We start from the raw sequence: 230,686 nt of genomic DNA on the forward strand, positions 1-230,686 counted from the left end.
GAGTAAAGATGATATGCAGCTTTGGGGGTACGGAACCGTTAGAATATTATAAGAAAAGAGAGGTATTGCTATGAAATTAACACCATACGAACAGGATATGCTGGACGGTAAATTCGGCCGTTTCAAACAGATCGCGCTGGAAAATGTTTTAAAATATGCCCGGGTCGTAGGCGCGGAGGAACTGGTTGAGATAACAAAATCCACGCTGTATTTTGGGGCACACTCCTACCTGGAAACCTGCAAGGCAGATACATATGATGAAATCTTTGCAAAGATGTATCTCTGTACAGATGAGAAAGTAGAATTAGGTGAATTTGAGAAGACCTGTTACTGTCAGACCTGCGTTGCTCCATGTGACCAGTATGAGTATGAGGTGACACATTTGCCGAAGGAATTGTTTGATAAGAACACGGAATATTTAAAACGTACCCTAAAAGCCGGATGCTGCATTGCAGGCTCCTGTACACCGTATCTGAACGGCTGGGTGCCGCTGTTCGGAGAACATGTGGTGACATCGGAATCCAGCAATATCACTATGAGCAACTCTGCTTTCGGTGCAAGGTGCAACGCGGATGGGGAAGAGGCGATCACATGGATCTCTATCTGCGGACGTGCTCCGAAATGGGGATTTTATCTTCCGGAAAACCGTTATGCGGATACCATTTATCATATCGAATGTAAATCAGAGACAAGGTTTGACTGGGATATTATCGGCTACACGGTGGGGCGTATGCTTCCCTCAGCAGGAGTTCCTGTTCTGACCGGCGATTTCCACAGACCTACATTGACCATGCTGAAACAGTGCTTTACAGCTATGGCAACCACAAGCGCATGTGAGATGTGTCACATTGTTGGCGTGACGCCGGAGGCTCGTTCCCTGGAGGACGCCCGGGGTAATAAGCCGCTTAGAGGTGAATTTACGATCACACAGGAAGATTATGAGGAGTCCCGCCGCCAGATCTGCAGCGCAGGGGAAGGCAGGATCAATTTTGTCCTGATGGGATGTCCTCACTACAGCCTGGAAGATATTCAGCAGGTAGCCGCTTATATTGACGGTAAGAAAGTGGCAGATGGGGTGGAGTTCCATGTCTGGACAGATATGTCCACACTTGCCATGGCAAAGGCCAGCGGTTTTGTTAAGACCATAGAGGATGCCGGAGGCAATGTATTGTCAAGCAGCTGCGCAATGGTTATGGACCCTGCGGCATTTGAACATGTAACAGCCATGGTGACAGACTCCGGCAAACAGGGACACTATATGCACTCCTGCTTTGGTGCAGGCAGGCATGTTCCAATCTATTATGGTGATATCTGTAAATGCATTGATGCGGCGGAAGCAGGCTACTGGAAAGGAGAAGCGTGATGGAGAAAAATATAATAAAAGGACGCGGAGCCTATGAAGGTGTTATGGAAGGGGAAGCGCTGGTTCTTCCTGACAGTGTACAGGGATGGGCCGGCCTGGATGAAAAAACAGGTATTATCATTGAGGAGGCAAACAGTAAATACGGAGCGTATATAGGGGGGAAGATTTTGATCCTTCCCTGCGCTAAGGGAAGTAACGGATGGGCGAGTCATTTTTACTCCGCTTCCGTGGCAGGACATAAACCAACAGCATGGGTGATCGAAAAACTGGATTCCCGCTGTGCTGCCTGTATTGTGGAACTTGGCATACCCGCTGTGGTGGAGACAGAGGAGGAAGCCTGCAAGATCATTCATGACGGAGATTATATTCGTGTGGATGGGAATCAGGGGACGGTAGAGATCCTCAGGAGAGCGGAATAGAAAATAGCTGTAGAATTTTGTGATTTCTGTATATTTAAAGAAAGACATCCATAACCTTATGATAAATGGAATGTAACGATTCAGTATCAGTGCATTTACTGCGCTGACCGTAAGAACGTGTAAAGCAGTCATGCGATTCTGTATGGATTTTCGTTTATAACTGCAGTGCTGAACAGTTACAAACAAAAGTACGCGATGCCGGACTTTCTATTATAAAATATTTCATGCATTGGAGGGATTATGGATGTTCTTTTATTATGATGCCACATATCTTTTGGTTCTCGCAGGGGTGATTCTCTGCGTGATCGCCTCAGCGAATGTGAATCAGACCTACAAGAAATACAGTACCGTGGGGAATGCCAGGCAGATGACGGCAGAACAGGCAGCCAGGACTATTTTAGACCAGGCGGGAATCCGTCAGGTTAGAATTGAAAGAGTGGGTGGAAACCTGACAGATCACTATGACCCCAGAAGCAAGGTGCTGCGCCTGTCGGAGACCGTTTACAATTCCCAGTCTGTGGCAGCCATCGGCGTGGCGGCCCACGAGTGCGGCCACGCCATTCAGGATGACGTGGGGTATGTGCCCATTAAAATAAGAGGAGCCATTGTTCCGGCGGTAAACTTTGGTTCTGCCCTCTGCTGGCCGCTGTTTCTTATCGGCCTTCTCATGGGAGCGCCGGGGCTGGTAAATGCGGGAATTATTTTGTTCTCTCTTGTAGTTGTATTCCAGCTTGTGACGCTCCCGGTGGAGTTTAATGCCTCAGGCAGAGCGCTCCGCATTCTGGACGGGACGGGGATCCTGTCGGGAAGCGAGCTGCAGGGAGCGGGAAAGGTGCTCCGGGCAGCCGCGCTGACATATGTTGCATCTGCCCTGTCAACCATTTTACAACTTCTGCGTTTGGTACTGCTTTCCGGACGGCGGAGAAATTAGATACTACCGCATGACATATCCCAATGTTGCAGATAACCTTTTTACAGCTGCAACAAGTGTTTCACTGATCGTACGCTCTTCTTCCCCGGTCAGTGTGTTTCCGCTGATGCTGATAGCGCCCAGAGGTGTGTTGGTGTAATTCATCACAAGAGCGCCTACGCAGAATATATTATATTCATTTTCTTCCCTGTCCAGAGCATAATGCCGTTGTTTGATCTCACTGATATCCTGCAGCAGTGCGTGAACATCTGTAATGGTATGCTCTGTGAGAGGCTTTACATCAAATTTTTCCCAACGTTCTATGATCTCATTGTTGGAATAAGCGGACAGGATGGCTTTACCGGCACTTGTACAGTACAGTGGGGATCGGCGTCCTACGTTGGTATATACAGAGAAGGACGGTGCAGTCTGTCCAATACTCTGAACACATAGAAGCTGGTTGTTATCTTCAATGGAAAACTGGGCGACCCGGCCGGTCTCTCTGCTCAAATCTGCAAGTGTGGAGTTGATCAAAGATATCTGGTCCAGATTCTGGACAGCATTGATGCCCACTTCATAGGCCTTTAACGTAAGGCTGTATTCATTATTGTTTCGCTTCTCAATATAACCGTTTTCCACTAAGGTATAAACCAAACGGGAAAGGGATGCCTTGCTGATATTTATTTTATCATGTAATTCAGCTAATGTCATATTGCCTGTACGGGATATAGTCTCGAGAATCTGAAAAGCACGGTCAATAGCCTGAATGGTTTCCATTTTTTGTATTGCTTTGCTCAAAGTTATATCCTCCTTCTTAAAATAGTATTTTTTTAATTATACCGTTATATCAGGTAGTGTGCAAGAAGATTTTTGAACGCTAAGTCTTAATTGTGGTTTATTATATGGAAAATAGAATTTCTAATAGTTAAAATGAAATGTTCTTACGCTTAATGAAATAAAACTGTTTTGGGTTAAAATGCATAAAAGCACAGGGTAAAGCTTATGCAATATTTTTTGATATAATATTTGAAAAGTGAATTAAAATATTGTAAAATGAAATAAATAGATAAAATAGAAATATAAAATAAAAAAATGAAACAAAGGAGAGGGAAATGGAAGAAATGAGACGCGTATCGCTGTCCATGTTCAGCGATCAGGACATGCAGAGAGTACATGATTATTCTATGAAACTGTTGAAAGAGAATGGTGTTAATATTCCAAGTGACAGAGCAATTGATCTTTTCAAAAAACATGGTTTTCGTGTAGATGGCACACAGGTCTATATGACAGAGTCACAAGTAAGAGATGCGCTGGAGAAAGCACCCGCCCAGTTCGTGATGAATGGCCTGGATTCTAAAAAGCGTATTCATCTGGGCGGTGGTGATTATGGTGTTCCAGGTCCTATTGGGCCTGTAAATGTAACAGACTTGGATAAAGGCCTGCGTCAGGGAACCTTACAGGATGTAATCAATTTGGTTAAGATCTACCAGGGCAGTAAGGTTATGACCATGAACTCTAATAATGGGGTTGAGGCCAATGATGTGGATCCTGTGAACCGTCATCTGGAGATCATGCGTGCTGTGTTGAATCACACAGATAAACCTTTCTACACAAAATTGTTTTCTTATAAAGAGATGCATCAGGCAATAGATATGGTGGAGATTGCTGCCGGTGAGAAACTCCGGCCGGGCGGAAAAGTATATCTGGCACCGGGTTCTGCACCTTCCATGAGTCCCATGTCTTACAGCCGTGAAGTGGCGGACAATATTATTGCACTGGCAGAACGGGGACAGGCTGTTACCATGGGGACTGCCACAAGTACGGGAGTCACCGGGCCTATTCGTATCTTCGGCACCATCACCATGCAGAATGCGGAGGTCCTTGCGGGCATTGTTTTGGCACAGCTGGTCAATCCGGGAAATCCTGTGGGTTACGGTGTCGGAGCCTGCCCAGGTAATATGAAGGGAGCTACTTACTGCTGTGGTTCACCGGGACGTGTTATGCTTCAGATCGGTTCCATGGAGATGGGAAAGAAATTTTATAATCTGCCCTCCAGGACCATTCCTTACAGTACAGATGCCCTTAACTGCGATATCCAATGCGGTATTGAGTCTTATGAGGGCACTATGGCAAATATCCTTTCCAATGCAGATTACCAGTTGTCTGAGATAGGTACTTTGGGCGGTCTGATGACTACATCCTATGAGAAGACCATCATTGACGAGGAGATCACCAGCCGTCTGCTTTATATCAGGAATGGAATTGATGTCTCAATGGATGCAGCCTCTCTGGAATCTATTATGGAGGAAGGGAGCGGCGGTCAGTTTATTACCAGTGATGATACACTTGACTATATGTATGATTCCTGGTATCCGGACTATACAGATTGGAACAGCACCTATAAGACCAGGCCTATGGGGGATTATACTTATGTTCTCCGCCGTGCAAATCAGGAGTGGAAACGCCGTATAGAGGAGGCGCCGGAAACGCTGCTGGATAAGAGTGTGGCAAAAGAAATTGATGCTTATGTGGAAAAACACAGAAAATAATAAAATATCACCATGTATATTACCTGTAAATGTTATGTTTTCATTTTAGGTGATCACATATGGAGCGTTAGGGGAATGTCCTTGATATCCGCGGACATTCCCTATATTAAAAGTAAAATAAAAGTGAAACAAATATATGAAAAATGAAATGAATGAAAGGAGATTGAATCATGGCAAAAGCAAAAGCAACCGCAGACACCAGTCTTTGCAAAGGCTGCCGTTTGTGTGTAGGCGTATGTCCGGTGGAAGCCATTGAGCCTCTCACGGAGATCAACAAAAAAGGATATGAGATCATTCAGATTCACGAAGATACCTGTATAGGCTGCGGACAGTGTTACAAAATCTGTCCTGATTATGTATTTACCATTGAGTAGGAGGAGGCAGAAAAGATGAGTAAAGGATTTCAGTTGATGAAAGGCAATGAGGCGATCGCTGAGGCTGCCCTTCGTGCAGGATGCCGTTTTTATGCAGGCTATCCGATCACTCCCCAGAGTGAGATATTGGAATATATGTCAGCCAATATGGCGGACCGGGGAGGGGTTTTTATCCAGGGTGAGAGTGAGATTGCAAGTATGAGTATGCTTTGGGGAGCAGCAGCGTGCGGGGAGCGTGTTATGACAAGTTCTTCCGGGCCGGGCTATGACCTGAAGCAGGAAGGAATCTCCTATCTTTCCTCTTATAATCTTCCGGCAGTTATCATAGATGTTATGCGCTATGGGGTTGGTGACGGTGAGATCACGGAGGGACAGGATTCCTACTGGCTGGCTACAAGAGGCGGCGGACACGGAGATTCCAGACAATTGGTCCTCACACCTGCTTCCGTGCAGGAATGCGCGCAGCTTACCTATGAGGCGTTTGACCTGGCTGAAAAATACCGCACCGTAGTGATCATTTTAAGTGACGGCGGGATCAGCCAGATGATAGAGAAGGTAGTCCTTCCTGAAGCCAAGGAACATGACAGGAGCAAATTTGACTGGGCGATCAAAGGCGAAAAGAAAAAAGATGAGCCCAAAGTAAAAGTGACCAATCTGGACCGTTCCATGAATTATGAAGAGTATGACGCCATGATGCGGAAAAAATTCTCTGATATGTATCATAAGGAGCAGCGCTATGAGAACTTTATGACAGAGGATGCAGAGCTGATTCTGGTAGCATACGGTATTTCGTCCAGGATTTGTAAGTCGGCAGTCAGAAGGGCAAGGGAAGCGGGCATGAAGCTGGGTCTGATCCGCCCCATCACCGCGTGGCCTTATCCTAAGAAAGCCTTTGAGAATCTGCCGAAAGGACTGAAGGGGCTTGTGACAGTTGAGATGAGCCTGTCCTCCCAGATGGGCCTTGATATCCGCCTGGCTACGGAATATAAGGTTCCGCTGTACGGTTATCTCACATCAAAATATGTTCCCACGACCCAGGGAATCGTAGACTTCTGCAGGGAGATACTTGCGGGAGATGTTAAGGAACTGGAGGTATATTGATATGGCAGCGAAAATGAAAAAACCAGAGATGATCAACCAGCAGGTGGGATGGTGCCCGGGCTGCGGACACGGTATCATACAGAGATTGATCGCAGAGTGCTGCGAGGAAGTGGGAATGGCAGAAAAGACCATTCAGGTCGTGGATATTGCCTGTGCGTACTGGTCTATTGATACTCTGAACTGTGACGGGATCGCAGGCCCTCACGGGCGGTGTGCAGCAGTGGCAACCGGAATTAAAAAGATCTATCCGGATTCCAATGTATATGTACATGCAGGGGACGGATGTTCTTATGTGATCGGACTTTCCGAGACCTGTTACGCGGCACAGCGGAATGTGCCCATTACTATGATCGTGGTAAATAACGGCATATTTGGTATGACAGGCGGGCAGATGTGTCCTGCTACAACACTGGTAGGAGATAAGACCGTCAGCAGTAAAAAAGGAAGGGACGACAAAGTGGCAGGAGAGCCCTTTGACATGTTGAATATCCTTCAGAATTATAAAATCGCATATGCGGCAAGAGGCTCCCTGTGCGACCCGAAACAGATTGACCGGACAAAGAAGATGTTAAAAAAAGGATTTGAAAACCAGAGGGATAAGAAAGGCTTTTCTATCATAGAAATCCTTTCTCCATGCCCTACCAACTGGAAACTGTCACCGGCAGATGCCATGAAGAAAATGAAAGAGGAAAATGAAAAGGTATTTCCGGTGAAAGTATATGTGGATAATGGGGGTGAAGAATAATGGCTGATATTATGTTTGCAGGCATCGGCGGCCAGGGTGTACTGACTGCCGGAAAGATCCTGATCGAGATAGCGGCGGAGAACGGCAAAAACGTGAGCTGGACAAGCGAGTATTCCGCTGAGATGCGCGGCGGTATTGCTCTTTGCCGTGTGGTGGTATCAGATGAGGAGATCGGAAGTCCGTATCCGGATTACCTGGATGTCCTTTGCTGTATGAATGAGGATGCTTATGACAAATATGTGCCCGATATGCGGGACGGGGGAAAAGTAGTGATCAACCGTTCTGTATTTGGTCAGAAACAGTTCCCTGAAAACGTAGAGGTATATGGTGTGGATGCGGTGGGGATCGCTTCCGAGATGGAGAATCCCAGAGGCTTGAATCTGATCGTTCTGGGAGCCATGATCAAGGCTACCGGCATGATGGATGTCAACGAGTTTGCTGATACGCTGGAAGCTTATTTCAATAAAAAGGGCAAGGCAAGTGATAAGAATGTGCAGTGCTTTATGATGGGATATGAAAGAGCAGAGAAGATGCAGTGAGGGATAGAGCATGGATTTGAAAAAGTTATTAAAACCAAAAACAGTTGCCATTGTAGGTGCCAGTGAAAAAGCCGGTTTTGGCGGTGACACCACCCGCAATTATCTGAAGTTTTCCAAAAATCTGGACAATCTGTATCTGGTAAATCCGGGAAGGGACAGTATTTTGGGACAGAAAGCATATCACTCCCTGTCAGAGATTGATGGGGATGTGGACCTGGTGATCTTATGTACTCCCCAGAAAACCATACTGCCGCTGTTAAGGGAGGCAGCAGAGAAAAACTGCGGAGGCGCCGTGGTATTTGCCAGTGGATACGGTGAGACAGGTGCAGAGGGAAAAGCACTGCAAAAAGAGCTGGTCAGCGAAGCCGACCGCCTGGGAATCGCTGTCATGGGGCCAAACTGCGCGGGCTTTGCCAATTTTGTTGACGGCATATTTGCCTTTGCCTTTCTTGTGGAGGAGCGGGACCGCTTTGGCAATATCGGAATGATATCCCAGAGCGGACAGATTGTGCTGGGAGGTCTGGACAGCCCCAATATGGGATTTTCCCATGTGATATCCTCCGGCAATTCATGCAATGTAAAGGTAGAGGATTACCTGGACTTTTTAGTGGAAGACGATGACACGAAAGTCATTGCTGCGTACATAGAAGGCATTACAAAACCAGGAAAATTAGTGGAAACATTCCGCAAGGCTGCCTTGAAAAAGAAGCCTGTTGTGGTATTGAAGACAGGACGCTCCGGCAAAGCGCAGGAACTTGCCGCCTCCCACACAGGTTCTCTGTCGGGGGCAGACAAAGTCCTTCGGGCTGTATTCAGACGTTATGGCGTCATAGAAGCCAGGGACCTGGAAGAACTGTGCGGACTGGCTGCAGCGTTCTCCTGGCTTGAAAGCCTGCCAAAGGGGCAAAGATGTGTATTTATGAATGTATCCGGCGGGGAAGCCGGGGTCATGGCCGATCTGGCAGATGAATTCGGAATACAACTGGCAGATTACGATCCCGAGACAAAGGCGTACCTGCAGACTTTGGTTCCGGATTACGGTTCCGTTAATAACCCGTTTGATATGACGGCAGGGATCGGATACAACACACCGGTTATGGTGCAGGCCATGAAAGCCATCTCCAGGGATGAGCACGTGGATGCGATATGTATTGCGTATACCATCACACCCAAGATATGGGATGATACCATTTCCCATATGGTGGAAGCCGTATCTATTGCCAGGAATGATCCGGATATGAAACCTGTATTCTGGATTCCTTTCATTGAGCACTCCAGGCATCAGGAAAGTGCGGATATTCTGCAGAGGGCAGGTGTTCCGCTGCTTCCTTCGGGACGGTATGGATGCCGGATATTGAAACAGATCCTGGATTTTGCGGGCTTTGATTTCCAGGATACAGAAGCGGCAATTCCCGAAAAAAATCATAAGATTTCCAGAGGACTCAGCGAATATGAGAGTCTGAATTATCTGAAGGATCATGGCGTACCCATACCGCCTCAGGCGGTGGCGGCCTCGGCAGACGAAGCTGTGTTAAAAGCTGCCGATCTGGGATATCCTCTGTCCGTAAAAATACATTCTGCTGATATTCAGCATAAATCTGATGTTGGCGGCGTGAAATTAAATATAAAAGACGAGGCAAATCTGCGGGCGGCATTTGAAACCGTGATGGATAACTGCAGGAAAAATGCGCCGGATGCAAACCTGGAAGGGGTATTGTTAAAACCTATGCTGAGGGCAGGGGTTGAGATGATCATCGGTGTGAACAACGATAAAGATTTCGGCCCTATGATCATGGTTGGAATGGGCGGTGTGTTTGTAGAACTGTTCAAAGATGTGCAGCTTGCTCCTGCGCCCCTTTCCAAAGAACAGGCCCGCAGGATACTGGAGAACCTGAACTCTTATCCCCTGCTGAACGGTTACCGGGGCAATCCGGTGTGTAATAAAGAAGCATTGGCTGATCTGCTGGTAAGTATCAGCAAAATGGCAGCAGACGGAAAGGACAGTATAAAAGAACTGGATATCAATCCTGTCTTTGTGACAGAGGAAGGTGTGTCTATTGCAGATGCATTGCTGATACAGTATGAGGATACATTCTAACAAAAATCCATCGCCCAAGGTGATTCCCATGGATTTTTACTTTAAACGGTGAAGGTATCGCATCTTTACAGGAATATTTAAAGAAATCGGAGGACAGATCATGGAATTGAAAGAACTGGTAAGCCAGGAGGCATCTCCTGCGCTGGGACCTTATTGTCATGGAAGAAAGTACGGAAATATGATCATTACCTCAGGCCAGATCCCCCTTACAAAAGACGGAGAATATGTCTACGAGATCAAGGCGGCAACAATGCTGGTGCTGCATAATCTGCTCAGTATTGTGGAAGCGGGCGGAGGATGTAAGGAAAGTGTAGCCCGGGTTGACGTGTTCATCAACAGCCTGGATGATTTTGCTGCCATGAATGAGGCTTATGCGGAATTTTTCGGAAACCATAAACCCACCAGGGTGTGTGTGCAGGTGGAAGCCCTTCCGGAAGGCGTACCTCTAGAGGCATCTATGACCGCTTTTGCGGAAGAATAAAAAGAAGATATGAAAAAGCCATAATATGAGGAGGCTTACATGAAAAGAATTGCATTGAAAGGCGGTTTGCTCATTGACGGCACCGGGGCTGCGGCGGTAACAGATAGCCTGGTGCTTGTGGATAACGGCAGGATCACATATGCAGGCAAAGAAAAAGCAGTACCGGATGGATACCATGTAATTGATATTGCAGGCAAAACCATCATGCCGGGGCTGATTGACGCCCATCTGCATTTTTCCGGCAATCTTACGGATAATGACAGTGACTGGGTGCTGGAGGATAATATCCAGAAAGCGGTGGTAGCGGTACAGCAGTCCCGCGAATGTCTGGAGACAGGTCTGACAACGGTGGGGGAAATATCCAGGTTTGGTATCCACATTCGGAATATGATAGAGGCAGGTGTGATGAAAGGCCCAAGAGTAGTGGCCTCAGGGTTGGGATTTTGCGCCACATGCAGCCATGGGGATTCCCACAAGGTATCCATAGAGATGAATCAGGCAGCTCATCCGTGGGCGGAATGTGTGGATAGTCCCTGGGATCTTAGAAAGGCAGTGAGGCGGCGCCTCAGGGAAAATCCGGATGCCATTAAAATCTGGGCAACAGGCGGGGGCATCTGGCGCTGGGAGACAGCCATGGACCAGCATTACACCATGGAGGAAGTGCAGGCAGTGGTGGATGAGTGCAATATGCGCCACATTCCTGTTTGGTCCCATTGTTTTGGAAGTGCGTACAATTCTGCGAAGGCAGGAGTTCATTTAATTATACATGGGCAGTCGCTGGATGACGAGACACTGGATATTATGGCAGAAAAGAAGATTGCTTTTTGTCCAACCATTCATTTTATGCCGGCTTGGTTTGATACGTTCCCTCCCAAATATGATCCAAAGCTCCACGACAAATATCCGGGTGATACGGTAAAAGAAAAGGAACTGAACCGCATCTATGATAATCTGAGGAAGGCAAACGCCAAAGGCATTCTCCTTACGATTGGTTCAGACTCTTTCAACTCTCAGATGACTCCTTATGGAGAGACAACGGTTGGAGAATTGTACGCATTTGTTGAAAAGGCGGGAATCAGTGAAATGGATGCCATCGTGGCGGCAACCATCAATGGTGCCAGAGCCCTCCGGGTAGATGATATCACCGGGTCTCTGGAAGAAGGAAAGAGTGCCGATCTGCTGGTCATAGACGGTGATCCGCTGGAGGATATCAGAACCATAGCAGTGGAACATATGGATGTGATCATGAAAGAAGGAGAGTTTATTAAAAACAGGCTGGAGAGCCAGTAAATCCAATGCCCGGCTGCACAGTGCGGCCGGGCATAAATGATTTTGCTTAGGACGGTGAAGGTACCGATCAGATATACTTTTTCAAATAGATCATATCTACTAACTGCTGTCCTTCTTCATACATGGGGTGGTCGTAATTGTCTATAAAAAAGTTTTTTACAATGTGTGACTTTTCAAATCCGCATTTTTCGTAAAAACGGAGTATCATCGGGCTGTTGCCTGTTCCCACATATAACTCGCTGCCTGCATTTTTGTAGTGATCAGCAATATATGAGATTAGATACTGTCCATATCCTTTCCTTTGATACTTGGGGATCGTGACGATATTTTTGATTTCATAGACGCCGGGCTGTTCTTGTGTGACCACGCAGACTGCCTTAAGATCATGCTCCCACAAGGCAAACATATCACCGCGATACAAGTATTTTTCTATCATATCGATCTGTTCATCCGCGATAAGGAGCAAGTCCATGTAGTTAGCTTTATCGCTGTCATTGATCTTCAAAATTTCCATTGGCTGGTTTTCCTTTCCTATTTTCTATCAGTGCTACAGGATCTATTATACCTTTTCCGATTATAAATAGGGGAACATACATGGCTGTAAAAAATAAAGGTGCGGCTTTTTATTACCGTACTTCCGGAAGGGAGCAAAGTTTTAATATTTTAAAAAGTGCCGGATACGGTTATAAAAAAGTATGCAGTGCTTCGTTTTTAATTTTATCCATGCTATAATGTTACCGGATAGAAAAATTGATAATTATAAAGAAAGGGATACGGTATGGGAAAGTTTTTAAAGATTTTTTGCATGGCAGCAGTAAGTTTGATAATGCTGTCCGGGTGTGGGGAAAAACAAGAAATACCGGAGCAGCCGGAAACGGAACAGACAGAACAATCTGAAACAGAGGATAAAACAGAGGATAAAACAGAGGATAAAACAGAGGATAAAACAGATGGCAAAGCAGAAGGTAATGAGGCTCAAAATATTACGGAAGAGGAGATTGATTTTAGCAATGCCTTTCAGGGTATAAATGGCTGTGCGGTGCTGTACAGTCCATCAGAAAACAGATATTCCTTTTATAATAAGGCCCTTTCGGAACAAGAAGCTTCCCCCTATTCAACGTTTAAGATTGTTTCAGCGTTAATGGGAGTACATAACGATATTATAACGGATGAGACCTCCACCATGAACTACAATGGAACGGAATATCCTAATCCCGAATGGAATGGGAACTTAACTTTTCAGGAAGCATTTCAAACATCCTGTATATGGTATTTTCGTCAGATCATAGATGCTGTAGGTGAAGATGAGGTGAAAAAAGAGTTAAGTGAGCTGGAATACGGCAACTGTGATATTTCAAAATGGGAGGGCAGTAATATAAATCCATACCCGGAATTAAACGGGTTCTGGTTAAATGCATCGTTGAAAATTTCACCCTTGGAGCAAGTGGCAGTTTTATCAAAAATATTTGAAGGAAAAAGTATCTATGACAGGCAGGACATTGAAATCCTTAAAAAGGTTATGCTGACGCAAGATAACGGAACACAGCAAATATATGGAAAGACCGGTTCAGGTTCTGATGGAGAGGCATGGTTTGTAGGATTTATTGAAACAGCCGAACAAAGGAGATATTTTGCCGTATATCTAAATGATGTATCACAGGAAGATCAGATTTCCGGCAGTACAGCGAAAGAGATCGCCCTAAAAATATTGGAATAGAGATAAGGGAGGATCAGAATCCTGTTTGCGGCAAATTCTCTTTGCAGGATGGAACGTGCTGCGTTTGTCAGTAATTATGAGATGAGCCACTTTGCAAAGTGGCTCATCGGATCATAAATTTTGCATATTCCGTATAATGCGCTGAATGCTTTTGGGAGTTAAGAAATATTTCTCTGACAGTTCCGAGACAGCCATGCCATTTTTATAGCTGTTATATATTTCAATGTTTCTTTCCTTGAAATATGCTCTTGCATCTGTCTTTTCTCCCCATCTGCATCTTTTTGATTTTATTTTTGGAATGTATAAAACTTGCCCGTCAACATATTTCTGGATTTGTTCGACCAATTCTTGGGGCAAAACTTCCAAAGCGTGAATATAGCCCATTGCGCCCTCCTAAAATGTATTTTTTAGGGAAGCAAAGGCTATTGCTATTTTGTTTTTGTGATATGCAGCAGCCTTTGCTGTGCACAATATTTTCTGCTTTTCCTTATGGTCCATCCCCCCTTTGTCTTTATATTATAGTTGAGGACTGTGTCATTTTCAAGTTGCCATAGGGAAAAACATTATGTTATAATCAAAACAGGATTCCTCTGCCTGTGCGGAGGTTATTTATGAATCAAAACAGAAGACTGGCACAACTCTTATTTAAAGATAATTTTATGTTTGGCGCAGTTATGGTAAATGAGGAAATCTGCCGTGATTTTTTGGAAATGGCAGTGGGGTTTCCCATTGAGAAAGTGGAGATCAGCAAGGAAAAAAGTATGATCTACCATCCGGAATACCGGGGGATACGGCTTGATATTATTGCAAGGGATGAAAATAAGACACATTATAATGTTGAAATGCAAGTGTCTCCAAAGTCCCATTTGGGAAAAAGAGCCAGATACTATCATAGCCAAATGGATATGGAACTGCTGTTGACCGGAGAGGACTACAGAGAACTGCCTGCAGCCTATGTGATCTTTATCTGTGATTTTGATCCCTTTGGACAGAAAAAATACCGTTATACTTTCCGGAATATCTGTGCGGAAACAGGACTGCCCGCCGCGGACGGCAGTACCACCATTTTTTTGAGTACCTGCGGAAAAAATGAGGCGGAGGTGCCTGTAAAACTTGTTAAATTCCTTAAATTTGTCAAGGCTGATCGAATAGACAGTGCCCTGGATTATCAGGATGATTTTATCCGAAAGATCCAGAAATTCATGGAACATGTCAGGAGCAGCCGGGAAATGGAGGAGAAGTTTATGTTGCTGGAAGAGTTATTGAAAGATGAGCGTGCGGAAGGAAAGGCGGAAGGCAAGGCGGAATCCATCCTGCTTCTGCTGCAGGATATAGGTTCTGTACCTGATGGACTCAGAAATAAAATCCTAAAAGAGCAGGATATGGAGATCCTGTTAAAATACCTGAAACTGGCGGCACGTGTGGATTCTATCGCAGATTTTGAGAAGGAAATGGATAAAATCTAAACAGCGTTTCTGAAAATAAAAAAAGGATACTGCAGACCTTTGTCTGCAGCATCCTGTCTTACAAATCTATGCCGAATCAGGCATATAACAAATCCTAAAAGACTATTCAAATGACGGGCAGAGGAATCCTAACAGGAGCAGCCGGGAAATGGAGGAGAAGTTTATGTTGCTGGAAGAGTTATTGAAAGATGAGCGTGCGGAAGGTAAGCTGGAAGGCAGAGCAGAAGGCAAGGCGGAATCCATCCTGCTTCTGCTGCAGGATATAGGTTCTGTACCTGATGAACTTAGAAATAAAATCCTGAATGAGCAGGATATGGATATTCTGTTAAAATACCTGAAACTGGCGGCACGTGTGGATTCTATCGCAGATTTTGAGAAGGAAATGGATAAAATCTAAACAGCATTTCTGAAAATGAAAAAGAGGATACTGCAGACTTTTGTCTGCAGCATCCTGTCTTACAAATCTATGCCGAATCAGGCATATAACAAATCCTAAAAGACTATTCAAATGACGGGCAGAGGAATTCTAATAGCCGGTACAACACTCTACAAGTTACCCTGAAATAGGAATAGTAATATTATAACAAAACATTATCAATGGATCTTCAATAACAGGACCTGAGTTCGTGAGACAACGGATATAGTGTCTGCATCAGCCGGCTGTTCCTGCATGGTACAGCGTAAGAAGAAAGGCTTTCCTTTCTGGCAGCTGAGGGCAGGAGTGTGTCTGAAACCGGACGGAAGAACATAAATATACCGTATAAAATACAAATTCTCTCCCATATTTTTTAAAAGCATTTTTTGCTACAATAAATCCATCAAGAAAAGAGGTAACAAACCGCGGAACCTGTTACGAGATGATGGAGGATAAGAAAAAATGGAGAATTTTGTTGCATCACCGGAGCGTCTGATTTTCGGAGCGCTTCTGGGATTTGCAGTGCTGCTGTTCATGATTATCAAACTGAAGGTGCAGCCGTTTCTATCAATTATGTTGTCAGCGCTGATAATCGGACTGGCAGTGGGAATGCCGTTTACCATGATCACAGACACTTTATCTGAGGGTGTGGGAACTACGCTTCAGACGATAGCTGTACTGATCGGTCTGGGTTCTATGTTCGGTGCCATTCTGCAGGTTTCCGGCGGTGTGGAGGTGATCGCCCAGACACTGCTCGATCGGTTCGGAGAAAAAAAGGCGGCCTGGGCCTTAGGGGTTACTGGCCTTATAGTGGGAATGCCGGTATTTTTTGAGTCAGGGCTTTTGATTCTAATACCGATAGCGTTCGGCATTGCAAAGAAGACCAACCGCTCTATTTTCCACTATGCCATTCCACTGCTGGCCGGTCTGGCCATCGGACATGCATTTATCCCGCCTACACCGGGGCCGGTATTAGTGGCGGAGATGTTGAACGTGGAACTGAGTTATGTGATCCTTTTAGGTATTATCATCGGTATCCCTGCTATGATCCTGGCAGGTCCTGTTTTCGGAAAATTTGCGGGGGACAGATATCATTTTCCTGTTCCGTCCTCCTTTACCCGGAATGAAAAGAAGATGGCAGAGGGAAAACTTCCTTCTTTCGGCACAGTGGTGGCCATTATTCTGCTCCCGCTGTTTCTGATCATCCTGAACACCTTGTCCTCTGTGATCCCTTTTATGAGACCGTTGAAACCGGTCCTGACATTTCTGGGAACACCGATGATCGCCCTTCTGCTGTCCACGATCACCGCGATGGTCCTTCTGGGCATACGCCACGGATACACCAGGGAGGAACTGACAAAAATCATGACAGAATCGCTGTCATCCGCCGGAAATATCCTTCTGCTGATCGCAGGCGGCGGTATGCTGCGTTTTATTCTCCAGAATTCAGGGATTGGCGAGGCGTTTGGCAATTTCGTGGGAGCGCTGCCGCTGCCTCTGGTCCTCGTGGCATTTCTGATCGCAGCAGCGGTGAGGATTTCTGTAGGTTCCGCTACTGTGTCCATGACAATGGCTGCGGGTATTATGGCATCCATGCCCGCTGTGGGGGATTTATCCCAGATTCAGCTTGCCACCATCACCATTGCCGTGGCAGCCGGCGCAACGGCATTCAGCCATGTAAATGACTCCGGTTTCTGGCTTTCCAAATCCCTTTTTGAGGTGGATGAGAAGACAAACCTGAAGACCTGGACTGTGATGGAGACTATCATAGGGATTGTAGGTATCATAGGCGCCACGATTGTTTGGTTTATTGTCCGGTAACAACTGAAAATAGATAAGAAAGAGGTAAAAGAATATGAAATTATCATTCAGATGGTATGGTGAGGAAGACAAGGTCACATTAGAAAATATCCGTCAGATTCCGGGTATGCACTCTATTGTAACAGCAGTTTACGATGTTCCTGTCGGTGAGGTCTGGAGCAGAGAGAGCATTGCAAAGCTGAAAAAACAGACAAAGGAGGCAGGCCTTCATTTTGAAGTGATCGAGAGTGTTCCGGTACATGAAGATATTAAGCTGGGCATGCCGTCCAGGGACCGCTACATTGCCAATTACTGTGAGAACATCAAAAGGCTTGCAGAGGCAGGGATTCAGTGTATCTGCTATAACTTTATGCCTGTATTTGACTGGACCAGAACACAGCTTGACCATATGCTGCCCGACGGTTCCACATCCCTTGTGTATTATCAGGAGCAGGTGGACATGGTAAATCCTCTTGCGAAAGACAGCGATTTAACGCTTCCGGGCTGGGATGCCAGCTATTCCAGGGAGGAATTAAAAAATGTTGTGGCACAGTATAACAGTATGACCGAGGAGAATCTGTGGGATAATCTGCGTTACTTTCTAAAGGCCGTAATTCCCACAGCTGCTGCCTGCGGTGTGAACATGGCAATCCATGAGGATGACCCGTGCTGGAGTATTTTCGGCCTTCCTAGAATCATAACCTGTGAGGAGAATCTGGACCGTTTCCTAAAACTGGTGGATGATCCCCATAACGGTATCACCCTCTGCACCGGTTCTCTTGGCTGCAGTGCCAAAAATGATGTGGTGAAAATGGCCGGGAAATACGCGGCCATGGGAAGGATCCATTTTGTCCATGCCAGAAATGTAGCTGTTCTGGAGGATAACAGAGGATTTGAGGAGAGGGCGCATCTGTCAGCGTGCGGAAGCCTGGATATGTTCGCCATTCTGAAAGCGCTCCATGACAATGGGTTTGATGGCTATATCCGTCCGGATCACGGGCGCATGATCTGGGGAGAGACGGGAAGAGCCGGATACGGCCTGTATGACAGGGCACTGGGAGCCACATATTTAAACGGCATATGGGAGGCCCTGGAAAAAACAAACAGATAGAGAGTACGGACCGGCATAGGGGGAACAGAAGGATTTCCTGTATGCCGGTCTGTTTTTCTACTCTATAAACCTGTAGTATGATAGAATAGACATGACTGTATACTACCTATTACCTACAGAAACAGGAAACGGAGGGATCATATGAAGCATATCCGGATTTGGGCGGCCGCTCTCATCCTTGGGACGGTCTTGTGGGTGACCGGCTGCGGCGGGGAAGAGAAAGGGCAGGAAAAGTCTTTGGAGACAAGTACCGCTGAAACTGGGAATGAGAAACGGCAGGTGGCATTTGTACAGAAAAGTATGAACACGTATTTTCACCGTCTTTTGGATGCCTCTCTCAGAAATGATACGCTGGCAATGGGCTGGGAGTACAGGGAAGCGGTTGCTGACTATGACCAGACACGCCAGAATCAGCAGATGCTGAATTTCTGCGCCGGCAGCCCGGATGTGATCGTTGCCGCATCTATTGATAAGGACGGCATTAATTCCGCTATCGAACGGATCAATGAAGAGAACGTTCCGGTGGTCCTTGTAGATACGGAGTCCACAGGCGGCCAGGTAAGCCTTACTATAAACTTTGACAATTATAAAGCGGGGAAAATGGCAGCGCAGGAAATCGTCAGGCTTCTCACAGAGAAATACAAAGAGCCAAGGGGAACGGTCTGCCACGGTTACGGCAGTGAGGAGAGCAGTGCTTGGAAAGCCAGAAAACAGGGATTTGAGGACGAAATGAAAAAATATGAAAATATTCAGTGCATTCCCGCTGATATGAAGGGGAATCCCAAGGAAGCCAGAACGTGGCTTGCCGGTATTCTGGCAGAAGGCAGTCAGATTGATGCTGTCCACTGTTCCAGTGATCATCCGGCCAGAGGATTTGTGCAGGCGCTCCGGGAAGCCGGAATGTGGAAGAAGGCGGGGGAGCAGGGGCATATTATATTCGTTACCATTGACGGGGACCCATTTGCGGGAAAACAGATCCGCAGCGGATATTATGACAGCAGCGTAGTACAGGATGCCCTGGCGTACGGGGATGTGCTGGTGCAGATGCTGGAGGGGTATATCTTTACCGGGAAAGAGGTGCCTGTGGGAGAATACTTCCTGGAGGATACCTGGTTTGGCTCCTATGAAGTACAGGAGGATGAGAGAGGAAAACACGCGGTCATACCGCCTTATTATATGAACCGGGATAACGTGGAGGACCGGCGGCACTGGTACAAAAAAGCAGAGGAGCAGTGGGGCTATGCATACAATGATTCGCTGGATACGGAAACTGAAAATTGAAAAAAGACTGAGGACTTTCTTTTTCCTGGCTTCCATTGTACCGGTTTTGATCCTGGGAATCTGCAGCGCTGCAGGGTCCTATGAGGAGATGAAGGAAATGGCAGTGGATTATTCTGCCGCTATGGCGGACATCTCCCTGGGAAATATGGAGCAGCATTTCTCAAAATATTTGAGCCAGATTGAAGCTGTGGAGGAGAGCAGTGCACTTTTACAGCGGATTTCTTCCTACAACAGTGCGGACTGGGATGAAAAAAAGCAGACGGAAAATGATATGCGCCTTCTGGTCAACAGTATTTTCGGGCAGAATCAGGAGGTGGATACGGTGGAGATCAGCAGTGCTGACGGAGCAAAATTTTATTATCCCTCACCGATCACGAAAAAGGGATCCCCGCTGCTGGCAGAGACTGAGGTCCTTGATGGGCCGCTCTGGAGTTTTATCCCAAAAGAAACCGGGGCGGACAAGGAGAACTATATTGTGATCTCAAAGGCCATGAAGCCCTACGGTACCATTGTCCTGGCCCTGAAAAAGGATTATGCAGAGACGCTCTGTGAAAATGCGGGAGCGGGGAAACAGTGGAAAACGGCTATTTTTGACGGCAGCGGCGCGCTGGTGGCGGGGGAGGATGCCTTTGACAGAGCGTCAGGAGCGGATGGGGCGGTTGCCTTTACAGAACAGGGGAAGATGTTTACTTCCGGTCACGTGATTTCCTCCATGCAGTGGAAAATCGTAAATGGTGTGCCCTATTCCTATCTGTTGGACGGTGTCTATCAGCAGATCGGGGTTTTGTTCGCGCTTCTTGCAGCAGGAATTTTAGTGGTGTTTTATCTGTCAAAAATTATGACAGCCAGTATCACAGAGCCTCTGGGAAAGCTGACGAAAGCCATGGAACGCGACGGTTGGAAGGAGCTTCTGACAGATGAGGGCAGGGACGAATACCATGAGCTGATCCAGGGGTTCAATCAGATGAACGAGCGTCTGGGACATATGGGAAATGAAGTATTGCAGATGGAGTTAAAAGAGAGCCGTCTGGAACGAATAAAAAAAGAGACAGAACTGTCTGCACTGCAGAAGCAGATCAATCCCCATTTTCTCTATAACACCCTGGAGACCATATACTGGAATGGCCAGTATGAGGGAGCGGAGGAAATCAGTGATGTGGTCATTGCAGTGGGAAATTATTTCCGGACCATCATCAGCAAAGGGCAGGAGTATACAACCGTAGGGCAGGAGGCAAAGAGCGTGGAAAACTATCTGTTTCTGCAGAATCTTCGCTTTGGAGGCAGGATCAGGATATGGTGGGACATCCGGGAGGGGACAGAGGACTGCCGGGTAATGAAACTGATCCTCCAGCCGGTCATGGAGGATATGATCAATGAAGCGCTGGAAGAAAAAGCAAAGGAGATACAGTTCTGTGTGGAAGGAAAGCGGGAAGGTTCCCAGGTACGGTTTTTCATAAGCGGGGTACCACGGAACCTTACAGAAGGTTTCCGAAAGATACAGGAACTGCCGGGCTGCGGGAATGTGAATCAGCGCCTGAAGCTTTACTTTGGCCAACACTATGGTGTTACGATCGAAGAAAATGGAATCTGTATTCTGGTGCCGGTGAAAGAGGAGGAAACATGACAAAAAAATTGAGAAGCCTCTCCATAGAACGCAGGATGGTACTTTTTTTCAGTGTTCTATGCCTTATTCCGGTGCTGCTCCTGTCCTGTTTTTCTGCATGGAACCGTCAGGTCCAGTCAGAAAAAGGAGAGAAACGATTTACGCGCATGTATCTGGAACAGGGGCAGAACCAGTTGAATGCCTATCTGGCGGAGTATGAGCAGAAAGTCAGATATCTGACAGAGAACCCTGATCTGCTGGCAGATGTTTATCTGTATCACGAAAACAACCGTTACCGGGAGGAGGCCACTGCATCCAGGATAGAAAATATTCTCTACCATGCCTGCAGGGAGGAGGCATTCTTTGACTATGGGGTGATCCTGTCAGAGGATGGCAGCGTTTTTTTGAAGGGACAGAAGGAGGTGCCAAAAGCTGCCGCTTTTCAGAAGCTTGTGGAATCGGTAAGGAAAGATACAGGAGATGCACCGGTTTTCCTGACAGGGGAGGACGGGGCTGTATACCTGGCGGGACTTCTAAGCCCCGGCCTGGAGCCAGAGCAGATCACATGTCACCTGATCCTCAAATGCAATATGGATGCATTTGAGGAAATCGTAACCCTGCTGAAACGGACACAGGACCAGAGATTCTGTCTGACAGGGGAAGAGGGGCAGATTCTATTTGGTGAGGATGAGGGGGAAGAATGGGAGAAGGCAGATACCATATCTTTAAGAAACGGCTGGGAACTTTCTGTCTCCAAGAGCCGGATTTCTGCCGGAAGCCCACAAGGTGGGTTAAAATTGCTGGCTGCAGCCCTGCTTCTGTTTTCTGCATCATGTATGTATCTGCTGGGAAAGAGCCTCACGCTTCCTCTTGGTCAGATTAGAAGGAAGATGTACCGTGCAGGCCTTGGAGAGGAGACCGGGGAGTGCAGCAACGGGGAAGAGAGGGCAGAGTTTTCTGGGGATGAGCATCATATGCTGGAACAAAAATTGACGGAAATGATTAGAAAACAGCGGGAACTGCGGGATAAGATGTATGTGAGCAGGATTGCCGAGGAGAAGATACAGATGCGCATCAAGGAGCTGGAACTGAATGCCATGCAGCAGCAGATCAATCCACATTTTCTGTTAAATGTGCTGGAGACCATTTACTGGATGGCGGAGGAAAAAGGATATGAGCAGACAGAGGAGATGATCGCTGTGCTGGGTGATTATTTCAAGCTCTGTGTCTCGACAGCCGGGGAATTCGTGACCATCAGGGAGGAGATAGAAAATGCGAAAAGCTATCTGCGGATACTTACTATCTTATATGAGAAAAACTTTGATGTCCGGTGGAAAACAGATCCGGAGATCATGGACGGCAGAACCATTAAACTGATTCTGCAGCCGGTCATAGAGAATGCGTTTGAGCATGGGATACGCAGCATGAAACAGGGCGGACATATCATAATAACTGGCCGGCGTACGGAACAAGGAGTGGAATTTTGGGTTGAGGACAATGGAAAAGGCATGACAAAAGAACGCCTGAAGGAAGTGACGGATTATATGAAGGACAGCGATTATGACCCGGCTAAAAGTGTGGGGACCAGGAATGTGAATCTGCGGATCCGCCTTTATTACGGGGATGCCTACGGTCTTTCCTATGCGTCAGAAGAGGGGGCAGGGACCAGGGCAGTCATAAAGATCCCCTGGGAGACAGGGGCATGTGTGCAGGGACAGGAGGCCATCAGAAACGAATATGGGAACTAACAGGAGGCTTAGAAAAAATGTATAAGATCATTTTGGTGGAGGACGAAGCCATCATCCGCCGTGGGATCAAAAGAGGCGTCAAATGGGAGGAACAGGGGTTTGAGATAGCAGCCGAGGCGGAGGACGCGGAGGAAGCACTGAGGCTTTTGCAGGAGATGCCTGTTGACGTGGTACTCACTGATGTCAAGATGCCCGGAATGAACGGCGTGGAGCTTTCCAGAAAAGTGAAGGAACAGTACCCGCAGACGGAAATCGTCATACTGAGCGGCTTTGCTGAATTTGAATATGCGAAAGCGGCAGTTTCTTTCGGTGCCTTTGAATATATGGTAAAGCCTGTGAGAAAGCAGGAAATTGAAGCTGTATTTTGCAGGCTGAAGGAAAAACTGGACCGGCGCTTCCGGGAACAGGCAGAGGAACAGCGCCGTATGCTGGTGCTGAATGAGGGAATGGAAAAGCTCAGGGAAGCGCTTCTTCTGGAACTTCTGGAGGGCGAGAGGAAAGCCTATACAAACCTGGAGGAGGAGATCATGCGTCTGGAGCTGGAACTCTCCACCCGGAATGTGCAGGCCGCCGTCATACGGATTGCCCATCCGCAGGATGCAGATGCAGATGAGGTCAGGCAGACATACCGGAAAATCCTGGAGGAATGTATTCCCCAGGGGATTTTTGTGCTTCGCGATATACAGGAGATCATCCTCATTTTTTCCGAAGTGGAGGAGCTAAGGGAAGCCGAGTTGGTCAAAGATCTGGAGAGGACAGCAAAGAGGATAAAAGAGGAATGCTTCAAAGAGGCCAGTCCCCAGGTGCGTGTGGGAATAGGAATGGTATATCCCTCCATCACCCACCTGCATAAATCCTTTGTCCAGTCAAAAAAAGCGATTGATTCTAATTTTCATGAGGCAGGGCAGGTGGTGAATGTCTTTGGGGACGGCATTGAGTATGAGTTTGAAAAACAGTGGATTCAGGAATATCCCAGGGAGATAAGCAGCATCACAGAACTGGTACTGGCCGGAAGGGAGGAGGATGTAAAGTCTTCCATAGATCAGATGTTCACAGAGTTCGAGGACAAAAAAATGAACCCGGAGCTTATAAAAAACTATTGCTATGTCCTGGGGATCATGCTCAAAAATGCTGTATACGGCATTCTGAAGCCTGCACAGGAGCAGTGCTACCCGGACGGTTCTTTTGAGACAAGAGTCAAAAATGTCCTATCCATGGAGGAACTAAGGGAGATCATGCAGAGGGCAGCCCGCGGCATGGTACTCATGATGAAGAAAAACGGTGTGGAGGAGCCGGCCAGGGACAGGCTTGTGATCGAGCAGGCAAAGGCTTATATTGCGGAAAACTACAGCAGGAAGATCTCTCTGGATGAAATATGCCAAAACCTCTATCTGTCCACCACCTATTTTTCCTATATCTTCAAACAGGAGACAGGCCGGAATTACATGGAATACCTGACCAGTCTCCGGATGGAGAAAGCAAAAGAACTGCTCAGCACCACCACAAATAAGGTGTATGAGATCGCGGGGGATGTGGGGTACAGTGATTATAAATATTTCACCGGGCAGTTTAAGAAATATACGGGGATGTCACCGAAAGACTACAGGGCAGGAGGAAATCATATATAGTAACAGCAAAATCCTTATAGAAACCAGTACAATGCCGTAAGATGACATCCTACTGGTTTCTATAAGTTTCCGATCAGGATAGTAATGGTAAATCTGTCATCCGTATAAGAGATATCCATATCTCCCGCATATTTTTCCACCATATCACGGACATTCTGCACACCGAATCCGTGGAGGGTCTTGTCTGTTTTTTCTGTCACGTAACGGTTCTTTTTTACCGTGATGGGATTTCTTTTAGAATTGGAGATTTCGTAGCTGAAATATCCTTTATCATATCTGGCTTTCAGGGATATCTGCCGTTTGGAGGTATCCTGAATTTTTTCGCAGGCCTCAATGGCATTATCCAGAGTATTGGAAAAAAGGGAACAGAGACTGATATCATCAATGCCCAAAAGTCCGTCTATGGAGATATTGAAAAAACAGTCAACCTTATTTTCCAAAGCAGTATTATACTTGCTGTTCAGCACAGCGTTGACAATACTGTTCTTACAGAAAATACGGTTGTTTACAGTCAGTTCCCCGGAAAGTTCCCGGAAATATTTCTCCGCCCCATGAAAATCCCGGTTCTGGATAAAAGAATAAATCACGCTCAGATGGTTTTTCATGTCATGGCGGATCTTTCGGACAGTCTTCTGGTTTTCTTCCAGTTCTTCATAGTAGGACTGCTGGTACTTTAAGTTCTGCATTTCCATATTGCTTTTTATGGTTTTGGCCACATAAGAAGTCAGATAGAGTGCTCCCATACTGGTTAGGAAACAGGCAATGCAGGCAGGGTAGGAAGTGTAGGCTCTGTCCATAGGTGAGTAGTATATGAAGGTGATCAGTCCCACTGCAGAGGCCAGGCTGATAATGTCTATCACCAGCCACATGCGCACAGTCAGTTCCCTGACATGGGGGATCCATTTGCGGCTCAGCCTCCATATGAGATACCATGCAGGTATGCGCAGATAGATGGTGAGGGTGTGCAGGACTGTCTGGGCGGTAAGCGACATATCCTGGTTCATATCCCAAATTTGGTAACCGATGTTCTCAGTCAAAAAGTTCAGGGATATCAGTATGGGATAGATCACGATACAGACGGACAGGCGTTCCAGCAAGGTCCCTTTAAACATGATCAGTAAATATATTATAAAAAGCAGCAGAACACCTACGGTTCCCGTCATTTCTTCAGGGTATATATAGGGCTGCGATAAAGATGGCAGGATCAGGAAGGACAGCAGAGTAAACCACTTTTTATTGCTCCGCGGTGTGAGAAATCTGCGCAGGAGAAGAAAAAGAAAGATCACATAAGCGCAGGTTCCGGTAAAGTTACATAAATATTCCAGTAGGGAGATTGATTGGGAAGTCATATGGTCCTCCTAGGCCGGCAGAGCAGCATTAAAATTTGTTCTTACATTATTATGCAGAAAAAGTCTGCTTTGTAAGAGTATAACCTATTTATGATTCCTGTTTCAACCACATCTTTAAAGAAAACGACAGTGGCTTGTGAAACGCAAAGATGCAAGAAGTGGTATTAAGATAATATCATGTAAAAAAAAGCTTGAAATTTTATAAAAAATTTTATATAATTGGTAAAACGAAATAGACTTTGTGGGTGAAAAGATGATCATAAATCGTAACTATTCAGTAGGTCTGCGCATTCACTGCGCTGACCGCAAGAAAGCACTCCGCAGCCAAGCAAAAATCCCATCGCCAAAAGCGATGCTGTATGGATTTTTGCCTGTAACTGTGAGGGTACTGAATAGTTACCATAAATCTTTGATACACTTTACTGCAAATGCCTGTAGGGGGTCATATGAAAGTCAATATCAAAACCATAAGTGAGATTACCGGTTATTCACAAGCTACGATTTCCAATGTCTTAAATCATAAAAAAGGCACAAATAGAAATACTGCAGCGGAAATTCTGAGAGTAGCTAAGGATATAGGGTATCTGAATTCTACAAAGATTGAAAATATAAAACTGGTTGTGTATAAGAAAAGCGGCAGGGTTCTGACAGAGACCCCGCTGATAGCGGATCTGATAGCCGGAATAGAGTCGGAAGGCAGAGAAAATGGACTGGATACTATCATTTATAACCTGGAACAGGGAGAGGAACAGTTTCAGACAAAGTTGAATGTGGTTTTGGAAGAGCGGAATTCAGGGGTTATCCTCTTTGCCACAGAACTGGACTGGGAGGATATAAAACCCTTTCAAAACATACCGGCGCCTTTGGTGGTGGTAGATGCCTGGTTCAAGGAAGGGGATTTTGACACAGTCCTTATGGATAATACGAATTCGGTATATAAGATGGTTACTTATCTGTTGGAAAATCATCATAGGGACATAGGTTATATTGACAGCTCAGTACCTGTGAGAAACTTCTATTACCGCAAAAAATCGTTTATGGATACCATGAATGAGTTTGATGTACCTATTGAAGAAAAGTATATGGTGAAGGTTGAGCCGACTATGAATGGCGCGTACGAAGATATGAAAAAATATCTTGCAGGGAATCCACAAATACCCACTGCTTACTGTGCTGCCAATGATATTATTGCTTTTGGAGCAATGAAGGCCCTCAGGGAGTGCGGGTGCGAGATTCCGGAAGATGTCTCTGTTGTCGGTTTTGATAATATGCCGTTTTGTGAAATGACTTCTCCACCGCTTACTACCATTGATTTTCCCAAAAAGGAGATTGGTATTACAGCAGTGCGGCAATTGATGCAGCAGTGCAATCGACCGGAACGGGTTTCCTATAAAGTAGAGCTTTTAACAAAACTGGTAGAGAGAGGCAGTGTTAGAAAAATTTAATAAAACAGTAAAAATAATAAGGACTTACGCCTTTTGGGCGCAGGTCCTTTTTTCTGTAAATCAGCAGAAAAGATGGATGCGTCAAGGAACAGGCAGAAAGATTCCTGTAAAAATATGGAAAAAAGGTAAAGAAATATAAAAGCGATATATAAAATTTTAAATAAAAATATATAAAAAATAGTTGACTTTAAGATAAAAAAGCATTATTATGATTTCAACAGGAAAAGAGAATTCCTGGAGGGTGTAGCAAAAAATGTAAAGTACAGGAGGTAAGTATGAAGAAACGAATGTTATGTATGGCGCTGTGTTTGGGACTCACATTGTCTATGACTGCTTGTGGGGGCAGTTCCGATGGAAAGACGAAAGCGCAAAGTGAAAACAGCGATGAAAAGGTGCACTTGAAAGTAGCATTGTACAGCGACGGTCAGAATATGAGCGAAGCGCAGAAAAAGGTGTTTGACTCTTTTACAGAAGAGCATCCGGATATTGTACCTGAGTTTCAGTTCATCACCAGTGATACGGGAAACTGGAACGGATATCTGACTAAGATCAAGACGATGATCGCCTCAGGGGAAGCTCCGGATGTAGTGTGCGTAGGACTGGAAGGGGTGGCAATGATGGCGATGCAGGATTTGGCCATACCCATTGACGATTACGTTGATGAGAACATAGATAAATACCAGCCGATTTTAGACAATATTGCCCAGGAATTACAGGATATTTATATTATTGATGGGAAGCGATACAGTATTCCATATGAAGCCAATTCAGTCGTGACACATATCAGGAAAGATATTTTTGAAGAAAAAGGTGTGGAACTGCCGGATGAAGACTGGACGTTTGAGGAGTTCAAAGATATTTGCGGCAAGATTTCAGATCCGGATAACGGAATTTATGCATTCGGCGTACCCACTAACTTTTTCTGTCTGGCATCCTGGCTCTATGCCAATGGAGGAGCAACCCTTAATGAGGACTGGACAGAGGGAACCATCAATTCCCCTGAAGTAGTGGAAGTATTTCAATTTTTCCAGGATGCAATACATAAATACCACTGGGCGCCGCAGCCGGAAGCCAATACTACGGATGTTGATCTGATCGTACAGGGCAAGACGGCCATGGGCTGGTGGGGACGATGGGTCTCTAATGATTATGCGTCCAGTGATTTATCCCATATCTATGCCAATACCCTGCCGGCAATGAAGAATGGGCATACGACTTGTGCGGGTTCCTGTGGCTTTGTAGTGATGAAATCCAGCAAACATCAGGAGGAAGCAAAAGCATTAGCCTGTTGGACCGCAGAGAAAGATTATGTAGAAACCTTTATGAAAACAGGCTCCCTGCCCGCCAACTCAGAGTTTGGCGCTGAGATCTGTTCCGCTGATCCAACCATAGAAAACTGGGAATGTATGTATAAAGTCTATGAGACAGGTGATTGGAGAAGAAGCCAGGATCCGCCGGAATACGCTGATCTGGGGTCTATCTACCAGAAATATATGGATATTATTTATTCAAATCAGATGACAGCACAGGAAGCTCTTGATCTGGCTAATGATGAAATTAATCAGCTGCTTCAGAACAGTGATTACCGAAAGAGTGATAAAGATAAAGCGATAATAGAGAGTTTGTTTAAAAATTAATAAGACTTTGAGAAAAAGCGGCCCGGAGAACCAATTCGCTTTTCAGGCCGCTTTTCTCATTTTCCTATATGGCTTGTGAAAAGAGGGAAAAAGGATGAGTAAAGAAAAAACTGTTGTAAGTACATATGAAAAACGGAGAAAACGAAAAGAGGCGAGAGCTGCATATTTGTTCGTGGCGCCTACAGTGATCTTTTTTACTGCATTTGTTGCGGTTCCTATTATTATGACTGTATTTGTCCTGAGTTTTTCATCTTATGATCTACTTTCCCCCATGAAATTTGTGGGACTTGATAATTTTAAACAATTGGTATCAGACCCGGATGTTAAAGTGGTTCTGCTAAATACATTGAAATTTATTTTGATCATTGCTCCGGTACATATTGTGATCGGCCTGTTGTTGGCCGCCGCCGTAACATCAGTAAAAAGCTGGTTTTTCAGAGGTGCATTCCGGGTGGCTTTTTATTTTCCGCTGGTAGTGACTACGGCATCGGTAGCAATTGTCTGGGGATATTTGTATGATACGAATTTCGGGGTGTTTAATTATTTTCTTTCAAGCGCAGGAGCACCTGCGATTCCATGGCTGACGGATACCGGTTGGTCCCTGGTTGCAGTTGCATTGTTTTCTGCCTGGAAATTCATAGGGAATGCATTTCTTTATTACTTGATCGGATTGCAGAATATTCCGGATTCTTACATTGAAGCGGCTTCCATTGACGGAGCCAATGGGATTCAGATCTTTTTCAGGATCAAGCTGCCTATGCTGACACCAACCTTATTTTTTGTGATCACAACCACGCTGATCAACTGTTTCCAAATGTTTGATGAACCGTTTTTCCTCACAAAAGGGGGACCGGGAGTTTCATCCCAGACAATTGCAATGCACATATACAGAAAAGGGTTTAATGAATACCATTTCGGGTATGCATCTACACTGGGGCTTATTTTATTTGTCATTGTTCTGATCGTAACATTTATTCAGTTTTCAACACAGAAAAAGTGGGTTTCATACGATATGGAATAAGGAGGTTATGATGAAAAGAAAAATTGCTACAGGAAAATTGAAGCAAAGTTTATTGGTACTTGTTCTGTTGTGTCTTGCGGCAGCCATGCTGCTGCCATTCTTTTGGGTATTTGCAACATCGCTCAGACTGCCTAAGGATTCATTTTCATTGCCGCCGTCCTTTTTTCCTACACAGTGGAATTGGGAAAACTATTCCCATGTATTTACATCAGTTCCCTTTTTTGATTTTATCAAAAACAGTGTAGTGGTAACGGTTTCTATAACAGGCATCCAATTGGTGTTTTCTTCCATGTGTGCTTTTGCATTTGCCAGACTGAAATTCAAAGGCGGTAACCTGCTGTTTGTATATATCTTGACGGGGTTGATGATACCCTATCAGTCTATTATAATAGCCCAGTTTTTAATTGTAACGAAAATGGGATTGGTAGACACTCATCTGGCCTTGATCCTGCCATATCTGGCAAATCCATTTGGCATCTTTCTTTTAAAGCAGTTTATGCAGACCATACCAAAAAGTTATGATGAGGCCGCTATTATGGATGGTGCCAATTGGTGGCAGATATATTGGCATGTCATACTGCCTATGTCAAAACCTGCACTCGTTGTGTGTGCATTTATGAAGTTCATTGAACAGTGGAACAACTTCTTTGCGGGATTGATATACATAAACTCCCAGGAAAAATACACTTTACCTATGGGAATGATGCTCCTTCGCGGATTCCGCTCTTCGGGCAGTGTTTCTATGATAATGGCGGGAGTTATGATCTCACTGATCGTTCCTGCTTTGGTATATATTTTCGGCCAAAAGTATTTGATACAGGGAACGGTATTATCAGGTTTGAAAAGTTGAAAGGAGAAAAGCGAAGTATGCTGAAAGGTATTTATTTTATGGGGTGGCAGAGAGATATGTGGAATTATCATCCTAGTCTGCCAATGAAAAACATGCAGATGATCCAGGATATTGAAGATATTCACGGGGATATGCTTATATGGTCCTGCCTGGGGAGCGGTGCCATAGGACTTCCTTATTTGGACCGGGAGGCCAATGATGATACTCCTCCCAGAATGAGACTGTACGGATTTATGAATGATAAGGAATTCTGCGAGGAGTGCAGAAAAAGAGGGATCACAGTTTTTTCTGTTCTCTGGAAATCCCAGTTGTGGGAATTTGGTGCGGAATTTAACGAGGATGAGACAAAACTTCTTTCTCTTAATATTTTGAGAAATGCGTCTAAAAACCATAAATATGTTGGGATGAGCGAATTATCTACGAACCGGTATCCTCATTTATTTAAACCTATGGAAACGTATTTTCCGGATGGTTTAAAGGATTATAAAGGAAATACCGTGAAAGATTTTCTGAAAGAGTTCAAAGCGGTATCCCTTGAGGGGAGAAGTATTCTGTCAGCGTGGCTGATGGCTCCGGAGCATGACCATAAGTGTTATTCGCCCTGCTGTTGTAAAGAATCCTATCTTTCGTATTTAAAGAAGAATGTAGAAATGATGATAGATGCCGGAACCGGTGGTCTGCATATTGACGAGTATGATACACAAAAACATGTGCTTAATAACGCAGGGTGTTTTTGCGATGAATGTATGGATAAATTTAATGCGTACATAAAAAAGATGCAGATCAGGCTGCCCGATGACGCAGGGGACATAGAAAGCTTTCATTATCGGAAATATTTACTGAAAAAAGGGTATACCGATGAAAAATTGCTTCCCTTTAATGGAAATAAGAGGTGGGAAATTCCCTTATTCAGAGATTTTGTTGAAATGCAGATAGAGTATATTTCAGTAGTGGTCAAAGAGATTTCACAGCACGCAAAACAATATGCAAAAGAGGTGAGAAACGAGGAGTTCCCGGTAACAGCTAATCTTTTTCAATGTTTCCCAATCTCCTGGAAATCTAAAAAATATCTCGATCTGCTGGCAGGAGAAAAAACAGATATTAAATTAAGACAGGACGCATGGTATAAATATGCATTTGGCTGGCTGAACGGAAAAGAGTGTTGTTTTGTAGAAGATCCCAATCAGTATGTAAGAGATATGCTGGAGGATATAAAAAATGGTATTCACGACAGACTGATCCTGTTCTTATTAGAACCCATAGCCCATGGATTTCATATTGCATTTCCGTACGGCTCATGGCTGCAGAATCAGGTAAAAGATGCTTTCTGGCCGGACCTGAGGGTGCTCAAAAAACTGGGGGCATGGCTGGATAACAACAGCAGCCTTTTTCCGAAAAATCCGGCAGCAGATATTGCGGTGATCTATGATCTGCCTTCTGCATACGAAAATCTTTGGACAGAGCCATCCCTAAATGCAACGGCTACTTATAATCAGGTTGAGGAGATCAGCTTAGAGGGAGTGGAAGAGCTGGGAAGACAGGGGGCTTTTTCCTGTGACGGGGATTTTGATGATTTCTTCCGGCTGATCCAGCATATGAGTGATAAGGACATTGTTTATAACGTAATTTATGAAAGTCCGGATGAACCTTTGACCGTTGAAAAAATTTCAGGATATAAACAAGTTATTATTCCCGACGCATTTAACATGCAGGAAAGTACAGTTGAAATATTGAAAAGTTGTCAGAAAACGGGTGTGGAGGTATTTACATTCGGAAGGATTCCCCAGGGGCTTAAACCGGATAAGATGTATCAGACCCAGGAAGAAGATGCCCTGATCGACATGCTGCATATGCAGACCATGGTGATCGAAGTGCAGTCAGATGGGAAATACGGTGTTGCTGTGCATCAAAAGGATAATGGGAAAGTGCTTCACATTGTGAATTATAATTATAATGAAGAAACACATAAAATTGACACCCTGCCAGAAGTGAGAGTAAAGCTGAATTACCCCTGTGATGAGCTGAGAATAGCAGAATTTCCGGAGAACAACCGTGCGGAGGCTGAGATAAAAGACGGAGAGATCGTGGTTCGTAATGCAGGGATTTATACAGTTATAGAGTGCAGAGAGTGTTACTGTACACAGGCCACTGTACCGGGAGGCGTTTTCATGCCGAAAGCATGAAAATCCCGAGGTAGCCAGCGCGATATGGGGCAGAATGCTCCATATCTGTGCATCGCGAAGCGTGTTACTGGACACGGAGTGTACAGTAACCAGAGAGTGAAGCAGTTAACGGAAGAAAGAGTGGAGGGGTTTACATGAAACGTTCAGAATTAAATAAAATTATCTGTGAAGCGATTGATTTTGCTGAGGATAAAGGAATAAAATTCCCGCCTTTTGCAAAATGGAGTGTAGAGGATTGGAAAAAAGTGGGGGAGCAGGAGAAGGAACTGGTAGACAATATGCTGGGCTGGGATGTCACGGATTTTGGGAGCGGGGATTTCAGAAAATGCGGTCTGTTGATCTTTACATTCCGCAATGGGAATTTTCATGATAAAGAGACTTATCCCAAACCATATGCGGAGAAGCTGCTGTTGGTAGATGACGGACAAGAACTGCCTTATCACTTTCATTGGAGTAAGATGGAGGATATTATTAACAGAGGAGGCGGAAATCTTATCGTCCAGCTATACAACGCGGATGAGAACGAGGGTTTTGCCCATACGGATGTGACCGTGACAATTGATGGACAAAAAAGAAAAATCCCGGCAGGAGGGAAAGTGACCCTTGAACCGGGGCAGAGTATAACGCTGCTTCCCGGGCAGTATCACCGCTGGGAGGGAGAGAAGGGAACGGGGAAAGTAATGCTGTTTGAAGTCTCCACCACAAATGATGATATGACGGATAACCGCTTCTATGAAGCCAAGGAGAGGATTCCCAATATTGTGGAAGATGAAGCACCTCAATATCTTATATTTGATGATTATAAAGAGTATGTATCCTTAAACAGAGGGCAGTAAATTTGCATGGGATGAATTGCTGCGTGATCGCTTATGGAATAAGTCTAAGGATGAAAATTTTAGTGGGATATATCCGGTACAGGGTATATCCCGCTATGTTCGTCCCCGACTCAGGTTTGTACATCCGTAGCGCCATAGTTGCTTATCAATCCAGCATATATTTTGCAAATGCGATCGCCAGTTCCTGTTTGCAGGAACGGCTGACAGGCAGTTCTTCCTCCCCGATCAGCACAGAATTTCCCTGTAAGGACTGCACGTATTTCAGATTTACAAGATAACGGTTATGTATTCTCACAAAATGATCGGGAAGCTCTGTCTCCAGATCAGAAAGTTTTCCATAGAATGTATACTGGTCTTCCGGGGTTACGGCATTTACAGACCGCTTATCACTGGAAAAATATAGGGTCTGATTAAGCGGAAGGCGCAGTCTCTGGCCTTTAGACTCCACAAGATAATACTTTTCCGTATCTTTACCTAACCGTTCCAGGGCAGTGTGCAGCACAGAGACGATCTTTTCCCTCTGATACGGCTTCAATATATAGTTAAGAGCCTGCACCTCATACCCCTGGAACACAAAGTCAGGATAAGAGGTGACGAAAATGATCTCCGGCGCAGAAGTCCTTTTCCTTATCTCCCGGGCAGTTGCCACGCCGTCCAAATCCTTCATCTCAATATCCAGGAATATTATATCAAAAGCAGAATCATTCAGCGCCCGGACCAGCCCTTCACCGCAGTCAAATTCCGCAATTTTAAACGTCTCTCCGCACAGATCCAATTCTGTCTCCAGAACCTTTCTTAAATCATTGCGCAGTGCTCTCTCATCATCACAAATTACCAGATTCAGCATAAGTCAGTGATCCTTTCGGTTTTGCCAAAATGTTAATGATATAGTATAAAATTTAAGGGGGGGACTTGATTTCTCGCATCCCCCGGTGTATAATCAACTCAAGAAAGGCAATCAGATGTAAGATCTGATACCCTCGGTGGAATATAATCTATTAGAAATAGCATCCAACTTTCTCAGGGCGGGATGCTATTTCTTTTTGTCGTTATGCTGATCTATGTAAGTCAGGGCCGCAAAAATCACAAGCAGTAATGTTAATACTTCAAGTGTATTCATTGGCATCACCCTCCTTCGTAAAAACTAGAGGGTGTAAGAAATTGCATCCGCTGTTCCTTGAGTGATCACCTGTTTAGTATACCATAGGTTGTTTTATGCGGCAACATAATTAACACCTGTTTTAAGCAACTTAATATTGCATATATGCAAATCTATAGTTGCAAAAGCCGATTCGTCATATTATCCATATCTGTCCCAAAACTTGCCAGACCCCATTTTCCCTTGCAGCTATCCGGTAGGTATTTATTCAAAGCAAATTCCCTGCCCATATTATAAAGAATGCATGTCGAATATTGTCATATATAACGAACCCAACCTTAAAAATTTCAATGCATATAAAAAAATATTCTATGTTTTATTCATTAAATATCAGATATACTGTCAATATCAACAAAGAACACGAAAAAGAGAGTGTTAAAGGAAAAGGAGAAAACAGCTATGAAGAAAAAAATTGTTTTACTCACTATGGCAGTATTGTTTGGACTTTCAGCTACCGCATGTGGTTCTGATAATGCGGAACCGAGCAGCACAGACACAACAAAACAGGAAGATAAAAAGGAACCGGCAGCCGAAGCGTCAGACGTGGCAAATAAGGATAAACCATTAGTGTGGTTTAACCGTCAGCCATCCAACAGTTCAACCGGGGCACTTGATATGGCAGCTCTGACTTATAATGACGATACATATTATGTGGGATTTGACGCAAACCAGGGTGCTGAGCTTCAGGGCCAGATGGTAAAAGAGTATATAGAGAATAACATTGACAAGATCGACCGCAACGGTGACGGTGTCATCGGCTATGTTCTGGCGATCGGTGATATCGGACATAATGACTCCATCGCGCGTACAAGAGGTGTTCGTAAAGCCCTTGGCACCGGCGTTGAAAAAGACGGCGACATCAACAGTGAACCGGTAGGGACAAACTCAGACGGTTCAGCGTCAGCCGTACAGGACGGTTCCATCGAAGCAGGCGGAAAGACCTATACCATCCGTGAGCTGGCTTCCCAGGAGATGAAGAACTCCGCAGGCGCTACATGGGATGCTGCGACAGCAGGCAACGCCATTGGCACATGGGCATCTTCTTTCGGCGAAGAAATTGATGTGGTTGTTTCCAATAATGACGGTATGGGCATGTCCATGTTCAATGCATGGTCAAAAGACAACACAGTACCTACCTTTGGTTATGACGCAAACAACGACGCAGTTGCTGCCATCGCAGAAGGCTACGGCGGAACGATCAGCCAGCACGCTGATGTGCAGGCATATCTGACACTCCGCGTTCTCCGCAACGCATTAGACGGGGTAGACATTGATACAGGTATCGGTACCGCCGACGAAGCCGGCAATGTACTGGGTGAGGACGTATATGTGTACAAAGAGGACGAACGTTCCTACTACGCACTGAATGTTGCAGTTACTGCTGACAATTACAAAGACTTTACAGACTCAACAAAAGTTTACGAGCCGGTTTCAACCCAGCTTGACGAAAGCGCACATGCAACCAAGAAGGTATGGCTGGATATCTACAATGCTTCCGATAACTTCCTGAGCTCAACATATCAGCCGCTTCTTCAGAACTATGATGATCTTCTCAACCTGGATGTAGATTACATCGGCGGTGACGGACAGACAGAGTCCAACATTACAAACCGTCTGGGAAATCCGAGCCAGTACGATGCATTTGCGATCAACATGGTTAAGACAGACAACGCAGCTTCTTATACCTCTTTACTTAATCAGTAAATGACTGTGAAGGTAAGAAACAGTTACCGTTGAAATAAGACTATTAGGGAGAAGAGATTCTCCCTAATTGTTTGAATACTAGTATACAGGAGTAAAAATATATGGAAGATAAGAAAGATGATATCGTCTTATCCATACGCGGTATGAGCAAGTCCTTTGGCCGGAACAGGGTTCTGGACCACATCAACCTGGATGTGAAGCGGGGAACGGTCATGGGGCTTATGGGTGAGAATGGTGCCGGTAAGTCCACAATGATGAAGTGTCTTTTCGGTACCTATCAGAAGGATGAGGGCAATATCTTCCTTGAGGGCAGGGAAGTGAGCTTTTCCGGACCGAAAGATGCTCTTGAAAACGGAATCGCCATGGTTCACCAGGAATTGAACCAGTGTCTGGAAAGAAATGTGATCGATAATCTGTTCCTTGGCCGTTATCCCACCAATTCTATGGGGGTCATTGATGAGGGCAGAATGAAAAAGGAAGCCTCTGAGCTTTTTAGAAAGCTGGGCATGACGGTAAATCTTACCCAGTCCATGCGGCACATGTCTGTATCACAGCGGCAGATGTGCGAGATCGCCAAGGCCATTTCCTATAATTCCAAAGTGATCGTTCTCGATGAACCCACCTCCTCCCTGACCGTGCAGGAAGTGGATAAACTCTTCGAGATGATGCGGATGCTGAAGGAGCAGGGGATTTCCCTGATATACATTTCTCATAAAATGGATGAGATTTTTGAGATCTGTGATGAGATATCCGTGCTCCGGGATGGTAATCTGGTTATGACGAAACGCTCCGAAGACACAGATATGAATGAACTTATTGCGGCTATGGTGGGCCGTTCTCTGGAAAACAGATTTCCGCCGGTGGACAATACACCAAAGGATGTGATTCTGTCTATCCAGCATCTGTCAACAAAGTTTGAACCTCATTTGCAGGACATTTCTTTTGACGTAAAAGAAGGAGAGATCTTCGGCTTGTACGGATTGGTGGGAGCCGGGCGTACGGAACTTCTGGAAACCATCTTCGGTGTCCGCACCAGGGCGGCGGGACGTGTTTATTTTAATAACCGTCTCATGAATTTCGGCAGTGCAAAGGAAGCCATGGAACATGGATTTGCCATGATCACAGAGGAGCGGAAAGCCAACGGACTTTTCCTGAAAGGTGATCTTACGTTCAATACTACCATTGCAAATCTGGAACAGTATAAGTCCGGGCTGGCCCTTTCTGATTCTAAGATGATAAAAGCCACGTCCAATGAGATCAAGATCATGCATACAAAGTGTATGGGCCCGGAAGATATGATCTCAAGCCTCTCCGGAGGGAATCAGCAAAAAGTTATTTTCGGCAAATGGCTGGAGCGAGGTCCCCAGATCTTTATGATGGATGAGCCTACAAGGGGTATTGATGTGGGCGCAAAATATGAAATATATGAGCTGATCATCAATATGGCAAAACAGGGCAAGACCATTATTGTTGTCTCATCTGAGATGCCGGAGATTTTGGGGATCACCAACCGTATTGGTGTGATGTCAAACGGACATCTTTCCGGAATTGTTAATACAAAAGAGACGAACCAGGAAGAGCTTTTAAGGCTCAGCGCAAAATACTTATAATGAGGGAGATGGATGGATATGGCGAAAGGAAACAGTAAGATTCTTACGGCTGAACAGGAAATACAGCTGCGTCAGCCAATCGAGGATTATGTCGGTAAGATTCAGACAAAGATCGACAGCCTCAGAGTGGATGGAATAGACAAAGTTATCTCTCTTCAGAATAAAATTGACAGTGTAAAGAGAGACCGCAATTTTACAAAAGAAGAGAAGGAAGCCGAGATCGCAAAAATCCGGACAGAGCTGGAAAAGGCAAAAACGGTTGATGCGAAACACAAAGATGAGATTTCAAAATTGATCTCTGATGCGGAGGCTTACCTCAAAGAGCATTTTGACAGTGACTATTATCTGCCGGTCAAAGAAAGCTGTGAGCAGGAAAAAGCAGCCGTTCAGGAGAAGCACCGCAGAAGGATTGCGGAATTGGAAAAACAGCATCAGGAGATCATGTCAAAACTTACGGACCATCAGGAAATAAAAGATGAGAAGTATGTTTATAAGAACCGGCTGTTTGACGCAAAAATGCAGTTGGAAAAAGATCTGCAGCAGGTAAAAGACAGAAGGCATATGGCATACAATTATAAATATCATCTGATCGATATGCTTCGTATGTCAAAATTCACCTTTATCGAGTCCAGGGCACAGAAGTGGGAAAATTATAAATATACATTCAACCGCAGGGCATTTCTTCTTGCGAACGGTTTGTATATTGCCATCATCCTGATCTTTATTATGCTGTGTGCCATTACTCCGGTGGTGAAAAATGTTCCTCTGCTTACATATAATAATGTCCTGAATATTCTTCAGCAGGCATCTCCCCGTATGTTCCTGGCACTGGGTGTTGCCGGCCTGATCCTCCTTACCGGTACAGACCTTTCCATTGGACGTATGGTTGGTATGGGCATGACAACTGCAACGATCATCATGCATCAGGGTATTAATACAGGGGCGGTCTTCGGACATGTGTTTGACTTTACGAGTATGCCGATTGGGGTTAGGGTAATCCTGGCACTGGTAGTATGTATTGTATTATGTACATTTTTTACGGCCATTGCAGGTTTCTTTACTGCCAGATTTAAAATGCATCCTTTTATCTCCACTATGGCCAATATGCTGGTCATCTTCGGACTTGTCACATACGCTACGAAAGGTGTGTCATTCGGTGCCATTGAACCTACGATCCCAAACATGATCATTCCAAAAGTAAACGGTTTCCCGACTATTATCGTCTGGGCAGTGGCAGCCATTGCAATCGTCTGGTTCATTTGGAATAAAACAACATTTGGCAAAAACCTGTATGCTGTGGGAGGCAACCCGGAAGCAGCAGCAGTTTCCGGTATTTCCGTATTCGGTGTAACGGTTGGCGCGTTTATCCTGGCAGGTATTCTTTACGGATTCGGTTCCTGGCTGGAATGTGCCAGAATGGTTGGCTCCGGTTCCGCAGCTTACGGACAGGGCTGGGAGATGGATGCCATTGCAGCCTGCGTAGTGGGCGGTGTTTCCTTTACCGGTGGTATTGGTAAGATTTCAGGTGTAGTGGTGGGTGTAATGATCTTTACGGCACTTACATACTCGCTCACCATTCTTGGTATTGATACAAACCTTCAGTTTGTATTTGAAGGTATCATTATCATCGCGGCGGTGACACTGGACTGTCTGAAATATGTTCAGAAAAAATAATAAAGAATGATTTCCAAAAGGGTCAGAAGCAGTTCTGGCCCTTTTGATGTATTTGGGTTACGGCTCACAGGCCACTGTTCCGGGATGGGAGTTCCGGTACCAGATCTGTGATTGGAGTAGACTGGTTACGTCTCACAGGCCACTGTAAAGGGCAGAACTGTGCACCGCGAAGCACATTACTGTGCAAAGAGCTGCGTTTTTAGTATACTGTGAACAGTGACGTAAACTGTGAGCAGTAACATATTTTGAGCAACGGTGACATTTACATACATTTGTGTATTTGTTATAATAAATTTGACAAATACCAGTTACCCAATTGAAATAAGGAGGAAGTGGCTCACACCATGGAGATAAAAAAATGAATACATACGGAGTGCTTTTGGTAGATGATGAGGAGGAAGTCATCCGGGTCATCATGAGAAAAATAAATTGGGAAGGGCTGGGTTTTTCGGTGATCGGTTATGCCAACAACGGTATGAAGGCTCTTGAGATGGTGGAGGAGTTTCAGCCGGATGTGGTCATGACGGATATCAAAATGCCGTATATGGATGGAATGGAGCTGTCTAACCGCATTAAGACGGAATTTCCCGCAACCAAGATATTGATCTTTACAGGTTTTGATGAATTTGAGTATGCCAAAGAGGCAGTTCATCTGGAGGTAGAAGAATACATTCTGAAGCCGGTCAATTCTATAGAGCTGACCAATGTACTCACCCAGCTTAAGATAAAACTGGACCAGGAGATAAGCGAAAAGCGAAATGTGGAGACTTTGCAGAAGTGTTATCTGGAATCCCTGCCGCTTCTGCAGGCTAACTTCTACTCCACATTGGTGGAGGGAAGGATCCAGGAGAAGGAGATCCCAAAATATCTTGCGGATTACCAGATCTCTTTTCCGGGGCCGTTTTTCTGCTGTCTTGTCATTCATACATCATCAAGTCAGGTTCCCAAGGATATGAATCCTCTGCTGTTATCCACGTCTGTCTATAACCAGGCAACGGAACGTCTGGGAGAAAAGTGGCAGGCGAAATGCTTTTCTTATCTGGGGAATACCATTTTGATCGCACAGCTGAAAAGTGAAAACGAGGTCTCAGAACTGACGGATGAATGTGACAGATTCTGCAGATATGCCCACCGGATCATTGGTGCGGTTGTCACTGTGGGGATTGGCCAGGTCTGCGGAGATATCCTTGATCTTTCCAGGTCGTACAGCGGTGCAAGAGAGGCGGTTTCATACAGGGTGATCTATGGCGCTTCCAGAGCCATAAATATTAAGGAGATCGCGCCCCAGGAGATGAGCAGATCCGATACTGCCGGTGATACAGAATTATCGAACTTGTTTAAAACCATACGCCTGAATCCGGCGGAGGATATTGAACAGGCGGTCAGGAAGTATCTGGAGCAAATATCTTTTCCGGCAAAATCTCTGCAGCAGCATCATATTGACATTATGGAACTGGTGAGCGCATTATACAGGTTCACGGCTAATAATGATATTGCCACGGAAGATTTTTCGGGAGATATGCGGAAACTGTACAGCAGCCTTCTTGATCTGGGACCGGATGCACTGCAGAAATGGCTCATTGATATCAGCCTTTCTTTTCGGGAAAAATTGATCAGTGCACGAAGCAGGTCAACAAAAACCTTTGTATCCAGGGCAATGGAATATGTCCGCAGCAATTATTCGGATGAAGAGCTGTCATTGGATAATATCTGTGAGGTTTTGGGCGTTTCCAACTCCTATTTTTCAACTATTTTTAAAAAAGAGACCGGTAACTCGTTTATCGGTTATCTGACGGACTATCGTATGGACCGTGCATCACGACTGCTGATCGAGACAAATGAGAAAAGTTACATCATAGCAAAGCATGTGGGCTACACGGATCCGAATTATTTTAGTTATGTATTTAAAAGGCGGTTTGGCGTGTCACCTTCAAAATACAGAACGGAGCATACAGAAAGTGAAAAATAAGTATTTCGGACGTTTGAAGAAGGCGGAGCCCAGCGGAATGCAGTCGACAGTTATGTTTGCCATTTCCGTGATATCTATTTCCATTATGCTGATCTTGGGGATTGTGATGTATTTCCGGTTTTCTCTCTTATCCCGGCAGGAGATCACACAGAGTACACAGAAGCTGATGGAACAGGCAGGGGAAAACCTGGAGGACTATCTGGGCAGTATGCGGCAGATATCGGATGCTGTCTATTATAATGTTATAAAAGAGAATGATTTATCCAATCAGGATATGGATATCCAGAGGGGAATGAATCTTTTGTATGAAGCCAACAGAGACAACCTGCGCAGTATTGCTATCTACAACAATTACGGGAGCCTGCTGGCAGCAGAACCCCTTGCGTCCCAGAAAGAGGACCCTGATGTCACCAGGCAGGACTGGTTCAAACAAGCCATGGGCGAGATGGAGAATATGCATTTTTCCACGCCTCATATCCAGAATCTCTTTGATGACGGAACCTTCCGTTATTACTGGGTGATCTCTTTAAGCCGTGTTGTGGAGCTTACAAATAACGGGGATTCCCAGTTGGGAGTTCTGCTTGTGGATATGGATTATTCCAATATCTCGCGGATGATGAAACAGATCAACACCTTAAACAACGGTCAGTATTATTATCTGTGTGACAGCAACGGGGAGATCATCTATCACATGCGGCAGATCCAGATCAGCGACGGAATCGGCAGTGAGAACAGCAAAGCAGCTGCAAAGTACAAGGATGGCGTCTATGATGAGACATTTCAGGGAGAGCGCCGCAAGGTTATTGTCAACACTATCAGCTATACCGGATGGAAGCTGGTGGGGGTGATCCCCTATTCCACATTTACGCACGGTATGGTCAATATCCGGTATTTTATTATGGTCCTTATGCTCCTGATGGCCATGATGCTTGTGATCATCAATCGTGTTGTTTCTGTGAGGATATCCAGACCCATTCTGAAACTGAATAATTCCGTAATGGAATACGAAGCAGGAGAGAAGCCGGAGATTTATATGGGCGGCCCTCTGGAAATCAGGCATCTGGGGTATTCCATACAGAGGTCCTATGAGCAGATCGAGACGCTTATGAAGGAAATTGTACTGGAACAGAACGAAAGAAGAAAAAGTGAACTTGACGCACTGCAGAGCCAGATCAACCCGCATTTTTTGTACAATGCACTGGAGTCTATTACATGGATGGTGGAAGGCGAACGGAATGACGATGCGGTATTTATGATATCCCAGCTTGCAAAACTTTTCCGGATCAGTCTTTCAAAGGGCCGTACGGTCATCAGTGTAAAAGATGAACTGCAGCATGCGCAGAGTTATATGAATATACAGAAAGTCCGGTATAAGAACGCATTTTCCATTGTGTTTGATGTGGACCCATCAATTTATTCGTATTGTACCGTGAAGCTAATCCTGCAGCCAATACTTGAAAATGCCATTGCCTATGGGGTCAGCAGCATGGATGACTGTGGTGAGATAAAAGTGGCCGGCAGACTGGAAGATGAAAATATTATCTTCTCTGTGACAGATAACGGGATCGGAATGTCAAAGGAGGAGGTAAGTCTCATCCTGACAGACAGCAAGCGGGTCCATAAACATGGCTCCGGGGTAGGACTTGTGAATGTGAACAACCGTATTCAGATCCTCTTTGGAAAAGAATATGGACTGAGGATTGAAAGTGAGCCGGATGAGGGAACCACAGTATCCATCTGCATTCCGGCGGTTCCCTATACGGAAGAAAACAGCAAGATCCTTGAAAAGGGATATATTTTCAGCAGGGAAGAAATGATCGACAAGAAAACACAGGGTAAAGAGAGATGAAAAACAGCAAGAGATTGTTTATTCTGATAGAAGCGGTTTTAGCTGTAATGGTTATGGTACTTGCTTTTGTCATGCTCCGGGAAAGAAACGGAAAAGATCTTGATAAGGTTTCCGTGATCATTCAGAATTCGGATGACGGTCAATGGTCTGCGTTTAAATATGGACTCAGAATGGCAGCGGAAGATTTGAAATTGGAGATGTTTGTTGTCAGTACCGGAGGCCCCCTGACGGTTGAGGAGGAGAAAAACCTGATAGAACGTGAAATCGAAAACGGGGCAGACGCGGTTATTGTACAGCCTGCTCTGGGGGATGGCGCAGAAAAAATGTTATTGAAAATGGAGAAAAAGGTTCCGGTCATGCTTGTAGAATACACGGCATCCAAGGATAAGGAGGCTTCCCTGCTCCCCACTGCAGAACCGGATAACTATGCCATGGGCACAGCTCTGGCAGAAGAACTGCTGAAGGACTACAATGGAAATCTAAATGGGAAAACATTAGGCATTTTCCAGGAAACCGACAATACGGAAGCTGCGCGCAACCGCCGAGAAGGATTTACTGATGTGCTGAAAGACAGCGGTGTCAAGATTAGCTGGTCGGTATCCGGCCCTTTTGGGGAGAAAGAAGAAAATTTTTTGGAAACCCAGCCCAGAGTGGATTTTGTGGTCGCTCTTGATGATAACAGTCTGATAACCGCCGGGAAGGATTCTGCCGCCAAAAATCTGCATGGAGCCTTAGTGTACGGAATCGGTAATTCTACGGAAGCGGTTTATTATCTGGATACAGGCATAGCGGAATGTCTTGTGGTGCCCGATGCATTTAATGTGGGATATCAAAGTCTGACAGAGACGGCAGAGGGGCTTAAAAAATATTTTTACAAAATGCAGGACAGAACCGTATCCTATACGGTTATCCGCAGAGATACACTGTTTTCAAAAGAAAACCAGGAAGTCCTATTTACCATGAGCCAGTAAAAGCAGACAGGCCCGTCTGCTTTGGGCATCTGCGGCATATTGATAAACAGGAAGAAAACCAGAGGTATACAATGAAAGCGAAAAAAATATTGGCGGCAGGAATGATTCTCTGCATGAGTATGCAGTTCTTATGTGCCTGCGGAAAACAGCAGCCGGCTGCGTCAGACAAGGTTCACGCAGGCGTTATATGCTATAACCAGAGTGACACATTTCTTGGGGAATTGATCGCCTGTTTTAAAGAGGAGCTTCATCAATACGAGAGCGATGAGTTTAAGACCACTGTGACACTGCGGGATGCGGGAGGTTCCCAGCGGACCCAGAATGACCAGGTAAAGGAGCTGATCGACGCGGGCTGCAATGTGCTCTGTGTGAACCTGGTAGACCGGGCAGACCCCTCGGAGATCATTGATCTTGCAAGGGATAATGACGTGCCTATTATATTCTTTAACAGAGAGCCGGTGGCAGAGGACCTGATGCAGTGGGACGGGCTTTATTATGTTGGAGCAGAAGCGAAACAGTCAGGCGTGATGCAGGGGGAACTGGCGGTAGACGCCATACAGGCAGAGGGCAGTCAGATAGACCGAAATAAAGATGGAAAGATCCAATATGTGGTGCTGGAAGGAGAACCGGGCCATCAAGATGCCATCATCCGCACGGAGAATGCTGTGGAAACCTTGAAAAACAATGGCATTGAACTGGAAAAACTCAGCTACGGGATCGCAAACTGGAACCGGGCACAGGCCCAGAACCGAATGCTGCTGCTGATCAGCCAGTATCAGAATAAGATTGAACTTGTGCTGGCCAACAACGATGATATGGCTCTTGGCGCCATAGATGCCTATAAGAAGTTAAATTATACGGAATCTGCCCTGCCTGTATTTTTCGGTATTGACGGCACAGATGTGGGACTCAAAGCCGTCCTGGATTCGGAGATGGCAGGCACTGTTTATAATGATAAAGAGGGACAGGCAGAGGCCATGGCAGAGCTGGCAGTGGCGCTTGTTACCGGGGAGGGCATGGATAAAATAAAATTCGAGAAGGATAAATATGTTTATCTGCCGTATTCTAAGGTGACCGCGGAAAATGTTGGTGATTATATCAGGGAAGAGAAAAAGTGATCATTTATTATGGGAATCAAATATATGGACATAAGAAACTACAGATTTCGGATATGTGGGTTTAGTAAGCGGAGCCTGATGGGCTGGATGGCAGTGGCCGGGATTATTGGGGATTAGGAGGCAAAAGTTTGGCAGAACTTTATATTGATAAGAAATATTATAATACATTGTACATTGAAGGTTTTTTCAGAATGATGAAAGATCCTTCTTACTGTTATAAATTCTATTGGCTGGAAGCTATCGTACATCTGATTTCCGAGGGCAGAGACAAGGCCTCCTATGATGAGCTTATCAATGAAATGATCGCAAACGCCTGGTATTCCGTTTTGGAATTTCACGTACATCTAAGCGGGATCAATGGTGAAGGGGTGATCAAAGACAACCTGGAAAAAGCTGTGATCAGATTACATGAATTGACAGCGCTTCCCAGCCATGCATCAAAAATTGAGATAAAGAATAAAATAGCTGAATTTGATAAAGACAGAGAATTGCATAACAGGAAGATGGAACTGACAAAAAATGTTCCTGTAAAGGCACTCTCGGGATTTGCCAATACAGGGGAGGAGCAGGTCAGCCTGGATGGGAGTGCGGGAAGGATGAGGGCCTATTTTAATCTTCTCAATGAAACAACCGTTTTGCTGCCATATACATTTGGTGATGAGAATGGGCTGAAGAGAACCATTTACTTTAATGACGGATGGATTCAGATGATTCAGGATAACACGGTGTCTATTCTGGGATGGGTTCAAATGGAGAAAGTAAAATGGCTTCAAAACAATAATCCGGAAGTCCCCAGTCTAGTATATAAATTGGCTCCCTTGGATGAAAAAATGCGGAAACTGGCTCATGTAAGAAAGCTGTGGGGGAGCATTCTGGAAATGCATCCTGTGGTGGATGTGTTTGGAAACCAGCCGATCCAGGAGGACTCCTATGATGTGGATCATTTCATTCCCTGGTCCTTTGTCATGAATGATGAGTTGTGGAATCTGATGCCAATGGACTCCTCACTGAATTCTGAAAAGAGCAATAAGCTTCCCTGCTGGGAACCGTTCTTTGAGAGGTTTGCCGGTAATCAATACGCTATGTATGGATTAATACATAGAATGGATGGAATCCATAAATTATATGAAGCCTGTTACCGGGATAATCTGCATTCTATCTGGGCAAATCGGGAATTATACCGCAAAGGGAATTCAAAGGAAGAATTCTTTCATATATTGGAAAAGAATATGAGACCGGTTTACGATTCTGCGAGACGCCAGGGGTATGAAATGTGGATCAGGAAAGATCAGATGGGGCAGAACTGAATGATAGGGTGTAGAAACCCAGTCTTATATACTGTTATTGATATAGGTTTGGAAAAGGATATGGATAAAAGATAAGGTTAGAGTCAGACCGGGGAATGCATGTTGCATTCCCCGATTAATTTTTGCGGAAAAACCTTCATGCAAAACTTTACAAAAAACGGGTCAAACTTGTCATTCGTACATCTGTGATCTCCTCCCTTTTTTCGATAGAATAAATGCATAAGAACAACAAGTGCAGAACAAAAAAGCACAATATATATAAAACAGGGAGGATCACTTATGTTACAGGTAAATCATTTATACAAGAGCTATAAAACAGGAAACACCACATACGAGGTATTGAAGGATGTTTCATTTTCCATTGAGGAGGGCGAGTTCGTGGCAGTTATGGGGCCATCCGGTTCCGGTAAAACCACACTTTTGAACTGCATTTCCTGTTTCATTCCTCATGATAAGGGCGAAATCCTGCTGGATGGAGTCAATATCTCTAACATGAAAGAAGAACAGATCGCAAAAATAAGAAATGAAAAACTCGGTTTTGTTTTTCAGGACTTCATGCTATTGGACGGTTTGAGTGTTTTTGAAAATGTATGTGTTCCAAAAGTGATCCACCAGGAACCATACAGGCAGATGGAGACAAAAGCCCAGAAACTCCTGAAGATGTTTGACATTGCGGATATTGCGAAAAAATTCCCGGCTGAGATATCCGGCGGACAAAAACAGCGCACCGCAGTGGCAAGGGCCTTGATGAACAACCCGCTTTTGATCCTTGCAGATGAGCCTACAGGCAACCTGGACAGCCGTTCCAGCGAGGCGGTCATCGGAGCATTCTTAGAGGCACAGAAAGAATTACGGGCAACCACATTTATGGTAACCCATGACAGTTTTTCTGCCAGTTTCTGCGACCGCGTTATTGTGATGAAAGACGGAACCGTGTATACAGAACTTACCAGCAATGGCGATCACAGGGCATTTATGGAAGAACTTTTGGATGTTTTGAGAAAAATGAACGGTGGTGAATAGAATGAAGCTCAGTGGATTATTTGCAAAATTAAGGAAAAATAATAAAAAAGAATATTTGCAGTTCCAGTTCTGCATGACACTTTCGATTCTTTTGATCACCTCATACCTTGTCATGTACGGAAGTGATCTGGTGCAGAAGACACTGCCGAACGGAGGAGATTCCAGAAAAGTAGCGGATATGATCTTCGTTCTTGCGGCAGTGGGATGTATTATGTTCAGTATCTATGCGGCAAGTCTGTTTTTAAGATACAAGAGCAGGGAAACCGGTATTTTCCTTGCGCTGGGAGCGGGAAAAAGTAAACTTGCCAGGGCATTATTTACGGAAATCGGCAAGATGATGGCATTGTGTTCCGCAGCAGGGGTTCTGCTTGGTATCTTACTTGCGGCAATCGTAGGCATCCTGTTTGAAAAGGTGGCAAGCAGCGGAAATAATAACCATTTTTCTATTTCTGTTATGGGAGTTGCAGGCGGCATGATCTACAGCCTCATATTGATACTCTGCATTGCGTTCATGTGTGTGCGGTTTATGAAGAGAAGTAATGTTATGGACATTATCAATGAACAGCGCAAGCAGGAACCGCTGAAAAAGAGTGTGTCATTTTTCTATCTGATATCCGGTATTGTGATGATTCTGGTGGGCGTGATAATAGGATATTTTCTGCCGATCATAACCGTCAAAGTGAGCGGCCACTGGCTGGGAGGGTGGACGAATCTGTTCTATATCCTTGCAGCAGTCGGACTTTACCGTATTTTAGTTTACTCCATTGCCTCACACAGAAAGGGGAAAAATCCCCAGAAATATTATGACAATATGATATCTTACGGTATGCTCAAATTCCAGGGAGGCTCTGTTGTCAGAAATATGCTTGTCATATCATTGCTGCTCATGGGTGTACTTCTCGGTATCTTTTATCTGCCGCTTCAGGGAGGCAATGGTTTTGAAGACGCTGAGGATGATATATCTTACCGTTATCCCGTTGATGTGGATGAATTGTCCGAGGAGGATGTGCTCTCCATGGCAGACAAATATCAGATTTCTGTCAAGGATTACCGGGAGACAGAGTTTATCCAGGTGCTGGGGGACGGTGTAAGCCGTGAGGATATGGATGAGAACAATAACCTTATTGAGGAATATAAAGAAAAATATTTTTACTATGAATGCATCAGTGCTGCCCAGTTTGAGGCTGTTACCGGAATAAAAACAGAGATTGCAGAGGGCCATTACAAAGAAATACAAATGGGAACAGCCAGGGAAAATATTTATAATAAATTTGGGGATATGACCAGGCTGTATCTGCAGAATGAAGAGGATTATATTCCTATGGAATTTGACGGACTGGAGACATATCATTCCCTGGTGAGAGGTGTGGGATTCGACTCCGAGGCCAGGTATATTATCAATGATGCAGATTATGAAAAACTGAAAGCCGGCGTAAGGGATGACAAAATAATGCGTCAGGTGTTGTTTGATATTGAGGACAGTGACCAGTCCTATGCATTTTGTGAAGAGCTGTATGAACAATTTTGCAGCAGAGCATCGGAAAGCATGAATTATATTGCTGCCTATAATGGATATCAGGCAAAAGTTCTTGGAGAAGATTATGGATATAATATGCAGGGAATCTATGACGGGAAAAGACCGGCCCTGGAACCTGACTGGCTGTACCGACCTATAGTCCTGCCCCTTGAGAGGGAAAATGCGGCTATGAGGCGTGCCATCTTTTTACTGCTGTTTGTATACATTGCCGTTATCTGCCTGGCTTCCGAGAGCATTATCCTATATACAAGAAGTCAGAATGTGGCACTGAAAAACAGCCAGATTTTTAAGGATTTGGAAAAACTGGGAGCAAATAAAAAATATCTTCGCAGACTTTTGAAAAGCCAGATAGGAAAATGTTTTGTCCTGCCTACCGTAATGGGATGCCTTCTGATGTTTATATATGAGATTCTGATCATGTGGCAGAATGATGGTATCATGACAGCGGGTGAATGGGGAATCACAGGGGTGATGGTAATGGTCATTGCAGTGATCGGCATCTACCAGTTTATTTTATATAAGGTATCCATGAAAAACGCGGAAGGTGTTCTGGATATATCCAGATAAACAGCAGTGAGAAATATGCCGTTGCACAAGTTTTCGCTATCCTCTATAATAAAAGAAACGTGACGGTCCGGTACCATCACAGCTACAAAGAAAAACAGAGGAAGCGGGGGATGCATGTGCTGAAAATAGCGGTATGCGATGATGAGGAATCATCGGTTTCTCTCAGTGAAACATATACCAGACAATGTCTGGAAGCGTGTAGTGCCGCCGGGGAGGTTACGTGTTATACGCGCAGTCAAAACCTGCTCTGCGATATTACGGAAGATGGATTCCATTATGATTTGATCCTTTTAGATATTGAGATGCCGGAAACGGACGGTATGGAGTTAGCGGAAAAAATAAAGCCTTTTCTCCCGGATGTAAAGATCATTTTTATCACATCTCATCTGGAATACGCCATCGACGCGTATGAGCTGTCCATTTTCCGCTATGTGCCTAAGAATGATATAGAAAAACGCCTGACAGCAGCCATCACGGACGCTGTCAGGCTGCTTTTGATTGAGGAGGGCGAATTTTATACCATTAAAAACGGAAGTTCTATGGAAAAGATACCGTACCATGAGATTTATTACATTATGAAAGACGGTAAAAATTCCGTATTCCATACTTCCAGGGGAATCTCAAAAGTCAGGAAAAGCCTGCAGCAGGTATATGATGAACTTGCAGCAGAAGAATTTATTTTTACAGACAGAGGATGCATTGCGAATATGGTCCATATCATGCAGTTTAAAAAGCAATCCCTTGTCTTGAAAAACCAGGAGGAGCTGCCGGTCAGCCGTTCCCACGTGCAGGAAGTGCGGGAACAGATCACAGCGTATTGGGGGGCACATATATGACAGGATGGATATTTGCTGTTTCCGGCACCATAACGGACGGCATCATTATTTTTCTGTGTTTATTTTTGATCCAAACCTGGGCGGGATATAAAAAAGAGGAATTTCGTACTGCGGCATTGGTCACAGCGGTTTCCCTGGCGGTCTTGTCAGGGCTTTTTCATTTTGCTTTTCACATGCCGGATTACCCGGTTTTGGTATTGCAGGTCGTTCTGGTTTCTTTTGCAGGAGTACGGCTTTATAAGATCAGAAATAAAATGGCCCTTTTTCTGGCTGTGGAATATGCAATGGCAGTTTGTTTGTGGGAATTCATCCTTTGCTGTGTCGTTGGTATTGTGCTGCACGCGGAAACGATCCCCGGCAGAGGGACAGGCGGAAAACTGGCGGCAGATTGGATCTTATGCCTTTTTATAGGGGTTCTGACATGTTTTCTCTATAAAAGGAGGGAGGAGGAGCAGGCGGTGCGCAGGATCCTGTCCCGGACCGCAGTGGCCGGGCTGCTACTGGCAGTGTCCCTTTCCCAGCAGCAGGTTCTTCCCATAGGGGAAGATGAGTTCTTTACTCCCCTGATACTTGCGTTGGTTCTCCTGACAGGGATGCTGGTGTATTATACCCAGAGGCAGTATGAGAAAGAGAAAGAACTGGTGGAATTAAAGTCCATGCAGAAGGAGCTTCTGGAGCGGGATTACAGGCGGCTGAATGAAGTATACGCAGGGAATGCAAAGCTTTTCCATGACTTTCACAACCATATGACGATTCTGGGACAGCTTTTGGAGGAGGGAAAGACAGGGGAGGCTTCTGCTTATCTGGAGGATATACGGGGTCCTGTGAAAAAAATAGCCAAGACAATCTGGACCGGGGACGAAACCATGGACTTTCTTATAAACAGCAAGCTCATGGCAGCAAAAGAAAAGCAGATACAAGTGGAGGCCAACATTGAATTTCCCCGGCAGACAGGCATTCGCAGTGCTGATTTATGTGCTGTCCTGGGAAATCTCCTGGACAATGCCCTGGAGGCAGCCGGCGGGATAAAAAATAGCCGAAAACCCGTGATCCGGCTGACCATACGCCGCATCAATTATATGCTGATCATCAAGGTTCAGAATACCTGTGAAAATCCCCCCATGCGAAAAAACGGAGAACTGAAGACCACAAAGAAGGACGATAATCTTCATGGATGGGGACTAAAAAGTGCTGCCGCTGCGGCAGAAAAATATAACGGTACGCTGCAGACCTGCTGGGAGGATTCTGTATTTACAGCTACTGCAGCCATGTGCTACGAGGAAAAGGCAAAAGAATACAGCAGCAATTAAAATCTGTAACTCATTTCTGCATGAATACAGCACTGGCCGACTGGCAGCCACAGCGTAAAAGCGGCAGTCACAACAGGTACTCCGCCGGATGGAGTACCGGATGCAGCTTCCGTTTGCGGACAAAATCCTTCCATTTACGCCCACAGACGTACAACGGATCCTTCTATGCTAAGATAACATGAAAGAAAGGAACAAAGTAACGAAAAGGAGGAATCATATATGCGTCATTTTTATTTTCGTTTGGTATTTGGTGTGATCTGGCTGCTGGCGGCAGGGGTGAGTCTTTTTTCGGCTGATATTGGGCTGTGTGCATTATACACGGTACTGGGAATTCTCTTTCTTCTTTCCGCAATGAGAATAAGAAAGAACGGGGAGGAGAAATGAAAGCAGAATTTTCCGTAAAAAACCTCACAGCCTGGTATACACAGGAAAAACCCGTTTTGCAGGAAGTTACCTTTCATCTGCAGGGGCATGAAGCAGTAGGTATGATTGGACTGAACGGAGCGGGAAAGACCACGCTGCTGAACTGCCTTTGCGGTCTGCATGACGGATTTCAGGCAGAGAGTGTCAAGTGGAACGGCCGGGAGATAAGGTTTAGAGAACCTGCGTTTATGTTCCTGAGATATGCTGTTTTCGACGGGGATTCGCCTTTCGGATACTTCACGTTCCGGGAATACCTTGCCTATGTATTTCGGACCTATAAAAAGCAGGTACCTGATATAGAGAAACTGATCCGGGGATTTTCTTTTGAGCAGTATGAAAATGTTCTGATCAAAGAACTGTCCACCGGAAATAAGAAAAAAGTATACCTTATCACCGCATTTGCACTGCGCCCGGCCCTGCTTTTTTTGGATGAACCTGTAAATGGTCTTGATTTTCAGAGTACAGAATTTCTATACAGTCAGATGAAGGAATATAAGCAATACGGAACCCTTTTCTTTTCCTCCCATGTCCTGGAAAGCGTATCCCTCACAGCGGACAGGATCCTGCTGCTGAAAAACGGCAGCATAGAGGAGCTTTGCGACGAGACATGGAAAGAAAAGGGAGACATAAGGGAGGTGCTTTGCCATGTGTGAGACCTTTGTGGTATTTTTGAGAAAACTACTTGGAACGCAGTGGAAGCGTGTGGGCAAATCCTTTATAAACTGTGGAATAATAGCTGCCGCCGCCTATGCCTTCTACGGCAGTGTTCCGATTAGGGAAAAAATTTTCTACCTGATACTCTTCACATTTACAGCAGGAGCTATGTGGAAAGCTCTGTCATCAGAGGAAAATACCGTGGACTTACGGGGCATCCTGCTCCTCCCCATTCCGGGCAGTTCTGTGATACGGTCCTGTACAGCAGCTCTTGCCGTTTATACGGTTATTACTAAAACATCTCTTCTCCTTACAGGATTGACAGCGGCATCCGGATTTGAACCACGGAAGATCATAAATGGCCTTGTCTGTGCATCCAATGCCTGCCTTTGCGCGGCGGTCATCTACTTTCTGTTTCGCAGAAAAACAGAAATCTGCTATATTGCGTCCGTCACACTGGCTGTCACAGAATTATCCCTTACCCTGGTCACAGAAAAATACACAATGGCTTTGTCATCACTTATAAGCCTCGGAGTCCTGACACTCCTTCTCGGAAGATTCGATCCCTGCAGCTTTTGCTATTCCCCTGCGAAAACGTACAAAATACAAAAAAGCAAAACAGGCACCATAGAAAAAGGAAAAGTCTTCCGATATTTATTCCGATACATGGCATCGCACGGCAATTATACAGTGAACACTCTGGCACTATGCGGTCTTGCCCTAATGTTTTCCTTCCTCATTCCCAAAATGGGAGGCGTGAGTCTGATGCCCATGGGATTTGCCCTGCTCACCCTGAATACACCGGTCTCAATCCTATTATCCTCTGACAGGAAACTTTGCCGCGGGATCCACATGTTTCCCGGGCAGATCAGACAGTTTGCCGTTCCTTACGGTGCATTTACCGTGTGCAGCCTGCTTATCCCCGAATCCGTATTTTTCCTTTCCTGCGTCATCCAATACCCGGAAGTGGGGTGGACACAAGCCATTACCGCGCTCCTCTTCATCCTGCAAAGTGCCCTGCTCCTTGTTGTCTTAGAGTGGAGATTTCCCATCACAAAATGGAAAATCGAAAGCGACCTGTACCACCACCCCAGAAAATACGTTGTCCCCGTAATTATGCTCCTATGTTCCGGCATTATCAGCACATGGCCGCAAATGCAATATATGCTGGCCCTTCTGCTCATGGCAGAAGCAGTCTGGCTTATCAGAATAATAAGAGATGAAAAAACGTAAAAGATCCCAGTCATCCGCTGCATCTGCTTGTTCCCCGCCTCATTCCGCTCGTTTTTGTCCCCCTCATTTTTATACTTGCATAACCCACCTAAAAGGAATATAATAAAACAAAAATGCGTGCACGAGTACATTTAAAGGCAGGAGGAATATTATGCCAGTAACACTACAGCAAATTGCAGAGGCTGCCGGAGTATCCAGGGGAACCGTAGACCGGGCGCTGAAAGACAGAGGAAGAGTCCGTCCCGAAGTGGCAGAGAAAATAAAGCAGATAGCAAAAGAAATGGGATATCAGCCCAGCCTTGCAGGAAGAGCCCTTGTCCTGGCCAAAAGAAATCTGAAGATTGGGATCATCATGCAGTCAGCCCAGACCCCGTTCATGGTACAAGTCTATGAGGGGATGAAAGCTGCCAAGCAGGAGGTGGAAAGTCTGGGCGGTACCGTGGAGATATTCCGGGTAGACGGTGTGGATGCAGGCCGTGTAATGGAAATCATGCAGGATTTAAAAGAACAGGAATATTCAGGCATAGCCCTGTCTCCCTCCGAAGACACCATGCTAAAAAAAATGATCAACCAGTTTTCCGAGGAGTACAGCATCCCGATCATCACCTTCAACTCAGATATAGAAGATACAAAGAGAATCTGCTTTGTAGGCCAGAACACCATCCAGAGCGGAAAGACCGCAGCCGGGCTCATGGGAGAGATCACAGGGGGAGAGGGGGAGGTGGCGGTTATCTCCGGCCATATTTCCAACCCTGCGCTGAACAACAGGATCCGGGGTTTTCAATCCGAGATACTGGAAAGCTTTCCGGACATCCAGCTGGTAGGTACAAAATATTCTTATGATGACGAGTGGGTAGCGGCAAAGATCGTGGAGGAGCTTCTGGAGCAGTATCCGGAGCTGAAAGGCATATATGTGACCGGTACTGCGGTAAAAGGCGTCTGCGAAGCACTGGTGAAACAAGGCAAAGAGCGGGAAATCAAAGTCATAGGCAACGATTTCCTGGATGAGAATAAAAAGTGGGTGGAACGGGGAGCCATAAACTTCCTTATAGGACAGGATTCCTATATGCAGGGATATGAACCGGTAATGATGTTGTTCCACCTGCTCTTTGATGGCGAGAAACCGGAGTCTGTTTACCGGTATGCGGAAATTGTCATTAAAAACAGATACAATCTGTGACGGACGGCCGCCTGATATGCGGCCGTTTGTTGATACAAACAAAGAAATCGGGATCTGTAAAGAAAAAATCAAAGGCGATTCTGCCGAAATCCCAATAAACGAAACAAACAAATTAAACAAACGCTTCATTACGGTTCTGTATCTTATGCAGTAAATGCGCAGGACTGCGGAACTATTTCAGAACTAGAGGCACAGCTATTTTTAAAATAGGACTGCTGCCGAATACAGGATGGTTTACATAACGCGTGCTTCATATAAAATAGAAAAACATACGTGCACACACATTGAAAATCAAGAATATACTCAAAATATTATCATCATATACCATGAATAGGCAAAAAAATAACATATATCAGCCCTATGGTAAAAGGGAATAAAAATATCATTTCATAATAATAAAGTAAAAATGCACAAAATAGAGGCTGCCAATACAGCGAGCAAGTGGAGAAAATAGATAACATGCACAAAAACATTGTCTCTTTTTTATCAATTGGCAAAATTTAATAAAAATAGACTGTGAATCTTGTACAATAAAACTATTGCGTTCACGTGAACGCTATGGTATGATTGCATCATCAAGAAAGAACAAAAGCAAAAAACAAATAACAGCGAATCAATGAAAAAGAGAATTGGAGGACATGTATTATGTTAAGAGTAGGAGTTATCGGATGCGGCGGAATGGGTAAGGACCACATCAAAAGACTGACAAACAAAATTCAGGGAGCTGAGGTTACAGCGGTATCCGATGTATTTGAGGAGAGTGCAAAGCAGGCGGCGGCAATCTGCGGAGCCAAAGTATACACAGATGCAAACGAACTGATCAATGACCCGGATGTGGACGCGGTATTCATTGTATCTCCGGGATTTGCACATGTGGAATCTCTTCTCACAGCCATCAAGGCGGGAAAGAGGATCTTCTGTGAAAAACCGCTCTGCACAACTGCTGAGGACTGCCTGAAGGTAGTCGAAGCTGAGGTGGCGTCAGGCAAACATCTGATCCAGCTTGGTTTTATGAGAAGATACGACAAAGGCTACATGCAGGTAAAAGAAGCCCTCACATCCGGTGAATACGGCGAACCGCTGATTCTTCACTGCACACACAGAAATCCGGAAGTAGGAACGAACTATACAACTCCAATGGCAGTACATGATACAGCAATCCATGAGATCGATGTGCTTCACTGGTTAGTGGATGATGAGTATGAGTCCGCACAGGTTATTATGCCTAAGGTTACAAAATACTCTCACTCTGAGTTAAAAGACCCGCAGATCATGTTGCTCCGCACCAAAAAAGGTGTTTGCATTGATGTGGAAGTATTCGTAAACTGCAAATTCGGTTATGACATCAACTGCGAAGTGGTATGTGAGGACGGCGCTATCAAGATGCCATCCCCCATCTACCCAAGCATCCGCAAAAATGCAGCAGTTTCCACAACCATTGATACGGACTGCTTCGTGAGATTCAAAGATGCTTACGATACAGAGGTGCAGGACTGGGTAGACGCAGCAGCAGAGGGCGCGATCAACGGGCCTACCGTATGGGACGGATATCTGGCAGCCATCACAGCAGATGCGCTTGTAAAGGCACAGGAAACCGGCGCTGTGGAACAGATCAACGCAGCAGTAGAAAAACCGGAATTCTACAAATAAGAAGATCAAGCGGAACCTTAAGGCCGGATGCTCCAAAATGTGTCCGGCATAACAAATAGAACAAGAATCGAAAGGATGGTATATCATTATGAAAATCGGATTTAATGAGGCAACTGCATTGGAGTGCAAAGGACAGTCCCTTCTGGCTGATATGGAAATGTGTGAAAAATACGGATTTGACTATATCGAAATACGCTTTGACTGTGTAAAAGATTATTTACAGGAGCATACCCTGGAGGAACTGGCTGACTGGTTCAAAAACCATCATCTGAAACCATGGGCTTACAACACTTTGATTTACTTCAACCAGAGAGACGAGGCAGGTGAGAAGGAAATTGACGATGAAGTGGATTTCATCCTGAAAGTTTCCAAAGCCATCGGTATGGAAATGCTGATCACAGTCCCGAATTTTGATGTAAAAGACAAGAGCGTAAGCGAGATCAAAGCAGAAGCAGTGGAACGGCTCCGCTATTTATCAGACAAGGTTGGCGCTGATATGAGAATTTCCCTGGAGTTCTGCGGCGCTCCGAACTGCTCCATCAACCAGTTTGGCACTGCTTACGATGTAGTGAAAGCGGTAGACCGTGACAATGTGGGTATCACAGTTGACACGTTCCACTTCCATGAAATGTGCTCCAAACTGGAGGATTTAAAAGCAGCGGACGGCAAAAAAATCTTTGCTTACCACTTAAATGACTGTGAAGACCTGCCCCTTGGCTCCTGCGGTGATGACAAACGTCTGTGGCCGGGCGAGGGCGTGGTAGATCATGCCGGAATCGCAGCGGCTTTAAAGGAGATTGGCTTTGACGGTGTCTGCACAATTGAAGAGTTCCGTCCTGAATATTATGAGATGTCCCATGAAGAGAACGTGAAAAAAGCTGCTGAAGTGACAAAAGCATTTGTACAAAAATATTTCTAAAATAATTATATGTCCTTTCGGAAGCTGTTTGGAAGATGCAAACAACCTCCCGGACATAAGGAGATGGGAAAAGCAAAACGGACTGGCTGTACAAGATCCAAACGCGAAACGGCAAGAGAAAAGCGCAGGACGTGTTACAGAATGTTACTGTTCGCAGATTTGCGTTTTTGCAGGGCTGTGAACAGTAATTACGGAATGAAGGAAGGGGCAGGGCAGATGGGTAAGATTTGTCCTGTAAAAAGGTGATATTATGGCAAAGGGAGGACTTCCCGAACTGCTGAATTATAAGCAGAAGGGAAAAGATATGAATGAATTCATCAAAGTCCCCATGTCGGAAAAGCTGGCATATTGTTTCGGTGATCCGGCTCTGACTTTGATGTATACAATGACAACAACGCTGCTGATCTACTTTTACACAAACGTGGTAGGTATCTCAGCAGGTGCAGTGGGTATGATCATGCTGCTCTCCAGGGTATTTGACGGATTTTCCGATGTACTCATGGGAACCATTATCGACAGGACCCACTCTAAATACGGAAAAGCCAGGATCTGGATTCTCCGTCTGGCAATACCTTACGCATTGGCAGCAGTCCTGCTGTTTACCATGCCTCCCATGGGAGATATGGGGAAAATTATTTATGCTTTTGTAACCTATAACATTATGAACACAGTGGTTTATACGGCCATCAGTCAGCCGTTCCATGCTCTCGGTTCACTCATGAGCCGTGACAGAAGAGAGAGGGACGTTATCTGTAACATCCGTATGGTGCTTTCTATTACGGCAAGTATGATCATTACAGCATTTACCCTGCCTCTTATCAATAAAGTGGCAAAACTGATCGACAACCAGCAGATGGCCTGGATACTGGTGACTGCGGGTTATGCCATTGTATCCGTATTTGTTTTGATCAATACATACTGTACCTGTACAGAGCGTGTGCAGGCAGCGGACACAAACAAGAAGGAAAAAGTCAACACCCCCTTCTGGACTGCTTTCAAAGTGACAGTCACCAACAGGTATTTCCTCATTGCCCTTGGCCTGATGATATTCTATACAGCGTATCAGATCATTATCGGAACAGACCTGACGTATTACTGTCAGTATGTGTTAAATGATGTGGATCTGGTCATGCCTCTGTCCGCAGCAGAGAAGATCTCCACTATCATCGGTATAGCCATGCTTCCGAAACTGCTTCCAAAATACGGCAAGAGAAATCTGATCTGCGCCGGATGTATCCTGGGTATTGCAGGACAGCTTCTCTTCCTTATGAATATCACAAGTGTGCCTCTTGGCGTTGTTACCTGTATTATGAGAGGCTTTGGTATTGCTCCGTTCTACGGCGTACAGTATTCACTGCCCAGTGATGCCATTGAGTATGGTCACTGGAAAACAGGTGTCCGTGTGGAAGGACTGATGTTCTCCTCCATGAGTATGGGACAGAAAGCCGGTTCCGGTTTCACATCCGCTATTATGGGTGCCATCCTTTCCATGGCTGCATTTGATGGACTGAAAGCCACCGCAGCAGAGCAGACAGCATCTGCGATTTCTGCGATCAAAACATTCTATCTGTATGTGCCTATTGCGATCTGGGTGATCATGTTTATCATTGCAGCATGCTATAAGCTGGATAAAATGTATGACAAAATGATGCGTGAGCTGATTTCCAGGGAAGGAAAAGGGGAGCCGGAAGAGATCCCTGTGGCAGCCCATTCTGAAAATAAGATCAATGTGGCGATCGGACGTGTCTATGGCAGCAGCGGAAGAAAAATTGCAGAGGAAATTGCAAAAGAATTGAACTGCAGGGTCTATGACCGTCAGATCATCTGTCTGCTGGCAGAGAAGATGGGAATGGAGACTTCCAATCTGGAGGAAGTGCAGAAATATCTGGATAATTACAATTATGGGGACAAAGAGCCTACATTCTCACCGTATGCCTACCCCCAGGCAGGTGTGGCGGATGATATGAGCGCTGTCAAGATGTTTGAGGAACAGAGCCAGATCATCAGAGGCCTGGCCCAGAAAGCACCGGGGGTATTCCTGGGAAGATGCGCGAACTTTATTCTGGGCGGACAGGAACACACGTACTCCTTCTTCCTCTATGCAGACGATGAATATAGGGAAAAAGAAGGCAGAGAATACTACGGCGGCATGTCTCTGGCAGAATTGAAGGAAAAAGATGAGATGAGAAACAGCTATTACCAGAAATTTACCGGAATGAGGCGTGATGATCCGAAACATTACGATATGGTGGTCAACGTGTCCAAGACCGGTGTGGAAGGTACGGTTTCCATGATCCTGGATTATATCAGAAACAAAGAAGAGAACAGACAGGGAGGAAAGTAAGGGATGTTGGATAAGAGCAAAGTCAGACTGGGCATAGCCCCCATTGCATGGACCAATGACGATATGCCGGATTTAGGTAAAGAAAATACATTTGAGCAGTGCGTCAGTGAGATGGCATTGGCCGGATTTACCGGCTCCGAAGTGGGCGGCAAATACCCTGCAGATACAAAAGTGCTTAAAAAGGCACTGGATTTAAGAGGGATTCAGATTTGCAACCAATGGTTTTCTTCTTTCCTCATTTCCAAACCATTTGAGGAGACAGAGAAGGAGTTCATCAAGGCAGCAGATTTCCTGAAAGAGATGGGTGCAAAAGTGATCGGTGTATCAGAGCAGAGCTACAGCATCCAGGGAAAGATGGAGCAGCCTGTATGGGAAGGCAAATACGTCATGAATGATGAGGAGTGGAAGCTTCTGGCTGAGGGTCTGAACAAGCTTGGGAAAATAGCAAAAGACAAGGGCATGACACTCACATTCCATCACCACATGGGAACAGTCGTACAGACAGAGGAGGAGATCGACCGTTTTATGGAAACGGTTGACCCGGAACTGGTATTCCTTCTCTTTGACAGCGGCCACCTGTCCTTTGCGGGTATTGACCCGGAAAAGGTCCTGAAAAGATATGTGAACCGGATAAAACACGTACATTTAAAAGACATCCGCGAAGAGATGGTGAAGAAATCCCAAAATGAGAGGTGGAGTTTCTTAAAAGGTGTCCGCGAAGGTGTGTTTACAGTTCCCGGTGACGGAGATGTGGATTTTGCTCCCATCTTCAGGATCCTTGAGGACGCAGGATATGAAGGATGGGTTGTTGTGGAAGCAGAGCAGGACCCTGCAAAGGCCAATCCCCTGGAATATGCAAAAAAGGCAAGGGCTTATATCGCGGAAAAGACAGGTCTGTAATAGGAACCCTCCCGGTATTGCTGCCGGGAGGATTCCATAAAGATTACAAGGAGGAATGGATATGAAGATAGCATTTGACGTGGATGTACTGGCAAAACAGATGGATATCAATCGCATGGTCCATCAGGTAGCTGACTGGGGATATAAATATATTGAGCAGTCTCCCCATCCGAGGATCAACCCATTTTACAAACATCCGCTTTTTTCAAAGGAATGTGAGCAGGAATACAAACAGGCGCTGAAGGAGACGGGCGTGGAAATATCCTCTTTCATTGTGGTGTACCGCTGGTCAGGCCCCACAGAGGAGCAGAGACAGTTCGCGGTTGCCAACTGGAAACGTATGATTGAGATCGCGGTGGATATGGGGGTACAGGTCATCAACACAGAGCTGTCCGGGGACCCGAACCAGCAGGAAATCTGCAATGGCATGTGGTTCAGATCCATGGAGGAACTGCTTCCCATCATTGAGCGGGAAGGCATCCGGGTGGAGATCCAGTCCCATCCTTACGATTTCTGTGAACTGAATAATGAGACATGTGATTTGGTAAAGTCCTTCCGTTCCAAAAACCTGGGTTATGTTTATTCTTCACCTCACGGGTTTTTCTATGACGAGGGCAAAGGGGATGTGCGCTCTATGCTGAGATACGCAGGGGATGAATTGACCCATGTTCTGTTTGCAGATACCTTTAATCAGACGTTAGACTGCCGTTACATTGCAAACCCGCCCTGGCTGAACGGGCGCGGCAAAGCAGATGTGACCATACATCAGCATCTGGCTATGGGCGAAGGGGATGTGGATTTTGACGGCATCTTTGAAACCCTGCGGGATATGGATTTCGCGGGTAAACAGTTAAAAGAGAACGCTCCTAAAGTGGGCGGCGATAATATAGCCTGTGTTTCCATGTTCGGATTCCCGGAGAAAATGGACAGACAGGCACCGGAGGCAAGAGAGAGAATCGAGAGAGAGCTTCTGGGCAAGTGATAGAGAACCAGCTTTTCCATAGGGCGGCAGGCCATACGGAAAAGCTGGTTTTTGCTGCTGGTCACGCAGTCAATTGGACAGGCATTCCATTTATCCATATTTTTTCGATATGATCTATATCATTTATATTTTCTGCTGGGTTACCTCTGACAAGCAGAAGGTCTGCTCTGAAGCCCGGTTTGATATTTCCTCTATCCTTAAGATTAAATGTCTCAGCAGGTATGGATGTGGCGCTTTTCAGCACTTCTTCCGGTGTCATCCCTGCTTTTACCATCAACTTTAATTCTTCATGCATTGCCTTTCCATGAGGAATAAAATTCATGCGGTTTGTCATATTGGAATCTGTACCTGCAATGATCCGGATTCCGGCTTTATACATTCGATAAAAAGTTTTCTCTACTATAGAATAATCTGCCGGCCTGCCTGGCATCATACGATGGATTGCCTTTACCATCCCTTGCTGCATCAGCATGGTTGGAATAACTGTCAGATCCTTTTCTTTTATCTCAGAAATAATTTCCTGCAGAAGCGCAGTCTCTTTTGGAATATGGTTTAAAACATCTACGCCATGTTCAGCCGCCAATTGATACGCCTGGACAGAGGTTGTATGTGCAAAAACTTTTTTGCCCATTTCGTGAGAATAACGAACGGTTTCCGCTACAATATCCTCAGACAGCATTTGCGTTACCAGAGGGGGATTCTCCAAAATCAGCTTTACATAGTCTGCCCCTTTCTCCAACTGTGTTTTGATATGCTCTCTTGCTTCTTTTGGTGTATTTACAAAAGAGGAGACTTGGCCGAGAGACGCGATCAGCATTTGCCCGGGTTCGGATATGACCGGCTGATAACAACTTTGTATATCCGGCAGCCCTTTTTGATGACGAAGAGAGTCCACAAGTGCAGCATCATCTGTCATCATATCAAGCATTGTGGTAACACCATATAGGGCGGCCTGTTTCAGATTATCAATAGAATTCAGATGAATGTGGGAATCAATAAGCCCGGGAAGTATTGTACAGCCAGTTCCGTCAATGATCTCTGTGCTTCCGTCTGCGGACAGGTCATCCAGAATATTTTCGGCAAAAACTATATCCCTGGCTTTTTCCGGTTTGGTGCCATCAAAGATCATTACATTTTTAATAATCGTTTTCATATGCTTTCATCTCCTGTTTAAATATAGGGGAAGAGACTTCTGACATTTTTCTGAAAGATGATATCTTTTAATTTTTCATCCAGACAATCATTCATGTCCTTCTCCAATTTTTCACAAGTGCCGAGTGGAGTAAAGGTACAGTCGCTTCCGTATAGAAGGTGGGTATCATCAGTGATCATTCTTAATACACCTAATTGCTTTGGCATGGAGAAACCCGCCAGGTCATAATAAAGACCGGCCAGGGCGTTTTCTGCATCCGGATCCTCAGCTCCGAAAATTTTTGTCACTGCTGACAATCGGTCAGAAAGTATGGGAACAAATGCGCCCGCATGGGGGACGATCCATTTGATATTGGGATATCGTTTGAAAATTCCGTTCATGACCATATTTGCAATGGCTCTGGTTGTGTCAAAAAAGAATTCCATGGCAGGATAGATGAGCTGCGCAGAAATCCCTTCCGGGACAACTGACGGCTTGGTAGGATGGATGCTGACAACTGCTCCCGCCTTATCCAGTTCTTCCATGACAGGGTCAAGAGCGGGACTGCCCAGATACATACCACATGAATTCGTGAACACTGAAAAACCATCCAGGTTAAGAATATCCCGGCAATATTGGATCTCTTCCACAGATTCGGTTATTTCCGGTAAAGGAAGGCTTGCAAATATGCCTATCTTCTCAGGGTATTTTTTCTTAAATTCTTTGCCGTACTCGTTGGATGCTCTCGCTGTTTCCACGGCTTCTCCTCTATCTCCCATGTGCAGATGCGGGGAGGAGATGGATAAAAAGGAATAAGATATGGACAACTGCTCCATAATTTCCAATTGGATTTCCTCACTCCATGCAGGAACAGAGACACCACCGTCCAGTTTTGTGAGATTTTTTTTCTTTAACAACTGCACATATGCCGGCGGCATATAATGCGCATGTACGTCAATCTTGTTTTTCATCGCATTTTTTCCTTTTGTTTATGTATTTGCAAATTTTTTGGCCAGTTTCAGATGCTCTTTTACAAGCTTTGGGGCAAATGCACCCATATTCAAGACAACGGGGAAAGATACATAGCCGCCTCCTGGGGCAAGGGTTTGATAGGCGTAGTCAATATCACTGGTAATATCCTCAATTGTGGAATTGGGGTTTTCAATCACGGTCTGTGAACTGAATCCTCCTACCAAAGTGATTTTTCCGCCGTATTCTTTTTTGATCTTCTCAATATCATTACATGGTCTCTGCAATGGGTTCAGTGCGTCAATCCCAATCTCGATCATATCACCGATGATTGGTTCAATATGTCCGCAGGAATGATGCTCATATATCATTCCGCTTTTGTGCGCTGTGTCCACCAAACGGGATAAAGGGCCTTTTATAAATTGCCGCCAGGTATCCGGGGACATCAGCATTCTGTCATTTGCACCATAATCATCGTGCATCATAATAATATCAGGCTTATAATATTTAGCCACAATCCCGATCAGTTCACATTTATAATCAGCAATGCGGTCCAATAAGGCCTGGTAAGCTTCCGGTTCCTCATACATGGCGATCAGGGCTTCTTCAAATCCCAAGAGATGGTGGGACCGCTCAAAGCAGCCGTTGATGATCATGACCTCCGAATATTTGTTTTCCCTGTCCCAGTCTTTAGTCTCTTCCCTGGCACTTGTTTCCCAGTCGTAAACGGACAGATCCGGGAATTTTACCTGTTCTTCCCATTTTGTGATATCCGTAATAATAGGCGGGTATCCGGGTGAGACCATGGGGGAATTGGTCTCTGGCTGATAGGTCCAATGTACACCGAACCAGTCATAGCCATCATGCCCTTCGGGACGTTCATTTACGCATTCAGGATGTCTCAGAAAATTGGCATCCGTGAACACACAGGGGATATAGCCAATGTTTGAATGTTCTGTCCATACCTTTAATAAATCATCTTTTCTGCTCATTATATACCTCCGATCTTTGGTTGCTGGACTTCTTGATACATACAGTATATAATGAATAATAGTCTAAAAACAAATGAGGAAATTTCAAAGACTATAATCTGAAGTTATGGAAAACGGGGGATTTGTATGTCTACAATAAATTATGATGAGATCAGTTATGCCGAGATTATAACGTTTATGAGAGTTGCACAGTCACTCAATATGACCCTTGCAGCAAAAGAACTGCATGTAAGCCAGCCGGCAATCAGTAAGCGTATATCAAACTTTGAAAACAAATACGGTCTTATCCTGTTTGTAAGGAGCAATAACCGCCTGCAGCTCACACCGGCCGGCAAAACATTCTATCAGGAAATCTTAATTTCCCAAAAGCATCTTCGCAATGCATTTAGTAAGGCGGAAGCTGTGCAGGCTTCACCCATAAGGGTTTTGAAGCTCTTCTACGAGGGATTTTTTGATCTGCCGCTTCTTTATCAGATCATAGAAGAATTTTCCCATAAAAACGGCAGTGCCAATGTTGAAATATATGAGGGCAGGAATGAGGATTGTTCGGATTTGTTTAATAATACCGCAGATTTTATGATTTGTCCTGACAGCTATACGGCTAATCTGGGACATTATATTGAAAAGTTGTCTATCAGTGCGTTTCAATTTTGTATCCTGGTATCAGGGGATAATCCTCTTGCAGAAAAAGAAGAACTGCAGCTTTCAGACCTTCTAGGAGTTCCCCTAACCGTCGCGCATGACAATGAAGATTCCCCATATGTCAAAGCATTAAAAACCATGTTTATGCCTTATGGATTTACGCCTAAGATAGAGCATGTAGTTCCCAGGGAGACCCTTTGTTTTGAAATTGTGTCAAAAAAAGGCGTGGGGATTGCTTCCCCCAGTTTCTGGAAGAGAATGAACAGCAGGGCAGCGGCCTTTTTTTCAGATAAACTGCGCGTATATCCCATTAAAGGACAATATTATCCTATGTCACTTGTGTGGCGGAAAAGTGATAAAGATAACTGTATCCGGCAGTTTACGGATTGTTTTTGTGAAATCATAAACAGAGAGGAAAATAAAACTATTGTTCATGATTCATATAATTAGCTGTCAGAATCCAGGGAGTATGGCAGTCCATAAGCATCCTATCATAGATTATGCGGATTCATGCATTACTATAAACCTGAAAGAACCAAGGAGGGCAATGATATGAGGAAAGCAGTAGCAAAATTAGGCGGGATCTTTGTTCCTGTTATTTTATGTGTTGCCCTGATCATCACGGCATTTATGTCGCTGGATCTGATTGATGATCTACAGGGAAATGCCAGAGTTATAAATTATATTGGCATTGTCCGCGGCGCGACACAGAGGCTCATAAAAAAAGAATTGAACCACGTGCCGGATGATGCGCTGATTCAGAGTCTGGATCATATTTTGTCAGGACTTTCAAGCGGAAGTGATGATTTGGATTTAAGAAGACTGGAGAGTGAAGAATTCCAGACATTGTTAATAGAAATGAAAGAGGATTGGGAGGATATCAAAACACAGATATACGACTATAGGGATGGGGCTTCTGCCCAGATGTTATATGAGCTGAGCGAGGATTATTTTGAATTGGCAAATGACACGGTATTTAAAGCGGAAGAATATTCAGAGCAGACAGTACAGAATGCAAGAAAAGCATTAGTGATATTGAATTCAATATTTATAGTTATGGCTCTTGGGTCTTCCGTTTTTACCTTTTATCAGGAAAAGCGCCGATGGAAGTTAATAGAGGCCGAAAAGGAAAATGTAAAGAAGAGTGAACAGTTATCAAAACAAGCCCAGGAATTATTGGCACCTATGAATGAAATATCAGAGCTAATGTACGTTTCAGATATGGACACTTATGAACTATTATTTGTCAATGAGGCAGGAAAGAAAATATTTCAGGTTGATGACAGTCTGCCGGTGCAAAAATGTTATAAAGTTTTGCAGGGATTTGATGAGCCATGCACTTTTTGTACAAATAAGCTTTTAAAAATGAATGAGACCTATTCCTGGGAGTATACAAACCCTATCATAAATAAGCACTACCTGTTGAAGGACCGCTTGATCGAATGGGATGGACGCATAGCAAGAATGGAGATCGCTTTTGATATCACGGAAGCCAATGAAGAAAAAAACGAGTTGAAAAGAAGGCTGGAGAGAGACGAGATCCGCCTGGCCTGTGTCAGGGAGCTTTATAATAACCGTGATATTAAAGCTGCCATAACTAAGGTTATGGAATATATCGGAACCTTGTTTTTGGCAGAGCGTGCTTATGTTTTTCTGTTTCAAGGTGATTACTACTCAAATATTGCAGAGTGGTGCAAAGAAGGCGTTCCGCCGGAGATTGACAATTTACAAAACATTCCGATCGGTGATTATCAGGTCTGGCTGGATGAATTGGAGAAATATAAAAAAGTCGTTATAAATGATGTCGAGGAAATGAAGGATACCTTCCCCACAGGTTATGAACTGCTTTCAAAACAAGGCATACGAAATATAGTCTGGGTTCCTTTAATGAAAAATGGAAAAGTAAGTGGGTCTATGGGGTTGGATAATCAAGATTTGGATATGGCTGAAACAGCAGTTCCGTTCATGCAGACAGTCCAGTATTTCATCTCCCTTACCATGCAGAGAAATGAAAATGAAAAGATGTTATTTGAGTTAAGCCAGATAGACAAGCTGACATCTTTCTATAATAGAAATCGTTTTATTCAGGATGTTTCTGAATTTAAGACGTGTAAAGAGTCTGTGGGAGTGGTTTACTTAGACATCAACGGGCTGAAAGAGATCAATGACTCCTTTGGCCATGATGCCGGTGATGATCTGATAAAAGAATGTGCCGGTATCATGAAGAGAAGCGCTTCTTCAAACCATCTTTACCGTATCGGCGGTGATGAGTTTGTGATCCTATATTTGGATATGACAGAAGAATGCTTTTATGACAGTGTCCAGTTATTGAAAGATGAATTTGGGAACAGTAAATACCAGATTGCCATAGGATGTAAGTGGAATGAAGCTTGTTCCCATATACAGGATATTATCAAAGAGGCGGATGAATTGATGTATGCGGATAAAAAGCGATTTTATCAGGGGCATCATGCCACCAGTCGTTACAGAAATAATAATGATATACTTAAATTTTTGACAGATCCTGATGTATTGATAGAAAATATAAAGAATCATAATTTTAAAGTATATTTACAGCCTAAAATAGAAGTGGAAGACTGCCGTATGGCCGGAGCAGAGGCACTTATCCGGTATCAGGATGAAAATGGTTCGATCATAGAACCGGACAGATTTATTCCGATATTAGAAGATACTTACTTTATCAGTAAGATTGATTATTACGTTTTTGAAGAAGTGTGTAAAAATCTGAGTGCCTGGGCGGAGCAGGGGTATTCTCTTTTTACAGTATCCAGTAATTTTTCAAGGGTCACTTTCATGGATGATGATTTTGTAAAAAGAATCCGGGCTATCAGTGACAAATATCAGATCAAAAGAGAATTTTTGGAGATAGTAATTACCGATATTATCGATAGATTCAATTGTACGGATCTAGATAGATTGGTAACCAGGATAGATCAAATAAGGAATGCCGGATATAAAGTGGCTATGGATGACTTTGGCGTAGATAGTTTAAACTTAACGCTGCTGTCATTGGTGAAATTCGATGTGTTGAAAATAGATAAAGGATTTTTAAAAGGCATTATTTCAAATAAAAGTTCTCGGATCATCCTGGGAGCAATGACAAAAATGTGTGATGAGATGGGGATTCAACTGATCGCTGAAGGGATAGAGGATGAGCAGCAATTAAATATTTTAAAAGAATATGGTGTTAAAACGGTGCAAGGCTTTTTGTTTAGCAGACCCATAGAGATTTCAGAGTTTGAAGCAAAATATATGATTTGAAAGCAGGCAGGTAACGGTCTTTCACAGACATGATCTTTATGTGCTGCGAGAATAAAAAATTATGGGAATGCAGTTTTTAAGCAGTCTGGGCGGATGATGTTCATCCGCCTTATTTTTTTGTGAATTGTTTGTTTTTTTCTGCGTCTCAGTCGTTATATACTATAGATACTATGCAGCAGAAAGGAAAAAACATGTCCGAGAAAAGAATCCTGAAGAACATCCGCAGCGGCCAGCAGGAATCTGTGGAAATCCTCATTCAAAAATACTACAGGGACATCTATACATATTGTTACTGCCGTGTGCAAGACCGGCAGACCGCCCAGGATCTGACCCAGGATGTTTTTCTGCGCTTTCTGCAAAATTTGGACAGCTATGAGCACACAGGAAAACTGAAAAATTATCTTTATGTGACGGCGGGTAATCTGATCAAAGACCATTATAAAAAAAGAAAAGAGACTCTGCTGGAAGAAGAAAGAAGCAGTGAGTATGAAAATGGTCCTCCTGCCGGGACGGAGCAGCTCAGTGACAGGCTTACTATGCAGGAAATAATCCGGGAGCTTCCGGAACTGGAAAAAGAATTGATACTGCTCAGATATTATCAGAATCTGCGTCTGGCGGAAATTGCCCAGGTGGTTTCCCTGCCGGTTTCCACAGTCCGGTACAAACTGAAAAATGCGGAAAAATACATTAAAACCAAATGGGAGGAGTGATGGCATGAGGGACAGAAAACTGCGTCAGAGACTGGGGGATATTCCCATACCGGATTATGAAGAGGAGGCATATCTGCAGACGCTGAGAGCAGCCGGGAAGATCAATCTGCATCCGGAGCGGCAGCGTGTAAGCAGGAGAGATTTTTTTTTAGGACAGCTTCCTTTTATAAGCAGAAAAGTCTGGGCTGCAAAGCTGATCTTGACAGCCTTTCTGATCTTGGGGATCCTGGAGACAGGGGTAGCCCCTGACCAACGTACATGGCCTCTGTTGTCCGTGTCAGCGCCTCTGCTGTGTCTGGCGAATGTAAATGAACTGTGTGATATCTGCCGGCCGGGAATGAGGGAAATCCTCAAGGCGGCCAGACACTCGCCGGGGGAGATGCTGTTGGTCCGTCTGCTGGTATTTGGATTTTTGGATCTGTCGGTGTGTCTGACAGGGGCGGTGCTTGCAGCCGACCTCACTGCAGGCCTGTTATGGCAGGCAGTTTTGTACTTTGCGGCACCGTTCAGTGTCATGTGTGCAGGCTGTATGACAGTGATAAACCGGTGCAGAGATGAAAATGCCCTGTGGTATTGTACTGCCTGGGGCGGTTTTCTGATTGCCGCAGTGAGTATGCTGCGGGCATCAGCAGTGCCGGTGTATGAAGCAGACAGGCTGTTTGGCTGGGGAGCTGCCGCAGCAGCCGGAATTGTGGTCACAGTGTTGGAAATAAACAGGCTTCTGAAGAGTATGGGAGGGATGCGTCATGAAATTAACTATGGAACGGCTGACTAAGCAGTTTAAAAATAAGATTGCCGTGGACCGGGTGAGCATGGAACTGGAGGAGGGGATTTATGGGTTTCTGGGAGCAAACGGTGCAGGGAAGACAACACTTATGCAGATGCTGTGCCAGATCTTAACCCCTACTTCGGGGGAAGTTAAGCTGGATGGACGCAGCAATATAGAGATGGGGGAGGCTTTCCGGGATTTGCTGGGATATCTTCCTCAGGAATTCGGTTATTCTCCCAGTTTTACCGCCAAAGATTTTATGCTTTACATTGCAGCCGTAAAAGGACTGCGGCCCTCTTACGCAAAGAAGAGGACAAAGGAGCTTTTGGAACTTACCAACCTATCGGAAGACGCGGACAGAAAAATACGCACATTTTCCGGGGGCATGAAACAGAGGCTGGGCATTGCACAGGCCCTTCTCAATGATCCGAGGATACTGGTCCTGGATGAGCCCACCGCAGGATTGGACCCAAAAGAGCGGGCGTATTTCAGAAATATGATCTCAGGCCTTTCAAAGGATAAGATCGTTATTTTATCCACCCACATCGTTTCAGATGTGGAATATATCGCGGACAGGATCCTGCTCATGAAAAAAGGAAGGTTTATTATGAACGGTACCGTATCGGAGCTGACGGAAACCATAGACGGGGAAGTCTGGGAATGTGAGGCAGAGGAAAAGGAGCTGGAAAATATGGATCGCAGCATATGCGTGGTAAATTCCCATCGCCAGGGAAAGGACCTGCGGCTGCGTGTGGTCAGCAATACAAAACCCATGCAGTCAGCCGTAAAAGCAGAACCCACACTGGAGGATTTATATCTGAAAGCTTTTTATGAGGAAATGGACGAGAGGGGGAGATGGTAGTTGAAGCGTCTGGTGAGATATGAATGGAAAAAAATATGGGGAAGCAGGATGAACCAGCTTACGGTATTGGGCTGCAGTATGTTTCTGCTGTTCTGTGTATACTCTGTGATCGCACAGACCTCCGCCATAGATGAAAATGGGAACAGTGTCTATGGAACGGAAGCTGTGAAGGTTTTGAAGGAACTGCCAACCGTGCCTGTGACCCAGGAAACCGTACAGCGGACCATCCGGGAATACCTGGACTGCACAGAGGACCCCGCTGCCAATTCAGACCGGGAAGAACTGGATTTTTTAAATGAGGAAGTGTACGGAACTTTATATAGAAGAAACCGGGATCTGTTCTCGCTTCTGCTGACAAACTACCAGGGGAGCGACACGACTCTGAATATGAAGGAAGTGTTTCAAAAAAGTATAGGAAAAGATTTTTATGAGAGCCGCAGAGAACAGGTGCGGATCGCGCTGGATAGGTCTGTGAAGAACGGCATCATTTTGGAGGACCAGAAAGATTACTGGCTGAAAAAGGATGCTCAGGTAAAAGATTTAAAACTGGGAAATTTCCGGTTCTGGAAAAACATGATAGATTCCGCAGGATGGATCATTTTGATCATACCGCTGATCTGTGTGGGGACTGCACCTGTTTTCGCAGGGGAATACCAGAGCAGGGCGGATTCTCTGCTGCTGACCATGCGATATGGGAAGAGCAGACTGGCAGGCGCGAAAATACTGACGGCATTTCTCTATGCAACAGCAGTTTACTGGGGGATCATTCTGGTTTATTCCGGGATTTATCTTATGATATGCGGTCCCCAGGGCGCAACTCTTCCCATACAGGCATATGACACCTCCAACCCCATCAGCTATCATATGACTATGTGGCAGGCTGTATTGCTGGTGGTGTTCCTGAATTACGGTGCGGTGCTCTGTATGACTGCAGTCACGCTGCTTTTGTCTTCTGTGTTTAAGAACAGTTACGGTGTGATCATAGTGGATTTTCTTCTGGTACTGATACCGAATTTTTTATATGGAAATGCAGGGGGATATCTTTGGAAACATGTTCTGGCGCTTCTACCTCCTAAGATATCAGAGTTTCGGTTTACGGATTATCTGGTCTACCACATACCGGGCAGGGTCATTGGCCTGCCTTCCATGCTGACTGTGGTGTATATACTCTGCATTGCAGTATTTGCGCTGGCTTCAAGTTATGCTTTTAAAAAGCATCAGGTCAATAGATGATCTTTGAGTAACTATTCAGCAGGTCTGCGCATTTACTGCGCTGACCGTAAGAAAACGTTCAACAGCCAGGCAAAAATCCCATCGCCAAAGGCGATTCTGCGTGGATTTTTGCCTGTAAATGTGAGGGTACTGAACAGTTACAGATTATAATTTATATTCCTGATATAAAGCATCCAGCAGATGTGTGTCAGAAGCAGCTTTTACGATCAGATCACTTCGTCCGTCTTTGGCCAACCGGAGAATCAGTCTGCTGTAGCGATTCTGCTCCTCGCTTCTTCCTTTAGAGATGCCTTCTATACGTCCTTTGACAAGTCCCTCAGCACCGGCCTTTTTTTCAGCACTTTTGATCAGTTCTTCCAGCAGCATAAATTTCGCCCCCATTTCCCGATTCTTTTTCAATTCTTTGATCCTATTGTGGATCTTATGAACAGTTTCACTTTGGGTTTTCTCTGCACAAGAATCCGTGCTGTCTTCTACATACGCAAGAAATGCAAGCAGTTCTTCTGAAACATCCTCCGGATTGGTACCTTTTGTGTTAAAGAAGATTTTCATCGTCTTATCTCCGAGAGGCATATCTGTTTCCAGGCAGCGGTTTTCAAAAGTATACTTGTACAGCCCTTTGCCAAATGGGTCAAACGTACAAATGAAAATAATATAGCCCGGCTTCATATCATTGTAATCTTCTCCGGGTTTTAAGGCGGCTATGTCCAGTTCGCTCTGGTAATACCGCGACCGCATGGGCAGATTGTTCTCCTTCTCGTTTTGCATTTCCATGTTATAGCCAACAGATAACTCGTCACTGGCATAGATATCCAGCCGGACGCTTTTGAAATCAGAACTGAGCAAAATACTGTGTTCCGCGTGTACGGTTATATTTGCGATGGGATACCCTAAAAACAACTCCAGTATCAGCCGGCACGCCTCCGGATCTTCCAGCGCAGCGGAAAAGAGAAAAGCATCCTTTAGATCCAGCTGTTCAAATTTTTTCCTTGCCATATGGTTTCCTCCTGGAAAATATGACACGGAAACTCTGTCTGTGAATCTATTATAGCTGATAGTGTGCAAAGTTACAATTACTATATTTATTAAATTTATATAATATTGCAATATAGACGTTACTGTTCACAGGCCACTGTACCGGGAGGTGTTTACCCAACCTTGTACAGTACCCCAGGATTTTTTCACTGTCTTTATAGAAAATTTAAAATTACGTTTTATCCTGTGTATAAGAAAAGGAAAGCCTGGGATCGCGGCTTTCAAAGAAAGGATGAAATTATATGAGCGAATATATTTTAAGGGCAGAAAATCTCAGTAAGTCATTTAAAGGTCATAAAGCGGTAAACAAAGTATCGCTGGCTATTGAGGAGGGCTGTATCTACGGCCTTCTGGGGCCAAACGGTGCGGGGAAATCCACCATACTGAAGATGATCACAGGGATGCTGAGACCAACGGGAGGAAAGATTTATTTTGGAGATCATGAATGGTGCAGAAAGGATTTATACCATATTGGCGCGCTGATAGAAAACCCGCCTATCTATGAAAATCTGACTGCAGAAGAAAATCTGAGGGTACACACCCTGCAGCTGGGACTTCCGGAGAAGAGGATCCATGAGGTGCTGGATACTGTGGACCTGAAAAACACGGGGAATAAAAGGGCAGGACATTTTTCCTATGGAATGAAGCAGCGCCTGGGCATTGCCGCGGCCCTCCTTGGGAATCCTCGGCTCCTGATTCTGGATGAGCCCACAAACGGCCTGGACCCTATTGGGATACAAGAGCTTAGAAATCTGATCCGGTGGTTTCCGGAGCAGGGAATAACCGTTATCCTATCCAGTCATATACTGGGTGAAGTGCAGCAGACCGCAGACCGTATCGGTATCATAGCGGGAGGTATCCTGGGATATGAGGGGGATATCTCCGGGAAAGAAAATCTGGAGGAGCTTTTTATGGAGGTTGTGAGAGAGAATGGGAGGGAATAAGATGATTGGAATGATCCGCGGGGAATTACTTAAAATGCGGCACTCCACCATGGGAAGATCCATGTGGGTTATGCCGGTTATCACCATTTTGCTGGGGTACCTCATCAGTATGGCGGGGCCGTATGCCCAGCAGTTTACTTATAATATATGGTATGGGACCTTATACCCTTGTCTGGTGCCGCTGTTATGCGCCATGAATATACGATGTGAGATCAGACTCCATTATCAGACCATGCTGGCCTCACCGGTATTCGGGGCGGGACAGTGGACTGCAAAATGTATTGCTGTGGCGCTGAAACTGCTGTTGTCACAAGGGATTTTTTGGGCTGTCGTCAGTCTGCTTGGAATAGTGTTCACCACATCGGTTCCCGTCAGCTTTGGGGGAGTAGGCATGCTGATCGTCTGGGCGGTGAGCTTATGGCAGATTCCCTTTTATCTCATGCTGGCTTCAAAGCTTGGCATGATTCCATGTGTTATGCTGGGACTTCTGGCTGCTTTTTTCAGTTTTTCCGTGGTGGAAAAAGGGTTGTTTTTCCTGTTTCCGTTCTCCATCGCGGACCGCCTTATGTGCCCTGTCCTTTTGATCCGTCCAAACGGGCTTTTACTGGAGCCGGGGGATGCTCTTTTGGATCCCGTTGTTTTTCTGTCTGGCTTCTGCATGGTGGCTGTGCTGCTGGCGGCAACAGTATTTGGCAGTGTAAAATGGTGGGAAAGACGGGAGGCGGTCTGAGATGAAGGAATTTTACAGGTTTCTAAAAAGCAGCGGATACAGAATGCGGCATTCTCTCTTTTTTGCGGCACATATTCTCATTCCTGTTTTGGGAGTGTTTTTATATGCGGCATACATGGGGCTGCGTTCTGCAGGGGGCTGGGAACATCTGACTTCTTATGTTACACTTTTAGCCATGGCCTATCCCGCTGTTACCGGGATTGTGACGGCAATGCTGACAGACAGGGAGGCTAAAGCGGGAAGGATGCAGAACCTGCTGGCAGTGCCCAGCCGTGCGAAAGGTCTGGGGGCAGAACTCGTGCTCCTGCTCTTGTCAGGAATGCTGGCTATGGCCATTGCGGTATTTGGGTTTCAGGCAGTGCTGTGCCTGCAGGGAGAGGGGCCGGAGGCGGGAGATATCTTCCTTCTGACACTGGTACTCTGGGCATCCAACCTGCCCGTCTATGCAGAGCATCTGTTTTTGGGACTTAAATTTGGAGAAGGGGTGACGATTGGCGCAGGGGTGGCAGAATCTGTGGTTTCAGCGGTAATGCTGACCGGACTTGGCGACGGAGTATGGTATGTGTGGTGGCCTTCCTATGGCATGCGTTTTTCCACCATGTTACTTGCACTCAAACAGGGCACATATGGAAATCTGACGGGGCAGCTCCGTCTTGGAGGGGTTTGCTATCTGGTAGTATCTGTGCTATTCTTAGTCATGACATTTTTATGGTTTCAAAAGTTTGAAGGCCGTAGGGAGGAGGCGTAGATATGGCATCAATTCTGGCAGTGGATGATGATCCTCTGCTCCTTACTTTAATACAGAAGATTTTGGAGAGGGACGGGCACCGGGTTACGGCTGTGGGCAGCCCTCTGGAGGTTAGGAAGTTCTCCCTGTCTGCCTATTCTTTGATCTTGCTGGATGTTATGATGCCCGGGCTTGACGGATTTGAATTATGCCGGGAAATCAGGGATCTGGTGGACTGTCCGATCATTTTTCTGACAGCCAAAAGTGGGGAGGCAGATATACTGCGCGGGCTTGGACTGGGCGGAGATGACTATCTGAAAAAGCCATTTGGTGCAGAAGAGATCCGGGCAAGGGTCAACGCACATCTGAGAAGAGACCAGCGGGAGAAAAAACATGCCCTGGAGGTATCGGGCTTCCGCTTTTTTCTGGGTGCGAAGCAGATGGAGAAAGACGGGCAGGTCTGTCCCCTCACAAAAGGAGAATATGCAATCTGTGAATATTTGGCACTGCACCACGGACAGACATTGTCAAAAGATCAGATCTACGAGAGCGTGTTCGGCTATGACGCGGAGGGCGATAGTTCCGTGATTGCCATGCATGTGAAAAATATCAGGCAGAAGGCAGAGGGACTGGGCGGGATTCCGATACAGACCGTATGGGGGATTGGCTATACATGGAAAGAGAAAGAAGTTTAAAATGGCTTTTTATAAAATATCTGGTCAGCTGGCTGCTGGGGTCTCTGATCTTGGCATTTCTTGGCTTTATACTCATGTCCCTGGCTATGCAGGCAGGTTATATTTATCCTGCAAATTATGGGGATATTGAATATGAACGGGAGAAAGATAATTTAAAAAATACGGAGGAGATCCGCATGGAAGATATTCCTCCGCTGATGGATTATGCACTTTTTACAGAGGAAGGAACCTGGAAAGAGGGGACCATACCTGAAAAGGATGCAGAGAAAGCCTGGGAAGTAAGCCACAGAGAGTATTCCGGGATCAGCCGCATTTTTTACCGGAAGGTGGAGCGGGAGGGTGAAGTTCTGGTGCTGCGTTACTCCATCAAGGCTCAATTTGCGGATCCAAAGCTTCGGAAATATCTTCCGGCAGCGGAGGAGATCATATATGGATGTGTAATACTGGAGATCCTGGCATTTTTGATGTATATGGCTGTGCGATTTGGCAGGATGCTGGAGCGGAAGATGAACGGTATAGAGAGTGCCATTGAAAAAATAGAGCAGGAGAATCTGGAATTCCAGGTGCAAAACTGCGGTGTCCGCGAGATTGATCGTGTGGGGGCTGCCCTGGATCACATGAAGGAGGCGCTGAAAAAGTCCCTGATGAGCCAGTGGGATATGGAAAAAGCCAGACAGGAGAAGATATCGGCATTGGCTCATGATCTGAAAACACCCATTACCATTGTGAGGGGATACAACGAACTGTTGCTGGAGAGCACCCTTAAGGAGGAAGAACGCGCCTGTGTGGAGGCCATAGAAGTTAGTATCCGCCAGATGCAGGGGTATGTGGAGCAGCTTTTGGATATGACAAGAGGGAAGCAGCCGGCGGGGTTTGTAAAAAAGATTGTCTGCGCAGATGCATTCCTGGAGGAGATACATAAAAAATCACAGGGGCTGGCAGCGGAAAAACAGGCGGTCCTGATGTGGAAGGCAGCAGAGATCCGCAGGGAAATACAGGCAGACGAGCAGCGCCTGGAACGGGCACTGCTGAATATCATAGCCAATGCCGCGGAATATGCAGGGCAGGGGGGGACCATCTGCCTGGGGACCTCTGCCCCGGAGGATGGTTTAGAGATCGTTGTGGAGGACAGCGGCCCGGGATTTACGGGGGAGGCGCTCACAAAAGGAAAAGAAGAATTTTATACAGGCAGCAGTGCCAGAAGCGGGGGCGTACATTCCGGTCTGGGATTGTTTATTGCAGACAGAATTATAGAGGAGCATGGCGGCAGGCTGGAATTAGGAAATTCCGAAGTGTTTGGAGGCGGATGTGTCCGTGTGTGGCTGCCATGGTAAACCCGGAACCGCATTCAGCGCAGGCAGAAGTTCTTGATTTTATGGGAACTTTGGCATGCGCTGTTTTTTGTAAAAAAATATCCGGAAGTGACCAAATTTTCCGGTGTGATTCGTTATTATTAGTAAGAATGATCATTCCGAAGAAAAAATCCGCTTAAGAACAGGAGGGAGAAGAAGGGGTGGAGAGCGAAAGAAAAAAGCATCCGGATGCCGTGCTTTTGGAAGATATTTTTATGAAATACAGAAATGGGATGTATGCAGTTGCCTTTTCCATTCTGCATGACCGGTATCAGGCAGAGGACGCGGTTGGGGACGCATATGAAAAGTTTATACCCTATCTGGGAAAATGCAGACAGATGGAGGAGAACAAGATAAAAGCGCTGCTGACCCGGTTTGTGAAAAATGCGGCTATAGATATATATAGGAAAAACAGACGGGAGCAGGGGAACGTGTCTGTGGAGGAACAGGAATGGCTGACCGACGCGTACAGGCCCATAGAGTCTTATATGAAAAGTCTGCAGTATAGGGAACTGATACAGGAAATAAGGAAAGTTCTGCCTGCACATTATTGGGAAGTTGTGTGTATGAGATATTTTGAAGGAATGCCGGTTCATGAGATTGCCCTGCGCCTGAATCTGAGCGAGGATAATATTTACTCCAGGCTGCGCCGTGCAAGAGAAAAGGTCAGAAGTGAAATGGGAGGTGAGATGGGTGAAGGATGAGAAGGAAAGAAAACCTCACAAGGAAGACAGCATGGAGAACATATTATATTTGATCGGGCAGGCATGGGAGCTGGAGCGTATGGGAGAAAACAGCGGGGAGCACAAGTTTTCTGATACATTTGAAAAACGGCAGCAAAGACTGCTTGACCAGGTGGATGCAGGAGAGGTCATAGTCAGGAATGCGAAGGGGAGAAAACCTATGAGTAAGAAAAAGTGGATTACGCTTACGGCAGCAGCCGTATTAGTGACCGGCCTGGCAATTACAGCAGGTGCGTCAGATTTTTTTGGATTAAATAACATATTGGTGGATGATAAGATCAATCCTGTTGAGGAAAAAGAATATGTATCTGAATCTGCGGAAGGGGAGAAACAGGTGCTCAAAGAGAAAGAAGCCATAAATATGGTGGCAAGTGCACTGAAGGGGAGTAATGAATATAAAGCGGCACAGGAGTGGGGCAAATATGTTATAGAAAATTTAAATTCTGAAGAAGAACTGCAGGCAGTGGGGGAGATCAGTAAAAACGGACTGCCGGAAGAATTGGCACAATACAGCAGCGCGTATGGGGTAAACACCCAAAGAACAGCAGACAAGGTGGATGAGATATCCCAAAAGTATGATCTGAAGTTGTTAAGTGAACCGGAGACAGTGGTAGATTATAATGAGATCATGGACAGGACCGGTATCCGTGATTTTCTGCTGGATAAGGAGCATTTGATCTGGAGCCATGCAAGGGTATTTCCGGAGGGGAACTTCAATGGAGATATCTGCCCCATATTGGAAGAAAACCAGCCCGAATACAGATATACAGGCGGCATGTCAGTGAACAGAAACGGTGTGTTCGGTGATATGGTCCTGAATATGGGAGATCTGTCAGACTATGAGGAATGGGAATATACAAATAAAAATGGAGATAACCTTGGACTCATGATCAATCATGTTACAAAACACAGTTATATTTTTTACAAAGGAGCAGAGAATTTTGTTTGTATAAATATGTCGGATGTATGGGATGAAAATGTTTATATGGATGTAAACGGGGGATATATTAACGTCCAGACAAATGAACCGGCAGAGGGTCCCGTGTCACTGACGAAAGAGCAGTTGCAAAGCCTGGGCGACATGATTGATTTTTCAGTATTTTAGTCTAACATGATTGGTATTATAAAGTGGCTGTCGGGAAATAGACAGACCTAAACAGGGGAGCCAATGACTTGTATGAGTCATTGGCTCCCCTGAAATTTTTTCGGATTTATAAACAGTTCTTTTTCTTCTTTATCAAAAAGTAGTTGAATGGTATAATGGGATGTGAAGAAGGCGCTTCAAAATGCGATTAGCTCTTCCGTTTCAGTAATTGAAAGACCACCGGGCACGGGAAAGACACAAACCATCTTGAATTTATTGGACTATGTGATTATTGACGAGGCTTCCCAAGTAGATCCCATCACAGGCGTATTAGCGTTATCCTGTTGCAGGAATTGTATTTTGTTATAATCCTTACAGAACAAAAATTGCAGGAGAGGAGAGGGTGATATGACGAAATCAGATATGAATGTATTAGACTATATTATTGTGTGTATCAGCGAATTTGCATATCAACATGAAATGCACATGAGAGATGCATATATTTATTTGAGCCGGCATAAAGGTATTGAGTTTCTGAAAGAATTCTATGATGTTGAGCATACTCTTTCATTTGATGACGTGATGGATGACCTGGCTTCAATTTGCAGAAAGAATGGAGGTACTGCTAAGTGAAACTTTTTCATGGTTCTAATATGGAAATAGATAAAGTTGATTTATCAAAATGCATGCCTAATAAGGATTTTGGATGTGGGTTCTATACCACGCTCTTGGAAGAGCAGGCATGGAGAATGGCACAACGCAGAGCCAGAATAGATGGTGGGACACCTACTGTAACTGTGTATGAAATACCAGATGATTTAGTAGAAAGAACAGATTTGAATTGCCGGATATTTGAGGAGAAGCCAACAATTGATTGGGCCATATTTATAAAAAATAATCGGGATAGAGAATTTACTGATTTTGAAAGCATGGAATGTAATCTTGACTGTAAATATGATGTAGTAGTTGGTCCTGTGGCGAATGATACGGTAGGACTCTTAATTCGGCAGTTTAGCCGGGGGACGATAGATGCTGAATATCTTAAGAAAGAGTTTGACTTTGGAAAACTGACAAATCAATATACATTCCATACTGTGAATGCACTGCAGTATTTAAAGAAAGTAGGTGTGCAATATGACAAATCAGCAGCAGGAAATGATTGAGTATACCACACAGGAAGTAATTGGGTATCTTATGGAAGATTATAAGATTACTATGGAACAGGCTATGGAACAATTCTTTATGTCTGATACGTTTGGCAAATTAAGTGATATAGAGACTGGTCTTTATCTGGACGGGTCGGCTTATATATATGAGATGTTAAAAAGAGAAATTCAGTGTAAATAGAATATAGGCCGGACAGTTGATTTGGGCTTGTGTGAAGAATAGGATTATCTTCACGAGTTTGTTAGAGAACCTTCTGCTTATGTCCGCAGCGCTCTGGTATGGGCGCCGCAGGGGATGTATGCAAAGCTTGAACATTTGGAACGTATTTTCTTTGACGCGATTCTCCATGACGATATTAAAGTTTGGCTTACAAATATAAGAACAAGGCCCTTTTGCGGTCAAAAATAAGTGTCAATAGAAAGAGTAAGAGTATCCCGTGGAAAATCAAGTGCTGAAAGGCACCAAATTCCACGGGATATTCCTATTCTTTGGTAAAGGGCTTAAAAATCGGTATTAACCGACAGTTCCTTTCTGAACCTGCACTGCGCACGGAAGAAAGATGACATACAAATGTCATGTTGCCGGTTGTAGAATAGAAGGGTATCTTGATTGCAGAAAGGAAAATAAAATGATAGAATCAGGAAGTAAATTATTATGTACGGATCAAAGAAAGCAGGTACAGTGCAGGAATCGGGGTGTGAGATGAAAAAAGTAATGAATTATGAGGATTTTACAGAAGTGCTGCTTGATGCCGGATTTTCCATGGGCGGCGGCAATTCGGAGGGCATATATTCTATTATTGACTGGGATTGGGACAAGGAGCCTCCATATGATACGCCGGTCAAGTGGCACACAGGAGACAAGGAGACAGACCCGTGGGAGTGGCGTATGCGGGTTTTGGATGAAAGAAATGATACGGCATACGCGAAATTCTTTTTCAGGAAAAGCGGGTATATCACCAAAGAATGGTATCCGTATTTTTTTGCCTGCCGCAGGGGCAGTATGGATTTTATGGATATGTACTTGGAAGGCAGGATCAGCAATGAGGCAAAACGTATATATACCAGCATAGAGGAAGAAGGCGTGATGCCGCTGCATGAACTGAAGAAGGCAGCCAGGTTTGGAAAAGAAGACAAATCCCGTTTTGACAGGGCTTTAGTGGAGCTGCAGATGAATCTTTTCCTCACCATTTGCGGGAGAAGGCATAAAATCAGTGCGGAGGGAAAACCCTACGGCTGGGACTCCACAGCCTTTTGCAAAATAGAGGACTTTTGGGACCGTGAAGTTTTGAAGGCGGCGTCCGCAGTCAGCAGCAAGGAAGCAGAGGAAAGGATCCGGGAACAGATTCTGAGGCTGAACCCCCTTGCATCGGACAGAAACATACATAAATTTATATATGGCAGAGCCGGAAGGTGATCTGTCAAATAGCGCAAATAAGGAAAACGGGCGGCATACCCCAGTCATGGCTGGATGAACCGCCTGTTTTTTGCATATACCCAGTGTATAAATCAATATCCGGGGAATTTAGGTGACAGTTCCGCTGCCTGAACGTTCATCTTGGGAGTTACCACTGTACCGGGAGGCGTTTTCATGCCGGAAGCATGAAAATTCCGAGGCAGCCAGCGCGATATGGGGCAGAATGCTCCATATGTGCGCGTCGCGGAGCGTGTTACTGGACACGGAGTAAACAGTAACTCTTGGGAAGTCAGCTCTGAAACCATAAGGATAATTATATAGCAATTTACCCATAGCAGTGTTAGAATAAAAATATATATAAAGCCCCGAATATTACGAAAGAATCGTTGAGGAACAAAAATGCAGAAAGATAGGAAAGATAAAGAACTGCAGAATGAGAACAGAAGGTTAAGAGAAGAGATCATACGGCTGAAACAATATGACCAAGTTACGGGTTTGTTCAACAGGGAGGCTTTCTGCGCATCTGCCGACGGAGCGATAAAGCAGAACCCTCATATCCGCTTTGAGATCATCTGCATAGATATTGAACGGTTTAAAATGATAAATGAATTGTACGGTGAAGAGCAGGGAGACCTGCTTTTAAAATACGTGGCAGAGCAGCTTAGGTACATTTCGCGCAAAGAAAAGCATATTGCGGGGAATCTGAGGGATGATGTCTTTGCTCTCTGTATTCCTGTGGAAGATGAGAAGAGCACAGTGGATCATCTGCTGGGGATCTTCAGCGGAAGCCCTGTAAACGCCCAGGCGGTTTTGGCAGTTGGGATCTATCGCATGGAGGAGGAAGTGATTCCCGCCGGAAATATGTGCGGCAGGGCACTGATGGCGCTGAATTCGGTAAAAGGCAATGACCACCATGTGGCAGTGTACCGGGAAAATATGCGGGATAATCTCCTCAGAGAGCAGGAGATCACCAACAGCATGGAAGCAGGGATCAAAAACAGGGAATTTAAAATCTATATGCAGCCAAAATGCAATATGGAGAGCGGTAAAGTAGTGGGGGCAGAAGCTCTGGTACGCTGGCAGCATCCTCAAAAAGGTCTGCTGCTTCCCGGGGATTTTGTGCCATTGTTCGAGAAAAACCATTTTATCGAAAAGCTGGATCTGTATGTCTGGGAGGAGACGGCTGCCTGGATCAGGCGTTGGCTTGACAAGGGCGGTACCTGTGTGCCCGTATCCGTAAATCTGTCGCGCATGGATATTTTTGACATGGACGTGTGCTCTGTGCTCACAGACATAATGGAGCGATATCATATCCCATCCGGTTTGATCGAACTGGAAATCACAGAAAGTGTATATGCCGGTCAGTCTGAGCGGATCATTAAGGAGACGGAGAGGCTGAAGAAAAACGGATTTACAATCCTGATGGATGACTTCGGCAATGGGTATTCATCCCTGAATATGCTGAGCAGCACCAATATTGACATCCTAAAAATGGATATGCATTTTATGGAGGGGGAGGGGCTGAAAAGCCTGGGTATACTGGATGCGATTCTGCATATGAGCAAATGGCTGAATCTGCCGGTGATCGCTGAGGGAGTCAACCGGGAAGAACATGTGAAGACACTGCGCAGTGTGGGCTGTGTCTATGGGCAGGGCTTTTATTACTACTGTCCTATGAGTATCGGGGAATTTGAGAATCTGCTTCTTGCACCTGACAAAGTGGACTTTTGTGACGGCGGGAAAAAACGGGTGGAGAGCAGCCACCTTCTGGATTTGAGCGATCTGTTCCACAAAGACACATTGACCGACCGGCTGCTGGGTAATATTACAGGTGCTGTGGCCCAGTACAGCTACGATGGGACCCACCTCTTTGTTCTGAGGGCTAACGGGGAATATTGCCGGCTGATGGGCGAATACTGGATGAGTGGAAGCGGCCATGTGGATGTTATGCAGGATATTTTCCCTGAGGACAGGGAGAAGATAACCGATGCCCTCTCAGAAGCAAAACGCAGCAAAGAGGAAAAGGGCGCGGAGGTTTTTGTGAGAAAAAGAAAGGGTGCGTCTGTCCTTTGGCTGAGGATACGTTTTTTCTGCCTGACTTCCAATTTTGGCGGTGAGATATTTTACGCAGCCCTGTCGGATGAGACCGTACGGATGAACAGCATTGAGAATCTCCGCATAAGTGAGGAGCGCTTCCGGCTGGCTATGGAGGCTACAAGATCTGTGATCTTTGAACTGGACACGGAGACGCGTACCGCATATTATTCTGAATATGCGCAGAAGGCGTTTGGCCTGGATGCCACGGTGGCAAATGCACCGGAGGGATTTATTGAACAGGGTACGGTGTGCGAAGGATATGAGGAAGCCTTCCGGGATATATACCGTGCTATTTACAGGGGGGAGGACAGAGCCTCCTGTATGGTCAAGGCAAAAATGGGGGATGGCAGTACCGTCCGCAACCGCATTACACTCACTGCGATCAGGGATAAAGACGGAAAAACAGTAAAGGCAGTGGGTATGGTGGAAAATGTATCCTACAGTGAGGTGGAAGATGAAGCGAAATAAAACCAAGCCGGAAACTTTAAAAAGGATATACAGAGTGGATGTGCAGGTTTTTCTTATGACTGCCATTATTGTGATCATTTCCTGCGGACTTACTTTCGGGGTGAGTTACAGCCTGACTTATAACGGAATGATCCGGGCGCTTTGGGCCAGGGCAAACAGTATCTATGAGTATGCGGACGGCAAACTGGATGTGGAGACCTTTCGGAGGCTGAACAGCAGGGCGGACGGCACGTCTTATCTCTACCAGGAGGCAAAAAGGACACTGGAAAGTGTCAAAACAGCCACAGGTGTCCGATATCTCTACACAGCCAAGGAAAAGGAAGACGGTACATTTATCTATCTGGTGGATGGACTGCCGGACACCGGCAAGGATTTCCGGTATATAGGGGATGCCATTGAACCGGAGTGCTATCCGGATATGAAGAAGGCCATGGAGAACCAGGTGGTGCTTCCCAAGGACATCAATCATACCAGTTGGGGAAATGTTTTCATCGCTTATTTTCCCATGCATGACGAAGATGAGGTGGTGGGGGTACTGGGAATTGAATTTGATGCTTCCAGCCAGTACCGCACTTTCAGCAATATGAAGTTTGCGGCTCCGCTCATCATCTGCATTTTTTGTATTCTTGCCGCCATTACAGCCGTGGTGCTTTTCCGCAGGATCTCCAATCCGGCCTACAAGGATATGGCCAATACGGATTTGCTCACAGGGCTGAAAAACAGAAATGCTTTTGAAGTGGATATCCACAACCTGGAGACAATGAGGACAAAGAAAGGACTTGCTGTTGTCTCCGTTGACTTAGATGGATTAAAGCACATCAATGACACTTTTGGGCACACTGCCGGAGATAAGTATATTCAGGCGGGGTGCGGAATCCTTAAAACATGTCTTCCGAAGTCTGCAGCCCTGTATCGGACAGGAGGAGATGAGTTTGCCATCATCCTTCGTGAGGTGCCGCGTGAGCGTATCCTGGAAATGCTGGATAAGGTCTGCCAAAGGAAACCGGCTGAGGGACTGGCTGCGGGTGTGGAGATTCGGATGTCTGCAGGATACGCTGTTTACGATGATACCACGGATCAATCCCTTGAAGATACCTATAAAAGAGCAGATACACAGATGTATCTGCAGAAAAAGGAAAAATACGAGGATATGAAACCGTAGGGATTTCTTTTTCTATTCCTTTATGGTATTCTATATGCATAAAATATATTTGGGAGGAATTGTATGGGTATCGTACTAAAAAGAGAGCTGGACCCTTTGTTTGAGACCCTTGCTCTGCTTAGTGTAGAAAATCCCGAAACATGGCGGGAAGAGATCATCCGGGATCTCAACGGCTTCGGACTTGGAGGGGAGATGTTTTACCAGAAACATTTTCCGCCGGTAGAGAAGTATGTCAGGACCTTTCTGAAACATAAAGTTAAGACCCCCCAGGAGGAGTTTTTTTATAAAGATAAATCCCAGGATATGTTTTTTTGGATCGTAGCTTTGGCTGTGGAGAACCGCCAGTATCTGGAGAACCCCGGGCAGGCAGATCCGGCCGCAATGCGCAGAAGATTGGCCTATTACCTTGTAGACATGGAAAAAAATCCTGATATCAAGACAGAAGATGACCTGCCGGACCTTTCAGGGGAAAAGGCACTTTTGGAGTTTATGGACGGCCTGCCTGTGAAAAGTGAGGAAAAGTGGTATGTCCTGGATTGGCTGAGAAGACCCGTCTACCGGCTGGAACAGCTTGGCGAAATGATCAGACTGAATCTTCCGGCATTTGAAAAAGCCAGGGATTCTGTGAAGAAGCCTTTGGAAAAGCTGCTGCAGAAAAAAGAAAATCTGGAAGGCAATGAATCTTATGCAAAAATGGCGGAGCTCTGTGAAGAAAACCAGGCAGTATATATGTCCATGGGAGTACCTCTGGCGCAGATCGTTATGCTGACGTGCGGATACCATGGAGTTCTCATGGGATACCTGGATACAGGGAAACATTCCGGAAATGTGTCTAAAGAAATGGTCATCCGCCAGGCAAAGGCACTGAGCGACCAGAGTAAACTGGATATATTATGTGACCTGAAGTGCTCCAGGAAATTTAACCTGGAACTGGCAGAGAGTCTGGGATTGTCGCCTTCAACAGTGTCGCATCATATGAACTCGCTGTTGATCTGCGATTTTGTCACCGTGGAAAAGCGGGATGGAAAAGTGTATTATTGTTTGCAGGAAGACACCATACGGGAGTTCCTGAAAAAGGTGGAGGAGATGCTTTTATGACACCTCCACATATTGTGATCAAAGCTTGTTTGACAAGCAGTATGATTTGGAGCGGTAGAGGAGTAAGTGGTTTATGAAAAGATATATTGCCTTGTTAAGGGGAATCAATATAAGCGGAAAAAACAAGATAGCAATGTCTGAATTAAAAAAGTGCTTTGCAGAACTTGGTTTTGCAGAGATTGTCACCTATCTTAACAGTGGTAATGTTATCTTTTCAAGTGCCATTGAGGATAAAGACGTTCTTTCAAATAAAGTACAGCTCATGATCAGAGACAGATTTCATTTAGAGATACCGGTCTTTATTATTTTGCAGGAAGAATTAGCAGAGCTGTTAAAGAATGCTCCTGATTGGTGGGGAGATGATAATAGAGAGATATATGATAACCTTATATTTCTTATGTCTCCTTTATCTTATGAGGAGTTCTATGATGAAATAGGAGTGCCTAAAGCGGAATATGAGAGCGTGTATCATTACAAAAATGTTGTTTTCTGGTCCTTCAGCCGGAAGGACTATCAAAAGACAAATTGGTGGTCAAAGACTGCCGGTTCCGGTGTAAGCGGCAGGATCACCATTCGGACAGCTAATACAGTTAGAAAAATAGCAGGTATGTGACAGCCTTAACAGCGCCGGGTTTGGAAGAGCGGAAAGGAATCGTTATGAAGTTTGCCGGTTAGGGTTATTAGTTTGTACACCGCCGTATAGAAAGAAAATATAGGAATATGGATTCGCTATAGTTTGAGGAGATGCATTTCAGCACCTCCCTTTTTTATTTATTGTAATTTAGGCGTTTGCGAAACGCCGAAACCCGCATAATTGCGGTGTTTTTTCTTGCATAAAACAAAACATCTCCTCAATGGTTTATGTTAAAATAGAGTTGCCTAGAAACCATTTTAACCGCCACCATAAAGGAGATGCATATATATGATATCATATAAACAGCTCACTTTGGCAGAAGTTTTTGAAAATTGCCAAAATAAATTTGATAATGACAAATATCAGTTCCTCGCTCTACTTGATGAAACCATTAATCTCGATGAAATTGTTCCTTCTTCGTTTATTTCTCATTTTCACGCTTCCACTGGAAGACCTCGCAGGTATCACCTTTATCCAATGCTTAATTTATTGTAATTGTTCAGTACCCTCACAGTTACAGGCAAAAATCCATGCAGAATCGCCTTTGGGGATGGGAGTTTTGCTTGGCTGCGGAATGCTTTCTTACGGTCAGTGCGTGAATGTGCAGACCTATTGAATAGTTACTATTTATTCTGTTCTAAATTCGATTTTTATAGAATGTATTTGACTGATATAGAATTATATGATATTTTATATACATGAAATATATTTCACGTAAGTAAAACAATACAATTGCGGTAACACAATGATCGGGAGGGATATTATGACACTATATAAACCAAAAGACCGCCTGCTTCTGGGTGGCACCATATTGCTTGGGGGGCTGTCCTCGTTATTGGCAGCATTTGTCTCAATCTTCCTGCAGAGAGTCATAGATGTGGCTGTTGCGGGGGAGATCAGAGAGTTTTACAGGGTACTGGGGGGGATGGCCGCTTTTCTGCTGGCTTTTGGAGTCATCAGCTTTTCGGAAGCCTTACTGGGGAAAATCCTTTTGAGGAATGTGACCCGATATCTGAGGGACAGGGTCTTTAAGGGGGTGATGAAACAAGACCCCAAAGAGTATACAGCACAGAATACAGCGGATTATCTGTCCGCTCTTGTGAATGATGTGAAATTGGTGGAGGATAATTATCTGGTTCCGCTGCTGCTTTGTTTCCAGATGGCAGTGCTCTTTCTGGCTACCCTTGGGATCCTGTTATATTTAAGTCCCCTGGTGACCTTTATTTTGCTTCTGTTTTTAGTGCTCTTGTTTGCGGTGCCTGCGCTTATGGGGAAAAAACTCCAGGAACGGCAGGACGCGTATTCGGCACAGCTGTCCTCCTTTACTGCGGCGGCAAAGGATTTTTTGAATGGCTATGAAGTGATACGGGGATATTCTGCCTTACACTGTATTTTGGGCAGATTTCATAAAGTGAATAAGGATACTGCGGACAAAAAATTTGCTGCCGACAGGCTGATGGCAGTAAATGAGAGTTTTTCTGATATTTTTTCTTCCCTGACAGTTATTGTGATCGTGTTTGTGGCGGCCTGGCAGATGATGCAGGGAAAGGTAAGTATGGGAACACTTCTTGCATTGATCCAGCTTAGCGGGACGTTTGTCACACCGGTGGTAATACTGATGCAGAATATTCCCAAAATACAGGGGATTAAACCGGTTATGGAGCATTTGGCGGAGCTGATGGATATATCCCGCAATGAAGGGGAGGACAGCAGCAGACAGGAATATGAAATGCAGGGACTGCAGGATGCAATCCGCTGTACGGATCTTACGTTCTCCTATGCGGATGATCAGAAGGTGCTGGAGCATGAGGATTTTCTGTTTGAAGCAGGGAAAAAGTATGCTGTTGTGGGTCAAAGCGGGTGTGGGAAATCCACGTTGATCAAACTTTTGACCGGATATTTCCGGGATTTTCAAGGGCAGATAGAGATAGATGGGCATTCCCTCAAGGAGATGCCGCAGGAGGAGATCAACAGGCGGATAGCTGTTATCCATCAGAATGTGTTTTTATTTGATACGGATATCCGCGATAATATCTGCCTGGGACGGCAGTATTCGGATGAAGAGATACATAAGGCGTTGATGGAGAGTGGAATGGAGGATTTCCTTGCAGGGATGGAAGGAGGAATAGACAGTAAGGTGGGCGAAAACGGACAGCTTTTATCCGGGGGACAGAGGCAGAGGATCGCCGTTGCGCGGGCACTTATCAGGAGGACGCCGGTGTTGATCCTGGATGAGGGTACGTCTGCAATTGATCGGGAGACGGCGTTTGAGATCGAGAAAAGGCTGTTGGAGAGACGGGAGTTGACGGTCATTACCATCACGCATCATATGGATGAGAGGCTGGAAGGGGAGTATGATGGGATCTTGAGGTTAGGTGTTTGATGTATAGCCCTCCCTTCCTTTGACTGGTTGTGGCTGTGGGCAGTAACAGTTCAGACAGGTCTGCGCATTTACTGCGCTGACCGTATGAAAAAGTAGTGCCAGCTTTATCCGGCCCATCGCGAAGCGATTCTTAATGGCTGGATGCGTAACGGTTCAGCTTGTCTGAACTGTTACTGTGGGTATGGTCAAAACGGCTTGATTGTTGGAGAAAACTGGGGTATGCTATAGGAAAAATGTTAGGTTTGCGGGAGTGTGTGGATTTTGAGGGGGATGGGAAAATGGGTATGAGAGGAAGGGAGGATGTTTTATGGAGATCAATCGGATAGGATGGATCCGGACGGATTTTCCTGCGAAGTTTGGGATCCCGCGTCAGAGTGGGTTGGTGGAGGATCTGGCGGGAACGGTGGTTTTTGAGGCAAAGTATAGGAATCCGGACGCATTCAGGGGGCTGGAAGAGTTTTCGCATATATGGCTTGTTTGGGAGTTTTCTGAATCGGCAAGAGATAAATGGCAGCCCATGGTGAGACCGCCCAGGCTTGGGGGAAACATAAGGAAAGGGGTATTTGCTACACGTTCACCTTTTCGGCCAAACCCCATCGGGCTGTCTTGTGTACGTCTGGAGCGGATTGAGATGCATCCGGAATACGGCCCTGTCCTTCATGTGAGAGGGGCGGATTTAATGGATGGAACGCCGATTCTGGATATTAAGCCTTATGTTCCTCATGCGGACAGCCACCCGGAGGCAGAGGGCGGATTTGCGTCCAGACATAGGGAAGACAGGCTGGAAGTGGAATTTCCGGAGGAGCTGGAGAAAAAAGTGCCGGAACATAAGAGAAAGGCCCTCAGGGGCGTTCTGGCCAATGACCCAAGGCCTGCATATCAGAATGATCCGGAGCGGATCTATGGGTTTGGCTTTGCAGGACTGGAGGTCCGTTTTACTGTCAGGGAGGGACTTCTTACGGTATGTGAGGTGGTGCCTCAGGGATGAAGTTTTGATTCAGGGAAGGCTGTGGGCAGAGAGGCCGGAGCAGAGGCTTATGGAAAGATGGGGCGGTTTTTTGAAGACTGCGGGATGCTTTAGACGGCTGGAGAATGACAGTGATTCTCCAGCCTTTTTAGAGGATTTTGCCGGTTACAAAATACGGATCTTGTATTTTTCCAGCCAGTAGTTCACCTGGAGCATGTAGGCCAGCATCTGGGGGCCGGCCATGAGCTGGCCATAGAAGGGTTTACCGTAGTCGGAGGGGCTTTCCAAAAATGCGTGTACTTTGCGGGTGTCCAGGATTGGGCGGATGGGGGCATTGGGGTCTGCCAGAACTTCTTTTAGGCGGTCGCCCAAAAGGTTTTCATAGGCAGGGTCATAGGTTTTGGGGTAGGGGCTTTTTTTCCTCCAGAGAACCTCTTTTGGGAGATATCCTTCCCCTGCATGGCGCAGCAGGCCTTTGACGATGCCGTCCGGGCACTTCATGCTCCATGGGACATTGAAGATGTATTCCACGATCCGGTGGTCTGCCAGGGGGACACGGGCTTCCAGGCCGGAATACATGCTGGTGCGGTCCATGCGGTCCAGCAGTGTCACCATGAACCAGCGCAGGTTCAGATAGGAGATTTCACGGCGGCGTTTTTCTTCGGCATTCTCTCCCGGCAGGACCGGTGTCTCGCGGATGGTCTTTTCATAGGCGGCATGTGCGTATTCCTCCATGCCGAGGGATTCGGCAAAGTCGTCAGACAGGAGGACTTTTCTGGGCTCCATGCTCATGGACCAGGGGAAATTGTCTCCCTCAAATGCCTCTTTTTTATGGAACCAGGGATACCCGCCGAAGATTTCATCTGCACATTCACCTGTGAGGGTCACTTTGTTGTGCTCCACCACCTGGGAACAGAAGTAGAGCATAGAGGATTCCACGTCCGCCATACACGGCAGGTCTCTGGCGTCCACTGCTTTGAACAGACAGTCCACTTGTGCCATATTGTCGCACTCCAGAAAACGGTGGTTTGTGCCGGCATACTCCACCATTTTTTCTGCCCAGGGACGGTCCTGGCTTGGCTGGAAGGCGTTGGATCTGAAATATTTATTGTTGTCTTTAAAGTCAAAAGAGAAGGTGTTCAGGACTTTTCCCTGTTTTTTCAGCTCTGCGGCACAGATAGAGGTGACCAGGCTGCTGTCCACACCGCCGGAGAGAAAGGTGCTGATGGGAATGTCGGAGAGCATCTGTTTTTTAACAGCGTCCTCCACCAGCCAGGCTGTCTTTTCCACGGTCTCGTCAAAAGAGTCTGTATGGGGGCGGCTTTCCAGGTTCCAGTAAGCATGTTCAGAGACTCCGCCTGGTCCCAATGTCAGGCAGTGTCCCGGAAGTACCTCACTGACATCTTTGAAGACGCCTTTTCCGTAACTTTTAGCAGGCCCCAGAGCGAATACTTCGCACAGGCCGTCCCTGTCCAGCTGGGGTGTTACCCCGGGGAAGGCGAACAGACCTTTGATCTCAGAGGAAAATACCAGGGTTTTGTCAGCCCATGTATAGAATAGAGGCTTGATCCCCAGGCGGTCTCTGATAAGGGACAGTTGGTTTTTGGCGGAATCCCACAGAGCTATGGCAAAAATACCATTTAATTTTTTGATGTATTCCTTCCCGTGCAGCATAAATCCGTTTAAAATCACTTCGGTATCGCTGGCAGTCTCAAAGACAGCCCCTTCTTTTATCAGTTCTTTTTTCAGTTCAGGCATGTTGTAGATCTCACCGTTGTATGCGATGGCATAAGTGCCGGATGCACTCTTTCGTATCATAGGCTGATGACCTGTGACAAGGTCAATGATCTCCAGCCTCACATGGGCCAGGCCGCAGCTTTTGTCCAGATAAGTCCCCTGGTCATCCGGTCCCCGGCGCTTTTGTATCCGGTTCATTTCCTCCAGGATGTGATTCCATTTCCCCTTTTCCTCCGTAAAATCTCTTTTCGGATTACAAAATCCTGCGATACCACACATAGAAATTCCCCTTTCTTCTGATACCCCATAAGGGATTTGCCCGCATACTGCTGCGGGCAAACCCCTGCCGGGTGAAAAATTGAGCTGCGTTTGACGGTGACAGCAGTTTTTTACTGTATGACCGGCTGATACTGCTTTCCGTTTAAAGCCGCTTCAATGGAAGGTATGAGAAGTTCCGTGCGGGCGATCATGGAATTGGGCTTTTTCTCGGGGTTATCCTGACCGAAAGGAACAAAATAGATGTTCTTGGCATTCAGGAGCAGGCCGATATTCTTCATATTCATCCCCAGTGCGTCGTTGGTGGAGATGGAGATAAGCAGAGGCTTTTCGTTCCGCAGATGCGCCTTGGCTGCCATGAGGGCAGGGGTATCGGTAATGCCGTTTGCAAGCTTTGCGATGGTATTGCCTGTGCAGGGCAGGATCACCAGGATATCCAGCAGGCTTTTGGGGCCGATAGGCTCTGCCTGGGGGATGGTGAGCATGGGTTCCCTGCCTGTTATGCTGCGTGCCTTTTCTACAAAGTCCTCTGCATTGCCGAAACGGCTGTCAATGCTTTTGGCGGCATCTGAAAAGATGGTTTGTATTTCTGCGCCTTCGTCTGCAAGCTTTTGTAATTCCTCAAACACTTTTTTATATGTGCAGAAGGAGCCGGTAAAGGCCACTCCCACTTTCCTTCCTTTTAACGACATGATCGTTTCTCCTATTCTTCAAATTCCTTTAATATACGAAAAACAGCTTCCGCAATGGCATAGGCGGAGGAACGAGGGGCATATTTCCCCGGAAGTCCGGGACAGAGATATGCGGATATCCCCAGGTTCTTCGCTTCGGCATGATCCAAACCGCCGGGAGCGGAAGCAATATCAATGATAAGAGCCTGTTTTTTCAGGCTCTTTAAAAGTGACCTGTCAATGATCTGCGCGGGAATTGTGTTGAAGATAAAATCAAAACTGCCCGCGTGTTCTTTCAGTTCCTCCAAAGAGACAGCGTCCCCTGTCAGCGCCTGGGCTTCTGCCCGCACACCGGGTCTTCTGGCACAAACCGTTACATGACAGAACATCCCTTTCAGATACGAGGCCAGGGTTTTCCCGCAGGTTCCGTATCCCAGTACAAGACAGCGGCTATGGTGGAGATTGCAGCTGCTTTTCTGAATGGCTTCCGCAACGGCGCCTTCTGCGGTTGCTATGCTGTTTTTTACAGTGAGTATCTCATCCTTCATCAGATCAGAGACAAAAATGCCTTTTGAAAATAACTTTTCCTGGAAGTCTCTGGGTATGCATCCTGCAAAGAAGGACTGGCCCTCCCGGAGCATATCCGGCAGAAGGGACAGTGGGATATCTTTGCTTTTGCTTATGGGGATTGGCGCAAGAATGGTCTCTGCGTTTGAAACTGCCTCCAAAAGAGAGGGGGCAGTATAGCAGGAGGTGCCCGGAATATCTGCGCAAAGTGCATATTTACAAACCTTGCAGCCGCATTCCAGGAGATATTGTGCCAGATAGACCTGACGCATATCTCCGCCGATGACTGCAAAATCAAATTTTTGGTGACTCATTGCCTGGCTCCTGAATGTCTGAACTCTTATTTACTATATGTAAGAGGGAAAAGAGATGTGTTAGAGGAGTAACAGTTCAGCCTTTTTCTGTCCCGCGGGGTGCTGCCTTGCAATTGCAAGGCGATCCCGAGACAGCCACGCGCCGGACTGCCGGAAGGCTGAATAGTAACTTAGAGGAAAAGGCTGCGTGTCAGTTTGGGTAGCGCTCGCCTCTGGCAGATGTGTGAAAAAGTTTTTTATAGGCCCTGGAAAAGGAGGAATAATTTTTAAAGCCGCACTGGTAGCAGGCGTCTGTGACGGACATGCCGTTTTGGATCAGCGCCCTGGCCCGCAGCAGGCGCTTGGTGGAAATATAGCTGGCAACACTGTATCCCGTCTCCTGTTTGAACAAGTGCATAAGATAATAACGGCTCATATAGAACCGGGATGCCAGCAGGTCGATGGAAATATCCTCTGCCAGATGCTCGCCGATATAGTCAAGCACGGGAAGGATCTTGGAATTGCAGCGGCTGTTTTCTATATAAGTACCTGTGTAGGCATCCATGGAAAAGCGGTTCAGAAGAATGAGAAATTCCAGGAAAAGGGCTTTCTGATACAGCGCAGCGGCAAAGGCCCCCTCCCCAAAGGATTTTTCCAGCTCCTGCAGGACCTGATACAGGCGGCTCTGGCCAAACAGCTCAATGCGCAGTACATTGGAACGGCTTTTTTGGGCCTGTACAAAGCACTGGTTCAGGGAATCCTCCCCATCCCGGCAGGAATCTATGAATGCAGGAGAAATGTAGAGGATCACCCGCTCGTAGGTGGAACGGCTGTTGATGACCGGCTTGTGGATCTCGCCGGCATTTACCAGGACAATATCATAGGGTTTTAGATCAAAGGATTTTCCTTCAATGTGGTAAGTCACATCCCCCCGGATGAAAACCAGAAGTTTGTAAAAATCATGATAATGATAGGAAAAGCTGTGCTCCTCCTCGTCTGTAATATGAAAGAGGCGGAAATCGTCTTTCAGATAACCGGTTTTACTGTAAGAATCCAATGTTGTTCCCTCCTGTGGGACCGTTATAGTTTCAGCATATTTTGCAATGTTTTTAACACGATGCTTATATTATAACATAAAAGTGTCTGATAAACTAGATAGAGATAAAGAAGCGGAGAGAAGTACCTGGCACAACAGCGGTCTGTGAACCGTAAACTAAAACATGGATAGCATATGATGGGATACGCCGGAATTGGAAGGCGCATCATAACAGGAAAGGAAAGAGAGCAGTGAAATTTGAAAAATATCACGGAATAGGAAATGATTATCTGGTATATGACTGTCAGAAGAATACAGAGGAACTGGACGGAGAAATGATCCGGAAAATCTGTGACAGGAATTTCGGAGTAGGCTCAGACGGCATCCTGGCCGGTCCTTATATAGAAGACGGAGAATTTGTTGTACGTGTTTTTAATCCGGACGGAAGCGAAGCGAAGAGAGCGGGAAACGGCATCCGTATATTTGCCAAGTATTTAAAGGACGCAGGGTACACACTCAGCGAGCGGCTGAATATCAGGACAAAAGGCGGAAAAGTGCAGGTGCGTTTTCTCAATGCGGACGGAACGAGGATCCAGGCGGATATGGGGAAGCTGTCCTTTTCCAGCAAAGAAGCAGGACTTGTGGGTGAGCCACGGGAAGCGTTGGGAGAGAAGATGGTATTCGGACAAAGTTCATATGACTGTTCCTGTGTTTCCATGGGAAATACACACTGTGTGATCCCCATGGCGGAGATCTCCAGGGAAAAGGTCTGTAAAATAGGTGCCTTTTCAGAGCGCTCCGAATATTTTGAGGACCGGGTCAATACACAGATCATGAAAGTCCTTGATAAAAATAACATTCAGATAGAGATATTCGAGCGGGGTGTGGGATATACCCTGGCTTCCGGCACCAGCAGCTGTGCCGCAGCGGGAGTGGCTTTCCGCCTGGGTTTGGCTGATTCGGATGTGATGGTGCACATGCCCGGCGGTAAGCTCTGGATCCAGATTGACGAGGACTGGCGGGTAAAGATGACCGGCAGTGTGCAGAGTGTGTGCCGGATTGAAATGACAGAAGATTTCCTGCGGTTCGAGCCGTAGGGGGAAAGGCTTTAAAAGGCTTCCGCGGCAGTGAGCAGGCTGTGCGGGAGCCTTTTTATGCGGCAGAGAAGAGTATGGAGGGTGCAGTTCTGTAAAACTGCCGGTTTTTCTTCTGCTTTGGTCATTTTTTGCTGGCTGGGTTTACAAAAAACCTGGCATTTGATACAAAAACCCGAAACAAAAGTTGCTAAAATGATTGAAAATGCAAAAAAACGAATCGATTATGAGTAAAATAACCGTGGATATGATGGTATAATTGATGAAAACCGAGGGATAAAAGCCGAGGCGATTAGGCCGATTGACAATAGGAATCGGAGAAAAATCCTGGACAAGGGGGAATTTCTTATAAGAAAAGTCTGAGAGAGTCTGTAATGACCGAGGTTGTACGTTTTTCTTCAACAAGCCTTAATAATTTGACGAAGCCCAAGAAGCTATGATAAGCTAAAGAATAAGGTATTAGTTTAGGATGGAAACGAGGGCTTACAGATGAAGAAGAGAGAAAAAGAATATGTAGAATTCCGGTATTATGAGATTCCGCAGCGTGTGCCTCTGATCGCACTTATGGGGGAACGCTGGGTAACGAGGTATGGAAGTGATCCTATGCATTTCCATAACTATATGGAGATAGGCTACTGCTGTTATGGCGAGGGTGTTATGCACCTGGGAAAAGAGGACGTCAAATATGGGGAGGGAACTGTTACGGTCATCCCCAAGAATTTTCCCCATCACACAACGGGAAGGGACGAAGTCTTTGACAGCTGGGAGTATCTTTTTATAGACACGGAGCGTTTTTTAAAGACCGTATACGCGGAAAAACCTGTGTATGCAAATACGGTGCTGGAGCGGCTTCACAGCCGTATGTTTCTGACCAGCAGGGAAGAGGCACCGGAGATCGAGGCGCTTGTCCGTGTCATTCTGAATGAAATGCGGAACAGGGAAGAGTTTTATCTGGAGAGCGTGCAGGGATGCCTGCTCACATTGCTTCTCAAGATCGCCAGAATGAATCCGGTGGATAGTATGCCGGAGGCCAAGATCATAGATGACGGAAGTCTGAACAGTATTTTGGCGGTTCTGGACTACATAGAAAAGCATTATCAGGAAGAGATCAAGGTAGGACAGCTGGCACAGATATGCCATATGAGCGAGACACATTTCAGGAGGGTGTTCACAGAATTTATGAATACGTCTCCGGCAGAATATGTGAATCTGGTACGGATTGAACGGGCCTGTGAATTTCTTGCGAAATCAGACGAGCGTCTGGAGGACATTGCCGTTAAGGTTGGTTTCCAGGCATCAGCCACATTCATCCGTAACTTCAAGAAGATTGTGGGGACTGCTCCGCATCAGTGGAGGAGCACGGCAAGGGGAAAAGAAGACAACCCTTCCAACTATAATGTATCGGTGTTAAAAGGCTGGTAAGGCCCCCGGAAACGGGTAAATAAACAGGAAAACAGAAAATGGTTACTGTTCACTGCTGGCTAACTCGGGATTTTGCTGCGCAAAACACCTCGCGGGACAGTGGACTGTGAGCAGTAATAAAAAATGTACAAATTAGACAAATGAAATATTGACATACGCGGCGAGATGATGTAATATACATATATGCTGGACCGTGAAAAAACGGAAATGTGGTCATATTACACAAACAATCTGTCGAATAATAGGACCGTATGTACATTCATGAGTTTAAGGCTTAATAATTAAAGGGAGGTATTTGTGTTATGAGAAAAAAAATTGTTGCAGCTATGCTGGCTTCTATGATGGTTGTTTCACTTGCAGCCTGCGGAGGCGACAGCGGAAGCGGAACCACAGACGGCGGTGATACAAAAAAAGAAGAAACCACCGGAACAGATGACACTAAGAAAGATGATGCGGCAGGTGACGCTGTAGCAGCTACAGATGATGACAATACATTGACTGTATGGTGCTGGGACCCGAACTTCAACATCTACGCCATCAACAAAGCTGCTGAGATCTACGCAAAAGACCATGACGGATTTAATGTAAAAGTTACTGAGATCCAGTCAGATGATATTGAGACAAAACTGACAACAGCTATGTCAGCAGGCGATTTAAGTACCTTACCTGACATCTTCCTGATGCAGGATAACTCTTTCCAGAAATATGCTACCAACTACCCGGATATTTTCGTTGACCTGACGGACAAGGGTATTGACTTTACAGAGTTCTCAGAAGCTAAAGTAGCTTATTCCTCTTTAGATGGCAAGAACTACGGCGTTCCGTTTGATAACGGTGCTGCCATCGGCGCTTACAGAACAGACCTTCTGGAGCAGGCCGGATATACAGTAGCTGACTTCACAGATATCACATGGGATGATTTTATGGAGAAAGCTAAAGTTGTCAAAGAAAAAACAGGACAGCCTCTGCTGACACAGCAGGCAGGTGCTACGGACCTTATTATGATGATGATCCAGTCTGTGGGAGCTTCCTGCTTCACAGAAGACGGAAAAGCAAATGTTGTTGACAATGAAGCTGTTAAGAAAGCTGTAGAGATTTATTCTCAGATGGTAAAAGACGGCACATTAGTAGAAGTAACAGACTGGGATCAGTATGTAGCTTCTATCAACAACGGAACTGTTGCAGGCGTTATCAATGGATGCTGGATCATGGCTACCATTACAGCACAGGAAGATCAGTCCGGAAACTGGGCTATCACAAACCTGCCTAAGATGGAAGGTGTTGGCGATGCAAGCAACTACTCCAACAACGGCGGTTCCTCATGGGCAGTTACATCCAACTGTAAAAAACCAGACCTGGCTGTAGATTTCCTGAAATCCACATTCGGCGGAAGCACAGAATTCTATGATGACCTGATCTCCAAAGGCGCTCTGGCAACATGGGCACCGGCTGGTGAATCTGATGTTTACAATCAGGAAGTTCCGTTCTTCGGAAATGACAAAGTTTATGCTAAGATCGTAGATTTTGCTACCAAGACACCTTCCAACATTACCGGACCGTTCTACTATGACGCTCGTGATGCTATCGGTGTTGCACTTTCCCAGATCACACAGCAGGGTACAGATATCGGAACCGCACTTCAGGAAGCACAGGATACTGTAGACTTCACAATGGGCGGCTGATAAATAACAGACCCTGATTGGTTTTGATTTCTTAGAAATGAAAGGTCTGCTGCTGCTTATCAAAGGCGGCGGCGGACCTTTTTAATCGGATGCGGCAGTACGGGAAGCGCATCTGCTTACAACTAAATTCTAAAAAGGAGGGTGCATATTTATGAGTGGTCCTAATAAAAAAGGGATGTCTCTGGAAAAGAAACATAATGTGACCGGCTGGATATTCCTGATCCCGGCTACAGCATTGATCTGCTGGATGAGTTTTTATCCTATGATCAAAGCTTTCGTTATGTCTCTGCAGACAGGTATCGGTATTAATTTAACCTTCGGAGGAGCTGCGAACTACCTTCGTATTCTGAAAGACCCTACATTTAAACAGTGTCTGTTCAACACATTTTTCTATCTGATCATTCAGGTGCCGGTTATGCTGGTACTTGCATTGGCACTGGCTTCCATGCTGAACAACAAGCATCTGCGGTTCAAAGGATTGTTCCGTACAGCGATTTTCCTTCCCTGTGCAACGTCCCTTGTATCCTATGCTATGATCTTCCGTTCCATGTTTGCCAACGATGGCTTTATCAATACCGTTTTAAGAGGAATGGGAGCAGACCCCATCATGTGGTTTGCCAATGCATGGACAGCCAGAGCGGTTATCATCATCGCGCTGATCTGGAGATGGACAGGATACAATATGGTGTTCTATCTGTCAGGCCTGCAGAACATTGAGTACTCTGTTTATGAGGCTGCTAAGATTGACGGCGCTTCACCGATCCAGTCTTTCTTCAAGATTACAGTACCGCTTTTAAAACCAACGATTCTTCTGACAACCATCATGTCCACAAACGGAACCCTGCAGTTGTTTGATGAGTCCCTGAACCTGACCAACGGCGGACCGGGTAAATCAACCATGACTCTGTCCCACTACATATACAATACATCCTTTGTACAGAGCCCGAATTTCGGCTATGCGGCTGCAATGTCTATCATTGTACTGATCATGGTTGCAATTCTGGCAGTTATCCAGATGAAAGTAGGTGATGAGCGATGAATAAAGGCCAAAAAATATTTCAGTATGTATTCCTGACGATCGTTTCACTGTTCTCTGTATTTCCGTTGTACTACATGTTCTGCGGAGCAACAAACAAAAGTACAGATGTAGTTGCGGGCAAGCTGATCCCCGGCGGATATATAGTATCCAATTTCAAGGCCCTGCTGGCGAACCAGGATTTGGCAAGAGCTATGTGGAACTCCTTCAGAAATGCGGTTATTCTCACCGCTCTGGCCCTTCTGGTATGTTCTATTGCAGGATACGGTTTTGAGATCTATCATGACAAAGGCAAGGATGTTGTAATGACACTCCTTCTGACAGCTATGATGATTCCTTTCGCAGCTATCATGATCCCTTTGTTCAAGATGTTTTCCACTTTAAAAATGGTCAACAGTATGGCAGCATTCATGCTTCCTACCATCTCGACCCCGTTTTTGATCATGTTGTTCAGGCAAAGTGCCCGTTCGTTCCCGCATGATATTATTGAGGCGGCCCGCCTTGATGGTTTGAGCGAAACCGGAATCTTTTTCCGTATGTTCTTCCCGACCATGCGTTCCACGTATGCGGCAGCCATGACCATCACTTTCATGAATGCATGGAATAACTACCTGTGGCCAAAGGTAATCTTACAGACAGACGATTCCATTACCATGCCTATGCTGGTAGCCAACCTGTTGGGCGGCTATACCGTTGATTACGGTATGCTGATGCTGGGTGTTCTGATCTGTACATTGCCTACCGCAATTGTATTCTTCTGTCTGCAGAAGAGCTTTGCAGAAGGTATCACAGGTGCTGTTAAATAAAAAAGAGGCAGTAGCCGGTGCAGCCGGGCTGTTGAAAATAGGGTGACTGTTGGTGATCTTCACAGTTACAAAATATGTACTATACAGGCGGATATTTTATTAACATGAGATATCCGCCTGATTTTTAATCATACGGCAGGTGAAAGGCGTACATCTATCTGCCGTCCATAAACAGGAGGTAAACATGAAAACATTTCAGTACGAGAAAGTGAAAGACCCCACCTGGTTCCGGGAAAACAGGGTCAATGCCCATTCGGACCACAGATATTATGGTTCCATGGAGGAAATGGAGCAGAAGCAGGACAATTTCAGGTATAGCCTGAACGGTCTGTGGAAATTCCACTATGCCAATAATTACCGCAGCACGGTTCCAGGGTTTGCGTCCATGGATTACTGCTGCAGGTCCTGGGATGACATCCGCGTGCCGGCCCATATCCAGATGGAGGGATATGACTGCCCCCAGTATGCCAATGTGCAGTATCCCTGGGAGGGCTGGGAGGAGTTGGAACCCGGGGAGATCCCAACACGGTTTAACCCTGTGGCAAGTTATGTGAAATATTTTGAAGTGCCGGAAAATATGAAAGGCAAACGTGTTTTCATCTCTTTCCAGGGTGCGGAAAGCAGCATTGCAGTCTGGCTGAACGGCAGTTATGTGGGATACAGTGAAGACACCTTTACCCCATCCGAATTTGAGCTGACCCCCTATCTCAGGGAAGGGGAAAATAAACTGGCGGCCCAGGTTTTCAAATTTACCAGCAGCAGTTGGTGCGAGGACCAGGATTTCTTCCGTTTTTCCGGTATCTACAGGGATGTATATCTGTATGCCATACCGGAGGTGCATGTGGAGGATATGAGGATCCGTACACTGCTGGATGATACATTCACAAAGGCAGATTTAGAGATCGTGTTGAAATCTACGGCGGAAGGGAAAGCGAAGATCACCCTCTCCAAGGACGATCAGACATGGATGACAGAGGAATGTGCGCTGGGCGGCGAGACAGAACTGGTGATGAAAGTGGAAAACCCGGAACTTTGGAGCGCAGAAGAGCCGGTGCTTTATGACCTGCTTTTCCAGATCATGGACAAAGAAGGAAACGTAACAGAGGTGATTCCCTACAGAGTAGGTTTCCGAAGATTTGAGATGAAAGACAATATCATGATGCTGAACGGTAAAAGAGTGGTGTTCAAAGGGGTGAACCGCCATGAATTCAGCTCAGTAAGCGGCCGCCATGTATCAAGGGAAGAGCTGATAAAGGATATTGTGACCATGAAGAGGAACAATATCAATGCCGTCCGCACCTGCCATTACCCGGACGGCTCAGATATCTATGATCTATGTGACGAATACGGACTTTACATGATCGCGGAGAACAATCTGGAGTCCCACGGCTCCTGGGATTCCCAGGCAGAGAAAAAGGCGCCTGACCTCAATAAGGTAGTGCCCTGTGACCATCCCGAATGGCTGGACATGATGCTGGACCGTGTAAATTCCATGTATCAGAGGGACAAAAACCATCCGGCAATTCTTATCTGGTCCTGCGGCAACGAATCCTTCGGCGGAAAAGATATCTATGAGATGTCAGAGTTCTACCGCAGGGAGGATCCCACAAGGCTGGTACACTATGAAGGTGTGTTCTGGGACCGCAGATATAACGGGTCCAGCGATATGGAAAGCCAGATGTATCCTTCTGTGGAAAGTATCAAGGCCTTCCTGGAGAAAGACAGGAGCAAACCTTTTATCTGCTGTGAATATACCCATGCCATGGGCAATTCCTGCGGTGCTATGCATAAATACACGGATCTGACGGATACGGAACCTTTATATCAGGGCGGATTTATCTGGGATTACATTGACCAGTCCATTTATAAAAAAGACCGTTACGGAAAAGAGTTTTTGGCTTATGGCGGAGACTTTGATGACCGTCCCTGTGATTATAACTTCAGCGGCAACGGTATTGCCTACGGCGGAGACCGGGAACCTTCACCAAAGATGCAGGAAGTAAAATTCAATTACCAGAATATCACGGCAGTGGTGGAGAAGGACAAGGTGCGGGTGATCAACAAAAATCTGTTTGTGAATACAGACAGCTTTGACTGCGTCGTATCGGTGGAAAAGAATGGGCACCTGATAACAGAATCCTGTCTGGAAACACACACGGCGCCTCTTTCTGAGGATGTGTATGAACTGCCGGTCCGTGTTCAGACTTTGCCGGGAGAGTATGCGGTCACGGTTTCCTTCCGCCTGAAAGAGGATACCCTGTGGGCAAAGAGAGGACACGAGGTTGCCTTCGGACAAGGGGTGTATCAGACAGAGGGACCTGCTGTATCGCATAAAGGAAAGATGGAGATCGTAAAGAGTGTACATAATATTGGGATCCATGGCGATGGTTTCCGTGTTCTCTTCTCCTATCTGAACGGCGGACTTGTTTCATATGTGTACGGCGGTGTGGAAATGATCAAGGCCATCCCAAAACCAAACTTCTGGAGAGCGCCTACAGATAATGACTGCGGCAATCTGATGCCCATGCGCTACGGGCAGTGGAAACTGGCAAGCATGTATTTGAACCACAAAGATCCTCAGGGTGGATACCGCATACCGAAACTGGAAGTTTTGGATGACTGCGCGGTGATTACTTACACCTATTTTATGCCGTCCCTTCCTTCTGCGGAGTGCAGCCTTACTTATAAGGTGTTTGGTGACGGGACCATTGAGACCACACTTACTTATGATCCGGTGAAGGAACTGGGTGATATGCCGGAATTTGGTGTCATGTTCAAATTTGATGCGGATCATGACCATGTGACATGGTACGGCATGGGACCGGAGGAGACCTATGTTGACCGCTGCCAGGGCGCGAAGCTCGGTATTTACAGTAACAAAGTGGCGGACAATATGGCAGAGTATCTGGTTCCCCAGGAATGCGGTAATAAGGTAGGTGTCCGCTGGGCCAGTGTTACAGACAGAAAAGGCAGGGGAATGCTGTTTACGGGAGATAAAATGGAATTCTCCGCGCTTCCGTATACACCTCATGAGATTGAGAATGCCATGCATTCTTTTGAGCTTCCCAATGTGCACTACACCGTTGTCAGAGTGTCTGCAAAACAGATGGGAATAGCAGGGGATGACAGCTGGGGTTCCAAGACCCATCCGGAATATCTTCTGAACACAGAAGGAAAAATGGAATTCACATTTAGCTTTAAAGGGATATAAGAATACAAAACAGTTTAAAACAGGGCCGGTCTTCTAAAGTCCGGCCCCTTGGAGGACAGATATGGGTAAAGACGTAAATTTCGGCAAAATGATCCACGGGGGAGACTACAATCCGGAACAGTGGCTGGATTCCCCGGACATCCTTAGGAAGGATATAGAGTATTTTAAAAAGGCCAAGATCAATGAAGTTTCTCTGGGGATTTTCTCCTGGGCAGTTCTGGAACCACGTGAAGGGGAATACAACTTCGGATGGATGGAAGAGATGATCGACCGTCTGTATGAAAACGGCATTTCCACGATCCTGGCAACTCCGTCCGGTGCCCGTCCAAAATGGATGAGCGACAAATATCCGGAAGTTCTTCGGGTGGAGGCTGACAGGCACAGAAATCTGTTCGGCGGCAGACATAACCACTGCTATACATCTCCTGTATACAGGGAAAAGGTGCGGCAGATGAATATGGCGCTGTCTGAAAAATTCGGAAAGCATCCCGGTGTTATCGGATGGCATCTTTCAAATGAGTACGGCGGCGAGTGTCACTGCCCCCTCTGCCAGGAAGAATTCCGCAGGTGGCTGAAGGAGAAATACGGCACCATTGATGCGCTGAATAAAGCCTGGGCCACAACTTTCTGGAGCCATATCTACAATGATTTTTCCCAGGTGGAAAGCCCGTCTCCCAGAGGAGAGTCAGGCCTACACGGATTAAATCTGGACTGGAAGCGTTTTGTCACGGACAGGACCGTAGATTTTGTGCGGCATGAGGCACAGGCAGTGAAGGACGGCGGCTCAGACCTTCCGGTGATGATCAACATGATGTACAACTTCGGAGGTTTAAATTACCATAAATTCCAAGACGTGGTGGATATCGTCACATGGGATAACTATCCCACATGGCACAAAGGACCGGAGTCCCATACGGCTATGGATACAGGAATGCAGCATGATATCATGAGGAGTATCCTGAAAAAACCCTTCCTTCTCATGGAGTCATGTCCGTCAGCCACAAACTGGCAGAGTGTAAGCAAGCTGAAAAAGCCGGGTATGCTGCGGGCAGCTTCCCTCCAGGCCGTCGCACACGGTTCGGACAGTGTGCAGTATTTCCAGCTCCGCCAGAGCCGAGGCTCCAGCGAGAAATTCCACGGTGCTGTCATTGACCATTACGGCGGGGATGACACCAGAGTATTCGGTGAAGTGACAGAAGTGGGAGCGGCTTTGGATGCCCTGCGTGAGATGGCGGGAAGCCGTACCAATTCACAGGCAGCGGTTATCTATGACTGGGAAAACCGCTGGGCTATGGAGGACGCAGCCGGTCCGAGAAATAAAAACCTGTATTATAAAGAGGCGGTGGAGAAGTCTTACTATGCCTTCCGCAAGCAGGGGCTTGATGTGGATGTCATTGACATGGAGCAGGAGTTGGACGGCTACAAGATCGTAGCAGCCCCAATGCTGTATATGTTCAGAGCCGGATTTGAGGAGAAGGCACAGAACTTTGTGAAGGCAGGCGGAAAGCTGATCCTCACATACTGGTCAGGTATTGTGGATGATACAGACCTCTGTTTCCTGGGTGGTACGCCTCACGGTCTGATGGATGTGTGCGGTCTGCGCAGCACGGAGATAGACGGACTGTATGACGGAGAGACCAACTGTGGCGTTCCGGTGGAAGGAAATGCGCTGAACATGACAAAGACATATACATGTGAGCATCTCTGTGACCTGGTAAGGACAAACGGGGCGGAAGTTCTCATGACCTACGGAAAAGATTTTTATGCCAAAATGCCTGCCCTGACCTGTAATACTTACGGCGAAGGAAAAGCGTATTATGTGTGTGCGGATTTTGAGCAGGGCTTTTACGACGAGTTATACAGAAAGCTGGTAAAAGAGGCCGGGATCAAACGGTACATCCATCACATACCCACCGGAATTGAAGTGACATCCAGGGAGACAGAGGATGCGTATTACCTGATCGTGCAGAATTTCAATCCGGGAAGTACAGAGGTGCGCCTGCCCAAGGGACCGTTTGTGGTTTGGTATGGGGAATATGACGGTACGGTAAAAGGTTTTGATATGGTGGTCCTTAAAAAAAGTAAATAGACATAGAAAGTCTGGAATGTTATAATAAAAAACAGTTAAAAAGCTGCCAGTAAATGAATATGAGAGTACGGAAAAAGCGGACAAAGAGGTCATATTGACACTTTGCCCGCTTTTTTAAAGACAAGAAGGAAAACAATAGGAACAGATATAAGGAGCGTTATTTTGCAATGACGGATCTTTTTGCCGGGGATATCTATCTGCCATCGCTGCGGAAATTATCGGATACCTGGGCCGAAGAGGCTTTGCAGGATTTGGAGGGTTTTATAGAAGAGCAGGGGGGGTATATCCGGCAGCAGCAGAAAAAGGAATTTGCAGGTACACATTGACTTTTTATTCTGAGGCTGTATAATTTTTTAAGTACATACCGACGGATCTTAAAGCACAGAGACAGAAGGAGGAGTTATGAAGTATCTGAGACAATTCTGTATTATTTTACTGTTATCATTTTTAGGAGAAGGGCTGCATATCATCCTGCCGCTTCCCGTGCCTGCCAGTGTTTACGGCCTGGTCCTGATGCTGGCTGCGCTTCAGACAGGTATCTTAAAAACACATCAGGTGAGGGAAACGGCGGGATTTTTGATTGAGATCATGCCTGTGATGTTCATACCTGCCGCGGCAGGACTGCTGAACGCATGGGGAGTGCTGAAGCCTGTATTCGTTCCGGTTGCGGTTATCACTGCCGTTACCACAGTTTTTGTCATGGCGGTCACCGGGCTTGTGACCCAGGGGATCATACGGAAGGGGAGAAAGAAAAATGAAAGCATTGCTGAGTGATTCTGTTTTCTGGGGAGCAGTTTTAAGTCTTTTGGGATATGAGGTGGGGCTGCTTCTGAAACGGAAATTTAAGATGGCAGTTTTTAATCCGCTGCTGATAGGTGTGATCTGTGTGATTGGCGTGCTGGCAGTGGGGCATATTGATTACGACAGTTACTATGAGGGCGGCAAATATATCAGTTACCTCTTGACTCCGGCCACAGTCTGTCTGGCCGTGCCCCTGTATGAACAGATGGGACTTTTAAGGAAGAATCTGAAAGCAGTGGCAGCGGGGCTTATATCCGGTGTGCTTGCCAGCCTTGTCAGTGTCTTTCTGCTGGCAAAGCTTTTCGGACTGGATCATGCCCAGTATGTGACACTGCTTCCAAAGTCCATCACAACAGCCATCGGCATGGGGGTATCTGAAGAGCTGGGCGGAATTGTCACAATTACGGTGGCAGTTATCATTATTACCGGAATTTTGGGCAACATGATAGGGGAAGTGGTATTTAAGATCTTTCGTATCCAGGAGCCTGTGGCAAAAGGTCTGTCCCTGGGAGCATCTTCCCATGCCATCGGAACGGCCAAAGCCATGGAACTCGGTCCGGTGGAAGGGGCCATGAGCAGTCTGGCTATTGCGGTAGCGGGTCTTTTGACTGTGATCGGTGCCTCAGTATTTGCAGGATTTATGTAGCAGAAGGGAGCGTTAGAGATGGAAAAGGGGATTATCACCATTGGAAGGCAGTACGGAAGCCAGGGAAAGGCAATAGGAAAAAAGCTTGCCAAGAAGCTTGGCTGTACCTTTTATGATAAAGAAGAACTTATCAAGATCGCCAGAGGAAGAGATTACGAAGAAGTGAGGGCGTTTTATGAGGAACAGCCTGTGGACAGCCTGCTGTACGCCATTGCCATGAACAATGCGGAGAGGGAAATAGAAAAGATCCCCTTTGCACGTATCCGGGAATTGTGCGGTGTGGGCCCCTGCGTGCTCATTGGCCGGTGCGGCAGTGAAATCTTCAGGGGAGACCGGAATGCTGTGAGTATTTTCATTCATGGGGATATGGAAAAAAGAATTCAGTATGTGATGGAGACAGAAGGCCTGTCCAGGAACAGTGCCAGAAAGAAGATCAGCCGGACCGATGAGGCCAGGACATCCTTTCACAGATATTATACGCACAGGGAATGGGGGAGAGCCGAAGACTATGAATTATGCCTGGACAGCAGCATTCTGGGGACAGACAGATGTGTTGAGGCCATACTTGGATATCTTAAGATCCGGGAATTGATCTAAGCAGGCAGAAGGAGAAGAGATGAAAGAGCTGTTATCATTATTCTGGGTATTTGCCCGGATGGGTGCCGTTACTTTTGGGGGCGGTTATGCCATGCTTCCTATTATACAGCGTGAAGTGGTGGAAAAACGGGGATGGGCATCGGAGGAGGAGATTATGGATTATTATGCCATAGGCCAGTGCACGCCCGGGATCATTGCGGTCAATACATCCACATTTATCGGTTATAAGAGAAAAGGCGTGCTGGGAGGGATTGCGGCGACGCTTGGATTTGTATTTCCATCCCTTGTGATCATTACGGTTATCGCGGCGTTTCTGCGGAATTTTTCCCATATTGCTTTTGTGCGCCACGCATTTAACGGGATTCGGGCCTGCGTCTGTGCATTGATCCTGGATGCAGTGCTGAAACTGGGAAAGAGATCCATAGTTGATCTGAAATGCCTGGCGGTGTGCGCCGCAGTGCTTTTGCTGTCCATGTTTACTCCGGTATCTCCGGCAGTCCTTGTAGTGGGGGCAGGTGTGCTGGGGATTTTGCTGCGGCAGGGCATGAGAAGGGCAGGTGAGAGGGTATGATACTGCTCAGACTGTTCTATGAGTTTGCCAAGACAGGACTTTTTGCTGTGGGAGGAGGGCTTGCCATACTGCCCTTTTTGTATGCCATGTCAGAGAAGACGGGATGGTTTACCTATCAGGATGTGGCAGATATGATCGCTGTCTCTGAATCCACTCCCGGAGCCATGGGGGTAAATATGTCCACGTATGTGGGATTTACCACTGCGGGAGTGCCGGGGGCTGTTTTAGGGTCTTTGGGATTGATATTCCCGTCAATTGTGATTATCATAGTAATAAGTAAAGTGCTCCAGAAATTCAAGGATTCCAGGATCGTGCAGGATGCTTTCTATGGCCTGCGTCCCGCATCCACGGGACTCATTGCGTCGGCAGGGCTTGGGGTTGCAGGGACTGCGCTTTTGAATGTGGAGGTTTATGCTGCAGGGGGGGACCTGGGGCAGATCTTGAGAGTTCCGCCCATTCTTCTGGCTGCCGCAGTGTTTCTGGCAATGAGAAGGTGGAAGCTTCACCCTGCTGCTTACATTGGGATAGCGGCTGCTGCCGGGATATTGTTTCAATTATGATACGTGGTGTCCGGTCAGCAGAGAAATACGGGCAGGACGCAGCGTTAGATGGTGTATAAAGGGGAGGATTTGTATGGCTTTTTTTGAAAAACCGCTGACCGGAAAAGAAATTTTTTCTATTCCGAATATCATGGGATACTTCCGGATCCTTTTGATTCCGGTGTATGTACTTCTGTATTATCACGCGGAGTCGGTGAGGGAGTATTACATAGCTGCTGTGCTGGTGGGGATCTCCGGGATCACGGATATGCTGGACGGCAAAGTGGCGAGGCATTTTAACATGATCACAGAGCTTGGCAAAGCGTTGGATCCGGTGGCGGACAAGCTGACTTTGGGGGCTATGATCCTCTGCCTGGCTTTCCGGTATGAAAACATGCGCTGGCTGGTGGGATTGTTTGTCCTGAAAGAGGGATTTATGGGGATTATGGGGCTTCTCCTGTCCCATTACCGGGGCAGGAAGCTGGATGGGGCTAAATGGTTTGGAAAGGTCTGTACTGCATTTTCTTATGTGGTAATGTTCGTGCTGTTTTTCTTCCTGCGGCTGCCGCTCTCTCTGGTAAATGGCCTGATCGTATGCTGCGGCGTCCTCATGGCCGTGACCTGGGTGCTGTATGTACCGGTGTTTGTGAAGATGTGGAAAGAAAAATAACTGGCTTATTGAAAATATTTAAATTTTTTGATAAAATATTTATATGTAGTTTTTGATAAGTGTTATCTCCCGCCTCTGTAGGCGGAGAGGTAAGCTGCACCCGTACTCTGTGTAATTACCGGGCATGGATTGAAACATATAAAGGGATAGGTCAGTTATGAAAGTAAGTATAAAAGATATCAGTGAACGCACAGGATTCTCGCCTGCTACGGTTTCCAATGCACTGAACCACAAAAAAGGGGTCAATGCAGATACGGCAGCCGAGATTTTCCGTGTGGCGAAAGAGATGGGGTACATCAGTGAATCGCGTATCGGAAAAATCAAATTCGTTATCTTCAAAAGAAATGGTTTGATTCTGGATGATACGCCTTTTTTTTCACTTCTGATCGACGGGATCGAAAAAGAGTGCCGGGCTTCCGGCATGGAGATGGTGCTGTGTCATCTGAATTATGAGGATGAGGACTATGAGGAGCAGGTGAATTGGCTGATCCATGATAATTCCTCCGCGGTGATCATGCTGGGCACAGAACTGATGGAGGAGGATGTGGCTCTGTATAAGAATGCATCTTGCCCGTTTCTGATGCTGGATTACTGGAGCTGGGATATGAGCTTTAACGGTGTATTGATCAACAATGCGGATTCTGCCCGTATGGCAACAGAATATCTCCTGAGAAAAGGCCACAGGAAAATAGGGTATCTGAGAGGAGAATTCCGGATCAAAGCTTTTCGTTCCCGGGCAGTGGGATATGCCACTGCTTTGAATAAGTGCGGAATCGTACCGGAAAAGAAATATACGGTTACACTGTCCACCACCATCAATGGAGCCTATGAGGACATGAGGACATATCTTGAGACAAAACCGGAGCTCCCCACCGCTTTTTTTGCGGATAATGATATGGTTGCCCTTGGGGCGATCAGGGCTCTGCAGGAAAAGGGATATGAGGTGCCCGGAGATATTTCCGTGGTGGGATTTGATGACCTGCCATTCTGTGAGATCGCCAATCCGCCTTTGACCACACTCCGTGTTCCGAAACAGGAGATGGGGCGGGTGGCAGTCAGAAGGATCCTGGAAGTGATCAACGGAACTGATAAGATCAAAACAAAGACCCAGGTCTGCACTATTTTTGTGGAGCGGGACAGTGTAAAGGATTTGAAAGGCAGAAACGGCGGTGACGGCAATGAAGGTTAAGTCAAAAGAGGTGGCGGAGGCCCTGGGTGTGTCCACTGCTACGGTGTCCCTTGCCATCAACGGAAAACCGGGGGTAAATGAGGAGACAAGAAAGCGGATCCTGGAATACATCAGCGGACAGCAGGGGAAAGATGTGACGAAAGGCACCTTTGTGAAACTGATCATTTTTGAAAACTCTCCCCGGGTGTTGTCTGGGGGGATGGGGTCCTTTTTCAGGATCACTTATGTGGAAAGCGTGGAGCGTCTCCAGAAGGATAGATTGGAAGTCCGGCTTGTCTATGCGTACGGCAACGAGGAGCTGAAAGAGGCTCTGTTGAAAAGCAATTCGGACGGCACAAGGGGGATACTGCTGCGGGCAGATGAATTCGGGAAAAACGATTACGAGCTGCTTTCTTTGTGCAGGATTCCCATTGTCATGAGTGACTGCGATCCCAGGGAGTCTGACTGGAATACTGTGAATTTTAATAACCGGCAGGCTGTTTTTAGAGGGATGGATTATCTGAAAGCACATGGATGCAGAAGGATCGTCTATTTTCAAAATAAGGAGACTATCTACAATTTCCGGGCAAGGAGAGAAGCCTTTTGGGAATATCTGTGCAGGGACCCGGGGATTGAGGGGAGTTTTTGGGAGACGGGAAATGAGAGGGAAGAGATCGAAGAGAGGGCAGCAAAATACATGAAGAGCTGTGAGGTACTGCCGGACGCGGTATTTCTTGAGAATTTTCTGGTATCCGTGGGGACAGCCCAGTCACTGATGAAACTGGGAATATCCGTGCCGGATGAGATTTCCCTATTGGGTATTGACGCCATTCCGGATACGGTACTTTTACCTTATAAACTGACTCATTTTGAAGTGCCTCATAAAAAGAGAAGCGTGCTGATGGCAGAACTTCTGCTGGAGTTAATGGGCCGGGGGGATGAGGGGTATGGACGCGTTGTTCTGGTGAATGAAAAAATGGTGGTGGGGAATAGTGTGAAAATGTAAAGGAGCATGCGGGGAAAGTGAAGGGCGGCCGGGATACTATGCCGTAGATGTATGCCTTTAGGTGTACACTATAATCTGCTTGGCCGTGGTACACTTTCTTACGGTCAGCGCAGTGAATGCGCAGACCTACTGAATAGTTACCATGAAATAACGAAAGGCCCCCGTAGGAGCCCTCCGGACCATGGGCTTCTCAAGTTAAAATAAGTCTTAGGGGCGTTTCTGAAACAGAAGATTATTTACCTTTTCAGTGATCCAGATTTCATTATCCATTATCTCCAGCAAATATCCGTCTGTCACTTCTTTGGCAAATCTGCTCATGATATCATCAAATTCCAATGCGGTTTCAATTTTCTTAGGAAAACGGATGGAGGTTTCAAAGCCATCCGCCAGGGATAAACCGGCCTCTTTGCCGATTTCCTGCCATTCCTGTTTCGTGTAAAATTTTATGTGTCCGTCTTTTTTCATCTGCATGTAAGCATCTACAAATCCATCCGTATCATTATCGTTGGGGGCCGGGTCGGACAAAAAGAATCTTCCGCCGGGTTTCAGCACTCTGCTGATCTCTGCAAAGGTATCCCGGATGGCGGGAAAATGGTGCAGCGCATATCTTGTGATGACTAAATCAAACTGCTCATTCTCAAAAGGAAGCTCCATTCCGTTGTAGCTGATAAAATGAAGGTTTTTCAAGCCATCAGATGCGGCTCGCTCCCGGTTCTTCTCCAATGCTTTTTCAACAATATCCAGGCCGGTGACCTGTGCATCCGGGTATTTTTCCGCAACGGGGAAGGAAAGATACCCGGTTCCGGTTCCTAAATCCAGTATTTTCATTCCGGCTGTTACCTGTATGGCGTTTATTATCCGCATAAGATGTGTCGCGTCCTGGGTCTGCCTGTTATAAAGGGCTCCTGATTCAAAACTTTCTTCAAAACATCTCTTTGTTTTCTCAATACTATCAAATGTCTGTTGGGGCATTATCCGTCCTCCCTGGTTTTCCTGTTTATTTTTTTATAGTTGCTTCTGTGTGGATTTTTGCTTGCAAAAGGGTGAAGGCGCTGAAACGTTACGGTCAGTCTATCACAAATCCCGTTCTTTATCTATGGGAAAGTGCCGTATAGGCTGGATACAGGATATGAATTGTTACTGTACACAGGCCACTATACCGGGAGGCGTTTTCATGCTGAAAGCATGAAAATCCCGAGGCAGCCAGCGCGATATGGGGCAGAATGCTCCATATCTGTGCATCGCGAAGCGTGTTACTGGACACGGAGTGTACAGTAACTATAAATCCTGTACATTTATGTTTATATAAAATAATTTAAGATTTATATAAAATACTTCTTGAATTTATTTATATAAAAATTTATATAAAACTTTATCTAAACACTCGAAAACAGGTGGAAAGATAGGTGCATAACGTAAATATATGTGCAAAATACATAAAAATCACATATAATTATTATGAAAATGAGCAAAAAGCAAAAAGACACTTGAAAATTATATAAAAAAATACTAAAATAAATTTAAATCAAGAGCGAAAAAGTTTAAATAAACGACGTCGATATTTAAATGAAAGCAAAAACGATTTAAACAATCTGTTTAAAAATTCAGGGAGGATTCAAAATGAAAATTAAAAAAGTAATGGCATTGGCAATGGCATCTGCAATGGTTATGTCTATGGCGCTTTCAGGATGCGGAAGTGACGGCGGTTCCGAGAGTAAAGAGAGCAGCAGTTCAGGAGGAGATTCCAAGAGCGGAGCTACAGAGGTTACATTCTGGACACTGAATACCAGGCAGAATGCTGTGGACCCTATTGTGGAAGAGTTCAACAAAGCCAATGAAGATGTTAAAGTAACCGTTTCCTATTATGATACGGACGGGATCAAAGATGCCTGCAAAGTTGCTGCTTCCTCCAAGACCATGCCGAATATGTGGTTCAACTGGGGCGGGAGCCTGGGCGGCTTCTACGCAGAGAATGGCCTTACTTATGACCTGACACAGTACGCTGAGGAAAATAAATGGAGCGAGAAATTCACACAGACTTCCATGGACCTCTGTACCTTAGACGGAAAGCTTTGCGGTTATCCTACAAGCTATAATGTTCTGGGAATTTACTATAGAAAAGATATTTTCGAGCAGTACGGCATAGAAGTACCGACCACGTTTGAAGATTTTGAAGCAGCCTGCGCAACTTTAAAAGAAAACGGCATTACACCTATTTCCACCGCAGGTCTCAACGGCTGGCACACCATGCGTTTTGTGGAACTTCTCATTGAACATTACGCAGGTTCAGAACTTCATGACAAGATGAATACATTTGAAGAGAGCTATGACAACGATGCAGTGGTACAGGCTTTGGCAAAATATCAGGAGTTCTGTGATAAAGGTTACTTCCCGGATGGATTCCTGACCCAGGACCCTAATGATACCTTGATCGGTATGGCCAATGGCCAGTGCGCTATGGATATCCAGGGCCAGTGGCAGGATGGAAAGATTATTCAGGAAGGCCTTGAAATGGACCAGTACGGCGTGTTTGCATTCCCAAGCGGAGAGACGAACAGGATGTCCGCATTTGCAGAGATGACACAGTTCAATGCGGATAATACGGACGAAGAATTGGAAGCCTGCATGCGCTTTACAGATTACTATTACAATAAAGAAAATACAGAAAAGTATGCGGAATATTATAACCTTCCTCTCCCTGTAGTAGGCGCAGAAATGCCGGAAGGACAGCCAAATGTACCTGTACTGTTAGAGACATCCGAGAAAAACGGCATCTTTACCATCACAGACCAGGCATTCCCCACAGAGGTTGCTGACGTGCTGTTCAATGCCCAGGATGCTATCGCCAATGGTCAGATGACACCGGAAGACGGAGCAAAGAGTATCCAGGAGGCAATCGAGGCTTACAATAACAAATAACTATAATAAGAGGATTTTCCTACGGTCAGCGGAGGAGTTGAGGCGCTCCTCCGCTTTCCAAAAACCACTGTGCTGACCAAACAGATTGGAGTGAAACCATGAAAAAAAAGAAAAACTATACCAGGACAGATAAAGCCGCGTATTTTTTCCTGCTCCCGGCGGCGGTCATCTATTTATCCGTGATTGTGGCACCTGTGTGCTATTCCTTCTTCATCAGCCTGTTTAAATGGAACGGTATTGGCGAGAAACAGTTTGTGGGCTTATCAAATTACATAAATCTCTTTAAAGGCGACAAAATCTTTCACACGGCAATCATCAACAACCTGATCTGGATTGTTTTGACTATATTTGTGACTATGACAATTGCACTGCTTTTTGCGGTGATACTGAGCAAGCAGTTTAAAGGACGTACATTTTTCAGGGGCTTTTTCTATTTTCCGTGTGTCATCGCACCCATTGCGGTGGCTATCATCTGGAGATGGATCTACAACCCCAATATTGGCTTTATCAATGAATTTTTCAAAGCACTGGGAATCAACTTCTCCCAGGGATGGATATCTGACCCCAATGTCAGTCTCTACGCAGTGTTCGCGGCAGCTTTGTGGCAGGCCATCGGACAGCCGATGATCTTGTTTCTGGCGGGCCTGCAGGCCATTTCCCCTGATGTTCTGGAGGCAGCCACCATTGACGGCGCCAACGGGATTGAGCAGTTTTTCCTGATCAAAGTACCGCTTCTAAAAGATACCTTTGTCATTGTGATCGCCACACTGATCGTGGCAGCTATGAAGGTTTACGATGTGGTACAAGGTCTTACGGGAGGCGGGCCAAACAATGCCACCCAGATGCTTTCCACCTACATGTATTCACAGGTATTCCAGTATAACAATGTGGGATACGGAACAGCAGTTGCCTGTATTATGGTACTTATGATGATGGTAGTTATCATTCCGTATGTATCCTTTACAGCAAAAGAAGATTAGCGGGGAGGGATTATCGTGGAAGGAAAAACAAAGAAGATCACAAAAAAAGCAGTATTGTATATTGTCCTGATCATCCTGGCGCTTATCTGGGTGGTACCTATGTTTACGCTGGTGGCAACTGCGATCAAAAGCAAATCTGATTTTTACAGCGGTGCAGGCCTGTTCAGTATGCCGGCACAGGTGGCCTGGGACAATTTTGTCAATGCCATTACCAAAGGACGGCTGTTCACTTATATGAAGAACGACCTGATCGTATCCGGCCTGAAAGTGCCACTGGGGATCTTTATTGAGGCTCTGGCAGCCTTTGCGCTCACCAGACTGGAGATCAGGCATAAAACGGGAACTTTTATCTTCTTCCTCATTGGAATGATGCTGCCGATGCAGACAGCACTGGTACCTATTAATGTGATCTACAGCAAACTGGGACTTCTGAACTCTTATTTCGGACTGTTCTATGTGTATGTAGGTTTTGGTATCTCCTTCGGTATCCTGATCCTGCGGGGCTTTTTTAACGGCATCCCCAGAGAACTGGATGAAGCGGCATACATAGACGGATGTAACAAATGGCAGTTATTCTATAAGATCATCTTCCCGGTTGCCAAACCTGCTGTGGCGACTCTGATCATCACAGACTTTTTGTCCACCTGGAATGAATATCTGCTGGCAAGTGTTATCATCAATGATAATATGAAGAAAACGGTTCCGGTAGGTATCATGACATTCGTAGGCGAGCATGGAACAGATTACGGATATCTGTGTGCAGGCGTATTGATTTCCGTTATCCCGGTACTGATCGTGTATCTGATATTCCAGAGACACTTTGTGGAAGGTATGGCAGGCGCGGTAAAAGCCTGATAAAAATAGACTTGGAGGTAGAGTATGGAGAACGGCAGATATAAAAAACAAGTGGAAAAATGGGATGTCTTTGAGGTGGAGTTTCAGGGACCGGCAGAGGGTAATCCATTCACAGATTATGAAGTAACAGGAACCTTTGAGAGCAAAAGCGAGTGTACAAAAGCGGACGGCTTTTACGACGGAAACGGTATCTATAAGGTGAGGTTCATGCCTTCTTTTGAAGGGGAGTATACCTTTAAGATCAGTGCCGGATTTTTGGACGCAGACCTGGAGGGGAGCTTTACGGCAACAGCTCCGGGCAGGGATAATCACGGTCCTGTGAGAGTGGCAAATACCTATCATTTTGCATACGAGGACGGTACGCCTTATTACTCCATAGGAACAACCTGTTATGTGTGGGACCTGCAGTCGGATGCATTGATCAAGAAGACTCTAAAGACATTAAAAGAGAGTGCTTTTAACAAGATCAGGTTCTGCGTTTTCCCAAAACACTATGACTATAACTTAGGTGAGCCACGTTCCTATCCCTATGAGGGGACCCCTATGGATTCCGGTGTGCTTACAAAGGAAAATTTCCAGGAGTACACAGGCAGAAGTGAAGGGAATGACTGGGATCTTACCAGATTCAACACAGAACATTTCAGGCATATGGAAGGATGTATTGAGGCTTTGAGAGACCTGGGGATCGAGGCAGATCTGATCGTGATGCATCCTTATGACCGCTGGGGATTTTCCTGTATGGAGCCAGTGGAAGATGACAGGTACTGGAAATATGTGATCGCCCGGTTTGCAGCATACAGAAATATCTGGTGGTCCCTGGCAAATGAATTTGATCTGTTCGAGGAAAAGAAAGTGGAGGATTGGGAGCGGTATGCAAAGATCATCTGCGAAAAAGACCCTTACCGCCATCTGCGTTCTATCCACAACTGCAGAAATTTCTATGACCACAATCGTCCGTGGATCACACACTGCAGCATTCAGAGGCAAGATCTGTACAAATCCTCAGAACTGGTAAATGAGTGGCGGGAAAAATACAGAAAACCTGTAGTGCTGGACGAGATCGCCTATGAAGGAAATATCCAGCACGGCTGGGGCAACATAAGCGGTGAGGAGATGCTGCGCAGATTCTGGGAGGCAGCCGTAAGAGGCGGATACCCGGGACATGGAGAGACCTACATGCATCCCCAGGATATCCTCTGGTGGTCACACGGCGGTGAACTGCACGGGGAAAGCCACAAGCGGTTCGGATTTCTTCTGGATGTCATGAAGGAGACACCGGGCATTGGACTTATGCCTTATGAAAAATGCGGCTGGGACGAAGTATGTGCCGTGCCGGAGGAGAGCACATCCCAGATCAAGCCGGTAAAAGACTACTATCTGTTTTATTACAGCTTTATGCGTCCGTCCTTCAGAGATTTCTACTTTGATGATGAGACAGAGTTTGAAGTACGCGTGTTGGACACCTGGAACATGACAGCAGAGAAGAAAGGTGTTTATAAAGGAAGATTCAGGATAGAACTGCCGGGCAGACAGTACATGGCAGTGCAGATCAAAAGATGTGTGTGACGGTCAGCGCTGTAAATGTGCAGGTTACTGTTCACAGTATACGAAAAAGGTAGCTCTTTGCACAGTAACGCGCTTCGCGATGCACAGATATGGAGCATTCTGCCCCATATCGCGCTGGCTAACTCGGGATTTTGCTGCGCATCGCGCAGCATCCCTTTGGGAAAACGCCTCCCGGTACAGTGGCCAGTGAACAGTAACATGTGCAGGGCTGCTGAGTTGCCGTTAGATAAATTAAGAGTGTTTTGGAGGTGAGACGGTGAAAGTAAATATAAGGACAATATCAGAATACACAGGATTTTCTCCGGCTACCGTATCCAATGCGCTGAACCATAAAAAAGGTGTGAACAAGGACACTGCATCAGAAATCCTCCGGGCAGCCAAGGAACTGGGCTACATTGGAGAGATGGGAATCACGAAAATAAAGCTGGTCATTTATAAGGATAAAGGTCTGATCGTGGATGACAACCCCTTCTTTTCTCTGGTTGTGGACGGATTTGAGAAGGAGTGCAGGGAAGCAGGATATGAGATGGCACTCTGCTACCTTGACAGGCAGACCGAGGACTATAAAAGACAGGTGGAAAATCTCTGTCTGGACCGGGCCTCAGCCATTGTACTTCTGGGTACAGAGCTGACGGATGAGGAGGCGGCTGTGTTCCGGGGATTGAAGGTGCCCTTTCTGGTGCTGGATTACTGGAACCATGACATGTCATTTGACGGGGTTTTTATCAACAATGCGGACGCAGCCAGAATGGCCGGGGAATATCTGATCCAGAAGGGACATACCAAAATCGGATATCTGAGAGGCAGTTACCGGATCAAGGCATTCGGCTCCAGGGCTTCCGGGTTTCAGATCGCGCTTAATAAGCATAACCTGAGACTGGAGAACAAGTATATTGTGACCATTGGTGTTACCATGGAGGCTGCCCATCAGGATATGCTGCGGTATCTGGCAGGAAAACCGGAACTTCCCACCGCGTTTTTCGCGGACAATGACAATTTGGCGCTGGGGGCCATGAAGGCTCTGCAGGAATCCGGTTACCGGGTGCCCAAGGATGTCTCCATCATAGGATTTGACGACCTGCCGTTTTGTGAGATCGCAGTCCCCAGGCTGACCAGCCTGCGGGTGCCCAAGCAGGAAATGGGAAGGCTGGCAGTGCGCCGCATCGTGGAGATGATGCAGGAGAGAAGTAAGGCTAAGACAAAGATTCAGATTTGTACGGAATTTATAGAGAGGGACAGTGTCCTGGAAAGAAAGCAGGGTGTGTGAGTTTGGATAAAATAAAATTAGGGTTTGCCCCAACACGCAGGAGTATTTTCAGTGCTCCGGATGCGATCAAGTATGCGGATCTGACAAGGGAAAGGCTCCGTGAACTGGATGTTGCATTTGCGGATATCAAGGATATCAATGAGGAAGGCCTCCTTTATAACGAGGCGGACAGAATAAAAATAGCGGAGAGATTTAAGGCGGAGAAGGTGGACGGCCTCTTCTTCCCCCACGGCAATTTCGGTACAGAGTATGAGGTTGCAAGACTGGCAAAAGAGCTGGATGTTCCGGTGCTTTTGTGGGGACCGAGGGACGAGCGCCCGGACGAAAAAGGCGTCCGTCTCCGTGACAGCCAGTGCGGACTTTTTGCCACCGGAAAGGTCTTGAGAAGATTCCGGGTGCCGTTTACCTACATGACAAACTGCAGGCTTACGGACCCGGAGTTTGAGCGGGGAATCAGGGATTTCCAGGCAGTGTGCAATGTGGTGAAGGTGTTCCGAAGTATAAGGATCCTGCAGATCGGCCCCCGCCCCTTTGATTTCTGGAGTACCATGTGCAATGAGGGGGAACTGCTGGAACGGTTCAACATCCAGCTTTCCCCAATCCCCATTCCCGAACTGACAAAAGAGATGAAAAAGGTGAAGGAAGAGGGCACAGAGGTGGCAAAGATCATGGCATACTGTCATGACAATATGTGCATTAAAATCAAAGAAAATGAGCTGGAAAATGTGGCCGCGCTCAAGGCTGCCATGAAGAATCTGGCAGAAAAATACGGCTGTAATGCCATTGCCATCCAGTGCTGGAATGCCCTTCAAGGTGAGATCGGGATCATGCCCTGTGCAGCCAATTCCCTGCTGAATGAGGAGGGGATCCCTGTGGTCTGTGAGACCGATATCCACGGCGCGATCACCGCACTTTTGGCGGAAGCTGCGGGCATGGACCAGGCCAGGACCTTCTTTGCAGACTGGACAGTGAGACATCCGGACAATGAAAACGGAGAGCTTTTGCAGCACTGCGGCCCATGGCCCATCTCCGTGGCAAAGGAAAAACCGTCCATCGGCTATCCTCTGGCCTTTGACCATCCGGGAGCCATAGAAGCGGAGGCAAAACACGGGGATATGACACTCTGCCGTTTTGACGGGGACAACGGGGAATACTCCCTGCTCCTGGGAAACGCAAAAGGAGTGGAAGGACCCTATACAAAAGGCACTTATGTGTGGGTTGAGGTGGAAAACCTGAAACGCCTGGAGGCCAAGCTGGTGGAAGGGCCATACATCCATCACTGTGTGGGCATTCATAAGGATGTGGTGCCGGTGCTCTACGAGGCGTGCAAGTATATAGGTGTAAAACCGGATTTGTATGATCCGATCGAGGAACAGGTTAAGGCATATTTGAGAGGTGAATGAGATGGAAAATCTGAAAGCGAAAGTGTTTGATCTGCGCAAAGACACGGTTGATATTATCATGGCCGGAAAGGGAGGGCATATCGGAGGAGATATGAGCGTTATGGAAATCCTGACAGCCCTTTACTTCCGTGTTATGAATGTTTCACCCCAAAATGCGGATGACCCGGACAGGGACCGTTTTGTCCTCAGTAAGGGGCATTCCATGGAGGCTTATTACGCGGTGCTGTGTGCAAAGGGATTTCTGGATTTGGATGATGTAAAAGAAAAATTCTCAAAATTCGGTTCCTCTTACATCGGACATCCGAACAATAAACTTCCGGGCATTGAAATGAATTCCGGTTCTCTTGGTCACGGCCTTCCCGTGTGTGTGGGAATGGCTCTGGCCGGAAAAATGAATAAAAAAGAGTACAGAGTGTACACCGTCATGGGGGACGGTGAGCTGGCAGAAGGCTCTGTGTGGGAAGGCGCCATGGCTGCCAGCCAGTATCATCTGGACAATCTCTGTGCCGTGGTGGACAGAAACAGGCTGCAGATATCCGGCTGTACGGAGGATGTGATGGGGCATGATGACCTGGCAGAGCGCTTTTCTTCTTTTGGGTGGCAGGTCATAAACGTCAGCGGGAATGACATGGATGCACTTTTGCAGGCCTTTTCCCAGGCGGCAGAGACAAAAGGAAGACCAAGTGTCATCATTGCCAATACCACAAAGGGTTTTGGTTCCCCTGTTATGGAAAACAAGGCAAACTGGCATCACAAAGTGCCCACACAGGAAGAATATAACCAGATCATCAGCGATTTCGCTGCAAAAAAGGAGGCTGCCCTTCATGAATAAAATAGCAAATAAGCAGGAAATCTGCCGGGTATTAATGGAGAATGCAAAGACAGACAAGGACATTGTAGTGCTGTGCAGCGACTCCAGGGGATCCGCGTCTATGACACCCTTTGCGGATACTTATCCGGAACAGTTTGTTGAGGTGGGAATTGCGGAACAGAATCTTGTCAGTATTTCCGCAGGCCTGGCAAAATGCGGGAAGAAAGCCTATGCAGTATCCCCGGCCTGCTTTTTATCCACCAGAAGCTATGAGCAGGCAAAAGTGGATGTGGCATATTCCAATACCAATGTAAAGCTGATAGGCATCAGCGGCGGCATCAGTTACGGTGCCCTCGGCATGAGTCATCACTCTGCCCAGGATATTGCAGCTATGGCGGCAGTTCCCAATATGAGGGTATACATACCCAGTGACAGAAATCAGACCAGGTGCCTGACAGAGGCCCTGCTTGGGGATGAAAAACCGGCCTATATCCGCGTGGGAAGAAACGCGGTGGAGGATGTATACGAAGAGGGAAACTGTCCTTTTGAAATGGATAAGGCCACTGTGGTGAAAGAGGGAAAAGACGTGGCGGTGGTGGCGTGCGGAGAGATGGTGAAGCCGGCTCTTGACGCAGCAGATATCCTGGAAAAAGAGGGGATCAGGGCCGCTGTACTGGATATGTACTGTGTAAAACCCTTTGACAAAGATACCCTGATGCAGATCGTATCCGGTGTGAAAGCTGTTATCACAGTGGAAGAACACGCCCCCTTCGGTGGTCTTGGCAGTATGGTAAGCCAGGCTGTGGGAAGTGAGTGTCCGAAAAAAGTTGTGAACCTGTCCCTGCCGGATGCAGCCGTAATCACGGGAACGTCCAAAGAAGTCTTTGACTACTACGGATTAAATGCGGAAGGAATAGCCAAAAAAGCCAGGGAGTTGGTTTGATATGGAGAGATATATACTGGGAATCGACCAGAGTACCCAAGGGACAAAAGCACTGCTTTTTGATAGCCAGGGAGCACTCCTTGCCCGTGCGGACCTGCCTCACAGACAGATTATTGACAGTAAAGGATGGGTGGAGCACGATCCGGAGGAGATATACAGAAATACCATCCGGTCTGTAAAGAATGTGGTGGAGAAGGCCGGCATAGATAAGGAACGGATAACCGGTGTGGGCATCAGCAACCAGAGGGAAACGGCCCTTGCATGGACAAGAGACGGCAGGCCTGTATATAACGCTGTGGTCTGGCAGTGTGCAAGGGGCCGGGACATCTGTGACAGGCTTGCAGACCGGGCGGATATGATAAGAGAGCGGACCGGCCTGAATCTTTCCCCTTATTTTTCAGCGGCAAAGATTGCCTGGATCCTGGAACATGCGGAAGGTGCCGGGCGGGCGGCCAGGGAGGGAAATCTGTGTTATGGGACCATGGACAGTTTTCTGGTATACCGACTCACCGGCGGTCAACATTACCGGACGGATTACTCCAATGCCTCACGTACCCAGCTTTTCAATATCAGGACACTTGCCTGGGATGAGGATATCTGCAATGTCTTTGGGATTCCGGCAGAAAACCTGCCAAAGGTTACAGACTCAGGCGGGTATTATGGAGAGACGGACTTTGATGGTTTTTTAGAGAGACCGGTACCCATCCACGGGGTGCTGGGGGACTCTCACGGAGCACTTTTCGGGCAGGGATGCCTGGAGGAGGGAATGGTAAAAGCCACTTACGGCACCGGCTCCTCCGTGATGATGAATGTGGGAAGATCACCGGTATTTAGCAGCCACGGATTGGTTTCCTCCCTGGCCTGGGGAATGGATGGGCAGGTAAACTACGTGCTGGAGGGAAATATAAATTATACCGGAGCCGTGATAAGCTGGCTGCAGAATGACCTGGAGATGGTGGAGTCCGCAGCCCGGACGGAATGTCTGGCACGGCAGGCAGTGCCTGAGGACAGCACGTATTTTGTTCCGGCCTTTACCGGTCTTGGGGCTCCGTACTGGGACAGTGCGGCCACAGGGATCCTCTGCGGGATCACCAGGACCACAGGGAAAGCGGAGATCGTGCGGGCAGGGCTTGACTGTATCGCGTATCAGATCACTGACATTTTAAAGGCCATGGAGGAGGATGCGGGGATACCCATCCGGGAACTGAGAGTGGACGGCGGGCCCACAAAAAATACTTATCTGATGCAGTTTCAAAGTGACATGGCAGGCATACCGGTACAGGTACCCGAAGCCGAGGAACTGTCCGGGATCGGTGCCGCCTATGCTGCAGGTATTGGTCTCGGCATCTACAAAAAGGAAGAACTTTTTGCGAAAATGAGGAGGACTTCTTTTGAACCGCAGATGGAAAAAAGCCTTGTGGATAAGAAATATTCCGGGTGGAAAAATGCGGTGGAAATGGTGCTGAAAAAGTAAAAGAAACAGAAAGAAACCAGGGCGTATCCCGTTTGCGGATACGCCTTTTTCTATTCCCGGTGTGCGGAAGATCATTTTATTCCTGTGAGCAGCCAGCCAAAGCAAAGCTTGACTTGCCAAATGAGACAATATCCTCTATACTGAATAATATATCTTGTAGATTTTTCCGGGCTGAGAAGCATCGGAGAAACAGTCGTTTATGTACGGAAGAAAGCGAGGAGGATTTATGCAGGCGTGTGATGAAGTGGAGAACAGCCGGGAGTTTGAGGAGGAGAAAAGGCTGGAGACTGTAATACCTGCAATGCTGGAGACCTGCAGACAGCTAAAGGCAGCCAGAGAGCTGGTCAAAGAAAGTCTTATAGAGGAGTTTCATGTGAAAGAAGAATTTGCGGACGTGATTCTGAAGGATTACCGTGTGCCGGAAGAGGAGAACACGGAGAAATGAATACATTCAAAAAACCTATGCTGGAAAAGGCCTGGGTGGTCTGCGGGCTTGCTGTTTTGTGCAATGCACTGTGGGGAAGCGCCTTTCCAAGTATAAAAATAGGTTACCAACTTTTTGAGATACCGGGAGACAGCCCGGCATCCCAGATTTTATTTGCGGGTATGCGTTTTGCCCTGGCAGGACTGCTGGCTGTGGTATTTGGAAGTATCCTTGCGAGAAAGGTGCTGGTGCCAAAGAGAAGGTCATGGGGAAACATTGTGAAGCTGTCCATGTTTCAGACGATTTTACAATATGTGTTTTTTTATTTGGGGCTGGCTCATACTACCGGTGTGAAAGGCTCCATTATAACGGCTTCCAATACCTTTTTGAGTATCCTGGTCGCCAGTTTGATCTTCCGTCAGGAAAAGCTGAACGGGAAGAAGATAGCGGCCTGTATAGTGGGATTTGCCGGTGTGGTACTGGTAAATTTAAATGGGGGCGGCATGGGGGCAGGGCTTAAGATAAACGGTGAAGGATTCCTTCTGGTGTCTGTAACTGCCTATGCCTTTGCGTCCAGTCTTCTCAAAATATATTCGAGGGATGAAGACCCTGTGGTTTTAAGCGGATACCAGTTTATGCTTGGCGGACTTGTTATGATGGGATGCGGTTTTGTGCTTGGGGGGCGTATCCATACGGTTTCCTTCCAAGGCGTGGTCATGCTGGTGTATTTGGCGCTTATTTCCTCTGTAGCGTTTTCCGTCTGGGGGATTTTGCTGAAACACCATCCGGTATCTAGGATCGCCATTTTCGGATTCACGAATCCCGTGTTTGGGGTTATCCTGTCCTCTGTTTTCCTGCACGAAAAGAATCAGGCGGAGGGATGGAAGATCGTGACTGCCCTTCTGCTGGTATGCGCAGGCATCTTCCTTTTGAATTACCAGAAAGCGGAGAAAATGGAAGTGCATACAACAGCCAATGGATAGGCAAAAGAAAGAACCGGTGGTCTGATCAGGCACACCTGTGCACAGCGAAGATCCGCTGCTCACAGATGTGCCTGTTGTAACAACAAAAGGTCATCCCCTTATGGATGGTCCCGGTTTTCTTTCCGGTATTGGCGGGCACTTTTCTTGTAGTATTTCCGGAACGCTGCAGAGAAATGCTCCACCGACGAATAACCCAGCTCCTCAGCGATGGAGGAGATGCTGCGGTCTGAATAGGTAAGCAGTATGGAGGCTGCCGACATGCGGGCGTCTCCTTTTTTCTGCAGAAATGTTTTACCGTATATGTCCTGCATGAGACGTTCGGTCTGCCTGCACCCAAGACCCAGTCTGTCCGCAAGCTGTTCCAGTGTGAGAACAGGATAGTCGTACAGAAAGGATTCCTCAATGATAAAATCCTGGGCTTCTGCCGGTGTTGCGGGCTTGAAGTGGTGGCGGGCCTTTTGGCCGCCCTGATAGTTGCGTATCATCTGCACAATAAGCTGCCGCAGCAGGGTCTCCACGTAGACGGTGTAGCCTGTTTTCTGTTCCTTTAACTCCCGGAATAGCTGTTCCAGGGTATTTTTTATCTGGCAGTTGTCCTGTCCGATCCAGAAGGTCTTCTCGGTAAACAGGCGGTCCAGGTCATCGGTTCTTTTTTCACCTGGGGAGGTGCGCCGCAGTCTCAGATAAATGCAGTAGTCCACCATGGGATCACCCTGTACGGATATCTGGGCATGGGCCACATGAGGGCCTGCCAGATAGAGGGTATTGGGGGTGATCTCGTATGTCTGTTCCCCCACTTTTATGTATCCCCTGCCGGATACTACATAGTGGATCTCATAGCTGTTGTCTCCGTGGCTGTGGCTAGGGATGATGCGGTGCAGGTGTTCATATGCGATATTGAGGGTGCGGAACCGGGTGCTGCCAATGGTAAAATTAATATCCAGATTATTGTATTGGATAAACATATTTTCTCTCCTAAGTGAAATCCTATTAACGATTCCTTATGCTATATTCCTTTCCAGTTTTACTGCGAAGATTATAGCATGGATGAAGAGAAAATGATATAGATATTGAATATATACGCAATCCAGATTATTATGGAGATAGTACAAAAACGAATGAGGCAGGTTAAGGAGGATCATGAGTAAAAAACATAGAAAAGCGGACCTGGTAATGCGGTTTTTCCAGGGGTCCAAGAAATATTTTTTGGTGGCAGTGTTAGCCTCGCTGGTCACGACCGGTTTAAATTCCCTGACACCCCAGATTTTCCGGTTTACCGTGGACTCTGTGCTGGGCGGGGATAAATATAAATATTTATCGGAGCATTTGTGGATTATGGCACTGATGCTGGTAGGAGTGGCACTTTTTTCCGGAGCGGCACTTTTTTTAAGCCGTGCCTACACGGCAAAAGCCGGTGAGAATTTTGCAAAGAACATGAGAGACGCCTTGTTTTCTCATGTGCAGAGGCTTCCCATGGAATGGCATGACAGACACCAGACGGGAGATATCATACAGCGCTGTACTTCAGATGTGGAGGTTATCAGAAACTTTGTGGTGACCCAGCTTTTGGAGGTGTTCCGTACCGTATTTTTGGTTGCGGTCTCGTTCGGGATGATGTTTTCCATGAATGTGAAGCTTTCTTTTATCGTGCTGTGTTTTGTGCCGGTGGTGGCACTGTACTCCACCATTTTCTACCGTCTGATCGCAGGGCGTTTTACTACAGCCGATGAAGCGGAAGGGGAATTGTCCACCGTTGTGCAGGAGAATGCCACAGGTGTCAGGGTGGTGCGGGCCTTCGGAAGAGAAAAGTTTGAGATGGAACGTTTTTATGAGAAAAATAATGCGTTTGCAGAGTTGTGGATCAAGCTTGGTACCTTGTCAGGGCTTTACTGGGGAATCGGGGATCTGATCACCGGCTTGCAGGTGGTTGCAGTGATCGTTCTTGGGGCAGCGGAGGCTGTACACGGGAATATCTCTGTGGGAGAATTTATTGCGTTTGCTTCTTATAATACAACTTTAGTCTGGCCTATCCGGGGGCTTGGACGAATCCTCTCGGACATGAGTAAGGCGGGCGTTTCCTTTGAGCGTGTGGATTATATCATAGGGGCCGAGGAAGAGGCTTATCAGGATAAAAAGGAGTATGAGGGCCAAAGCCGGGATCAGGGCTTTGATATAGGATTTTCTCATGTAAACTACGGATATAAGGATGGAAAAGAGGTGCTTTCCGATGTTACGTTCTCCATCCCCCAGGGCAGTACGCTGGGGATCCTGGGCGGTACCGGCAGCGGCAAGTCCACGATCATGCAGCTTCTCAACCGGCTGTATGAGCTGGAGGAAGGGCAGGGAAATATAACGCTGGGCGGAAAAAACATCAGTGAGATTCCGCTGGAATGGATCAGAAGGAATGTAGGAATGGTGCTCCAGGAACCGTTTCTCTATTCCAGGACCATCAAAGAAAACATAGCGGCATCTGTGCCGGAGGCTTCCTTTGAGGAGATCAGGCAGGCGGCTAAAATAGCCTGCATTGATGAGGCCATCATGAACTTCCCGGATGGGTATGATACTCTGGTGGGTGAGAGGGGAGTAACCCTGTCAGGTGGCCAGAGGCAGAGGATCGCCATAGCCAGGATGCTGCTGCAGAAAGCACCCATTATGGTATTTGATGACTCTCTTTCAGCCGTGGATTCCCAGACAGATTCCAAGATCAGGAAGGCGCTTCTGGAGAACCGAAGAGATGCCACTGTGATCCTCATCTCCCACAGGGTGACCACACTGATGAGCGCTGACAAGATCATGGTGCTGAACCAGGGAAGCATTGAGGAGATGGGAACCCATCAGGAGCTGATCAAACAACAGGGGATCTACAGGAAGATTTATGATATCCAGATGAGCCAGGACGACAGAATGCAGATGGAGGTGTAAAATGGCGGCATACGAAGAACAAGATTATAACAAACCCTTCAGCTTTAAGACATGGGCTAAAATGCTGCCCTTTTTTAAACCGTATACGAAATTCTTTGCCATTACCATTGGCCTGAATCTGATCCTGGCAGGGATTGATGTGCTGGTTCCTTTGTTTCAGAGCTATGCCATCGACCATTTTATTGCACTGAACACATTAAAAGGGCTGAATATTTTTGCTTTGGTCTATGTGGCAATGATAGTGACACAGACGGTATCCGTGTATCTGTCTGTCCACGCAGCCACCACCATTGAGATGAGTGTGGGGAAAGATTTGAAGAAAGCGCAGTTTGAGCATCTTCAGACATTGTCGTTTTCCTATTATAATACCACCCCGGTAGGCTATATCCATGCCAGGGTCATGAGTGATACCCTGAAGATAGCGGGAATGATCGCATGGGGACTGGTGGATATGTTCTGGGCATTTATCTATGTGGTCAGTGTGTTTGTGATCATGTTTCTGCTCAACTGGAAACTGGCGCTTATCATCATGCTGGTGGTGCCCTGTATTGCAGTCCTCACCGTGTATTTCCAGAATAAGATCCTTCATTGGAACAGAAGGGTGAGAAAGGTCAATTCCCAGATCACCAGTGCCTATAATGAGGGGATCACAGGGGTGAGAACCTCAAAAAGCATGGTGATTGAGGAGGATAACCAGAAGAATTTCCGCAGTATTACAAAAAATATGCATCAGGCGGCAACCAAATCAGCCATGCTGAACGCAGTGTATATTCCGACCATATTATTTTTCAGCTCCGTGGCAGCAGCTATTGTGCTGGCAAGGGGAGGATATATGGTGCAGAGCCAGGTGATGCAGCTTGGAACCCTGTCTGTGTTTATTTCTTATGCGGTGGTCATTTTCGAGCCGATACAGCAGCTTGCCCGTCTTTTGGCGGATCTGATCTCCTGCCAGGCCAGTATTGAGCGTGTTATGGATCTGCTGGAGCAGCAGCCCAATGTAACAGATGCGCCGGAAGTGATTGAAAGATACGGGGATATGTTTGAGGCAAAGAAGGAGAACTGGGAGAGGATAGAGGGAGATATTGTCTTTGAGGATGTATCTTTCCGGTATCCGGACGGAAAAGAATATGTGCTGGAACATTTCAATCTGCATGTGCCTGCGGGAATGAATGTGGCTATTGTGGGGGAGACCGGGGCAGGAAAATCCACCCTGGTGAATCTGCTGGGCAGGTTTTTTGAACCTACCAAAGGGCGTATCCTCATTGACGGAAAAGATTACCGGGAGCGGTCACAGCTCTGGCTGCACAGCCAGATCGGGTATGTGCTGCAGAATCCCCATCTGTTTTCGGGTACGCTTTATGATAATATCCGGTACGGGCGCCTGGAGGCCACGGACGAGGAGGTCCGGGAGGCCGCAAGGAAGGTTTCCGCGGATATTGTGGCAGGCAAGCTGGAAAAAGGGTATGAGAGTAATGTGGGGGAGAGCGGAGGCAGGCTGTCCACAGGAGAGAAGCAATTGATATCTTTTGCCCGGGCGATTCTGGCGAATCCCAGTATTTTCGTGCTGGATGAGGCCACGTCCTCCATTGATACCCAGACAGAACAGTTGATACAGGAAGCCACGGACCAGCTTCTGAAGGGGCATACCTCTTTTGTCATAGCCCACAGGCTTTCCACCATCCGTCAGGCAGATCTGATCCTGGTGGTGAAAGACGGTAAGATCATTGAGGAGGGAAGCCACAGAGAGCTGTTAAGACAGAAAGGATATTATTATGATCTGTATTCCAGGCAGTTCGAGGAAGAATCGGCAATGCAGATTTTAGCTGGAGATAATGGAATGTAACAGGGAAAGAAAATCCCGTCGGCTGCTTATATGGTAAGCCCGGCGGGATTTTTTTAAGTTCTTTAACATTAATCTGTAAATAAAATGGTCTTGTTGCGTCCGTTTTGTTTTGCCCGGTACAGTGCCCTGTCAGCCTCCTCTATAGCCGTTTCCAGAAGGCCGGGTTTCCATGATGCATGATAAGAGACGCCAATGCTGACAGTCACGGAGGTATTGATCTTCTGTGGGGCGGATATTTGGGTGGATGCCACAGACATGCGGATCTGTTCCGCTTTTGCCATGATCTCTTCAGCGGAAAGGCCGGTTGTCACCAGTACAAACTCTTCCCCTCCATACCGGACCGCTTGAAAATCCTCCTGTTTTGAAAAGGAAGATAAGACAGAGGCGACAGTCTTGAGACATACATCTCCCTGCTGATGGCCATAGCGGTCATTGTACTGTTTGAAAAAGTCAATGTCCAGCAGCAGAACCGCCAGGGAACCCATATGTACACCGTATTTTTCAAGAGGAGAATTCACGGATTCCTCCAGGTAGCGTCTGTTGCCAAGGGTGGTCAGGGTATCTGTCATAGACAGACGGTCCAGTTTTTCATTGGCTGCCTCCAACTGTTGGTTTTTCTGGTCAATGATGATCTTATCATAGATACCGGTCAGACGGGCGTGGTACAGGCGGTAGGAATAAACAATGGATAACAGGCAGATGAAGCTGCTGTTTATCAGTGTACTGAACATATTTTCCTGTCCGTAAGGGGTCAAAAGTACCAGGCAGTTTGTCAGGATACAGGTAAGTATATGCAGGATACTTAAAATATGTGGCGGCAGCATGAGGAAGGCGGCCATCATGGGGAGAAAAGAGCAGTATACAACAATGCTCAGATCACCCAGAGCATCCAGATAGGAGATGAAGCTGATCCAGAAGACCAGCAGTATCCCGAAGGCGGTGCAGAGTCTTGCATGCAGCCGCCAGTTGTTTTGGGCGCGCTTATGTATAGTCAACAGTACGATCAGTCCGACAGCCAGTACGGCGTAGGCTATGGCATAACGCAGCCTCCGGTAACTGTAAAAGATACTGCCGGGACGGAAGGTAAAGACTATGATCATAAATAACTGCATGACCAGCATAAAAAAGGCGATGGTCCGTTCGGATCTATAATTTAAAGATACCATTTCCAGCTCCAGCTGGTCACGGTATTTTTCCTCGTAAGGAAAGCGGATAAGAGAATGTAATTTTTCTTTTAACATTGGAAATCCTCTATGTAAACGAATGATCTGATTCTTTTATATTATATAATAGATTATGTTGAAAAGCAAAAGAAAGCATAGAAAAATTGTGCCGACCGGCTGCTGTGCATAGTGATATCCTGAAAATGGGTATTTTATAGTAGAAGGAATTGACAAAATATTTATCCTTATGAGAAACTATTGAAAGTAAGATTTAACCATAACAATGAAAGTCATTGCCAACAAAAGTTGAGGTAATGGCTTTTTTTAATAACATAAATTAATTTTTATCATTGCGCAGGGAGTGTCTGTACGGCAGGGGCTTTTCTGCTTCACCTTGATTTCTGAGACGTGACATCTGAGTGATGGAAAATAGGAAACAAAATTTTTCCATCATTAGACAAACTTTAGTTTAACGCGAAAAGGCTTTAAGATCAATAGATCAAAAAAACAAATATTTTATCAAATCATTTAGCATAGGAAGGGCAGCTAAACAGCCCCGCTATGTCAAAAATTAAGAACAAAGCCTTTTCGTGAATGCAGCAGCCGACAATGAGTGGACAGAAAAGTGGTCAAGGAGGTCAAAATGTCAAGAAAAGGTGAAAACATCAGGAAAAGGAAAGACGGCCGTTGGGAGGCCCGCTATATGAAAGGGCGGGATATGAACGGCAAGATCAGGTACGGTTATCTGTATGGCAAGTCATACAAAGAGGTTAAGGAGAAGAAGATAAGAAAGATATCAGAATATCCGGCCTTTTTTGCATACGGCAGCCAGCCCTCTGCTCTGCTGGAGGATGACAGGATCTGTACGGTAAGCGTGCATTGGAAAAATCATATCCGTTACACAGTCAAGGAAAGCACCTATTCAAATTACGGTGAGATACTGGAGAATCATATCCTTCCTGCGCTGGGGGAGACCTCTGTGAGAAAAATCACGAACCGTACGCTTTTAAGTTTTGTCCAGCGGGAGATGGAGAAGGGAATGTCCTACGGAAGTATACATGTGATCATGGGCGTTCTGAAGAACATACTGAATTACGGACAGGAGTTAGGTTGCTTTCCCGGTGAACTTCTGAAGTTTCCGCGCATTCCTGCAGGGGGGAAGGAAATCCAGATCATGAGCAAAGAGGATTTCAGAAAACTGGATGCCTGCCTGAGTGAAGGCACAGATCCATTTACATTCGGTATTCTTTTGTGCATGTATACGGGCATACGTGTGGGGGAGCTGTGCGGACTGAAATGGGAGGACATAGATCTTAACCACCGCAAAATCTATATCCGCCGGACCGTGACACGTGTAAAGAACCTGGATATGACCCTTACAGAGGGGCAGGGGGTATGCCCGCGGACGCGGCTCAACATCGGTACGCCTAAGACCTCCACTTCCATGCGTGAGATCCCCCTTCCGGACCGGCTTTTGTCAATTGGCACAGCATTAAAGAAAAATGGCAGGTGCTTTCTCCTGACAGGTACGGAGAATTGTGTGGAACCGCGCACAGTCCAGCGAAGGTACGCGGCCCTTCTGAAAAAATGCCAGATACCACACATAAAGATCCATTCCCTCCGTCACCAGTTCTCCTGCCGCTGGATTGAGCAGGGGTTTGACACAAAATCCCTGTCGGAGATTTTGGGACATACTTCCGTGAAAACAACACTTGATCTTTATGTACATATACAGGCTGAGACAAAGCGTGAATATATGAATCAGCTCACAACACCTTGAAATTTTTCCTCCACCGCAGCAGAAACGCAGAGTTGATCATCACGATCACAGACCCGGCATTATGTACCAGTTCGCCAATAACCGGATTCAGAACCCCTGCGGCTGCCAGTATGACAGCCGCTAAATTCAGTGTCATGGAAAAGGTCAGAAGAAATATATTTGACCTAAAATATCACAAGTCAGTTGAGGATTTAAAAACCGTGTGCTATAATCGAAAGGAATAAACATGAACAAGGTTGTGGGTTTCATAGGAGACAGCAGTAGGAAGTGAGTGAGGAGTGATGGGTACGACAAAGCAGGAGACAATTCTGATCGCGGATGATGCGGAGATCAACCGGGCTATACTCAGAAACCTGTTTGAAACGGAGTATAATCTGCTGGAAGCGGAGAACGGAGAACAGGCTATGATGCTGCTGCGGCAGTACCATGATTCCATAACAGTGGTTCTTCTCGACTTGGTCATGCCGGAAAAGGATGGTTATGAAGTCCTGGAGGAGATGCGGCAGGGGGAATTGCTGTACCATGCGCCTGTCATTGTCATTACCGCGGATGACAGTAATGACAACAGGGTAAAAGTGTTTGAACTGGGAGCATCCGATATTATAGCAAAGCCTTTTGAGCCGGATGTTGTTAAGAGCCGTGTGAAGAACATTATAGAACTGGGCAGATACCGCCGCAGCCTGGAGGCGCTGGTGGAAGAACAGGCAGTGCGGGCACAGGAATCCAATGCTGCTGTTATTGATATGCTCTCTTCCGTGATCGAATACAGAAGCCTGGAGTCCGGCCAGCATATCCGGCGGATCCGGATGTTTACAAAGATCCTTCTGGAAGATGTAGCTGAAAATTACCAGGAATATAACCTGGACGGACGGAAGATCCGTCTGATCGCGGAAGCATCTTCCATGCATGATATTGGAAAAATTGCCATTCCTGACAGAATTCTGAACAAGCCCGGAAGACTCACAGACGAGGAATTCGAGGTCATGAAGACCCATACCCTGAAGGGATGTGAAATCCTCTCAGGGCTTGACCGTTTGCAGGACAGGGAATACCTGCAGTATGCATATCAGATATGCAGATATCATCATGAACGGTGGGACGGCAGGGGATATCCGGATGGTTTGAAAGGCAGTACCATTCCGATCTGTGCCCAGGTAGTTGCCATTGCCGACTGCTATGATGCACTGACTACGGACCGGGTATACAAAAAGGCGATCCCCCCGGGTCAGGCGTGCAGTATGATCCTGAACGGGGAATGCGGGACATTTTCTCAAAGGCTTTTGGAAAGCTTTAAAAATGTCAGGGCTTCGTTTGCACAGCTCTCTGAGCAGTATGCAGACGGGCTGTCTGCGGAACAGGGAAGGGAAACACAGCCTGCTCCGGAAGCGCCGCTTCTGGCTGACAGGGAGAATACCCTGGAACAAAGTCAATTAAAGTATTTTGCACTTTTGCGGTATCTGGATGCCACGGTTATGGAGGCGGATCTGAATACAGGCACATACCATCTGGTATATCTGCAGGACCAGGATTTTGTCAGCCTTCGCGCGGGAGTGAGTTTTGAGCAGTCACTCAGCGCTTTCGCCCAGGCAGCGGTGCATCCGGAGGACAGGGCGGAGGCCCTGAAACCTCTGGGCGGCTATATACGGGAATTATTTGATGAGGGGCTGACCTGGCGGGAACAGAGATACCGGATTCTTGACAGGGGAACAGGTGCTTATCTTTGGTGCAGGGTTTCCATACTCCGGATCAATCTGGAAGCTCCGCATCAGCGCAGGGTGCTTATCGTGTGGCACAAGGAGGGGACAGAACTTCCGGAAACAGCCAAAGCGGAGTACAGGCCCGAAGCAGTAAAAGAGGATCCGGTGATGGAACAGCTTTTTGGGGGTATGCAGAAGTACAGGTGTGACCATGAGTTTACCTTACTGCATGTCAGCAGAGGGCTGACTGACCTGGTGGGATATTCGGAAAAAGAGATCGGGGAAAAGTTTCAGAACAGCCTGATGCAGCTCATTTATCCGGCAGACCGCAAAAAAGTCCTCAAGCAGTTCCGGGAACAGAGGAACACCGGGAAAAATCTGGAGCTGGAGTATCGGCTCACAGCCAAGGACGGGCGGATTGTCTGGGTTTCCAACCGATGTATGATAGTCAGTGAGGAGGGCACCGAAACTGCCTGTGGTGTTCTGCTGGATATCACCCGGTCACGGCAGGCGGAGGAGAGACTCCGGCTGTCACTGGAGCGCCACAATATCATCATGGAGCAGACCAATGATATTATCTTTGAATGGGATATAGTCCGTGATGAACTTTATCTCTCCTCCAACTGGGAGAAGCAGTATGGATATCTTCCCATTACAAAGACGATCCGGGAGTCCGTGCCGAAGGCTTCCCACTTGCATCCGGATGATATGCCGGTATTTGTGGAGATGATGGATGCCATGTCTGCGGGCGTATCCTGCAAGGAGGGAGAATTGCGGATCGCGGACGCGGAGGGAAAGTACAAATGGTGCAGAGTACGGGCAGCCACACAGTTTGACCTGGACGGCAGGCCTTCCAAGGTTGTTGGTGTGATCCTGGATATTGATTCCCAGAAGAAAGCGTCCAGAGAATTGGAAGAGCGGGCTGCGCGTGATGTGCTGACCGGCCTCTATAACAAAGCCGCTGCCCAGACAAGGGTGGAGACACATCTTGGGGAATGCGCTTCCCAGGACCTTTCTGCCCTGATGCTTTTGGACGTAGATGATTTTAAAAGGATCAATGACCGGTATGGGCATATGTTCGGAGACGCGGTGCTGGTAGAGATCGCCACAAAGATCGCAGCCCTGTTCCGGGTCCAGGATACGGTTGCCAGAATCGGCGGCGATGAGTTTTTGATTTTTATGCCTAATGTGAAACAGGTAAGTGTTGCAGAACAAAGAGCGGAGAACATCATACATACCATGCAGAATATGCTTGAAGATAATCTGAACGGGGAAGCTTTTTCCTGCAGCATCGGCCTTGCATTTTCCCGCGGAACGGATAATGATTTTCAAATCCTGTTTGACCATGCGGACAGAGCACTTTACCGGGCCAAGGCAGCTGGGAAGGACCGCTATATGTGCTACCGCGACGAGATGAGAAAAGGCCCCATCGGAGTGGCAGTGGATACCGGCCGGCGCACGGAGATTGATTCCAACCTGTCAAAAAAATGGAATCTTCCGTTTTTGATCATCCGGGCATTTGACATTTTACATGGAGCAGAGGATTTTGAACAGGCTGTACTCTCTATCCTGGCACTGGTGGGAGAGCTTTTCGGGATCAGCAGAATTTACATTTTTGAGAGCAGCAGGGATGGACAGCGATGCAGTAATACCTTTGAATGGTGCGCAGACGGGACGGAATCACAGAAAGAGATACTGCAGCATATTGCCTATGTGGATGACGGACATGATTATCGTGACAATTTTGGAGATGACGGGCTTTTCTACTGCCAGAATATCCGGTCACTGAAGAGCTGGGAGCAGCAGCTTTTAGAGAAGCAGTCTATTATGTCCACACTTCAGTACGCAATTCGTGAAGACGGTGTATTCTACGGTTTTGTAGGATTTGATGACTGTAAAATACGGAGGCTGTGGACAGAAGAACAGATAGAGGCGTTAACATTTCTGGGCAGACTCTTGTCAGTTTTCCTGTTAAAAAACAGGGCACAGGAGGAACTGGCAGAGTCTGTTGTGAATCTGCAGAGTGTATTGGATCATCAGAGAGTCTGGCTGTATGTTCTGGACCCCAATACTTATATACTGAGATACATAAATGGCAGGACAAAAGAACTGGTGCCGGAAGCAGAAACAGGACAGCTCTGTTATGAAGTGTTCTATCACAGGGAGAAGCCCTGTGAAAACTGCGTAATGAAACATGCGAAAAAGACCGGACAGAGTACCATGGAGATTTATAATCCTTATTTGAAGCTGTGGGTACTGGCAGATGCATCCATTGTGGAATGGAACAGGAAAAAAGCCTGTCTTGTAGGCTGTCGGGATATATCAGATTATAAAAGAGGAGACAGTCCGTTAACTTAAAGAATATTTGCTGGGAGGTTCCACAAAAATAATGAAACAGGAAAAAGAAATGACCGAGGCCGGCGGCCGTGTGCAGAACGTGTCGTCCGATTACGAATATGAGACGCTGATGCGCCTGCTGAAGGTGAGTGTGAGCAAGCATCTGCTGGATGAACATTTTACCCTGATCTGGGCAAACGAATTTTATTATGAACTGATAGGATGGCCGAAAGAAGAATATGAAGCGGCGTTTCACAACCGGCCGGACCTTTATTACCAAAATGACCAACAGGAATGGGAAGAACTGACGGCAGCCGTTTTAAGCGCACTAAAACATCATGAAAACGGATATCAGCTGCTTTCGCGTATACGGCGGAAGAACGGTGATTTTGTCTGGGTACAGTTTTCCACCCAGTTTTCAGAGGAAATGATTGACGGTTATCAAGTGGCTTATTCGGTCCTCACCAACGTAGATAATCTGGTGCGGATGCAGCGGGAACAGTCAGTGACCTATGAGAGCCTGCCGGGATTTGTGGCAAAATACCGGATCGGACATAATCTGGAACTGCATTTGCTGGAGGGAAATTCCCATTTCATGGAATACTTTGGAGAGGGAGACAATGGGAGTGAAGATTCCCTGCATCGCCGCAATATAGATGAGAACATGGAAGTCATCCTGGAACAGAAAGAAGATTTACTGGCAGGCAGGCCTGTCCATTTTGTCATGCGTGTAAAAAGCAGGTTTGGCAAGAACTTATGGCTTCAGGTCAATGCCACCTGTGTGGAATGGCAGGGAGGATACCCGATCTATCTGGCTATTTTCATTGACATCACAGACGTAACGGAACTGCGGAGGATGCAGAAAAAACTCACAGAGCAGACAGAGGCGCTGAAAGACGCCCTGTCCGTGGCAGAACATGCCAACCAGGCAAAATCCGATTTTCTATCCCGGATGAGTCATGAGATCCGTACACCTATGAATGCCATTATCGGAATGACAACCATTGCGGCTGCGTATATTGACGACAGAAAAAGAGTGGCGGATTGTCTGGAGAAAATAGGATACTCATCCAAGCATCTGATGACGCTGATCAATGACGTGCTGGATATGTCAAAAATAGATGAAGGCAAAATGAAGATTGCCTGTGAAGAATTTAATCTGGAATCCGTGACCGAGTCTATTACCTCTATCATATATCCCCAGGCCTCTGCAAAAGGGCTGGAGTTTACGGTACGGCTGGCTGGTATTACGGATACCGCTCTGATCGGGGATGCCCTGCGCCTGAACCAGGTCCTGCTGAATCTCTTGTCAAATGCCCTGAAATTCACACCGGAAAACGGAACGATCTTACTGGAGATCCGGCAGGTACAGCGCACAGACAGCCGGGTACGTCTCTGCTTTACCGTCAGTGATACGGGAATTGGCATGAGTGCCGGGTTTATGGAGCGTTTGTTCAGTCCTTTTGAGCAGGAGAGCGCAGCAGCCGGGAATAAGTTCGGCGGAACAGGCCTCGGTATGGCCATCACGAAAAATCTGGTAACGCTTATGGGCGGGACGATCTCGGTAAAGAGCCAGGTAGATAAGGGAAGTACCTTTACTGTGGAACTGGATTTTGCGCTGCCCGCAGCGGCGGACAGACAGCGGGTCCAGAAACAGCCTGCTTTGGAATCCCTGAAGGTACTCATATCCGACGATGACAGGGACAGCTGTATTCATGCGTCCCTTCTGCTTGAGAAAATGGGAATCCGCGCGGACTGGGTGCTGACCGGAGAGGAATGTATTGGGAAGGTCAGCCAAGCGCACCGCATCGGTGAGGAGTATGATGTCTGTTTGATCGACTGGAAGATGCCGGATATGGACGGGCTCCAGGTTACACGGCGCATCCGGGAGATTGTGGGGCCCGACACGCTGATCATTATCATAACAGCCTATGACCTGACTCCAATTGAAGAAAGGGCCAGGGAGGCAGGAGCTAACGCATTTCTTGCCAAACCTATTTTTGCGTCCACGCTTTACAATACCCTGCTCTCTGTTACCGGGATAGAAAAGACAGTCATGATACCGGGACAGGGTATGGAAATTCACCATCCGGATTTGAAGGGGCATTGTGTTCTTGTGGTGGAGGATAATGGGATCAACCGGGAAATTGCCATGGAACTGTTGAAGATGACAGGGATTGCAGTGGATTACGCAGAAGACGGGAAAGAGGCCCTGGATAAATTTATGTCTGATGGGGACCGTTATGACCTGATCCTCATGGATGTACAGATGCCGGTCATGGACGGCTATCAGGCCACAGTCAGGATCCGGAGTTCCTCACATCCCAGGGCAAAAAGCATTCCCATCATTGCCATGACGGCAGATGCTTTCCGGGAGGATGTAGTGCGGGCTTCTGAGGCGGGAATGAACGGTCATCTGGCGAAGCCTATTGACCAGGGGCTGCTGTATCGCACACTTGTGGATATCATCGGGAGTTAGTACACTTGCAGTTCATTGATATATTTATCAATATTTTTTAATTTGTCCTCATTGGAACAGCCGATTTTGTTGTTGATATCCGCGCATAACATTTCCACGAGAAATTCCACACCCACATAGGAGTTAAAAAAGGTGCTGCTGTTGAGGCCTACGGTGAATACAATGTCCGCGTACTGGGCCAGAAGTGCACTTCTCTTATCCGTGATCACCACAATACCTGCCCCGGCATCCTCAGCCATCTGGACTGCCATCATATCCAGCTTGGAATATCTGGGGAAACTGAAGACGATAACACAGTCTTCTTTTCCAATGTCGCTTAAGTGGTCAATGACATTGGCATTGGAATCATTGGTAGGGTATACATCCGGCAGCATATGCTTTAACAGAAAATAAGTGTAGGCCCCCACACCGGAATTGGCTCTGGAAGCGATCACAAATTTTTTCCGGCTTTTGATCATGAGATCAGCGGCCTTGTCAAAGGTTTCCCTGGAATTGTTTTTTAAGACAGAAGAGATATTGGTTTCCGTGTTCACCAGAAATTCTTCCATAAAATTCGCTTCGCCCCGTTCCATGCTCATTTTCAGCCGCTCATAGGGGACGGTGATGTTGCTGGACATACTGTACACATTGTCCTTATAGCTGTTCCGCAGATTCCGCTGAAAGTCCATGAACCCGGTAAATCCCAGGGCTCTGGAAAAGCGGATGACAGAGGATTCACTGACATCCAGCTTCATGGCTATATCTGTGGAGGTCATGAAGCAGGCCTCCTCTATGTTATCTATGATAAATTCTGCAATGACCTTGCCTGTCTTGGTAAGTTTTGTACTTTTGAGCAATTCTTTTATTTCATTCATAATAATTCCCCCAACGATCCCCCTTATCCGGGGATTTTTTATAAATAATCAGATTTTTCCGAAAATTCAGGACATCCTTTGTGTATGTTAAAATTGTAACATATATCATAAAATTTTGAATGGACAATTTAACCAAAAAACCATTGGGTTTTTCTGTAAATCTGTCTTATTGCACAAACGGTTTCTATGTGTTAAAGTAAAGCCATAGAAGAAATGAAGAAAAAAAGTCTTTTAAAATATAAAATGAAAAATATTATTCATAAATAGGGCGGCAGTACGGTTATTTGTTTCAGATGCTGCATCATAGTATATCATAAGTGTATCTCACTAGAATTTCATGACCGGACGGTTTTGAAATAAATAAAATACCCATGTTATTCCGCGGCCTGGGGTGTTTCTAATATCAGCGGAACAAAAAATATCAGGAGGATATGATTATGAGAGTAGGATGCGTGAAGGAAATCAAAAACAATGAATATCGTGTGGGTTTAACCCCGGATAATGTTGTCTCTTATGTGAATGCGGGCCATGAGGTCTATATTGAGAATGAGGCCGGCATTGGCTCCGGATTTACCACAGATGAGTATAGAAAAGCAGGGGCCGTGATTCTTGATTCTGCAAAAGAAGTCTGGGATAGAGCAGAGATGATGGTAAAAGTAAAAGAGCCGCTTCAGGAAGAGTATCCATATTTCCATGAGGGACTTATCCTTTATACATACCTGCATCTTGCAGCGGACCGTCCTCTTACAGATGCGCTGCTTTCATCCAAAGTAAAAGGCGTGGCCTATGAAACCCTGATCGAGAGAAACGGCAGCCTGCCGCTTTTGGCACCAATGAGCCAGATAGCCGGACGTCTCAGCATTCAGGAGGGCGCAAAATATCTGGAAAAACCCTTTGGAGGTTCCGGTGTCCTCCTTTCCGGCGTGCCGGGCACACCAAAAGCCAATGTAGTCATTCTGGGCGGCGGCAATGTGGGAACCAATGCCTGCAAGATTGCCATAGGAATGGGAGCTAATGTGACGATTACGGATATTAACCTGAACCGCCTTGCCTACCTGGACGATATTTTCGGTGCGAGGATCCAGACATTGTACAGCACAGATGCTGCCATTGAAAATGCAGTTGCTGATGCGGATCTGGTCATCGGCTCTGTTCTGATCCCGGGAAAAGCAGCCCCTAAGATCATGAAGAAAGCGTATCTGAAAAATATGAGACCGGGAAGTGTGATCGTGGATGTTGCAGTGGACCAGGGCGGGTGCTGCGAGACAACAAAAGTCACCTATCACGATGATCCAACCTTCGTTGTGGATGGTGTGGTGCATTACTGTGTGGGAAATATGCCGGGCGCTGTACCGAGAACATCCACCATTGCACTGACCAACGCAACCCTGAAATATGGACTTGAGATTGCCGGTAAGGGTCTTGAGACAGCATGCAAAGAAAATAATGTTGTGTATTCTGCTATTAATACGTATAATGGATTAAGTACATGCAAAAATGTATCGTTAAGTTTCAATATGGAAAATACAGATGTTACAACCTTGTTCTGATACTATCATTTTTAACACATAAAGTATTTAACAGCGCGGCAATAGGTTAAAGACAGATGTCGGTTTTCGTACCTTTGCCGCGCTCTTTTTCTCATTGGATCTTGGATTGGAGGTAGATTTATGGATAGTATTCTGCATTTGCTGGAAAAGGTACAGGCAGTCGTTTGGGGACCGCCTACTATGATTTTATTGATCGGAACAGGCTTATATTTTACATTGAGGCTGAAATGTCTGCAGGTTACACGTCTTCCCAGAGCACTGCGGTACATTTTTGAAAAAGAGGAGGGGGAAGGTGATGTGTCGGCATTCGGCTCCCTGTGTACAGCTCTGGCGGCAACCATTGGAACCGGCAGTATCGTGGGGGTTGCCACGGCCCTGCGTGTGGGAGGACCGGGTGCGCTTTTCTGGATGTGGGTTTCCGCTTTTGTGGGGATGGCTACAAAATACGCGGAAGGTCTGCTTGCAGTCAAATACCGTACGGTGGATGAAAACGGGCAGATCGCAGGCGGCCCAATGTACTATATCCAGAACGGCATGGGAAAAAGATGGATCTGGCTTGCAAAGCTGTTTGCCTTTTTTGGCATCATCACAGCACTGCTGGGCTGCGGCACCTTTCCTCAGGTAAATGCCATCACAGAGTCAGCCAGTGAAGCGTTCCATCTTCCGGTGGCGGCTATTGGGATTGTGGTTACCATCGCGGTGGCCGCTGTTGTCCTGGGAGGCCTGAAATCTATCTCACGCGTAGCAGAGCTGGTGGTTCCGGTAATGGCAGCGGCTTATGTGATCGGCTCCTTTGCAGTGCTTTTCGTCAATGCTTCGGCCATACCCAGAGCCTTTTCCCTTATCTTTGAGTCAGCGTTTACCCCTCATGCCATGCTGGGCGGCGCCGGAGGGACTATTTTGATCTCCGTTATGACAGCTATGCGGACAGGCTTTGCAAGAGGAATCTACACAAATGAAGCCGGTCTCGGCAGTTCCCCTATCGTTGTGGCCGCAGCAAAGACAAAATCCTGTGTGCGCCAGGGGCTTATCTCCATGACCAGTGTTTTCTTTACCACCATCATTATCTGCACCATGACCGGTATTGTTGTGATCACTTCCGGTCTGCTGGAGACCACAGACCTGGACGGAGGCCTGCTTTCCAATGCGGCGTTTAATGCAAGCCTTCCCGGAGATATCGGGATGTATATGGTGACGATCGGCCTTATTTTCTTCTCCTTCACCACCATTATCGGCTGGTGTTATTATGGGGAACGCTGTCTGGTATATCTGTTCAACAGCGTAAAATACATACTTCCGTACAAGATGGTTTATATTGCATGTATCGCAGTGGCACCGTTTTTATCCCTGAAACCCATCTGGCTGCTGGCAGATATCACTAATGCATGTATGGCTTTTCCGAACCTCATCGGCCTTCTGGGCCTCAGCTCTGTTGTGATCGCGGAGACAAAGGCATTTTTCCAGGAGGAAAAAGAGAAAGACAAAGAAAAAGAGCGGGGGATCGCCCCCACATAAGAATGATACCGCACCTGATTTTAGATATTTTACTTGTCCACTTGACAAGTAAAATATCAATTACCGGGTGCGGTATTATTTTACAGCCTTCTTTTGGCGGGAACTCCCACTACAGTCACACCGTCAGGGACATTCCGGATCACCACGGCACCTGCCCCCACAATGGACTCTCTGCCGACGGTGATATGATCCAGGATGGTACTGCCTATGCCGATAAAGGACCTCCTGCCTATTTTCGCGTGGCCGCCCATAGAAACCTGAGGACAGATATTCACATAATCCTCAGCCAGGCAGTCGTGTTCCACCACGGCATTGGTGTTTACAATGCATCCGATCCCCACATAAGCATTGCTGTTTATAACGGCATTGGCAAGGATCGTGCATCCCTTTGATACACGGGCAGAGGGGCTGATAACTGCTGTGGGATGTATCAGGGTTGCCAGAGGAACTCCTGCTGCAAGTATCTGGGCAATTTTCTTTTCCCGCAGATAATTGCTTCCGCTTGCGACGATGACCTCATCATACGATGGAAGAAGCGTGTTGATATTTTCCTTTGCCTCTTCGTAGATCCTATATCCCGGGATCTGGCGGTGGCCCTTTTCCCGAATATCCAGAAAATCAATCCTGCTGTATTTCTTTGTGGCTAAGGCGCAATCCAGGGCTACGGTCCCCTGGTCCCCTGCGCCCCAGATGAGCAGCCGTTTGGTGTTTGGTATGTTTGCTGTGTGTTCCATTTTTTATCCCCCTCATATCTTTTAGTTTCTGATCACTGCATTTCCTGTCTCTCTGTCTGCACCTGCTTATCTGCCACAGATTCCCGAAGTACCAGTTTTGTTCCGATCCGGATTTTCCTGGAGTTGGTTGGTCATAAGAGGTTCCTCCTGAAAACAAAATCTTTATCTTCATTATAATAAATCAGTAATTGTTTGTCGAACATTTATTAAAAGATTTAGTAGAGTTTAGTTCGGCGAAGACGTTAAGATCAGAAGAAATAGATTCCGGTTTTTTGTAAAATTATGATTGAACGGTTGTAAAAACTGTTTTGTGGTAAGAGCGCACTGGTCAGTTATTGTTTTTCATATGGCGTATATCAGTTAAAATATTGTGGGATGATATCTTTAGACTGGAGGCAGATATATATGAGAAGAGACATAATTACCAGAGCTATGATCAAGGAGTTTCAGGATTATTTATGGGAACACGAGAAGGCCAAGCTGACAATACAAAAGTATATTTCCGAAATCGAGAATCTAAAAGAATTTCTACAGGGGCAGCCAATCGGGAAAAGCCGGCTGCTGGAGTACAGGGGACAATTACAGGAAAGGCATAAAGCCCGCACGGTAAATGCAAAGCTGTCGGCTGTCAATGCATATCTTGTCTTTTCCGGCATGGAGGATTGTAAAGTGAAGTTGTTGAAGATCCAGCATTGTTCTTTTATAGAAGAGAATAAGGAACTTTCAGAAGCTGAATATCGGCGGCTGCTGTCAAGTGCAGGGAAACTGAAAAATAAAAGAATGTATTATTTACTGCTGACGTTTGGCGGTACGGGGATCCGGGTCAGTGAGCTTCCGTTTATAACCGTGGAGGCTGTCCGCACAGGGCGTGCAGATATCAATCTGAAAGGAAAAAACAGAACGGTTATACTGCCAAAGAAATTAACGGATAAACTGAGCCGATACGCCAAAGAGCAGGGGATCCGTACAGGTGCCGTATTCTGCACCTCCAGCGGGAAAAAACTGGACCGCTCCAACATCTGCCATGACATGAAAAAATTATGCAAAGAGGCAAATGTGGATGTCCATAAAGTATTCCCCCATAATTTCCGGCATTTATTTGCCCGCTGTTTTTACGCGGTTCATAAAAACCTGGCCCATTTAGCAGATATACTGGGGCATTCTTCTGTTGAGACCACACGGATCTACGTTCAGACAAGTATCCGGGAGCATGAGCGTATTATCTCCAAGATGAAGTTAGTGGTTTAAACAAAAACACCACAGAATAAATATTCTGTGGTAACTGTCATACATACGTGTGCTTTCATCCTCTGATTTGTTGATGTCATTATAGATGATTCAGGGATAAAAATCAATAGGATTTCCGTTTCCTCACAGGAAAATAAAGGATTCCGCAGCGAATAAGCCTGATACAAATAATTCTTGTTATAGGCTTATTTTTCCATGTGATTTTGAAGATTTTCACTTCTGTTTTTCGGATACTCCAAAAATGTTTTTTCTTTTTTACAAGAGTAACCACAGAATATTTATTCCGTGGTTGTTCAAAGATAAGACGGGGCATGTGGATGCAGTGTGTTTTCTATATATAGGAGGAAACCGGTATGAGGCAGTGGAAAACAGAAAGTATTTATGAAGAAGACAGGCTTAGAGCGGATAACAAGGAATATGCAGCGGCAATGATCATACAGTTTTTTAATTACAAAGATTGTGTGCCAAGCGGTGAATTAAGGTCGTTATATCACAATACAAGAATGAGTTTTCATGGCCTGGATCAGATGCTCCTCATAATGGAGGAGGTAATGGAACAGGCAGGGTACCCGCAGGGGGATTTGGCCCCCAGGTGTCTGAAAATGTGTGAAGAAAAGATTCCGTGTTTTGCTGATTGCCAAGGTGCTGCAAAGGAAGAAAGCAGTACAGATTTTTCCAAATGGGACCACGCACTGTATAAGAAGAATATTACTATTCAGATATACTGCAGGAAGAATGCCTCCATGCAGGGGGAAGTAAGATTTCCGGAAGAAAAGATATATTTCCGAAGTACCCTGGAACTGATGCGCATGATACATCAATATCTGCAGTGTTTGACAGAGATAAATAAGAAAAAGACAGAGTAGAAAGATACCCGTGATTGGATTTGTATGATATTATAAAGACATAACATATGCTTCTCGTCATTTCTATGCCTGGCGGGACAGGGATTGGAAGCGGATAGAAAAAGGACAGGGGGATTTTTATGGAATATCGTATAAACCGGAAAACGGGAGATAAGATCAGTGTCCTGGGAATGGGGACCAGCGCGATTGCCATGGCAGAGGAAAAAGAAGCTGCCAAAACATTGGAAAAGGCTTTTGAGGAGGGGATCAATTACTATGATATGGCTACATCTCATGGGTCCTGTTTTCAGGTCTTTGGAAAGGTAATGAGAGATGTAAGGGAGAAGATTTTTTATCAGATCCATTTTGGCGCAGATTATACCAAAGGTGCTTATGGATGGACTACAGATCTGGAAACCGTAAAACGTTCTGTAGACTGGCAGCTTGAGGCATTGAAAACAGATTATATCGACTATGGTTTTCTGCACTGCCTGGATGAGGAGGCAGACTGGAAGCAGCATAAGAAGGGCGGAATTCTGCAGTACCTCCTGCGGCTCAGAGAACAGGGGGTAGTCCGTCATCTGGGGCTGTCCTCCCACACCCCTGCAACGGCTGAATTGGTTCTTGATACTGGTCTTCCCGATATGCTGATGCTCAGCATCAACCCGGCCTATGATTATGAATGCGGCGATGAGTGGGGAAAGGGAAATGTGTCGGAAAGGATGCGTCTGTACCAGCGGTGTGAGACAGAGGGGGTCGGGATCTCTGTGATGAAAGCCTTCAGCGGAGGGCAGCTGCTGGATGCAAAGACATCTCCTTTTGGAAGGGCGCTTACAGCTTACCAGTGCATCCAGTATATTCTGGACAAGCCGGGAGTCCTAACCGTGCTTCCAGGGGTAAGAGACCATGTCGATTTGGAATATCTCCTGGGATTTTTCCGCGCAGAGGCAAAAGAGAAAGACTACGCTGTGATCAGTTCCTTTGCACCGAAAAGCGCAGAGGGTAAATGCGTATACTGCGACCATTGCCAGCCATGTCCGGAGGGGCTTGCTATTGCGCTGATCAACAAATATTATGACCTTGCCCTGGCCGGTGATGTTTTGGCAGGGGAGCATTATAAAAGTCTGGAAAAAAAGGCAGATGACTGCATCGGATGCGGACACTGCAGCCAGCGGTGCCCGTTCCATGTGGATCAGTTAGGCAGGATGCGGGAGATCAGCGGATATTTTGGCAGATAGTTACGGTTACGCACCTTCAAAGATATAGCGGAGATGTATAATTAAGACGCAATTCTGACATGAGTGATGGAAATACTGCAGGACAGATTTTGTATGAATGGAGAGAAAGCAAAATGATAATAAGAAATGAATTAAAATCTGACTATAGAGAAGTGGAAGAACTAACAAGGAAGGCTTTTTGGAATCTCTACGTTCCCGGGTGTAATGAACATTATCTTGTGCACATTATGCGAGATCATGAAGATTTTTTGCCGGAACTTGATTTTGTGATCGAATGCGACAACTCTGTTATCGCAAATATTATGTACACAAAAGCAAAGCTTGTTGATGAAGAAGGAAATGAAAAATCAATTTTAACCTTTGGACCACTTAGTGTGCTGCCAAAATATCAGCGTAAGGGTTATGGTAAAAAATTATTGGAATATTCCTTTCAAAAAGCAGTTGAGCTGGGCTATGACGCTATTGTAATATACGGAAATCCCGAAAACTATATAAGCAGCGGTTTTAAAAGCAGCAAACAATATAATATTTGTATTGGTGACAATATTTTTCCGACTGCTTTATTGGTAAAGGAACTTTCTAAAGGTGCGATTCCTAAGGGGAACTGGAAATTTCAGGAAAGCCGGGTTTATGAATTTGACAGCCGGGCTGCGGAAGCGTTTGATCAAACATTTGAAAAACTTGAGAAAGAATATAAAATAAGCCAGGAGCTTTTTTATATATACAGCCGCTCACGTGTGTTTTAGACGGAGGTTATGAGTAGTTTATGCTGTGCTCCATCGCAGACACTGGAGCACAGTATGAAATTCATATTCTCTGTGATGCGCCTGAAGCCAAAACAGCCTGCCGCAGGGGAAAACAAATCATGATACAATTTCATCATACAGGCCGGGGGCTGTATATACGCGGTGGAAAGTTAAATGCACTAAAAAATTACATGTGACGGCCGGGAACTTTCCTATACTGCCAGTGCGGCAGGCAGTGAGTTGATGATTAAATTAACGGAACCTGCTGAAAAACAGGTTATGGCAGCGTTTGTTCAGTCCTTTTGCATGACTGCCTGTACCGGACAATGTTCATAGCAGCTGCCGCAGTGCAGGCAATGTTCCTGCATGATCTGATAGGGCTTGCCGGCTTTGATACAGTTCTGGGGACAGTTTTCCGTGCACGTTCCGCAGCCGATACATTGGTTGGTTATCTCGTAACCTTTTTGCTTTATCCGGCGGTTTCCGACAATATAGTTCTTCCGGAAGATCGGATGAACAGCCAGATTGAAATATTCAATTTCCATATCACGAATAGAAAAAACAATGCCGATCTCTCTTGTATCATTTGGGTATACATTGGCAAGGTAAGGCTGCTCCTCAAAAATCACATCTATCCATTTTTTCTGATCCGCCCGGGGGACAGGGATCGCTTTTGCGGATACACGGATCATTTCATTGTACCGGGTATATGCAAGTATTTGTACCCGCCCGTCACGAAGCAGCTCTTTACAGAATCCTTTTCCTCTGGCTGTAAAAAAATATAAGGCGTCTGTTTCATAATGTATGGCGCTGATACATCGTATCTGCGGTGTTCCGTCCGGGCTGACGGTAGCAAAACTCAGAACACCCACATATTGTAATTTCTTTAAACAGGTCTGTGCATTCATAAAATCACCTCTTTCCAACACTGTGGGTCGGCAGCATAAAAATTCCCTTCTTTTCCGCTGGCCACAGCCGGGCAGCCGCGGCACCATGATAGAAGCTCACATTTGGAGCATTTCTCAAACTTTGTATAGTTCCGATAGGCTTCCATTTGACACACCCATATATCCGCTATACGGTCTGTGAACACATTTCCCACTTTGCTGTTCTGTACCCGGCGGCAGGCATAAATATCGCCGGTAGGAACTATGGTCATATGACAGTTCCCGCAGTTACAGCCTCCGTATATCATGCCGTCCTCTGTGCCCTCCGGGATTTTGAAAACACCTTTCTCATACTCGTAAAGCGTCCAGAGATGGTCTTTTTTATTGAAATAAGTAGAGCAGCCTGTGGCTTCGTATTCCTTAAATTTTAGATAGCAGGTATCAAGCAGTTCTCTATATTCCTGCGGGGTCATTCCCGTGTCCTTTTCGCCACTGGTGGGACAATAGCGGGCAAAAGCAAATACATCTGCACCATGTTCAACGACAGTATCAATAACGGCAGGGATTTCTTTGATATTTACGCCTGATACCGTAGTCATGATAACAGAATGAATACCGGCCCCTTTGATGCATGAAATTTTTTCCAGTGTACAGTCAAAAGAGCCGGGTTTGCGGAACCAATCATGGGTTTCCCTCATTCCGTCAAGGGAGAGCTGATATTTCCGGCAGCCATAGTATTTCAATTTTCTGCAAACTTCATCTGTCAGGTGAAACGGATTTCCTAAAATGGCAAAGGGGATCTCATGTTCTTTCAGCAGGGCAAGCAGCCGCCAAAAATCCGGGTGTAAAATGGGGTCACCCCCTGTGATATAAAAATACGGCAGCCGTTTGCACACCTCACAAAGATCAAGACAATTATAAAATGTCTCCTGCATTTGTTCCCAGCTCATTGCGTCCGGCTTCTTGCAGTTATCCTCTGAAAAAATATAACAGTGTTTGCACCTCTGGTCGCATTCATCTGTGATGTGCCATTGAAAGGCGAAATATTCTTTCATATTGTTTTCCTCACTTTATATGAAATTGTCCCCAACAGAACAACACTGCCGGGGACTGCTGAGAATAAAAGTTACTTATTGTTCCGACGCCCCACATGCAGAGGGTTTATCACCCGTTCCACATGCGGAACCGCATGCAGAGGGGCTTTCCTGTGGTTTGCCACCAGCTCCGCAAGCAGAACCGCAAGCAGAGGGTTTTTTCTGTGGTTTATCACCGGCCCCACATGCAGAACCGCAAGCAGTGGGTTTTTCCTGTGGTTTATCACCAGCCCCACATGCAGAACCGCAGGCAGCGGGCTTTTCATCGGGCCTGTCGCCAGCACCGCAAGATGTTCCGCAGGAAGCGGCTTTTTCATTCCAACCAGCTAAATTTGAGAGTGCCATTATTCATTACCTCCATTTCGTTTTTGGAACATTTCCTGCTCCTTGCTTACATTGTACGGAGGAATGGCATAGAAAAAAAGTACGCACAAATCTATTACTTAGTTACTTTTTTGTAACTCTCTTGCAGCAAGATACTATTTATATTATAATTTGAATACAACATTCGTTTTTAAACTTTTGGAAGGGAGTGTTTTGATGCTGACGAAAGAAGAAATGCCCGCTTGTCCTGTGGCAACTACGGTACAGATCATCGGAAGTAAATGGAAATTGCTGATTATGCGGAATCTGATGCAGAGACCATGGCGGTTTAATGAACTGCGGAAAGATTTAGAGGGAATCAGCCAAAAGGTGCTGACAGACAGCCTCCGTTCAATGGAAAGTGACGGAATCATTACGCGCACTGTCTATCCGGAAGTACCGCCTCGTGTGGAATATGCCCTGAGTGCTTTAGGCGAATCAATGCGTCCGATCATGGATGCTATGGAAGAATGGGGGCGGAACTATAAAAAGCAATTATGAACCGTTATGAAAGGCGGATACGGACTTCCGAAAGAAATACCATATCCGCTTTTGACGTAGGTTTAAAGAGCTGAATCATCTGATCTTTCATTCGATTTCTCTACGGGTATTAAGTTGCTGACATAAGGGCGTTTGCCGGAAAGAACGTCATCATAAAACGCCTGCTTCCAGTCAATATATTCAACATGGCCTTTCAATTCCTCGATGGAAGCTAAGAGGGCATTCCGTTTCTTAGTAAGCATTTCTTTCCGCTGACGGATCGTAGATTCGCCCTGCATACATAAATCCAGATATTTTTTCATTTCCTGAATGCTCATATCACATTTTTTCAGACAGATCAAGTCTTTGATCCATTTCAGATCTCGTTCGTCAAAAATCCTGCGGTTGTTTTTATCTCGTTTTACATTAGGGACTAATCCTTCATTACAGTAATATTTTAAGGTCTGATAAGTCATATTGGCTTCTTTGCAGACCTGCATCATAGTATACATTTTCAAATACCCCGTTTCCTATATAAATAAAATAGAATTTACAAAAAACACTTGACCGATAGTTACAATCGGTTGATACAATCATAGTGTACAGCATTGCGGAGCAAAAAACAATGGTGCAATTCGTGTGCTCTGCCTGCAAAGCTGACGGAATGGAAATTACAGATGGAAATTGCATAAGAGAAAAAGGAGGATATAAAAATGAATGTATTAATGATCAACGGAAGCCCTCATAAAGAGGGAAACACCTATATTGCCTTAAAGGAAATGGAAAAGGTATTTCAAAAAGAAGGGATTGCTTGTGAGATCATCCATATCGGAAACAAAGCGATTCGGGGATGTATAGCCTGCCGGGCATGTGCCGAGAAGGGCAAATGTGTGTTTGAAGATTGCGTCAATGAGATCGCACCTAAGTTTGAGGCCTGTGACGGACTGATCATTGGCAGTCCGGTATATTATGCATCCGCCAATGGCACACTGGTGTCATTTCTGGACCGGTTATTCTTCAGCACGCCTTTTGATAAGACAATGAAAGTGGGAGCAAGCGTTGTGGCAGCCAGAAGAGGAGGGTTGTCATCCACCTTTGACGAACTGAATAAATATTTTACGATTAGTGGAATGCCGGTAGCATCCGGTCAGTATTGGAACAGCATTCACGGCAGAGAGATCGGTGAGGCAGCAAAGGACGCAGAAGGGCTGCAGGGAATGCGGACGCTGGCGAATAATATGTCGTTTCTTATAAAATCCATTGCCCTTGGAAAAGAGCAGTTGGGGATGCCGGTAAAGGAAGCTATGCAGCATACAAATTTTATCCGTTAGAAAAATATTTTCCGGACCGGATATTTAAAGAAATACGGCCTATGATTTAACCGGATCCAGGCCGTTTCACATTACCGGTCGGCAAAAACTTCTGTGCTTCTGTGTTTCTTTTCAATTACAAAAAAGTACAGCAGATCACAAAGATCTGTCTGTGCTTTTTTGATACATAGGAAGAAAGAAATGATTTTACACTTTATAGCAAGTATGTTATCATATGAATGAAACATATTTCATTCATATAGCAGGCATGTCTGATCGGTGACTGCTTTTGCGGAAATAAAGGAGAGTGACAGACTTGGCCAGTATCAGAGATGTGGCGAAAAAAGCAAATGTTGCAGCATGTACCGTGTCGCGCGTAATGAACGGGACAGCAAATGTTGCTCCTGAGACAAGACAGAAAATCGAAGACGCGATGAAAGAACTGAATTATATCCCAAATGAACTTGCCAGGGGGATGTTCAGGCAGAAATCGGGTACCGTAGCGATGCTGATACCAAGCATCAGGCATCCCTATTTCTCAAATCTGGCCCACTGCATTGAATCAAAATTGTATGAAAAAGGCTATAAATTAATGCTTTGCAGTACGGACGGCCAGATTGAGCGGGAGCGTGAATATATCAATATTTTAAAGACAAATATTGTGGACGGAGTCATTATGGGGGTATCAGATCTTGAAGATAAGGAGTATCAACAATTTGACAAGCCTATGATCATGCTGGATTATGATGCAGGAAAAAAACTGCCCATTGTGGTATCAGACCACGAAAAAGGCGGCAGGCTTGCAGCGGAAAAGTTTATGGAAAGCCAATGCAGGTATGTGATCCATATAGGTGACCGGGAATTATCCAAAGTGGAATCTTATAAATGCCATACGGCGTTGGCGCATGCTTTAAATGCAGCAGGGATTGAAAATCGTTTTATCGAAATAAAATGGAATGAGTTTGATTTTTCAGGCTATCTTGAGATCGCGAAGACGATATTAGAAAAATATCCGCAGGTTGATGGAGTGATGGCAGCCGATATCCAGGCAGCGGCATTCTTAAAAGCAGCCCTTAAGCTGGGAAAAAAGATCCCGGATGATTTTGCGCTGGTCTCCTACGATGGGACGTATGTGGCGGATGTTAATCTGGTAAATGTGACCTCCATCATACAGTCAGCCGATAAAATTGGAGATAAAACTGTGGAGATTTTGCTGAAACTGATGGCCGGACAGAAGCTCACAAAGAGGAAGTATCTGATAGATGTTGTCAGAAAAGACGGGGAGACAACCAAGTAGGGGAAGCTTTTGGACGGTATGCGGAGATAAGGTGAAAAAGTATAAATTTGATATTGACAGAGTCTATATGTGGGTGTATGATAAAAGCAACAAATGAAACATGTTTCAAGAAAAGAAAAAGGATGCAGCGGCATCCAAAATTTATCGCCGGAATGAAACATGTTTCACAAAGGAGGAGACATATGAAGACCAGAGGGAAAAGAGTATTCAGTATCCTGATCAGTTTAATGGTAATGTGTACAATGACAGCATGCGGGAGCAAGGAGGATGCGGTAAAGACGAAGGACGGGAAAGTAAAGATCAGGGCTTATTTAGGCGGTGGTGACCTATCAGAAAAAATTGACGCCCTGGCAGCAGATTTCAATGCACAGAGTAAGACGACAGAGGTGGAAGTGGTGCCTATGCCGGCGGACACTTCAAGCATGATCACGGTAATGTTTAACTCAGGAAACACGCCCACGGTTATGGGACTGGAGACGGGAGATCTGCTGCGGGCAAAGGACCGGCTGGCGGATCTGTCCGATTTAAGTGCAGTAGAATATGCAAGTGCTGGGACGATCGACGCAGCCAGGGATGGCGAAGCCGTCTATGGAGTTCCCTATCGAATTGAGGGAATGGGACTGATCTATAACAGAGCCGTATTAGATGATGTGCTTGGTGAATCTTTCGACCCGGATTCTATCCATACACGTGAAGATTTGAGAATGGTTTTTGAAGAAATAGAGAAAGCGGGGATCGCACCCATTGTCTTAGGCGCCCAGGATTGGTCATTGTCTACACATCTTGCCACAGATATCTACACCGGACAATCTGAAGATCCGCAGGAGCAGGCTGCATTTGTGGATAAGCTGAAACGCGGCGAGGAAGATTTGGCATCGAATGAAGTGTTTCAAGAGGTTATGGATACCATCGACCTGCTGAAGGAATATAATTACCATGCAGACAATCCGCTTCTGTATGCCAACGACGGAGATACCACCAAGCAGGCCAGGATCTTAACAGAAGGGAAGGCGGCTTTCTGGTTCCAGGGGAATTGGGGTTCTACAGCCCTTGAATCGCTGGACCCGGAGGGGGAATATGGCATGATCCCTCTGCCTGTAGGCGAGGATGATTCTTATCCAAACAACAGGATCGCAACGCTGGTACCCATGTACCTGACTGTTTTTAACGGCGCGACAGAAGAACAGCAGCAGTCAGGCAGGGAACTGATTGAATATATTACCCAGACAGAACGTGGATGGGAGTTCGTGGTAAATGACGCAAAGGGGATTCCGGCTTATGACAATGCAGCCGTAGCGGTGGAGAACGGCATTGCCTCCAGTATCCTGAACTATCAGGAGAAGGGAAGGACAAAGGTTGCATACATGGCAAATACGGCAGACCATTATGTGGACACAGGGGCAGCGCTTCAGCGGTATCTGGACGGCCAGATCAGCAGAGAAGAAGTGGCAGAAGCATATGAAGCCTACTGGCGTGCAAAATAGGAGGAGATCGGAAATGAAAAAGAAGAGGAATCAGGTATTGCTGTTTTTGGGATTCGCGGGACCTGCGATCCTGGCATTTGTCTTTGTGATAGGCTGGGCGTTTGTAAATGGTGTATTTATGTCCTTTACGGATTGGAATGGTATATCAGAGCATTTTAATGTGGTGGGGCTTTCCAATTATGTGAAAGCGTTCCACGATGTGAATTTCTGGGAATCACTGGTCAGGACCTTCAAATATGCTATCGGAGTTGTACTGGCAGTTAATATACTTGCATTTTTACTTGCATATCTGCTGACCAAAGGATATAGAGGGCAGGGTGTTTACAGGACCGGATTCTTCATCCCGAACCTGATCGGCGGTGTGGTTCTTGGTATTGTATGGAAATTTATCTTTTCGGAGGCACTGGTACAGTTGGGCCAGATACCGGTTTTCGGGACGTTTGCAGGCAACTGGCTGAGTGATCCGAATACAGCAATGCTGGCAATGATCATAGTGGCAGTGTGGCAGATGGCAGGTTATCTTATGATCATCTATATGGCGGGCATCATAGCGGTTCCGAAAGATGTTTGCGAGGCGGCATCCCTTGACGGGGCATCCGGATTCTACGCGATCCGTAAGATCATCCTTCCGCTGATCATGCCATCTATTACGATCTGCAGCTTTCTGTCTATCAAGGCGGCATTTATGGTGTACGACGTGAACCTGACGCTGACGGCAGGCGGTCCGTATAAATCTACTATTATGGCATCCATGCATGTATATAACAAAGCATTTAAATACAATGACTTTGGTATTGGACAGGCAGAAGCTCTTATCCTGTTTCTGATCGTGGCTGTCATAACCGTGATCCAGGTAACCGTTACAAAGAAAAAGGAGGTTGAAGCATAATGAAAAAGGCAAAGAAAGGTTTATATTATGTGGTGACAACCGGGATTTTTCTTCTGTTCCTCATTCCGTTTTATATTGTTTTAGTGAATGCATTTAAGAGCAACAAAGAGATTGTGGACAATGCATTGGCGCTGCCAAAGTCACTTGATCTTTCTGCGATCGTGGATGCGTTCCATAAGATGAACTATGTGCAGACTTTTGGAAATTCTCTATTGATCACACTGGCAAGTGTTGTGCTTACTATTATTGCTGCCGCCATGTGCGCCTATCTGTTTGCCAGAAAAGACTGGACCATCAACAAGATCGTATTTATGGCCATGGTAGTGTCCATGATCATTCCGTTCCAGTCTATCATGATCCCTCTGGTTAAGAATTTCAGCAGCCTTGGCATTATGAACAGCAGGCTCACCATGATCATCTTCTATGTCGGGGCCAATGTATCCATGGCGGTTTTCATGTTCCATGGTTTTATGAAGTCCATTCCGTATGAACTTGAGGAGGCAGCAAAGATAGACGGATGTACACAGGTTGGAATCTTTGTGAGGATCATCCTGCCGTTATTGAAGCCCATTGCATCTACTATTTTTATTTTAAACTTTTTGGGAACTTGGAATGATTTCCTTGCACCCTTTATTATTCTCTCAGATAACAGCAGGAAGACGCTGCCTTTGATGACATATATGTTTACAGGTCAGTATTTTACAGACTATGCACTTGTACTGGCAGGTCTGATCCTGACTATGCTGCCCATATTGGTCGTTTACATATTTATGCAGAAGAACATTATTGAAGGTGTAGCCCAGGGAGCAGTCAAGGGGTGAGCCATGGAGGAAATTATGAATAAGGATACAATGACAGGAATGATGAAAAAGGGCTGGTGGAAGGACGCGGTGGTTTATCAGATCTACCCCAAAAGCTTTCGTGACACCAACGGAGACGGGATAGGGGATCTGCCGGGGATCATACAAAAATTGCCGTATCTGAAAGAACTGGGTGTGAATGTCCTCTGGCTCTGCCCGGTATACTGCTCACCCATGGATGACGGGGGGTATGATATTTCTGATTATTACCATATCCACCCCATGTTCGGCATCGATGGGGATATGGATGCACTGATTGAAAAAGCAGATGAGATGGGAATGAAGGTACTGATGGATTTGGTGGTGAACCATACATCAGATGAACATGCATGGTTTCAGGAGGCGCTGAACCACCCGGAGAGTAAATATGCAGACTATTATATTTTCCGGGAAACGGAAGACGGAAATCCGCCCAACAACTGGCGCTCCTATTTTGGAGGCTCCGCCTGGGAGCGGGTAGGGGACAGCAGCCGATTTTATCTCCATGCTTTTTCAAAAAAACAGCCGGATCTGAACTGGGAAAATGAAGAACTCAGGGAAGAGATCTATAAAATGATCAATTACTGGCTGGATAAGGGACTTGGCGGGTTCCGGATAGATGCGATCTGTAATATAAAGAAGAAAATGGAATATGGGATATTTCCGCCGGATGGTGAGGATGGGCTTCGGTATATCGGTGATTGGATTCTGAATCAGCCGGGCATAGAGGATTTTCTGAGAGAACTCAATGAGAAGACATTTAAGCCCCATAATAGTATGACAGTTGCGGAGGCAAATGTTCCGCCGGCCTTGTTGGATCGGTTTATCGGTGAAGATGGGTTTTTCTCCATGGTATTTGATTTCAGCTATACGGATATTGATGTACCGGATACCGGGGAATGGTTCAAACCGAGACATTTCACGATAAAGGAACTGAGGGAGAAAATATTTAAAAGCCAGGAACATGTACAGAATATGGGGTGGGGTGCCGTGTATCTGGAAAATCACGACCAGAACCGTTCCGTGAATAAGTATCTGCCGGATGAAGGCATTCATTATTACAGTAAGACCATGCTGGCGTCGCTGTTTCTGTTTTTGCGGGGGACACCGTTCATTTATCAGGGACAGGAGATTGGCATGGAAAATATAAGGATGGAATCCATGGAGGATTATGATGATCTTGCCACACATGGCCAGTATGCAAGGGCACTGAAAGCAGGGCTGAGTGAAACGGAAGCATTTGACATAGTGGTGAAAAGAAGCCGCGACAACAGCCGGACACCGATGCAGTGGAATCAGAGTAGGAATGCAGGGTTTTCCGATGCAGATAAGACATGGATAAAGGTAAATAAAAACTATACAGCCATCAATGCGGAACAGGAAGAAAATGATAAAAGCTCCGTATTGAATTTCTACAGGGGACTTATCCGCCTCAGACAGGACAGTCCGTACAGCCATATTTTGGTCCATGGGAAATTTGTTCCTTATGATGCAGAGAACGATAATGTCATTGCTTATGAACGTGTGTCGGACGATTTGGGGATCCTGACGTTCCATAATTTTCAAGATCAGAATGCAGAGATAACGATCCCTGAGGGATATGCAGAAAAGATAGCCGGAAATTATACGGGCCGCTGCCCGGAAAACAATAGGTATTGTTTGAGACCTTATGAATGTATTGCGTTTTATAAGGATAGGTAAGATTCCGGAAGGTTACTCCATAAGGACAGGGATAAATTTCCCTGTCCTTTTGGGTATGTTACGGATAGACAAACACAGGTTGTTCGGGTGTCCGGCTGCCTTTACCTGGGGGCCTATGGGATTTGGGGAAATTGACCATAGACATTTATTAACGTATGACGATCATTTCCTCCAGAAGGAGGAACAATCTGCTTTGTCTGTTCTGTTGTACCGAATGATCTGTTCAAGCAGGGAATAATTAACAGGCTCATCCCAGCGTATGCGAAAAATATTGGAACTATAGCTATAACCCGATTTTTTGATTTCAGATGAAAACATTTCAATTCCTTTTTGTTCCGGTGCAACGGAAAAATGCTGTTTTGACGCACTGAAGCCAATGATAAAGGTTCCATGGTCTGTGAACATAGGCTGGTTCCATGCAATTTTAGGCTGCATATCCGGGAAACGGTTATTGATCCATTCCAGGACCTCTCTCATACGAGAGCGGTGTTCTTCGTTTTTAATGGTTGACAGGTATTTTTCAAAAGTTTCCATGATGTGCTCCATATTTGATCATTTTCGTATTCATAGCTGTTTCCGAAAGATATGAAAACTATTCACTTTGTTTCAGGGATGCAATCCACGTTTCTATAGCGTTTGCCAGGATAAGCTGTTGTTTAAGAACAGCCATGCCTGTTTCGGGAATACCGGAATCGTTTTCTTTCATAGCCATATTTTCTTCCAAATATGTTTTTAAAGTCTTTATGTTACATTCGATATCCCCCAGGCATTGTTTCCGCTTTTCGGGGGAGAGGCTGGGCAGATTTACAATGACAGCGTTAAAGTCCAGAAAAAAATGGATCGGTTTTGTTGAAATCTCCAGCATAAGCTTCTCGAACTCTTTATTTCCATCATCCGTCAGGGAATACACAGCTTTATCCGGCATCTTCCCTTCTTTGACTCGGCTGCTTTTTATAAGCCCTTTTTCTTCCAGTTGGATTACTTTTTTATAGATTGACGGAGTGCTGATCTTTACCCATTTGGATAAGTTCCGGTATTCTACTAATTTTTGAATATCATAGGCACTTAACGATTCTTTTTTGAGTATTCCCAATACGATTAAATCTATGGCTGCCATAGTTATCCTCCTTTTACCCTGCTCTTATAAGATACAGTCGTGTATAAACATGCTTAAATACTATAAATTATATTATTGTATTTTCTAATTGGTGTCAAGTGAATGAATGGGGAGGTGGAGAAGGTACGCGGCTTTTTCTTTTTCTTGACATATACTATAAATTATAGTAATATAACTAATATGCTATAATTTATAGTAATGTGCTTTATAACTATTGAGAAGTGAGAGGAGAGTTAATTATGAATGGACGTAACACAAAAATGGAGCTTCTGGGAAGTGCCCCCATACCCAAAGCCCTTTTAGCCCTGGGGCTTCCGACTATGATTGGCATGTTGATCAATGCACTATACAATCTGGTGGATTCTTATTTTGTGGGAGGTTTGGGAACGGAGCAGATGGGAGCGATTACCGTAGCCTTTCCCCTTGGACAGGTTGTGGTAGGGCTGGGCCTTCTATTTGGAAATGGTGCCGCTGCCTATTTGTCCCGGCTTCTGGGTAGCGGTGACAAAAAAACTGCTAATAAAGTGGCAAGTACCGCTTTATACTGCAGTGTTTTGATCGGTGCAGCCGTTATACTTGGCTGTGTCATCTTTCTGAAACCTATCCTGAGAGCCACAGGCGCGCTTGAAAGCGTTATGCCGTACGCAGTCACTTATACCGGGATTTATATCACATTTTCGATCTTCAATGTATTTAATGTCACCATGAATAACATTGTGTCCAGTGAGGGGGCAGCCAAAACCGCTATGTGCGCGTTAATGTCCGGTGCCTTATTAAACGTGGTATTAGATCCCATCTTTATTTACACACTGGATCTTGGGGTAGCCGGCGCGGCCATTGCCACAGCTATATCGCAAATTGTGTCTACTATAGTTTATTTATGCTATATTTTCCGAAAAAAAAGTGTATTCAATTTTCGTATCAAGGAATGTTGTTTTTCCCGAGAGATCATGTCTGAGATTTTGAAAATAGGGATTCCCACCCTGTTATTCCAGATTTTGACCAGTCTTTCTATTGGTATGATCAACAATGCGGCTAAGGAATACGGAGGTTCCGCCCTTGCTGCTATGGGCCCGCTTACGAAGATCATGTCTATGGGGACTTTGATCGTATTCGGATTCCTGAAAGGGTTTCAGCCAATTGCAGGATTCAGCTACGGGGCAAAGAAATTTGACCGTCTGAATGAAGCAATCAAAACGTCGGTCCTCTGGTCAACGGCATTTTGTGTAATATTTGGCTTGGCAGCTGCGGTATTTCCGGCGCAGTTGATGTCACTGTTTACAAAAGGGGATACGGAGATGATACGCATCGGCGCAGCCGCGCTACGGGCAAACGGTCTTTCCTTTATGCTTTTTGGTTTCTATACGGTATATTCCTTCCTTTTTCTTGTGATGGGCAGGGCAAAAGAGGGATGTATCCTGGGAGCCTGCAGGCAGGGAATATGTTTTGTCCCGGTCATATTACTGCTTCCGCGGGTTATGGGGCTGAATGGCATTCTTTATGCACAGCCGGCGGCGGATGTACTTTCGGCTGTCATCACGGCGTTTATGGCAGTGGGGCTGCATAAAGAATTGCAGGGGTGGAAAATACAAACATGTGCTGTAAAAACAGAATGTACCAAATCCATCTGATTTAGGCAGTTTGTTTGCATCTTACTATATGACCATAGGGGGCGGCTGGCTGCAGTCCCCTGTCATCAAAGCTGTTTGGTGTAAAAATAACATGTTAAAGGAACCGTTTTGTTTAGATTCAATACAATGTTTCTTTCCGCGAAACGTGCAAATCCACGATGTTCATAAAATTGGTAGGTACAGGCATTGTCTGTATAAAGATAGATGACTTTTCCCGCCTCTCTTTTTTCCAGTTCCGCCAGCAGAAGGCTTCCGGTACCTTTCCTTTTGATGCGGGGATTTGCGGCTAAGAAGATCAGTTCTCCGTCCGGGGTGTGGTTTTGCAGATATTCGTTGCGCATATTTTCATTTGCTTTGTCATAACAGTCCACGCCCCCTTTCACAAATATATGTTGTAACCAATGAAATACCCCGGCATAAATTTGTTTTCCGATGGATTTGCAGCAAGGTTTTTCCCCGTACATTTCTGCCAAAAGAACCCCTGCAAGTTCATCGCCTTCATAAGCCGCAATGACTTGTGTTGCCCGGTTTAGCTCCAGATACAGAAAATATCTTCCATACAGTTTAAGAAGGGAGGGGTTATTCATATACCAGTTAAAATGCATTCCAACCACTGCATACTGAATGGCTTTTTTATAATCTTTCTTCTTTAATGTTTTGAATTCCATGGGACATCCTTTCTATTGGTTTAAACCACATCTGTTGCCTGTTTTCTTTCTTTAAAGTATAATGATCTTATGTGGAATTACTATCTGCAATTTTCCCCTAAATGTCGTTCAGACAACAGCATCCATATTATGTGTCGCTTATTTATAAAAATTTCAGGAGATTATTTATGGAAAGAAAAACAGACCGCCGATCCGTAAAAACCAGGACTGCAATAAAAAAAGCTTTTTCTTATCTGTTAGAAGAAAAGGCTCTTCATGATATTACAATTAAAGAATTAACGGATTTGGCTGATATCCATCGTGCAACCTTTTACAGTCATTATGAGGATATTTATGATCTGTACCGTGATTTTGAACATGATATTTTTGAAAATTTGACCTTCATCTTTGAGGACCCATCACTGACTTCCTATCAGTCATTTTACAATGCGTTATTGGACTATATGCAGGATAATCCAACGTTGACAAAAGTACTATTCCTCAATCCCAATGAAACATTAGATTCTCCCCTTTTGCAGAATCTGATGGATTATTTAGTAGCTGCGTGTATGAATGCGTGGGTGGAAGAGAGTGATATCACAGAGGTCCCTGAGAAACTGGAATATTTTGCCTGTTATCGGGTGCACGGTATTATCGCAATGATGAAACACTGGGTGAACAGTGGGTATTCTATGCCATTAGAAGAATTAAAAAAACTGGTTGCTGGATTGGATGCAGATGTTGATTCATATATGACCCTGTCATGAAGGGCGAGCCGCATTTTATTTCCGGATCAAAGCAAGTGTTAAAGAGCTGCGCAAAATTGCCGCGCAGCTCTTTCCATGCGGTGTTCCGGCAGGATTTCTGTGCTGCGATCATCCATTACCGGAAATTGGACCGGCTGAATAATATTACAAGGGCATGAGGGGAGGCCCCTTGGTTACTGCAGATATTTTCCAGCCTTATCCAGCTTTGGATATAACCAGGAAAATACTGGACTGGTCGGTCTCTGCCACATAATATGCATAACCTGTGGATTTTCCGATTCGATCCATCTCCTCTGGGGAGAGCGCAGAGGAACGAAAGCCATCCTTGCATATAATTTCCCCATCCCGGGTTCTCTCCATGTCAATTTCACCTAACAAACCCTTTTCCGACTGTTCCCGGAACCAGGCAACACGGTGATCCCAGAATTTGGGACTATAGCTGCTGACAAATACTTTACCGTCCGTTGTAAGGAAATCCATACATTTTTTAATAAACGCCATTGGCTGTGCGTTTATGGCAGACAGTCCGTTTTGCAGACATAAAATAACGTCAAATGGCTCCCGGAAGTCAAGATCATGAGCATCCATAACCAATAATTGCGCATTGGGCACATCGCTTAAATATTCATTGCCAAAAGCTGCATTGTCTTTTGAGATATCAATCCCAATGATCGTCTTACAGTTCGACGCCAATTCCTTCATGATCCTTCCGTATCCGGCCCCTATTTCCAAAATACGCTCTGTACCCTGCAAATGATTTCTTACAAATGAAATTTCCGATTCTAAATATTGTTTTACCCTGGGATACTTCGTTTGGTAAACCTTGTAGAGTTTTTGTGCGTTTAAATTCTCATCATAATAGTTTCCGTTGATAGAAGATTACCTCCTTTTTGTGCGGCTGATCAAATGTTTTTTAGGAATGGAATACTTTAATGCTATAATACTATACTGTGAAACGTGACACTGTCAATCAATAATTCACGCTTTATATATTTAGCTGGAAACCGCGGATTCTCAAGTGAAAAACAGCTTGCATTTGCCGGAAACATCTAGTATAATACGATTAAAATTTTATGTATGATCATCGGAGGAATTTATGAAGGACAACGCGGATAGTGACGCTGCCCCGTACCACAGTTGTAAGAAGCGAAAGCATATGAGAATAGAACAAGGCATAGCTGCGCCCTGGAAATGGGATGTGGCTGTGCCTTTTTGTTTTGTTAGGATTGGCAGGGGCTCCTCCGAAAAGGAGGCTGCCATGTAAGGATATTTCTTCTTTTGTATACGGGCATAAATATAGTATATTGAAATCAGAAAGGATTTTTATGATGGAAAGTGATAGTTTATCTTTGATTATTATTGTGTTCTGTATTATCATGTCAGCTTATTTTTCGGCTACCGAGACCGCCTTCTCATCCCTGAACCGAATCCGGGTAAAAAATATGGCAGAGAAAGGAAACAAAAGGGCAGCGCTGGTAATGCGTCTTTCAGAGAGCTATGACAGCCTGCTGTCAACCATACTCATCGGAAATAATATTGTGAACATTGCATCCGCGTCCCTGGCGACGGTCATATTTGTGAAAATGCTGGGTGATGAGGCAGGGGCCAGTGTTTCCACCGTGGTAACAACCATTGTGGTGCTCATATTCGGCGAGGTGTCTCCTAAGAGTATAGCTAAGGAATCTCCGGAAAAGTTTGCCATGTTTTCCGCGCCTATCCTGAATATTTTTGTCGTCCTGCTGACGCCTGCTAATTTTTTGTTTAAGCAGTGGAAAAAACTGCTCTCCCTTGTGTTCAAAACATCCAATGACCCGTCTATCACGGAGGAAGAACTTCTGACTATCGTGGAGGAGGCAGAGCAGGAGGGCGGCATTGATGAGCAGGAGGGTACCTTGATCCGGAGTGCCATCGAATTTTCAGAGCTGGAGGCAGCGGATATACTGACTCCCCGGATAGACGTTACAGGGATATCCGCGGATGCCGGGAAAGAGGAGATCGCGGAGGTGTTTGTACGGACCGGTTATTCCAGACTGCCGGTGTATGAGACATCTATTGATAACATCATCGGAATTATCTATCAGAAAGATTTCCACAATTACATAGCGAATACAGATAAGGATATCCAGGCCATTATCCGCCCGGCCCTGTTTATCTCAAAAGGGAAGCAGGTGGGGGCACTGCTTAAAGAACTGCAGCAGAAGAAATCCCATATTGCAGTGGTACTGGATGAATTCGGAGGAACCATCGGCATCGTTACCCTGGAGGATATTTTAGAGGAATTGGTAGGGGAAATCTGGGATGAACACGACAAGGTAATAGAGGAAATTGAAAAAATAGCAGAGACAGAATATCTGGTTATGGGAAGTGCCAATATTGAAAAAGTATTTGAGATGCTGGGAAAAGAAGAAGAATTTGAGGTACTCACAGTAAGTGGCTGGGTCATGGACCAGATGGGACAGGTGCCAATGGAGGGCAGCAGTTTTACCTGCGAGAACCTGGAAGTGCAGGTGATGAAAATGGCAGGAAAACGGGTAGAAAAGGTGCGGATCACCATAATACCCGATCCTGCCGCAGAAGGATAAAATACCTGTGGTACAGATAAACGGGGGCGGTGACTGCGGCAGGAGGGCTATTAGTTCCGGATTTGAAGCACCATGATTTCCGGTGGATTGAGGAACCGAAAAGGCAGCACCGTCATACCAATTCCCTTGCTCACATAGAGGGAAAGGTTTTCAGATATCCCACAATCCGGATAGTGCCCTTTGATATATTTGGTAGCACCAGTGGGCAGGCTGTACTGCGTAAGAAAGGGAAGTGTGACCTGCCCGCCGTGGGAGTGCCCGGAAAGCATAAGGCCCGCCTGGGGCATGGAAATTAACTGGGCAACATCCGGTTCATGGGAAAGCAGGACCGTAAATGCATCCTCCCGGCTCTGATAGAGTTCCGGGTCTGTATTGCCTAAAAGGTAATCGTCAAAACCAGTCATTCGGATGTTGAATTCTTCCAAATACAAGCTGGTATTGTTTAAGAGGGTAAAGCCCCCGTTTTCCATAAGGTCAGAGTAGACACGGCTGGCACCGCCGCCATAGTCATGGTTTCCATATACTGCATATTTTTGGGAATCAGGGCTGATCGCTTTCAGCTTGGATTTTATAAAGTCCAAATCCAGGATTTCTTGGTCACGGGCATAGTTATCCAGTAAATCACCACCGAACACAACAATATCGGGGTTCTGTGAATTGATCTTTTCAACGATCCGCGAAAGGTGTTCCTGATCATACAGATTCCCCAAGTGAGTATCTGAAAAATAGACGATTTTACATTCTTTTACATCGGAAGGGGCCTGTACAGTGTAGGTTGTTTTTACTAACAGGCTGGGCTCCACGAAATGCGCATAGATAAGAAGTATGCACAGTATCAGGATGAGAAATAAAAATGGTTTTATTATGTATTTGAATAAGTTCTTCAAGCCAGTCTCCTTCTATTACTCTGGCGGTAACTACCTCATCTGTGCAGCTTACAGCCGGATTTTTTGAACGAAGTGTTTCGTTACAACTATAAAGGAAATGCAAGAGAATTGCAAGGTGTGTATCTGTGGCAAAATTTGCTGCCTATTGACTGGCATTTTTTTTATTCATCAATAAGAAAGGTTGAGCCGATGATTGGAATATACTTTAGCGGAACAGGAAATACGAAATTTTGTGTGGAACGATTTTTACAATATTACGGAGATACAATTGATGTTTTTCCAGTGGAGGAGGAACGGGCCGTAACAGCCCTTTGCGACGCAACGGAAATTTTGTTTGGTTATCCGGTATATTACAGTAATCTGCCCAAGATCGTGAGAGACTTTATTACAAAAAACAGCAGCTTATTTGCCGGTAAAAAAATATACATAATTGCCACCATGGGGCTGTTCAGCGGAGATGGTGCAGGGTGTGGGGCAAGACTTATGAGACGCTGCCATGCCGAAATTCTGGGAGGGCTGCATGTGAAAATGCCGGATTGTATCAGTGACGAGAAGGCATTGAAGAGGACTTCTGAACAGAACCGGAAGATCATACAGGATGCGGATAAAAAATTAAAAGATGCCGCGGAAAGTCTCAAAGCGGGGAAACCTGTCCGGGAAGGACTGGGACTTGGCAGCCATGCGGCCGGATTGTTGGGGCAGAGGCTCTGGTTTTATACAAAAACCCAAAAATATAGCAGCAGACTTAAGATCGATCCCGGAAAATGTATCGGATGCGGAAAATGTATGTCCCTCTGTCCTATGGAAAACATTACGATCCGGGAGCAAAAGGCATTGCCGCATGCGAAATGTACAATGTGTTACCGCTGTGTCAATCGCTGCCCTGTGCAGGCCATTACGCTTTTAGGAAAACGGGTGTATGAGCAAAGTTCGGTAGAAAAATATTTATAAAAAATGGGTTTACGGGGATTGCGTTATAGAATAAGGATTAGACAATGGAATAAATCACATAGACCCTGATATGGTGTTTGGGGACATTGGACTATGGCAGTTTACAGGATAAAAAGATGCAGATCAAAGGAGATGAATATGTATTTATTACGTGTATTGCAGGAGGATGATATTGAATTAGTAAGAACATGGATGCAGCAAGATTATGTTTCTATGTGGTTTGGTGATGCGGATGAATGGGTGGCTGAAATGAAGGGCAGAGATAAGGAATATGATTTCATACATCATTTTATTGTGGAGGATAACCAAAACCCGATTGGATTTGTCCAGTAGTATGATCATAGTAAAATTCCCGGGGAAGAAGCGCTGTCACAGCCACCGGAAACCTATGGAATTGACTATATGATAGGTGACAGGCAATTACTCGGACAGGGCAGATTCCGGTACGGCTGTTCAGAAGAACAGCCGCACCGCACAATTAAATAAAAAACAAAACAGAAATCCCATAGCTGTAGGAAGTAGAAAGGCGAGAAACGTCCACTTCAGGCTGTGGGTTTCTTTCTTTACAGTTAAAAGCGTAGTGGCACAGGGCCAGTGCATGAGAGTGAAAAGCAGCATGGAAACTGCCGTGAAACAGGTCCAGCCATTTTGTACCAGCAGCGTATGAAGCCCGGTAAGACTTCCCGCGTCACTTAAAGTACCCTGGGCGGTATAAGCCATGATCATAATGGGAACCACGATCTCATTGGCCGGAAGCCCCAGGATAAAGGCAAGCAGAATAATCCCGTCCAGACCCATCAGCTTTCCTGCAGGATCGAGAAAACCAGCCAGATGCAGCAGCAGCGTGGTATCCCCGGCTTTTATATTTGCTAAAATCCAGATGATAAGACCGGCAGGGGCTGCGGCAATCAGTGCGCGCCATAACACATGGAGTGTGCGGTCAAGCACCGAGCGTACCAGAACACGGAAGAACTGGGGCCGCCGGTAAGGGGGGAGCTCCAGGGTAAAGGAAGAAGGAACTCCTTTCAATACGGTTTTAGACAGCAGCCAGGAAGAAAAAAAGGTCATGAATATTCCAAGTAAAATGACCGCTGCCAGCAAAACAGCAAGGGAAAGGGACGTGAAGAATCCGGTTCCCACAGCAAAGAACATGGTGAGGACAGCTAAAATAGTGGGAAAGCGTCCGTTACAGGGTACAAAACTGTTGGTCAGGATGGCAATGAGACGTTCCCTGGGAGAGTCAATGATACGGCATCCGGTGACCCCGGCTGCGTTGCATCCAAATCCCATGCACATGGCTGGTTGATATCAGGATAAAAATAGCAGGAAAATTGGACAAACTGCAGTGAGAAAAAGCAAAGGTATGGAATCTGAGTTGTGATTTGGTGTTTTTTTGTGTATACTTAAAATAAATAATAAGCGGTGAACAGAAGGGGTGTGTGGACGGTATGGAAATGAAGAAAAAACTTCCCATAGGAATAGAGGAATTTGAAAAGATTCGGGAGGAAGGGTTTTACTATATTGATAAAACTGGGCTTATCAAAGAACTTATTTATAATTGGGGGGAAGTCAACCTTTTCACCAGACCCAGAAGATTTGGTAAATCCCTGAATATGAGTATGCTGAAATGTTTTTTTGAAATAGGAGGGAAACAGGATCTTTTTGAGGGTCTGGAAATAGCTGATGAAAAGGAACTATGTGATAAATATATGGGTAAATTTCCCGTTGTTTCCATATCACTCAAAGGAGTGAGCGGTGACAGCTTTGAAACCGCGCGTTCCATGATGTGCTCTGTAATAGGGAAAGAAGCATTGCGGTTTCGTTTCTTGCTGGACAGTAAAAGGTTATCCAGCGAAGAGAAGATGATGTACAGTCAGCTCATCATGATTGACTCTAAATATGCACAAATTTTTCGGATGTCGGATTCAGTATTAATGGAGAGTCTTAAAACCCTTACCATGCTTCTGGAAAAACATTATGGACAAGCGGTTATTGTTTTGATAGATGAATATGATGTGCCATTGGCAAAGGCGTTTGATAATCAATATTATGAGCAGATGGTTCTTTTACTTCGTAACCTCTTTGAGCAGGCATTGAAAACAAACAAAAGTTTATATTTGGCAGTGCTGACAGGATGTATGCGCATATCAAAGGAAAGTATCTTTACCGGTCTGAATAATTTGAAAGTTTTGTCCATCTCGGATGTGAGATTTGACGAATATTTTGGGTTCACAGATGCTGATGTGAAAAAACTTCTGGAGTATTACCGGCTTTCAGAAGTCTATCATACGATGAAAGAATGGTATGATGGATATCAGTTTGGGAATATAGAGGTATATTGCCCTTGGGATGTGATCAACTATTGTGATACACGGCGAACGGACAAAGACGCCATGCCGCAAAACTACTGGGCAAATACAAGTGGAAATGATGCGGTAAAACATTTTATCGAAAAGTCAGATAATGGTACGGTAAAACGTGAAATAGAACGCTTGGTCGCAGGAGAAGAGATTAGAAAGGAAATCCATCAGGAGTTGACTTACCATGATATGTATCAGTCCGTTGACAATATCTGGAGTGTTTTATTTACAACCGGCTACCTGACACAGCGGGGAAAACCGGACGGGGATGTTTTTAGTCTGGCTATCCCGAACATGGAGATCAGAAAGATATTTACCAGACAGATCATGGAGTATTTTAAGGAAACTGTTGAGCATGATGGTGAGACTTTAAATGCATTTTGTGAGGCGTTAAAATCGGGAGATGCAAAAGGTGTTGAGAGATTGTTTGGAGAGTATTTGCGAAAGACTATCAGTGTCAGGGACACCTTTGTGAAAAAGAAAATGAAAGAAAACTTTTATCATGGCATTCTGTTAGGTCTTCTTGGGTTTAAGGAATCCTGGGGGATATTTTCAAACAGGGAATCAGGTGACGGATACAGTGATATCACCATAGAAATTGATAATGAGGAGTTAGGTATTATTATTGAAGTAAAATATTCTGATAGTGGTGATTTGGAGGCGGAATGCCAACAGGCCCTGAAACAGATACGGAGCATGCAATATGAGGATCAATTGCGTGACGAGGGAATGAAGCGGATATTAAAATATGGAATTGCATGTTATAAAAAGCAGTGCAGAGTTGTCATAGAAAACGATATGTGATGATAAAAAGTGTGGTGGAACGTGGATTTTGAACAGATTTATCAGGCCCATTTCCGGGATGCAAGCCCCAACCGCTGTAAGCTGGATCCATTCTCAAACAGCTTGTTTCTGTTCTGCGGACGCAAGGCCAACCGGCTGAAAGCACTCTATTGGGAAGGAGATGGATTCGTCCTCCTGTATAAACGGTTAGAGAACTCACGCTTCCAACCTCGCTTGCCTTGAACATGCTTGTTTAAGTTTTGTATGGAAACTTTTATTTCTCATTCAACTCCCCCGCCCACTCAAATCCTTTTTTTGCCATAATCACCGCTATGATCTCGTTGATTATCGCTGCTGCTGCGATTGTTCCAGTTACAACGGCAGCACTCTGCAAATCCGCAGTGCTGAGCATGGATGCCGCAATCCCTGTAAACACTAACGAAACACCCGAATGCGGCAATAAAGTAAATCCTAAATATTTCTGAACTGTCATTGGCATGTTCGTCATTTTTGCTCCTGCCCTCGCACCGAAATATTTACCCACTGCACGCATGATGATATACACTACGGTAAAAAATCCTGCACCAAATATAGCGTGGAAATCCAATGGTGCCCCCAAATTGATAATAACAACGACCATTGCAAAGGCTTGTATTACTTGAAAATCATTTATAATTTCAACAAGTTTTTCCTCCGAAACCAAATTAGAAAAAGCTCCAGAAAAAGCCATACCCATAAGCATAAAGTTTAAGAGTGGTATTGGCATCAAATATGTGTTACACAAATTGCCCACAATCGAAGTCAACAAAATGCCAATTACGAGTGTAATAACAATCCCACTTTTCAACTGTATCTTCCTTAATACAAATCCTGTTGGTATTCCAAACAAAAGCCCTATTAGAAGTGGTAATACTATCATCACAGGAATCATGTATATCGGTAATCCACCACCTGACAGATGACGTGCAACAATCGTTATAGTTGTAAAAAACACAATAACTCCCACAATATCATCTAACGCTGCCATTGGAATTAGTGTTCTCGTCACAGATCCATCTGTCTTAAATTCCTGTACAATGGACAATGCCGGTGCTGGTGCAGTTGCAAGTGCAATACCACCAAAAACAAAAGCTAAGTACAGTGGAATCCCACAAGATGCAAATACAATACAAAATGAAATTGAAACAACAATAAATGTTCCGAGCGATTGTGTCAGCGTAGTGACAAGCAATGCTTTCCCACAGCTTTTTATCTTTCTCCAAACAAGTTCAGTACCGATCAATAAACCAACCGTACACTCCAAAACGTGAATGATCCCCTTATAAACATTTGTATCCAGAAGTTCTTGTGGAAGAAGATTACACGCAAATGGCCCTAAAAGCATTCCTGCAACCAACCACCCTAGTATTGAGGGTAATTTTATTTTTGAAACAAGTTTCCCACATATAAACGCAATTACAATCGTCAACATCCATCTTAAGACATGAATTATTACTGTCATTCCACCTAATCCTCACTCTCTACTAATCCATATAGCATCAGATCAACAAACTTCAATACCTTTTCTTCATGCAATACTTTTACTTCCTCATTTGTGTATGTATCAAGTCCAAGGTTTCCCATAAATGAATTGAACATTCTTTGTATAACTGAGAAATATAGAAAAGCATCTTCTCTTGTAACACCTTCTCGTAATGTGTATTGCGAAATAATATTGTAAAAGAAAGCATAGTTGAATGCTTGAAAGCAGGAATTAGCTTTTCGTATCTCTTTGGTCAAATGCTTCGGCTCCTTTAACATTGTTTCAAAAATAATATTTGATTCGTTAATATGTTGATTAAAAAAATGTAATCGAGCCTGCATATAGCTTTGCAAACTGCCACCTTCCCCCAATTCCTTTAGTGCATTTGTTAAATCCTTATAGCATTTTTCTACACAGGCAATATACACTGCATCTTTATTTTTGAAATTATGGTATAGTAATCCCTTTGGTATTCCCTGTTCGCAAATTCGATTTAAAGATGCCCCTTCATAGCCTTTCGTTCCAAATTCTTCAATCCCCAACTCTATAATCTTATTGATTGTTATTGCTGTTCGTTCTTCTCTCTTCATAAGCACCTCCAATAATAGACCGTTTAGTCTATTATAGTGTATTATTTCATTTATTGCAAGTGGATTGGGAAATATGAGCCCATGAGAGTACAGACAGTAAAGGCATCAATTTAAATTCATCTGTCTATTTTTTCATCAAAGCACCACCATATGTTGATTATATAACATATGGTGATTTTTTGATGATTGAGAAACTCTTAGACTCTCCATATAATGAAAATGAGGTTGAGGACAGGAAACAGCCACTATAAAAGAATAAGGAGAGAGAAATGAACGAGACCAATAAGACAGCCACATTCAGATCAGTAAAAGGAAAGGTTGTAATTGTAACAGGTGCAAGCAGGGGGATTGGAAAAGCAGTCGCAGAGGTATACGGGGCTAACGGCATGAAAGTCGTCTGCGCGGCCAGAAGTGTGGAACAGGGACAGGCGGTGGCAGATGCGATCTGTGGAAATGGCGGGGAGGCTGTTTTTGTGCAGACAGATTGCAGCGATGCAAAACAGATGAAAAAGTTGGTTGATACGGCCGTTTCTCAATATGGAAGATTGGATGGCATGGTAAATAATGCGGGCATTGGGCAGGGAGGAACTCCGCTGCATGAGTATAAAATGGAGGATTATGAGAATATCTTTGATTTGAACAGTAAAGGAGTCTTTGCAGGGATGAAATATGCGGCGGAGGCAATCCTTCGTTCCCACAGTCAGGGAGGATTCCTGATCAATGTGGCCTCTATCGCGGGAATTATGCCTCAGCGGGGTCAGGCTCTGTATACGGCAACGAAATTTGGAGTGGTGGGAATGACGAAAGCAGCTGCACTTGATTATGCCCATTATAATATTACGGTTAATGCCATCTGCCCGGGATATACAAAAACAAGTATATTTGGAGATGCGCCGGAGCAGGCAATGGCTTTCTTTGCAAAGGACTGCCCTTCCGGCCGAATGGGAGAACCCGAGGAGTGCGCATATCTTGCACTGTTTTTGGCAAGTGATATGGCACGTTATATTACCGGGGCTGCCATTCCTGTTGACGGAGCGCTGTCCGCCGGAGGTAAAAATGTTTCACAGTGGAGACATCCGGAGATCCTGAAGTGATGATCAGAGATTTGAGGATACGGAATGGCTGTGATCATATGATAGTATAAGCTGATTCAGATCATCTATTTTCTCTGCGATGACGGCAGGTGCTTCTTTGGCGCCTGTTTTCATCCAATGTTTGATTAACATGGTGGTACCTCCGGCTAGATAACTGTATACGCATTGCTTGTCCGGATTGCTGAGATGATCCTCATCACCGGAAGCCAAGTGAGATACTGCATATTGGGAACAGCGTTCAGCGAGTCTGTTAAGGAAATCACTGTCCGGAGATTTGGCTGTAAGTGATGTGAGCAGGTCCTGATATTCCAGAAGAGAGGTGAGTAATGTAGTGAGAACATGTATATTTCCGTTATGCGCAGATCCAAACAATAATAACTCCAACTGATTCAAAGCGGATTCTTCCAGTTTATGCATGAGATGATAGACGTCCTCATAGTGCTTATAAAAGGTACTGCGGTTGATTTCCGCTTTTTCACAGATTTCTTTTACCGATATTTTATTAATTGGTTTTTGTTTTAATAAATCTATGAATACGTGCTGGATGATCTGCCTGGTGTACCGGACACGAGCATCGGTTTTCATTTATCTCCTCCTTCAAAAATTCCCATCCGGGCATTAAGTATCTGCTCATGTACTTAACTGCCGGGATGGGAGGTTTTCAAATATCAGTTATTTTTTAATACCTTGTAAAACGCGGTTGAGCTGTTTGATGCTTTCGTCATCGGCACCACTTTGTTTCAGAAGACTGACCAAAGTCATACGGCCCATCATACGCTGAAGCGCCGGATTATCCTTAACCGCATCGGCAACGTCACCGCGCGCAGAAGCACCCTGTGACATCATCTGGTCAATGATCGCACCGGCCTGAGGATTTTCACGGATATCTGCCAGGCGGTCGTTTATGGAAAAACATTCAGGATCTAAGTCATCTGTGTCAAACCAGTTTGTGACAGGAGCCCGCTTGACAAATATATAGTCCGGATTTTCTTCTGCAACGCGCCTTATGGTCATACAGTCTTCGCAGGCATCTGCTTTTGCAGTAATGGCATGGGTACCTGTGATCGGTACCTGGAATTTGAAAATGGTTTTGCCTGAGACAGTAGCAAATTCAGTTCCATCTACAAAGAGTGTGACCTCCGGTTGATTGGAATATACTTTGATCTCAGTGGTTTCTTCCACGCGGTCAGCATAGCGGCGGCCGCACAGGTGTACAAACTTGTCGGTTCTGTTCCATGCCGCTTTATAAAGATAGAAGGCGTCTTTTTTCAGTTTTCTGTCGATGGTGACAAGGCCTTTCTGGTTTTCTCCATGTTTGCCGCCTTCGTCACGGCCGTCAGCAGCAAAATCAAATAGATTCCATACATGTGTGGCCCATAGATAGGGTCTGGCTTCTATCATTTGCAGCATATGTTCGTGGTAAAGGGCCTGATAGCTTTCTGTGTAATCACCTTTCTCCGGTGCGGCGGACTGGTATTGTGGATTGGCATCTGCACCATATTCAGAGAAACCGATTGCTCTGTCAGGATATTTTCTATGGTACTCGTCAAAAAATTCATCAGTTTGTTCCAGTTCGCCAAGATACCAGCCAAAATACAAGTTATAACTGTTAATGTCCGGGATTTCCAGGATAGGACTGTCCGTCTCCAGCATAAATACATTAGCCATGGTTGTGGGTCTCGTGGGATCAAGTTTGTGGCACAGGTCATGGAGCTGTGTGTGGTTTTCCAGTAAATCCTCATTTACGGTGCTGGCGGCTGTGATTTCGTTGGATAATCCCCAGGTTATAATAGAGGGGTGGTTGTAGTTTTGTACCACTAAATCTTCCATCTGTGTCAACGTATTGGCACGGGCGTTTTTCATATGCATGGTAATGTATGGAATCTCCGCCCAGAGAATCAGCCCATTTTCATCGCAGAGGTCATAAAATTCCTGTGCGTGCTGGTAATGCGCCAGTCGGAGGGTGGTTGCACCCAATTCCAGGATGATTTCCATGTCTTTTTTGTGATGCTCCATGGTAAGGGCATTTCCTACGTCTTTAAAGTCCTGATGACGGGAAACTCCGCGCAGGGGATAGGAGCTTCCGTTTAAAAAGAAACCCTTCTGAGGGTCTATATGGAACTCTCGGCATCCAAAACGTGTACTTACTTCATCACCGCTTTCTAAAGAGGCACTGGCTGTATAGAGATACGGATCGTTTAATCCATCCCATAAGTGTACGTTTTCAATCATAAATATAGCTTGTGCATGTTTTTCGACGGATAATACTGTTTGAGACCGGCCATCCACAGTGAATGTTACCAGGTCATCTGCCGAAATCCATGCTTCTACAGTAACGGTAGCTTTGTGATTTTCCAAATCCACTTGGGGCGTTACCTTAATTCCGGGTGTACCGCAGTAGTCCAGTTCAAAATGGGTTTCCGGAACGACGATCAGGTTTACCATCCGGTAAAGTCCGCCGTAAAAGGTAAAATCTGCTTTCTGCGGATAACAGGTATTGTTGTCTTCGTTATTTAAAGCGGCAACAATGGTATTTTCATCTGACAAAACCTCTGTGATATTTACACGGAAGGTGGAATATCCGCCTTCGTGGTGGGTGAGCAGATGGCCGTTTACATAGATGCCGGCAGTCATAGCTGCACCCTGGAATTCCAGATAAGCCTGTTCTCCGGGTTTTAATTCCGGTTTATGCAATTTCTTTATGTAATAGCAAGTGCCCCTGTGGTAGTCATTTCCTCCGTCCTGGCCATCAATGGCGTTCCAGGTATGGGGAAGTGTCACTGACTTCCCGGGAAGCGTTGCAGCGGTAAGGGCGTCCTTTGCTGATCTTACAAAATTCCAATTGTCTTTTAGCTGTGTTATACATCTGGCCATGCTTATTTTTCCTCACTTTCTGCCGGTACTGCATTTTTCTTCTTTTCGATGCGTTTTTGGACTTCTACCATATCTTCTTTACTTAAATGGCAGAAGTGCATGGCTGCCAGAGTGCAGATCCAGCCAAGGATTGGAAGTCCGAACATGATGATCGTTGTGGTCCAGAAAATAGCCGGGGTGGCAGCATCTGTTGGCTGGGGCATAGTAGAAGTATAACCGATCATTGCAACAGCGCCTGTGGCGATCAAAGCGGAGAAGGAAGATACAATTTTATCTATAAAACTGTAAATGCCCGTAACGACTGCCGGAACATAACGGCCGCTGCGATCCTGTTCATAGTCAATGATATCTGACATAAAAGCGGTACCTGCAGTAGTTACACACATATTGGCACCGTTTTTCATCAGGGTGAGAACCACGTAGAGAATCATGCAGATACCTGCACTGGCAATCTTCCTGGGGTCAATCGCAATTAAGAAGCCCCACATGACCACGCTGATCACGATACAGATACGAGTCCAATTGACGATGGTTTTCTGGCTTCCGAACTTTCCGGCATATTTTGCACCGGCGACTGCAAAGAGAATAGAAGGCAGCATACCGATAACAGTGAGAATGGTTGCAAGTCCCATATTGCCTATCAAGATACCATTCATCATTGTTACGATAACGGCCTGGGAGGTTGTTTGCTGTGCAATCTTGTCAGAAGCGGAAGAGATGATGTAGCACTGAAGGGGACGGTTATGTTTTAAGATCTCAGTCATATCTTTGAGTTTTAAGTGTTCCTTCTTAACTGCTAATCCGCGGAAGTTTTCCGGTCTGTCGTATTCCGATACACCGATGCATACAAGAAGAGTACCCATTGCGGCAAGACCAAGGCATATCTTGCAGGCAGCACCCAGGAATTCAAGATTATAATCTCCTCCGAACTTGGGGAGCAGGACAGTATTTAATACAATACTGAGGGCCATGGGGATGACATAGTTTAATGCTGTTGACCATACGCTGATCGTCGGGCGTTGTTTGGGGTCATTACTGATCAATGGATTGATGGTCAAGGCTGTCATGTTGGCGATGGTATAACCAATGACATAGATTATGTAAAATAAAGTAAAGCCGATAATACCAAGACCTTTTCCGGGTCCCCAGACAAACATTGCCATGAGAGCCAAGGCTTCGATGATATAACCAGTGATGAGCAGAATACGGATTTTACCAAACCGTGTGTTTACTCTGTCATAGACAAACGCGAGTATCGGGTCAGTGATACCATCTAAAATCCTTGTCCAGGTGAGGATAACACCTACGACTGCAGTGGCAATACCAAAACCAAGACTGGCTGTGTAACTTGCCAGTCCGATGAGAGAGTAGACGCTCATGCCGACAAAGGCATTACATGCGAACAGGATAATTTGCCAGAGTTTTGCACGGCGGTATTGTACACCGTCAATTTCGCTCTGTGAGAGCTTTTGTTTTTTTGCCATGATAAATAAATCCTCCGTTTTCTTTGTGTATATTTGCGTTATACAGCTGATAAGACAACTATAAGGGAAGTTTTATTTGCATGTAGTATAGAAATTCGCTTATATGTACAAAAATTCATGGAAAGAAAATGGAATATGGAAAAACAAAACATTATAGATAAAATCAGAACTATCATATCCTGTGATTCTGTGCACGGTATTCGCTGGGTGACATACCGACATGTTTCTGAAAACAGGTGTAAAAGTAACTCCGATTGCTGAAGGAAAGGTTATCGCTGATCGTTTGAATGTTTTCAGTAGTACCGGACAGAAGCAGCTTGGCCTGGTCGATTTTCTCCTTCAAGACGTATTCATTTATGCTTGTACCCATCTCCTCCTTGAATTTGTGAGAAAAGTAATACTCTGAATATCCGCTGCGTTTGGCGAGCATATGGATTGACAGCGGCTCCGCTATATGGGATTTGATATAAGCACAAGCATTTTGTATGGGGGCAGAGATATGTGATTCTTCCTTTGATCTGCGCACACGGTAAACGTAATCTGCAAGCATGGTTTCATTTAATCTCTGTATTTCTGACATGGAGTTACATTCCTCTATTCTGGCTGCGTAGAAATCGTTCAGATCATAGGAGATGGAGGGCGCAAGACCGCCGCGGATGCAGGCTCTTGAGCAGAGTGTCAGCAATACTAGGGTATTATTTTTATGGAGGCGCAAAGAATCTTTTGCATTGATCTTCATGCCGGAACTTAAAGACGCGGACTTTGCCAGAGCGTCTTTATAGTTGGGATTACCGTCAGCTATCATTTTGAACAACTGCTCTTCCGCGTACCAGATTCCGGCATGTTCCAGGGAAGAGGTGATGGAATCGTTTTTTTTCGCCGCAGGGACAATACTTTGGTAGGTTATGTCGTTCGTTGATATTTTGGCGCCCGTCAGACAGTAGTGAAGCATAACAGCGTACTGATTGATAATATTGGTGGGGACTGTGGGAATACGTTCAAACAGTTTAAAAACCATAGATCGAAGTTTTACAGTCAAATCATAGTCATCCAGATGTTTTCTGAGAAGCATCTGGGAATCGCGGCCGCTGTAGATGGGGCCTATTAAAAAACATTGTTCCAGAAGTGAACCATGGTAATCAAATCCCACAATCCATAAGAGGTTTCCGGCGGCTTCCACAATGAGAGGAGTCTTCCGGCCGGAAGCGATATATTCTTCCACCAGTTTGGAAAGACCGGTGTAGGAGAGGAAATTGCCGGAAAAAATACTTTCAGTCCAGTTTGTATGCGTCATATTCAGAGTCTTATCATAGGCCCATATATACAGGTCGTAGTTACAGTTGATCAATTCCATGAAAAAAGAAATCTTATCGGGTGTATTCATAGAAATCCTCCTCTTGCCCGCGAAGTGACAGATGCTGCGTGTTGAAATTCATTAAAATGTTATAAATTTAATGAAATTGAGTATTTGCTGAAATTATAACACATTTTAGTGAATTTTTAAACGCATATTAAAAGGTTTTCAAATAAAATATATACTATAAAATTACGGAGGAATAAAAGTATGAACAGTAAAAGAACGGTTTTAACGGTAGATGGAAAACCATTTATAGCCATTGCGGGGGAGGTACATAATTCCAGTTCTTCATCAGCGAAATATATGGAAAACGTTTGGAAACAGGCAGAGGAACTGGGGCTTAATACACTTTTACTGCCTGTGACCTGGGAACTAACGGAACCTGCGGAGGGTCAGTTTTCCTTTGAACTGGTGGATACACTGATTGAGCAGGCCAAAAGTTTTCATATGAAGATCATTTTTCTGTGGTTCGGGACATGGAAGAATGCCCAGTGTATGTATGCTCCGGAATGGGTGAAAAAGGACATGGAACGCTTTCCCAGAGCCCAGACCGAAAAAGGGAAAAATAAAACGAGACTTTCCATGTTCCACGGAATGGAATATACCACACTTTCATATTTGGGGGAGGAGACAAATCGTGCGGATGCCAGAGCATTTGCTAAACTTATGAAACATTTAAAAGACGTGGACAGTGAGACGCATACTGTCATTGCCATACAGGTGGAAAATGAAACAGGCCTGCAGGGAGCGGCCAGAGAACATTCCGATCAGGCGGATTTCCTGTTTGCGCAGCCTGTGCCGGAAGAGTTTGTGTCTTATATGAAGTCTCATACAGAATCCATGGAAGCGGGTATCAAAGAAGCCGTACAAGAAGGAAAGGACAGCGGAAGCTGGAAGGATGTGTTTGGAGACTATGCCGAGGAGATATTCAGTGCATATCATATAGCCGGATATGTGGGAAAGGTTGCAGCAGCCGGACGGGCAGAGTATGATCTGCCGATGGTTGTAAACTGCTGGCTTGATAAAGGGGGAGAGGCCGGGCAATATCCCACCGGCGGACCGATCGCAAAGGTGATGGAGGTGTGGAAATACGCAGCTCCGGCTATTGATGTGTTTGCCCCGGATATCTATGTACCTAATTTCTGTGGTATTTGCGATACCTATACCAAACTTGGAAATCCGTTATTTATTCCGGAAACGGCAGTGCACTCCCATGCAGCGCCCCGCCTGGTTTACAGTATAGGACATTATCATGCTGCCTGTTTTGCCCCATTTGGTTTTGAAGATATGGGACAGCCTTTTGATGATATTACAGCATACCTGTTTGGTGTTGATGTGACAGACCCATTACTGCAGATTCCGCAGGACATATCAGAATATGCATGGTGTGCAAAAACCTTGGATAGTATGATGCCGCTATTGACAAGCAGATATGGAAGTGATGAACTGCAGGCTGTATGTTCGGAAACCATGGATATGACACCGGCTAAGCCGGACAGCCGCTTGGCGGATATGGGAAATATGGGAAATATGGAAGGGGAAACCATGATGTTTGATGATTTCGGATTCCGGGTCATGATGAATATTCCGTTGGTGAAGCGTAAAGATGGCGTGTGTATGATCCTGAAGGAAAGCAGGGATACCTTCTACATATTAGCAAATGGGTGCATGATCACTGCGTTTTCTGCAAATGCGGAGAAACCGTTTTATGACATCATTTCATTGGAAGAAGGTAAATTTGTGAATGGTTGCTGGAAGGCGGGAAGAAGGCTTAACGGAGACGAAGCATCCAGGTTGTGCTTTAACAGCTATGAATTGTTAAAACTGAAGGTATTTCAATACCGGTAAGACAGCAAAGGGGAATTGAATGTGAATGACAAAACATTGAAGAGTCAGGAACTGTTTGAAAACATGCCGGTCTGGACAGCAGTTTTTTCTATGGCAGTGCCGTCTTGTATTACCATTCTGGTGATGTTTTTTTACAATATGGCGGACATGTTCTTTATCGGGCAATTGGGAGAAATGGCACAGGTGGCTGCGGTATCGGTTGTAAGTCCGGTATTTTCCCTGGCTGCTGCTGCGGCCACTATGCTTGGGATCGGTGGATGTTCGGTGATTGCAAAAGCAGCGGGGGCAGGGAAAATTGAGGATGCCAGGACGTATGGCAGTCTTTGCTTTTACACAGCGGCCGCATTTGGAATTCTCTGTACCATTGTAATGCTGATCGCTTCCAAATCCGTTCTGGGACTGCTGGGAGCGAATGCGGAAATTTTCGTGTATGCAAAGGATTATATGCAGATCCTGGCATTGGGGGCGCCGATGATGCTTTTATCTACCACCCTCGGGGCCTTACTCCGGGCTGACGGTGCGATCAAAGAAGGTCTGATTGGAAATATGACGGGCACAATACTCAATATTGTACTGGATCCCATATTTATACTGGTCTTTGGATGGGGAGTAAAAGGAGCTGCGGCTGCGACGCTTCTTGGAAATGCTGTCAGCACCATTTATTATGTGATCTATATCCGGAAAAAGGGACAGATTCTGAGTCTAAAACCATCTTATGCCATTCGGAAACCAAAATCTTTACTGCACATTATTGCAGTTGGAATGCCAAACGGAATTTCCAGTATCTTAAGCGGATTTGCTGCTACTTTTTCCAATAACCTTTTGGTTTTGTACGGAACCAATGCGGTTGCTGCTATGGCGGCAGCCGGCAAGGCAACCATGATCATATCCATGATCCAGATGGGAATCTGTATGGGAGTGCAGCCAATGCTGGCGTATAATTACGGTGCGCGTAATGTATCCAGGCTGAAAGAGATTTTAAAAGCTTTGAGTCTATTGACAGTTGTCATTGGATTGGCAGCAGCAGCCGGATGTATATTTGCCAGAGATACATTGATAGGGATGTTCTTAAAGGATGCTGCGGCAGCTCAAATGGGAAAACAGTTAGTGGTATACCTTGTGCTGGCAAGCCCCATTATAGGATTTTATTATCTTGGAACAAATTTTCTGCAGGCGGCCGGAAATGCAGTGACGGCAACCATTGTTTCCCTTCTTAGACAGGGAGTGCTGTTAATTCCGTTTTTATTTCTTATGAATCATCTGATGGGATTTTTGGGAATTGCGCTGGCACATACATTGGCAGATGGCATAGCGACAATTGTGGCAGTTTTAGCTATGTATATACAATACAAAATATTAAAAATAAACAGATCAGAGAGACAGGAGAATCATTATGAGAAGAATCCGGACACAGAAAAAGTGAGAATGGTACGTTGACAAAGGCAGAACTTCAGCCGGCAGCCGGACTACAGTTAGATCAGATAATCCTTCAGGATTTCGTGATCGCTTATGTCTTCGCAGCATATCTCGCCGCTATAGAGGAGTTCCGGCTGATGTTGGAGGGAGACAAAAATGAGCTGGCATAAGGTGCTTTGCATTGCCAGGATATCACCTTCCGAAGTTCTGAAGGTGACTTTGGAGCGGCATTCTTTTACTTTATTTAAGAAGTCTTCAAGATCGCAATTTTCTTTTAGACGCATGATATAATTCTTCCTTTCATTTTTGATTCCAGTAGTTTTCTACTATAATAGCATAGTAGGGGGGATTTGGATGTTTAAATATTGCGAAAAAAGATTGGATTTTCGTTATAAATTTTGAAACATGAAAATAGGAACATTTTATATAAAAAAGAGACACATGGGAATGGGATTTATTTTATACTAAAAGGAGGAGGATAGAATAGAAATGGCAAAGAAAGCAGTACAGCAGATTATGCTTGGAACGGTTACAAAAAATGAAGATCAGGCGCAGGAGACACTAAAGCAGATAAAGGCGGCAGGTTATGATGGGATTGAATTGAATGGTTTTATGATACACCCCTCTTCATTTTTGGTTCGGGTTATGACAAAAGCAGCCGGTATGCCGGTTGGAAAAGGCGGACAATTTGACTGGAAAAAGTTACTGGATCAGGCGGAACTCTGCTGTGTAAGCCTTCATGAAGACCTGGGAACGATTCAGAGAGATCCGGAGGTTGTGATTGCAGAAGCAGATAAATTGGGAACAGATAAAATTGTGATTACGGGAATGTATCGTTTTGATTATTCAGATAAAGAAGCTGTCAGGAAACTAACAGATGACCTGAACCGTTCAGGAAAAGTGCTTAAGGATTCCGGTATTCAGTTATTATATCATAATCACAACTGTGAATTCCGAAAAGTGGAGCCGGGCAAAACGGCATATGATATGATAATAGAAGAAACAGATCCTGAATATGTGAATTTTGAACTGGATTCTTACTGGCCCACGGAAGCGGGAGTATCGGCAATAACGCTTATGAAAAAGCTGGGTGAGCGGATGAAACTCTATCATATCAATGACCGGGGAACAAAAGTAAGCGGCCCGTCTATGACACCAATCCTGAAATCAGACAGTATGGAGTTGGGGTACGGTAACATGAATCTGGAAGAATTAGTGAAGCAGGCCCTTGACGTGGAGGTGGATGCCATTATTCTGGAGAGCCATAAGAATTGGGCGGACAGATCACCCGTAAGATCACTGCAGCTCAGTGCGGAGTTTTTGAAACAACACATGGTATAACATAAAAGGTATCGTGGCTGTTTGACCGCCTTATCGTTACAGGAAATCCAATGATATTATCAGTATAAAAAGGAGACAGGTTATGGGAAAATTTGAAAAGGGATTCTTGATCGGCGCTGCAACCGCCGCACATCAGGTAGAAGGCTATAATAAAAACAGTGATTACTGGGCCATGGAACATATGAAGTATACTTCTTTTGCAGAGCCTTCACTGAATGCAGTTGACCATTATAACCGCTATGAAGAAGATATTAAAATGATGGCAGAGGCAGGGTTAAATGCTTATCGCTTTTCCATTGAGTGGGCAAGAATTGAACCGGTAAAAGGTGAGTTTGATGAGAAGGAGATCGAACATTACCGCAAAGTATTGGAGTGCTGTAAGAAGTATGGGATAGAACCGGTTGTCACATTGCTGCATTTTACATCACCGAAATGGTTGATCAAAGAGGGCGGTTGGGAGAATGAAGAAACCATTGGATTATTTGCAGATTACTGTAAGTATGTCGTGGAAAGATTAGGCTCTTATATGCATTACATCTGTACCATCAATGAGGCAAATATGGGGATTCAGATTGCCGCTATTTCTGCAAGATATAAAGCACAGATGATGGAGAAAATGCAGCAGGGAGCAGGAACCCATGCAAATAAAGAGGCGGCAGAAAGCACAGAGGGAACCGTACAGGTTGGCCTGAATATGCAGAAAATGATGGAAAATATGCAGAAGCAGGCCGAGGAAAACATGGAAGTGTTCGGTGTGGCCACGCCCCAGGTATTTGTAAGCAGCAGGACACCCGAAGGTGATATTCTGGTTATGAAAGCCCATCAGGCTGCAAAGAAAGCCATCAAAGAGGTAAATGCCAATCTTCAGGTGGGACTTACACTTTCTCTTCATGACATCCAGGCAAAAGAAGGAGGAGAAAAACGGGCAGAAGAAGAATGGAACGAAGAATTTTTACATTATCTGCCCTACATAAAAGAAGATGATTTCTTTGGACTTCAGAATTATACACGTTCTGTGATCGATGCAAATGGAATTTGTGCAGCACCCCAGGGTGCAGGATTGACACAGATGGATTATGAAATTTATCCTCAGGCGCTGGAAGCCTGTATCCGGAAAGTATATAAGGAATTGAATATACCTATTATAGTGACGGAAAACGGCATTGCAGTTGAGGATGATACCGTGCGTGTGGACTTTATCAATAAGGCGACAGATGGTGTGGCAAATTGTATCGCAGACGGTATTTCGGTGAAAGGGTATATGTACTGGTCATTGATGGATAACTTTGAGTGGCAAAAAGGGTATTCTATGACATTTGGGTTGATTGCCGTTGACAGAAGCACACAGCAGAGAACTGCAAAGCCAAGTCTGAAGTATTTGGGTGGACTTATTTAATTGTGGCGGGGCCAACCGCCGTTGCCGGGTTACGTTATAAAAATATAAATAGCAAGAGGTGTTCATAAATGAAGTATTATTGTAATCCTGTTAATGTACCGTATCGGTATCAGTTTAATATGGATCCGCGTTCTCATGGAAAGCTGCAGATTGACAGGGAGGGGGCTGACCCGTCTATGATTCAGTTTCAAGGGAAGTATTATATTTTTGCTTCTATGAATCTGAGTGTCTGGGTATCAGAGGATATGGTAAACTGGGAGTCCTATTCTCTTCCCGAGAATCTTCCCCTTTATGATTATGCACCGGATGTAAGAGTATGCGGTGATTATGTGTATTTTAGTGCATCGAGGAAGGGAGAAAATTGTAATTATTATCGGACCAGAGACATTATCAGAGGGCCCTATGAGGAGATTGCAGGTACATTTGATTTTTGGGACCCTAATTTGTTTTTTGATGAGGACGGGAAGATTTATTTTTATTGGGGGTGTTCTAATATTACTCCTGTATGGGGTGTAGAACTGGAGCCGGAGACTATGCTTCCTAAGACAGATAGGAAAGTGGTGATCCAGGGAAATCCATACGAGATCGGTTATGAACGGATGGGAATTGATAATTGTGAGTTTCCCCGTGGTGAGGAAGAGGTGGAGATGATGTTTCAGGGATTCCTGAAGCAGAGCAATATGACAGAAGAACAGCTTCCGAAGGTGTATGCACCGCAAATCAGGGGTATGTTTACAAGAAGGCCTTTTATTGAAGGGCCGTGGATGGATAAGTTTGGTGGAAAATATTATCTTCAGTATGCATGTCCGGGAGCACAGTTCAATACTTATGCAGACGGCGTGTATGTGTCGGATTCGCCTCTTGGTCCGTTTTCTCTGGCCGCAAACAATCCTTTTTCCTATCATCCGGGCGGTTTCATGCCGGGGGCCGGTCATGGGTCAACCATGTGGGACAAGGAGGAAAATCTCTGGCATACTTCTACTATGAGGATCAGTGTTAACCACCAGTTTGAACGCCGTGTTGGAATCTGGCCGGCGGGATTTGATCAGGATGGCGAGTTGTTCTGTAACCAGAATTACGGGGACTGGCCCATAGCAGTGGAAGAAGGGAAAAGAAATCCCTGGAATGAACCTAAATGGTATCTTCTAAGTTATGCAAAACCTGCAAAGGCATCTTCTGCGGCGGAGGGAAAGGATGCAGATCAAGCGGTAAACGAAGATTCACAAAACTGGTGGAGAGCCGCAGGCAGTGCCCCAGGGGAATGGTTAGAGGTTGATCTGAAGAAGACAATGGATGTAAGGGCAATTCAGATCAACTTTGCAGATGATGATCTTCCCATTGCGTCACCGGGGGAAATTAAGGGCACAGCCACGCAGCCGCGGTATATCGAGGAAAGAAATCTGCGGACAAGATGGAAACTGGAAGGCTCATTGGATGGAAAAGAGTATTTTGTAATAGAAGATAAATCAGAGGCTGTGACAGATTTGCCCCATGATTTTATCGTGCGTGAAAATGGCATTCAGGTTCGTTATGTTCGGCTTACCATTATTGAGATTCCATATGGAGTGGAACCCTGCATTTCCGGGCTGCGTATCTTTGGAATAGGGTCGGGAGATAAACCGGAAATGCCTGTATTCGAGGCTGGCAGAAGTGAGGATGAGTTAGATTTACTGGTGGCTGTTGAAGGGAAGAAAGACGCAGTTGGCTATAATATCTGCTGGGGTCATGAGGAAGAGAAACTCTATCATAGTTACCAGATTTACCGCAGTGTCAGGGACGTGGAAACGGACTGTGATGGAAGGATAGACAAAAGAATCGGAGCGCTGGTCAAAGGGCAGGATTATTTTGTACGTGTAGATGCATACAATGAAAACGGAATTACCAAAGGAAAGGTTACAAAGATATGAAAGCAGTCAATCTGAAAACAGAACATATGGAAAATCCCGTGGGCATTGACACTGCAAAGCCATATTTGTCATGGACTTGCCGGGATGGCAAGAGACAAAGGGCGTATGAAATTGAAGCAATAAGCGGCAAAAGCACTGTCTGGAAAAGTGGTAAAGTCTATACTGATCACATGCACGCTGCATACGGAAGTGTTCTGAAAAGCAGACAGAACGTAATCTGGAAGGTACGCCTCTGGGATGAAAAGGAAGAAGTTGGAGAGTGGAGCGAACCGGCAGTGTTTGAGATGGGACTTTTGGAGGAGTCCGACTTTCATGCAAAATGGATAAATCCGGAATTGGAATGTGATCCGGCAGTGCACAAACCGGCTAGTTATTTGAGGACATCTTTTGATGCGGATAAAGTGTCAGATGCGAGACTTTATATTACCTGCCATGGTGTTTATGAGGCGTATTTAAACGGAGAAAGAGTAGGCAGCTTTGTCCTCGCTCCAGGGACAAGCTCCTATGATAAATCCCTGGCTTATCAGACATATGATGTGACACGGCTTATAAAAAAAGGAAAGAATGAGGTTATGGTCATTCTGGGGGATGGCTGGTACCGAAGCTGTTCCGGCGTGGATGGAGACCGCAATTTGTACGGGGAAGATGTGGCGCTATACTTCCAACTGGAGGCAGATGGTGAGGTGATCTGTATCTCAGATGAGAACTGGACAGCCTCCCAGAATGGTCCTCTCCGGGAAAATGATATGCAGCAGGGCGAGACATATGATGCAAATATGGAAACAATAACGGGGTTTCATCCGGTTAAGACGGAAAGGTTTGGTCTGAAAAATCTTGTGTGCTCCAATAGTCATCCGATTGCAGAACGTGAACGGTTTGATGGAAAAATCATACAGACGCCCAATGGCGAAACCGTGATTGATTATGGACAAAATCTGGCCGGATATGTGGAATTTACGATTTGGGCACATGAAGGAGACAAGATTGTCCTGACTCATGGGGAAACTCTGGATGAAAACGGCAACTTTACAGCAGAGAACTTTCAGGACCGGAAGCGTCACAAAGAGGGGGGAACAGAGCAGAGGGTGACGTATATCTGCAGAGAGGGACAAAATCACTATAAATCCCGTTTTACCATCTGGGGATTCAGGTATGCAAAAGTTGAGACGGATATAGATTTGACAGATGCCAGCTTTACTTCCATTGCGGTTTATTCAGACATGGAACAGACAGGTACCTTTGAATGCTCCGATACATATGTGAATCAACTGGTACACAACAGCATTTGGAGCCAGAAATCTAATTTCTGCGATGTGCCCACAGACTGCCCCACAAGAGAACGCGCAGCATGGACAGGGGATATGGGGGTATTTGCAGATACAGGATTATTCCTGGAAGACTGTTATCCGGTGATTCGCAAATGGCTTGGGGAATGCCGCCTGAATCAGTATGAGGACGGAAAAGTTGCCAATATTGCGCCGAAAAATAATAAACCGAGTTTCTTTTCCGGGATGCTTGCAGGTTCTGTAGGCTGGGGAGACGCCGCCATTATCGTTCCTTATGTGATGTATAAGCGTATGGGAGATATCCGTATTCTGGAAGAAAATTATGAAATGATGCGGAAATGGTATCAGTTCCTGGAAAGCAGGGCAAAACAAAAACCTCTGAATCCGGTTAAACGGTTAAAAAAGAATCCTTATAGAAATCATACCATAGAGACAGGTGTAGACTATGGGGAATGGTGCGAGCCGGATGTGGAGAGCACCATGGCCATGCGCACACCGCAGGAAAAGGTTTCAACTGCTTATTTTGCATATTCAGGAAAACTTCTTTCTGAAATCGCGGGGATACTCGGAAAAAATGTGGATGAAGAGAATTACCGCCAAATTTCCGAAAATGCAAAGAAAGCTTTCCGCCACATTGCTACCGAAGACGGAAAGATCAATTCCGACAGACAGGCGGAATATGTACGCGCCATCACGTTTGATTTACTGGACCGGGAAGAAAAGGCTTTGGCGGCAGCAGAGCTTAATCAATTGGTGATCAATAATGATTATCATCTGAACACAGGATTCTTGTCCACGCCTTCTCTCTGCCCCGTATTGGCGGAGTACGGATATCTGGAGACTGCATATAAGCTGCTCTTGCAGGACACTATGCCCGGTTGGCTTTATGCAGTAAAAAAAGGTGCCACAACTATTTGGGAGACCTGGGATGGAATCAATGAAAGTGGGAAACCGAAGGCTTCTTTGAATCATTATTCATATGGAGCAGTCTGTGGCTGGCTTTTCCGGGGTGTGTGCGGAATTTGTCTGGAGGGAAATAAGATCACGATCAGACCCATGCCCTATAAACTGCTGCAATACGCAAAAGCCTCATATCGATCACCGGTGGGAGAAATTGTAAGCGGGTGGAAATATGAGGAAGATAAACTGATCTTTGATATAGAGATTCCTGCGAATACAGAGGCAGAGGTGATCTTGCCCGATGGAAGTACACGGTTACTGGAACCGGGAAAACATAGGTTAGGTGTGACGGAGTGACAGACTTTATAACGGACATCATGATTCATATTGGATCATGGTGTCCGTTATTTTAAACTAACATTTTTTGTGAAACCAGGCACGGTGTATATGGAGAAGGCTGTAAAACTTCCATAGAATCTAAAAAATACCATGCCAATACAGTGAGTATTCACGGACCAGGAAGTGTTTAGGCTTCACCATATGCATTATATGAGTTATTGGGCAGTTCTTTCTATAATCAAAATGTCGAACCGGATTTAAACTGGTTCGGCATTTTTTATTAGGAAAATGGGGAGCATTGCCGTGATCCCCGATTACACTGCAGGGTTGAATTAACCAACCGCAAGTTGCTTACTGCAATTCTGCTATTAAAGCAAGAGGAGCGGGAGACGGGCGAGCCGGAAATAAGGTGGGGAAGCCGGTCAAACTTAACTTAAAAAATTGCCTATCCAAATATAAAATTGTATTTAAATGATACAAAATTTTCTCCATAATAAATATAAAATTGAAAACTAAATCACAATAGCTGGAGGAGAAGATTGTATGAAAGGACGAGAGTAATATGATAAAAAATCCAATTTTAAGGGGCTTTAATCCTGACCCATGTATCTGCAGGAAACAGAATGACTATTTTATCGCAGTATCATCCTTTGAGTGGTTTCCGGGAATTCCGGTATATCATTCCAAAGATTTAAAACACTGGGAACTCTATACTCACATTTTAACGGATGATTCTAAGATCAATCTCGGAAGGCTCACATCAGGTCAGGGGATTTGGGCACCATGCTTAAGCTATTGCAAAAAGGATGACCTTTTTTATATTGTCTATGGAATCGTAGAGCCAAATGGAATGAATGTTGATAATTACCTGGTTTCTGCTAAAGACATAAGAGGACCTTGGAGCGAACCGGTATATTTGCAATCTTCTGGCTTCGATGCGTCGCTGTTTCATGATGATGATGGTCGGAAGTGGCTCGTTTCCCTGGAGTGGGAAAGGCGTGAAGGCTACCAGAAGCCAGGCGCCATCTGCATGGCAGAATATGATGCACAGGAAAAAAGACTGGTCGGGTATCCGAAAAGGATCTGGAGTGGAGGGACGACAAGAGGATGGATAGAAGGTCCCCACCTTTATAAGCATAGAGGAAGGTATTACCTGCTCTGTGCCGAAGGGGGTACCGGCTACCATCATTGCTCTTCTGTCGCAAGGGCAGAAAAGATATGGGGGCCGTACGAAGGCGACCCGGCAAATCCGGTGATTACCTCTATCGTTACAGATGGTTCGGAAGGAAGAACTAAAGCTGCTGAGGACCTGAACTACTATAACCCGGAAATCAGGCTCCAGAAAGCTGGGCATGCAAGCCTGGTGGATACACCAGAAGGAGAATACTATGCTGTGCACTTGTGTGCCAGACCACATCTTCCGGAACTGCGCTGTACTTTGGGAAGGGAAACTGCCCTTGCTAAGATGGTGTGGACAAAGGATGGATGGCTGCGCAAGAAAAATGGCTCCCCTCTGCCGGAGGATGTCTGTGAAGAAAGCATGGGAAAAGAATATGAGATGCCACAGATTGAGCCACACGATGATTTTGACGGGGATGAGCTGGGAATCCAGTATTATGCCCCGCATTATATGCCGCAGAGCTTTGCGGATGTGAAAGCAAGGAAGGGGTATGTCAGGATCAGAGGACAGCAGGTACTGGATTCCTTTAATAAAGTCAGCCTGCTTGCGAGGAAGATCACATCTGTACATATGGAAATTTCTACAAGAATGGAGTTTTACCCGGAAGTGCACCAGCATACAGCAGGATTGGCGCTTTTTTATGACAACTTGAATTATTTTTATTTAAGGAAATATTATAGCGAGACTCTTGGGCAAAGTGCTCTTTCTGTGGTACAGTCGGAAAATGGGAAGGTGACGGAGTATCTGGATTCAAGGGTTCCGGTATCTGACCAGCCGGTAGTACTGAAAATGAAGATAGAGGGGCATACCACTTATTTTGAGTGGTCATACAAGGAAGAATTTGAAAGAATAGGGCCGGATCTGGATACCACAAAGCTATCAGATGAATACTGCGGGGAGTTTACCGGCACGTTTGCAGGTATCGCCTGTACAGATGGTGTATTCCGTAAGAAAACAGCGGACTTTGATTATTTTGATATGAAAGAATTGGAAGGGAGAGAGAATGAGTAAAAAAGAAAATCCTGAATGGGTAGAAGATACAATTGAAAAAATCCGTCAGAAAATGGATTGGGTAAGTGAAAAAAACAAGGATAGGATCCCTTATAAGACACTGAAGGACGGAAGCTATGATGACCGTTCGGACAGCAGTATTGAATGGAGCACTGATGATGGGCTGAACTGGTGGACAAATGGCTTCTGGGGCGGTATGATGTGGCTGATGTACCTGGATACCCATAATGAGCGCTATATGGAGATCGCAAGAAACTGTGAGAAAAAGTTGGAAACATGTTTTCAGGGCTTTTATGGGCTGCACCATGATGTAGGCTTTATGTTCCTTCCGACTGCTGTTGCCGATTACAAGGTAACGGGGAATCCTGAATCCAGAAAAACAGCGCTCCATGCAGCAAACCTTCTGGCAGGGCGGTTCAATCCGGCAGGGCGGTTCATCCGTGCATGGAATGAAGTCAATGGAGATGACACCACAGGCTGGGCTATTATTGACTGCATGATGAATATTTCATTATTATACTGGGCTTCTGACGAGACAGGAGATCCCAGATTCAGGCAGATCGCCATGCTGCATGCGGATACGGTCAGAGAATTTTTTGTAAGGGCAGATGGTTCGGTAAACCATATTGTAGAGTTTGATCCGAATACAGGGGAAATGGTTAGGTCATATGGCGGGCAGGGCTATAAAGAAGGGTCTTCCTGGAGCCGCGGGCAGGGCTGGGCACTCTATGGCTTTGTGAATAGCTATGCGCATACAGGGAAAACAGACTATCTGGATACGGCAAAGCAGGTGGCACACTATTGCATGGCAAATATCCCGGAATCCGGTCATATTCCCGTAGATTTCAGACAGCCAAAGGAGCCGGCATGGGAGGATTCCTGCGGAGCATGTGTGATTGCCAGCGGGCTTTTGGAATTGGCGAAATATGTGCCGGAATTGGAGCAGCATTTTTATGGGCAGGCAGCAGAGAAGATCTTAAGGGCATTGCTAAAAGACCGGTGTGACTGGAGCCGGGACTGTGATGCCATGATCCAAAACTGTACGGGGGCTTACCATCATGAGGAAAGCCATCATATTACGATGACTTACGCAGATTTTTATTTTATGGAAGCGATATATAAATATAGAAATGCAGAAAATTTGTTCTGGTAAATTGTAACAGTTCAGACTGGTCTGCCTGAACTGTTACGGTAAATAACATCTTAAAAAATGAACTACGGAACTTTAAAAATGCATTTTTTAGATGATCAACAAATGCTAAACTGGCATCATAACAAAGAGATACCGAAAGGAGCTAGGAAGATGAAGAAAAAAGTGGTAAGTCTGCTGCTTGCAGCGGCTATGGTTACAGGGTTGTTGACCGGATGCGGAAATGGGGCAAAAGACGGCGGTTCTAAAACAAAAGATGAGAAGGTTGAATTGACTGTGATGTTTTCCGGGGGAGACCAGAGCTGGAAAAAATCAGTTGAGGGAGTTGCAGAAAAATTTATGGAAGAGAACCAGGATATAGATTTGAAACTGGAGCCATCTGGTTCCGGCGTATATGATGATTTCCTGAAGACAAAAGATGCAGTTGGGGAATTTGGAGATATTGTAGAACTAAAGAGCACAAAAACATATGCACAGTCAGGAAAGGTAATTGAATTGCCTGAAAATATCACTTCATTGATCGAAACACCGATTATTATAGATGATAAAATTTATGGGGTGCCCACAGCTACCAATACACAGGGAATTATTTATAATAAGAAGATCTTCACAGACTTGGGGCTGGAAGAACCAAAAACCTATGCGGATTTCCTGGATATCTGCCAGAAAATAAAAGATTCAGGTGTTGACCCGCTGGTGGTAGGCGCAAGTGATCTGTGGCATATGGGATTTTGGGTAAACGGCTTCTTCAGAAACGATGTTATTGCCAACAATCCGGATTTCCTGAAGCAGAGGACAGAAGGAAAAGTATCCTGGACGGATGCGGATCCTACAAAGCTGGTGGAAGACACAAAAGAGTTATTTGACAAAGGCTATGTGCAGGACGGTTATATGAGCACGGCAGACAGCCAGACGGCAGCTATTCTGACTTCCGGCACAGCAGCTATGCTTTTCTCAGGGCCTTGGATGTTTGCACAGCTGGAAGAAGCCGATGCTGATTTTGATTATGGATTTTTCTTTGTACCGAATGATGCAGGGGAATTAAATGTATTCAGTGATACCGGGTCAGGATGGTCAATCTCTGATGAATGTGCAGCTGATGAAAAGAAATATGATGCTGCACAGAAGTTCCTGGAATTCTACTATTCAAAAGATGTATATACAGAGGTAGTTCAGACAATGAACGCAATACCGGCTACAAAAGAACAGATTACATATGACGCTTCTGATGTACAGAAAAAACTGATTGAGACATTCCAGGACGATGCGACGAAAAAATGGACACACCAGATCGGAGACATGGATACACCGGATGGATTCAGGGACTTTATGTACAAGACCATACAGAATGTCATACTGGGGCAGACCTCTGTTGAAGATGCAATGAAGGATCTGGATAAAGAATGGGATAAAGATGTAGCAGCTGAGGCGCAGTAATTAGCAGAGAAGAAAGGAGGATCCCGAAACCACAAGTCAGGGATTCTCTTTTTATGGAGGCAGTTATGAATAAATTAAAGAGAAATAGATTTGACTGGCATACCTTGCTTTTCATATTACCGGCGTTCCTGCTGTATTCAGGATTTGTACTGTTTCCGGCAATAAGCAGTATTTACTATAGTTTTACTTCCTGGAATGGTGTTGAGGCAACAATGAATTTCATTGGGCTGTCTAATTACAAGGAACTGTTAGATCCGGAAAACGTAAGGTTCTGGGGAGCCATTCTGAGGACCTTTATTGTAGCGGTTGTCGTGGCAATTGGTAATAATGTGATCGCCTTGATCTTAGCAATGCTTGTGGATAAAGTCAGGATCTTAAAAGGGCTTTTTAGGAGTTCATTTTATATTCCGGTGCTCATCAGTGGAATTGTTGCGGGATTTATCTGGAAGATCATGTATAACAATAACTTCGGTGCATTTAATCATATCCTGTCAGCACTTGGCATGGAAAACCTTACGAATGACTGGCTCGGAAATCCTAAGACTGCATTGATCTCTCTCATAGTGACAATCTTATGGCAGGGCGCGGGATATTATATGATCATATACCTTGCGGGGCTGCAGTCTATCCCGGAGGAACTTGCTGAAGCAGCAAAGATTGACGGGGCAAATGGGTGGCAGCAGTTTTGGAAAGTAACATTTCCTCTTCTTGCAGGTTCGATCACCATTAATATGACGCTTGCTTTGATCAACGGCATGAAAGTATTTGACCAGATTAATGTCATGACCAGCGGTGGTCCCGGTTTTTCAACGGAAACCATGACCTATTACATATACAAAGTAGCTTTTGGGGAGATGCGTCAGGGCTTGGGAACGGCAGCGAGTATCATATTGTTTATACTGATCCTGGTCTTTAATCAGGTGCAGTCCAGGCTGCTTCGGAGCAGGGAGGTGGAGATGTGATGAAAAAGAAAGAGGCAAAGGCAAAAAAGCCTTGGAAAGTATTGGATTTTGTTTTACTGGCTATAGTGACTATCCTAGCAGTTATGTTCCTGTTTCCCACCTTTTATGCGTTCATGTCTTCGCTGAAAACAAACGGTGAAATACTAAAGGACTCCATGGCACTGCCATCCAGGCTGAATCTGGATAACTTCGTATATCTATTTCAGGAGACAGAATTCCCCAGGGCCCTTATGAACAGCGCGATCCTGACGGTAGTCTCTATGGTTCTGATCATTATTGTAGTACCTATGGCTGCTTACGGGATAGAAAGAAAACAGTCAAGGGCAACGAAAGCAGTGTACAGCATCTTTATTGCTGGTATGATGATACCTTTTCAGGTATACATGGTTCCGCTTTTTAAACAGCTGAAAGTTTTAGGGCTGTATGGAACATTGTTAGGGCCGATCATCATCTATGTGGCAGGGGCGGGATGCTTTGGAACACTTCTGTATTGCAGCTTCATACGCGGTATACCGAAGGAACTGGAAGAGGCGGCTGCAATTGATGGGTGCGGCAGATTCCGCACATTCTGGCAGATTGTATTTCCCCTGTTGAAATCATGTACCTCCAGTCTGATCATCATCAATGGCCTGGGAATATGGAATGACTATTTGATGCCAAGTCTTGTGCTGAATTCAGATACAGGGGCAACCATCAACGTGGAGATATTTTCCTTTGTGGATCAGTTCACAAGCCGCTGGGATGTTGTATTTGCAGGGACGGTATGTGCTATGCTCCCCATTCTGATCGTATTCCTCTGCCTGCAGAAACACTTTGTCAAAGGTGTGGCGGCAGGAGCAGTCAAAGGCTAGAGTGCTGAAAATTCATTTCGACAATCTGCACGCCACAGTTTGCCGAAAGCAGTTTTCTGACACGCTCTGGTACAAAAAGAAATCCCTGCAGCAGAGTAGCTGGAGGGATTTTTATGATATAATGAGCATTAGTGAGGAAAATATGCTTGCATATTTGACGAACGGCGAATGGCGATCATGAATGGAAGGTTCATGATATGATAGAAAAAAACAGGATATGGTGGAGTAGTGATGAAAAAGCATTTGTCTTTGTACCATAAGTTTGCAATTATGCTGATCTGTGCAGGTTTACTTCCAATGGGAATTCTATGTTCCGCTATGGTAAACAAGATGTTTGGGGAATACAGGCTGTCTGTAAGCAGTAATTACAGCCAGGTCACCTCGTATATGAATCTTAGCCTGAACGATATGGTTAAAAATTATGATGATACGACGAAAATGATGTATTACTATGATATGGAGGCAGACCAGCAGGCAGTCCTTACATATGGGAATTATGATAATATCAGGCAGATCTTGCTGCAGGAGGAAGAGAACCGCATTGCGGATATGGAACGCTTCCTGCAGACGGTCCAGAGTGCGGACGGGAGCATCACGGCAGTCCATTTTATCGCACAGGATGCGGTTGGGGAACAGCAGGATTTTCACTATAATACAGCAAGTAATTATTTTGAAGATGAACAGATCTTTGAAAACGTGGTTGGCTATGAAAACATGAGCAGGACAACCAGGACTGCCATGATGATTCCTACCCATAAAAACAGTTATTATCATGGCGCGGATAAACAAGTATTTACCATAGCGCGCAATTATTTTGACCTGACGAGAATGAAGGCCGGAAATACTTATGATTACTTAGGAACGCTTTTTATTGATGTGGATGTAAAACGGCTGGAAAATGTTTATGAGCAGACCCACCTATCCGGAGAAAATGAAATTTATATTATAGATTCTGCCGGAATCTGTTTCTTTAGTACGGATTCTGCAAGTATTGGAAAAAAGGTAGAAAGCACGATCGCAGAGGAGCAGGAACTCAGCACCAGTATTACTATGGAGTCGGACTATAATAGTTACGGGCTAAAGACACGAGTGGTAATGGAGACAGATGAGGTTTATTCACATATCCGGTATCTGCAGCGGATGATCTACATTATATTGGCAGTCAGCCTCGTTGTATTGGCATGGGGGGCAATTGTTTTTTCAAAGCGGCTTACGAAACCCATACACAGCATGATGGATAAAATGGCGGAGATAGAGACCGGAAATTTCCGCGTAAAGATACCGGTAACGTCTAACGATGAGATTGGCGTCTTGTCAGAACGCTTCAATCAGATGTCCCAGGAACTGGAACGGTATATCAACCAGGTCTATGTCGCACAGGTAAAACAGACGGAAGCGGAAATGACCGCGTTAAGATCACAGATTTATCCCCACTTCCTCTATAATACACTCGAAGTGATCCGTATGACTGCTCTGGAGGAGAGAGACGAAACAGTATCCCGCATGATTGAAGCCCTTTCCGTCCAGATACATTATATTATCGGTACGGTGCAGGATATGGTACCCCTGGGGAAAGAGGTGGAGATTGTGGAAAAATATATCTATCTTTTAAACTGCAGGATTGATGGGGAGATCGCTTTTCATTCGGACATTAAAAATGAGTCATCCTTTATTGTGCCCAAGCTGATCCTTCAGCCGATTGTGGAAAATGCCTATGTACATGGCATAAAGCCAAAAGAGGGAAGCGGGACAATCCGCATTGACACGGAGGAAAGTGAAAAAGAGTTGATCATATCCGTTATGGATAACGGGATTGGAATGAGTAAGGAAGAAGTAGATAGGATTATGAGGCTTTTGGAAGGGAATGCCATCGGAATCAAAAATGAGCATAATTGGCAGAGTATCGGGCTGAAAAATGTCCATGACAGAGTCCGGTATCTCTATGGAAAAGAGTATGGGCTGCGGATCAGCAGCTCCGAGATGGTGGGAACTATTGTCAGTATTGTACTGCCTCTTAACGGCAAGGAGGAATCCGAGTGATTAAAATGGTGATTGCAGATGATGAGAGTGTTATCATCAAGGGAATCCGGAAATTGATAGACTGGTCAAAATATGGGATTACGATTGTAGGAAGTTATCAGGATGGGAAGTCCGCTCTTGACGGCATTATAAAGACGCAGGCAGATATTGCCCTTTTGGATATCAATATGCCTAAACTGAGCGGAGTTGACATTTTAAAAGAGCTGAACACGCTGGAGGTCCATACAAAGGTTGTATTTATCAGTGGTTTTCAGGAATTTGAATATGCTAAGGCGGCAATTCAGTTTGGGGCAATGGCTTATATTTTAAAGCCAATTATCCGGCAGGAGCTGATCGACAGTATACAGAAATGTATAGAAGAACTGCACATGGAACAAATGATCCAGAAAAAGGATATACCTGTGATACAAGAGGAGGGGCTTAAAAAATTAACGGAAACGGAAGAGACTACTTATGTACCTGCCCTTTTGCATATTGCGTATCACAAGGAAACCAGACAGGAGAGGAAACTGATCCAATTTTCAGTGTCCAGCTGTCTTGAAAAAAAACTGGAAACAGATAACAGCGGGATCATTTTTTCAAGAAACGGTCACCAGATCCTTGTATTCAAAGGGCTGGACAGAGAGGAACTGCATCATTATTTACTGTCTTTATGCAAGGAAACGCTGGAAAAAACAAGACATCAGATTGGTCTGATCGTAGGTCGGGAAGTGAGTACTATGGGCCAGATTCCGGCGGCCTATAAGGAATGCCAGGATAAAAGCGGCTGGTTTTTCTTTATGAGCGAATGGAAGAATCCGTTTATTTTCCAGGAAGGTTCTGGATTTTACCATGAGAGTGCATTAGAAGATTTGGAAGCGGGAAGGAAAAAACTGGTGGAGCTGATGGTAAAGCAGGATCAGGAAGGATGGGAGAAGCAGTTCGCATGGTACAGGTATTGTATCGCAGTCATGGCATCAGGGAACCGCGAAGATGCCGGGTTTCATTTCTGTACAGGTATACGGGCTATACAGGATTATTTAAGTGATGTGGGGATCAAGGCGGAATTTGATATGAGGGAGCTGTTAGAAAAGGGCAGGGATGTTGAGGATTTTGCCCAGATGTCTGCTGTATATAAGAAATATTATTGCCAGTGTTATGAGCTGGTCGCAAAATCTGCAGAAAAGAATGATAACAAACCCGTTATGGAAGCAAAAAGGTATATTGAGGAGCATTATCAGGAGAATCTGTCTCTGGATATACTGGCCGAGAGGGTCCATATGAATGCATATTATTTTTCCAGCTTCTTTAAGAAAAATACGGGTATGAATTATAAGGAATATCTTAATGAGATCCGCCTGAAACATGCAGTCTCACTCATGCTTTCTTCCGATAAAAATGTGAGCGAGATTGCAAATGATGTGGGATTCTGCGATGTGCGTTCCTTTACCAAGGCATTCAGCAAAAAATATGATGACACACCGGGAAACTATAAGAAAAGGCTTGCGAAAGGTTTGGGAGGAGAGGGATTGTGAGACTGGCGCTGGTTCAGGGAAAACAGAATGAATTGTATGATTTTACAGATCCTAAGAGACGCTGGACAAAAAAGGAGGCAGCTGTTCTTCAAAGTGAGATGCTGGATCAGAATTTTAGAATGATAGAGGGAGCTGTGTCACAGGGAGTGGATCTTGTTGCCACCTCGGAAGCAATTAATTTTGCCGGCCAGCCGGGGCAGTTTGAAGGAGACTATAAAGCGTTCATCAAAAAAGGACAGGATGATATCTGCAGAAGGATCAGCGGTCTTGCAGCCAAGGGACATTGCTGGATGGTGGCGGGGCTGTACCGGGTGGATGATGGAGGAAACTTAAGGAACAGTGCCTTTATATGGGACTCCTTGGGAACGCTTCGGGGGATCTATGACAAAGTGCATCTGGCAGGGACGGAAAAGGAAGAAATATTACCGGGTGACTGCTACCCCATATTCGAGACCCCTTTTGGGCGGATCGGGGTATGTATCTGCTGGGATATGCAGTTTCCGGAATGTGCCCGGATTTTGAGTATAAAAGGAGCGGAGCTGATCCTGTGCCCAACATGGGGATGGGAAAGCATCTATGGACATGCGAGGGCATATGAGAATGGAGTATATGTAGCAGCGGCGATGTCAGTCCCTTATTGGATGGACATCGAAGGGATCAGGAACCCGAGTGAGGTGGTGGCACCTGACGGTACAGTCCTGGCAGCAGCGGGCAGGCAAGCATCAGGCGCACTTTTTTGTGAGCTAGACATAAAAGACTGTGCTCCCTATAAGGCAGTACGCATGGATGACCGACAGCCGAAAACATATGGGATACTGATTGATGAAAGATAGAATAAGGACTTTAGAAAAGGAATATTTATCATATGTAAAAAGATTAAAAAATGCTAGTTATGTCTAAAAAAGTGTATAACGATCCGGGACTTCCGGCGATACAATAAACTCAGAAAGTTGATTGTATCACCGGAAGTTTTTTATGGAAGGAGAAAGTATGAAACGTTCTGAGATTAACAAAAGAGATGGAACAGCTCATAAAGGAAAATGGTTTCCATCTGCCGCCATTTTGTGATTGGACGCTGGGAAGTATCCATAGGGAGGCAGAAACACCAAAGGAATCGATAGGAAGGGGAAAGTGATCATGGAGAAAACAGCATTTTATATACAGGATTTTGGTGCAGTTGGCGATGGTAAAACGAAGAACACAGTAATGATACAGAAATGTATAGACCTCTGCCATAGCAAAGGCGGCGGAAGGGTCATTCTGGAGCAGGGAACCTATGTGTGCGGGACCTTGTACCTAAAGAGCAAGGTTACGCTGGAAATCAGGGAGTCTGCCATTTTGCTGGCAAGCCCGGATATCAGGGATTACGGTACAGATACGCATTATAACAGGTATAAAAACGAACATGACATGGATCGGTGCTGGATTTATGCGGAAGGGCAGAGCGACTTTTCAATTATGGGAAACGGGGAAATAAATGGGAATGCGGCCGCATTTCCAAATGAGGGGAGTATTTACCGGCCAATGATGATGCGTTTCCTCCGGTGCGAAAATATACATCTGTCAGGCTTAAGACTCATGGATGCGGCAGCATGGACAACGGCATTTTTGGACTCCGCGTACATATGGGTTGAAAATGTACGGATAGAAAACGAAACAAATTACAATGGGGATGGCCTCGATTTTGATGGGTGTTCCCATGTATTTGTCCGTGGATGCAGCATTACAGGTACCGATGACAACCTGTGCCTTCAGGCAGGAAGCAAGGAATATCCTACAGAACAGATCCATATCAGCGACTGCGAATTCACATCCTTATGTGCCGCAATCCGGATAGGCCTGAAGTCTGTAGGAACGATAAGGAATGTAGTGGTCACAAACTGCACGATGCAAAATGTATGGAGAGAGGGCATAAAGATAGAATGCACAGAAGGCGGAAAGATATCTGATATCGCGATCCAAAATATTACAATGCAGAATGTATCCCGCCCGGTTTTTGTGATTTTGAATAACCAGTTTGATCCGGAAGGGTTGGGCAATTCCATTCATCTTGAGGCAGTGCCGGAAGTAGGAAAACTGGAACGGATTGTTATCCAGAACCTGCTGGCTGAGGATGGACAGGAGATGGAATCTGCACATTACCGCTTTGGGAATGACCTTATGGGCGCCCCGTGGTTCAATGGGATACGGTTCGATGCGGCTGAGAACCATTTCATCACAGATGTGACACTGGAAAATATCCGCTACCGGACGGTTGGCGGGGTAAGACTGGCTGAGATACCCGAGATATATCCCAAAATCGTGGAGCAAAAGGATTTGGATAAAAAGCCGGAGGCCGGCAATTATTATCCTGATTGGAGCAGGACAACCTTTATGGATATCCGGAATGTAGAGGGCCTATGGCTGTCAAATGTTGGATTGGAAGCAATTTATAAAGATGAACGACAGGGATACTTAATAGAGCATTGTATTGTGAGGAAAGAAGAAGTACACGTTTTTTAACAGAATAAAAGCTGTGAGGTGGGCAGATGAGAAATTTGAATTTGAAAAGGCTTCTGATATTAGTTTTAGCGGCGTCTATGTTAATGAATGCTGTGCCAGTGTATGCTGCGGAATCTATACCGATAGAATCTGGTGAGGGTGAAATCCAGCAAGCAGCAGGGAAAAAGCCGGAGGCATCTCAGGATGAGCAAGAAAACCAAGCTGGAACAGGAGAGATACAGCAGGACAACACGGAAGATCCTGAATCGGAAGACAGCGTCGCAGATGACGCACAGAAAGGCAACACGGAGAGTTCTGAATCGGAAGATAGCGTCTTAGATGATGTACAGCAAGGCAACATGGAAGATTCTGTACCGGAAGACAGCATCGCAGAAAAGGGAACAGAGCAGGAAACTTCTGAAGTGTCTAATGCCATAGAAGAGGAGATTTCAGATCAGACTGGAGAACAGGGAGAGACACAAAGATGGTCCATTCAGGAAGATGCCTTTGTTCATAATTGGCCAGGATATGATTCCATCATTAAAGCACAGGACGAGAAGGATAAGGGGATTCTGGGTGTCGGCAAAGCAAGGCTTTTATTTTTCCGCTTGGATTTGTCGGAGGCAGAAGCCGGACGCAAGGCAGAATCTGCAAAGATATGCCTATATAAGACAGATAGCAATACCAATACCGTAATATATGACCGGACGGATCCCAAGGCGGAATGGAAAGCAGATAACATTACTGCTGTAAATATGCCGGATTGGGAAAGCGAGCCGGCTTACAAGAAAAATATAGCTGGAAAGGACTGTTTTATAGAACTCGATATGACAGAACTTGTAAATAACGCTATTGAAAACGGGGAGCAGCAACTAGATATCAAGATGGATCTGGCTGCAGAAGCGCAATATGCCAGCTGGTTCCAGTCCTCACGATGGGAAACAGAAGAGCAGAGACCTTATTTTGAAGTGGAATATAAACCTGAAATTTCAGACGAGCAGAAGGTGCAGCAGGCAATACAGGAAATTGAGAAAATGGATGGAATGTATCTGTCCCAGAAGGTAAAATTTCCATTTTTTGAACAGCACGAAAATGGGGCAGCGGTTGCTTGGGAAAGTGACAGTGAGGCTCTCCAAACTGATGGCACAGTTAACCAGCCAAAAGACAGGAATGCGGAGGTACATCTGACTGCAACGGTATCAAGTGGCAAAGAATCACAGAGCGCCACCATAACCGTAACCGTGTTAAAACAACAGTCCTTGTCTCCTTATGCAAAACAGTCTTTATCTGATCTGATTGAATATACGGGGAAAACGCTGAAAGGTACGCAGGAAGCAGGCGATGGGGAAGCGGCACCGGCGGGAACGTATTCTAAGGAAAAAGGGGATGTCCTCAGGGAACAGATGAAAAAGGCGGAGGCTGCGCTGGACAGTGAAATGGAAAATACATATACATCTTACTGTACAAGCATTATCGCCGCAGGGAGTGAATATTTTGGTTCTGGAAGGATCTCTGATGAGGTATTAGTTACATCAGATGACAATGACGGAAATGGAAATCTGCTTGAATATTCTGTGTACCGCGCAAAACTGAACAGTCTTGTATGGGCAGCAAAGGCACAGATGCTTGTGGAGCCACAAATGTATACCAAATCGGCCAAAGCAGCACTTCAGGAACAGATCGAACTTGCAGAACAGGCACTTGATGGATCCTATGAATTTCCATACAGCAGAAACAGGGAGTTCATGGCTGCGAGGGATGACGAGGCCATCCAGTATGTAACAGACTATCATGTCATGATGCATAACTATGGAACAGGCGATTATGGCCTGGAGCCGGTACTGACGTGGTATAAAAATCAAAATATTGCAGCTACAAGCTTCATGACTATGAACTTAAGCCCTGTATATGCTACATTTGTACATCATTATAAGGGCAATCTCGATGACGTCTACGGAAATAATCCTGAAACACTCGTAGTAGGGAAAGCTGATAATGACAGGGTAGCACTCCTCCAGTTTGACCTTTCCCAGATACCGGAGAATATTGTAAGTTCACAGCTTACAATTACAAACTGCCAAAATGGAGGGATACTATGCCTTAATCTTGAAGAAGATGATTGGGATGGAAATGCGATTTCAGCAAGAGGATATGAAGAAAAGTACGGGCAGGTATACTCCAAGCAGCAGTTATCGGAATTTACCATTAAGGGAGCAGGAACCCCAACGGTATTGGATGTTACGGATGCTGCTGTCGGACAGGCTTTAAACGATGGAAAAATATCTTTTAGTATTACGGCGTCAAATGTAAATTTCCCAGTAGGAATTTATGGAAACAATACAAATGTTCAGGAATCTTACCGGCCTGCATTAACAGTTACGGTTGCAGCTGTGGATGATGCAAAGCTGCAGAGTAAATATGATGAGGTGATCGGTCTGGCCGATGAATTTAAAAAAGATGCAGAGGCAGGGGAATCCACAGGGCAGTATCCCCCTCAATATTTGGATGCCGTAGATGGAGCTGTCAATCATGTGAAGTCTCTGTTTGAGTCGGGAGAAAAGGATGTTTATCTTTTAGGCACTGCCATGGTCCAGGCCGTGGATGCTGTCCGTGACGCAAGAGATAACCGCATTTTAAACCTTGGGGACGACGAGAATCTATTCCTCAGCAAAGAGGATATGGATAGCATCAAAGAAAGGGCAGAGAGTTTAAAAGAACTGAAGGAAGTGAAAGATACAGTTATGGACACGGCTGACCTGTATGATGCAGATACACTTCAATGGTTGTATGATACAGTTACATCTGACGATATTCAGGCATTGAATAACAAAGGATTTAAAGTATGGTCGGAAGGTCGAAATATAAATTTTAAATCGCCGGAAGGAACAAAACAGGCATATTTAGAAGTACGCCTGTCACCAGAAAACTATGAAGGTTCAGGAATTGGGCATGCATGGCTGGATAAAATTGAACTGGTGCCGACAAAAAGTGTGAATCCTGCCATACCTAATGCCGGATTTGAGGAGGGGGAGACTGGATGGACATTTATAAAAGGTGAGAATACCAGTGGAAAGATTGACTCTACATATGCGTATGAGGGAGAGCATTCACTGTACATAGAAAACACAGCAGAAGGTGCTACCGGATACTGGCGTTCAGATCCTTTTGCTATGGAGCAGGACGGATTTGAATTGAGATTCCGTGGAAAGTTTGATGATAAGTTCACTGGAAAAGGCCTTATCATGGTACTTCATTATCTGGATGGGGCCGGCAATGAAATCGGTCAGAGCGACGAACTGGGACGGAATACCAAATCGGCACTTGTGCTGGATACAAGCTACGCCAGTGGATATCAGTCATGCGCTTTAGCATATATGCTGACGGGCGATGAAAAATATGCGAAATGTTCTTTTTGGTATATGATGCTGTTTTTGGATGACCACCTTCAAGGGGTTGAATACTGGGTGGTAAATAGCTCAAGACCCGATGATTTTGATTATTATGGGGCTGTGCAGGAGGGAAGGAATGCAAATACACTGGCAACGGCGTATTCTCTGATCAAGTCTGCGGATCTGTTTGGCGGAGATGAAGCCTTGGAAAAAGACTATTATAATAAAGTGAAGGCCCTTCTGCGTGACTTACTGGATTTGAGGGACCGTACAGAACTGCCCATAGATGAAGTGGCAGTGGATTCAAATAACTGGCATACAGATATGTCAATTGGTGCTGCCATGCTTGCAATGGCATTTTACGATCAGATTGACAATGCCCAGCAATATATTGACAATGGTAAATATATAGTCCAAGGGCAGCTATATACCACAGTAAGAGAAGATGGAAGCTGGCCAGAGTCCATCCGATATCATATATCTGCATTGAATAAGATGGCACTATTTGCTAAGGGACTGCGCCATGTTACAGGTGAAGACTGGTTCAGTGAAAACAGTAAAGTAGACATTTCCAAAATGATGCGGTTCCTTGTGGAAGTACAGGCACCGGCATATGTCAATGGTGAGATCGGCACACCGACAATCGGTGACGATACCTTAAGCGGAGGCACATTATTTAGCGTTTTAGGATGGTATTGGGATGAGGTGGTACAAAACAATCCGGAACTAGGCCAGCAGATGTATGAGACTTGGGTAAAAGCCGGAAAGCCAATCGGGAGCTTTGGCAGCGAAGACAATATACTGCAAAACTTCTTCCTAAATCCGGACTATGAGGATGAATACGACTGGGTAGAGGATTATGAATTGAATTTAGGCTCCAGTGACTATGCAAAAGAATATGGTCTATACCAACTCCGTAATAAGTATGGAACAGAAAATGAGACATACCTTGCGTTTATTGCTAATGAAAAGCCTATCGGCCACAACCATTATGACCAGCTTGCATTCTCTATGTACTATAACAGTACTCCATTGGTCGTAGATCCGGGGATAGAATCTTATTTTTCATCGTCAAAGGGAACATATATATCTACTGGTTCTCATGCCACAGTACAGTTTTCTGATGAGAAGGGATATCAGAATCTGGGGACATCCTCATATGACCGCAGTTTTGTACCTGGGGATCTGATGGATCAGCTTAAGGCAACCACCGACTTTAAGGAAAATGTGACATTGACCAGGACGATCGCATATGCAAAAAGCGGAGCGGACATTTTCGCTGTCTGGGATCAAATAAACGGAGCAGACAATCCGACACGCTGGAACCTTCCGGTTTCTGCCCAGGAGATTAACATAATAGATAAAAACAGAGTGGACATAAAGGGCTTTGATGGAGTTGGAATGACGCTGTTGCTGCTGGAAGGCAGCAGTTCTATAGAATCCGAACAGATCCGTGGGGCAGGCATGCTGCCTGTAAAAGACGGTAACAGTTCTCCGCTGGTAGATGTCATACGGGCTTATGGAGAGACGCCGGAAAGCAACTATCTGGCAGTGATGATTCCTTATGTGGGAGAGGCGGGAACAGTGGCATATGAACCAGCCCAACCATCTACAGATGGTGTGTCTGGATATTGGATCCATGTTGGTGAACAACATTATTTAGTTGCTATAAACAATACAGATACAGAGCAGTCCTATGATTTTGGCGATATGACATGCATACAGTTGTCTGATGGCGCCAAAGTAGAAGGAAGTACTGCAATCCAAGCTGGTCAGATGCAGTTATTAAAAACAGAAGAAAAAGGCGGAGATAACACTGGCGGTGATGAAAATAAGCCTGGAGAGGATGATAATAAACCAGGAGAGGATGATAATAATAAGCCTGGAGACGATGAAAATAAGTCAGATAGTAATGATCCTGATCCAGGAAATGACGAGAATAAGAAGGAGGATAATGAATCTAACATAAAACAAAAGAATACGTCATCTGATAATCAGAAATCTACTCAAAACACTACATCAGGTAAGAATGTGAAGACTGGCGATAATACAAGTGTTATGGGAATATTTATTATTCTTGCATTAAGCGGTGTTACAATTCTTATTATACTTATAAGAAAACGGAAATCAGGACAGCAAAGGAGCAGGGAATAATGAGGCTGCCATTGTGGATGGTGTTTTAGACGAAGACTTGTACCAGGAACTGATTAAAGTTTTGCTGGTTTGTATAAAGCGATATTGGATATTGGAATAAAAAATAGATGCCCGGCGGTGAAATCCGCCGGGTATCATTATACCCCCTGAGTGGCAGTATTTTGATATATCAGGCGGCTTACTTAGGGCAGGTATTTAGCTGGCGGGGTGCTCCGGAAACCGTTTGTGATACGCGATAACCTGTTTTCACTGCACTCGGTCATAATATTTTTTATGTATCGAATTTTGTCGAATCGTATCAAATATCTTATAATAACTTATGTTGCATAAATGCAAATCAATAGTATAATTATACCTGCGGAAATTTAATGTGCTACTTCAATATTGCAAAAAAGTATGAGGATATCGAAAAGGGGGAGCCATATGAAATGATGCTATAATTAAAAGATACATATCAACAAAAGCATGATAATATGTCAGAGGAGGATATATTATAAAATTGATTTTTTCTGCGTTGATTTGGAATTCAGATTCTATTTCCGAAGTAAACGATGGCAATGGAGTTGTTTTCGATTATTATAACGGCATCATCAGTAATGTTCGTGCTCAGTGAAGGTGATGAGATGAGTATATATTCTTATGTTTTAATAGGATTATTATTACTATCTGTGTTACTACAGTGGCTATTTGAGAAAAAAGGTAGAAAAGTAACATGGGGAATAAAAATCATTTTTCTTCTTTTAATGCTCGCTGTTATCATAGATAAAGATTTCTTTTAGTATTGAAAGAGACCAATCTGTCAAATGAAAATATAGCCATGCAGATTAATTTGTGTTTTTATTAAAAGCAGCTCCTTTTCAGTAAGAATCAGTATATAATGATTTTTACCGAAAAGGAGCATTTTATACCTGTATGTTGTTTCAGATTATTCAATGAGGACGGAGAAAAGCCGGAAGTAAAGGCTGAAGCGGACGTTATGCTGAATCAAGGATCAAAGTAGGGGCAGCGAGACATGGAACCTCCAGACAACAAAGATGCAGGAGACCAAAAAACGGGCAATCCGACACCAAGGTAATACAGATGAAAATAACAAGCATACCTCCGAAAATAAAACCGCTGATACAGGAAAGAACACTAGCAAAGCAAAGGTTAATACGGTAAATGCAGGAGATAAATGGTATTTGACCGTGCTATAAAGGGGAATCCAATAAAAAACTTAACCGGTATGATGTGGTATGTATCAATCAGCTTCGCTTTAAAAAGTGCCTTTACAATAAAGTGATCACCATGTTAAGGGCTTCTTATTTCAGGGTAAAATGTTTTTCGCTGGATATTGGAGTAATTGAGGGACTTCGTTTCTCTGCCCTTTATCATGATGCTTATAAAGGATAAAGCTACAAGAAAAGTAGAAGTCCCGACCCCTGTGGCGATGTTTCGCTGCGTGCTATCATATAAACTTATACTCACAACGCCGGTGCTGACACGCTCTGTCATTCTCGTTTATCTCTCAGGTAGAGTAGTCCTCAGACTCTTTTTCCTTTGTTGTTATAATGCCGCAGTGGATGTCAGGGGCAGTGCTGATGGCAAACTGCATAGGTAAGGTTACATTGAACGTGGCTTTTGGGGCAATGTAAGGATACTCCCAGGTTACTGATAATACAAAACTTGAGCTCATTGTTCATCATGTTTTTTCCTCTTAAATCCGGTGCTTTTGCGATGCTTATTCCGGTTCATCCTTTTTAGTGTAAACAAATTGGTCGGTCTTCGATTTGTTGGCAACGGCGTACCTGACAGGCTTTGCGGTAATTACTGTGGGTTTGGCCTCGGCCTCGGCTGCAGCATTTAAAGGACCTCCGATAAGGTCCTTCATGTTTAGGCCGCTAAATTCATCTGCAATTGACATGCGTATTCCTCCTTTTAAAGATATCATATATGGTTTAATGGGAGCTGTCCAGCGATGGATTTTATATAGATATACGAAAATGTTCATCCCATTTTCAACATCTCCACCACTTCATTATACCGCTGTTTTCCAACGGGCAAAACCGTTTTATCCACCAATGTCACTTCATGTCTGCGTATACAAGTGATGAAAGAGCGGTTTACAAGATAGCGGGAATGGATGCGGAGAAAACCAGTCTGTTCCAATGTGTTCAGTGACATGTAGGATACAATTTTCATTTCTGATACGGTATATATGGTACAGTGTTTATCCTTAGAAGCAGCATACACAATCTCATCCGGAAACAAAAAATAAAGATTCCCGGACAGGCTGCGGATCTGAATCTTCGGGGTACCTTTGTGTATAATGGTATCCGTTTTCACATGGTCAAATACTCTTGCCTGCAATACGGCGGCATTGGAAAACTGTTTGCAAGCAGCGTCCTGCTCATCCTGTACATGGTTAGCAGCTGCAAGAAGCAGATAGATATCGTTTTTTAGCTGCTTCCATACAAAGGTAAAGTGAATCCCGTTTGAAAGTGGCTGGTCTGCCTCAAGATTAGTGGTTACGGTACATCTTCCATAGGTAATCCACGTATGCCGTTCATGGGTCAGAACGCGATACTCTTCTGCGGAAAGTTCCAGAGGAGGCAATTTGATCTCTATCAGCCATCTTCTCAGAGAGAATGCTTTACCAAAGGGGGCTTATTATCAGGAATTTAACACCTTTATATCTATTTATCGCTTTTTGGAGCGGGGCCTGAAGCGGACCGGGTTGAGCATCCAGATGATTCTGCTGACGCTGACAGATCAGAGCTGTGTCTTTGTTTCTCTGGAGGAAAGAGAGTTTCTAATGGAAAGGCTCCGGGAAAGCCTCTGTACTTCTCTGCGTTCTAGCGATATTTATTCCCAGTACAGCAGCTGCCAACTGGTAGCCATGCTTCCCGGATCCACCCCGAAGAATATGGATATCATTACAAACCGTATCCAGAATGCCTTTCGGGTGCGTGTTCCGAACCGGGAGGATTTGATCCTCTCCTTTAGCTACTATCCCTTGCAGCCTTCGAGTGCAGGAAACGCTGCCGATGCTTGTGCATCGAAAATCCAGGCAAGGTCAGAAGAAAAGCAGGAAATCCAGCATGGCAGAGAAACAGCAAAAGCGGATTCAGAAATTTGATTGCATACAAGAAACGTGTTATATTATACAATACATTGTAGTGTTTAAATAGTTAGGAGGCTAAGAATGGGTAAGTTTCAGGAAGCAGTAGACTTATTGAAGAAAACAAATGAGGAGATGAACCGGATTTCTGATGCGTATTCGCAGAAATATACACCAGAGGAATTGGAAGACGTCACGAAAGTGTATTATGCAGCGGCAGAAATCAATGTTCTCGCATCGCAGCTTGCAAGTGAGGAAATGGTCTGCGAAGGGCCTTGTAAGGTGGATAATGTGCGCTCGGTAGTTACGGTTGGCGGATTTACAGTTCGTGGAAAAGTGCAGTTTGAAATTGAGATGAACGGGGAATGGATAAAAGGGCACCGTGATAATTCGCAGTATGGGCAAGTGTTTGTAAGTGCACAGGGCTCCGCAATCCTATCCGAGAATATAAAGGGGCGTGTTAGGCTTCCGTTGTCGATGGATGAAAATTAAGATAGGGAGAGGCGATACCATAGGATATAGTAGGAGGCAGCCAGCAAAAAAGGCTGCCTCTTTTATGTTACAGGTATAAGTGAAAGTACATGAAAAGAGGTATGTCTGGGAAGCGCAGTATTTGGAAGGGCGCGCAATAGGTGCCTTCACTGCTTGACATATGGCTGATATTTGCTATAATGAGCCATGACAGAAGAAAGCGAAGGGGCTTAAGGATGATTCCTTAAGTCTCTTTTTTTGTAAAATGAGATACTTATGTTTTTACCATCAGGAAGTCGGGAAAAAAAGTGAAACAGCGGTTCCGGAATCAGGCTTTGATTTGACGGAAACAAAGCCGCCATGCCGCTCCATGATACGCTTTACGATCACCAGCCCCACACCGCTCCCTTCAAATTCTTCCGAAGTATGAAGCCGCTCAAATATATGAAATAGTCTGCCGGAGGATGCCATATCAAAGCCTGCACCGTTATCCTGTACTTTTATGAGCAGCATATCGGCCTGACAGGAGGCGGTGACACAGATCCTGGCGTTATCTCGGATGCGGGTGAACTTGATGGCATTTCCCAGGATGTTCTGGAACAATAAAGTTAAAAGGGTGGGATCGCCGGACAATTGCGGAAAGGGCTGCGTGCCCAGTTCCAGTGTGATGTGACGGTCCGGTTCCAGGGCGGAAAGTTCAGCAAAGATATTGCCAATGAGAGCCGCTGTATCGACGGGCTTTGGGCGGCAGGGAAGTGTGACCATCTCAGAAAATTCCAGCAGGCGGCTGATCATGGCTTCCGTCGATTCACATTTGTGTTCCAGCCTTTCCAGAATTATCTGCGAATCTTCTGTGGAGGGCGTCCCTATGGGAGTTAACTCTTCCTGAAGGAGCTGGGTGAGCTGTTTTATGACCTGCAGCGGGGATTTTAAGTCGTGGGATACTGTATGGCAGAACTGATCCAGTTCTCTATAAGCGGTTTTTAACTCTTTGGACTGTGTGACGATACGCACATGTGCACCCACGCGGGCCAGCAGCTCAGATGCATGGCATGGTTTGATGATATAGTCTTGGGCGCCTAGGGCAAATCCCTTTTCCAGGCTTTCCCGGTCCTGGGATATGGTCATGAAAATAACTGCCGTGTCCTGAAAACAGGGATTGGAACGGAGCTTTTGGCAAAGAGAGAACCCATCCATATCATTCATATGGATATCCAGGAGGATCAGATCAGGCAGTTCCCGCTCCAATAGGGAGAGGGCGGCTTTCCCGCTGGAAGCCACCAGTACCTCATAACCGTGCTCTGCTAAAATGGAGCCGGTTACGTGGATCTGTTCCGGGGAATCATCGACAATCAATATGACAGCGGGCTGTTTCATGCAAAAGACCTCCTTTGGGTGCTGACAATGGGGAACAGTTGTATTTTGGGGTTCATTTTACTACACGATGACTCATAATTCAAGAAAAAGGGTGGATGGAAATTGAAGGTATACAAAATAAGCCAGAGAAACCTGAATTGCATCTGGGTACCGTTGATCGCCTTTGTAGTCTTTTTGATGGCGGCCGGTACTTGGAACTTGAAAAAGGCGGCATCCGAGCGGCAGGATATCCAGGATCGGCGTCTCATGTGCGGGGAGTTGTGTGACAATCTGGAAGAGGCGGCCAATTACCTGTCCGAACAGGCGAGGAACTATGTGATTACAGGGAATCCGGACTGCCTTGAAGGATATTGGAAGGAGATACATACAGGGAAGCGCAGGGAAGATGCTTTCATGAAACTGGAAAATGTAGGGATATCAGAAAAACGGATCCGGCTTTTGAAATCCGCTAAGAATTACTCAGACTTGCTGATCTATTTAGAAACCCGTGCAATGCGCCTTGCAGCAGACACTACCGGCCCATCAGGTATCGTACTGCCCCCGGAGGTGGAAGGATACATACTGAATATCGTTGAAAAGTCCATGAACCCTGAGGAGAAGCATGTGGCGGCAGTAGAGCTTTTGTTCGGGGAGACCTATCTATCTGAGAAAAAAGTGATCGGGCAATACACCAGACAATTCCTAAGACAGGCGGAGGAGGAACTGGATGGAGAACTGGAACGTGCAGATAAACGTGTTTCCGGAGCGCTGACGCGGCAATGGTCCCTTCAGGCCGCATCCGTAATGCTATTTATGCTCATGGTCCTGTCCTATTACCGGCTGGTCATCCGTCCGGTCCTTTCTTACCACAGCTGCCTGAACAAGGAGAACAAGGAGTGTCTAAAACCGTCCGGTATTCAGGAGATCCACATGCTTGGAGAATCCATCAACCGTGCATTGAAAGCAAAAGACGACTTTCTTGCGGCAATGAGCCATGAAATCAGGACGCCCCTAAACTCTGTGATCGGATACGAAACTCTTTTAGAGCGGACGAATCTTGACCAGTCACAAAAAGAATGTGTCCTGCGCATGAAATACGCATCTCAGCATCTCTTGGAAATGGTCAGCCATCTATTAGATTACGCCAGGATTAAAAATTCCGGGCAGAAGCTTTTTTATAAAACATGGATGTCAGAAAGTCTCCTGCTTTATCTGGAGCATGGTTTCCGGCATCTGGCAGCAGAGAAAAAGCTGGGATTTAAGCTTCGGAAAGAAGGAGATATCCCGCCTGTCCTCCTTGGGGATGAAGGGAAGATACGTCAGATCGCTGCCAATCTGGTTTCCAATGCAGTCAAGTTTACAGAGAAAGGAAGTGTGGAAGTTACTTTGTCCTGGAAAAAGGAGCCGGATAGTACGAAAGAGGGCAGCTTGATTCTGGTTGTGAAGGATACAGGACCCGGAATCACACCCGGGGACCTGGAACGTGTCTTTGAACCATTTGAACAGGCAGCTGATGTAAAAAGTGGGCAGTATAGGGGAACCGGACTGGGGCTTCCCATATGCCGCAGCCTTGCAGCCTTGATGGGAGGTATGGTGAAAGCGTGCAGTACAGGAACGGGCAGTATCTTCACCGCAGAGCTGCCTTTACAAGTAGGGGAAGGCGAGGGAAACAGCTTCCTTCCCGGCCCAGCAGGCAGGCGCGTCCTATTAGCGGAAGATGATCAGGTAAACCAGACCATGCAGTTTTGGCTGCTGTCCTCCTTGGGGCTGTCTGTGAAGGCTGTATCCAATGGGGAAAAGGCCATAGCTTTATATAAGAAGGAAACCTTCGACCTGATCCTTATGGATCTGCGTATGCCTGTCATGGATGGCTATGAGGCGGCAGAAAAGATACGCGCCTGTGAGCATGAGAATGGTACCCATATCCCCATGATTGCCCTGACCGCCGATGGAGAGGACCAGGTCAGGGATAAAGTGCAAAGAGCCGGGATGGACGGCATACTGGTAAAACCGGTAGCACTTGATACATTGAAGGAGGCAGTCGGCCGTTTCGTGGATATGGGAAAGACAGAAGAGGAAGGGCCAAAGGGAGTGAAGAAAGAACTGCTCCATATCTACTGCCTGGAACATGCGGAGGATTTCCAGGCTCTTGTGGATGATATCGAAGAGGGGAAATCAAAGGAAGCTGCAGAACTGCTCCATAAGCTGAAAGGGGCATCGGCAGCCGTGGGAGCGGAAGACATCCGTGCTGCTTGCGGTACCATGGAAAAATACCTGAAAAATCCAAGAATGCATGGGCTGGTGGATATAGTCCGGGAAACGGAAAAGAAATTTACAGTGTGGAAACGGATCGACCAGAGGAAACAAGGAGAGCACGGGCATGAAATACCGATGTCTGGGGGAAAAGATATGGCAGAACAGATCGATGCATGGAGACAGATGGTAGCCAGGGGAGAATTTAAAGCCATGGAACTATGGAGAGAGAACCGTCCTGCCTTTGCTGCTTATCTGGGATGGAAGAAAGCGGAGGCACTAGAGACGGCTCTGGGCCGGTATGACTATCAGAAAACGCTGGAACTTTTGGATAAGAGATGAGGGGGGATGGCTATGTATCAAATCCTTTTTGTGGAAGATGATGAGGATATCCTGTTCCTGATATCCCGGTATAAGCTCTGGAGGCAGGGGCAGTACCGGATCGGCGGGACTGCAGCAAACGGGAGGGAAGCGCTGGATAAACTGGCAGCGGCCCATTATGACCTTTTGATCACGGATATCCGCATGCCTGTCATGGACGGGCTTGAGCTGTGCCGCAGGGTCCGGGATCTGGGTTATCGGATCGTGATCATTCTGGCCAGCACCTATCACGATTTTGCGTATGCAAAAGAGGGAATGCGTCTGGGGGCTGTGGAATACATTGAGAAACCCTTTAGTGAAGAAAAGCTGGCAAAGGCACTGGAGCTGGCAGGCCGTTTCCTGGGTGGGAATATGCTGGAGGATGAGATCTATAACCGTCTGATGTCCAAAAATCAGACTGCACAACAGATAGCCAGGGATTTGACCGGGCAGCTGCAGGCTGTGTTCCCCGACATCCCCCTTATGGCACGGCGGGAAGCAGCGGCAGTCCTGCAGGGGGTCTATGAAAAACTGGGGAAGCGTGCACCCTGGCTGGAGCTTATGGGCAGCGTGTCCATCTATATCAGTGAAAATATCCTAGAGGACACCAGCGGGGTGTTACAGGAATATCTCGATATCATTCACCGGTATCAGCTAAGAAAACCGGACGCAGTGGTACAGAAGATGGTATCCATACTGAAGCATAATGTATGCCGCCCCCATCTGTTGGATTACCTGTCAGAGCAGATGGAATTGAGCAAGGATTATATGGGGAAACGGTTCCGGAACGTGGTGGGAATCACCATTTCCGAGTATTGCATGCGCCTTAAAATGGAACAGGCAAAGGCCATGTTGGCAGGAACCACGAAGAAAGTTTACGAAATAAGCGAAGAGCTGGGCTATACCACCGTAGACTATTTTACCGGGTTATTTAAAAGCTATACGGGGGTTACGCCAACCGCTTACCGGAACAGGAAAACAGGATAAAAACGGAATCTTTGGGTATAAAGACGGTTTTCTGTGGTTTCTTTCCTAATCAATATCCATTATGATAATATCATATTCAATCAGAAAATCCGGAGGACAAAGCTGTCATATCCCATTTAGGGATATGACAGCTTTCCTTTTTGTATGGATACAGGAAGGAAGCGCTGCATGGAGGACAAAGCTGTCAGGTTTTCATGGAAAACCTGATTCTTTCTTATTGGATACCAATTTTTTTGAGGAGGATGACATTATGAAAAAACGTACACTTGGAGCCCTTGTATTATCCGCAGTGCTGGCAGCATCCCTGGCAGGCTGCAGCGGCGGGGCTATGACAGAGATTGCAGACAAAGATACAAAAAAAACAGAGGCTGCGGACGGCAGTAAGGAGGATCTCAAAGATACGATCAAGGTTGGCATCCTGCATTCCCTGAGCGGGACCATGGCGATCAGTGAGACATCCGTCAGGGATGCGGAGCTGCTGGCGATCAAGGAGATCAACGAAGCCGGCGGGGTCTTGGGAAAGCAGCTGCAGCCTGTTGTGGAAGATGGTGCATCGGATAACGCGACATTTAAGGAAAAAGCAGAGAAGCTGCTGCTCAATGATAAAGTCGCTACGGTATTTGGCTGCTGGACTTCTGCCAGCCGAAAGGCAGTCCTGCCCACCTTTGAAAGCAATAACGGGCTGCTCTGGTATCCGGTCCAATATGAAGGGATGGAGGCTTCCAAAAACATTTTTTATGTAGGGGCGGCACCCAACCAGCAGATTGTTCCAGCCATCGAATATATGGGTGAGAATTATGGAAAAAAAGTATTTCTTTTGGGATCTGATTATGTATTCCCCCGTACCGCTAATTCTATTGTGAAGAAGCAGGCAGAAGATTTGGGAATGGAAGTGGTTGGCGAGGAATACACACCCATGGGACACACGGACTATACCACGATCATAAGTAAGATCCAGGATGTAAAACCGGATTTTGTATTTAATACACTAAATGGAGATTCTAACGTGGCATTTTTCAAACAGTATAAGGATGCAGGGCTTACCCCGGATGAGATCCAGACCTTATCTGTTTCCATAGCGGAGGAGGAAGCCGCCGGTATCGGCGCTTCTTACCTGGAAGGACATCTGGTAGCCTGGAATTATTACCAGACAACAGATACCCCGGAGAATAAAAAATTCGTGGAAGCCTATAAAGCGGAATATGGGGAAGACCGAGTAACGGACGATCCTATTGAGGCTGGCTACGATGCCGTTTATCTGTGGGCGGCAGCCGTAGAAAAGGCGGGCACAACGGATGTGGATCGGGTACGGGAATCCGCAGGGGGGATTGAATTTAAGGCCCCGGAAGGCACCATGACCATAGACGGGGAGAACCAGCACATGTATAAGCCGGTGAGGATTGGGATGGTGAATGCAAAAGGACTCATCGATGAGGTATGGAGCACAAAGGGGCCTGTGGAGCCTGACCCATATCTGGAAAGTTATGAATGGGCCGAAGGCTTATCCAACATCCAGTGATCCGCAGTAAAAAATCTGAGGGGCAGAGCCCATGTTCAGGCCTTACCCTTCAGCAGTTCCCAGTAGAAAGGAGATATCTGGTATGGAATTATTCCTGATGCAGCTGTTCAACGGTATCAGTGTCAGCTCCATCCTTCTTATGGCAGCTCTTGGTCTTGCGGTAACCTTTGGGCTGATGGGAGTCATAAACATGGCTCATGGAGAATTTCTTATGATTGGAGCATATACGGCTTACATGGTGCAGAAGCTGTTCATAGAATATCTGCCGGCCGGTATATTTGATACATATTGTATTGTGGCAATCCTGCTGTCCTTTACGGTAGCAGCGGTGCTGGGATTTGTCTTGGAGCGTCTGGTGATCCGCAGGCTTTATGGAAGGGCGGCCGACAGCCTGCTCGTCACCTGGGGGATCAGCCTGATCCTCCAACAGGCAGCCAGGAGCATTTTTGGCTCCCCCAATGTGGGGGTGAAAGCGCCCTCGTTCCTTGAGAAAAGCCTGAAGATCCACGGCATGCTGGCCCTCCCTTATAAGCGGCTCTTTATCCTTATCCTTGCCGTGCTTAGCCTTTTCGGCGTGTACTGGCTGATGTACCGTACCAGGCAGGGGCGGAACATTCGGGCAGTCATGCAGAACCGGGATATGGCGGCGGCACTGGGGGTCAATACCGGACGGATCGATTCAGCAACCTTTGCAATTGGTTCCGGACTGGCCGGCCTTGCCGGCTGCGCCCTTACCTGGATCGGTGCCATCGGACCCACACTTGGCTCGAATTACATCGTAGATACGTTTATGACCGTGGTGGTGGGCGGCGCAGGAAGCCTGCTGGGTTCTGTCTTTGGCGCTGGATTTATTGGGATCGGAGGGACTGCCTTTGAATTCTTTACTACTGCCTCCATTGGCAAGGTCCTGATTTTCTTCTGCGTGATCCTGCTTCTGCAGTTTCGGCCGAAAGGTATCTTTGCAGTGAAAAACCGGGCGCTTGAGGACTGAATGGTAAAAGGAGTGTGAATATGAAGACAATGAAAAAAATCAAGGGGACAACGATCCTGGCGGCGGTTATCTTTCTGCTGCTGGCTGCCCTGCCCTTTTATATGCCCATGTTCCGTGTCAGCCTATTTGGGAAATATATGTGCTTTGCCATCATTGCCCTGGGGCTGGATATGATCTGGGGTTATACCGGCATTTTAAGCCTGGGACATGGCGTCTATTTCGGTCTAGGTGCGTACTGTATGGCCATGTACCTGAAATTAGAAGCGGCCGGAGGGAGTCTGCCGGATTTCATGTCATGGAGCGGGGTTAACCGCCTGCCTGCGGCATGGGTTCCCTTCGGGAATCCCATATTTGCGGTAGGAATGGCGGCGGCGGTACCTGTGCTGCTGGCTGTGCTCATTGGATATTTGACCTTTACAAACAAGATACGCGGTGTGTATTTCTCTATCCTTTCCCAGGCAATGGCGATGATCATGGGCACCCTGCTGATTGGAAGCCAGGCATTTACCGGAGGCTCCAACGGACTTACCGATTTTAAGACGATATTTGGGCAGGATATCCATTCCCCCGTGACAAAGATTGTGATGTTTTATGTGACCTTACTTGTACTGGTGTTGCTTTTTGCTTTATGCCGGTTCCTCACAGGCAGACGGGTGGGGAAAGTGCTGATCGCTATCCGTGACGGGGAGAACCGGGCGGGCTTTGCCGGATATAATACGGCGCACTATAAGGTGTTTGTCTATGCAATGTCAGCGTTTATGGCAGGGATCGCCGGAGCCCTTTATGTAGGGCAGGTTGGGATCATATCCCCAGCGGAGGTTGGAGTAATCCCTTCTGTGGAGATGATCATCTGGGTCGCCGTCGGCGGGAAGGGGACTCTTATCGGTCCTGTTCTAGGTGCGCTGGCGGTAAACAGCCTGAAGACAGCAGCTAGTGAGAATTTCCCGGAACTTTGGTCCTATTTTATTGGGCTCCTGTTTGTGGTGGTGATCCTCTGGCTGCCGGGAGGCGTCATCTCCCTGAAGGAAATCCCGGGTAAGATACGGACAAAGTTAAAACTGCGCAGGAAGGAAGCCTTTGCCGCAGACGAGGAGATCCCGGATAAAGACGCTGTAAGAAGTAAATAGGATAGATAGAATGGAGGGATTCAGGATGGAACAGCTCATGGAAAGAATGGATGCAGGTGGCACGCCTGTTCTGGATATCGAGGATGTCAGCATAGAGTTTGGTGATTTCAAGGCGATCAAAGATGTTTCCACATCCATTGGAAAAAACGAGATCCGTTTTTTTATCGGACCTAACGGCGCGGGAAAGACGACAATCCTGGACGCGATATGCGGAAAAAATAAGGTATCAGATGGGAAAATCGTGTTTCATGGCGATTCCGGGGATTGTGATGTGACTAAAATGAAGGAGTATGCGATCTCAGATCTGGGCATTGGCAGGAAGTTCCAGGCACCCAGTGTTTTTGGCGGCATCACTATTGATGAGAATATGGAGCTGGCAGTTGCCAGGAAACATTCGATTTATTCAACAACATTTTTAAAGTTGTCAAAAGAGAAAAGGGAATATATGAACCATATCCTGGAGTTCATTGGGCTCAAAAACAAACGGTTTCAATACCCGTCAAGCCTTTCCCACGGGGAGAAACAGTGGCTGGAAATCGGGATGCTCATGGCAGCAAGGCCAAAGCTCATGCTGCTGGATGAGCCAGTGGCGGGCATGGGACGAAAAGAGACAGAAAAAACAGCCGAGATGCTAAAAGATATCAAGAAGGAATGCTCCATCATAGTGGTAGAGCATGACATGCAGTTTGCAAAGGAAGTTTCCGATACAGTGACCGTTTTCCATGAAGGGGCGGTACTGGACGAGGGCACTATGGAGACTGTACAACAAAACCAGCAGGTCATTGACGTTTACCTGGGAAGAGGCTGAGAGGAGGCAGGAGGATGTTTCGATTAGAAGGGCTATATGCAACCTACGGGGAAGGGATGGTCCTGCGCCATGTGGATTTAGAAGCGCCAAAAGGGCGGATCACTTCTTTAGTCGGACGAAATGGAGCTGGGAAGACCACCACATTGAAGGCGGTTATGGGACTGGTGAAAACGCCCCGGGGGAAGATCAGCTTAGATGGGCGTGAGCTGCAGAAGCTTCCTGTATATGAGCGGGCAAAAAATGGAATTGGCTATGTACCCCAGGGAAGGGAGATATTTCCGCAGCTCTCCGTGGAGGAAAACATCCTGCTGGGTCTGGAAGCCGGCAATGGAAAAGGCACGATCCCAGACTTTATTTTTGAAACTTTTCCTATCTTACAGGAATTCCTGCATCGCAAGGGCGGTGATTTGTCCGGCGGTCAGCAGCAGCAGCTTGCCATCGCCCGCGCAGTCGTATCAGGACCGGAGATACTGATCCTGGATGAGCCAACTGAGGGCATACAGCCCTCCGTGATCCAGGAGATCGGGAGGGTTATTACAAAACTGAAATCGAAGATGGCAGTGCTGATCGTAGAGCAGTACTTGGAATTTGTCTTAGACATCGCAGATTACTGCTATGTCATGGAAAACGGCAGGATCATCATGGATGGTGAGCCAGAAAGACTGGATCAGGACCGTCTGCAGGCAACTATGTCACTTTAAAGGCGAGGAGGGACGGAAATGAAACTGACACCAAAGGAACAGGAAAAATTGATGCTCCATATGGCCGGAGAACTGGCAGCACAGAGAAAAGGCCGGGGACTAAAACTGAACTATACCGAAGCGGTGGCCTATATAAGCTCACGGCTGCTGGAAATGGCGAGGGAAGGGAAGTCCGTGGTCAAACTAATGGAATTGGGACGGCAGCTTTTGACAGAGGAGGATGTGATGGAAGGCGTAAGCATGATACTGGGATCTGTCCAAGTAGAAGCATCCTTCCCGGATGGGACCAAGCTGGTGACAGTCCATGATCCCATACAGCCCAAAGGGGGGCATGACAGATCCAGGTGTTATCATATGCGGCCGGGGGAGATCCTCCCGCAGGACCGGGATATCATACTAAATAAGGGTAGAAAATCGAAACAGCTGCTGGTTGCCAATACTGGGGACCGGCCAATCCAGGTTGGCTCCCATTTCCATTTTTTTGAGGTGAACCGCTTGCTGGTGTTTGACCGGCCGGAGGCATTTGGGTACCGGCTGGATATTCCTTCCGGGACCTCAGTCCGGTTTGAACCGGGAGTGGAGAAGGAGATTGATTTGGTAGAGCTTGGCGGCAGAAAGACTGTCTATGGATGCAATGACTTAACACAGGGCAGGACAGACCCCAAAGGGCTGGAACAGGCAATGGAACGAGCAGCCGGCAAATCTATGCTGCAGGATGAGGAGGTGAGAAGATGAGCTATCGTATCAGCGGCAGGGAGTACAGTATGATGTATGGACCCACAACGGGCGACCGGGTGCGACTTGCAGACACCTGTCTGCTCGCCCGGGTTGAGAAAGACTATACCACCTACGGGGATGAGATTAAATTCGGAGGCGGAAAGACCATCCGGGACGGCATGGGGCAGTCTGTGAAGACAACAAGGGCGGACGGGGATTTAGACCTGGTGCTTACCAATGCCGTGGTCATAGATCACACCGGAATCTTTAAGGCGGATATCGGGATCCGGGAGGGCAGGATCGCGGGGATCGGAAAGGCGGGAAATCCGGATATCATGGACGGCGTGACAGAAGGTATGACGGTGGGCGCATCTACGGAGGCCCTTGCGGCGGAAGGGATGATCGTGACTGCCGGGGGGATCGACTCCCATATCCATTTCATCTGCCCCCAGCAGATTGACTGCGCCCTTTTTTCCGGGATCACAACCATGATCGGGGGCGGTACCGGCCCGGCAGACGGGACGAATGCCACCACCTGTACGCCGGGGCCCTGGAATCTGGCCCGGATGCTGGAGGCAGCGGAGGAATACCCTATGAACCTGGGTTTCCTTGGAAAAGGCAACTGCTCTGATGAAGCCGCCCTTGTAGAGCAGGTGGAAGCCGGGGCCATGGGACTGAAGATCCATGAGGACTGGGGCGCTACTTTGGCGGTCATTGACCACTGCCTGCATGTGGCGGACGAATATGACGTGCAGGTAGCCATCCATACGGACACACTGAATGAAGGCGGCTGTGTGGAAGACACCCTGGCGGCCATTGCCGGGAGGACCATACATACTTACCACACAGAGGGAGCCGGAGGCGGCCACGCGCCGGATATCATCCGGGCGGCAGCGGCGCACAACATCCTTCCGTCCTCGACCAATCCCACCATGCCATTTACAGACAATACGCTGGATGAACATCTGGATATGCTGATGGTCTGCCATCATCTGGATAAGAACATACCGGAGGATGTTGCATTTGCGGATTCCAGGATACGGCCCGAGACCATTGCGGCAGAAGACATCCTGCATGATATGGGGGTCTTCAGCATGATGAGCTCCGATTCCCAGGCTATGGGCAGGGTGGGGGAGGTGATCACCCGGACCTGGCAGACCGCACATAAGATGAAGGAAGAGCGGGGGCCCTTGGAGGGAGACAGCACAGAGGATGACAACTGCCGGATCAAACGGTATATTGCCAAGTACACCATCAACCCGGCAATCACCCACGGTATCTCTGACTATGTGGGATCCATAGAGGCCGGCAAGCTGGCAGACCTTGTCATCTGGAACCCGGCTTTTTTCGGGGTAAAACCGGAGATCATTATAAAAGGGGGCATGATCCTTGCCTCCAGGATGGGGGATGCAAATGCCTCGATTCCGACGACAGAACCTGTGATGTACCGGCATATGTTCGGAGCGCACGGAAAAGCAAAGTACCGTACCTGTGCCACCTTTGTGTCAGAGGCGTCCGCTAAAGCCGGGATCAGGGACAAACTGGGGCTTCAGAAGATAGTGCTTCCGGTTCATCATACCAGGGATATCTCAAAAAAAAGTATGGTATTTAATGATGCGACGCCGGAGATCACTGTGAATCCTGAGACCTATGAGGTGAAAGCAGACGGAGTGCACCTTACTTCTAAACCAGCCGGCAGGCTTCCACTGACCCAGCTCTATTCCTTATTTTAAAGAAATGATGCAGAGAATCACAGTGAAAGTGAGGGAAATGGTATGATCTTGTGTGAAACTGTTTTTGGCAGTATAAACGATGAGAGATTTCAGGCGATGAAAGCGGACTATGTGGAGATCGAATGGTATGAATCATTCAAGCGCATCCACCAGAAAACCACCCGGCAGGGGCGGGAAATTGGGATCCGTCTGGGGACAGATATCTTGTCGAAAGGCCTGCGGGAAGGGGATGTCCTGTGGCACGAGGGACAGGAGCTGATTGCTGTGCAGATCCCGCCATGCGAAGTGATTGTCATTGACATAGACAAAGGGCACCCGGAAATGGCTTATAAGGTATGCTATGAGATTGGGAATAAACATGCTGCCCTTATGAAAGGAGACAAAGAGCTGCAGTTTATCACCCCGTACAATGAACCCACCTTACAGCTCTTGAAGAAGCTGCACGGGGTTCAGGTAAGGAAAGAGGTAAGAAAGCTGGATTTTGACCGGGCAGTCTCGTCAACGGTCAGTAGCCATACCCATTAAATTTGGTACAGCAGCAGATTTTACAAAGCGCTTGGAAAGGAGCAGGGAATGACAGAACAGGCAAAAGAGTATCTGCTCCTGCAGATTAATGACACGCTTTTCCCCATTGGGGGATATTCCCATTCCTATGGCCTGGAGACTTATATCCAGAAAGGGGGCGTTACCAGTGAGCAGACGGCGGCTTCCTATATCCGGCAGATGCTGCACTGCAGCCTGTGCCCCAACGAACTGCTTGCCATCCGCATGGCGTGGGAGGAAGCAGGAAAGGAAAATCTTGCAGGTATCATGGAGCTGGAGGAGATCCTCATCTGCTCCCGGTCTGCCAGGGAAGTGAGACAGGCGGGGGGAAAGCTGGGGTCACGTTTTATTAAGACGGTCAGTGCTCTCCCCATTGACTATGAGACAACCATCTTTGGGGACTATGCAAAACTTCCCGGCATGAAGACCCATTGTGTGGCCTATGGTGTTTTTTGCGCTGCCGCAGGGATAGGCTGCACAGACGCACTGCAGCATTATATGTATTCCCAGGCATCCGCAATGGTGACAAACTGTGTAAAGACCATCCCCCTAAGCCAGGTCGCCGGTCAGAAGCTTTTATTTGAATGCCAGCCGGTATTTGAGCAGGTGATGAGAAAACTGGAAGATATGGGGACAGAGGAAATAGGAGCGGCGGCACCGGGATTTGAGATACGCTGCATGCAGCATGAAGGATTGTATTCACGGCTTTACATGTCATAAGCAGAAGAAAAACAGGAGGGGAACCATGTCATATGTAAAAATAGGAGTAGCCGGACCGGTAGGGTCAGGCAAAACAGCATTGATCGAGATCCTGGCCAGAAAAATGGCGGCAGAGTACAGCATAGGCGTTATTACAAATGATATCTATACGAAAGAAGACGCGGAGTTTTTGTGCAGGAACAGTATCCTGCCCAGGGAAAGGATCATAGGAGTTGAAACTGGCGGGTGTCCCCATACAGCCATACGGGAGGACGCTTCCATGAACCTTGAGGCAGTGGATGAAATGACGGAACGCTTTCCTGACGTGGAGATCATCTTCATTGAAAGCGGCGGGGATAACCTGTCTGCCACCTTCAGCCCGGAGCTTGCGGATGCTACGGTCTTCGTTATTGACGTGGCGGAAGGAGACAAGATCCCGCGTAAGGGCGGCCCCGGCATCACCCGGTCGGATCTTCTTATGATTAACAAGATCGATCTGGCTCCAATGGTGGGGGCAAGCCTTAGGACCATGGAACGGGATTCTAAGAAAATGAGAGGGGACAAGCCATTTTTATTTACAAATATACGGGATGATGAGGGGGTGGATCAGGTGGTCCAATGGATCAAACAATGTGTGCTGCTGGAAGGGGCCGGGTGATATCATGGAAAAAAGTGAAAACGCATATGGGCCAGTGTCGAACCTTCGAGTCGTGGCCGGAGAAACCGGCGGAAAAACTTATCTAAAGGAACTGTCTTTTAGCGCGCCTTTTAAAGTTATGTCCCCATTTAAGCTTCCCGGCGGTGGCATGAGGGTCATGCCGCTAATGGCATCCGCAGGCATTCTGGAAGGGGACAGGCAGAAGATCTTTCTGGAAATGGAACCAGATGCGAAAATGGAGTTCGTGTCGCAGTCGTATGAGAAACTCCACAAAATGAAAAACGGCAGTGCCAGCCGGGAAACCTTCTTGAAGGTAGGGAAGGGCGCAGTCCTGCTGTACCGTCCCCTTCCCGTGATCCCTTTTGCTGCATCTGCTTTTCACGGACGCACCGAAATCCGGCTGGAGGATAGAAACAGCCGCCTGTTTTATCAGGAGATCCTTTCCTGCGGACGGGCAGCAAGGGGGGAACGGTTTGAGTACCGGTATTATACTTCTCTTGTGGAGGTGCGGCAAAACGGGAAGCTGACATACAGAGAAAACAACCGGTTCTATCCAGCTCGGGGTGATATGGAAGGGACAGGAATGTTTGAAGGGTATTCCTATCTTGCCAATCTTATGTTTTTCCACGAAGATGCATCCAGATGTGTCGGGAAAACCCGCAGGCTGATCGAGGAACAGAAGGAGGTTTCCGGTGGTGTCACGCTGACGGCTCAGTCTGATATGGTGGTTCGTATTTTAGGCAGCCAGGTACAGAAGCTGCAGCAGTTATGTGACATGATATACGCCATAGTGAAAGAAGAGACGGATCTGGGCATGTAATAGGAGAAAAGTTTTTCAAAATACAGGTTGACAGATTTTCCCAATGAGTATATACTACAAAACATATCGAAATAGTAGGAAATGGAAAGGAGGAAGATCATGAACCGCAGTTATGAAGCCATAATAAAAAGGAATATGTGTATGATGTGCTGTTGTATGTGTAAAAACATAGAACCCCTTTTTTCGTGTATTCATATGCCTGTTCCTGAAGCGGAGGACTGATCTGATCCTGCATAGGCCAACGAGTGAAGCGGATACCGGAAGGAGGTATCCGTTTTTTATTATAAAGGATCAGACGGGAGAGGGTGGCTGCGGCATTGGAACATGGTGTGGATGCATTGGCATTCAGCACGGGATCAGTATCAGCTTGTATAACTTAAGCCGATGGTCCAGATCCATTTGGCACCGGCTTTAAAAACAGATAGGAACGAGGAGGGACACAATGGAAAATCATACAGTTATCACAGAAGGACATAACCATCATCATCACCGCCACGGCGGCATGGACGGGTTCCATGATTATACGGAGGCAGTGAATGCCTATCGGAAAACATTTCCCAACAAACAAAAAGTCCTGGAACAGACTCCGGACCCGGCAGTGAGGGAGATGCTGCTCCATCTGCAGGAAATGGGGGTGGAGACCGTATTTGACCGGTTTGACAGCCAGCAGCCCCAGTGCCCCTTTGGGATTGCAGGGGTATGCTGTAAAAACTGCTATATGGGGCCTTGTAAGATCACGAAAAAATGTCCCCGTGGAGTCTGTGGGGCGGATGCCGATGTGATCGTAGCCAGGAACATGCTGCGTGCAGCGGCGGCAGGTGCGGCAGCCCATGGGGCAAGGGGACGGGAGAGTATGCTTGCGCTGAAAAAAGCAGGGGAGGGGACAGTAAACCTTCCCATCGAAGGGGAAGCAAAGATCCGGGCCGTATGCGATATCTATGGGATAGAGGCGGAGGGAAAGAGCATAAATGCGTTAGCGGTGGAAGTGGCGGATATCCTGCTGGAGGATCTGTCGCGGACTGTCCCGGGTGAGCACCGGACGCTGGCCGCCTTTGCGCCGGAGGAAAGGCAGGAGGTGTGGGCGGCGCTGGATATCCTGCCGGTCAGCGTCTATCATGAGGTATTCGAGAGCCTGCACAGGACCAGCACTGGGACGGACGGGGACTGGAGGAACATCATGCAGCAGTTCCTGCGGACCGGGCTGGCTTTTGCCTGGACCAGCTGCCTGGGAAGTTCCATCGCTATGGACAGCCTGTATGGGCTGCCGAAAAGGAGCAGGTCGAAGATGAATCTTGGGGCATTGAAGAAAGGGTTTGTCAACATAGCAGTCCATGGGCATTCCCCCCTGCTTGTCCGTGAGATCGTGCATACCGGGCAGTCAGAAGAGTATCAGGATAAGGCAAAAGCGGCCGGGGCAAAAGGCATCCAGTTGTATGGGATATGCTGTTCCGGGCTTTCCGCGATGTACCGTTATGGAGGGGTCATCCCCCTTTCCAATGCAGTGGGTTCGGAACTGGTGCTGGGGACAGGCGCACTGGATCTGTGGGTCGCGGATGTACAGGATGTATTCCCTTCGATCATGGAGG

At 45.8% G+C, this 230,686-nt stretch carries 199 protein-coding genes and 1 pseudogene (2 of these 200 only partly in view); 161 read left to right on the forward strand and 39 right to left on the reverse strand.

What is annotated here, in order from left to right:
* The 4 genes from CI595_RS10990 to CI595_RS11005 form a co-directional block, all read left to right on the forward strand.
* A protein-coding gene (locus CI595_RS10990) for a BCCT family transporter (RefSeq protein ID WP_095173315.1) crosses the window boundary here: on the forward strand, positions 1-6 show its 3' end. Its footprint begins 1,563 nt before the window's first position; only the last 6 of its 1,569 coding nucleotides appear in the window; the start codon falls outside the window, past its left edge; the stop codon is at positions 4-6.
* A 64-nt stretch (positions 7-70) separates the two neighbouring features.
* Positions 71-1,363, forward strand: a complete 1,293-nt coding sequence (locus tag CI595_RS10995) for an aconitase X (RefSeq protein WP_095173316.1) — start codon at positions 71-73, stop codon at positions 1,361-1,363.
* The gene (locus CI595_RS11000) at positions 1,363-1,782 is read left to right on the forward strand and encodes an aconitase X swivel domain-containing protein (RefSeq protein ID WP_095173317.1); all 420 of its coding nucleotides are present in this window, start codon (positions 1,363-1,365) and stop codon (positions 1,780-1,782) included. Before CI595_RS10995 ends, CI595_RS11000 begins: the two co-directional genes overlap by 1 nt.
* Before the next feature lie 244 nt (positions 1,783-2,026).
* Positions 2,027-2,713, forward strand: a complete 687-nt coding sequence (locus tag CI595_RS11005) for a zinc metallopeptidase (RefSeq protein WP_095173318.1) — start codon at positions 2,027-2,029, stop codon at positions 2,711-2,713.
* A 3-nt stretch (positions 2,714-2,716) separates the two neighbouring features.
* On the opposite strand, the gene CI595_RS11010 is transcribed toward CI595_RS11005, so the two are convergent.
* On the reverse strand, positions 2,717-3,490 hold the full coding sequence (locus CI595_RS11010) for an IclR family transcriptional regulator (RefSeq protein ID WP_095173319.1): 774 nt from the start codon (positions 3,488-3,490) through the stop codon (positions 2,717-2,719).
* Between the two features lie 314 nt (positions 3,491-3,804).
* Here CI595_RS11010 and CI595_RS11015 point away from each other — a divergent pair, with 314 nt between their 5' ends.
* The 8 genes from CI595_RS11015 (at position 3,805) to CI595_RS11050 (ending at position 11,869) form a co-directional block, all read left to right on the forward strand.
* A complete protein-coding gene (locus CI595_RS11015; RefSeq protein WP_095173320.1) occupies positions 3,805-5,241 on the forward strand; it encodes a trimethylamine methyltransferase family protein in 1,437 nt (478 codons plus the stop codon).
* Positions 5,242-5,411: 170 nt separating this feature from the next.
* A complete protein-coding gene (locus CI595_RS11020) occupies positions 5,412-5,615 on the forward strand; it encodes a 4Fe-4S binding protein (protein WP_095173321.1) in 204 nt (67 codons plus the stop codon).
* A 15-nt stretch (positions 5,616-5,630) separates the two neighbouring features.
* Positions 5,631-6,716: a 3-methyl-2-oxobutanoate dehydrogenase subunit VorB gene (gene vorB / locus CI595_RS11025; RefSeq protein ID WP_095173322.1), complete on the forward strand. Its 1,086-nt coding sequence runs from the start codon at positions 5,631-5,633 to the stop codon at positions 6,714-6,716.
* Position 6,717: 1 nt separating this feature from the next.
* Positions 6,718-7,461, forward strand: coding sequence for a thiamine pyrophosphate-dependent enzyme (locus CI595_RS11030; protein WP_095173323.1), 744 nt, complete (start codon positions 6,718-6,720; stop codon positions 7,459-7,461).
* Positions 7,461-8,000, forward strand: a complete 540-nt coding sequence (locus CI595_RS11035) for a 2-oxoacid:ferredoxin oxidoreductase subunit gamma family protein (protein WP_095173324.1) — start codon at positions 7,461-7,463, stop codon at positions 7,998-8,000. The genes CI595_RS11030 and CI595_RS11035 overlap by 1 nt, the downstream gene beginning before the upstream one ends.
* A 10-nt stretch (positions 8,001-8,010) precedes the next feature.
* Entirely contained in the window at positions 8,011-10,098 is a 2,088-nt protein-coding gene (locus tag CI595_RS11040; protein ID WP_095173325.1) for an acetate--CoA ligase family protein, read from the forward strand.
* A gap of 100 nt (positions 10,099-10,198) precedes the next feature.
* Complete coding sequence (locus tag CI595_RS11045; RefSeq protein WP_095173326.1) at positions 10,199-10,579, forward strand: RidA family protein; 381 nt, start codon at positions 10,199-10,201, stop codon at positions 10,577-10,579.
* A 39-nt stretch (positions 10,580-10,618) separates the two neighbouring features.
* Positions 10,619-11,869 carry a metal-dependent hydrolase family protein gene (locus tag CI595_RS11050; protein WP_095173327.1) on the forward strand — a complete coding sequence of 417 codons (1,251 nt, stop codon included), beginning with the start codon at positions 10,619-10,621 and terminating at the stop codon, positions 11,867-11,869.
* Between the two features lie 67 nt (positions 11,870-11,936).
* Here the strand turns inward: CI595_RS11050 and CI595_RS11055 are convergent, their stop codons facing one another.
* Positions 11,937-12,383: a GNAT family N-acetyltransferase gene (locus CI595_RS11055; protein WP_095173328.1), complete on the reverse strand. Its 447-nt coding sequence runs from the start codon at positions 12,381-12,383 to the stop codon at positions 11,937-11,939.
* An 80-nt stretch (positions 12,384-12,463) separates the two neighbouring features.
* Here CI595_RS11055 and CI595_RS26045 point away from each other — a divergent pair, with 80 nt between their 5' ends.
* Together CI595_RS26045 and CI595_RS11060 are read left to right on the forward strand one after the other, a co-directional pair.
* Positions 12,464-12,601 carry a hypothetical protein gene (locus tag CI595_RS26045; protein ID WP_156087466.1) on the forward strand — a complete coding sequence of 46 codons (138 nt, stop codon included), beginning with the start codon at positions 12,464-12,466 and terminating at the stop codon, positions 12,599-12,601.
* A 46-nt stretch (positions 12,602-12,647) separates the two neighbouring features.
* On the forward strand, positions 12,648-13,586 hold the full coding sequence (locus CI595_RS11060) for a penicillin-binding transpeptidase domain-containing protein (RefSeq protein WP_095173329.1): 939 nt from the start codon (positions 12,648-12,650) through the stop codon (positions 13,584-13,586).
* 111 nt (positions 13,587-13,697) lie between these two features.
* Here the strand turns inward: CI595_RS11060 and CI595_RS11065 are convergent, their stop codons facing one another.
* Positions 13,698-13,970 (reverse strand): CD3324 family protein, encoded by a 273-nt coding sequence (locus CI595_RS11065; protein ID WP_095173330.1) that lies wholly within the window; start codon positions 13,968-13,970, stop codon positions 13,698-13,700.
* A 227-nt stretch (positions 13,971-14,197) separates the two neighbouring features.
* Between CI595_RS11065 and CI595_RS11070 the strand changes: the two genes are divergently transcribed.
* The 8 genes from CI595_RS11070 to CI595_RS11110 all read left to right on the forward strand — a co-directional run bounded on the left by CI595_RS11070 (position 14,198) and on the right by CI595_RS11110 (position 24,638).
* Positions 14,198-15,052: an Rpn family recombination-promoting nuclease/putative transposase gene (locus CI595_RS11070; RefSeq protein ID WP_095173331.1), complete on the forward strand. Its 855-nt coding sequence runs from the start codon at positions 14,198-14,200 to the stop codon at positions 15,050-15,052.
* Between the two features lie 148 nt (positions 15,053-15,200).
* Positions 15,201-15,449 (forward strand): hypothetical protein, encoded by a 249-nt coding sequence (locus CI595_RS11075; RefSeq protein ID WP_187144018.1) that lies wholly within the window; start codon positions 15,201-15,203, stop codon positions 15,447-15,449.
* Between the two features lie 480 nt (positions 15,450-15,929).
* Positions 15,930-17,288, forward strand: coding sequence for a GntP family permease (locus CI595_RS11085; RefSeq protein ID WP_095173333.1), 1,359 nt, complete (start codon positions 15,930-15,932; stop codon positions 17,286-17,288).
* A 34-nt stretch (positions 17,289-17,322) separates the two neighbouring features.
* Entirely contained in the window at positions 17,323-18,378 is a 1,056-nt protein-coding gene (uxuA, locus tag CI595_RS11090) for a mannonate dehydratase (protein WP_095173334.1), read from the forward strand.
* A gap of 141 nt (positions 18,379-18,519) precedes the next feature.
* The gene (locus tag CI595_RS11095) at positions 18,520-19,659 is read left to right on the forward strand and encodes a sugar ABC transporter substrate-binding protein (RefSeq protein WP_095173335.1); all 1,140 of its coding nucleotides are present in this window, start codon (positions 18,520-18,522) and stop codon (positions 19,657-19,659) included.
* Positions 19,619-21,283: a sensor histidine kinase gene (locus tag CI595_RS11100; RefSeq protein ID WP_095173336.1), complete on the forward strand. Its 1,665-nt coding sequence runs from the start codon at positions 19,619-19,621 to the stop codon at positions 21,281-21,283. Before CI595_RS11095 ends, CI595_RS11100 begins: the two co-directional genes overlap by 41 nt.
* Positions 21,280-23,010, forward strand: coding sequence for a sensor histidine kinase (locus CI595_RS11105; protein WP_095173337.1), 1,731 nt, complete (start codon positions 21,280-21,282; stop codon positions 23,008-23,010). Before CI595_RS11100 ends, CI595_RS11105 begins: the two co-directional genes overlap by 4 nt.
* Positions 23,011-23,027: 17 nt before the next feature.
* Positions 23,028-24,638: a response regulator gene (locus tag CI595_RS11110; RefSeq protein WP_162291854.1), complete on the forward strand. Its 1,611-nt coding sequence runs from the start codon at positions 23,028-23,030 to the stop codon at positions 24,636-24,638.
* A 59-nt stretch (positions 24,639-24,697) separates the two neighbouring features.
* Here CI595_RS11110 and CI595_RS11115 read toward each other — a convergent pair whose 3' ends face one another.
* Positions 24,698-25,987 (reverse strand): sensor histidine kinase, encoded by a 1,290-nt coding sequence (locus CI595_RS11115; protein WP_095173339.1) that lies wholly within the window; start codon positions 25,985-25,987, stop codon positions 24,698-24,700.
* 446 nt (positions 25,988-26,433) lie between these two features.
* Between CI595_RS11115 and CI595_RS11120 the strand changes: the two genes are divergently transcribed.
* The 6 genes from CI595_RS11120 to CI595_RS11145 all read left to right on the forward strand — a co-directional run bounded on the left by CI595_RS11120 (position 26,434) and on the right by CI595_RS11145 (position 33,959).
* Positions 26,434-27,432, forward strand: coding sequence for a LacI family DNA-binding transcriptional regulator (locus tag CI595_RS11120; protein ID WP_095173340.1), 999 nt, complete (start codon positions 26,434-26,436; stop codon positions 27,430-27,432).
* 275 nt (positions 27,433-27,707) lie between these two features.
* A complete protein-coding gene (locus tag CI595_RS11125) occupies positions 27,708-29,069 on the forward strand; it encodes an ABC transporter substrate-binding protein (protein WP_095173341.1) in 1,362 nt (453 codons plus the stop codon).
* A gap of 94 nt (positions 29,070-29,163) precedes the next feature.
* Complete coding sequence (locus CI595_RS11130; protein ID WP_095173342.1) at positions 29,164-30,090, forward strand: carbohydrate ABC transporter permease; 927 nt, start codon at positions 29,164-29,166, stop codon at positions 30,088-30,090.
* 10 nt (positions 30,091-30,100) lie between these two features.
* A complete protein-coding gene (locus CI595_RS11135; protein WP_243135147.1) occupies positions 30,101-30,940 on the forward strand; it encodes a carbohydrate ABC transporter permease in 840 nt (279 codons plus the stop codon).
* Positions 30,941-30,957: 17 nt separating this feature from the next.
* Positions 30,958-33,123, forward strand: coding sequence for a hypothetical protein (locus tag CI595_RS11140; RefSeq protein ID WP_095173344.1), 2,166 nt, complete (start codon positions 30,958-30,960; stop codon positions 33,121-33,123).
* 134 nt (positions 33,124-33,257) lie between these two features.
* Positions 33,258-33,959: a D-lyxose/D-mannose family sugar isomerase gene (locus tag CI595_RS11145; protein WP_095173345.1), complete on the forward strand. Its 702-nt coding sequence runs from the start codon at positions 33,258-33,260 to the stop codon at positions 33,957-33,959.
* A gap of 145 nt (positions 33,960-34,104) precedes the next feature.
* Here the strand turns inward: CI595_RS11145 and CI595_RS11150 are convergent, their stop codons facing one another.
* Entirely contained in the window at positions 34,105-34,806 is a 702-nt protein-coding gene (locus tag CI595_RS11150) for a LytR/AlgR family response regulator transcription factor (RefSeq protein ID WP_095173346.1), read from the reverse strand.
* 711 nt (positions 34,807-35,517) lie between these two features.
* On the opposite strand from CI595_RS11150, the gene CI595_RS11155 reads away from it, so the two are divergent.
* The 21 genes from CI595_RS11155 to CI595_RS11260 all read left to right on the forward strand — a co-directional run bounded on the left by CI595_RS11155 (position 35,518) and on the right by CI595_RS11260 (position 62,878).
* On the forward strand, positions 35,518-36,822 hold the full coding sequence (locus CI595_RS11155) for a substrate-binding domain-containing protein (RefSeq protein WP_095173347.1): 1,305 nt from the start codon (positions 35,518-35,520) through the stop codon (positions 36,820-36,822).
* A 101-nt stretch (positions 36,823-36,923) separates the two neighbouring features.
* Positions 36,924-38,432, forward strand: a complete 1,509-nt coding sequence (locus CI595_RS11160; protein WP_095173348.1) for a sugar ABC transporter ATP-binding protein — start codon at positions 36,924-36,926, stop codon at positions 38,430-38,432.
* A gap of 18 nt (positions 38,433-38,450) precedes the next feature.
* Positions 38,451-40,106 (forward strand): ABC transporter permease subunit, encoded by a 1,656-nt coding sequence (locus CI595_RS11165; RefSeq protein WP_095174320.1) that lies wholly within the window; start codon positions 38,451-38,453, stop codon positions 40,104-40,106.
* A 358-nt stretch (positions 40,107-40,464) separates the two neighbouring features.
* Positions 40,465-42,075: a response regulator gene (locus CI595_RS11170; protein ID WP_095173349.1), complete on the forward strand. Its 1,611-nt coding sequence runs from the start codon at positions 40,465-40,467 to the stop codon at positions 42,073-42,075.
* Positions 42,065-43,924, forward strand: coding sequence for a cache domain-containing sensor histidine kinase (locus CI595_RS11175; protein WP_095173350.1), 1,860 nt, complete (start codon positions 42,065-42,067; stop codon positions 43,922-43,924). Before CI595_RS11170 ends, CI595_RS11175 begins: the two co-directional genes overlap by 11 nt.
* The gene (locus CI595_RS11180; RefSeq protein WP_095173351.1) at positions 43,921-44,895 is read left to right on the forward strand and encodes a substrate-binding domain-containing protein; all 975 of its coding nucleotides are present in this window, start codon (positions 43,921-43,923) and stop codon (positions 44,893-44,895) included. The genes CI595_RS11175 and CI595_RS11180 overlap by 4 nt, the downstream gene beginning before the upstream one ends.
* Before the next feature lie 71 nt (positions 44,896-44,966).
* Positions 44,967-46,013, forward strand: a complete 1,047-nt coding sequence (locus tag CI595_RS11185) for a galactose ABC transporter substrate-binding protein (RefSeq protein WP_095173352.1) — start codon at positions 44,967-44,969, stop codon at positions 46,011-46,013.
* A 128-nt stretch (positions 46,014-46,141) separates the two neighbouring features.
* Positions 46,142-47,320, forward strand: a complete 1,179-nt coding sequence (locus tag CI595_RS26410) for an HNH endonuclease domain-containing protein (RefSeq protein ID WP_243135148.1) — start codon at positions 46,142-46,144, stop codon at positions 47,318-47,320.
* A 279-nt stretch (positions 47,321-47,599) separates the two neighbouring features.
* Positions 47,600-48,343, forward strand: a complete 744-nt coding sequence (locus CI595_RS11195) for an ABC transporter ATP-binding protein (protein WP_095173353.1) — start codon at positions 47,600-47,602, stop codon at positions 48,341-48,343.
* 1 nt (position 48,344) lies between these two features.
* Positions 48,345-50,447, forward strand: a complete 2,103-nt coding sequence (locus CI595_RS11200; protein WP_095173354.1) for an ABC transporter permease — start codon at positions 48,345-48,347, stop codon at positions 50,445-50,447.
* A 110-nt stretch (positions 50,448-50,557) separates the two neighbouring features.
* A complete protein-coding gene (locus CI595_RS11205) occupies positions 50,558-51,283 on the forward strand; it encodes a LytR/AlgR family response regulator transcription factor (RefSeq protein ID WP_330397269.1) in 726 nt (241 codons plus the stop codon).
* The gene (locus CI595_RS11210; protein ID WP_095173355.1) at positions 51,280-52,593 is read left to right on the forward strand and encodes a sensor histidine kinase; all 1,314 of its coding nucleotides are present in this window, start codon (positions 51,280-51,282) and stop codon (positions 52,591-52,593) included. Before CI595_RS11205 ends, CI595_RS11210 begins: the two co-directional genes overlap by 4 nt.
* Before the next feature lie 219 nt (positions 52,594-52,812).
* Positions 52,813-52,977: a hypothetical protein gene (locus CI595_RS26345; protein WP_167388457.1), complete on the forward strand. Its 165-nt coding sequence runs from the start codon at positions 52,813-52,815 to the stop codon at positions 52,975-52,977.
* Complete coding sequence (locus tag CI595_RS11215; RefSeq protein WP_095173356.1) at positions 52,974-53,669, forward strand: ATP-binding cassette domain-containing protein; 696 nt, start codon at positions 52,974-52,976, stop codon at positions 53,667-53,669. Before CI595_RS26345 ends, CI595_RS11215 begins: the two co-directional genes overlap by 4 nt.
* On the forward strand, positions 53,662-54,903 hold the full coding sequence (locus tag CI595_RS11220; RefSeq protein WP_095173357.1) for a hypothetical protein: 1,242 nt from the start codon (positions 53,662-53,664) through the stop codon (positions 54,901-54,903). Before CI595_RS11215 ends, CI595_RS11220 begins: the two co-directional genes overlap by 8 nt.
* A 151-nt stretch (positions 54,904-55,054) precedes the next feature.
* Entirely contained in the window at positions 55,055-56,083 is a 1,029-nt protein-coding gene (locus CI595_RS11225; RefSeq protein ID WP_095173358.1) for a LacI family DNA-binding transcriptional regulator, read from the forward strand.
* Positions 56,084-56,728: 645 nt separating this feature from the next.
* Positions 56,729-57,733: a Gfo/Idh/MocA family protein gene (locus CI595_RS11235; RefSeq protein ID WP_095173360.1), complete on the forward strand. Its 1,005-nt coding sequence runs from the start codon at positions 56,729-56,731 to the stop codon at positions 57,731-57,733.
* Positions 57,734-57,821: 88 nt separating this feature from the next.
* Entirely contained in the window at positions 57,822-58,652 is an 831-nt protein-coding gene (locus CI595_RS11240) for a sugar phosphate isomerase/epimerase family protein (RefSeq protein WP_095173361.1), read from the forward strand.
* Between the two features lie 250 nt (positions 58,653-58,902).
* Positions 58,903-60,996, forward strand: coding sequence for a cytidylate kinase family protein (locus tag CI595_RS11250; protein ID WP_095173363.1), 2,094 nt, complete (start codon positions 58,903-58,905; stop codon positions 60,994-60,996).
* Positions 60,997-60,999: 3 nt separating this feature from the next.
* Positions 61,000-61,896, forward strand: a complete 897-nt coding sequence (iolE, locus tag CI595_RS11255) for a myo-inosose-2 dehydratase (protein WP_095173364.1) — start codon at positions 61,000-61,002, stop codon at positions 61,894-61,896.
* Between the two features lie 61 nt (positions 61,897-61,957).
* On the forward strand, positions 61,958-62,878 hold the full coding sequence (locus CI595_RS11260; protein WP_095173365.1) for a sugar phosphate isomerase/epimerase family protein: 921 nt from the start codon (positions 61,958-61,960) through the stop codon (positions 62,876-62,878).
* Between the two features lie 61 nt (positions 62,879-62,939).
* On the opposite strand, the gene CI595_RS11265 is transcribed toward CI595_RS11260, so the two are convergent.
* The 3 genes from CI595_RS11265 to CI595_RS11275 are packed head-to-tail and all read right to left on the reverse strand — an operon-like array spanning position 62,940 to position 65,971.
* Positions 62,940-64,031 (reverse strand): amidohydrolase family protein, encoded by a 1,092-nt coding sequence (locus CI595_RS11265; RefSeq protein ID WP_095173366.1) that lies wholly within the window; start codon positions 64,029-64,031, stop codon positions 62,940-62,942.
* Between the two features lie 17 nt (positions 64,032-64,048).
* On the reverse strand, positions 64,049-64,981 hold the full coding sequence (locus CI595_RS11270; RefSeq protein ID WP_095173367.1) for an amidohydrolase family protein: 933 nt from the start codon (positions 64,979-64,981) through the stop codon (positions 64,049-64,051).
* Positions 64,982-64,999: 18 nt separating this feature from the next.
* Positions 65,000-65,971 carry a uroporphyrinogen decarboxylase family protein gene (locus CI595_RS11275; RefSeq protein ID WP_095173368.1) on the reverse strand — a complete coding sequence of 324 codons (972 nt, stop codon included), beginning with the start codon at positions 65,969-65,971 and terminating at the stop codon, positions 65,000-65,002.
* A gap of 126 nt (positions 65,972-66,097) precedes the next feature.
* Between CI595_RS11275 and CI595_RS11280 the strand changes: the two genes are divergently transcribed.
* From CI595_RS11280 to CI595_RS11305, 6 genes are all read left to right on the forward strand, one after another.
* On the forward strand, positions 66,098-67,063 hold the full coding sequence (locus CI595_RS11280; RefSeq protein WP_095173369.1) for a LysR family transcriptional regulator: 966 nt from the start codon (positions 66,098-66,100) through the stop codon (positions 67,061-67,063).
* 102 nt (positions 67,064-67,165) lie between these two features.
* On the forward strand, positions 67,166-69,895 hold the full coding sequence (locus CI595_RS11285) for an EAL domain-containing protein (RefSeq protein ID WP_095173370.1): 2,730 nt from the start codon (positions 67,166-67,168) through the stop codon (positions 69,893-69,895).
* 191 nt (positions 69,896-70,086) lie between these two features.
* Positions 70,087-70,605: an RNA polymerase sigma factor gene (locus tag CI595_RS11290; protein ID WP_158661446.1), complete on the forward strand. Its 519-nt coding sequence runs from the start codon at positions 70,087-70,089 to the stop codon at positions 70,603-70,605.
* Between the two features lie 4 nt (positions 70,606-70,609).
* Positions 70,610-71,380 carry a hypothetical protein gene (locus CI595_RS11295; protein WP_095173372.1) on the forward strand — a complete coding sequence of 257 codons (771 nt, stop codon included), beginning with the start codon at positions 70,610-70,612 and terminating at the stop codon, positions 71,378-71,380.
* Complete coding sequence (locus CI595_RS11300; protein WP_095173373.1) at positions 71,352-72,236, forward strand: ABC transporter ATP-binding protein; 885 nt, start codon at positions 71,352-71,354, stop codon at positions 72,234-72,236. Before CI595_RS11295 ends, CI595_RS11300 begins: the two co-directional genes overlap by 29 nt.
* Positions 72,237-73,469: an ABC transporter permease gene (locus CI595_RS11305; protein ID WP_095173374.1), complete on the forward strand. Its 1,233-nt coding sequence runs from the start codon at positions 72,237-72,239 to the stop codon at positions 73,467-73,469.
* A 144-nt stretch (positions 73,470-73,613) separates the two neighbouring features.
* Here CI595_RS11305 and CI595_RS11310 read toward each other — a convergent pair whose 3' ends face one another.
* The gene (locus tag CI595_RS11310) at positions 73,614-74,465 is read right to left on the reverse strand and encodes an Rpn family recombination-promoting nuclease/putative transposase (RefSeq protein ID WP_095173375.1); all 852 of its coding nucleotides are present in this window, start codon (positions 74,463-74,465) and stop codon (positions 73,614-73,616) included.
* 281 nt (positions 74,466-74,746) lie between these two features.
* Between CI595_RS11310 and CI595_RS11315 the strand changes: the two genes are divergently transcribed.
* From CI595_RS11315 to tsaA, 18 genes and pseudogenes are all read left to right on the forward strand, one after another.
* Positions 74,747-75,448: a lantibiotic protection ABC transporter ATP-binding protein gene (locus CI595_RS11315; RefSeq protein ID WP_095173376.1), complete on the forward strand. Its 702-nt coding sequence runs from the start codon at positions 74,747-74,749 to the stop codon at positions 75,446-75,448.
* Position 75,449: 1 nt separating this feature from the next.
* Positions 75,450-76,178 (forward strand): lantibiotic immunity ABC transporter MutE/EpiE family permease subunit, encoded by a 729-nt coding sequence (locus tag CI595_RS11320; RefSeq protein WP_162291855.1) that lies wholly within the window; start codon positions 75,450-75,452, stop codon positions 76,176-76,178.
* A 1-nt stretch (position 76,179) separates the two neighbouring features.
* Complete coding sequence (locus tag CI595_RS11325) at positions 76,180-76,926, forward strand: lantibiotic immunity ABC transporter MutG family permease subunit (RefSeq protein WP_095173378.1); 747 nt, start codon at positions 76,180-76,182, stop codon at positions 76,924-76,926.
* Between the two features lie 2 nt (positions 76,927-76,928).
* Positions 76,929-77,600 carry a response regulator transcription factor gene (locus CI595_RS11330; RefSeq protein ID WP_095173379.1) on the forward strand — a complete coding sequence of 224 codons (672 nt, stop codon included), beginning with the start codon at positions 76,929-76,931 and terminating at the stop codon, positions 77,598-77,600.
* Positions 77,579-78,934: a sensor histidine kinase gene (locus CI595_RS11335; RefSeq protein ID WP_162291856.1), complete on the forward strand. Its 1,356-nt coding sequence runs from the start codon at positions 77,579-77,581 to the stop codon at positions 78,932-78,934. The genes CI595_RS11330 and CI595_RS11335 overlap by 22 nt, the downstream gene beginning before the upstream one ends.
* Before the next feature lie 179 nt (positions 78,935-79,113).
* On the forward strand, positions 79,114-79,656 hold the full coding sequence (locus tag CI595_RS11340) for an RNA polymerase sigma factor (protein WP_095173381.1): 543 nt from the start codon (positions 79,114-79,116) through the stop codon (positions 79,654-79,656).
* Positions 79,646-80,800, forward strand: coding sequence for a hypothetical protein (locus tag CI595_RS11345; RefSeq protein WP_095173382.1), 1,155 nt, complete (start codon positions 79,646-79,648; stop codon positions 80,798-80,800). Before CI595_RS11340 ends, CI595_RS11345 begins: the two co-directional genes overlap by 11 nt.
* A 387-nt stretch (positions 80,801-81,187) precedes the next feature.
* Entirely contained in the window at positions 81,188-81,412 is a 225-nt protein-coding gene (locus CI595_RS11350; RefSeq protein WP_095173383.1) for a DUF3791 domain-containing protein, read from the forward strand.
* Complete coding sequence (locus CI595_RS11355) at positions 81,409-81,942, forward strand: DUF3990 domain-containing protein (RefSeq protein ID WP_095173384.1); 534 nt, start codon at positions 81,409-81,411, stop codon at positions 81,940-81,942. The genes CI595_RS11350 and CI595_RS11355 overlap by 4 nt, the downstream gene beginning before the upstream one ends.
* A complete protein-coding gene (locus tag CI595_RS11360; RefSeq protein WP_243135149.1) occupies positions 81,914-82,126 on the forward strand; it encodes a hypothetical protein in 213 nt (70 codons plus the stop codon). Before CI595_RS11355 ends, CI595_RS11360 begins: the two co-directional genes overlap by 29 nt.
* A gap of 474 nt (positions 82,127-82,600) precedes the next feature.
* Positions 82,601-83,362 (forward strand): AlkZ-related protein, encoded by a 762-nt coding sequence (locus tag CI595_RS11365; protein ID WP_243135150.1) that lies wholly within the window; start codon positions 82,601-82,603, stop codon positions 83,360-83,362.
* Positions 83,363-83,761: 399 nt separating this feature from the next.
* The gene (locus tag CI595_RS11370) at positions 83,762-85,927 is read left to right on the forward strand and encodes an EAL domain-containing protein (RefSeq protein WP_095173385.1); all 2,166 of its coding nucleotides are present in this window, start codon (positions 83,762-83,764) and stop codon (positions 85,925-85,927) included.
* Positions 85,914-87,089 (forward strand): GGDEF domain-containing protein, encoded by a 1,176-nt coding sequence (locus CI595_RS11375; RefSeq protein ID WP_162291857.1) that lies wholly within the window; start codon positions 85,914-85,916, stop codon positions 87,087-87,089. The genes CI595_RS11370 and CI595_RS11375 overlap by 14 nt, the downstream gene beginning before the upstream one ends.
* A gap of 63 nt (positions 87,090-87,152) precedes the next feature.
* Positions 87,153-88,187 (forward strand): ArsR/SmtB family transcription factor, encoded by a 1,035-nt coding sequence (locus CI595_RS11380; RefSeq protein ID WP_095173387.1) that lies wholly within the window; start codon positions 87,153-87,155, stop codon positions 88,185-88,187.
* Between the two features lie 73 nt (positions 88,188-88,260).
* A complete protein-coding gene (locus CI595_RS11385) occupies positions 88,261-88,800 on the forward strand; it encodes a DUF1697 domain-containing protein (protein ID WP_095173388.1) in 540 nt (179 codons plus the stop codon).
* Positions 88,801-89,109: 309 nt separating this feature from the next.
* A pseudogene (locus CI595_RS11390) lies at positions 89,110-89,313 on the forward strand (ISNCY family transposase); the annotation flags it as partial.
* A 271-nt stretch (positions 89,314-89,584) separates the two neighbouring features.
* Positions 89,585-91,204: an ABC transporter ATP-binding protein gene (locus CI595_RS11395; RefSeq protein WP_095173389.1), complete on the forward strand. Its 1,620-nt coding sequence runs from the start codon at positions 89,585-89,587 to the stop codon at positions 91,202-91,204.
* Between the two features lie 307 nt (positions 91,205-91,511).
* Positions 91,512-92,192 (forward strand): tRNA (N6-threonylcarbamoyladenosine(37)-N6)-methyltransferase TrmO, encoded by a 681-nt coding sequence (gene tsaA / locus CI595_RS11400; protein ID WP_095173390.1) that lies wholly within the window; start codon positions 91,512-91,514, stop codon positions 92,190-92,192.
* Between the two features lie 144 nt (positions 92,193-92,336).
* Here tsaA and asnB read toward each other — a convergent pair whose 3' ends face one another.
* The 4 genes from asnB to CI595_RS11420 all read right to left on the reverse strand — a co-directional run bounded on the left by asnB (position 92,337) and on the right by CI595_RS11420 (position 96,772).
* Positions 92,337-94,187: an asparagine synthase (glutamine-hydrolyzing) gene (gene asnB / locus CI595_RS11405; protein WP_095173391.1), complete on the reverse strand. Its 1,851-nt coding sequence runs from the start codon at positions 94,185-94,187 to the stop codon at positions 92,337-92,339.
* A 110-nt stretch (positions 94,188-94,297) separates the two neighbouring features.
* On the reverse strand, positions 94,298-94,876 hold the full coding sequence (locus CI595_RS11410; protein WP_095173392.1) for a dipicolinate synthase subunit B: 579 nt from the start codon (positions 94,874-94,876) through the stop codon (positions 94,298-94,300).
* Positions 94,877-94,887: 11 nt separating this feature from the next.
* Positions 94,888-95,736 (reverse strand): dipicolinate synthase subunit DpsA, encoded by an 849-nt coding sequence (locus CI595_RS11415; RefSeq protein ID WP_095173393.1) that lies wholly within the window; start codon positions 95,734-95,736, stop codon positions 94,888-94,890.
* 190 nt (positions 95,737-95,926) lie between these two features.
* Positions 95,927-96,772: an AraC family transcriptional regulator gene (locus CI595_RS11420; protein ID WP_095173394.1), complete on the reverse strand. Its 846-nt coding sequence runs from the start codon at positions 96,770-96,772 to the stop codon at positions 95,927-95,929.
* Between the two features lie 230 nt (positions 96,773-97,002).
* On the opposite strand from CI595_RS11420, the gene dapF reads away from it, so the two are divergent.
* The 17 genes from dapF (at position 97,003) to CI595_RS11495 (ending at position 114,089) form a co-directional block, all read left to right on the forward strand.
* A complete protein-coding gene (dapF, locus tag CI595_RS11425; RefSeq protein WP_095173395.1) occupies positions 97,003-97,848 on the forward strand; it encodes a diaminopimelate epimerase in 846 nt (281 codons plus the stop codon).
* A gap of 57 nt (positions 97,849-97,905) precedes the next feature.
* Positions 97,906-98,079, forward strand: a complete 174-nt coding sequence (locus CI595_RS26050) for a hypothetical protein (protein WP_156087467.1) — start codon at positions 97,906-97,908, stop codon at positions 98,077-98,079.
* A gap of 255 nt (positions 98,080-98,334) precedes the next feature.
* A complete protein-coding gene (locus CI595_RS11430) occupies positions 98,335-99,267 on the forward strand; it encodes an AraC family transcriptional regulator (protein WP_095173396.1) in 933 nt (310 codons plus the stop codon).
* 302 nt (positions 99,268-99,569) lie between these two features.
* Positions 99,570-100,949, forward strand: coding sequence for an ABC transporter substrate-binding protein (locus CI595_RS11435; RefSeq protein WP_095173397.1), 1,380 nt, complete (start codon positions 99,570-99,572; stop codon positions 100,947-100,949).
* 151 nt (positions 100,950-101,100) lie between these two features.
* On the forward strand, positions 101,101-101,988 hold the full coding sequence (locus CI595_RS11440; RefSeq protein ID WP_095173398.1) for a carbohydrate ABC transporter permease: 888 nt from the start codon (positions 101,101-101,103) through the stop codon (positions 101,986-101,988).
* Positions 101,985-102,791, forward strand: coding sequence for a carbohydrate ABC transporter permease (locus tag CI595_RS11445; protein WP_095173399.1), 807 nt, complete (start codon positions 101,985-101,987; stop codon positions 102,789-102,791). Before CI595_RS11440 ends, CI595_RS11445 begins: the two co-directional genes overlap by 4 nt.
* A 184-nt stretch (positions 102,792-102,975) precedes the next feature.
* Positions 102,976-106,002: a beta-galactosidase, LacZ type gene (locus CI595_RS11450; protein WP_095173400.1), complete on the forward strand. Its 3,027-nt coding sequence runs from the start codon at positions 102,976-102,978 to the stop codon at positions 106,000-106,002.
* Positions 106,003-106,063: 61 nt separating this feature from the next.
* Positions 106,064-108,091, forward strand: coding sequence for a beta-galactosidase (locus CI595_RS11455; RefSeq protein ID WP_095173401.1), 2,028 nt, complete (start codon positions 106,064-106,066; stop codon positions 108,089-108,091).
* A gap of 167 nt (positions 108,092-108,258) precedes the next feature.
* Positions 108,259-108,417 (forward strand): hypothetical protein, encoded by a 159-nt coding sequence (locus CI595_RS26055; RefSeq protein WP_156087468.1) that lies wholly within the window; start codon positions 108,259-108,261, stop codon positions 108,415-108,417.
* Positions 108,418-108,493: 76 nt separating this feature from the next.
* Positions 108,494-108,865 (forward strand): CidA/LrgA family protein, encoded by a 372-nt coding sequence (locus CI595_RS11460; protein WP_095173402.1) that lies wholly within the window; start codon positions 108,494-108,496, stop codon positions 108,863-108,865.
* Positions 108,846-109,538, forward strand: coding sequence for an LrgB family protein (locus CI595_RS11465; RefSeq protein ID WP_095173403.1), 693 nt, complete (start codon positions 108,846-108,848; stop codon positions 109,536-109,538). Before CI595_RS11460 ends, CI595_RS11465 begins: the two co-directional genes overlap by 20 nt.
* A gap of 18 nt (positions 109,539-109,556) precedes the next feature.
* Entirely contained in the window at positions 109,557-110,135 is a 579-nt protein-coding gene (locus CI595_RS11470) for a cytidylate kinase-like family protein (protein WP_095173404.1), read from the forward strand.
* 19 nt (positions 110,136-110,154) lie between these two features.
* Positions 110,155-110,706 carry a chromate transporter gene (locus CI595_RS11475; protein WP_095173405.1) on the forward strand — a complete coding sequence of 184 codons (552 nt, stop codon included), beginning with the start codon at positions 110,155-110,157 and terminating at the stop codon, positions 110,704-110,706.
* A complete protein-coding gene (locus tag CI595_RS11480; RefSeq protein ID WP_095173406.1) occupies positions 110,703-111,266 on the forward strand; it encodes a chromate transporter in 564 nt (187 codons plus the stop codon). The genes CI595_RS11475 and CI595_RS11480 overlap by 4 nt, the downstream gene beginning before the upstream one ends.
* A gap of 73 nt (positions 111,267-111,339) precedes the next feature.
* Entirely contained in the window at positions 111,340-111,915 is a 576-nt protein-coding gene (locus CI595_RS11485) for a CDP-alcohol phosphatidyltransferase family protein (RefSeq protein ID WP_095173407.1), read from the forward strand.
* 157 nt (positions 111,916-112,072) lie between these two features.
* Positions 112,073-113,104 carry a LacI family DNA-binding transcriptional regulator gene (locus CI595_RS11490; protein ID WP_095173408.1) on the forward strand — a complete coding sequence of 344 codons (1,032 nt, stop codon included), beginning with the start codon at positions 112,073-112,075 and terminating at the stop codon, positions 113,102-113,104.
* On the forward strand, positions 113,094-114,089 hold the full coding sequence (locus CI595_RS11495; protein WP_095173409.1) for a LacI family DNA-binding transcriptional regulator: 996 nt from the start codon (positions 113,094-113,096) through the stop codon (positions 114,087-114,089). Before CI595_RS11490 ends, CI595_RS11495 begins: the two co-directional genes overlap by 11 nt.
* Positions 114,090-114,296: 207 nt before the next feature.
* On the opposite strand, the gene CI595_RS11500 is transcribed toward CI595_RS11495, so the two are convergent.
* Positions 114,297-115,061, reverse strand: a complete 765-nt coding sequence (locus CI595_RS11500; protein ID WP_095173410.1) for a class I SAM-dependent methyltransferase — start codon at positions 115,059-115,061, stop codon at positions 114,297-114,299.
* 648 nt (positions 115,062-115,709) lie between these two features.
* On the opposite strand from CI595_RS11500, the gene CI595_RS11505 reads away from it, so the two are divergent.
* The 11 genes from CI595_RS11505 to CI595_RS11555 all read left to right on the forward strand — a co-directional run bounded on the left by CI595_RS11505 (position 115,710) and on the right by CI595_RS11555 (position 127,714).
* Complete coding sequence (locus CI595_RS11505; protein WP_095173411.1) at positions 115,710-117,008, forward strand: ABC transporter substrate-binding protein; 1,299 nt, start codon at positions 115,710-115,712, stop codon at positions 117,006-117,008.
* Between the two features lie 98 nt (positions 117,009-117,106).
* Entirely contained in the window at positions 117,107-117,988 is an 882-nt protein-coding gene (locus tag CI595_RS11510; RefSeq protein ID WP_095173412.1) for a carbohydrate ABC transporter permease, read from the forward strand.
* A 15-nt stretch (positions 117,989-118,003) separates the two neighbouring features.
* A complete protein-coding gene (locus CI595_RS11515; RefSeq protein ID WP_095173413.1) occupies positions 118,004-118,843 on the forward strand; it encodes a carbohydrate ABC transporter permease in 840 nt (279 codons plus the stop codon).
* Between the two features lie 24 nt (positions 118,844-118,867).
* Positions 118,868-120,409, forward strand: coding sequence for a DUF5605 domain-containing protein (locus tag CI595_RS11520; protein ID WP_095173414.1), 1,542 nt, complete (start codon positions 118,868-118,870; stop codon positions 120,407-120,409).
* A 256-nt stretch (positions 120,410-120,665) separates the two neighbouring features.
* A complete protein-coding gene (locus tag CI595_RS11525; RefSeq protein ID WP_095173415.1) occupies positions 120,666-121,676 on the forward strand; it encodes a LacI family DNA-binding transcriptional regulator in 1,011 nt (336 codons plus the stop codon).
* 2 nt (positions 121,677-121,678) lie between these two features.
* Complete coding sequence (locus tag CI595_RS11530) at positions 121,679-123,079, forward strand: L-fucose/L-arabinose isomerase family protein (RefSeq protein ID WP_095173416.1); 1,401 nt, start codon at positions 121,679-121,681, stop codon at positions 123,077-123,079.
* 1 nt (position 123,080) lies between these two features.
* The gene (locus CI595_RS11535) at positions 123,081-123,911 is read left to right on the forward strand and encodes a transketolase (protein ID WP_095173417.1); all 831 of its coding nucleotides are present in this window, start codon (positions 123,081-123,083) and stop codon (positions 123,909-123,911) included.
* Positions 123,904-124,833: a transketolase family protein gene (locus CI595_RS11540; RefSeq protein WP_095173418.1), complete on the forward strand. Its 930-nt coding sequence runs from the start codon at positions 123,904-123,906 to the stop codon at positions 124,831-124,833. Before CI595_RS11535 ends, CI595_RS11540 begins: the two co-directional genes overlap by 8 nt.
* 1 nt (position 124,834) lies before the next feature.
* A complete protein-coding gene (locus tag CI595_RS11545) occupies positions 124,835-126,307 on the forward strand; it encodes an FGGY-family carbohydrate kinase (protein WP_095173419.1) in 1,473 nt (490 codons plus the stop codon).
* 226 nt (positions 126,308-126,533) lie between these two features.
* Positions 126,534-126,752 (forward strand): hypothetical protein, encoded by a 219-nt coding sequence (locus tag CI595_RS11550; RefSeq protein ID WP_095173420.1) that lies wholly within the window; start codon positions 126,534-126,536, stop codon positions 126,750-126,752.
* Positions 126,749-127,714 (forward strand): DMT family transporter, encoded by a 966-nt coding sequence (locus tag CI595_RS11555; protein ID WP_095173421.1) that lies wholly within the window; start codon positions 126,749-126,751, stop codon positions 127,712-127,714. Before CI595_RS11550 ends, CI595_RS11555 begins: the two co-directional genes overlap by 4 nt.
* 98 nt (positions 127,715-127,812) lie before the next feature.
* Here the strand turns inward: CI595_RS11555 and CI595_RS11560 are convergent, their stop codons facing one another.
* Positions 127,813-128,679, reverse strand: a complete 867-nt coding sequence (locus tag CI595_RS11560) for an AraC family transcriptional regulator (RefSeq protein ID WP_095173422.1) — start codon at positions 128,677-128,679, stop codon at positions 127,813-127,815.
* A gap of 175 nt (positions 128,680-128,854) precedes the next feature.
* On the opposite strand from CI595_RS11560, the gene CI595_RS11565 reads away from it, so the two are divergent.
* Entirely contained in the window at positions 128,855-130,636 is a 1,782-nt protein-coding gene (locus tag CI595_RS11565; RefSeq protein WP_095173423.1) for an ABC transporter ATP-binding protein, read from the forward strand.
* A gap of 1 nt (position 130,637) precedes the next feature.
* Positions 130,638-132,479 (forward strand): ABC transporter ATP-binding protein, encoded by a 1,842-nt coding sequence (locus CI595_RS11570; protein ID WP_095173424.1) that lies wholly within the window; start codon positions 130,638-130,640, stop codon positions 132,477-132,479.
* 68 nt (positions 132,480-132,547) lie between these two features.
* On the opposite strand, the gene CI595_RS11575 is transcribed toward CI595_RS11570, so the two are convergent.
* Complete coding sequence (locus CI595_RS11575; protein ID WP_095173425.1) at positions 132,548-133,720, reverse strand: GGDEF domain-containing protein; 1,173 nt, start codon at positions 133,718-133,720, stop codon at positions 132,548-132,550.
* A 565-nt stretch (positions 133,721-134,285) separates the two neighbouring features.
* On the opposite strand from CI595_RS11575, the gene CI595_RS11580 reads away from it, so the two are divergent.
* Positions 134,286-135,422 (forward strand): tyrosine-type recombinase/integrase, encoded by a 1,137-nt coding sequence (locus CI595_RS11580; protein ID WP_095173426.1) that lies wholly within the window; start codon positions 134,286-134,288, stop codon positions 135,420-135,422.
* Here CI595_RS11580 and CI595_RS11585 read toward each other — a convergent pair.
* Positions 135,409-135,558, reverse strand: a complete 150-nt coding sequence (locus CI595_RS11585; protein WP_330397270.1) for a hypothetical protein — start codon at positions 135,556-135,558, stop codon at positions 135,409-135,411. The two genes, CI595_RS11580 and CI595_RS11585, sit on opposite strands and share 14 nt — an antisense overlap.
* A gap of 145 nt (positions 135,559-135,703) precedes the next feature.
* On the opposite strand from CI595_RS11585, the gene CI595_RS11590 reads away from it, so the two are divergent.
* Together CI595_RS11590 and CI595_RS11595 are read left to right on the forward strand one after the other, a co-directional pair.
* A complete protein-coding gene (locus CI595_RS11590; protein WP_095173427.1) occupies positions 135,704-139,477 on the forward strand; it encodes a diguanylate cyclase domain-containing protein in 3,774 nt (1,257 codons plus the stop codon).
* 31 nt (positions 139,478-139,508) lie between these two features.
* Positions 139,509-141,935 (forward strand): response regulator, encoded by a 2,427-nt coding sequence (locus CI595_RS11595; RefSeq protein WP_095173428.1) that lies wholly within the window; start codon positions 139,509-139,511, stop codon positions 141,933-141,935.
* Here CI595_RS11595 and CI595_RS11600 read toward each other — a convergent pair.
* The gene (locus CI595_RS11600) at positions 141,932-142,789 is read right to left on the reverse strand and encodes a MurR/RpiR family transcriptional regulator (protein WP_095173429.1); all 858 of its coding nucleotides are present in this window, start codon (positions 142,787-142,789) and stop codon (positions 141,932-141,934) included. The two genes, CI595_RS11595 and CI595_RS11600, sit on opposite strands and share 4 nt — an antisense overlap.
* A gap of 437 nt (positions 142,790-143,226) precedes the next feature.
* Here CI595_RS11600 and ald point away from each other — a divergent pair, with 437 nt between their 5' ends.
* Complete coding sequence (gene ald, locus CI595_RS11605) at positions 143,227-144,339, forward strand: alanine dehydrogenase (RefSeq protein WP_095173430.1); 1,113 nt, start codon at positions 143,227-143,229, stop codon at positions 144,337-144,339.
* Positions 144,340-144,459: 120 nt separating this feature from the next.
* Positions 144,460-145,854 (forward strand): alanine/glycine:cation symporter family protein, encoded by a 1,395-nt coding sequence (locus CI595_RS11610; RefSeq protein ID WP_095173431.1) that lies wholly within the window; start codon positions 144,460-144,462, stop codon positions 145,852-145,854.
* An 80-nt stretch (positions 145,855-145,934) separates the two neighbouring features.
* Here CI595_RS11610 and CI595_RS11615 read toward each other — a convergent pair whose 3' ends face one another.
* A complete protein-coding gene (locus CI595_RS11615; protein ID WP_095173432.1) occupies positions 145,935-146,588 on the reverse strand; it encodes an acetyltransferase in 654 nt (217 codons plus the stop codon).
* A gap of 405 nt (positions 146,589-146,993) precedes the next feature.
* Here CI595_RS11615 and CI595_RS11620 point away from each other — a divergent pair, with 405 nt between their 5' ends.
* From CI595_RS11620 to CI595_RS11635, 4 genes are all read left to right on the forward strand, one after another.
* The gene (locus tag CI595_RS11620) at positions 146,994-147,836 is read left to right on the forward strand and encodes a tyrosine-type recombinase/integrase (RefSeq protein ID WP_095173433.1); all 843 of its coding nucleotides are present in this window, start codon (positions 146,994-146,996) and stop codon (positions 147,834-147,836) included.
* Between the two features lie 353 nt (positions 147,837-148,189).
* The gene (locus CI595_RS11625; RefSeq protein WP_095173434.1) at positions 148,190-148,702 is read left to right on the forward strand and encodes a hypothetical protein; all 513 of its coding nucleotides are present in this window, start codon (positions 148,190-148,192) and stop codon (positions 148,700-148,702) included.
* A 119-nt stretch (positions 148,703-148,821) separates the two neighbouring features.
* Positions 148,822-149,919, forward strand: coding sequence for an aldo/keto reductase (locus CI595_RS11630; protein WP_095173435.1), 1,098 nt, complete (start codon positions 148,822-148,824; stop codon positions 149,917-149,919).
* Between the two features lie 59 nt (positions 149,920-149,978).
* On the forward strand, positions 149,979-150,665 hold the full coding sequence (locus CI595_RS11635; RefSeq protein ID WP_243135151.1) for a GNAT family N-acetyltransferase: 687 nt from the start codon (positions 149,979-149,981) through the stop codon (positions 150,663-150,665).
* Between the two features lie 293 nt (positions 150,666-150,958).
* On the opposite strand, the gene CI595_RS11640 is transcribed toward CI595_RS11635, so the two are convergent.
* The 3 genes from CI595_RS11640 to acgA form a co-directional block, all read right to left on the reverse strand.
* The gene (locus CI595_RS11640; protein WP_095173436.1) at positions 150,959-151,573 is read right to left on the reverse strand and encodes a 4Fe-4S binding protein; all 615 of its coding nucleotides are present in this window, start codon (positions 151,571-151,573) and stop codon (positions 150,959-150,961) included.
* Positions 151,570-152,607 (reverse strand): radical SAM/SPASM domain protein, ACGX system, encoded by a 1,038-nt coding sequence (gene acgM, locus CI595_RS11645; RefSeq protein WP_095173437.1) that lies wholly within the window; start codon positions 152,605-152,607, stop codon positions 151,570-151,572. Before acgM ends, CI595_RS11640 begins: the two co-directional genes overlap by 4 nt.
* Before the next feature lie 75 nt (positions 152,608-152,682).
* A complete protein-coding gene (gene acgA, locus CI595_RS11650; RefSeq protein WP_095173438.1) occupies positions 152,683-152,991 on the reverse strand; it encodes an ACGX-repeat peptide in 309 nt (102 codons plus the stop codon).
* Between the two features lie 195 nt (positions 152,992-153,186).
* Here acgA and CI595_RS11655 point away from each other — a divergent pair, with 195 nt between their 5' ends.
* Positions 153,187-153,510 carry a winged helix-turn-helix transcriptional regulator gene (locus CI595_RS11655; protein WP_095173439.1) on the forward strand — a complete coding sequence of 108 codons (324 nt, stop codon included), beginning with the start codon at positions 153,187-153,189 and terminating at the stop codon, positions 153,508-153,510.
* 62 nt (positions 153,511-153,572) lie between these two features.
* Here the strand turns inward: CI595_RS11655 and CI595_RS11660 are convergent, their stop codons facing one another.
* Entirely contained in the window at positions 153,573-154,001 is a 429-nt protein-coding gene (locus CI595_RS11660) for a MerR family transcriptional regulator (protein ID WP_095174326.1), read from the reverse strand.
* 201 nt (positions 154,002-154,202) lie between these two features.
* Here CI595_RS11660 and CI595_RS11665 point away from each other — a divergent pair, with 201 nt between their 5' ends.
* The 6 genes from CI595_RS11665 to CI595_RS11690 all read left to right on the forward strand — a co-directional run bounded on the left by CI595_RS11665 (position 154,203) and on the right by CI595_RS11690 (position 161,009).
* Positions 154,203-154,820, forward strand: coding sequence for a flavodoxin family protein (locus CI595_RS11665; protein WP_095173440.1), 618 nt, complete (start codon positions 154,203-154,205; stop codon positions 154,818-154,820).
* 295 nt (positions 154,821-155,115) lie between these two features.
* Positions 155,116-156,096, forward strand: a complete 981-nt coding sequence (locus tag CI595_RS11670) for a LacI family DNA-binding transcriptional regulator (protein WP_095173441.1) — start codon at positions 155,116-155,118, stop codon at positions 156,094-156,096.
* A gap of 182 nt (positions 156,097-156,278) precedes the next feature.
* Positions 156,279-157,580, forward strand: coding sequence for an ABC transporter substrate-binding protein (locus CI595_RS11675; RefSeq protein WP_162291858.1), 1,302 nt, complete (start codon positions 156,279-156,281; stop codon positions 157,578-157,580).
* A gap of 13 nt (positions 157,581-157,593) precedes the next feature.
* The gene (locus CI595_RS11680; RefSeq protein WP_095173443.1) at positions 157,594-158,469 is read left to right on the forward strand and encodes a carbohydrate ABC transporter permease; all 876 of its coding nucleotides are present in this window, start codon (positions 157,594-157,596) and stop codon (positions 158,467-158,469) included.
* Positions 158,469-159,290: a carbohydrate ABC transporter permease gene (locus CI595_RS11685; RefSeq protein WP_095173444.1), complete on the forward strand. Its 822-nt coding sequence runs from the start codon at positions 158,469-158,471 to the stop codon at positions 159,288-159,290. The genes CI595_RS11680 and CI595_RS11685 overlap by 1 nt, the downstream gene beginning before the upstream one ends.
* A 15-nt stretch (positions 159,291-159,305) precedes the next feature.
* Complete coding sequence (locus CI595_RS11690) at positions 159,306-161,009, forward strand: glycoside hydrolase family 13 protein (RefSeq protein WP_243135153.1); 1,704 nt, start codon at positions 159,306-159,308, stop codon at positions 161,007-161,009.
* A gap of 162 nt (positions 161,010-161,171) precedes the next feature.
* Here CI595_RS11690 and CI595_RS11695 read toward each other — a convergent pair whose 3' ends face one another.
* Both CI595_RS11695 and CI595_RS11700 read right to left on the reverse strand, forming a co-directional pair.
* Positions 161,172-161,543 (reverse strand): iron chaperone, encoded by a 372-nt coding sequence (locus CI595_RS11695; RefSeq protein ID WP_095173445.1) that lies wholly within the window; start codon positions 161,541-161,543, stop codon positions 161,172-161,174.
* Positions 161,544-161,601: 58 nt separating this feature from the next.
* The gene (locus tag CI595_RS11700; protein ID WP_095173446.1) at positions 161,602-162,126 is read right to left on the reverse strand and encodes a PadR family transcriptional regulator; all 525 of its coding nucleotides are present in this window, start codon (positions 162,124-162,126) and stop codon (positions 161,602-161,604) included.
* Between the two features lie 239 nt (positions 162,127-162,365).
* Here CI595_RS11700 and CI595_RS11705 point away from each other — a divergent pair, with 239 nt between their 5' ends.
* The gene (locus CI595_RS11705) at positions 162,366-163,757 is read left to right on the forward strand and encodes an MATE family efflux transporter (protein ID WP_095173447.1); all 1,392 of its coding nucleotides are present in this window, start codon (positions 162,366-162,368) and stop codon (positions 163,755-163,757) included.
* Positions 163,758-163,822: 65 nt separating this feature from the next.
* Here the strand turns inward: CI595_RS11705 and CI595_RS11710 are convergent, their stop codons facing one another.
* Positions 163,823-164,425 carry a GNAT family N-acetyltransferase gene (locus CI595_RS11710; RefSeq protein WP_095173448.1) on the reverse strand — a complete coding sequence of 201 codons (603 nt, stop codon included), beginning with the start codon at positions 164,423-164,425 and terminating at the stop codon, positions 163,823-163,825.
* Positions 164,426-164,592: 167 nt separating this feature from the next.
* Here CI595_RS11710 and CI595_RS11715 point away from each other — a divergent pair, with 167 nt between their 5' ends.
* Positions 164,593-165,171, forward strand: coding sequence for a TetR/AcrR family transcriptional regulator (locus CI595_RS11715; RefSeq protein WP_162291859.1), 579 nt, complete (start codon positions 164,593-164,595; stop codon positions 165,169-165,171).
* A 195-nt stretch (positions 165,172-165,366) separates the two neighbouring features.
* On the opposite strand, the gene CI595_RS11720 is transcribed toward CI595_RS11715, so the two are convergent.
* Positions 165,367-166,044: a class I SAM-dependent methyltransferase gene (locus CI595_RS11720; protein ID WP_095173450.1), complete on the reverse strand. Its 678-nt coding sequence runs from the start codon at positions 166,042-166,044 to the stop codon at positions 165,367-165,369.
* A gap of 223 nt (positions 166,045-166,267) precedes the next feature.
* Here CI595_RS11720 and CI595_RS26060 point away from each other — a divergent pair, with 223 nt between their 5' ends.
* Positions 166,268-166,435 (forward strand): hypothetical protein, encoded by a 168-nt coding sequence (locus tag CI595_RS26060; RefSeq protein ID WP_156087469.1) that lies wholly within the window; start codon positions 166,268-166,270, stop codon positions 166,433-166,435.
* Between the two features lie 64 nt (positions 166,436-166,499).
* The gene (locus tag CI595_RS11725; RefSeq protein ID WP_095174328.1) at positions 166,500-167,753 is read left to right on the forward strand and encodes an HlyC/CorC family transporter; all 1,254 of its coding nucleotides are present in this window, start codon (positions 166,500-166,502) and stop codon (positions 167,751-167,753) included.
* Between the two features lie 50 nt (positions 167,754-167,803).
* Here the strand turns inward: CI595_RS11725 and CI595_RS11730 are convergent, their stop codons facing one another.
* A complete protein-coding gene (locus tag CI595_RS11730) occupies positions 167,804-168,640 on the reverse strand; it encodes a metallophosphoesterase (protein WP_095173451.1) in 837 nt (278 codons plus the stop codon).
* 189 nt (positions 168,641-168,829) lie between these two features.
* Between CI595_RS11730 and CI595_RS11735 the strand changes: the two genes are divergently transcribed.
* Positions 168,830-169,591, forward strand: coding sequence for an EFR1 family ferrodoxin (locus CI595_RS11735; protein ID WP_095174329.1), 762 nt, complete (start codon positions 168,830-168,832; stop codon positions 169,589-169,591).
* 138 nt (positions 169,592-169,729) lie between these two features.
* Positions 169,730-169,924, forward strand: coding sequence for a GNAT family N-acetyltransferase (locus CI595_RS11740; RefSeq protein WP_147737714.1), 195 nt, complete (start codon positions 169,730-169,732; stop codon positions 169,922-169,924).
* A 120-nt stretch (positions 169,925-170,044) separates the two neighbouring features.
* Here CI595_RS11740 and CI595_RS11745 read toward each other — a convergent pair whose 3' ends face one another.
* Positions 170,045-170,881, reverse strand: coding sequence for a nucleoside recognition domain-containing protein (locus tag CI595_RS11745; protein ID WP_330397273.1), 837 nt, complete (start codon positions 170,879-170,881; stop codon positions 170,045-170,047).
* Between the two features lie 158 nt (positions 170,882-171,039).
* Here CI595_RS11745 and CI595_RS11750 point away from each other — a divergent pair, with 158 nt between their 5' ends.
* Positions 171,040-172,755, forward strand: a complete 1,716-nt coding sequence (locus CI595_RS11750) for an AAA family ATPase (protein WP_095174330.1) — start codon at positions 171,040-171,042, stop codon at positions 172,753-172,755.
* A gap of 21 nt (positions 172,756-172,776) precedes the next feature.
* A complete protein-coding gene (gene tnpB / locus CI595_RS27340) occupies positions 172,777-172,977 on the forward strand; it encodes an IS66 family insertion sequence element accessory protein TnpB (protein WP_205728116.1) in 201 nt (66 codons plus the stop codon).
* Between the two features lie 31 nt (positions 172,978-173,008).
* Here the strand turns inward: tnpB and CI595_RS11760 are convergent, their stop codons facing one another.
* Together CI595_RS11760 and CI595_RS11765 are read right to left on the reverse strand one after the other, a co-directional pair.
* Positions 173,009-174,235: a cation:proton antiporter gene (locus CI595_RS11760; protein ID WP_095173455.1), complete on the reverse strand. Its 1,227-nt coding sequence runs from the start codon at positions 174,233-174,235 to the stop codon at positions 173,009-173,011.
* Positions 174,236-174,240: 5 nt separating this feature from the next.
* On the reverse strand, positions 174,241-174,846 hold the full coding sequence (locus CI595_RS11765; RefSeq protein WP_095173456.1) for a TetR/AcrR family transcriptional regulator: 606 nt from the start codon (positions 174,844-174,846) through the stop codon (positions 174,241-174,243).
* Positions 174,847-175,115: 269 nt separating this feature from the next.
* Between CI595_RS11765 and CI595_RS11770 the strand changes: the two genes are divergently transcribed.
* Complete coding sequence (locus CI595_RS11770) at positions 175,116-175,940, forward strand: SDR family NAD(P)-dependent oxidoreductase (RefSeq protein ID WP_095173457.1); 825 nt, start codon at positions 175,116-175,118, stop codon at positions 175,938-175,940.
* A 3-nt stretch (positions 175,941-175,943) separates the two neighbouring features.
* On the opposite strand, the gene CI595_RS11775 is transcribed toward CI595_RS11770, so the two are convergent.
* The 4 genes from CI595_RS11775 to CI595_RS11790 form a co-directional block, all read right to left on the reverse strand.
* On the reverse strand, positions 175,944-176,525 hold the full coding sequence (locus CI595_RS11775) for a TetR/AcrR family transcriptional regulator (protein ID WP_095173458.1): 582 nt from the start codon (positions 176,523-176,525) through the stop codon (positions 175,944-175,946).
* Between the two features lie 87 nt (positions 176,526-176,612).
* Entirely contained in the window at positions 176,613-178,814 is a 2,202-nt protein-coding gene (locus CI595_RS11780; protein ID WP_095173459.1) for a glycoside hydrolase family 2 protein, read from the reverse strand.
* A gap of 2 nt (positions 178,815-178,816) precedes the next feature.
* Complete coding sequence (locus tag CI595_RS11785; RefSeq protein ID WP_095173460.1) at positions 178,817-180,298, reverse strand: MFS transporter; 1,482 nt, start codon at positions 180,296-180,298, stop codon at positions 178,817-178,819.
* 172 nt (positions 180,299-180,470) lie between these two features.
* A complete protein-coding gene (locus tag CI595_RS11790) occupies positions 180,471-181,682 on the reverse strand; it encodes a helix-turn-helix transcriptional regulator (protein WP_095173461.1) in 1,212 nt (403 codons plus the stop codon).
* A 180-nt stretch (positions 181,683-181,862) separates the two neighbouring features.
* Here CI595_RS11790 and CI595_RS11795 point away from each other — a divergent pair, with 180 nt between their 5' ends.
* The 12 genes from CI595_RS11795 (at position 181,863) to CI595_RS11845 (ending at position 198,679) form a co-directional block, all read left to right on the forward strand.
* Positions 181,863-183,503, forward strand: coding sequence for a GH35 family beta-galactosidase (locus tag CI595_RS11795; protein WP_095173462.1), 1,641 nt, complete (start codon positions 181,863-181,865; stop codon positions 183,501-183,503).
* 21 nt (positions 183,504-183,524) lie between these two features.
* Positions 183,525-184,940: an MATE family efflux transporter gene (locus CI595_RS11800; RefSeq protein WP_095173463.1), complete on the forward strand. Its 1,416-nt coding sequence runs from the start codon at positions 183,525-183,527 to the stop codon at positions 184,938-184,940.
* On the forward strand, positions 184,937-185,089 hold the full coding sequence (locus tag CI595_RS26065; protein ID WP_156087470.1) for a hypothetical protein: 153 nt from the start codon (positions 184,937-184,939) through the stop codon (positions 185,087-185,089). Before CI595_RS11800 ends, CI595_RS26065 begins: the two co-directional genes overlap by 4 nt.
* Before the next feature lie 319 nt (positions 185,090-185,408).
* Entirely contained in the window at positions 185,409-186,260 is an 852-nt protein-coding gene (locus tag CI595_RS11805; RefSeq protein WP_095173464.1) for a sugar phosphate isomerase/epimerase family protein, read from the forward strand.
* A gap of 82 nt (positions 186,261-186,342) precedes the next feature.
* Positions 186,343-187,656 carry a glycoside hydrolase family 1 protein gene (locus CI595_RS11810; protein ID WP_095173465.1) on the forward strand — a complete coding sequence of 438 codons (1,314 nt, stop codon included), beginning with the start codon at positions 186,343-186,345 and terminating at the stop codon, positions 187,654-187,656.
* Between the two features lie 68 nt (positions 187,657-187,724).
* Positions 187,725-189,563 carry a family 43 glycosylhydrolase gene (locus CI595_RS11815; protein WP_095173466.1) on the forward strand — a complete coding sequence of 613 codons (1,839 nt, stop codon included), beginning with the start codon at positions 187,725-187,727 and terminating at the stop codon, positions 189,561-189,563.
* Positions 189,560-192,106: a family 78 glycoside hydrolase catalytic domain gene (locus tag CI595_RS11820; protein ID WP_095173467.1), complete on the forward strand. Its 2,547-nt coding sequence runs from the start codon at positions 189,560-189,562 to the stop codon at positions 192,104-192,106. Before CI595_RS11815 ends, CI595_RS11820 begins: the two co-directional genes overlap by 4 nt.
* A 544-nt stretch (positions 192,107-192,650) precedes the next feature.
* Positions 192,651-194,279 carry a glycoside hydrolase family 43 protein gene (locus CI595_RS11825; protein ID WP_095173468.1) on the forward strand — a complete coding sequence of 543 codons (1,629 nt, stop codon included), beginning with the start codon at positions 192,651-192,653 and terminating at the stop codon, positions 194,277-194,279.
* Positions 194,272-195,432, forward strand: a complete 1,161-nt coding sequence (locus CI595_RS11830; protein ID WP_095173469.1) for a glycoside hydrolase family 88 protein — start codon at positions 194,272-194,274, stop codon at positions 195,430-195,432. The genes CI595_RS11825 and CI595_RS11830 overlap by 8 nt, the downstream gene beginning before the upstream one ends.
* Before the next feature lie 150 nt (positions 195,433-195,582).
* Complete coding sequence (locus tag CI595_RS11835) at positions 195,583-196,866, forward strand: ABC transporter substrate-binding protein (protein WP_162291860.1); 1,284 nt, start codon at positions 195,583-195,585, stop codon at positions 196,864-196,866.
* 65 nt (positions 196,867-196,931) lie between these two features.
* Positions 196,932-197,828 carry a carbohydrate ABC transporter permease gene (locus tag CI595_RS11840; RefSeq protein WP_095174331.1) on the forward strand — a complete coding sequence of 299 codons (897 nt, stop codon included), beginning with the start codon at positions 196,932-196,934 and terminating at the stop codon, positions 197,826-197,828.
* Positions 197,828-198,679, forward strand: a complete 852-nt coding sequence (locus CI595_RS11845; RefSeq protein WP_095173471.1) for a carbohydrate ABC transporter permease — start codon at positions 197,828-197,830, stop codon at positions 198,677-198,679. The genes CI595_RS11840 and CI595_RS11845 overlap by 1 nt, the downstream gene beginning before the upstream one ends.
* Here CI595_RS11845 and CI595_RS27345 read toward each other — a convergent pair.
* Positions 198,669-198,833: a DUF6783 domain-containing protein gene (locus CI595_RS27345; protein ID WP_408608196.1), complete on the reverse strand. Its 165-nt coding sequence runs from the start codon at positions 198,831-198,833 to the stop codon at positions 198,669-198,671. The two genes, CI595_RS11845 and CI595_RS27345, sit on opposite strands and share 11 nt — an antisense overlap.
* 77 nt (positions 198,834-198,910) lie before the next feature.
* On the opposite strand from CI595_RS27345, the gene CI595_RS11850 reads away from it, so the two are divergent.
* The 5 genes from CI595_RS11850 to CI595_RS11870 all read left to right on the forward strand — a co-directional run bounded on the left by CI595_RS11850 (position 198,911) and on the right by CI595_RS11870 (position 210,257).
* The gene (locus CI595_RS11850; protein ID WP_095173472.1) at positions 198,911-200,719 is read left to right on the forward strand and encodes a sensor histidine kinase; all 1,809 of its coding nucleotides are present in this window, start codon (positions 198,911-198,913) and stop codon (positions 200,717-200,719) included.
* Positions 200,720-200,724: 5 nt separating this feature from the next.
* A complete protein-coding gene (locus CI595_RS11855; protein ID WP_243135170.1) occupies positions 200,725-202,233 on the forward strand; it encodes a response regulator transcription factor in 1,509 nt (502 codons plus the stop codon).
* Positions 202,230-203,066, forward strand: coding sequence for a carbon-nitrogen hydrolase family protein (locus tag CI595_RS11860; RefSeq protein WP_162291861.1), 837 nt, complete (start codon positions 202,230-202,232; stop codon positions 203,064-203,066). Before CI595_RS11855 ends, CI595_RS11860 begins: the two co-directional genes overlap by 4 nt.
* 304 nt (positions 203,067-203,370) lie before the next feature.
* A complete protein-coding gene (locus tag CI595_RS11865) occupies positions 203,371-204,735 on the forward strand; it encodes a glycoside hydrolase family 28 protein (protein ID WP_095173475.1) in 1,365 nt (454 codons plus the stop codon).
* A gap of 26 nt (positions 204,736-204,761) precedes the next feature.
* Entirely contained in the window at positions 204,762-210,257 is a 5,496-nt protein-coding gene (locus tag CI595_RS11870; protein WP_095173476.1) for a DNRLRE domain-containing protein, read from the forward strand.
* 1,720 nt (positions 210,258-211,977) lie between these two features.
* Here the strand turns inward: CI595_RS11870 and CI595_RS11880 are convergent.
* Positions 211,978-212,160, reverse strand: a complete 183-nt coding sequence (locus CI595_RS11880; protein ID WP_095173478.1) for a hypothetical protein — start codon at positions 212,158-212,160, stop codon at positions 211,978-211,980.
* Between the two features lie 83 nt (positions 212,161-212,243).
* Positions 212,244-212,852, reverse strand: a complete 609-nt coding sequence (locus CI595_RS11885) for a LytR/AlgR family response regulator transcription factor (protein WP_162291862.1) — start codon at positions 212,850-212,852, stop codon at positions 212,244-212,246.
* 1 nt (position 212,853) lies between these two features.
* Here CI595_RS11885 and CI595_RS11890 point away from each other — a divergent pair, with 1 nt between their 5' ends.
* Positions 212,854-213,375 (forward strand): hypothetical protein, encoded by a 522-nt coding sequence (locus CI595_RS11890; protein WP_095173480.1) that lies wholly within the window; start codon positions 212,854-212,856, stop codon positions 213,373-213,375.
* A 66-nt stretch (positions 213,376-213,441) separates the two neighbouring features.
* Positions 213,442-213,849, forward strand: coding sequence for a hypothetical protein (locus tag CI595_RS11895; RefSeq protein WP_095173481.1), 408 nt, complete (start codon positions 213,442-213,444; stop codon positions 213,847-213,849).
* Between the two features lie 267 nt (positions 213,850-214,116).
* Here the strand turns inward: CI595_RS11895 and CI595_RS11900 are convergent, their stop codons facing one another.
* Positions 214,117-215,205 (reverse strand): response regulator, encoded by a 1,089-nt coding sequence (locus tag CI595_RS11900; protein ID WP_095173482.1) that lies wholly within the window; start codon positions 215,203-215,205, stop codon positions 214,117-214,119.
* Between the two features lie 102 nt (positions 215,206-215,307).
* On the opposite strand from CI595_RS11900, the gene CI595_RS11905 reads away from it, so the two are divergent.
* The 14 genes from CI595_RS11905 to cooS all read left to right on the forward strand — a co-directional run.
* The gene (locus tag CI595_RS11905; protein ID WP_095173483.1) at positions 215,308-217,779 is read left to right on the forward strand and encodes an ATP-binding protein; all 2,472 of its coding nucleotides are present in this window, start codon (positions 215,308-215,310) and stop codon (positions 217,777-217,779) included.
* 12 nt (positions 217,780-217,791) lie between these two features.
* Complete coding sequence (locus tag CI595_RS11910; RefSeq protein ID WP_162291863.1) at positions 217,792-218,784, forward strand: response regulator transcription factor; 993 nt, start codon at positions 217,792-217,794, stop codon at positions 218,782-218,784.
* 250 nt (positions 218,785-219,034) lie between these two features.
* Positions 219,035-220,303 (forward strand): urea ABC transporter substrate-binding protein, encoded by a 1,269-nt coding sequence (gene urtA, locus CI595_RS11915; RefSeq protein ID WP_095174332.1) that lies wholly within the window; start codon positions 219,035-219,037, stop codon positions 220,301-220,303.
* A gap of 82 nt (positions 220,304-220,385) precedes the next feature.
* Positions 220,386-221,294, forward strand: coding sequence for an urea ABC transporter permease subunit UrtB (urtB, locus tag CI595_RS11920; protein WP_095173485.1), 909 nt, complete (start codon positions 220,386-220,388; stop codon positions 221,292-221,294).
* A gap of 20 nt (positions 221,295-221,314) precedes the next feature.
* Entirely contained in the window at positions 221,315-222,421 is a 1,107-nt protein-coding gene (gene urtC / locus CI595_RS11925) for an urea ABC transporter permease subunit UrtC (protein ID WP_095173486.1), read from the forward strand.
* Positions 222,422-222,431: 10 nt separating this feature from the next.
* The gene (gene urtD / locus CI595_RS11930; protein WP_243135155.1) at positions 222,432-223,229 is read left to right on the forward strand and encodes an urea ABC transporter ATP-binding protein UrtD; all 798 of its coding nucleotides are present in this window, start codon (positions 222,432-222,434) and stop codon (positions 223,227-223,229) included.
* A 14-nt stretch (positions 223,230-223,243) separates the two neighbouring features.
* Complete coding sequence (gene urtE, locus CI595_RS11935; protein WP_095173487.1) at positions 223,244-223,930, forward strand: urea ABC transporter ATP-binding subunit UrtE; 687 nt, start codon at positions 223,244-223,246, stop codon at positions 223,928-223,930.
* An 18-nt stretch (positions 223,931-223,948) separates the two neighbouring features.
* Positions 223,949-224,665, forward strand: a complete 717-nt coding sequence (gene ureA / locus CI595_RS11940) for an urease subunit gamma (RefSeq protein ID WP_095173488.1) — start codon at positions 223,949-223,951, stop codon at positions 224,663-224,665.
* Complete coding sequence (ureC, locus tag CI595_RS11945; RefSeq protein ID WP_095173489.1) at positions 224,662-226,380, forward strand: urease subunit alpha; 1,719 nt, start codon at positions 224,662-224,664, stop codon at positions 226,378-226,380. Before ureA ends, ureC begins: the two co-directional genes overlap by 4 nt.
* 42 nt (positions 226,381-226,422) lie before the next feature.
* A complete protein-coding gene (locus CI595_RS11950) occupies positions 226,423-226,905 on the forward strand; it encodes an urease accessory protein UreE (RefSeq protein ID WP_095173490.1) in 483 nt (160 codons plus the stop codon).
* A 48-nt stretch (positions 226,906-226,953) separates the two neighbouring features.
* On the forward strand, positions 226,954-227,643 hold the full coding sequence (locus CI595_RS11955; protein WP_095173491.1) for an urease accessory protein UreF: 690 nt from the start codon (positions 226,954-226,956) through the stop codon (positions 227,641-227,643).
* Positions 227,644-227,668: 25 nt separating this feature from the next.
* Positions 227,669-228,280: an urease accessory protein UreG gene (ureG, locus tag CI595_RS11960; RefSeq protein ID WP_095173492.1), complete on the forward strand. Its 612-nt coding sequence runs from the start codon at positions 227,669-227,671 to the stop codon at positions 228,278-228,280.
* Positions 228,281-228,284: 4 nt separating this feature from the next.
* Entirely contained in the window at positions 228,285-229,100 is an 816-nt protein-coding gene (locus CI595_RS11965) for an urease accessory protein UreD (protein ID WP_162291864.1), read from the forward strand.
* 442 nt (positions 229,101-229,542) lie between these two features.
* On the forward strand, positions 229,543-230,686 hold the 5' portion of the coding sequence (gene cooS, locus CI595_RS11970; RefSeq protein WP_095173494.1) for an anaerobic carbon-monoxide dehydrogenase catalytic subunit. The gene runs 854 nt beyond the window's last position; the window shows 1,144 of its 1,998 coding nt (coding positions 1-1,144); the start codon lies at positions 229,543-229,545; its stop codon lies off the right edge, out of view.

The organism is Blautia hominis (assembly GCA_002270465.1).
Classification (GTDB): domain Bacteria; phylum Bacillota; class Clostridia; order Lachnospirales; family Lachnospiraceae; genus Blautia; species Blautia hominis.

Coding starts and splice junctions, on each gene's coding strand:
- CI595_RS11750 (WP_095174330.1), top strand. CDS start 171,040: ATGGAAATGAAGAAAAAACTTCCCATAGGAATAGAGGAATTTGAAAAG.
- CI595_RS10995 (WP_095173316.1), top strand. CDS start 71: ATGAAATTAACACCATACGAACAGGATATGCTGGACGGTAAATTCGGC.
- uxuA (WP_095173334.1), top strand. CDS start 17,323: ATGAAATTATCATTCAGATGGTATGGTGAGGAAGACAAGGTCACATTA.
- CI595_RS11540 (WP_095173418.1), top strand. CDS start 123,904: ATGAATAAAATAGCAAATAAGCAGGAAATCTGCCGGGTATTAATGGAG.
- CI595_RS11790 (WP_095173461.1), bottom strand. CDS start 181,682: ATGAATACACCCGATAAGATTTCTTTTTTCATGGAATTGATCAACTGT.
- CI595_RS11250 (WP_095173363.1), top strand. CDS start 58,903: ATGGCAAAGGGAGGACTTCCCGAACTGCTGAATTATAAGCAGAAGGGA.
- CI595_RS11310 (WP_095173375.1), bottom strand. CDS start 74,465: ATGGCAAGGAAAAAATTTGAACAGCTGGATCTAAAGGATGCTTTTCTC.
- CI595_RS11200 (WP_095173354.1), top strand. CDS start 48,345: ATGAAGCTCAGTGGATTATTTGCAAAATTAAGGAAAAATAATAAAAAA.
- CI595_RS11050 (WP_095173327.1), top strand. CDS start 10,619: ATGAAAAGAATTGCATTGAAAGGCGGTTTGCTCATTGACGGCACCGGG.
- CI595_RS11715 (WP_162291859.1), top strand. CDS start 164,593: ATGGAAAGAAAAACAGACCGCCGATCCGTAAAAACCAGGACTGCAATA.
- CI595_RS11115 (WP_095173339.1), bottom strand. CDS start 25,987: ATGACTTCCCAATCAATCTCCCTACTGGAATATTTATGTAACTTTACC.
- CI595_RS11275 (WP_095173368.1), bottom strand. CDS start 65,971: ATGAGCAGAAAAGATGATTTATTAAAGGTATGGACAGAACATTCAAAC.
- CI595_RS11430 (WP_095173396.1), top strand. CDS start 98,335: ATGAAGAAGAGAGAAAAAGAATATGTAGAATTCCGGTATTATGAGATT.
- CI595_RS11910 (WP_162291863.1), top strand. CDS start 217,792: ATGTATCAAATCCTTTTTGTGGAAGATGATGAGGATATCCTGTTCCTG.
- CI595_RS11760 (WP_095173455.1), bottom strand. CDS start 174,235: ATGACAGTAATAATTCATGTCTTAAGATGGATGTTGACGATTGTAATT.
- CI595_RS11350 (WP_095173383.1), top strand. CDS start 81,188: ATGACGAAATCAGATATGAATGTATTAGACTATATTATTGTGTGTATC.
- CI595_RS11035 (WP_095173324.1), top strand. CDS start 7,461: ATGGCTGATATTATGTTTGCAGGCATCGGCGGCCAGGGTGTACTGACT.
- CI595_RS11845 (WP_095173471.1), top strand. CDS start 197,828: ATGAAAAAGAAAGAGGCAAAGGCAAAAAAGCCTTGGAAAGTATTGGAT.
- CI595_RS11665 (WP_095173440.1), top strand. CDS start 154,203: ATGAATGTATTAATGATCAACGGAAGCCCTCATAAAGAGGGAAACACC.
- CI595_RS11625 (WP_095173434.1), top strand. CDS start 148,190: ATGAGGCAGTGGAAAACAGAAAGTATTTATGAAGAAGACAGGCTTAGA.
- CI595_RS11020 (WP_095173321.1), top strand. CDS start 5,412: ATGGCAAAAGCAAAAGCAACCGCAGACACCAGTCTTTGCAAAGGCTGC.
- urtA (WP_095174332.1), top strand. CDS start 219,035: ATGAAAAAACGTACACTTGGAGCCCTTGTATTATCCGCAGTGCTGGCA.
- CI595_RS11160 (WP_095173348.1), top strand. CDS start 36,924: ATGGAAGATAAGAAAGATGATATCGTCTTATCCATACGCGGTATGAGC.
- CI595_RS11180 (WP_095173351.1), top strand. CDS start 43,921: ATGAAAAACAGCAAGAGATTGTTTATTCTGATAGAAGCGGTTTTAGCT.
- CI595_RS11365 (WP_243135150.1), top strand. CDS start 82,601: ATGTACGGATCAAAGAAAGCAGGTACAGTGCAGGAATCGGGGTGTGAG.
- CI595_RS11745 (WP_330397273.1), bottom strand. CDS start 170,881: ATGGGATTTGGATGCAACGCAGCCGGGGTCACCGGATGCCGTATCATT.
- CI595_RS11325 (WP_095173378.1), top strand. CDS start 76,180: ATGAAGGAATTTTACAGGTTTCTAAAAAGCAGCGGATACAGAATGCGG.
- CI595_RS11435 (WP_095173397.1), top strand. CDS start 99,570: ATGAGAAAAAAAATTGTTGCAGCTATGCTGGCTTCTATGATGGTTGTT.
- CI595_RS11265 (WP_095173366.1), bottom strand. CDS start 64,031: ATGAAAACGATTATTAAAAATGTAATGATCTTTGATGGCACCAAACCG.
- CI595_RS11015 (WP_095173320.1), top strand. CDS start 3,805: ATGGAAGAAATGAGACGCGTATCGCTGTCCATGTTCAGCGATCAGGAC.
- acgA (WP_095173438.1), bottom strand. CDS start 152,991: ATGGCACTCTCAAATTTAGCTGGTTGGAATGAAAAAGCCGCTTCCTGC.
- urtC (WP_095173486.1), top strand. CDS start 221,315: ATGAAGACAATGAAAAAAATCAAGGGGACAACGATCCTGGCGGCGGTT.
- CI595_RS11300 (WP_095173373.1), top strand. CDS start 71,352: ATGAAATTAACTATGGAACGGCTGACTAAGCAGTTTAAAAATAAGATT.
- CI595_RS11705 (WP_095173447.1), top strand. CDS start 162,366: ATGAATGGACGTAACACAAAAATGGAGCTTCTGGGAAGTGCCCCCATA.
- CI595_RS11815 (WP_095173466.1), top strand. CDS start 187,725: ATGAAGTATTATTGTAATCCTGTTAATGTACCGTATCGGTATCAGTTT.
- CI595_RS11335 (WP_162291856.1), top strand. CDS start 77,579: ATGGAAAGAGAAAGAAGTTTAAAATGGCTTTTTATAAAATATCTGGTC.
- vorB (WP_095173322.1), top strand. CDS start 5,631: ATGAGTAAAGGATTTCAGTTGATGAAAGGCAATGAGGCGATCGCTGAG.
- CI595_RS11585 (WP_330397270.1), bottom strand. CDS start 135,558: ATGACACTGAATTTAGCGGCTGTCATACTGGCAGCCGCAGGGGTTCTG.
- CI595_RS11840 (WP_095174331.1), top strand. CDS start 196,932: ATGAATAAATTAAAGAGAAATAGATTTGACTGGCATACCTTGCTTTTC.
- CI595_RS11600 (WP_095173429.1), bottom strand. CDS start 142,789: ATGAATGAAATAAAAGAATTGCTCAAAAGTACAAAACTTACCAAGACA.
- CI595_RS11455 (WP_095173401.1), top strand. CDS start 106,064: ATGGGTAAAGACGTAAATTTCGGCAAAATGATCCACGGGGGAGACTAC.
- tsaA (WP_095173390.1), top strand. CDS start 91,512: ATGGAGATCAATCGGATAGGATGGATCCGGACGGATTTTCCTGCGAAG.
- CI595_RS11135 (WP_243135147.1), top strand. CDS start 30,101: ATGAAAAGAAAAATTGCTACAGGAAAATTGAAGCAAAGTTTATTGGTA.
- CI595_RS11195 (WP_095173353.1), top strand. CDS start 47,600: ATGTTACAGGTAAATCATTTATACAAGAGCTATAAAACAGGAAACACC.
- CI595_RS11320 (WP_162291855.1), top strand. CDS start 75,450: ATGATTGGAATGATCCGCGGGGAATTACTTAAAATGCGGCACTCCACC.
- CI595_RS11465 (WP_095173403.1), top strand. CDS start 108,846: ATGAAAGCATTGCTGAGTGATTCTGTTTTCTGGGGAGCAGTTTTAAGT.
- CI595_RS11740 (WP_147737714.1), top strand. CDS start 169,730: ATGTATTTATTACGTGTATTGCAGGAGGATGATATTGAATTAGTAAGA.
- CI595_RS11510 (WP_095173412.1), top strand. CDS start 117,107: ATGAAAAAAAAGAAAAACTATACCAGGACAGATAAAGCCGCGTATTTT.
- CI595_RS11095 (WP_095173335.1), top strand. CDS start 18,520: ATGAAGCATATCCGGATTTGGGCGGCCGCTCTCATCCTTGGGACGGTC.
- CI595_RS11130 (WP_095173342.1), top strand. CDS start 29,164: ATGAGTAAAGAAAAAACTGTTGTAAGTACATATGAAAAACGGAGAAAA.
- CI595_RS11290 (WP_158661446.1), top strand. CDS start 70,087: ATGTCCGAGAAAAGAATCCTGAAGAACATCCGCAGCGGCCAGCAGGAA.
- CI595_RS11685 (WP_095173444.1), top strand. CDS start 158,469: ATGAAAAAGGCAAAGAAAGGTTTATATTATGTGGTGACAACCGGGATT.
- CI595_RS11060 (WP_095173329.1), top strand. CDS start 12,648: ATGGGAAAGTTTTTAAAGATTTTTTGCATGGCAGCAGTAAGTTTGATA.
- CI595_RS26345 (WP_167388457.1), top strand. CDS start 52,813: ATGCGTCATTTTTATTTTCGTTTGGTATTTGGTGTGATCTGGCTGCTG.
- ald (WP_095173430.1), top strand. CDS start 143,227: ATGAGAGTAGGATGCGTGAAGGAAATCAAAAACAATGAATATCGTGTG.
- CI595_RS11055 (WP_095173328.1), bottom strand. CDS start 12,383: ATGGAAATTTTGAAGATCAATGACAGCGATAAAGCTAACTACATGGAC.
- CI595_RS11285 (WP_095173370.1), top strand. CDS start 67,166: ATGAGGAAAGCAGTAGCAAAATTAGGCGGGATCTTTGTTCCTGTTATT.
- CI595_RS11375 (WP_162291857.1), top strand. CDS start 85,914: ATGAAGCGAAATAAAACCAAGCCGGAAACTTTAAAAAGGATATACAGA.
- CI595_RS11185 (WP_095173352.1), top strand. CDS start 44,967: ATGAAAGCGAAAAAAATATTGGCGGCAGGAATGATTCTCTGCATGAGT.
- CI595_RS11880 (WP_095173478.1), bottom strand. CDS start 212,160: ATGTCAATTGCAGATGAATTTAGCGGCCTAAACATGAAGGACCTTATC.
- CI595_RS11520 (WP_095173414.1), top strand. CDS start 118,868: ATGGAGAACGGCAGATATAAAAAACAAGTGGAAAAATGGGATGTCTTT.
- CI595_RS11220 (WP_095173357.1), top strand. CDS start 53,662: ATGTGTGAGACCTTTGTGGTATTTTTGAGAAAACTACTTGGAACGCAG.
- CI595_RS11215 (WP_095173356.1), top strand. CDS start 52,974: ATGAAAGCAGAATTTTCCGTAAAAAACCTCACAGCCTGGTATACACAG.
- CI595_RS11100 (WP_095173336.1), top strand. CDS start 19,619: ATGCATACAATGATTCGCTGGATACGGAAACTGAAAATTGAAAAAAGA.
- CI595_RS26055 (WP_156087468.1), top strand. CDS start 108,259: ATGACGGATCTTTTTGCCGGGGATATCTATCTGCCATCGCTGCGGAAA.
- CI595_RS11555 (WP_095173421.1), top strand. CDS start 126,749: ATGAATACATTCAAAAAACCTATGCTGGAAAAGGCCTGGGTGGTCTGC.
- CI595_RS11165 (WP_095174320.1), top strand. CDS start 38,451: ATGGCGAAAGGAAACAGTAAGATTCTTACGGCTGAACAGGAAATACAG.
- CI595_RS11710 (WP_095173448.1), bottom strand. CDS start 164,425: ATGGAATTCAAAACATTAAAGAAGAAAGATTATAAAAAAGCCATTCAG.
- CI595_RS11380 (WP_095173387.1), top strand. CDS start 87,153: ATGGGTATCGTACTAAAAAGAGAGCTGGACCCTTTGTTTGAGACCCTT.
- CI595_RS11295 (WP_095173372.1), top strand. CDS start 70,610: ATGAGGGACAGAAAACTGCGTCAGAGACTGGGGGATATTCCCATACCG.
- urtE (WP_095173487.1), top strand. CDS start 223,244: ATGTTTCGATTAGAAGGGCTATATGCAACCTACGGGGAAGGGATGGTC.
- CI595_RS11700 (WP_095173446.1), bottom strand. CDS start 162,126: ATGGCAGCCATAGATTTAATCGTATTGGGAATACTCAAAAAAGAATCG.
- CI595_RS11595 (WP_095173428.1), top strand. CDS start 139,509: ATGAAACAGGAAAAAGAAATGACCGAGGCCGGCGGCCGTGTGCAGAAC.
- CI595_RS11825 (WP_095173468.1), top strand. CDS start 192,651: ATGATAAAAAATCCAATTTTAAGGGGCTTTAATCCTGACCCATGTATC.
- CI595_RS11660 (WP_095174326.1), bottom strand. CDS start 154,001: ATGTATACTATGATGCAGGTCTGCAAAGAAGCCAATATGACTTATCAG.
- CI595_RS11500 (WP_095173410.1), bottom strand. CDS start 115,061: ATGCCCCAACAGACATTTGATAGTATTGAGAAAACAAAGAGATGTTTT.
- CI595_RS11780 (WP_095173459.1), bottom strand. CDS start 178,814: ATGGCCAGATGTATAACACAGCTAAAAGACAATTGGAATTTTGTAAGA.
- CI595_RS11125 (WP_095173341.1), top strand. CDS start 27,708: ATGAAGAAACGAATGTTATGTATGGCGCTGTGTTTGGGACTCACATTG.
- CI595_RS11575 (WP_095173425.1), bottom strand. CDS start 133,720: ATGTTAAAAGAAAAATTACATTCTCTTATCCGCTTTCCTTACGAGGAA.
- CI595_RS11460 (WP_095173402.1), top strand. CDS start 108,494: ATGAAGTATCTGAGACAATTCTGTATTATTTTACTGTTATCATTTTTA.
- CI595_RS11415 (WP_095173393.1), bottom strand. CDS start 95,736: ATGAGTCACCAAAAATTTGATTTTGCAGTCATCGGCGGAGATATGCGT.
- CI595_RS11570 (WP_095173424.1), top strand. CDS start 130,638: ATGGCGGCATACGAAGAACAAGATTATAACAAACCCTTCAGCTTTAAG.
- CI595_RS11260 (WP_095173365.1), top strand. CDS start 61,958: ATGAAGATAGCATTTGACGTGGATGTACTGGCAAAACAGATGGATATC.
- CI595_RS11695 (WP_095173445.1), bottom strand. CDS start 161,543: ATGGAAACTTTTGAAAAATACCTGTCAACCATTAAAAACGAAGAACAC.
- CI595_RS11440 (WP_095173398.1), top strand. CDS start 101,101: ATGAGTGGTCCTAATAAAAAAGGGATGTCTCTGGAAAAGAAACATAAT.
- CI595_RS11445 (WP_095173399.1), top strand. CDS start 101,985: ATGAATAAAGGCCAAAAAATATTTCAGTATGTATTCCTGACGATCGTT.
- CI595_RS11105 (WP_095173337.1), top strand. CDS start 21,280: ATGACAAAAAAATTGAGAAGCCTCTCCATAGAACGCAGGATGGTACTT.
- ureC (WP_095173489.1), top strand. CDS start 224,662: ATGAGCTATCGTATCAGCGGCAGGGAGTACAGTATGATGTATGGACCC.
- CI595_RS11450 (WP_095173400.1), top strand. CDS start 102,976: ATGAAAACATTTCAGTACGAGAAAGTGAAAGACCCCACCTGGTTCCGG.
- CI595_RS11110 (WP_162291854.1), top strand. CDS start 23,028: ATGTATAAGATCATTTTGGTGGAGGACGAAGCCATCATCCGCCGTGGG.
- CI595_RS11065 (WP_095173330.1), bottom strand. CDS start 13,970: ATGGGCTATATTCACGCTTTGGAAGTTTTGCCCCAAGAATTGGTCGAA.
- CI595_RS11615 (WP_095173432.1), bottom strand. CDS start 146,588: ATGGAACACACAGCAAACATACCAAACACCAAACGGCTGCTCATCTGG.
- CI595_RS11470 (WP_095173404.1), top strand. CDS start 109,557: ATGGAAAAGGGGATTATCACCATTGGAAGGCAGTACGGAAGCCAGGGA.
- CI595_RS11395 (WP_095173389.1), top strand. CDS start 89,585: ATGACACTATATAAACCAAAAGACCGCCTGCTTCTGGGTGGCACCATA.
- ureG (WP_095173492.1), top strand. CDS start 227,669: ATGTCATATGTAAAAATAGGAGTAGCCGGACCGGTAGGGTCAGGCAAA.
- acgM (WP_095173437.1), bottom strand. CDS start 152,607: ATGAAAGAATATTTCGCCTTTCAATGGCACATCACAGATGAATGCGAC.
- CI595_RS11820 (WP_095173467.1), top strand. CDS start 189,560: ATGAAAGCAGTCAATCTGAAAACAGAACATATGGAAAATCCCGTGGGC.
- CI595_RS11370 (WP_095173385.1), top strand. CDS start 83,762: ATGCAGAAAGATAGGAAAGATAAAGAACTGCAGAATGAGAACAGAAGG.
- CI595_RS11170 (WP_095173349.1), top strand. CDS start 40,465: ATGAATACATACGGAGTGCTTTTGGTAGATGATGAGGAGGAAGTCATC.
- CI595_RS11735 (WP_095174329.1), top strand. CDS start 168,830: ATGATTGGAATATACTTTAGCGGAACAGGAAATACGAAATTTTGTGTG.
- CI595_RS11680 (WP_095173443.1), top strand. CDS start 157,594: ATGAAAAAGAAGAGGAATCAGGTATTGCTGTTTTTGGGATTCGCGGGA.
- CI595_RS11030 (WP_095173323.1), top strand. CDS start 6,718: ATGGCAGCGAAAATGAAAAAACCAGAGATGATCAACCAGCAGGTGGGA.
- CI595_RS11900 (WP_095173482.1), bottom strand. CDS start 215,205: ATGAAACAGCCCGCTGTCATATTGATTGTCGATGATTCCCCGGAACAG.
- CI595_RS11000 (WP_095173317.1), top strand. CDS start 1,363: ATGGAGAAAAATATAATAAAAGGACGCGGAGCCTATGAAGGTGTTATG.
- CI595_RS11835 (WP_162291860.1), top strand. CDS start 195,583: ATGAAGAAAAAAGTGGTAAGTCTGCTGCTTGCAGCGGCTATGGTTACA.
- CI595_RS11560 (WP_095173422.1), bottom strand. CDS start 128,679: ATGTTTATCCAATACAATAATCTGGATATTAATTTTACCATTGGCAGC.
- CI595_RS11315 (WP_095173376.1), top strand. CDS start 74,747: ATGAGCGAATATATTTTAAGGGCAGAAAATCTCAGTAAGTCATTTAAA.
- CI595_RS11535 (WP_095173417.1), top strand. CDS start 123,081: ATGGAAAATCTGAAAGCGAAAGTGTTTGATCTGCGCAAAGACACGGTT.
- CI595_RS11045 (WP_095173326.1), top strand. CDS start 10,199: ATGGAATTGAAAGAACTGGTAAGCCAGGAGGCATCTCCTGCGCTGGGA.
- CI595_RS11505 (WP_095173411.1), top strand. CDS start 115,710: ATGAAAATTAAAAAAGTAATGGCATTGGCAATGGCATCTGCAATGGTT.
- CI595_RS11040 (WP_095173325.1), top strand. CDS start 8,011: ATGGATTTGAAAAAGTTATTAAAACCAAAAACAGTTGCCATTGTAGGT.
- CI595_RS11475 (WP_095173405.1), top strand. CDS start 110,155: ATGAAAGAGCTGTTATCATTATTCTGGGTATTTGCCCGGATGGGTGCC.
- CI595_RS11775 (WP_095173458.1), bottom strand. CDS start 176,525: ATGAAAACCGATGCTCGTGTCCGGTACACCAGGCAGATCATCCAGCAC.
- CI595_RS11870 (WP_095173476.1), top strand. CDS start 204,762: ATGAGAAATTTGAATTTGAAAAGGCTTCTGATATTAGTTTTAGCGGCG.
- CI595_RS11590 (WP_095173427.1), top strand. CDS start 135,704: ATGGGTACGACAAAGCAGGAGACAATTCTGATCGCGGATGATGCGGAG.
- CI595_RS11235 (WP_095173360.1), top strand. CDS start 56,729: ATGTTAAGAGTAGGAGTTATCGGATGCGGCGGAATGGGTAAGGACCAC.
- CI595_RS11855 (WP_243135170.1), top strand. CDS start 200,725: ATGGTGATTGCAGATGATGAGAGTGTTATCATCAAGGGAATCCGGAAA.
- CI595_RS11955 (WP_095173491.1), top strand. CDS start 226,954: ATGACAGAACAGGCAAAAGAGTATCTGCTCCTGCAGATTAATGACACG.
- CI595_RS11480 (WP_095173406.1), top strand. CDS start 110,703: ATGATACTGCTCAGACTGTTCTATGAGTTTGCCAAGACAGGACTTTTT.
- CI595_RS11085 (WP_095173333.1), top strand. CDS start 15,930: ATGGAGAATTTTGTTGCATCACCGGAGCGTCTGATTTTCGGAGCGCTT.
- CI595_RS11205 (WP_330397269.1), top strand. CDS start 50,558: ATGCATGTGCTGAAAATAGCGGTATGCGATGATGAGGAATCATCGGTT.
- CI595_RS11965 (WP_162291864.1), top strand. CDS start 228,285: ATGGAAAAAAGTGAAAACGCATATGGGCCAGTGTCGAACCTTCGAGTC.
- CI595_RS11725 (WP_095174328.1), top strand. CDS start 166,500: ATGGAAAGTGATAGTTTATCTTTGATTATTATTGTGTTCTGTATTATC.
- CI595_RS26045 (WP_156087466.1), top strand. CDS start 12,464: ATGGCTGTAAAAAATAAAGGTGCGGCTTTTTATTACCGTACTTCCGGA.
- CI595_RS26050 (WP_156087467.1), top strand. CDS start 97,906: ATGCGGCAGAGAAGAGTATGGAGGGTGCAGTTCTGTAAAACTGCCGGT.
- CI595_RS11580 (WP_095173426.1), top strand. CDS start 134,286: ATGTCAAGAAAAGGTGAAAACATCAGGAAAAGGAAAGACGGCCGTTGG.
- CI595_RS11805 (WP_095173464.1), top strand. CDS start 185,409: ATGGCAAAGAAAGCAGTACAGCAGATTATGCTTGGAACGGTTACAAAA.
- asnB (WP_095173391.1), bottom strand. CDS start 94,187: ATGTGTGGTATCGCAGGATTTTGTAATCCGAAAAGAGATTTTACGGAG.
- CI595_RS11765 (WP_095173456.1), bottom strand. CDS start 174,846: ATGAAGAGAGAAGAACGAACAGCAATAACAATCAATAAGATTATAGAG.
- CI595_RS11495 (WP_095173409.1), top strand. CDS start 113,094: ATGAAGGTTAAGTCAAAAGAGGTGGCGGAGGCCCTGGGTGTGTCCACT.
- ureA (WP_095173488.1), top strand. CDS start 223,949: ATGAAACTGACACCAAAGGAACAGGAAAAATTGATGCTCCATATGGCC.
- CI595_RS11550 (WP_095173420.1), top strand. CDS start 126,534: ATGCAGGCGTGTGATGAAGTGGAGAACAGCCGGGAGTTTGAGGAGGAG.
- CI595_RS11810 (WP_095173465.1), top strand. CDS start 186,343: ATGGGAAAATTTGAAAAGGGATTCTTGATCGGCGCTGCAACCGCCGCA.
- CI595_RS11075 (WP_187144018.1), top strand. CDS start 15,201: ATGGAGGAGAAGTTTATGTTGCTGGAAGAGTTATTGAAAGATGAGCGT.
- CI595_RS11330 (WP_095173379.1), top strand. CDS start 76,929: ATGGCATCAATTCTGGCAGTGGATGATGATCCTCTGCTCCTTACTTTA.
- CI595_RS11385 (WP_095173388.1), top strand. CDS start 88,261: ATGAAAAGATATATTGCCTTGTTAAGGGGAATCAATATAAGCGGAAAA.
- CI595_RS11070 (WP_095173331.1), top strand. CDS start 14,198: ATGAATCAAAACAGAAGACTGGCACAACTCTTATTTAAAGATAATTTT.
- CI595_RS11360 (WP_243135149.1), top strand. CDS start 81,914: ATGACAAATCAGCAGCAGGAAATGATTGAGTATACCACACAGGAAGTA.
- CI595_RS11895 (WP_095173481.1), top strand. CDS start 213,442: ATGGGTAAGTTTCAGGAAGCAGTAGACTTATTGAAGAAAACAAATGAG.
- iolE (WP_095173364.1), top strand. CDS start 61,000: ATGTTGGATAAGAGCAAAGTCAGACTGGGCATAGCCCCCATTGCATGG.
- CI595_RS11635 (WP_243135151.1), top strand. CDS start 149,979: ATGAGTGATGGAAATACTGCAGGACAGATTTTGTATGAATGGAGAGAA.
- CI595_RS11770 (WP_095173457.1), top strand. CDS start 175,116: ATGAACGAGACCAATAAGACAGCCACATTCAGATCAGTAAAAGGAAAG.
- CI595_RS11120 (WP_095173340.1), top strand. CDS start 26,434: ATGAAAGTCAATATCAAAACCATAAGTGAGATTACCGGTTATTCACAA.
- CI595_RS11270 (WP_095173367.1), bottom strand. CDS start 64,981: ATGAAAAACAAGATTGACGTACATGCGCATTATATGCCGCCGGCATAT.
- CI595_RS11675 (WP_162291858.1), top strand. CDS start 156,279: ATGAAGACCAGAGGGAAAAGAGTATTCAGTATCCTGATCAGTTTAATG.
- CI595_RS11545 (WP_095173419.1), top strand. CDS start 124,835: ATGGAGAGATATATACTGGGAATCGACCAGAGTACCCAAGGGACAAAA.
- CI595_RS11850 (WP_095173472.1), top strand. CDS start 198,911: ATGAAAAAGCATTTGTCTTTGTACCATAAGTTTGCAATTATGCTGATC.
- CI595_RS11240 (WP_095173361.1), top strand. CDS start 57,822: ATGAAAATCGGATTTAATGAGGCAACTGCATTGGAGTGCAAAGGACAG.
- CI595_RS11225 (WP_095173358.1), top strand. CDS start 55,055: ATGCCAGTAACACTACAGCAAATTGCAGAGGCTGCCGGAGTATCCAGG.
- CI595_RS11145 (WP_095173345.1), top strand. CDS start 33,258: ATGAAACGTTCAGAATTAAATAAAATTATCTGTGAAGCGATTGATTTT.
- CI595_RS11410 (WP_095173392.1), bottom strand. CDS start 94,876: ATGTCGTTAAAAGGAAGGAAAGTGGGAGTGGCCTTTACCGGCTCCTTC.
- CI595_RS11620 (WP_095173433.1), top strand. CDS start 146,994: ATGAGAAGAGACATAATTACCAGAGCTATGATCAAGGAGTTTCAGGAT.
- CI595_RS11485 (WP_095173407.1), top strand. CDS start 111,340: ATGGCTTTTTTTGAAAAACCGCTGACCGGAAAAGAAATTTTTTCTATT.
- CI595_RS11155 (WP_095173347.1), top strand. CDS start 35,518: ATGAAGAAAAAAATTGTTTTACTCACTATGGCAGTATTGTTTGGACTT.
- CI595_RS11210 (WP_095173355.1), top strand. CDS start 51,280: ATGACAGGATGGATATTTGCTGTTTCCGGCACCATAACGGACGGCATC.
- CI595_RS11795 (WP_095173462.1), top strand. CDS start 181,863: ATGAACAGTAAAAGAACGGTTTTAACGGTAGATGGAAAACCATTTATA.
- CI595_RS26060 (WP_156087469.1), top strand. CDS start 166,268: ATGAAGGACAACGCGGATAGTGACGCTGCCCCGTACCACAGTTGTAAG.
- CI595_RS11630 (WP_095173435.1), top strand. CDS start 148,822: ATGGAATATCGTATAAACCGGAAAACGGGAGATAAGATCAGTGTCCTG.
- CI595_RS11490 (WP_095173408.1), top strand. CDS start 112,073: ATGAAAGTAAGTATAAAAGATATCAGTGAACGCACAGGATTCTCGCCT.
- CI595_RS11830 (WP_095173469.1), top strand. CDS start 194,272: ATGAGTAAAAAAGAAAATCCTGAATGGGTAGAAGATACAATTGAAAAA.
- CI595_RS11640 (WP_095173436.1), bottom strand. CDS start 151,573: ATGAATGCACAGACCTGTTTAAAGAAATTACAATATGTGGGTGTTCTG.
- CI595_RS11785 (WP_095173460.1), bottom strand. CDS start 180,298: ATGGCAAAAAAACAAAAGCTCTCACAGAGCGAAATTGACGGTGTACAA.
- CI595_RS11655 (WP_095173439.1), top strand. CDS start 153,187: ATGCTGACGAAAGAAGAAATGCCCGCTTGTCCTGTGGCAACTACGGTA.
- CI595_RS11150 (WP_095173346.1), bottom strand. CDS start 34,806: ATGCTGAATCTGGTAATTTGTGATGATGAGAGAGCACTGCGCAATGAT.
- CI595_RS11140 (WP_095173344.1), top strand. CDS start 30,958: ATGCTGAAAGGTATTTATTTTATGGGGTGGCAGAGAGATATGTGGAAT.
- CI595_RS11690 (WP_243135153.1), top strand. CDS start 159,306: ATGAATAAGGATACAATGACAGGAATGATGAAAAAGGGCTGGTGGAAG.
- CI595_RS11565 (WP_095173423.1), top strand. CDS start 128,855: ATGAGTAAAAAACATAGAAAAGCGGACCTGGTAATGCGGTTTTTCCAG.
- CI595_RS11950 (WP_095173490.1), top strand. CDS start 226,423: ATGATCTTGTGTGAAACTGTTTTTGGCAGTATAAACGATGAGAGATTT.
- CI595_RS11865 (WP_095173475.1), top strand. CDS start 203,371: ATGGAGAAAACAGCATTTTATATACAGGATTTTGGTGCAGTTGGCGAT.
- urtD (WP_243135155.1), top strand. CDS start 222,432: ATGGAGGGATTCAGGATGGAACAGCTCATGGAAAGAATGGATGCAGGT.
- urtB (WP_095173485.1), top strand. CDS start 220,386: ATGGAATTATTCCTGATGCAGCTGTTCAACGGTATCAGTGTCAGCTCC.
- CI595_RS11610 (WP_095173431.1), top strand. CDS start 144,460: ATGGATAGTATTCTGCATTTGCTGGAAAAGGTACAGGCAGTCGTTTGG.
- CI595_RS11005 (WP_095173318.1), top strand. CDS start 2,027: ATGTTCTTTTATTATGATGCCACATATCTTTTGGTTCTCGCAGGGGTG.
- CI595_RS11280 (WP_095173369.1), top strand. CDS start 66,098: ATGTCTACAATAAATTATGATGAGATCAGTTATGCCGAGATTATAACG.